The organism is Anaerovibrio sp. RM50 (assembly GCF_000622005.1).
Lineage (GTDB): Bacteria > Bacillota > Negativicutes > Selenomonadales > Selenomonadaceae > Anaerovibrio.
In genome coordinates, this window is record NZ_JHWV01000001.1 from 4594 (window position 1) to 235279 (window position 230686).

General features: G+C 45.8%; 226 protein-coding genes, 2 pseudogenes and 3 riboswitches (1 of these 231 cut by a window edge). Of the genes and pseudogenes, 23 read left to right on the plus strand and 205 right to left on the minus strand.

The window, feature by feature from the left end; all coding sequences use genetic code 11:
• Positions 1-762: 762 nt before the first annotated feature.
• The 39 genes and pseudogenes from T525_RS0100060 to T525_RS0100245 form a co-directional block, all read right to left on the minus strand.
• The gene (locus tag T525_RS0100060) at positions 763-1626 is read right to left on the minus strand and encodes a hypothetical protein (RefSeq protein ID WP_027405469.1); all 864 of its coding nucleotides are present in this window, start codon (positions 1624-1626) and stop codon (positions 763-765) included.
• Positions 1623-8831: a hypothetical protein gene (locus T525_RS0100065; protein WP_027405470.1), complete on the minus strand. Its 7209-nt coding sequence runs from the start codon at positions 8829-8831 to the stop codon at positions 1623-1625. Before T525_RS0100065 ends, T525_RS0100060 begins: the two co-directional genes overlap by 4 nt.
• Positions 8832-8846: 15 nt before the next feature.
• Complete coding sequence (locus T525_RS16590; protein WP_232219173.1) at positions 8847-10070, minus strand: hypothetical protein; 1224 nt, start codon at positions 10068-10070, stop codon at positions 8847-8849.
• Positions 10056-10391, minus strand: a pseudogene (locus tag T525_RS16595) (lytic transglycosylase domain-containing protein); the annotation flags it as partial. The pseudogene T525_RS16595 and the gene T525_RS16590, both read right to left, overlap by 15 nt.
• 974 nt (positions 10392-11365) lie before the next feature.
• The gene (locus T525_RS0100075; protein ID WP_027405471.1) at positions 11366-12010 is read right to left on the minus strand and encodes a hypothetical protein; all 645 of its coding nucleotides are present in this window, start codon (positions 12008-12010) and stop codon (positions 11366-11368) included.
• Positions 12011-12015: 5 nt separating this feature from the next.
• Positions 12016-12483 (minus strand): hypothetical protein, encoded by a 468-nt coding sequence (locus T525_RS0100080; RefSeq protein WP_027405472.1) that lies wholly within the window; start codon positions 12481-12483, stop codon positions 12016-12018.
• A complete protein-coding gene (locus tag T525_RS0100085) occupies positions 12476-14776 on the minus strand; it encodes a hypothetical protein (RefSeq protein WP_027405473.1) in 2301 nt (766 codons plus the stop codon). The genes T525_RS0100080 and T525_RS0100085 overlap by 8 nt, the downstream gene beginning before the upstream one ends.
• 5 nt (positions 14777-14781) lie before the next feature.
• Positions 14782-15393, minus strand: a complete 612-nt coding sequence (locus T525_RS0100090; RefSeq protein WP_027405474.1) for a hypothetical protein — start codon at positions 15391-15393, stop codon at positions 14782-14784.
• 15 nt (positions 15394-15408) lie between these two features.
• Positions 15409-15600: a hypothetical protein gene (locus tag T525_RS0100095; protein WP_027405475.1), complete on the minus strand. Its 192-nt coding sequence runs from the start codon at positions 15598-15600 to the stop codon at positions 15409-15411.
• Positions 15593-15982: a Bbp16 family capsid cement protein gene (locus T525_RS0100100; RefSeq protein WP_027405476.1), complete on the minus strand. Its 390-nt coding sequence runs from the start codon at positions 15980-15982 to the stop codon at positions 15593-15595. Before T525_RS0100100 ends, T525_RS0100095 begins: the two co-directional genes overlap by 8 nt.
• A gap of 21 nt (positions 15983-16003) precedes the next feature.
• Complete coding sequence (locus tag T525_RS0100105) at positions 16004-17005, minus strand: major capsid protein (RefSeq protein ID WP_027405477.1); 1002 nt, start codon at positions 17003-17005, stop codon at positions 16004-16006.
• A 14-nt stretch (positions 17006-17019) separates the two neighbouring features.
• Positions 17020-17658: a hypothetical protein gene (locus T525_RS0100110; RefSeq protein WP_027405478.1), complete on the minus strand. Its 639-nt coding sequence runs from the start codon at positions 17656-17658 to the stop codon at positions 17020-17022.
• Positions 17651-18007, minus strand: a complete 357-nt coding sequence (locus T525_RS0100115) for a hypothetical protein (RefSeq protein ID WP_027405479.1) — start codon at positions 18005-18007, stop codon at positions 17651-17653. The genes T525_RS0100110 and T525_RS0100115 overlap by 8 nt, the downstream gene beginning before the upstream one ends.
• Positions 17994-19679: a portal protein gene (locus T525_RS0100120; RefSeq protein WP_027405480.1), complete on the minus strand. Its 1686-nt coding sequence runs from the start codon at positions 19677-19679 to the stop codon at positions 17994-17996. The genes T525_RS0100115 and T525_RS0100120 overlap by 14 nt, the downstream gene beginning before the upstream one ends.
• 4 nt (positions 19680-19683) lie before the next feature.
• Entirely contained in the window at positions 19684-20022 is a 339-nt protein-coding gene (locus T525_RS0100125; protein WP_027405481.1) for a hypothetical protein, read from the minus strand.
• 3 nt (positions 20023-20025) lie between these two features.
• On the minus strand, positions 20026-21477 hold the full coding sequence (locus T525_RS0100130) for a hypothetical protein (RefSeq protein ID WP_027405482.1): 1452 nt from the start codon (positions 21475-21477) through the stop codon (positions 20026-20028).
• Positions 21464-21925: a helix-turn-helix domain-containing protein gene (locus T525_RS0100135; RefSeq protein ID WP_027405483.1), complete on the minus strand. Its 462-nt coding sequence runs from the start codon at positions 21923-21925 to the stop codon at positions 21464-21466. Before T525_RS0100135 ends, T525_RS0100130 begins: the two co-directional genes overlap by 14 nt.
• Before the next feature lie 253 nt (positions 21926-22178).
• Positions 22179-22694 carry a hypothetical protein gene (locus T525_RS0100140; RefSeq protein ID WP_027405484.1) on the minus strand — a complete coding sequence of 172 codons (516 nt, stop codon included), beginning with the start codon at positions 22692-22694 and terminating at the stop codon, positions 22179-22181.
• Entirely contained in the window at positions 22694-23086 is a 393-nt protein-coding gene (locus T525_RS13775) for a hypothetical protein (RefSeq protein WP_198022571.1), read from the minus strand. The genes T525_RS0100140 and T525_RS13775 overlap by 1 nt, the downstream gene beginning before the upstream one ends.
• Positions 23087-23088: 2 nt before the next feature.
• Positions 23089-23568 (minus strand): hypothetical protein, encoded by a 480-nt coding sequence (locus T525_RS0100150; RefSeq protein ID WP_027405485.1) that lies wholly within the window; start codon positions 23566-23568, stop codon positions 23089-23091.
• Positions 23569-23581: 13 nt separating this feature from the next.
• Positions 23582-23884: a hypothetical protein gene (locus T525_RS0100155; protein WP_027405486.1), complete on the minus strand. Its 303-nt coding sequence runs from the start codon at positions 23882-23884 to the stop codon at positions 23582-23584.
• 22 nt (positions 23885-23906) lie between these two features.
• Complete coding sequence (locus tag T525_RS16115; protein WP_156945466.1) at positions 23907-24065, minus strand: hypothetical protein; 159 nt, start codon at positions 24063-24065, stop codon at positions 23907-23909.
• 90 nt (positions 24066-24155) lie between these two features.
• On the minus strand, positions 24156-24365 hold the full coding sequence (locus T525_RS0100165) for a hypothetical protein (protein ID WP_027405487.1): 210 nt from the start codon (positions 24363-24365) through the stop codon (positions 24156-24158).
• On the minus strand, positions 24362-25042 hold the full coding sequence (locus T525_RS16000; RefSeq protein ID WP_051533310.1) for a DUF3310 domain-containing protein: 681 nt from the start codon (positions 25040-25042) through the stop codon (positions 24362-24364). The genes T525_RS0100165 and T525_RS16000 overlap by 4 nt, the downstream gene beginning before the upstream one ends.
• Before the next feature lie 11 nt (positions 25043-25053).
• Positions 25054-25374: a hypothetical protein gene (locus T525_RS0100175; RefSeq protein ID WP_027405489.1), complete on the minus strand. Its 321-nt coding sequence runs from the start codon at positions 25372-25374 to the stop codon at positions 25054-25056.
• Positions 25371-26093, minus strand: a complete 723-nt coding sequence (locus tag T525_RS0100180) for a hypothetical protein (RefSeq protein WP_027405490.1) — start codon at positions 26091-26093, stop codon at positions 25371-25373. Before T525_RS0100180 ends, T525_RS0100175 begins: the two co-directional genes overlap by 4 nt.
• A complete protein-coding gene (locus T525_RS16120) occupies positions 26093-26266 on the minus strand; it encodes a hypothetical protein (protein ID WP_156945468.1) in 174 nt (57 codons plus the stop codon). Before T525_RS16120 ends, T525_RS0100180 begins: the two co-directional genes overlap by 1 nt.
• Positions 26263-27630 carry a DnaB-like helicase C-terminal domain-containing protein gene (locus T525_RS0100190; RefSeq protein WP_027405491.1) on the minus strand — a complete coding sequence of 456 codons (1368 nt, stop codon included), beginning with the start codon at positions 27628-27630 and terminating at the stop codon, positions 26263-26265. The genes T525_RS16120 and T525_RS0100190 overlap by 4 nt, the downstream gene beginning before the upstream one ends.
• Positions 27602-28495 carry a DnaD domain protein gene (locus T525_RS0100195; RefSeq protein WP_027405492.1) on the minus strand — a complete coding sequence of 298 codons (894 nt, stop codon included), beginning with the start codon at positions 28493-28495 and terminating at the stop codon, positions 27602-27604. Before T525_RS0100195 ends, T525_RS0100190 begins: the two co-directional genes overlap by 29 nt.
• On the minus strand, positions 28488-29153 hold the full coding sequence (locus T525_RS0100200; RefSeq protein WP_027405493.1) for a putative HNHc nuclease: 666 nt from the start codon (positions 29151-29153) through the stop codon (positions 28488-28490). The genes T525_RS0100195 and T525_RS0100200 overlap by 8 nt, the downstream gene beginning before the upstream one ends.
• A gap of 14 nt (positions 29154-29167) precedes the next feature.
• A complete protein-coding gene (locus tag T525_RS0100205) occupies positions 29168-29737 on the minus strand; it encodes a DUF669 domain-containing protein (protein WP_027405494.1) in 570 nt (189 codons plus the stop codon).
• A gap of 4 nt (positions 29738-29741) precedes the next feature.
• Positions 29742-30392: an AAA family ATPase gene (locus T525_RS0100210; protein WP_027405495.1), complete on the minus strand. Its 651-nt coding sequence runs from the start codon at positions 30390-30392 to the stop codon at positions 29742-29744.
• Between the two features lie 15 nt (positions 30393-30407).
• Positions 30408-30917 (minus strand): siphovirus Gp157 family protein, encoded by a 510-nt coding sequence (locus T525_RS0100215; protein WP_027405496.1) that lies wholly within the window; start codon positions 30915-30917, stop codon positions 30408-30410.
• Positions 30918-31020: 103 nt separating this feature from the next.
• A complete protein-coding gene (locus tag T525_RS16125) occupies positions 31021-31191 on the minus strand; it encodes a hypothetical protein (RefSeq protein ID WP_156945470.1) in 171 nt (56 codons plus the stop codon).
• A gap of 106 nt (positions 31192-31297) precedes the next feature.
• Entirely contained in the window at positions 31298-31540 is a 243-nt protein-coding gene (locus T525_RS0100225) for a hypothetical protein (RefSeq protein ID WP_027405497.1), read from the minus strand.
• Between the two features lie 18 nt (positions 31541-31558).
• Complete coding sequence (locus T525_RS16130; protein ID WP_156945472.1) at positions 31559-31702, minus strand: DUF3021 family protein; 144 nt, start codon at positions 31700-31702, stop codon at positions 31559-31561.
• Positions 31699-31839, minus strand: coding sequence for a hypothetical protein (locus T525_RS16135; protein WP_156945474.1), 141 nt, complete (start codon positions 31837-31839; stop codon positions 31699-31701). Before T525_RS16135 ends, T525_RS16130 begins: the two co-directional genes overlap by 4 nt.
• A 48-nt stretch (positions 31840-31887) precedes the next feature.
• On the minus strand, positions 31888-32043 hold the full coding sequence (locus tag T525_RS16140; protein WP_156945476.1) for a toxin-antitoxin system HicB family antitoxin: 156 nt from the start codon (positions 32041-32043) through the stop codon (positions 31888-31890).
• Between the two features lie 164 nt (positions 32044-32207).
• Positions 32208-32429: a hypothetical protein gene (locus tag T525_RS0100245; protein ID WP_027405498.1), complete on the minus strand. Its 222-nt coding sequence runs from the start codon at positions 32427-32429 to the stop codon at positions 32208-32210.
• A gap of 168 nt (positions 32430-32597) precedes the next feature.
• Here T525_RS0100245 and T525_RS0100250 point away from each other — a divergent pair, with 168 nt between their 5' ends.
• The 4 genes from T525_RS0100250 to T525_RS0100265 all read left to right on the plus strand — a co-directional run bounded on the left by T525_RS0100250 (position 32598) and on the right by T525_RS0100265 (position 36867).
• Positions 32598-32981 carry a helix-turn-helix domain-containing protein gene (locus T525_RS0100250; protein ID WP_027405499.1) on the plus strand — a complete coding sequence of 128 codons (384 nt, stop codon included), beginning with the start codon at positions 32598-32600 and terminating at the stop codon, positions 32979-32981.
• A gap of 87 nt (positions 32982-33068) precedes the next feature.
• Positions 33069-33299 (plus strand): ImmA/IrrE family metallo-endopeptidase, encoded by a 231-nt coding sequence (locus T525_RS0100255; RefSeq protein WP_051533311.1) that lies wholly within the window; start codon positions 33069-33071, stop codon positions 33297-33299.
• 156 nt (positions 33300-33455) lie between these two features.
• Positions 33456-35018 carry an SIR2 family protein gene (locus T525_RS0100260; protein ID WP_027405501.1) on the plus strand — a complete coding sequence of 521 codons (1563 nt, stop codon included), beginning with the start codon at positions 33456-33458 and terminating at the stop codon, positions 35016-35018.
• A gap of 463 nt (positions 35019-35481) precedes the next feature.
• Positions 35482-36867: a recombinase family protein gene (locus T525_RS0100265; protein WP_027405502.1), complete on the plus strand. Its 1386-nt coding sequence runs from the start codon at positions 35482-35484 to the stop codon at positions 36865-36867.
• 74 nt (positions 36868-36941) lie between these two features.
• Here the strand turns inward: T525_RS0100265 and pyrE are convergent, their stop codons facing one another.
• The 29 genes from pyrE to T525_RS0100405 form a co-directional block, all read right to left on the minus strand.
• Positions 36942-37544 carry an orotate phosphoribosyltransferase gene (gene pyrE / locus T525_RS0100270; RefSeq protein WP_369751923.1) on the minus strand — a complete coding sequence of 201 codons (603 nt, stop codon included), beginning with the start codon at positions 37542-37544 and terminating at the stop codon, positions 36942-36944.
• On the minus strand, positions 37544-38260 hold the full coding sequence (gene pyrF, locus T525_RS0100275) for an orotidine-5'-phosphate decarboxylase (protein ID WP_027405504.1): 717 nt from the start codon (positions 38258-38260) through the stop codon (positions 37544-37546). Before pyrF ends, pyrE begins: the two co-directional genes overlap by 1 nt.
• A gap of 151 nt (positions 38261-38411) precedes the next feature.
• Entirely contained in the window at positions 38412-41648 is a 3237-nt protein-coding gene (gene carB / locus T525_RS0100280; RefSeq protein ID WP_027405505.1) for a carbamoyl-phosphate synthase large subunit, read from the minus strand.
• A 3-nt stretch (positions 41649-41651) separates the two neighbouring features.
• Positions 41652-42725: a glutamine-hydrolyzing carbamoyl-phosphate synthase small subunit gene (carA, locus tag T525_RS0100285; protein ID WP_027405506.1), complete on the minus strand. Its 1074-nt coding sequence runs from the start codon at positions 42723-42725 to the stop codon at positions 41652-41654.
• 2 nt (positions 42726-42727) lie between these two features.
• Complete coding sequence (locus T525_RS0100290) at positions 42728-44020, minus strand: dihydroorotase (protein ID WP_027405507.1); 1293 nt, start codon at positions 44018-44020, stop codon at positions 42728-42730.
• Complete coding sequence (locus tag T525_RS0100295) at positions 44017-44964, minus strand: aspartate carbamoyltransferase catalytic subunit (RefSeq protein ID WP_232219166.1); 948 nt, start codon at positions 44962-44964, stop codon at positions 44017-44019. Before T525_RS0100295 ends, T525_RS0100290 begins: the two co-directional genes overlap by 4 nt.
• Before the next feature lie 251 nt (positions 44965-45215).
• Positions 45216-45548: a DUF3795 domain-containing protein gene (locus T525_RS0100300; RefSeq protein ID WP_027405509.1), complete on the minus strand. Its 333-nt coding sequence runs from the start codon at positions 45546-45548 to the stop codon at positions 45216-45218.
• Positions 45549-45613: 65 nt separating this feature from the next.
• Positions 45614-46237, minus strand: coding sequence for a TetR/AcrR family transcriptional regulator (locus T525_RS0100305; protein ID WP_027405510.1), 624 nt, complete (start codon positions 46235-46237; stop codon positions 45614-45616).
• A 23-nt stretch (positions 46238-46260) separates the two neighbouring features.
• Positions 46261-46896 carry an alpha/beta hydrolase gene (locus T525_RS0100310; protein ID WP_027405511.1) on the minus strand — a complete coding sequence of 212 codons (636 nt, stop codon included), beginning with the start codon at positions 46894-46896 and terminating at the stop codon, positions 46261-46263.
• A gap of 201 nt (positions 46897-47097) precedes the next feature.
• On the minus strand, positions 47098-48696 hold the full coding sequence (locus T525_RS0100315; RefSeq protein ID WP_232219174.1) for a ribonuclease J: 1599 nt from the start codon (positions 48694-48696) through the stop codon (positions 47098-47100).
• Positions 48697-49099: 403 nt separating this feature from the next.
• On the minus strand, positions 49100-50149 hold the full coding sequence (locus T525_RS0100320) for a YafY family protein (protein WP_027405513.1): 1050 nt from the start codon (positions 50147-50149) through the stop codon (positions 49100-49102).
• Between the two features lie 155 nt (positions 50150-50304).
• Positions 50305-50874, minus strand: coding sequence for an aminodeoxychorismate/anthranilate synthase component II (locus T525_RS0100325; protein ID WP_027405514.1), 570 nt, complete (start codon positions 50872-50874; stop codon positions 50305-50307).
• A complete protein-coding gene (gene trpE / locus T525_RS0100330; protein ID WP_027405515.1) occupies positions 50855-52351 on the minus strand; it encodes an anthranilate synthase component I in 1497 nt (498 codons plus the stop codon). Before trpE ends, T525_RS0100325 begins: the two co-directional genes overlap by 20 nt.
• On the minus strand, positions 52352-53146 hold the full coding sequence (gene trpA, locus T525_RS0100335; protein WP_027405516.1) for a tryptophan synthase subunit alpha: 795 nt from the start codon (positions 53144-53146) through the stop codon (positions 52352-52354).
• On the minus strand, positions 53146-54333 hold the full coding sequence (gene trpB, locus T525_RS0100340) for a tryptophan synthase subunit beta (protein ID WP_027405517.1): 1188 nt from the start codon (positions 54331-54333) through the stop codon (positions 53146-53148). The genes trpA and trpB overlap by 1 nt, the downstream gene beginning before the upstream one ends.
• Positions 54334-54383: 50 nt before the next feature.
• Positions 54384-55154, minus strand: coding sequence for an indole-3-glycerol phosphate synthase TrpC (trpC, locus tag T525_RS0100345; RefSeq protein WP_027405518.1), 771 nt, complete (start codon positions 55152-55154; stop codon positions 54384-54386).
• Entirely contained in the window at positions 55151-55768 is a 618-nt protein-coding gene (locus tag T525_RS0100350) for a phosphoribosylanthranilate isomerase (protein WP_037324799.1), read from the minus strand. The genes trpC and T525_RS0100350 overlap by 4 nt, the downstream gene beginning before the upstream one ends.
• 180 nt (positions 55769-55948) lie before the next feature.
• Positions 55949-56089 (minus strand): hypothetical protein, encoded by a 141-nt coding sequence (locus T525_RS16145; RefSeq protein ID WP_156945478.1) that lies wholly within the window; start codon positions 56087-56089, stop codon positions 55949-55951.
• A 144-nt stretch (positions 56090-56233) separates the two neighbouring features.
• Positions 56234-56632, minus strand: coding sequence for a hypothetical protein (locus T525_RS0100355; protein ID WP_027405520.1), 399 nt, complete (start codon positions 56630-56632; stop codon positions 56234-56236).
• Positions 56633-56647: 15 nt separating this feature from the next.
• Positions 56648-57160: a 2-amino-4-hydroxy-6-hydroxymethyldihydropteridine diphosphokinase gene (folK, locus tag T525_RS0100360; RefSeq protein ID WP_027405521.1), complete on the minus strand. Its 513-nt coding sequence runs from the start codon at positions 57158-57160 to the stop codon at positions 56648-56650.
• A 56-nt stretch (positions 57161-57216) separates the two neighbouring features.
• Complete coding sequence (folB, locus tag T525_RS0100365; RefSeq protein ID WP_027405522.1) at positions 57217-57591, minus strand: dihydroneopterin aldolase; 375 nt, start codon at positions 57589-57591, stop codon at positions 57217-57219.
• Positions 57588-58442: a dihydropteroate synthase gene (gene folP, locus T525_RS0100370; protein WP_027405523.1), complete on the minus strand. Its 855-nt coding sequence runs from the start codon at positions 58440-58442 to the stop codon at positions 57588-57590. The genes folB and folP overlap by 4 nt, the downstream gene beginning before the upstream one ends.
• A complete protein-coding gene (folE, locus tag T525_RS0100375) occupies positions 58432-58998 on the minus strand; it encodes a GTP cyclohydrolase I FolE (RefSeq protein ID WP_027405524.1) in 567 nt (188 codons plus the stop codon). Before folE ends, folP begins: the two co-directional genes overlap by 11 nt.
• 4 nt (positions 58999-59002) lie before the next feature.
• Positions 59003-60034, minus strand: coding sequence for a tRNA preQ1(34) S-adenosylmethionine ribosyltransferase-isomerase QueA (queA, locus tag T525_RS0100380; protein WP_027405525.1), 1032 nt, complete (start codon positions 60032-60034; stop codon positions 59003-59005).
• Positions 60035-60056: 22 nt separating this feature from the next.
• Positions 60057-61508, minus strand: coding sequence for a SpoIID/LytB domain-containing protein (locus tag T525_RS13780; protein WP_198022572.1), 1452 nt, complete (start codon positions 61506-61508; stop codon positions 60057-60059).
• Positions 61509-61776: 268 nt separating this feature from the next.
• The gene (locus T525_RS0100390) at positions 61777-62376 is read right to left on the minus strand and encodes an epoxyqueuosine reductase QueH (protein ID WP_027405526.1); all 600 of its coding nucleotides are present in this window, start codon (positions 62374-62376) and stop codon (positions 61777-61779) included.
• 24 nt (positions 62377-62400) lie between these two features.
• Entirely contained in the window at positions 62401-63417 is a 1017-nt protein-coding gene (ruvB, locus tag T525_RS0100395; RefSeq protein WP_027405527.1) for a Holliday junction branch migration DNA helicase RuvB, read from the minus strand.
• A gap of 6 nt (positions 63418-63423) precedes the next feature.
• Positions 63424-64038 (minus strand): Holliday junction branch migration protein RuvA, encoded by a 615-nt coding sequence (gene ruvA / locus T525_RS0100400; RefSeq protein WP_027405528.1) that lies wholly within the window; start codon positions 64036-64038, stop codon positions 63424-63426.
• Between the two features lie 22 nt (positions 64039-64060).
• Complete coding sequence (locus T525_RS0100405) at positions 64061-64918, minus strand: shikimate dehydrogenase (protein ID WP_027405529.1); 858 nt, start codon at positions 64916-64918, stop codon at positions 64061-64063.
• A gap of 191 nt (positions 64919-65109) precedes the next feature.
• Between T525_RS0100405 and T525_RS0100410 the strand changes: the two genes are divergently transcribed.
• Positions 65110-65289, plus strand: a complete 180-nt coding sequence (locus tag T525_RS0100410) for a hypothetical protein (RefSeq protein ID WP_027405530.1) — start codon at positions 65110-65112, stop codon at positions 65287-65289.
• 67 nt (positions 65290-65356) lie between these two features.
• Here T525_RS0100410 and T525_RS0100415 read toward each other — a convergent pair whose 3' ends face one another.
• From T525_RS0100415 to nagB, 4 genes are all read right to left on the minus strand, one after another.
• Complete coding sequence (locus T525_RS0100415) at positions 65357-65686, minus strand: cytochrome c biogenesis protein (RefSeq protein WP_027405531.1); 330 nt, start codon at positions 65684-65686, stop codon at positions 65357-65359.
• A gap of 8 nt (positions 65687-65694) precedes the next feature.
• Positions 65695-65907, minus strand: coding sequence for a DUF2905 domain-containing protein (locus T525_RS0100420; protein ID WP_027405532.1), 213 nt, complete (start codon positions 65905-65907; stop codon positions 65695-65697).
• Between the two features lie 62 nt (positions 65908-65969).
• Positions 65970-66299 (minus strand): hypothetical protein, encoded by a 330-nt coding sequence (locus T525_RS0100425; protein ID WP_027405533.1) that lies wholly within the window; start codon positions 66297-66299, stop codon positions 65970-65972.
• Between the two features lie 74 nt (positions 66300-66373).
• A complete protein-coding gene (gene nagB / locus T525_RS0100430) occupies positions 66374-67123 on the minus strand; it encodes a glucosamine-6-phosphate deaminase (RefSeq protein ID WP_027405534.1) in 750 nt (249 codons plus the stop codon).
• 195 nt (positions 67124-67318) lie between these two features.
• On the opposite strand from nagB, the gene T525_RS0100435 reads away from it, so the two are divergent.
• Together T525_RS0100435 and T525_RS0100440 are read left to right on the plus strand one after the other, a co-directional pair.
• Positions 67319-67777: an Hsp20/alpha crystallin family protein gene (locus T525_RS0100435; RefSeq protein WP_027405535.1), complete on the plus strand. Its 459-nt coding sequence runs from the start codon at positions 67319-67321 to the stop codon at positions 67775-67777.
• Positions 67778-68084: 307 nt separating this feature from the next.
• Positions 68085-69605 carry a YifB family Mg chelatase-like AAA ATPase gene (locus T525_RS0100440; protein WP_027405536.1) on the plus strand — a complete coding sequence of 507 codons (1521 nt, stop codon included), beginning with the start codon at positions 68085-68087 and terminating at the stop codon, positions 69603-69605.
• 103 nt (positions 69606-69708) lie between these two features.
• Here T525_RS0100440 and T525_RS0100445 read toward each other — a convergent pair whose 3' ends face one another.
• Together T525_RS0100445 and T525_RS0100450 are read right to left on the minus strand one after the other, a co-directional pair.
• The gene (locus T525_RS0100445; protein WP_027405537.1) at positions 69709-70941 is read right to left on the minus strand and encodes an RNA-splicing ligase RtcB; all 1233 of its coding nucleotides are present in this window, start codon (positions 70939-70941) and stop codon (positions 69709-69711) included.
• Positions 70942-70951: 10 nt separating this feature from the next.
• Positions 70952-72424 (minus strand): DUF2828 family protein, encoded by a 1473-nt coding sequence (locus T525_RS0100450; protein ID WP_027405538.1) that lies wholly within the window; start codon positions 72422-72424, stop codon positions 70952-70954.
• Positions 72425-73006: 582 nt separating this feature from the next.
• Between T525_RS0100450 and T525_RS0100455 the strand changes: the two genes are divergently transcribed.
• Positions 73007-73999: a WYL domain-containing protein gene (locus tag T525_RS0100455; RefSeq protein ID WP_027405539.1), complete on the plus strand. Its 993-nt coding sequence runs from the start codon at positions 73007-73009 to the stop codon at positions 73997-73999.
• Here T525_RS0100455 and T525_RS0100460 read toward each other — a convergent pair.
• The 3 genes from T525_RS0100460 to T525_RS0100470 all read right to left on the minus strand — a co-directional run bounded on the left by T525_RS0100460 (position 73996) and on the right by T525_RS0100470 (position 78068).
• Positions 73996-74445: a DUF1016 N-terminal domain-containing protein gene (locus tag T525_RS0100460; RefSeq protein WP_027405540.1), complete on the minus strand. Its 450-nt coding sequence runs from the start codon at positions 74443-74445 to the stop codon at positions 73996-73998. The two genes, T525_RS0100455 and T525_RS0100460, sit on opposite strands and share 4 nt — an antisense overlap.
• Positions 74446-74653: 208 nt before the next feature.
• The gene (locus tag T525_RS0100465) at positions 74654-75922 is read right to left on the minus strand and encodes a phosphatidylserine decarboxylase (RefSeq protein ID WP_027405541.1); all 1269 of its coding nucleotides are present in this window, start codon (positions 75920-75922) and stop codon (positions 74654-74656) included.
• 169 nt (positions 75923-76091) lie between these two features.
• Positions 76092-78068: a methyl-accepting chemotaxis protein gene (locus T525_RS0100470; RefSeq protein ID WP_027405542.1), complete on the minus strand. Its 1977-nt coding sequence runs from the start codon at positions 78066-78068 to the stop codon at positions 76092-76094.
• 353 nt (positions 78069-78421) lie between these two features.
• Between T525_RS0100470 and T525_RS0100475 the strand changes: the two genes are divergently transcribed.
• Positions 78422-79552 carry a hypothetical protein gene (locus tag T525_RS0100475; RefSeq protein ID WP_198022574.1) on the plus strand — a complete coding sequence of 377 codons (1131 nt, stop codon included), beginning with the start codon at positions 78422-78424 and terminating at the stop codon, positions 79550-79552.
• 23 nt (positions 79553-79575) lie between these two features.
• A complete protein-coding gene (gene ade, locus T525_RS0100480; protein ID WP_027405544.1) occupies positions 79576-81312 on the plus strand; it encodes an adenine deaminase in 1737 nt (578 codons plus the stop codon).
• A 242-nt stretch (positions 81313-81554) separates the two neighbouring features.
• On the opposite strand, the gene T525_RS0100485 is transcribed toward ade, so the two are convergent.
• The 13 genes from T525_RS0100485 to tig all read right to left on the minus strand — a co-directional run bounded on the left by T525_RS0100485 (position 81555) and on the right by tig (position 96230).
• A complete protein-coding gene (locus T525_RS0100485) occupies positions 81555-82031 on the minus strand; it encodes a metallophosphoesterase (RefSeq protein WP_027405545.1) in 477 nt (158 codons plus the stop codon).
• The gene (gene rdgB, locus T525_RS0100490) at positions 82028-82621 is read right to left on the minus strand and encodes an RdgB/HAM1 family non-canonical purine NTP pyrophosphatase (protein WP_027405546.1); all 594 of its coding nucleotides are present in this window, start codon (positions 82619-82621) and stop codon (positions 82028-82030) included. The genes T525_RS0100485 and rdgB overlap by 4 nt, the downstream gene beginning before the upstream one ends.
• A gap of 99 nt (positions 82622-82720) precedes the next feature.
• On the minus strand, positions 82721-84436 hold the full coding sequence (locus tag T525_RS0100495; protein ID WP_027405547.1) for a methyl-accepting chemotaxis protein: 1716 nt from the start codon (positions 84434-84436) through the stop codon (positions 82721-82723).
• A gap of 264 nt (positions 84437-84700) precedes the next feature.
• The gene (locus T525_RS0100500) at positions 84701-85144 is read right to left on the minus strand and encodes a hypothetical protein (RefSeq protein ID WP_027405548.1); all 444 of its coding nucleotides are present in this window, start codon (positions 85142-85144) and stop codon (positions 84701-84703) included.
• 217 nt (positions 85145-85361) lie between these two features.
• Complete coding sequence (locus tag T525_RS13785) at positions 85362-87299, minus strand: CocE/NonD family hydrolase (RefSeq protein ID WP_051533313.1); 1938 nt, start codon at positions 87297-87299, stop codon at positions 85362-85364.
• Between the two features lie 89 nt (positions 87300-87388).
• Positions 87389-88582, minus strand: a complete 1194-nt coding sequence (locus T525_RS0100510) for a pyridoxal phosphate-dependent aminotransferase (RefSeq protein ID WP_027405549.1) — start codon at positions 88580-88582, stop codon at positions 87389-87391.
• Between the two features lie 113 nt (positions 88583-88695).
• Positions 88696-89169, minus strand: coding sequence for an AsnC family transcriptional regulator (locus T525_RS0100515; RefSeq protein WP_037324712.1), 474 nt, complete (start codon positions 89167-89169; stop codon positions 88696-88698).
• A gap of 8 nt (positions 89170-89177) precedes the next feature.
• The gene (locus tag T525_RS0100520) at positions 89178-89633 is read right to left on the minus strand and encodes an AsnC family transcriptional regulator (RefSeq protein WP_027405551.1); all 456 of its coding nucleotides are present in this window, start codon (positions 89631-89633) and stop codon (positions 89178-89180) included.
• A 176-nt stretch (positions 89634-89809) separates the two neighbouring features.
• Positions 89810-90463, minus strand: coding sequence for a ribosome biogenesis GTP-binding protein YihA/YsxC (gene yihA, locus T525_RS0100525; RefSeq protein WP_027405552.1), 654 nt, complete (start codon positions 90461-90463; stop codon positions 89810-89812).
• 7 nt (positions 90464-90470) lie between these two features.
• On the minus strand, positions 90471-92783 hold the full coding sequence (gene lon, locus T525_RS0100530) for an endopeptidase La (protein ID WP_027405553.1): 2313 nt from the start codon (positions 92781-92783) through the stop codon (positions 90471-90473).
• A gap of 70 nt (positions 92784-92853) precedes the next feature.
• On the minus strand, positions 92854-94116 hold the full coding sequence (clpX, locus tag T525_RS0100535; RefSeq protein ID WP_037324716.1) for an ATP-dependent Clp protease ATP-binding subunit ClpX: 1263 nt from the start codon (positions 94114-94116) through the stop codon (positions 92854-92856).
• Positions 94117-94128: 12 nt separating this feature from the next.
• Entirely contained in the window at positions 94129-94737 is a 609-nt protein-coding gene (gene clpP / locus T525_RS0100540) for an ATP-dependent Clp endopeptidase proteolytic subunit ClpP (protein ID WP_027405555.1), read from the minus strand.
• Between the two features lie 203 nt (positions 94738-94940).
• The gene (gene tig, locus T525_RS0100545) at positions 94941-96230 is read right to left on the minus strand and encodes a trigger factor (RefSeq protein WP_027405556.1); all 1290 of its coding nucleotides are present in this window, start codon (positions 96228-96230) and stop codon (positions 94941-94943) included.
• Positions 96231-96541: 311 nt separating this feature from the next.
• On the opposite strand from tig, the gene T525_RS0100550 reads away from it, so the two are divergent.
• The 3 genes from T525_RS0100550 (at position 96542) to T525_RS0100560 (ending at position 97385) form a co-directional block, all read left to right on the plus strand.
• Positions 96542-96778 (plus strand): hypothetical protein, encoded by a 237-nt coding sequence (locus T525_RS0100550; RefSeq protein WP_027405557.1) that lies wholly within the window; start codon positions 96542-96544, stop codon positions 96776-96778.
• A 13-nt stretch (positions 96779-96791) separates the two neighbouring features.
• Positions 96792-97013 (plus strand): hypothetical protein, encoded by a 222-nt coding sequence (locus T525_RS0100555; RefSeq protein ID WP_027405558.1) that lies wholly within the window; start codon positions 96792-96794, stop codon positions 97011-97013.
• 123 nt (positions 97014-97136) lie between these two features.
• Positions 97137-97385 (plus strand): type II toxin-antitoxin system Phd/YefM family antitoxin, encoded by a 249-nt coding sequence (locus T525_RS0100560; RefSeq protein ID WP_027405559.1) that lies wholly within the window; start codon positions 97137-97139, stop codon positions 97383-97385.
• 79 nt (positions 97386-97464) lie between these two features.
• Here T525_RS0100560 and T525_RS0100565 read toward each other — a convergent pair whose 3' ends face one another.
• From T525_RS0100565 to T525_RS0100600, 8 genes are all read right to left on the minus strand, one after another.
• Entirely contained in the window at positions 97465-98247 is a 783-nt protein-coding gene (locus T525_RS0100565; protein ID WP_027405560.1) for an ABC transporter ATP-binding protein, read from the minus strand.
• Positions 98247-99239, minus strand: a complete 993-nt coding sequence (locus tag T525_RS0100570) for an iron ABC transporter permease (protein ID WP_027405561.1) — start codon at positions 99237-99239, stop codon at positions 98247-98249. Before T525_RS0100570 ends, T525_RS0100565 begins: the two co-directional genes overlap by 1 nt.
• A 14-nt stretch (positions 99240-99253) precedes the next feature.
• Complete coding sequence (locus tag T525_RS0100575; protein ID WP_027405562.1) at positions 99254-100198, minus strand: ABC transporter substrate-binding protein; 945 nt, start codon at positions 100196-100198, stop codon at positions 99254-99256.
• 30 nt (positions 100199-100228) lie between these two features.
• On the minus strand, positions 100229-101146 hold the full coding sequence (locus tag T525_RS0100580) for a LysR family transcriptional regulator (RefSeq protein WP_027405563.1): 918 nt from the start codon (positions 101144-101146) through the stop codon (positions 100229-100231).
• A gap of 101 nt (positions 101147-101247) precedes the next feature.
• Positions 101248-102444: an FIST signal transduction protein gene (locus T525_RS0100585; RefSeq protein ID WP_027405564.1), complete on the minus strand. Its 1197-nt coding sequence runs from the start codon at positions 102442-102444 to the stop codon at positions 101248-101250.
• Between the two features lie 17 nt (positions 102445-102461).
• Positions 102462-104735 (minus strand): ATP-binding protein, encoded by a 2274-nt coding sequence (locus T525_RS15405; RefSeq protein WP_051533314.1) that lies wholly within the window; start codon positions 104733-104735, stop codon positions 102462-102464.
• 11 nt (positions 104736-104746) lie between these two features.
• Entirely contained in the window at positions 104747-105112 is a 366-nt protein-coding gene (locus T525_RS13795; protein WP_037324723.1) for a response regulator, read from the minus strand.
• 15 nt (positions 105113-105127) lie between these two features.
• Entirely contained in the window at positions 105128-106576 is a 1449-nt protein-coding gene (locus tag T525_RS0100600; RefSeq protein WP_051533315.1) for an HD domain-containing phosphohydrolase, read from the minus strand.
• Positions 106577-106749: 173 nt separating this feature from the next.
• Between T525_RS0100600 and T525_RS13800 the strand changes: the two genes are divergently transcribed.
• Positions 106750-107115, plus strand: coding sequence for a helix-turn-helix domain-containing protein (locus T525_RS13800; protein ID WP_051533316.1), 366 nt, complete (start codon positions 106750-106752; stop codon positions 107113-107115).
• A gap of 98 nt (positions 107116-107213) precedes the next feature.
• Here the strand turns inward: T525_RS13800 and T525_RS0100610 are convergent, their stop codons facing one another.
• The 23 genes from T525_RS0100610 to T525_RS0100725 all read right to left on the minus strand — a co-directional run bounded on the left by T525_RS0100610 (position 107214) and on the right by T525_RS0100725 (position 128736).
• Complete coding sequence (locus tag T525_RS0100610; protein WP_027405566.1) at positions 107214-108425, minus strand: OFA family MFS transporter; 1212 nt, start codon at positions 108423-108425, stop codon at positions 107214-107216.
• A gap of 61 nt (positions 108426-108486) precedes the next feature.
• Positions 108487-108569, minus strand: a riboswitch (ZMP/ZTP riboswitch).
• 161 nt (positions 108570-108730) lie between these two features.
• Positions 108731-108880: a FeoB-associated Cys-rich membrane protein gene (locus tag T525_RS15795; RefSeq protein ID WP_071997152.1), complete on the minus strand. Its 150-nt coding sequence runs from the start codon at positions 108878-108880 to the stop codon at positions 108731-108733.
• A gap of 14 nt (positions 108881-108894) precedes the next feature.
• Positions 108895-110817: a ferrous iron transport protein B gene (feoB, locus tag T525_RS0100620; protein ID WP_027405567.1), complete on the minus strand. Its 1923-nt coding sequence runs from the start codon at positions 110815-110817 to the stop codon at positions 108895-108897.
• A 2-nt stretch (positions 110818-110819) separates the two neighbouring features.
• Complete coding sequence (locus tag T525_RS0100625) at positions 110820-111044, minus strand: FeoA family protein (protein WP_027405568.1); 225 nt, start codon at positions 111042-111044, stop codon at positions 110820-110822.
• Between the two features lie 222 nt (positions 111045-111266).
• Complete coding sequence (gene trmD / locus T525_RS0100630) at positions 111267-112013, minus strand: tRNA (guanosine(37)-N1)-methyltransferase TrmD (RefSeq protein ID WP_027405569.1); 747 nt, start codon at positions 112011-112013, stop codon at positions 111267-111269.
• On the minus strand, positions 112013-112531 hold the full coding sequence (rimM, locus tag T525_RS0100635; protein WP_027405570.1) for a ribosome maturation factor RimM: 519 nt from the start codon (positions 112529-112531) through the stop codon (positions 112013-112015). Before rimM ends, trmD begins: the two co-directional genes overlap by 1 nt.
• Positions 112503-112910 carry a YlqD family protein gene (locus tag T525_RS0100640; RefSeq protein ID WP_027405571.1) on the minus strand — a complete coding sequence of 136 codons (408 nt, stop codon included), beginning with the start codon at positions 112908-112910 and terminating at the stop codon, positions 112503-112505. The genes rimM and T525_RS0100640 overlap by 29 nt, the downstream gene beginning before the upstream one ends.
• A gap of 82 nt (positions 112911-112992) precedes the next feature.
• Positions 112993-113223 carry a KH domain-containing protein gene (locus T525_RS0100645; RefSeq protein ID WP_027396450.1) on the minus strand — a complete coding sequence of 77 codons (231 nt, stop codon included), beginning with the start codon at positions 113221-113223 and terminating at the stop codon, positions 112993-112995.
• 14 nt (positions 113224-113237) lie between these two features.
• Positions 113238-113513 carry a 30S ribosomal protein S16 gene (gene rpsP, locus T525_RS0100650; protein ID WP_027405572.1) on the minus strand — a complete coding sequence of 92 codons (276 nt, stop codon included), beginning with the start codon at positions 113511-113513 and terminating at the stop codon, positions 113238-113240.
• Positions 113514-113582: 69 nt separating this feature from the next.
• Positions 113583-114938 (minus strand): signal recognition particle protein, encoded by a 1356-nt coding sequence (gene ffh, locus T525_RS0100655; protein ID WP_027405573.1) that lies wholly within the window; start codon positions 114936-114938, stop codon positions 113583-113585.
• A complete protein-coding gene (gene ylxM / locus T525_RS0100660) occupies positions 114935-115303 on the minus strand; it encodes a YlxM family DNA-binding protein (RefSeq protein WP_027405574.1) in 369 nt (122 codons plus the stop codon). Before ylxM ends, ffh begins: the two co-directional genes overlap by 4 nt.
• 323 nt (positions 115304-115626) lie before the next feature.
• Positions 115627-115818 carry a 50S ribosomal protein L28 gene (rpmB, locus tag T525_RS0100665; RefSeq protein WP_027396446.1) on the minus strand — a complete coding sequence of 64 codons (192 nt, stop codon included), beginning with the start codon at positions 115816-115818 and terminating at the stop codon, positions 115627-115629.
• Between the two features lie 388 nt (positions 115819-116206).
• Positions 116207-117082, minus strand: a complete 876-nt coding sequence (gene hslO / locus T525_RS0100670; protein WP_027405575.1) for an Hsp33 family molecular chaperone HslO — start codon at positions 117080-117082, stop codon at positions 116207-116209.
• Between the two features lie 15 nt (positions 117083-117097).
• A complete protein-coding gene (gene ribE / locus T525_RS0100675; protein ID WP_027405576.1) occupies positions 117098-117568 on the minus strand; it encodes a 6,7-dimethyl-8-ribityllumazine synthase in 471 nt (156 codons plus the stop codon).
• A 50-nt stretch (positions 117569-117618) separates the two neighbouring features.
• Entirely contained in the window at positions 117619-118824 is a 1206-nt protein-coding gene (locus tag T525_RS0100680; protein ID WP_027405577.1) for a bifunctional 3,4-dihydroxy-2-butanone-4-phosphate synthase/GTP cyclohydrolase II, read from the minus strand.
• A gap of 11 nt (positions 118825-118835) precedes the next feature.
• Entirely contained in the window at positions 118836-119474 is a 639-nt protein-coding gene (locus tag T525_RS0100685) for a riboflavin synthase (RefSeq protein ID WP_027405578.1), read from the minus strand.
• Positions 119475-119540: 66 nt separating this feature from the next.
• Complete coding sequence (gene ribD, locus T525_RS0100690; protein WP_027405579.1) at positions 119541-120635, minus strand: bifunctional diaminohydroxyphosphoribosylaminopyrimidine deaminase/5-amino-6-(5-phosphoribosylamino)uracil reductase RibD; 1095 nt, start codon at positions 120633-120635, stop codon at positions 119541-119543.
• Positions 120636-120779: 144 nt separating this feature from the next.
• Positions 120780-120895, minus strand: a riboswitch (FMN riboswitch).
• Between the two features lie 33 nt (positions 120896-120928).
• Complete coding sequence (brnQ, locus tag T525_RS13805) at positions 120929-122302, minus strand: branched-chain amino acid transport system II carrier protein (RefSeq protein WP_037324733.1); 1374 nt, start codon at positions 122300-122302, stop codon at positions 120929-120931.
• 140 nt (positions 122303-122442) lie between these two features.
• Positions 122443-123636 carry an MFS transporter gene (locus T525_RS13810; RefSeq protein ID WP_051533317.1) on the minus strand — a complete coding sequence of 398 codons (1194 nt, stop codon included), beginning with the start codon at positions 123634-123636 and terminating at the stop codon, positions 122443-122445.
• The gene (locus T525_RS0100705) at positions 123633-124055 is read right to left on the minus strand and encodes a MarR family winged helix-turn-helix transcriptional regulator (protein ID WP_027405580.1); all 423 of its coding nucleotides are present in this window, start codon (positions 124053-124055) and stop codon (positions 123633-123635) included. Before T525_RS0100705 ends, T525_RS13810 begins: the two co-directional genes overlap by 4 nt.
• Positions 124056-124168: 113 nt before the next feature.
• Complete coding sequence (gene tsaA / locus T525_RS0100710; RefSeq protein WP_037324735.1) at positions 124169-124867, minus strand: tRNA (N6-threonylcarbamoyladenosine(37)-N6)-methyltransferase TrmO; 699 nt, start codon at positions 124865-124867, stop codon at positions 124169-124171.
• 178 nt (positions 124868-125045) lie between these two features.
• Positions 125046-126377, minus strand: coding sequence for an ATP-binding protein (locus T525_RS0100715; protein ID WP_027405582.1), 1332 nt, complete (start codon positions 126375-126377; stop codon positions 125046-125048).
• Between the two features lie 310 nt (positions 126378-126687).
• Positions 126688-128736 carry a methyl-accepting chemotaxis protein gene (locus T525_RS0100725; RefSeq protein WP_027405584.1) on the minus strand — a complete coding sequence of 683 codons (2049 nt, stop codon included), beginning with the start codon at positions 128734-128736 and terminating at the stop codon, positions 126688-126690.
• Between the two features lie 201 nt (positions 128737-128937).
• Between T525_RS0100725 and T525_RS0100730 the strand changes: the two genes are divergently transcribed.
• Both T525_RS0100730 and T525_RS0100735 read left to right on the plus strand, forming a co-directional pair.
• The gene (locus T525_RS0100730; RefSeq protein WP_084276798.1) at positions 128938-131076 is read left to right on the plus strand and encodes a methyl-accepting chemotaxis protein; all 2139 of its coding nucleotides are present in this window, start codon (positions 128938-128940) and stop codon (positions 131074-131076) included.
• Positions 131077-131159: 83 nt separating this feature from the next.
• A complete protein-coding gene (locus tag T525_RS0100735) occupies positions 131160-131663 on the plus strand; it encodes a hypothetical protein (RefSeq protein ID WP_027405586.1) in 504 nt (167 codons plus the stop codon).
• A gap of 118 nt (positions 131664-131781) precedes the next feature.
• On the opposite strand, the gene T525_RS0100740 is transcribed toward T525_RS0100735, so the two are convergent.
• Both T525_RS0100740 and T525_RS0100745 read right to left on the minus strand, forming a co-directional pair.
• Entirely contained in the window at positions 131782-133686 is a 1905-nt protein-coding gene (locus tag T525_RS0100740; RefSeq protein WP_027405587.1) for a heavy metal translocating P-type ATPase, read from the minus strand.
• 47 nt (positions 133687-133733) lie between these two features.
• Positions 133734-133955 (minus strand): cation transporter, encoded by a 222-nt coding sequence (locus T525_RS0100745; RefSeq protein ID WP_027405588.1) that lies wholly within the window; start codon positions 133953-133955, stop codon positions 133734-133736.
• A 240-nt stretch (positions 133956-134195) separates the two neighbouring features.
• Here T525_RS0100745 and T525_RS0100750 point away from each other — a divergent pair, with 240 nt between their 5' ends.
• The gene (locus T525_RS0100750) at positions 134196-134600 is read left to right on the plus strand and encodes a metalloregulator ArsR/SmtB family transcription factor (protein WP_232219168.1); all 405 of its coding nucleotides are present in this window, start codon (positions 134196-134198) and stop codon (positions 134598-134600) included.
• 75 nt (positions 134601-134675) lie between these two features.
• On the opposite strand, the gene thiC is transcribed toward T525_RS0100750, so the two are convergent.
• The 4 genes from thiC to T525_RS0100775 all read right to left on the minus strand — a co-directional run bounded on the left by thiC (position 134676) and on the right by T525_RS0100775 (position 140592).
• Positions 134676-135989, minus strand: a complete 1314-nt coding sequence (gene thiC / locus T525_RS0100755; protein ID WP_027405590.1) for a phosphomethylpyrimidine synthase ThiC — start codon at positions 135987-135989, stop codon at positions 134676-134678.
• Between the two features lie 186 nt (positions 135990-136175).
• A riboswitch (TPP riboswitch) is annotated at positions 136176-136281 on the minus strand.
• A 76-nt stretch (positions 136282-136357) separates the two neighbouring features.
• Positions 136358-137383 carry an anthranilate phosphoribosyltransferase gene (gene trpD / locus T525_RS0100765; RefSeq protein WP_027405591.1) on the minus strand — a complete coding sequence of 342 codons (1026 nt, stop codon included), beginning with the start codon at positions 137381-137383 and terminating at the stop codon, positions 136358-136360.
• A 430-nt stretch (positions 137384-137813) separates the two neighbouring features.
• Positions 137814-138413: a uridine kinase gene (locus T525_RS0100770; protein ID WP_027405592.1), complete on the minus strand. Its 600-nt coding sequence runs from the start codon at positions 138411-138413 to the stop codon at positions 137814-137816.
• Between the two features lie 91 nt (positions 138414-138504).
• Positions 138505-140592 (minus strand): translation factor GTPase family protein, encoded by a 2088-nt coding sequence (locus tag T525_RS0100775; RefSeq protein WP_027405593.1) that lies wholly within the window; start codon positions 140590-140592, stop codon positions 138505-138507.
• A gap of 295 nt (positions 140593-140887) precedes the next feature.
• Between T525_RS0100775 and T525_RS0100780 the strand changes: the two genes are divergently transcribed.
• Positions 140888-142165, plus strand: coding sequence for a serine dehydratase subunit alpha family protein (locus tag T525_RS0100780; RefSeq protein WP_027405594.1), 1278 nt, complete (start codon positions 140888-140890; stop codon positions 142163-142165).
• 108 nt (positions 142166-142273) lie between these two features.
• On the opposite strand, the gene T525_RS13815 is transcribed toward T525_RS0100780, so the two are convergent.
• The 49 genes and pseudogenes from T525_RS13815 to T525_RS0101030 form a co-directional block, all read right to left on the minus strand.
• Positions 142274-143860, minus strand: coding sequence for a C69 family dipeptidase (locus T525_RS13815; RefSeq protein ID WP_051533318.1), 1587 nt, complete (start codon positions 143858-143860; stop codon positions 142274-142276).
• Positions 143861-143985: 125 nt separating this feature from the next.
• Positions 143986-144846, minus strand: coding sequence for a flagellin lysine-N-methylase (fliB, locus tag T525_RS0100790; protein WP_027405595.1), 861 nt, complete (start codon positions 144844-144846; stop codon positions 143986-143988).
• A gap of 82 nt (positions 144847-144928) precedes the next feature.
• Positions 144929-145783 carry a flagellar filament capping protein FliD gene (fliD, locus tag T525_RS0100795; RefSeq protein ID WP_027405596.1) on the minus strand — a complete coding sequence of 285 codons (855 nt, stop codon included), beginning with the start codon at positions 145781-145783 and terminating at the stop codon, positions 144929-144931.
• Between the two features lie 156 nt (positions 145784-145939).
• On the minus strand, positions 145940-146290 hold the full coding sequence (locus tag T525_RS0100800) for an arsenate reductase family protein (RefSeq protein ID WP_027405597.1): 351 nt from the start codon (positions 146288-146290) through the stop codon (positions 145940-145942).
• 80 nt (positions 146291-146370) lie between these two features.
• Complete coding sequence (gene guaA, locus T525_RS0100805) at positions 146371-147903, minus strand: glutamine-hydrolyzing GMP synthase (protein WP_037324811.1); 1533 nt, start codon at positions 147901-147903, stop codon at positions 146371-146373.
• Between the two features lie 106 nt (positions 147904-148009).
• A complete protein-coding gene (locus T525_RS0100810) occupies positions 148010-148498 on the minus strand; it encodes a regulatory protein RecX (RefSeq protein ID WP_027405599.1) in 489 nt (162 codons plus the stop codon).
• Complete coding sequence (gene recA, locus T525_RS0100815; protein WP_027405600.1) at positions 148491-149534, minus strand: recombinase RecA; 1044 nt, start codon at positions 149532-149534, stop codon at positions 148491-148493. The genes T525_RS0100810 and recA overlap by 8 nt, the downstream gene beginning before the upstream one ends.
• Positions 149535-149762: 228 nt before the next feature.
• Positions 149763-152966, minus strand: a complete 3204-nt coding sequence (locus tag T525_RS0100820; protein ID WP_027405601.1) for an efflux RND transporter permease subunit — start codon at positions 152964-152966, stop codon at positions 149763-149765.
• Between the two features lie 12 nt (positions 152967-152978).
• On the minus strand, positions 152979-154148 hold the full coding sequence (locus tag T525_RS0100825; protein ID WP_027405602.1) for an efflux RND transporter periplasmic adaptor subunit: 1170 nt from the start codon (positions 154146-154148) through the stop codon (positions 152979-152981).
• A 211-nt stretch (positions 154149-154359) separates the two neighbouring features.
• The gene (locus tag T525_RS0100830; RefSeq protein ID WP_027405603.1) at positions 154360-155169 is read right to left on the minus strand and encodes an MBL fold metallo-hydrolase; all 810 of its coding nucleotides are present in this window, start codon (positions 155167-155169) and stop codon (positions 154360-154362) included.
• 117 nt (positions 155170-155286) lie between these two features.
• A complete protein-coding gene (gene rnc / locus T525_RS0100835) occupies positions 155287-156003 on the minus strand; it encodes a ribonuclease III (RefSeq protein ID WP_027405604.1) in 717 nt (238 codons plus the stop codon).
• A gap of 18 nt (positions 156004-156021) precedes the next feature.
• Complete coding sequence (fabF, locus tag T525_RS0100840; RefSeq protein ID WP_027405605.1) at positions 156022-157266, minus strand: beta-ketoacyl-ACP synthase II; 1245 nt, start codon at positions 157264-157266, stop codon at positions 156022-156024.
• A 17-nt stretch (positions 157267-157283) separates the two neighbouring features.
• Entirely contained in the window at positions 157284-158228 is a 945-nt protein-coding gene (locus T525_RS0100845; protein ID WP_027405606.1) for a nitronate monooxygenase family protein, read from the minus strand.
• A 95-nt stretch (positions 158229-158323) separates the two neighbouring features.
• Entirely contained in the window at positions 158324-158554 is a 231-nt protein-coding gene (locus T525_RS0100850) for an acyl carrier protein (protein ID WP_027396405.1), read from the minus strand.
• Positions 158555-158596: 42 nt separating this feature from the next.
• Complete coding sequence (gene fabG / locus T525_RS0100855; RefSeq protein ID WP_027396404.1) at positions 158597-159340, minus strand: 3-oxoacyl-[acyl-carrier-protein] reductase; 744 nt, start codon at positions 159338-159340, stop codon at positions 158597-158599.
• A 1-nt stretch (position 159341) separates the two neighbouring features.
• Complete coding sequence (fabD, locus tag T525_RS0100860; protein WP_027405607.1) at positions 159342-160283, minus strand: ACP S-malonyltransferase; 942 nt, start codon at positions 160281-160283, stop codon at positions 159342-159344.
• Between the two features lie 38 nt (positions 160284-160321).
• The gene (gene fabK / locus T525_RS0100865; protein WP_027405608.1) at positions 160322-161269 is read right to left on the minus strand and encodes an enoyl-[acyl-carrier-protein] reductase FabK; all 948 of its coding nucleotides are present in this window, start codon (positions 161267-161269) and stop codon (positions 160322-160324) included.
• 1 nt (position 161270) lies between these two features.
• The gene (locus T525_RS0100870; RefSeq protein WP_027405609.1) at positions 161271-162269 is read right to left on the minus strand and encodes a beta-ketoacyl-ACP synthase III; all 999 of its coding nucleotides are present in this window, start codon (positions 162267-162269) and stop codon (positions 161271-161273) included.
• Positions 162256-163287 carry a phosphate acyltransferase PlsX gene (gene plsX / locus T525_RS0100875; protein WP_027405610.1) on the minus strand — a complete coding sequence of 344 codons (1032 nt, stop codon included), beginning with the start codon at positions 163285-163287 and terminating at the stop codon, positions 162256-162258. The genes T525_RS0100870 and plsX overlap by 14 nt, the downstream gene beginning before the upstream one ends.
• 14 nt (positions 163288-163301) lie before the next feature.
• Complete coding sequence (gene fapR / locus T525_RS0100880) at positions 163302-163862, minus strand: transcription factor FapR (RefSeq protein ID WP_027405611.1); 561 nt, start codon at positions 163860-163862, stop codon at positions 163302-163304.
• Between the two features lie 356 nt (positions 163863-164218).
• On the minus strand, positions 164219-164398 hold the full coding sequence (rpmF, locus tag T525_RS0100885; protein WP_027396398.1) for a 50S ribosomal protein L32: 180 nt from the start codon (positions 164396-164398) through the stop codon (positions 164219-164221).
• A gap of 44 nt (positions 164399-164442) precedes the next feature.
• Positions 164443-164955: a DUF177 domain-containing protein gene (locus T525_RS0100890; protein ID WP_027405612.1), complete on the minus strand. Its 513-nt coding sequence runs from the start codon at positions 164953-164955 to the stop codon at positions 164443-164445.
• Between the two features lie 72 nt (positions 164956-165027).
• Positions 165028-166737, minus strand: coding sequence for a proline--tRNA ligase (locus tag T525_RS0100895; protein ID WP_027405613.1), 1710 nt, complete (start codon positions 166735-166737; stop codon positions 165028-165030).
• Positions 166738-166741: 4 nt separating this feature from the next.
• On the minus strand, positions 166742-167803 hold the full coding sequence (ispG, locus tag T525_RS0100900; RefSeq protein ID WP_369751925.1) for a flavodoxin-dependent (E)-4-hydroxy-3-methylbut-2-enyl-diphosphate synthase: 1062 nt from the start codon (positions 167801-167803) through the stop codon (positions 166742-166744).
• Between the two features lie 17 nt (positions 167804-167820).
• The gene (gene rseP / locus T525_RS0100905; protein WP_027405615.1) at positions 167821-168852 is read right to left on the minus strand and encodes an RIP metalloprotease RseP; all 1032 of its coding nucleotides are present in this window, start codon (positions 168850-168852) and stop codon (positions 167821-167823) included.
• Positions 168853-168869: 17 nt separating this feature from the next.
• Positions 168870-170018: a 1-deoxy-D-xylulose-5-phosphate reductoisomerase gene (locus tag T525_RS0100910; RefSeq protein ID WP_027405616.1), complete on the minus strand. Its 1149-nt coding sequence runs from the start codon at positions 170016-170018 to the stop codon at positions 168870-168872.
• Between the two features lie 93 nt (positions 170019-170111).
• Positions 170112-170939 (minus strand): phosphatidate cytidylyltransferase, encoded by an 828-nt coding sequence (locus tag T525_RS0100915; RefSeq protein WP_027405617.1) that lies wholly within the window; start codon positions 170937-170939, stop codon positions 170112-170114.
• Positions 170940-170951: 12 nt separating this feature from the next.
• Positions 170952-171740, minus strand: coding sequence for an isoprenyl transferase (locus T525_RS0100920; RefSeq protein ID WP_027405618.1), 789 nt, complete (start codon positions 171738-171740; stop codon positions 170952-170954).
• A gap of 130 nt (positions 171741-171870) precedes the next feature.
• Entirely contained in the window at positions 171871-172044 is a 174-nt protein-coding gene (locus tag T525_RS0100925) for a DUF362 domain-containing protein (protein WP_027405619.1), read from the minus strand.
• Complete coding sequence (locus tag T525_RS0100930; RefSeq protein ID WP_027405620.1) at positions 172028-172255, minus strand: hypothetical protein; 228 nt, start codon at positions 172253-172255, stop codon at positions 172028-172030. Before T525_RS0100930 ends, T525_RS0100925 begins: the two co-directional genes overlap by 17 nt.
• Position 172256: 1 nt before the next feature.
• Positions 172257-172814, minus strand: coding sequence for a ribosome recycling factor (frr, locus tag T525_RS0100935; RefSeq protein ID WP_027405621.1), 558 nt, complete (start codon positions 172812-172814; stop codon positions 172257-172259).
• A 2-nt stretch (positions 172815-172816) separates the two neighbouring features.
• A complete protein-coding gene (gene pyrH / locus T525_RS0100940; RefSeq protein ID WP_037324744.1) occupies positions 172817-173533 on the minus strand; it encodes a UMP kinase in 717 nt (238 codons plus the stop codon).
• Positions 173534-173666: 133 nt separating this feature from the next.
• Positions 173667-174539 carry a translation elongation factor Ts gene (gene tsf, locus T525_RS0100945; protein ID WP_027405622.1) on the minus strand — a complete coding sequence of 291 codons (873 nt, stop codon included), beginning with the start codon at positions 174537-174539 and terminating at the stop codon, positions 173667-173669.
• A gap of 93 nt (positions 174540-174632) precedes the next feature.
• Entirely contained in the window at positions 174633-175355 is a 723-nt protein-coding gene (rpsB, locus tag T525_RS0100950; RefSeq protein ID WP_027405623.1) for a 30S ribosomal protein S2, read from the minus strand.
• Positions 175356-175506: 151 nt separating this feature from the next.
• Entirely contained in the window at positions 175507-176940 is a 1434-nt protein-coding gene (locus tag T525_RS0100955) for an Rne/Rng family ribonuclease (RefSeq protein WP_027405624.1), read from the minus strand.
• A gap of 31 nt (positions 176941-176971) precedes the next feature.
• Positions 176972-179543 (minus strand): annotated as a pseudogene (locus T525_RS0100965) (TIGR03960 family B12-binding radical SAM protein).
• A 36-nt stretch (positions 179544-179579) separates the two neighbouring features.
• Positions 179580-180689: a rod shape-determining protein RodA gene (rodA, locus tag T525_RS0100970; protein ID WP_027405627.1), complete on the minus strand. Its 1110-nt coding sequence runs from the start codon at positions 180687-180689 to the stop codon at positions 179580-179582.
• Positions 180690-180831: 142 nt separating this feature from the next.
• Positions 180832-181092, minus strand: coding sequence for a cell division topological specificity factor MinE (minE, locus tag T525_RS0100975; protein ID WP_027405628.1), 261 nt, complete (start codon positions 181090-181092; stop codon positions 180832-180834).
• Positions 181093-181112: 20 nt separating this feature from the next.
• Positions 181113-181910, minus strand: a complete 798-nt coding sequence (minD, locus tag T525_RS0100980) for a septum site-determining protein MinD (protein WP_027405629.1) — start codon at positions 181908-181910, stop codon at positions 181113-181115.
• Between the two features lie 11 nt (positions 181911-181921).
• The gene (gene minC, locus T525_RS0100985; RefSeq protein ID WP_027405630.1) at positions 181922-182569 is read right to left on the minus strand and encodes a septum site-determining protein MinC; all 648 of its coding nucleotides are present in this window, start codon (positions 182567-182569) and stop codon (positions 181922-181924) included.
• A gap of 31 nt (positions 182570-182600) precedes the next feature.
• Positions 182601-184547, minus strand: a complete 1947-nt coding sequence (mrdA, locus tag T525_RS13820; RefSeq protein WP_232219169.1) for a penicillin-binding protein 2 — start codon at positions 184545-184547, stop codon at positions 182601-182603.
• Positions 184548-184567: 20 nt separating this feature from the next.
• Positions 184568-185062, minus strand: coding sequence for a rod shape-determining protein MreD (gene mreD / locus T525_RS0100995; RefSeq protein WP_027405631.1), 495 nt, complete (start codon positions 185060-185062; stop codon positions 184568-184570).
• Positions 185059-185994: a rod shape-determining protein MreC gene (mreC, locus tag T525_RS13825; protein WP_051533319.1), complete on the minus strand. Its 936-nt coding sequence runs from the start codon at positions 185992-185994 to the stop codon at positions 185059-185061. The genes mreD and mreC overlap by 4 nt, the downstream gene beginning before the upstream one ends.
• A gap of 1 nt (position 185995) precedes the next feature.
• Positions 185996-187033, minus strand: coding sequence for a rod shape-determining protein (locus tag T525_RS0101005; RefSeq protein WP_027405632.1), 1038 nt, complete (start codon positions 187031-187033; stop codon positions 185996-185998).
• 85 nt (positions 187034-187118) lie between these two features.
• Complete coding sequence (gene radC / locus T525_RS0101010) at positions 187119-187805, minus strand: DNA repair protein RadC (protein WP_027405633.1); 687 nt, start codon at positions 187803-187805, stop codon at positions 187119-187121.
• A complete protein-coding gene (locus T525_RS0101015; protein ID WP_027405634.1) occupies positions 187777-188364 on the minus strand; it encodes a nucleoside triphosphate pyrophosphatase in 588 nt (195 codons plus the stop codon). Before T525_RS0101015 ends, radC begins: the two co-directional genes overlap by 29 nt.
• 10 nt (positions 188365-188374) lie before the next feature.
• Complete coding sequence (locus T525_RS0101020; RefSeq protein WP_027405635.1) at positions 188375-188635, minus strand: DUF4321 domain-containing protein; 261 nt, start codon at positions 188633-188635, stop codon at positions 188375-188377.
• 175 nt (positions 188636-188810) lie between these two features.
• Positions 188811-189953: an acyltransferase family protein gene (locus T525_RS0101025; protein ID WP_027405636.1), complete on the minus strand. Its 1143-nt coding sequence runs from the start codon at positions 189951-189953 to the stop codon at positions 188811-188813.
• Positions 189954-189973: 20 nt separating this feature from the next.
• Positions 189974-190681, minus strand: coding sequence for a TVP38/TMEM64 family protein (locus T525_RS0101030; RefSeq protein WP_027405637.1), 708 nt, complete (start codon positions 190679-190681; stop codon positions 189974-189976).
• 369 nt (positions 190682-191050) lie between these two features.
• On the opposite strand from T525_RS0101030, the gene T525_RS0101035 reads away from it, so the two are divergent.
• Genes T525_RS0101035 through T525_RS0101045 form a run of 3 tightly spaced genes read left to right on the plus strand, consistent with a single transcriptional unit; the run spans position 191051 to position 192440 of the window.
• Complete coding sequence (locus T525_RS0101035) at positions 191051-192004, plus strand: magnesium transporter CorA family protein (RefSeq protein ID WP_027405638.1); 954 nt, start codon at positions 191051-191053, stop codon at positions 192002-192004.
• Between the two features lie 15 nt (positions 192005-192019).
• Entirely contained in the window at positions 192020-192250 is a 231-nt protein-coding gene (locus T525_RS0101040) for a hypothetical protein (protein WP_027405639.1), read from the plus strand.
• Positions 192251-192266: 16 nt separating this feature from the next.
• Complete coding sequence (locus tag T525_RS0101045; RefSeq protein ID WP_027405640.1) at positions 192267-192440, plus strand: prevent-host-death family protein; 174 nt, start codon at positions 192267-192269, stop codon at positions 192438-192440.
• A 45-nt stretch (positions 192441-192485) separates the two neighbouring features.
• On the opposite strand, the gene T525_RS13830 is transcribed toward T525_RS0101045, so the two are convergent.
• Positions 192486-194567, minus strand: coding sequence for a response regulator (locus tag T525_RS13830; protein WP_051533320.1), 2082 nt, complete (start codon positions 194565-194567; stop codon positions 192486-192488).
• Between the two features lie 298 nt (positions 194568-194865).
• Positions 194866-195258, minus strand: coding sequence for a hypothetical protein (locus T525_RS0101055; protein WP_027405641.1), 393 nt, complete (start codon positions 195256-195258; stop codon positions 194866-194868).
• Between the two features lie 248 nt (positions 195259-195506).
• Between T525_RS0101055 and T525_RS0101060 the strand changes: the two genes are divergently transcribed.
• Positions 195507-196577 carry a GGDEF domain-containing protein gene (locus T525_RS0101060; protein WP_027405642.1) on the plus strand — a complete coding sequence of 357 codons (1071 nt, stop codon included), beginning with the start codon at positions 195507-195509 and terminating at the stop codon, positions 196575-196577.
• Positions 196578-196631: 54 nt separating this feature from the next.
• On the opposite strand, the gene T525_RS0101065 is transcribed toward T525_RS0101060, so the two are convergent.
• From T525_RS0101065 to cobI, 16 genes are all read right to left on the minus strand, one after another.
• Positions 196632-197222 (minus strand): peptidoglycan-binding protein, encoded by a 591-nt coding sequence (locus T525_RS0101065; RefSeq protein WP_232219170.1) that lies wholly within the window; start codon positions 197220-197222, stop codon positions 196632-196634.
• A gap of 160 nt (positions 197223-197382) precedes the next feature.
• Complete coding sequence (locus T525_RS0101070; protein ID WP_027405644.1) at positions 197383-199269, minus strand: glutamine synthetase; 1887 nt, start codon at positions 199267-199269, stop codon at positions 197383-197385.
• Between the two features lie 184 nt (positions 199270-199453).
• Positions 199454-200485, minus strand: coding sequence for an HlyD family secretion protein (locus tag T525_RS0101075; protein WP_027405645.1), 1032 nt, complete (start codon positions 200483-200485; stop codon positions 199454-199456).
• 69 nt (positions 200486-200554) lie between these two features.
• Positions 200555-201190 (minus strand): hypothetical protein, encoded by a 636-nt coding sequence (locus T525_RS0101080; RefSeq protein WP_027405646.1) that lies wholly within the window; start codon positions 201188-201190, stop codon positions 200555-200557.
• Between the two features lie 91 nt (positions 201191-201281).
• Positions 201282-202274 carry a uridine kinase gene (locus tag T525_RS13835; RefSeq protein WP_051533321.1) on the minus strand — a complete coding sequence of 331 codons (993 nt, stop codon included), beginning with the start codon at positions 202272-202274 and terminating at the stop codon, positions 201282-201284.
• Between the two features lie 82 nt (positions 202275-202356).
• Positions 202357-203349, minus strand: a complete 993-nt coding sequence (locus T525_RS0101090; protein ID WP_027405647.1) for an inorganic phosphate transporter — start codon at positions 203347-203349, stop codon at positions 202357-202359.
• Positions 203342-203971 carry a DUF47 domain-containing protein gene (locus T525_RS0101095; protein ID WP_027405648.1) on the minus strand — a complete coding sequence of 210 codons (630 nt, stop codon included), beginning with the start codon at positions 203969-203971 and terminating at the stop codon, positions 203342-203344. Before T525_RS0101095 ends, T525_RS0101090 begins: the two co-directional genes overlap by 8 nt.
• A gap of 145 nt (positions 203972-204116) precedes the next feature.
• Positions 204117-205358 (minus strand): pyridoxal phosphate-dependent aminotransferase, encoded by a 1242-nt coding sequence (locus tag T525_RS0101100; protein WP_027405649.1) that lies wholly within the window; start codon positions 205356-205358, stop codon positions 204117-204119.
• A 220-nt stretch (positions 205359-205578) separates the two neighbouring features.
• Positions 205579-206808, minus strand: a complete 1230-nt coding sequence (locus tag T525_RS0101105) for an aspartate kinase (RefSeq protein ID WP_027405650.1) — start codon at positions 206806-206808, stop codon at positions 205579-205581.
• 198 nt (positions 206809-207006) lie between these two features.
• A complete protein-coding gene (gene ruvC, locus T525_RS0101110; RefSeq protein WP_027405651.1) occupies positions 207007-207501 on the minus strand; it encodes a crossover junction endodeoxyribonuclease RuvC in 495 nt (164 codons plus the stop codon).
• A gap of 75 nt (positions 207502-207576) precedes the next feature.
• On the minus strand, positions 207577-208308 hold the full coding sequence (locus T525_RS0101115) for a YebC/PmpR family DNA-binding transcriptional regulator (protein WP_027396357.1): 732 nt from the start codon (positions 208306-208308) through the stop codon (positions 207577-207579).
• A gap of 282 nt (positions 208309-208590) precedes the next feature.
• Positions 208591-209814 (minus strand): tyrosine--tRNA ligase, encoded by a 1224-nt coding sequence (gene tyrS / locus T525_RS0101120; protein ID WP_037324746.1) that lies wholly within the window; start codon positions 209812-209814, stop codon positions 208591-208593.
• A gap of 54 nt (positions 209815-209868) precedes the next feature.
• Positions 209869-211965, minus strand: coding sequence for a transglycosylase domain-containing protein (locus T525_RS13840; RefSeq protein ID WP_051533322.1), 2097 nt, complete (start codon positions 211963-211965; stop codon positions 209869-209871).
• Positions 211966-212031: 66 nt separating this feature from the next.
• Entirely contained in the window at positions 212032-214407 is a 2376-nt protein-coding gene (locus T525_RS0101130; protein ID WP_027405653.1) for an endonuclease MutS2, read from the minus strand.
• A gap of 19 nt (positions 214408-214426) precedes the next feature.
• Positions 214427-216931 (minus strand): DUF3656 domain-containing protein, encoded by a 2505-nt coding sequence (locus T525_RS0101135; RefSeq protein ID WP_027405654.1) that lies wholly within the window; start codon positions 216929-216931, stop codon positions 214427-214429.
• A 141-nt stretch (positions 216932-217072) separates the two neighbouring features.
• The gene (gene cobI / locus T525_RS0101140; protein ID WP_027405655.1) at positions 217073-217771 is read right to left on the minus strand and encodes a precorrin-2 C(20)-methyltransferase; all 699 of its coding nucleotides are present in this window, start codon (positions 217769-217771) and stop codon (positions 217073-217075) included.
• A 177-nt stretch (positions 217772-217948) separates the two neighbouring features.
• Between cobI and trxA the strand changes: the two genes are divergently transcribed.
• Complete coding sequence (gene trxA, locus T525_RS0101145; protein WP_027405656.1) at positions 217949-218263, plus strand: thioredoxin; 315 nt, start codon at positions 217949-217951, stop codon at positions 218261-218263.
• A 116-nt stretch (positions 218264-218379) separates the two neighbouring features.
• On the opposite strand, the gene deoD is transcribed toward trxA, so the two are convergent.
• The 11 genes from deoD to T525_RS0101200 all read right to left on the minus strand — a co-directional run.
• Complete coding sequence (gene deoD / locus T525_RS0101150) at positions 218380-219093, minus strand: purine-nucleoside phosphorylase (RefSeq protein WP_027405657.1); 714 nt, start codon at positions 219091-219093, stop codon at positions 218380-218382.
• A gap of 35 nt (positions 219094-219128) precedes the next feature.
• Positions 219129-219776, minus strand: coding sequence for an HAD family phosphatase (locus T525_RS0101155; RefSeq protein ID WP_027405658.1), 648 nt, complete (start codon positions 219774-219776; stop codon positions 219129-219131).
• A 164-nt stretch (positions 219777-219940) separates the two neighbouring features.
• Entirely contained in the window at positions 219941-221146 is a 1206-nt protein-coding gene (nrfD, locus tag T525_RS0101160) for an NrfD/PsrC family molybdoenzyme membrane anchor subunit (RefSeq protein WP_027405659.1), read from the minus strand.
• A gap of 2 nt (positions 221147-221148) precedes the next feature.
• Positions 221149-221946, minus strand: coding sequence for a 4Fe-4S dicluster domain-containing protein (locus T525_RS0101165; RefSeq protein WP_027405660.1), 798 nt, complete (start codon positions 221944-221946; stop codon positions 221149-221151).
• A 15-nt stretch (positions 221947-221961) separates the two neighbouring features.
• The gene (locus tag T525_RS0101170) at positions 221962-223452 is read right to left on the minus strand and encodes a [FeFe] hydrogenase, group A (RefSeq protein WP_027405661.1); all 1491 of its coding nucleotides are present in this window, start codon (positions 223450-223452) and stop codon (positions 221962-221964) included.
• Between the two features lie 152 nt (positions 223453-223604).
• A complete protein-coding gene (gene hydF, locus T525_RS0101175) occupies positions 223605-224834 on the minus strand; it encodes a [FeFe] hydrogenase H-cluster maturation GTPase HydF (RefSeq protein WP_027405662.1) in 1230 nt (409 codons plus the stop codon).
• Between the two features lies 1 nt (position 224835).
• A complete protein-coding gene (hydG, locus tag T525_RS0101180; protein WP_027405663.1) occupies positions 224836-226254 on the minus strand; it encodes a [FeFe] hydrogenase H-cluster radical SAM maturase HydG in 1419 nt (472 codons plus the stop codon).
• Between the two features lie 5 nt (positions 226255-226259).
• Positions 226260-227315 carry a [FeFe] hydrogenase H-cluster radical SAM maturase HydE gene (gene hydE, locus T525_RS0101185; protein ID WP_232219171.1) on the minus strand — a complete coding sequence of 352 codons (1056 nt, stop codon included), beginning with the start codon at positions 227313-227315 and terminating at the stop codon, positions 226260-226262.
• A 145-nt stretch (positions 227316-227460) separates the two neighbouring features.
• On the minus strand, positions 227461-228729 hold the full coding sequence (locus T525_RS0101190) for a hypothetical protein (protein ID WP_027405665.1): 1269 nt from the start codon (positions 228727-228729) through the stop codon (positions 227461-227463).
• 214 nt (positions 228730-228943) lie between these two features.
• Entirely contained in the window at positions 228944-230251 is a 1308-nt protein-coding gene (locus T525_RS0101195; RefSeq protein ID WP_027405666.1) for a metallophosphoesterase family protein, read from the minus strand.
• Between the two features lie 257 nt (positions 230252-230508).
• Positions 230509-230686, minus strand: partial view of a (Fe-S)-binding protein gene (locus T525_RS0101200; protein WP_027405667.1) — the 3' portion only. It continues 1136 nt past the right edge of the window; 178 of the gene's 1314 nt are visible here — the last part of the coding sequence; its start codon lies off the right edge, out of view; its stop codon occupies positions 230509-230511.

Genomic DNA, 230686 nt, shown 5'->3' on the forward strand with positions numbered 1-230686 from the left:
TATTGCTCCTGCATATAAAGGCGTACTTTGAAAAGCTATCGGAAAAGTTATCTGAACTTGGCTCGTGGATATAGCACCACCATATCCCCACTGTAGAATTAAGCCGCCGAATAATGCGCCAAAACAGATATACCCATTTGCACCAATACTATACTGCAGTCCAGCTGCTTCCAGTGCCTTTTTCAGCAGTTTGGAAAACAGGCTGTCAGTGCTGACTGCATCCACTAGGCTGGCCAATGTGGAACCCAGCAGATGATTTAAAACTGATTGGCCAAAAGAGGTCTTGCTGTAGTCATTCTCGCAGACAGCCCTGCGGACGGTCCAAGTAACGGTACCATCGGTGATGGTATTTCCTTCAGATATTGGCAGAGTTATCACTGGTGCGGTAGAAGCTGTTGTTCCTGCTGTGGTACATTCCAAAAACATAGCCACTGGTATACCTGGCATTGTGACAGTAGCTCCCGTGCTATATGCCGTATCTCGTTTGGAAGTATCTTTTAATCTGACTTTATCTTCCAGCTCACTTGCTATCTCATCCACGACAAACTTAGTTGTGGCAAGCTGTGTGGTGCTAGTACCGCTGGCTGCTGTTGGCGCCGTTGGTGTGCCAGTAAATGCCGGGCTGGCCAATTTTGCGTACAAAGTGGCTGCAGTTCCGGCAAGTTCCTTAACAAAAATCTTGCCATACTCTTTGAGGGCAGTTCCTAAATTGGAGCCACCATCAGTTCTAGGTACTAAATTTCCTGCCATAATTATTCCTCCTTATGCTACTGGCATTACATCATTATTTGTATCAAGTTCCCAGCTTGGGTCCGTCCCGGTAAGCGGGTCCTCCACAAGCTGGACATCGCCATTTGCATCATACTCAAACATATTCCCGAGAGCATGTCTGAGCGGGTCAGTATACTCATAGGCAAGCTGTGCCCAGTGTTCACTTCCCTCTGAAGCATTAACAGCCTGATCTGCGCTATCACTAGCTGACTGGGCATACCCTTGGGCAGCTGTGGCAGCATTCTGGGCAGCATTGGCATTGTTCTGGGCCACGGTCATATAATGATGTGCCTGGTCCTTGTAGCCTTCCGCATCACCCGCATAGCTAATGGTAGTATCACGGGCAGAAATGGAAAGGGCCAAATCCGCTGCTACATCTTCCTTGTATCCTTTTGTTGTGAGCATGTCCTGATGAGTGGCCAGCCGGTCCTCATGGATCTGCTCTATCATTTCCTCTGCGGTGGTACCTCCAGTTATATCGGACAATACAGCACGACCAAGTTTCTCATTCTGCTCCTGAGCTATCAATGTCAGCTTATCAAGAGAAGCCTCAATAGTCTCCGGCCATGCGCCTCCCTGGTTTGTGAGGTCACTAAGCTGGGTTATATCCGTATCACGAAAAACAACCAGAACCACGCCCGCAGCAATAGGATCATCATCATTGGACTTAGGATAAACAACTACACCTGAGCCAGTATTGACCGTAAAATCATTGCTGTCGAGAATAGTCTGTACATCATCCTCCAAGAGTGCCACACAGATTTGCGAGGCATCCGTATATGCGAACGGAATCCCCCATTGGCGCGTGACTCCGTTGCCGGAGTACGACGCCTTTACGATTTTGTTACTGATCATTTGTTACCACTCCTCCTTGAAATGAAATCAGCCATGGTAATATCTCCCTTGGTTATGGCATCCCAAAGATTAATAGCCAGTGTATTAATCTTCATAGGATAGCCCATAAGCAGGGAAGCTGTATCGGCTGTCTGGGTCAATGCCTTCCTGCCTGCATCCGGATCTCCTCCCTTTTCAACAAGGAACTTGTACCAGGCAGCAGGAGTGCCGAAGGTTTTCTCTATAGTGCTTTCAATAGGTGAAAGCTCATAAGAACCATAGGTCCCAGCCATCTTATTAAGGCCGTATGTCATGCCCCCACCGATAATAGGAAACATCATGAACGGGAAGGACAGGGCAGAAACAACTCCCTGCTTTATTGCTTTCTCCTCGCGCTTGTTCTTGTCTTTGCTCCGGTCATTGGAAAGGGTGTAATTCATAATACCCTCCACAGTCATTGGAGCAATGAGTCCAAGGAAAACCATGCGGGTAAAGAGTCTTGCTGCATCCATTGGCCTGCCATCTTCCATCTTTATCTGTGAAAGTTTTGCATCAAACCACACTCTGTTAAACATGGCATTGAAGAAGGAATAGAACGGCAACAACAGTTTCGTTCCTTCACCTCCACGCTGGATACCGGATAAACCCGCCTTGCTGGTATCAACACTTGACCGACGAATCATACTATCTGCAATAGTGGAGGCCTCTGCGTCAGTCTTGCCCTCGGCTATAGCCTTGGTATATACATGCATCCACATAGGATAGTTGACCGCCATATCCGCCAGCATATCACAGCAGAATGCGGCCTTGGCCAGCTTGGTCTTGTCTATGCCCAGTACAGTATTATGTTCAAACATGTTATTTCGGAAGTCTGACATGTTCTGGTCCATGAATGAAGTTTTCTCCCTCATCATGGTAGACCGGGCATTAACAAAATCCATCTTCTCCAGAGGATTACCAAGGTAAAACTCTGTCATACCTTTGATAACATTGCCTGCGCCCATCTGCCATACCGCCGTAATAACATTCTGAGGAAGGTCTATTACTAGAGCCTTTGCCCTGAATCCCAGCATTGCCACTGACATTCTGGTACGCAGTTCCCTTACGCCTCTGTCTACAGCTGTGAGGCTCTCCCGCTGATCAGCTGCAATATTAATAAGCCAGTCCTGCAAAGCCTTGGTAGTCTTTACGCCGAACCGGCTATCTATTGCGCTGATAAAATCTGGATTCTTAATAATCTTGTTTACATCAATGACCGGCTTTCTCATTGCCAAGTCATAATTAACATTCTGGATATGGTTGGTAAATGCTGACCAGTTCAAAAGAAGAGGTCTGCTTACCCTTGCCACACGGCTTGAAGTATGGCCGTGACTGGTCATAGCGGAAGCTGTAGGGTTTGCCTTGAAAAGCGCATTGGCTTCCTGCTGGTTCATGGTAACAATGGATTTGCCCGGATCATACGCAATAGGGTAATACCCGCCTGTCATGTCCATGGCCACGCCATCCTTGGTCATAACCTTAAATGGTGTAGGCTCTACCATCTTCACATCAAGACCTGCACAGTCAATTTCATGCTGGCGAATCTCAGGAGCATAGGTGTTAAGGTAATCCCACACACCCTGCACCAGCTTCCAGTGCTTTTCCTCCATCACGGAGAATACCTGCATGGCCAGGCGGTCTATCTGCATATTCTCCATATCGGACATCTTCATGCGCCGCTGCTCAGGTGACTTGAAATAATACCGAAGTCTGTCCCGGTTTCCTTCGTTGCCCCAGTTCATGGCCATCAGCACTATTTCTTCCATGGTCAGATCATTAGGCAGGAAATCAAAGTGATGCCTCTGGTCCTTCATAGCCTCAATGGATTTTCTGTCCCATCCTGCACCCTTAATAACCTTGGTAACATCCTCAATGGCCTTGGCATTCCTTCTCTGAACCTCATCAAGACCATTCTTGATAGGGTTAAAGATATACCTTACTGCCGGGCCCTGTTCCTCTCCCTTGTCAATGATCCGGAGCAAAGTTTCCGTCTTTACCATGGAAGCAATAGGAATATCAATAAGACGGCTCAGTCTCTCCCCAATAGTAAGATATTCCTGCCCCGCCTCGGACTGGTTGCTGTACCGCTCCTTATGCCCCATTACCTTGTCGATAATAGAGGATGTACGCTCCAGCATACTTGCCTTATCCTGATCAGCAAGTGCCCTGTCCATAATCCTTCCTACGTGCTGCAGACTCTTTGTACCATCCTTAAGGTCGCGGAACTCATTAAGGGATAAGCGGCTGTAATGCTTAGGCTCACCCTTAACAACAGACTCCGGAACAATAGGCACAAAGTAGTTTTCCCTGCATGATTCAATAAACTCTTCCAAAGGAACCGGCTCACCACCATCCAGCGGCTGCAGTGGTTCCCTCTTAAGCAGGCCATACTTGGCCATAAGATTATCTATCTGAACATTGAATCTGTGGTCAATATTCTTCTCATCGAGTCCGCGCTTGTTGATACGACCAAAGAAGCGCATACCAACTTGGATTTCCTTTTCAGCACGCATAGCCTCCATGGCCATAGCACGCTGTAAAAGCTCCTCGTCCTTGAAGATAACAGCCTGGTCATAATCACCCTTTGCCATGGCACGGGTTGCCTGTCTGCCAGCTTTGGTTGCAGCCGCCAGCATCTTACGCCACTGGCCCGCCTCAGATATACGCTGATTGCCAATGGTATTCTTGGCCACCTCACGGGCGGCTCTGGCCTTCAGCTTGCCTTGCATAACCTCGGCATCCTGTCTGCGGGTATCCCTTGCCTGTTTCTCCTTGGCTTTTTCAACAGCCTTGTCCTCATGCTCCTGGGCCTTACGCTGAGTCTCGGCCTTTTCCCTGCCTTCAGCCATAGCCTCAGCAGTTTCCCTTTCATTCTTGGCCTTAAGCTCAGCTGCAGCATTCTTCAAAACCTCAGCTTCAATGCCTATAGCTTCGAGGGATTTATTATTGGTAACAGCCTTAATAGCCTCACTCTGGATATCTCCAAGCTGTCCGTCTTTCCACTCTTTCATCTTGGCATCTACGCGGGCCTTCAGTTCCTCAGAATAAGAGCGACTGTTTAAGATAGCCTGCCTCAGCTCATCACCGGATTTGAAGCCGGTAAGATCTGCGACATCATCAAGAGTCCACTGACCGTCCTTGCTGAACCAGCTCTTAGGCATGGCCTCCACGGCCTCCGCACCGTACTGTTCAATAGCCTTGGCCTTATCCAGCTTTAAGCCGCCCCCGTTATCAAGGATAAACTCAATACCAGGAGTATTCTTGCTGAGATTAATGAACTCATCATCAGGCGGAATCTCGCCAAAATACCTTGACTTGGTGCCATTGGTCAGATGGTCTTTCGCTATCTGCTCATAGGCCTTACGCATATCCTCCGGCATTTCAGCAGTAGTATCCCCGGCCTTAACCTTGTCAATGTACTCAGACCACTTCTTTGGAAGTTTCCCGCCAGGTAAAGTGGCAAGCATTTCAGTGTACCAGCTCTCATTAAGGGAACCACCCTTATAGAACTGGTCTGTAAGCTCACCCTCTGGAGTAACCACACGGCCACGCTTTTCAACACCCAGCTTGGAATTCAATACCAGATGATTAATAACATCATTCAGTATTTCCTGTCTGCGTGTCTCCACTGCGGCCTTGATGCCCTTCTTGTTCATAGGGGCAGACATCAGCATACGGGCAATATATAATGGCTCCTGCTGCAGTCTCTCAGCCTCCTGCTCCGTTGCAATATCACGGGCAGTAGCTTCCATCTTGCGGAACTCAGGACTGAGCTCTTTCATTACGCGGGCATTCATAATCCGCTGTGCTTCCTTGTGAGCATCCTCCAGCAGCTTAGTGTATTCATGCAATTCCTTAAGGCCCAGCTCCTTGCCACCAAACAACCTCTCTGAGTTATAAAAGAGTTCGGCAGCATTAATCTGTTCCTCACTGGCAAGCATACGGTCAAAGACTCCGCGCACATCGTCATTAATTGGGATAGCCTGTCTGGTCATCTTTTTGTAGATGTTCTTCATCCAGTTGGTGAATTTCTCGAATACACCCACAAGCTCCAATGAAGGGGCCTTACCTTCGGAAAGGTAAGTCTCGTAAGCGGAAGTAATCTTCTCATGCTGGGCGGCAGTCCATGCCTCACCATCCTTTGCCCCCACAAACTTATTGAGAATCTCAAAGTCCCTGATTACTTCCTCAGAAGCCTTGCCAGTTTCAATGGCCTGTTTGTAGAGATTCACAAAATGATGCATCATCTCATGGGACAGGGTGCTATAGTCTGCATTCTTATACAGCTCAATGATAGCCTTGCCCTGCTCCGGTGGGATGTATGCGCCTTGGATTTTCTCTGGGTCTGCATCATTTATGTCTACGACCTTATTTCCTTTTTGTAAGAGCGGATTTTCTATTAATAATTTCTGCCCAGTATTAGGATTTTCGACAATATGCTTATTGATTTCGGCCCTTGCCTCTGATATACTTAAGCTACCAAAGGAACCTTCTTTGCTAGGTCTCAAGACCCCAGGGCTTCCGGATGTTTCATCTGCGACTGGGGCTCCAGTAGCGCCGATGCCGGAATCGGTTGACGGAGTAGACCGCCCGTCAAAAGAGGTTCCTTTTTTTATTAGTTTATTTCTATCTTTAGCTTTTCTTGGAGATATAGATACAACAGAATAATAATCTCCACCAACAGCATCATTTGTCATATAGTCCAATGTCATTGCGACTATTTTTCTAGGGTCTGCATTGGATTGTTTAATGAGTATTACTCGTTCAGGTTTATCCGCAGTTGCAGATAAGACCACACCATCTGAGTAATTATTTAAGATATCTGATACCGCCTCCTGCAGGGAATTATATCCTTCGACATTTCGTAAAAAATCAATATGCTTTTGGATGTGCGCGGCTCCTGCGCCATTATTGCTATTTCTATCGCCTACATGAAAGCCCATCTGTAATCTTACGGGGGCTTTTTTTAGTGCGCCTTCATTTTCAGTATAGCCTAAATGCCCATAATCAAGATTATCTTCCCTAGTGCGGATGTAGATCATATCACCCTTATCCGGGTCCATAGACTGTTTCAATGTCTGGGCGGCAGCGCGTTCCTCGGTAATGCGTTGTGCATCGTACATTTCCTTACGGGCTACAACCATATCTTCCATGGCCTCTGCTGCATCCTTATAGCCCAAAATCTTAAGGATTCCTCTTTCCTCTGCACGAGCGAACATGGAATGGATAATATTGGCCTGGCTCTCTATAATTCGCTCGGAGGCTTCTGGGTAAGCAGTGCGTACAAAATCAACTGCCTTCTGGTATACTGGTGACTCTTTATCAATCCCCTCACCCCTAGACATCTCCTCTGCCTGCTTCTGAAGCTCCTGGAAATAGGCTGTAGTATCCTCGATCTCACGGTCAGTATACTCGCCCATACGAACATCCTTGGCAAGGCCATTGATATGCTCAGTACCGGAATACTCTTTCACAAATGTAGAGGTCTTTACATTGATATCCTGTCCCTGCTGCAGGGCAGTCTGTAATTCTTCCTCAGACACTCCCAGCTTCTTTGCTTCCTCTACAGCACGGCTTGTGTTCTCCGGATCTATCTGCTGGAAGTATGCCACAAACTCCTTGGCAGGAATGCCAACAGTTTCCAGTTTGGAGCCCTCGACCACACCATCAATCATTGTGCCAATGGATTCCTTACTGCGCTTGGATGTCTTGGTGTCCTGCACAGCCTTGTCAATGGCAGCCAACGCCTCAGCTGTAGTAGTCTTTGGTCTTGCACTCTCAGCTGGCTTAGGTAGAGCAGAACCAACGATATGACCGCCACCGATAGTAACACCGGACAAGGTAACAGCAGTAGGTACAAACTCAGTAGTAGCAGAATAGATCTGCTCAAATGCTCCTGGTTCGTTACTGTGATCAAACTCCAGCCCGCTCAGTTCCTCAGAGGTTTTACGCGCTGCAAGCTCAATAGCCTTAGTACCACCACCGAAAATGGCGGACTGTTCCACTGTGGATGCCGCCAAGTTCTTCATAAATACCTGCCATGCCGCCTGCTTGGTTTCAGGATTATTAAGCACTGCATCTGGTACCGCGCCCTTAAATGCATCCGCAATAACTGCACCAGATACAGGAGAGCGGGACAGAAGGCGACTCACACCTCCTGCACCCAAGGCGGCATTAAAAATACCGCTACCTAATGCGCCATAATACGCATCATCAGCGGTCATATACTTACCATCTACAGATTTTTGACTGATACTTTCCAGGTACTGGTTACCCATAGCGCGAGTACCCATGCTGTACGCCATACCAGCGGTGAAGCCTTTACCGAAACCACCAATAGCACCGGGAATAGCTCCCACACCAGCGGCAGCCAAACCAACACCGCCGCCAATGGCAGCACCAGCAGCGCCGCCTTCAAGACCCATAATAAAATCATTCTTCATGCCGGCGATACCGCCAACAATAGAAGCCATATCCCAAGTAAACGGATTATACCATTTGCTTTCTGGATTGTAATATTTCTTGGACAGTTCTTCTTTGCGCTTGTTAATGTTCTCCAGCTCCACACGCTGATCAGCGCTTATTGTGGTCATATCCAGCCCATTGTGCATCATATCTCGGCCTATCTCAGAACTTCTCAGTTCCAAGTCTGACAGTTCCAGATGATCCTTGATGCTGGTAATGGTATTCTCCAGCCCAGCCAAGGGGTTAATATCATCCAGTGATACCGCCATATTTTTCTGATCGGTAAGATATTTGGCTGTTGCAGGGTTATCCTCAACGAATGTATCCCAATCCTCCGGGCTGTTGGCTTTGGTTTTGGCAACATTAAACGCAGCATTCAGAATCTGATTATCCGCCATGCCACTCTGGATAATTTCTCGTTTTTGAGTATCATCTAAACCCAGAATATTTGTGGCCTCAACTAGCCTGGCTGCTTTCTCGCTATCAGTACCATTTTTCGCATTAGCCAAATACAAATCCCTTATTTCAGTAGATTTTTCAGAAGGTACATATGCAGAAGGTTTGGTTGATTCCCATAAAGATTGGATACCATTAATGACGCTATCAACCATAGATTCTCTATTTTGTTTACGATCAAGAGCCGCCTTTACCTCATCATATGAGTAGGTTTTTCCTGTTTTGTCGCTGTAATAACTACCATCAGGTGCTGAAATTATAGCCATGTTCTCACCTCATCATTACTCCATATCATCCTCATCTAAACCCGTATTGCCATTGCTATCAATCTTAACACCATTGACATCCTGTCCAGCAATACCACTAGGTGAATCATTAGGACGGCCCTTCTCGTCAAAGAATAAGCCCTTTTTAATAACCACTTCCCGATTTGCTTCTTCGGCCCATGCTGATATTTCATAAGGTGTTGGAGGTTCATCAGGGTGGTTTCTTCTTTTTTCATCTACTTTCTTTTGAACATATTCCATAGTATATGTTCTTCGAGGTCCTTTGATAGGGTCTTCTGGATTACCAACAACATTTTCAAAAGCATATTTCGTTTCAGCATTGTTAAACCATGCCCACTTCTTAACTGTCCCATTACTGGAACCAAGCAATGCTCTTCGCATAGTATAGGCAGTTTCGGGGTCAAGATTTGAAAGATTTTCTAATGTTTTATCTACTTCAAAAGTAGTTAACTCTTTATCTTTATTAGACCAAAGGTATTGATATACTTCCTTCCTTGCATCTCTTGCTGCCTTTTTCTCCTGTTCTTCATTATAGTTTTTATCTCTTCGCTGAATACCTAAATTGTTACCATACACCCTGCTTACGATAGTTGATACCATTCCCACAGGAGCACCCTTTGCCAATGCAGCTTCCCGTATTTCAGTTTCACTACTAAAAGACTGTTTTGATAACTCAGCAATAATACGGTTATAAAATTCATTTGTTGAAGACTCTTTATTCCCACATACTCGGTCAATTTCTGCATACGACATTTCAAGCATCTTTGGGTTATCTGTACTAACCCATCTTCTTGTGGCTCCTTTTCCTTCCGGTATAGGATCTCCATGATCAGAGAAATGTATATGGTCACCAGTCCAATTTGCTGAACGAGTTTCATATTCATCCAGTGGAATAAGCCCCAGTTCTGCTCCCATACGAATGACATCATGTCTTACCTCTGGGTTCGTTAATTCATCCTGAGCAATATCCACAGCTTGCCCAGAATAGTGCCAGGATCCATCATCATGACCTCTACCGTCAGCCCATCCCTCGGAAAGATTCAATTTAAACCCATACTTATCCTGAACCTGCTTTGCCAGAAGAGCTACTTTTCTAGCAGTGAGTTTATCTAAGTTATCAATATTTACACTGTTATTGTTCAGTGTAACGACATCACCCAGGTTTGGTTCAGCTTGCGAAGTAGAGAAATCTTTCTTGTAACCTAATACAAGATTAATATAGTTTTGTGTTTCCTCATAAGGAGGTACACCATTATGATCCTTTACTGCCCCCGGCCCTGCATTATAAGCTGCCAATGCCAGCGTTTCGTCCCCGCCAAATGTGTCAAGAAGTTCACGAAGATATTTGGCTCCACCTTCTATGTTTTGCTGTTTATTATATGGATCAATGCCAAGATGCGCCGCTGTATCAGGAATAATCTGCATAACACCAATTGCGCCACGATAGGAAACTTGGTCTTGTTTTCCTTTCGATTCTTGCATTGCTACAGCAGCGACCAGAGACGGATCAACATGATACTTTTCAGCCGCACTAACAATCATTGAATCAATATCTGTCCCAAAGTATGATCCACTTCCACCGCCAGCACTATATTCCCAGTGTCCTGCTCCAGGCCCGAATTCTTTAAAAGCTCGTTCTCGTAGTTCACCCTTGTTGTAGGTCATTCCATCGGAATTAGTATATTCTCCAGAATTTATCCACTCAGTTACTTTTGAAGCAACTTCCTGACGATTCCTTGTAGTACCTGATTTTGCCGCTATAAGGGACTCAGTTTGCGCATCAACCTTACCATGAACAAACTCAGCCAAATCAAGTAAACTTTGGGAATTACCACCTTGCTCAAACATTTGAGCCATGCTAACACTAGTTTTGGAAAACTGGTCTCTCCACCATGCCTCAGCTGATTCTTTGGAAGCTCCGGTCATTTGCTGATATTGTGCCAATCTCATATCATGTGTACTAAACAAAAAATGCATACCAGCGAGAGTTCCATTTTCTACAGCAAAATTTGAATCTGCCTGGTAATCCGCATTCAAGGTGTTTACACCAGCTGTATAGCGTTCATCACCTTCATGTCTTGCAATAGATGTTCTGGTCTGTTGCATAAAGGGAGATACAGACTGCAATAGCTTGGCCCGCATATCTTCGGACTTCATTTCTCCCATGACCTTATCCAAAGTCTCATTACTCCAGTCGGTAAATTCCTTTGTCATGCCATACACTTGAGTCTGATGCCTGTTCATATAGCCATCAGTGGAGTTGTACATACGATCCATAACCTGCTGCTTGATACTATTAGCAGCAATTAAAACATTATTGTCATCTTCCTGCTGTTGCAATTTAATAGCATGCTGGGCTAAGGTATCACCCAGCTTGGCAAGGTTCTCATAAAATCCTGCCTGCTCCTTTGCCACTGTAGTTCCAAATGCAGCAGGGGAGCCCTGTGGAACCGTAGGATTAATTGTAGCTGTATATCCTGCCTGTTGCTGATAGGTAGGAATATTACCGTTATTTAAAGCCATCCTTTAACACCTCGATTCCTAAGTGATGTCATCTCTGCCCATGTTGGCACTGTGAATCTATATGAGGAAGGGCCAGCAGTAGTAGCCACAGGCGTACTGGTTGTAGTACTGCCACCGCTTCTGCCCATGGAAGTCTGGCTGAAGCTCAGGAAGTTATTGGCAAACTGAGTTCCAGCGGAAAGCAGACCAGACGAATAAGCAATCTTTCCCGCTGCTCTTTCTCCTGCTGCCTGTGCCTGGTACTGTGCAGACTGTATCTTACCGCTTGTCCTGATATTCTGGGACTGAACATCGGCGTTATATTGGATAGCCATAGCATCCATTTCAGATCTGGCAATACTGTCATCAAGAATATTCTGATATGTAAAGCTGTTGGATACTCCACGGGAAGCCATGGCCGCCTTCTGGCTCTTGGTCATGGACTGTCCCTTTATACGTGCCTCGGATGCCTGCATACCAGCCGCCCTCTGTACACTGTCAATGGCATTCTCGTTCATCTGCTGATTTACCTGGTCCATTGTCTCCAGATATTCAGCATTGGCATTATGATAATCCCGCTGGGCCTTTGCAGCATTGATTCCACCAAACAGCTGCATACCCATACCGGCAATGGAAGCTGCCGCTGTAGTACACATATCTTTCACCCCCTATAAATAAAAAACTGCCGAAACTCCCGTCCCAGCAGTGTATATTTCTCATCCATAAACTTCGCCCCCAACCTCTTCAGCCAGCGGACAGATTCCTTGTGCTCCATACAAATACAATTCGTTAAATATGAATATCTGACCATAAGGTCATTCTTCAGAATATCAAAGGACTTTATCATAAACTCCTTTGGATAGCTGTTAATCTTATCTGTGCCTAACAGCCAGAATATCCCTCCGCCATCAGACAGAGGTTTGGAGCCCATAGCGCCTATAGGCTCCCCATCTGCTAAAAACACTTTTGAATCAGGGCACACAGCTATGGAAGTTTCCAGCCCTTCAAGCGGGGTATGGTTCACAGCCATGCACTCAAACTTATCAATCTCTCTCATGTTGTCCGCAATATAGCGGACCATCTCATCATTGGGTTTGGCAAATGTTATATGTTCATGTCGTTTAATCATCGGATACCGTCAGCCCCATTATTATTCCAAGTATAGTAATCGGCATTGGGATGTCCTGCACCACCATAACACGGCCACCCTCGCTGCAGGAGAAGTTGCCATTGACGATTGTATCCCCGGTATAAAGCGCAAGCTTGTTGCCAAGGTAATCCGTCTTGCTTCTTCTCTGCCATTCATCCAAATAGTCCTCAACCTGGCCAACCTTGCCACCACGACTGTTAAGCAGTCGAAGGATAACAGCACCAATCTTGATGTTGTGCCCCTGCAGAACACCTCTTACAAGTCCCTGCATCTCAATGTTCATGGTTTCAATTTTGGCAGTATAGGTCAGCCCTACGGCTATTTTCTTTCCCGCCCTGTCCAAGATCAGGTTACCGTCTAAAGGCACCTCAACCTTTGGCATTACATTGCCATCAATTAGCACGCCTACAGTACACCCTGCAAGCTGTGGGCAGGAAATAGTATTGGTCTCACTGTTGCTATCATACACGCTGGCAGCATCCATATACAGCTGGTCTGCTGGGTCTGTGGTTGGAAGTCTCTTGCTCATGCGCTCAATATATCGGACTGTCTGCCCGTTAATCTCGCGCTTGACCACCGCCCAGATCCGGGCATTATTGTTGTACGGAATGCAGCACACGCTTTCAAACTCGCCCTGTGTTTCATGTTCTGCCCAGGCAACCATCTTCTGCTCCGGCATATAGGTACATGACAGCAGAGCACCATCGTCTCTTACCAGCCAAAGAATTGAATCCGGCTCCAGCTGATAGGTCATATCCACCGGAGGATGTTCATTGATCAGACAAGCAGAGAAAAGAGAAATCTCATCACCAGTATATGAGTCATGCACATAATCATAACCAATATTCCTTACTGCGCCGCCTGTCTCCTGCACATAAATACACTGGGAACCTACTGCAAGTATATCCATGTTCTTTGCCCCATAATAGGACTCAGCACGCTGGGTAATGCTTGTAGGTGTAAGTGAATTGCCGGAGAAGGAAATAGTATTAACACCATCCTCGGAAAATGCTATAAGGCTCTGTCTCATAGCTATGAGGGTATGGATAATACTCATCTTTCTGCTAGTCAAAATAATCTGAATGGAATCATCATCCTCAACCTTTGGGGACGATGTTTCAAAATTGTAATAATCTGCCGGCTTGCTCATCCAGACACCGCGGGGGCTTCCTGTAGTACCGGCAAAGCAAAGACGGTCCTCATAAAAGCATACGGCTGAAGGATAGCCCTGCACGCCACTCCATGCTGCCTCAAACCACATGTCACTGGAGGTTGTATTGGCCAGTGGCTTTTCAGATGAGACAGTCGCAGAAGCATGTTTACTATCCGTAATGCCTGTAATTGTCACATATCCCACATTCACATAAGGGTCAACACTCAGCTCCATTGTGCATGTTCCTGAGGTTATGGAAGCCAGCCTTGCACGAAGTATGCACTGCTCACCTTCCTCAGCATACACATTGAAATTAGCCTCAGAATCCTTATGGGTAAATGACCTTAATTGCATCCATGTGGAGCCATTATCGTATGAACGCTCTACTACTGCTGTCCCTACCCAGTCGGAACCATGGGTAACATAACGCCAGGTACAGTTTGTTCCGCACTTAAGTGTGGATGTGGTAAAAGCTGTCCCACCGCTGCCGCTTACACTGCCGCCGCTCATGTGCTGGTCAATGCGCCATACTGAATTTACATGACCACTCTTGAAGATGGCCTTTGAAGCAGTAAGGGTAATATTCCCCGTAGCAGCTGATGGTGTTATCGTGCTGGTCTCGTCAAGGTTCTGGGAAAGAAACGGTCCCCTTTTATAAGCATAGGCCGTAAGGCTCCATGAAATCAGACTGTTACGGCTCAACACATAGGGAGCCACATTCTGGCACGCAATGAATATCATGTCTGCACTCTGCACGAAGCGCAGTTTGGATAGCATTGAAGATTCATAAGGTGTAACAAGTTCCACAATGGTATTGCCATTCATTACCCTTGTGCCATCTGAGTTCCAGAAGCGTACATACTTATGACCAAACTCCATGACATAGGCCTGTGAGTCGGAATACACAAATGGAAGCAGGCGACATTTCTTGCTTGCTTCCTTGGCAGCACCCAAATAAAGGAACCCTGTCCTGTTGGATACCGAACCAAACTTGTGTATAAAGAAGTTCTTGCACTCCCTCAGTCCACTCGCATACCGCTCATTATCAATTCTGCCCCACACCTTGGGGTCAAACTTTCCACCGGCAAATGACGGCTGCATATAGTATGTAGTAGCCATTTACCTCACCCCCTGGCATTGACGAAGAATCCATATATTTCTTCATCGTTATTCTTCTCTGTCTTATTGGCAGTTTGGGCGGCACTCAGACATGCAGCATACATCTGGCTACACTTACTGAAAAGTCCCGTGTCAGAAGCCAACGCCTGACAGACATCCGTTGCCAGCCTCCAGCCAAGGCAGTCCACAAACTGGCTGTCCCACTTTGTAGGGTCCTCTACCAAAGCTGTATAACGGCCATAAGCCTGCGGGCAGTCCGTGGCTATAGCCTGCTGGTTGGTTTCCGGGGAAAGCACGCTCTCCCACTTATGATTCAGATCACCGCTCCTGATACTGTTTTCGTCCTCAATAGCCCAGAGGACGGCACAGTCATTTGGATAGCGGTATAAGTAATCCCACCCCAGAACCTTCTCTTCATTGAGCTCCGCCAGTGGGATAATCTTCCTTGCAAAATTCCATTCAGCCCCTCGCAATACGCTGTGTACCGCGAGAGACCAAATGGCTTTCAATTCAGTTGCAGGAGTACTGACATCAGTCTCCACATTATTTACGGGCCGTACGCCAATACGGCGCAGCGCAATATTACATATCTCAGTTTTGCCCAGGGTATTTGGCATAACGTGCCCCTCCTCTTACGCCTTCTTGGTCTTGCCCTTGGTAGTCTTAGGAGCAGTAGCAGGAGCCTCAGCAGGCTCCTCTACCTTCTTCTCACTAACAATGGCAAAATGTTCATTCGGTGCCTTATCGGCCTCAACAGTATCGCCCTCACGCCAGTAAGTACCGTTGTAGCCGAAATTATCACGAACAGCAATAAACTTAGCCATCGATGTTCACATCCTTAGCCATGTTCAAGGTAATCTTACCTGCGGTTGCGTTGCTGCCGGTTACAGTGTAGTAAGCACGGACATAACGCTTGGTCTTGATTGGCAGACGCTCCTTGAACACTTCAGCACCAGCTGTAAGAGATGCAACAGGGATAGCCCCGGAACTGATAAGAGTTTCAGGAGAAGTAAATGCAGCATCAGTAGCAGTCTGAATAGTAATTGTCAAGGAAGTAAGTGTTGCGAACGCAACATCAACCGTAGCAACAACAAATACTGGTTCATAAGCTGCACCTGCTGTCTTCAAGTCAACATAATTAGTGGAGGCCGCAGAAGCAGTGACGGCCTGTTCTTTGGAAAGCTGTAAAGCCTTATCGAGAATCATCTGTTTGTACCTCCTTCTCAATTAAACAACCTGTGCCTCAGTGGACAGAATAGCATCACAACGGCGAACAGGAATACCATCAAACATGGTAACAGTCTTGCCACCAACGGTCTCCTGGGTCAGCTGATAAACAGTCTTGTTCATGATCTGACGGCGCAGGAAGGAACGAACAGTCTTGTTGCACAGGAAGCTCAGCTTGGTAGTGCCCTCTGCATTGGATGGCAGCAGCTCCTCAGCCTGTACCATAAGGTCAATGAGGTCTGCACCAGAACCAGCATTCTTGGTAAGGGTAGCTACATCTACGTTGGCAATTCGTACAACATATCTCCAGTCGCGTACGGTCAGACCGCAATCCCACTGATAATGAGTACGATAGCCCTGATACTTGCCGCCCTGTGCATCGGTCAGAGTAATACCATCCGGATGACCAGCAGACAGATCAGTGTGAGTAATACCTGCCTTGAGTCCCTTTGGATAAATACCAAATACGGTATTAGGGCCCCAACCTACCAGGTAGATAGAAGTGTTGGTGGAGCTGGTGCCACCTGCATCCAGCACATTAGCAGAGGATGGAGCACCAGAAAGAGCACTATAACGAGGAGCAAAGCCTACAAACTGTTCTGGCTTGGACTTATCACCGTACATGAGAGCACGGCAGAACTCCTGATTCATAGCCTCAAGGAAAGCCTGATCCTCAGAGAGACGGAAGTCAGCAGTATTACCATTAAGGTCTGCCAGCTTCTTATCAATCTCGGAATAAGCTTCCAGCATACCGCAAGTATCAACGATCTGTGCGGTTGCGGACTTACTGTCCTGAACACCATAGTTCAGAAGTCTCCAGGCTACATCTGGGAGTCCAGTACGGATAGTGGTCTTATGACCGGTTGGCAGGTTACCTTCCTGCCAGTGCATGTCTTCCAGTACCTCATTGGTGCTGGTCAGGATTTCTGCAATCTTGTCAATCTTACCCTGTGGGTCCTCTCGACGTGCGATATCCTGCAAAGTTACAATTGCGTTTGGCATTTCTTTTTACCTCCTTAGTTGAGTTCTGGGTAAAGCACACTTGCAGCAGATTTGTTTTTGTCTGCGCTTGGCTTACCCGTTTCAAATTTATCTTCTTTAATGGACTTCCCTACGTGCATAAAGAACTCCACAAAAGACTTGTGATTATCAAAGCCACAGGCTGCCAGCATATTCTGTACATCCTGCGGTGCGGACTTGAAGCCTCTTACTGCATCAGCAATTTCTTTCTCGCTGAATGCCTTTCTGGTCTCAGCCTTCCATGTCTCAGCTTCCTTCTTGGCAAACTCATCAAGATTATCCCGCTGCTTCTGCATCAGCTTGACCTGATAGTCTACCAGCTTCTGAGCTTTTTCCTGGCTGAGGTCCAGCTCCTTGGCCAGATTCTTATATTCTCCCAAAGCCTCCTCACTGAAGGTAAAACCTTCCGGAACCTTGAAATCCTCATATTTTTCAGGAGCATTGGAAGACTCCTTCTCACCTTCCTCAGATTCGGTGCTCTGGTTATCCTCAGCAGCTTTATCCTTGCCACCATCACCTTCCCCAGAAAGTAAACCTTTATCCTCAGAAGTTGTGTCCTGATTCTCCTCACTACCAGTAGACAATAAACCCTTATCCTCAGTTTCATTGGTAGTTGTGGTTGTTTCGTCACTCATGTAACATTGCCTCCTTTATCTTCTTCAACGTTTCGGCCTCTTCTTCGGCCTGCTTGGTATGTTCAGCCCGCATAACCTCATACGCCTCCGGGGCGGCAGTCATGACCTCCTGCAAAATATGTATGCCTATATCACGCTGGCCTTCCCTAAACGCCATGATAACGGGGTTAACATCCATTGATTTATCCATTACCTTGCAAAGACTGAGCACATACCACAAGAACCTGCGGAATGTTTCATCATCCAGCAGGTTCTTAAGATCTTGCACTAGTTTCTCTTGTCTTTGTCTTTCCTGTTCATTTCGGGCATGCTGTTCAGCTTTGTCCATATCATAATCAAACAACTCCACTGCCAGCACCTCCAAGGCCCGTTATGGCAGCAAGAGCATTATTGTCATCCAGCTTGGCATCGGACAATGTCTTAGCACCCTGTACCATAGCACCCATATCCTGTGCCATCTGCTGTTGCTGCATGGCCTGTTGTTTCTGCTGACGGATATTCTCAATATCCTCTTTGGATCTGATGCACTTGGCTGGCATACCGTTGGCCTGCATATAATCAATGGCCGCCTCATCAATGTCCACTACATCTACAACATCTGGGAACAGTCCAGCCACAGAACCAATAAATCCAAGGCTCTGCTGAATGGAAGTAGTGGCCACCATCTGCTGTGCCTGGGCAAGAACAGATATGAAGTTTACCTTCAGCATTTGCTGATTCAGCTCAGGCGGTGGCTCTGGGATAAGCCCTCCGCGCATCATGATGTTGAATACTCTCTTGATAAGCGGTGCATGAAGCTCCTGATTCATAGACTCCAGCACCGGGCCAAGGTTCATCATCTTCTCCTCATGCTTCTCAACAACTTCACGGGCCGTAATAGGCTGTGTCTGATCACTGTTGAGAATCATCTTGAAAAGATCAACATACATCATTTCATCAATGCGCTGTTCAGTGCGCTGCACATAGGTTGCCAGAGCATTGAAGTCTATAGCTACCTGGTATGTTGCCCTTGCTCCCGTATCACTTCCGGCTGTTACTGGATCAAATGGATTAACACCGCCTGGCATAGTGTTCACTGCCTTGGCATTACCACTGACATTAACTGGAGGATCTACCATCTTGGCAAGGCCCATAAGCCCCCTGCGTTCCATTTCCTGCAGCGACTTCTGGTCACCCATAGCATACATGGCAGGGGATACACCATAAATGTCTGTGGTCTTGGTTACCTCCCAACGCGGAGCAATAATAGGGAACTCGTCATAGCCGCCCAACCTCAAAACATGCCCAGTATCTTTTCCTGGTACCCAGTACACTGAGCGGAATGGTTTGTTGGCAAAATCCCTCTGTCCTTTGATGCGGTCATCATTAGGCTCAATGATGTGCGCTATGGTGTGCATCACATTCAGCTTGTCATCCTTGTATTCGTTGCGTATAGATTCAGTAACATTCTCCAGCCCAAATACACTTACCAGCTGAGCAACACTCATATTGATGCGGCGGGCAAAGGTATTTACCATGCCGTACTCATCCACATCAAGGAAATACTGACCACAGGTCAATGACTTGCAGTTAAACACCCTGTCATAGTTTTCCTCCACTGGGGCGGCAGCTGTACCAAACAGGAGCAATTCCGCATACATCATTGGCAGAATCTTATAGATGTTGCTTGTGTTGAATACCGCGTATATACGGGACTCAACATCATCCAGCCACGCCATCACCCTTGCATCCTTGGCAAGCTCAGGATCACCAACTGCCAGCTGGAACCAAGGACGGCTTGGAGAAGTCAGGCCACTATGAAGGCCTGCTGCTGATGTTCTCAGAGCGCGGATGAATTTGTTGTTAAGGATTCTCTTATGGTCTATTTTTCTCGCCTGTCGTGGATCATCACCATTAAAGAAGCCTCTGGTGGGATTACCCCATTGTTTCAGTTCTTTCCACACTGGAAGCCAGTTCTCAGCATCCTGCTCCATCTGCTTAAATCTGGCCTCTATCTTTTTTCTATTTGCAAATTCTGGCATACTATCACGCTCCCAAGCCACTCTTTAACTGAGTGCCGGAAGAAGATGCAACAGCACTTGAACCAAGGCCACTGCTGTACTGCTGACCTGCACCAGTGATGGTGGAGCCCATACCCTGTGCCCCTGCAATTCTTCTCCTATTCTGTTGAATCGCTGCGGAAACATTACGGGATGCCTCAGTAGCACTTGCTGGCTTTGCGGCTGCTTCCTTTGCGGCCTGAACCTGTGCCTGTGCTGCTTCTCTCTGGGCCCTTGCTGATTCCTCTGCTGCAGCTGCCTGCTGTCTGCTGGCACCATATCCCAGTATTGCAGAACCAATTACTGCCGATACAACATCACACATATCTTAAACACCTCCAAAAATGTCATAGGGCTGTCCATTGGCCCACATGAGCTTCTCATTATCCTCTTTCTTTCTGACTTCCCTCATAAAGGTTATTGCCAATGCATCTGCTCGGTTAGGAGATGCGAGCCCACGCTTTTTCATGGTCTCCTTGGACTCCAGCTGAATCCTGCCATCTTCTCTTGGCTTTGTCTCCGGACCGACCAGATCATCACATAGCTGCTGATCATCTGGGATAGCTCCTCCCTGTTTCAGCCAGTCCTTCATCCGTCCCCAGCCATAGGCACGGAGATTATAATATCCTTTATCTGGGGAAGCCTCGGCGAAGTTCACCAGCATCCAGCTTCTTCCCAGGTGCTTTCCTGCGGAATAGATGCCAGTGCCCCAGCCCATATCTATAATGACTCCATCAGCTTTGTGCTCATCCTCAAACTGGGCCAGCCTGTTTGCCATCTGGAAATCATCATCATTCTTTGAGTAAATAGCCAGTATAGATGATGCAAGCCCCTGTCTTTTTACAATGGCTATCTCATCACCGCCGGTCCATGCCGGATCCATGCCAATAATCACTGGAGCAAAATCATACTGCGAAGGGTGAATACTCCTGCCCCTTGCCTCATCAACATAGCTGCGCGGTATAAACTGTGCCTCACTGCTGGAAGGAAATTCTCCAAGCACACGAACCTTCACAAAGTCACTGTCTATGCCCCGCGTGTCTATCCACTCCTGAAGCTGTTTCTTGTTGGAGAAAGAAACGCTCCTGCTGTCCACCTGCTGAGTGTGCCAAAGAGCACGGTCACGATGGAAACAATCAAAAAAGCGCCCGGTATTCCTTGTAGGGTTACCAAACGCCGCCCATATTATTTCTGTATCTGCATCTGTCATGGCTCCTTCTGCTACTTCCCAAATAGTATTGGATATGGCAGAGGCCTCATCAAACAGAAGCAGTATTCTCTTTCCTTGGTTATGCAGTCCCGCAAATGCCTCTGTGTTATTATCACTCCAAGGTATGGCATCAATGCGCCAGTTCTGCTTGTGGCTCTCTTCAACTGAGAAAATAGCTGTAGCCGTACACTCAAACAGTTCCTTGCCTATGAACCGGTTATACCACTTGGTAAGTTCCGGCCATGTCTTATTTTCCAGCTGCTTGGCCGTGTTGGCTGTAACCACTCCACGGGTATCAGGGAATGTGGACAATGACCATAGAATAAGCCACGACACCACTGCGGACTTACCAACACCATGGCCTGAAGCAACAGCTTCCCGGATAACTTGGTCAATGTCTTTCAGCCCTTCCTTTATATCGAGCAAAAGATCTCGCTGCCATTTTTCGGGGCCGTCCATTCCTTCCAGCTCACCTTTGCCCCAGGGAAAAGCAAAATATACAAACCCAAGCGGATCATGTCTGAACTGCGCAAGAGCATCCACAAGCTTAAGCATGTCATTCCTTGTCACTGTTCTTCACCCTTCCCCATGCAGCTGCCAGCTCATCAGCTATACCAACATTACCGGAAAGCTCCATCTCTTTCTTGTCTCTCCAGTTTGCAGAATCCATATTCTTTAGCGCAAATATCAGGGCTGTTGTGTCTGGTGGTACTACCTTCTTTACCTTGCGGGACAGAATCACTTCGCCATCTTTGTCACGTTCATAGATTTCTTCTTCGGTTTCATCTCCCTTGGCCCTTTTAACAAGAGCATTCTCCAGCTCACGTATAACTACCTTTCGTCCCTTTTTTAGGGCCGCCGAAATCGCCGAATAGGTCTTCTTCCACTCACGCAGAGTAGATGCTGAAATCCCCATGTTGCTTGCTATTTGTTCATAGGTGAGACCATCTCTGGCCCAGCCTTCAATCAATAGGAGTCCTTCCTCGGACAACCAATCTTCATATTTTCCTTTTGCCATGTGGTCTCACCTCCTAGGCTTAGTTTTGGCAGGAACCTCATGCCCTTGAAGCTCCTGCCAGTAGCGAAATTCCCATCAAAGGAATTGATGGCATTTTTCCAACAAAAAGACAGCTCCGGGATTTGTAGAGCTGCCTTCTTGCTGTACTATGAAAATATTTAGAGAGGATATTATGATTTCTCAACCATACCTTCCTGACAATAAAAGCATACCACGGATTTTGTCAAGAAAAGTGCTTCCCCACTCAATTTTTTTATTTTAATCTCAAATGGATTTCCACTACTCTATCCAGTACCAACGCCCACCATTTTTTAATGGTTCTGTCAGATACCCATTCGCCATCGTCAAAGATGTACCGCTTGGCTATCTCCTCCGAGTACCTTCTCTGTGTGAAAATTACCCAGGATTTTTTTCCGTGATAACTCTGGGCCTTCCTTTCAGCCTCACGCCTTACAGTGATAAAAATCCTCTTGCGCTCACCAAATGTCTTAAGGGCTATCTCCACTGCCCGCAGCCACAGATACTCAGGGTGCTCAATATCGTACTGGGCAACCTTAATGGCTGCGTTCTCCGTAGGACTGCCTGGGAGATTTGTCTTGCCTCCGACCTTATCACCGGCAGGCACATTGTTGGCACTAAGCCACTCCAGCTTTTTGTCTTCATAGGTCTTGCGTTCATCAGCATAGTTAAGGATGTACTTCTCCGCAGTCTTGCGGTCTTTTTCCATGCTCCTTACTATGTCCTGCTCTCTCTGATCTGCTTCATCCATCAGCCCAAATCACCCCTGTTTTTCCGCGTCTCCAATCCATCACCAATAGCGTTCTGCATAAATAAATAGCCCTCATATAGCTCAAAGAATACATCCGCCCTCATAATCATTTCCCAGGGCTGGCCATTCTTTTTCCATGCCACAAAAGGCATATTCCCTTTACCTTCTGCCTTGGCATCTCTTACCGCCTGTCTCACAGATTCACGGACATTTAGCTTCTCAACATTTTTTACCTCAACATGAAGGTACGGAAGCCCAACCACATCTGCAGCCTGCCCGGTGTTTCCACAAAACTGTTGGGAGCGCCTGACATCTTCAAAGCCATGTTCCTTGCACAGCTTACAGAAGGCCAGTTCCCCGCGTATTCCCTTTGCTCTGCTGTCTATCGGCATTATCATACCCCCCAATCGCCATCAATTCTTATTGGGGCCACCAGCTGGACAATCTCACCTTTTTCCTTGATAATTACAGGACTCTTACTGTCCTTGCCCAAAATCTCAACATTCTCCAAATCAACATACTTAAGCCATTTAGGAAATATGTACACATAAAAATCTCCATCTTTGTCAATGAGCTTGTACATGACATCATACTGAAGATAAGGTTTAACAGTGCCAAGGATACGCAGTTCCTTATACGTCTCCATATCTTCAGCCTCGGTAATCCTCTTGTAGTAAATCTGAAGGGTTTCATATCTGTCAGCAACACGTTCCAATACCAGCTTACATTCCTCCTGTGGCATTCTGAACAGCGTGGCAGCACTCATTGGGGCAACAAATATTTTTCCTTCATCACCGCAATAATATCTCCACATATCAGTGTTCAAATTGGTAGAGTCCTTTATTATATCAATCTGCAATTTATCAAAATTCATTTATCAGCCCTCCCTAAAACAGTGTTATATCTTCTACCTCTGGTATATCCCACAACCAAGGAATGCACTTCCCGTACTTGTCCACCAGCATACATGAGGCTTCTTCATCAATAATGGTATATTCGGTCTTTTTGCCCTTTATCTTGTGGGTCTTACGCTTCCTGCCCAAAATACAGTAATGGCAATTTGGACCGCCGCCGTACTCTTGATCATGGAACGGTGATTTTCCAGCATGGAAGTAAGCACAGTGCTCCTGAATGATACGCATGGCATTGATTACTTCCGTGTCACTATGCTTTTTAAAGTCCTTGTACATGGCTCTCACCTCTTGTCTTCAATCAACCCTTCATCAGTTCCCTCACTTTGATTCGCAGCTGTATGGCCTCAGTCATTGCTCCAACCTCAAAGCCCCTGTCCCATGGTCTGGCTTCCCGGTTCTCCTGGTCCTTGTGTCTCTCTACTTCCTCATCAAGGAATTTCAATAATTTATCAACCATCAATCTACCTCCTGCTATTTGCTCCCATGAAAAACATAATTGTCAAAACTGTCGCTGCGGATCCGCAAATCATACCAACGAAAAAGGTTGCTAACTCATACACGGCTCTTCCTCCCCGATAAATACCAGACACTTCGGAACTTTTTTGCGCCCTAGTAGACGTTTACTGGAAGACGGATAGGTCATCCAGTGAAGATAGTCCATAGTCATTCCCGTCTTTTTGCTGATTTCTTCCAGGGTGCCATCACAGACATTACGTTCACCTACATACAACGCATAAATTTTGCTGCGCTTATTCATGGCTCAGCCATCCTTTCCTCCAGCTCCGCAGCCCTTGCCTCATACCAGGCTGCCTTTTTCATATCCTCGGCAAATCTGCCCTTATGCTTCGCCCTCCAGATGTACTTGAAGGCGGTCACTGTGGCATAGGCCCGCATCCACTCAGGGCCGAAAGCTGATACCATGGCATCCCAGCACTCAATATCCCCGGTGCAATAATGCGGCGGGTGGTTCACCATGTCCGCTTGTTCGCTTGTCTGCTTATCGGATTCACTTGTCTGCTTGTCCGCTTGTTCGCTTATCTTCTCATTTATCTCATAATTTATCTTGTCTTTTTTCTTATCAGTCATTTCTGTCTTTTCCTCCTCAGGCTCCGTTTTTACTGCCTCCGGCTTAGTTTTTATCTCATCATTTTTATTGTCATTCATTTTTGTGTCACTCTTATCTGCAACGCCGAAAGACTCATATAATGTCTCAAAGTCTGTCCTTGCAGCTATAACAGGGAATTTTTTCCTATACCCGTCCTCATAAAGATAAAGCCTCCCAGCTATAGGCTTTTCATTACGGATGCGGTAAAAAGCAGTGGCATTGGACACATCCAGCGCAGCGGCAAACTCGCTCAAATTTCTATACACCTTGTATACTCCGCCGTCACTGCAATCACATTCGATTATTTTCCTTGCTTCTTTTCCTGCCATATTGCCCTCCATCAAAAAATCATGTCATCATCGTTGTAACCTCTGGCATAATCCTTACAGTGAACCTTGGTTACTATCGAATCTATAAAATGCTCCGGGCTTCCTTCCATCCTGCTCAGGGCTACAATACAGGTACTGGAAGCTGTCATCAGATCCATAAGCTCCTCTGCCAGAAGCTCCTTGTTCTTGGAAGTAGGTTCCATAGCAAAGTCAGCAAGTGCCTCCGTTACCTCATCCCATTCCTCATGAATATCCTTTATCAAGTTTCTGATATCTCTTATTTCAACCTTCTCACGGAGAAGAAGGTTTGAAGGTGTTACATTAATTGTCATGCTGCGGGCCTCCTATATGCTATATTCCTTACCTTGTACGCCATTTCCTCATCAGGCGGAACATCCGGATCAATCAGTTCACTTATTCTCTTTAATGCCAGTTCCGGGAATAGCATATTGACCTCACCCTTGGGCAGCTTCAGGGAATTTATACCTTCACAAACCGCCTTAAACTGATTAAGACTCATGCCTCGAAGCTCCTGGAATCTTGCCTTTGCTCTCTCCAGTCTTTCCTTGCCAAAACCAAACTTATCATGAAGCAGCCAATAGAACATGGTCTGAATCTTCCTTACTTCCTTCTTGATACTGTGGTCTATGTAGTAATAGCACCACTCGGCAAAATCGTTACAGTCCTTTGGCTCCCGCATCTCTTTCTTAAAATCAATTCTGAAGCCTTTGCACTCCCGATACAGTCCTGCCTTAAAATAACTTACCTTCTGTCTCCACGGCGCACTGGTCGTGAAATATTCATTGAACTCGTTATAGAGCTCAAAAAATTTCATAATCTTCTGGTAGCCAAAAGCAAAGTTATCATGGAGAACTGTTGCAATCACACTGCCATAGTAGTAATTCAGATAAGTATCAAGCATCTGACAGTTTGACAGGGCAATCATTCTGCCCTTGTGTTCTGCCTTAGATATCTTCTCGGCGATACCATACACCTGCTTCTTAACCTCTACCTCTTTTTTCCGCTTAAGCTGCTTTCCTAATCTGCCCATTATTTCTCCAGCTCCTTAATTCTCGCAGAATAATATTCTTCATAATCCTTGCCCGTGGCCTCAGTCCCTGTGGCATCCTTCCATTCATCCATTATTCGGGCCACATTTTCCGTATGCTTCTGGGCACCTAATATTAATTGCCTGTCCTTAGGCGAAAACCCCTGTAATCTCATGTAAACACCCCATCAACTGTATTTTTCTTTACTGTCTGCCCAGCTATGCCCTGATAATCATCAAACTGATTTCTTGCCATGTCATAACTGAGCTTTGCAGTACCGCCCCCACCGTGCCGGTGCTTTCTCACAATAACCTCAGTCCAGTCATTGACTGATTCAGGGTCATAATACCTGTCACGGTATATAACCATAATGGCATCTGCATCCTGCTCAATGGCTCCAGATTCCTTCAAATCTGAAAGGGCTGGCCTTTTATCATTTCGATTTTCATTGGCCCTGTTTACCTGACTCAATGCCAATATCGGCGCATTGATATCCTTTGCCAGCTGCTGAATACCTCTGGAAATACTGGCCATTTCATTAGTCCTGCTTTCCCTGAAGCCATCAATGGTCATCAGCTGCATGTGGTCAATAACCACAAAATCAACGCCCTTCTTGGTATTTATCAGCCGTGTCCTTGCCCGGATATTCCCCAGCGAATACACATCGTCAACAATATCAAGCTGCCAGCCATTAACCCTGTTTTTCCCGGCTTCAAGCCTTTGGTATTTTTTCCTGCTTTCATCCGTTTCACCCTTTGCCATTGCATTTAGAGCATTAGTTTTTGCTTCTACTTCTGTTATACCCGACTCACAGGCAATGAGCCTTTTATATAAATCCCGCTTGGTCATTTCAAGGGAGAAATATAAAACCTTGTAGCCCTGTCGGCATACATTACGGACAAAATTTAAGGCCAGCGCGGTTTTACCCATGGCGGGACGGCCAGCCAATACGATGTAATGCCCTTCCTGCATCTTCTTCATTACCCTGTCAATGCCAGGTATTCCCCAACTGATGCCTTTATCTTCGATACTGATAAACGAATTAAAGGCTTCCTCCAGCGAGTTATCAGAATGATCCTGCTCAACGGTTCGCAGATCTTCGATACTGTCCACATATCTGCTCAGCGACTCACTAACCTCAATGGTTTTATCCTGCATCTCGGATTCAATGTCATGGGCCAATATAATCATCTGCCGTCTATGTGAGCATTCCTTTATCTGTCTTGCATATAGCTTTAACTGACTGGGATATGCCATCCCTTCACATAGCTTGGTAAGATAAAAGGGTGAACCGATTTTATCAGCCAGCCCATGTTTGTCGATGTATTCCATCACACTGGGAATGGCTAAAGTACCACCATCGGCGAACACTCCGGCAACGGCTTCATATACCGCCTGATTCGCTGCAGAATAGAAATCTTTGGCAGTTAAATAGCTCCCTATTTCAGCATAGGTGCTATTATCACCGTCTTTGTTCAGGATGCACAATTGGAGCAGGGCATTTTCAGCGTCAGGATTCTTGATTTTGTCTAGCTCCATTTTTTATTTCCTCAACCATTTCTTTGGGCAGCCATTCCGGATAATGTGCAGCTCCATTTTTCTTAATATCCTCAATCAGTTTTTGCCGTTCAAGCCACTCCTGATATTCTGGTGTCTCATCCTCATAAACAATCTTTGGTGGCGGTTCCGGTTTGGGTGCATCCTTTTCAGCAGCATCATACCCATCCGTCTCCCAGCTTTTCAAAATGCCCTCGACATATGACAGGCTCCGCTTGTTTCTGACAACAGCTCTTTCGATTGCCTTCACAACGGCTCCTGATCCGAAATGCTTAACATCATCTGCCAGCTTCTCAAGTTCGATACTGGAGCATACAGGTCTGATTCCATCCTGATATGCTTTCAACACCTCATCAGGAACAGCCGTCGGGGAGTCCTCGCGCGCACGCGCGTATTCTCTCTCTATATTCTTATTATTCTCTCTATTTTCTTGGGTGACATTTTTGGTACTATTTGTACCACTTTTGTCACTATTGCTAGTGACATTTTTGGTATTATTATGGTGACATTTTTGGTACTGGGTGACATTTTTGGTAGTACCATTTTTGTCACCATTCCCACTTTTGTCACTAGTACCATTTATGTCACTAGTGACATTTTTGGTAGTATTTATTTCTCTCCTGACCGGGGAAAGATATGTGGTTTTTATCCAACCTTTTTCTTCAAGATTTTTTATTATCCTCATAACCTGTCTTTTGTTCATATTGAGGATATTTCCTATATGATTATTACTGGCATTACACGGGGCGAGAATATATATCTCTGCTGCAACCAGCTTCTCAGATAACGTCAATTCCTTATCTGAGAGGATTTCTATAGGAATCCATAATCCTTTTACATCATGCAATTCCGTCCCCCCTCAACTTAAATACCCCCGCTATTTTCTCATCAATATGCACAGGCTCCAGGATATACCTCTTAACGAAAGTTTCCCTGCCTATTCTGTGAATCTCTTGATGGTGGCGCCGGCACAAAGGAAGGCATCTCATACCTATGTGGCATATCTCTTTCCTGTTGCGCCCGGTTCCCACACTGTCATAATGGTGCAGCTCTGCCTTGCCTCCACACACTGCGCAGCGCTTGTTGACCGCACATACCCACACATATCTGGGCACGTCCTCACACAGCTTATAGAGTGGCTCTCCGCATGGAATACCCTCCATCAGACAGAAGTCTATGAGGTATGTTATGTACAGCTTGGCAGTCTCCTTGGAGCAATCAGACAGAGAAAAGTCAGCCTCCAATGTCTCACCTGTTGCCGCAAACATCAGCTTACTTATTTCCTTGGCTGCTTCCATAGGTGTATAACCCCACCACTCAGAAATAAACTTGATTAAAACGTATGCCTTGCGCCTCTGCTTTGCCGTGATACTATCAACAGTTGTCAGCTCCACCGCCACATTCTTATCCAGTTCATTCAAGTGGTTCTCCAGGCGGGGATTCAGGGGAGCGGAAAACCACAGCTCCCCATTCTTTACCCCTTTTATTTCCGCTTCAATTATCATAAGCTACCTCATGATCAGAAAGGGATCTCCTCATCATTAGCTACAGTTCCACCAAATCCGCCGGCAAAACTTTGCTCCAGCTCTTTGTCTGGAAGTATTGGAAGTGTTTCCAGAGTACTCAGAGGATAAATATTAATCAGCTTGTTATGGCCGTATACCTTGCCATTGTATTCAGAAGGTTCGTTATGTGTCTGACCTGCGAATACCAATCCCTTCAGCTTGGTCTCATCCCAATCCCAAGAGAATCCACTATTGGAATCCTCCAGGCACTTAATGAATCCCTTGAAACGGCCAAGGTTCTGCTCGTCACACATCTGGTAATAAATTGCATCATTGCTCCACTTGGCAACCTTATTGGAATTAGTGTTGGACTGCCTCTTTAAGTCAGCCTCATACTTTCTCTTATAGAAATCCTTGAACTCACCATCAGCCACATCAAAGGCAATCTTAAGCATCTGTCTGCCGGACTTACTGGTGTTTTCCTCAGCCTTAATAATCTTCATCTTGTAATTGCCGGTAGGCAGCACGTAAAATCCCCCGCCAATAATTGGTTCTGCACTCTCATATCCGTTAATCTTCTGCATAAAATTATTCCTCCTCATACTTTGTAAGTGTGTCGATAACAAAATTCATGTCGTTTGGAATGGTCTTATCAAAACATTCCATAGGGCTCTTGGCTGTACTGTGGTCTGCGGAAGTCTCAAATATATAGCCGTCAGCCGTTGCCTTGGATAAAAGTACTGTGGAGAACTTGGACTCCACCACCAGCTTGTCCAACTTGCGGCCGCTTGTTTTCATCTTGGTAAAGATGTAGCCGTTATCGTCCTTATCCGTCTGGCTATGTGCCAGGCACACAACAGTCAGATCATCACGCAGCTTGTGGATGTCGCTGATAAGCTCCCAGATGGATGTTGCCATGTCCTGCCACTTATCAAATCCCTTTTCCCTCATTCTCCGCATCTCATCATTAACCATAATCATGTTCAGGGTATCAATGACAACCACTTTGATATGGGTCATATCCTGATTGTCAATGCGGTTAAGTATCTGCATGATAGTACCGACCTTATCAGTCTCGATATAGTTCTTATTCTCGGTACTGTAATTCTTTTTCCAGCCTCGCCATGACAAGCCCTTGCCATCAGCCTCTATAATGAATGTGGTCTTAGGGTCTAAGGTTCTCAGCGAAGTAGTCTTACCACTGCCGCTCTCACCCATAATCAATATTGCTCTGGACATATATACCTCCTGTTGTCACTTCACGCTCATGCCGATAGCTTGTGTTAAAGTAATTCCATCAAATGTTTTCCCAGCTTTAATGGCTGCTTTTAAGGCTTTTTTGTCTGGCTCCGTTATTATCTTTCTTCTCAGATATTCAGGCGGTACAACTGCGCCTTTTGCAATCTGCACACTAGCCGGATTCTTTTTAAATTTGATAACAAATCGGCCATCCTTATCTTCAAAGTTATGTTCCTCGGTGGCCTGTCGCAGATAATTTTCTGCATCAGCTATCTTCTGTTGTTCGCTCTCTTTTCTCTTTTTAAGAATTTTGATCTGGTTATCAATGGCATCCACCATAGCCTGACGATTTTTAATAAATAGAGCTACGCTTGTAATTTTCTCTTTTATTTCACCTTCAAGTTTGTCCAGATAATCCTTTAAAGGAATAATCTCACCAGTTTCTTCATCTACAGCCTCATCAAGACCTTGTGAGTATGCATCTAATACAGCAGCGTACTCTGCTTTAATCTCATATATATTCATGTGTTGTCTCTCTCCTTTGTTTGTGCTACACTTAAAGCACAAAGTGAATTTTCTGAGTTTTTATTTTTCGCCGTTCTCAGTCGCATCTGGGAACGGTATTTTTTTATTTCAAGAACGGGAAGATTATGCCCGTATAAATAACCGAACCGATTATCCCGCCCAGCACGCCGATCCCCAGCAAAGTCCAAGCCTCATTGCTGAGAAATGGCAGGTTGACCCGCTTGTGGATACGCTTCGGCCTTTTTATTTCAATATGATTAAAGTTATAAAACATCCTGTCCTCCTAAAATGGTGTGTCCCGGTAATGCCTATGCCCTACGATGTAAGCATAGAGCTGTGTTACTTCCTCATTGTTGCTTCTGGCCAGCAGTTTCAATGCCCTAAGCCAGTTCTTCCTCCTCTGCCTCATCATTGAATTCCTCCATCAACACCTTCATTAATTCATTTGCGTTGTCCTCACCAATAAGCACTCTGCAACTGCCATTGGAAATAATATATTCGCAGGTTGTTACTCGATGCTCAGGATTCTTTGGGAAATGAGGATTAAAAGAATGAATCTGTTTAAAAACCATCATGCTGTCACTTTCAAAGATTGTTTCAGTAGTGTGTTCCCAATCTCTCATATACTTATTCACCTCCCTTCACATAGGCCTGTCGAGCCAGCCGCACAGAATCATAACCAAGAGGAAAATTGCCGGTGTTACAATCCAATGCGTGAAAAGTCTTTTTAAAAGGGCCCAGTCCTCTTCTTGGTGTCGCTGAAGGGCCCATTCCCACTTCTTCATGCAGTGGCCACCTGCCCCTCATTCTTTTTCCTTACCTCTACTTCCACCTTCTGGCCTTTGGCGCGACCGTCCAGCTTCAGCAGCAATTCGATAAACTTCTCTGGCTTAAAGCCAATAATTTTTTTCTTGGTATCCATATTCAGTTCTCCTTTCATATGGAATTGGGTAGTGTACATTCGAGCCGTTTATACGTTTTTCTGCTTATTCACCAACTCCCAGCAGGCCTGGACAATTAATGAGTTGATGCTCTGTCCTGTTTCCTTGGCCATTTTATCTAGCTTGCGCTTAAGGGCCGGTACCACTCGCAAATATAGGTTCTGCTTATCAGGCAGCTTGTCCATATTGCACCTCCTTTTTAAACTAAGGGTGGGGTTTGCACATTATGAAGTAATGTGCAATAGTTATCCGTAGGATAATTATGTTTTTTTCGTTGTTTATTGTGTTGTTTGGTGTTAATTCGCGATTTTGTTTCGTTGCGTATGATGTTGTATCGTGTTGTGTAGGGTCATTTCGTAACTTTTGGGGTTACTTTTGGGGCAAAAAAAATCTCTGCTGGGTTTTCGATACCTAATCTCTGAATCATTATTTCGATTTCATCAGAACCAAATACCCCCTTATCCAGCTTGATAGAAAAGGTCTTAGGCGTAATACCTAGCATATTAGCCATATCTTTTCTTGTTATGTGGTTTTTGGCCATAAGGCCAAGAATTTCATCTGTTAAAATCACTCTTTTCCCTCCTTGCATGTTTAGTGTAACTTACTAGGTTACCTAAATTCTATATCCAGTTGGGTATCTTGTCAAGATATTTTTGTTATTATTATTAACATTTTTGTCGCCTAATAAGTCATTTTATGATATTATACTTGTAACAACACGAGATAGGAGCTGTTAAATATGAATGAGACAATAGGCACGAGATTAAAAGAATTACGCTTGCAAAAAGACTATACTCAGGAATATGTAGGTAATATCATCGGTGTTTCAAAACAAACTTTATATAAATACGAGAATGGCATTGTTACCAACATTCCTTCAGATAAAATCGAAGCGCTGGCTAAAGTATATGGAGTAACACCTGAATATATAATGGGTTGGGCTACCCCTTCCTCAGAACCAGACCGCCCATCCTACTACGCTGACCCAGAGACTGCGGAGGTTGCGGAGAGGCTCCGTACTCAGCCTGGTATGCGTATGCTCTTTGATGCCTCCAAAGATGCCAAGCCTGAGGACCTGCAGTATGCAGCCGACCTTCTCAAAAGACTCAAGGGTAATGAATGATGGTAAAAAAATCGACCTCTTGAAATTGCTTTCGGAGGTCAAAAATTATACAGTGAACATACATTCTATTTATAGAGGTGGTTTTGTATGTTATTAGAGGGAATTGATTACTTTATCCGCCAGCTGGGCGGACTTAATGCTAAAGTAAAAGGATTCGTCTGCGAGGATGCTGACGGAATCTATAACATATATGTGAACAAAGACCATACACGCGAACAGCAGATGCAGACCATAAAGCATGAGCTGGAGCATATAGAGAATGAGGATATAGAGTCACTCTCCCCCGCCGATCAGCTGGAAGCCCAACGGCATGGATAAATAGCAATGTGCAATATATACACTTTGCTTTCAACTACCGAGGAATCCTCGGAGGTTGGTTTCCGAATCCGGTTGCGGATTTGAACTGTTTCCAAATCGGAAATAGTTCAAATAAAAAACCCGCCCAGTGAGGCGGTGAGAAAGGAATGATATTTTATGAATGAATTAGATAAATTAGTCGCACAGTTTAGAGCTACCCCATTCCTGTTTGTAGGTTCTGGATTAACCATGCGCTATTATGACTTACCTGACTGGTCTGGTTTATTAAAGATTTTTGCCTCCAAATTAAGTGATGATGTTGCTTCTTACTCAAAATATGTAAATATGGCAAAAGTTGCAGGGCATGATGATTTACCTAATGTGGCCACAGCCATAGAAAGAGATTTTAACGACCGCTGGTTTAATGATCCTGATTTCAGGATGCTCCCGGAAGAAGATATACGAAATGTATCAAATCTCAATATTAGTCCGTTCAAAGCTGAAATTGCTCACTACATTGCGCAAAAATCAGAGCCACTGATTGATTACGCCGAAGAAATTGAACAGTTTAAGCAGCTTTCTGATAAACATATTACCGGAATTATCACCACAAATTATGATTGTTTTCTTGAAAAAACAACAACTTTTGAGACTTATGTTGGACAAAACGAGCTTATTTTTTCTAATGTCCAGGGGATTGCTGAAATATACAAAATTCACGGATCTGTTACCCAGCCAGAAAGTATTGTTATAAACGCAGAGGATTACGATGTATTCTCGCAAAAGTCCAAATATCTCGCGGCTAAATTAATGACGATATTTATGGAGTACCCTATAATCTTTATGGGATATTCCCTCAGTGATACAAATGTTCAAAATATATTAAAAGCTATTGTTGACTGTATGCCAGAAAGTAAACGATCGCTTTTAGAAAAGAATTTTATATTTATAGATTTTGATAAGGATATGTCATCGACAAACATAAGCATATCACCATTTGTTGTTTCTTTGGATGGAACTTTGCTTACAATGACAAGGGTAACCCTCAGTAATTACTCACTTCTCTACTCCGCTTTATGCAAGAAAAAGTCTGGACTACCTGTCAAATTGTTACGTATGTTCAAAAAAGAGTTTTATTCATATACATTAACCAATACCCCTACTTCTAATATGCGTGTTGCTGCAGTTGATGATAAAAGGGTCGGTGATGAAGAACTTGTCCTGGCTATTTGTAAACCTAGTGATATTGGTCGACACGGGTTAACCGGTCTGAAGCCAGATGACATTTATGCTGATGTGATATTGGATAATCTGAAATATACTCCAGATGAAGTTTTGACTGATGCTTACCCCGAATTAATTCGCAAAGCAAACAAACTTCCTGTACATAAGTTATTATCTAAAGCACAAAATGCTTACCCTAATATAATTCCAGTTGATGACTATGATTCTTTGCTAAACACTTCTATACTAAAAGCCCGTGTAACAAGATTACCAGTAGAACATAGGAATATTGAATTTATTATAAAGAATTATCCGATAGCCAAAGCAATCTCTTATATACCTCTATTGGTGCCAGAAGAAATTGATATATCGGTTCTACATGATTTTCTCTACGGCCTGCTTACCAATGATGAAACATCATTAACTGGTTCTGCTAAAGATACAATGAAATCTGACATTAGACGCCTGATACGAATTTATGATTGGCTTAAATATAAGGAAAAGCCCCTTGGATAGAATCCAAGGGGCAACACGACCATGAACACAATGCGACAAGGTGCTACGTTATAACACAATGTTCTCCAAGGTGCTCATATTATTAATTACCTTAAATTGAGGTCCGATAGGTCCACATGAGACGTTCGTCAGACTGTCAACTTAGGGAAGCCAACCCCAGGGGCAAAGGAATTCTAAGCATTACACCTACTCCCATTCGGGAACCCAGCCTTATCCTTCACAAGTTGACTTCTTTGGATGTATTATCTCACATTTTGAGATATTTTACAACAGCATGTTATCTTTAAATATCTTTAAGTATCTTCCGCTATATCTCAAAATAAAAGCCGCCCCCTGCGCCAACAGGGAACGGCCCGAATGTAATCAGTCTGCGAGGTGCAAACTAACCACACTACCCGTAGTTAGTATAACACCTCTCAGGCTTGTTTGCCAAACGCAAATAATCTGAAAGAGGTGTTTTATTATGAAAAGAGCAGCACTATATATCCGTGTCAGCACGGATGAGCAGGCAAGACACGGTTTCTCCCTGGGAGAACAGCAGCATGATCTGGAATCCTACGCAGCTTCCCACCACTACACTGTGGTGGATGTGTACGCTGATGAGGGCAATACGGCCCGGAAAGCTATCAGCAAAAGGAAGGAGCTCCAGAGGCTTCTTGACGATGTGCGGGCGGGCCATATTGATGTTATCCTGCTTAAGTGCCTTGACAGATGGTTCCGTAATGTTCAGGACTTCTACAAGGTGCAGGAGGTGCTGGATGCCCACGGTGTTGAATGGGAATGCACCCAGGAGGATTACAACACCACCACGACCAATGGGCGGCTTATGCTTAACCTTAAGCTGACCATTGCACAGAATGAGTCAGACCAGACCAGTGACCGTATCAAGTATATCAACGAGGGCAAGAAGCGGCGCAAGGAGGAATGCACCGGCAAGCACCCTTTTGCCTACACATCTGTAGATAAGAAGCTGACCATTGTGGAAGAAGAACGGCCTATTGTGGAGTTTGCCTTTGCCCAGCTTCTCGCCGGATCATCCAACCACTCCATAGCAAAGAAGATATGGGAGGAGTTTCATTTTGCTATAGATGCCCGCAGGGTATGGCGCATTGTACGCAACCCTACATATAAGGGTGAGCGGTACGGCATTCCTGATTATTGCCCGGCCATTATCCCGCCGGAGGATTTTGACAGGGTGCAGGAGCTTCTCAGCCGCAATAAGCCACCAACCAGAACGGGCCTGACCTATCTGTTCAATGGCAAGATTGTCTGCCCAAGCTGTGGCAGCATTCTTGTGGTCAATTGTGGAAAGTCCAAAAAGACTGGTAAGTACACCCGTCCGACTTATCTCTGTGGCAAGAAGTATACTACCGGAAAACCAAAAGACGCTGGTGGCTGCCAGTTCGGCGGAGGTGTATCTGAGAATGTTGTGGAGCGTTGGCTGGTAAAGAATATCTTCCCGCTGCTGAAAGGTTACGAAGCACAGCTCAAAGCCTCACGGGGCCATTCTGTGAATTATAAGTCCAAGGTGAAGGGGATCAATGCAAAACTGACCCGCCTCAAGGATTTATATCTGGACGCCCTCATTGACAAGGATACCTATAAGGCGGATTATCAGAAGCTTCAGGACGAACTGGCCAGAGCGGTCATTGATGCCAAGAAGCAGATCAGGCTCTCCCCTGCCATGGACAGCATCCTCTCAGATGAGGATTTCGAGACAACCTACTACAATCTTCCACGGGAGCAGAGGCGGGAACTTTGGCAGACTCTTATCAAGAGGATAACCATTGGTCGTCGTCCGGAGGAAAGGGGAAAGTCTTACAAGGACTTCATAGTTGAATTTATGTAGTGTATTTTTATACAAAAATAGCCGTCAAGCTAGATTTTATCTAGTCTGACGGCTACTCTAATATTTATACAAAACTATACACTTGGTTTTCCAGTACGCCCCCTCTTGGTCATTGGAACCCCCTGCTTACACAGTGGGCAGTTGTCAGGCTCGTAGGTCTGAACGTCCATATGAAGCAGTGCAGTACTTGGCACATCCCCGAAGGTTGCCCTGCCGCCGCTGCGGTCCACCAACATACTTACAGCCACTGGAATACCGCCATGCTCCTTCACCACATCAATAACCTCACGAATGGAACCGCCAGTGGTAACAATGTCCTCAACGACGAGAACACGTTCACCCTCATGGAGGGTAAAGCCACGACGGAAGGTCATCTTGCCGTTTTCACGCTCGGTGAAAATAGCACGGGTGCCAAGGGCCTTACCCGTTTCATGGGCCAGCAGAATGCCACCCGTAACAGGGCCCACCACGGTTTCAATATTGGCGTCAACAAACTTTGCAGCCATGGCCTGACACAGCTTTTCAGTGTATTCAGGCTTCTGAAGTACGTTGAACTTCTCCACATAGCGTGGACTGTGAAGGCCGGAGGTCAGAAGGAAATGACCTTCCATAATTGCCCCGGTTTCCAGAAGCATATCCTCTACTTCTTTTTCAGTCAGTTTCTTTAATTCTGCCATTATTGTACCCTCTCCATTTCTTTAATTATTGCTTCCGCTGCTTTCTTTGGATCTTCAGCAACACGGATTGGACGACCCACCACCAGATGGGTTGCACCATTTTTCAGGGCCGATTCAGGTGTTGCAATACGGCTCTGGTCATCGATGCTGGCTCCCGCTGGACGCACCCCGGGAGTAATTATCAGAAAATCCGGGCCACAGGCTTCGCGAATGGCTGCTGCCTCCTGAGGGGAAGCCACCACACCATCAAGTCCTGCCTCCTTTGTGAGCTTTGCCAAACGAACCACCTGGTCACGAATTTCACACTCCATGCCAAGGCCCTGCCAATCGCTCTGATTTATGCTGGTAAGAATCGTTACCGCAATGAGCTTGGGACATGGAATACCCATTTCCTCAGCCTTTTTGTGTACCCTTTCCGCCGCTGTCTTCATCATGGTAAAGCCACCAGAGGCGTGAACATTCATAATGTCCGCCCCCTGTACCATAAGGGAGCAAAGTCCCTCAGCCACGGTGTTGGGAATATCGTGGAGCTTAAGATCAAGAAAGATATTCTTGCCCTTTTCTTTAAGGTAAGAAATGACCTTGGCTCCCTCGCTGTAGAAAAGCTCCATACCAACCTTGTAGTAGCTGACGCTGTCCCCCAGGGTATCCACAAGCCTCTCCACGTCCTCAAATTTATGAAAATCAAGGGCTACAATCAAACGATTATCTGCCATAAAGTTCTCCTATAAGCACTAAAATATCATTGCGTAGGAATTTTGCCGTAGAACGCGAAGCCACAAGGAAAAACCCGGAAACGTACAAAAAACGTACGTTGAGGAGCTTTTCTGAAGTGGCAACAAAGTTATGCGACAAAATAACAAGCAATTATGCGAGATCGTAGCCGCCGCCAACGTAGTCCTGAATAGCAAGGCTATATACCAGACGGCGCTCCCGCATGAACTCCAGTACATTAAGTACCTCCCAGGCAGTATCAAGGGAAGTGAGACATGGGATAGCATGCTCTACAGTTGCACGGCGAATCTTGAAGCCGTCGTGTACTACGCTCTTGCCCTGATTCTGGGTCATGGTGTTGATTACCATGTGAATACGGCCCTTCTTGATCTGCTGAATAATGTCAACGCTGCGTTCGTGCATCTTGCCCACTACTTCAACATCAATGCCCATGGACTTAATGGCCTTGGCACTGCCGGCGGTAGCAACCAGCTTAAAGCCCAGCTCAGAGAAGGCCTTGGCCAGCTGCTTCATTTCTGCTTTGTCCTTGTTGGCTACAGTGAAGAGAATAGTTCCATTTACTGGAATATTCATTCCGGCACCGGTCATGGCCTTATACAGTGCACGGTTATAGTGGTAGTCAATACCCATAACCTCACCAGTGGACTTCATTTCAGGACCAAGGGAAATGTCCACGTCTGCCATCTTATTGAAGGAGAATACTGGGGCCTTTACTGCCACATAATGCTTAGGACTTACCAGACCTGGTTTGAAGCCCAGCTCCTTAATGGTGGAGCCCATGGCAATCTGAGTTGCAATATCCACCATCTGCACATCCGTCACCTTGCTGAGGAACGGCACTGTACGGGAGGAACGAGGATTTACCTCGATTACGAAAACCTCATCATTGGCCACCACATACTGAATGTTCATAAGGCCCTTTACATGGAGGCCCATGGCCAGACGCTTTGTATAATCAACGATGGTATATTTCACCTTCTGTGGCAGGGTCTGTGGAGGGTACACCGCAATGGAGTCACCGGAATGAACCCCGGCCCGCTCGATATGCTCCATAATGCCCGGGATAATTACATCAACACCATCGGAAATGGCATCAACTTCCACCTCGGTGCCCTGCATATAGCGGTCCACCAGAACCGGGTGCTCAGGAGTTACCTTTACGGCGCGGCCCATGTAATCAATGAGCTCTTCCTCGTTGTACACGATCTCCATGGCACGACCACCCAGTACATAGGAAGGACGGACCATTACAGGATAGCCGATTTCCGCTGCCCCCTTGATGGCATCCTCCAGATTGGTTACGCTAATGCCCTGTGGTCTTGGAATGCCAGTCTGGGTAAGCACCTCATCGAAGCGCTCCCTGTCCTCTGCCCTGTCAATATCATTTACTGAAGTACCGAAGATTTTTACCCCCGCCTTGCTGAGATCCTCAGCCAGATTAATGGCAGTCTGACCGCCAAACTGGACGATAACCCCCTCCGGCTTTTCCTTGTCGATAATGTTAAGAACGTCCTCAGAGGTCAGAGGCTCGAAGTAAAGTCTGTCGGAAATATCAAAGTCCGTGGATACAGTCTCCGGATTGTTGTTGACGATAATTGCCTCAATGCCCATCTGACGGAGAGCCCATACTGAATGAACGGAGCAATAATCGAACTCCACGCCCTGACCGATACGGATAGGGCCTGAACCCAATACCATCACCTTTCGGCGCTTGCTGGAGGTATCCACCTCATCCTCCTGGGCATGGAAGGTGGAGTAATAATAAGGAGTTGCGGCCTCAAACTCAGCAGCACATGTATCTACCATCTTGTAGCATGGCAGAATATTCATGGTCTTTCTCAGTGTGCGGATTTCATCGGTGGTCTTTCCGGCCAGCTCCGCAATGGAGCGGTCTGCCAGGCCAACGTCCTTGGCAGCCAGCATAAGACTAGGAGTAATCTGCTCGTTCTGAATTCTCAGCTCCACATCGGTAATCTTCTTGATTTTCCCCAGGAACCATTTGTCGATTTTGGTAATATTATGAATACCGTCCACATCAATAATGCCACGGCGCAGAGCCTCAGCTATTACAAAGAGGCGCTCATCGTTGCACTTGGACAGGGCCTTGATAACCTTTGCATCCTCCCAGGCATCCATATCCTCCATGTGGAGACGGTGTACGCCGATTTCCAAGGAACGGACTGCCTTTAAGATAGCTCCCTCGAAGTTTCTGTCTATGGACATAACCTCGCCAGTGGCCTTCATCTGGGTTCCCAGAGTCTTATCAGCATATACAAACTTGTCAAATGGCCAGCGTGGGAACTTCACAACACAGTAGTCCAGGGCTGGCTCAAAGCAGGCCTTGGTCTTCTGGGTTACAGCATTGGTAATCTCGTCAAGGCTGTAGCCAATGGCAATCTTGGCAGAAACCTTGGCAATCGGGTAACCGGTGGCCTTGGAAGCCAATGCTGAGGAACGGCTAACTCGAGGATTTACCTCGATTACATAATACTGATTTGTTTTAGGGTCCAGGGCATACTGGGCATTACAGCCACCCTCGATGCCCAGCTCGCGGATAATGCGAATGCTGGCGCTTCTCAGCATCTGATATTCGTGATCTGTTAGGGTCTGGGAAGGTGCCACAACGATGGAATCACCGGTATGAACCCCCACAGGGTCGAAGTTTTCCATATTACAGATAGTAATGCAGTTGTCGTTGCCGTCACGCATTACCTCGTACTCGATTTCTTTCCAGCCTGCCACACTGCGCTCAATTAGGACCTGACCAATCATGGAATACTTCAGTCCCTTGATAACAATGTCCACCAGCTCTTCCTCATTGTCGGCAATACCGCCGCCAGTTCCACCCATTGTGTAGGCAGGACGAACGATGAGAGGATAGCCGATTTCGTTGGCAAACTGTACTGCGGACTCCACGTCCTCTACGATGGTGGACTCCGGAATAGGCTCCCCCAGCTTGTTCATTGTTTCCTTGAAGAGCTCTCTGTCCTCCGCCTGTTCAATGGCCTTCAGTGAGGTACCCAAAAGCTCCACATTGTACTTTTCCAGAATACCACGCTCGGAAAGCTGTACAGCAAGATTCAGGCCAGCCTGTCCGCCCAGGGTGGCCAAAAGTCCATCTGGCTTTTCCTTGCTAATGATGTGTTCCATAAACTCCACAGTCAATGGCTCAATATATACACGGTCCGCCATGTGCTTATCAGTCATAATGGTGGCAGGATTGCTGTTTACCAGCACAACCTCCAGACCTTCCTCTTTAAGGGCGCGACAAGCCTGGGATCCTGCATAGTCAAACTCAGCCGCCTGTCCGATAATAATCGGGCCGGAACCGATAACGATAACCTTCTTTAAATTTTCTTTCTTTGGCACTGATTATTCCCCCTTTGTCTCGCCGGTTAAAAGTGTCCAGAACTGATCGAAGAGATACATATTGTCATCAGGACCCGGGGAAGCCTCAGGGTGATACTGGACGGAGAACAATGGCAGAGATGTGTGTCGCATACCCTCCACAGTGCCATCATTAACATTAAGGTGAGTAACCTCCAGAGGGAGGTCCTTAAGGGAGGCCTCCTCCACGGCGTAGCCATGGTTCTGGGAGGAAATATATACACGGCCGTTACGCAGGTCCTTAACTGGCTGGTTGGAGCCGCGATGACCGAATTTCAGCTTGTAGGTGTTGGCACCCAGGGCCAGTGAAATCAGCTGATGGCCCAGACAGATACCAAACATTGGCTTCTTGCCAATGAGCTTCTTGACCTCGGCAATTGACTCCGGAACATCCTTTGGATCCCCGGGGCCATTGGAAAGGAAAATCCCGTCTGGATTCATGGCCATTATCTCATCTGCCTTGGTATCAGCAGGCACTACTGTGAGCTTGCAGCCAAGGTTATGGAGTGAATTCAGGATATTCTGCTTAATGCCGAAATCCATTACCACAACGTGAGGGCCATCATTGTCCATTACATATTTTTCAGGGGTGGTAACCTCAGCCACCACATCCAGCTTAATTGGCACACCCATGAGCTTTTTGATTTCTTCCTCAGTGGCATCCTCAGACACGATAACGCCCTTCATGCAGCCTTCGGAGCGGATAGTTCTGGTTACGGCACGGGTGTCCACGTTGTACAGGCAAGGAATCTGCTGATCATTCAAAAACTTTGCCAGCTCGTTTTCCTTCTGCCAGTTGCTGCCCTCATCACAGAGCTCACCGATAATAAAGCCGTTGACAAAGGATCTTCTGGACTGCATAAATTTTTCTGCCACACCGTAGTTGCCAATGAGGGGGAAGGTCAGGGTCACAATCTGACTGCAATATGATGGGTCAGTAAGTATCTCCTGATAGCCCGTCATACCGGTATTAAATACCACCTCGCCAGTGGCTGTATATTCATTTAACAGGTCTCCTGTGAAGACGCTGCCGTCCTCAAGAATAAGCTTTCCTTTCAAGATTACACCTCCAAAACTACCCCATGGTCCATTACCAGCTTGCCATCAACCAAGGTCTTAACAGCCTTGCCCTTGAACTTGCGGCCAATAAACGGAGAATGGGAGCCCCTGGTATAGAATTTCTTTTCATCAACGGTCCATTCCAGCTCAGGGTCAATTACAGTTATATCAGCTGGCATGCCCACGGAAAGGCTGCCCGCATTTAAATCGAAAATCTTGGCTGGCTCAGCAGTGAGCTTGGAAATCATGGTAACCATATCAAGCTTGCCAGGCGCCACCAAATCTGTCATAAGACAGCCAAGGGCAGTTTCCAGTCCTGGGAAGCCGCTTGGTGCGTAAATATACTCTCTGTCCTTTTCCTCCTGGGCATGTGGGGAATGGTCTGTTACGATACAATCGATGGTACCGTCCTTAATGCCCTCCAGCACTGCCTCCACGTCCTTCTGGCAGCGCAGTGGCGGATTAACCTTGGTGGAGCTGTCGAAGAGATTTACCATATCATCAGTCATGGTGAGATGCTGTGGGGTTGCCTCAGCAGTAACCCTTACACCACGCTTCTTGGCCTGACGGACCAGATCAACGGCTGCAGCAGAGCTGATGTGGGCCACATGAACCCTTGCACCTGCATATTCAGCCAGGGCAATATCACGATATACAGCAATATCCTCGGCCACAGTAGGACGGCCCTTCATGCCCAGCATGGCGCTTCTGTGGCTTTCATTCATTACGCCTTCCTCAATGAGGCTTGGCTCCTCCTCGTGATTGATGATTACCTTGTCAAAGGACTTAAGATAATCATAGCAGTTAAGCATTACCTTGGCAGATTTGGTGAAATGGCCGTCATCGGAGAAGGCCACAGCGCCGGCCTGGGTCATATCCCCCATCTCTGCCATTTCCTCGCCCTTCTGGCCCTTGGTAACGGCACCGATAATCTCAACATGAACAACTGCCGCATCCTCAGCCCGCTTCTGAAGGGAACGGACCAGAGCCGCAGTATCCACTACTGGGTTGGTGTTTGGCATGGTTGCCACAGTGGTGTAGCCCCCTGCTGCCGCAGCCTTGGAGCCAGATTCAAAGTCTTCCTTGGCTTCCTGGCCTGGCTCACGGAGATGAACGTGCATATCGATAAAGCCAGGGCACACAATCTTGCCCTCAGCCTCAATTACTTCATCAGCGGCACTCTTAATATTTGCGGCCACCTTGGCAATCTTGCCATCTTCAATTAATACATCAGCAACCTTATCAAATGAATTGGCAGGATCAATTACTCTGCCGCCCTTAATCAATGTTTTCATGCCTTGTTACCTCCAATCAATGCGTGGGTCAGAATAGCCATACGAACTGCTACACCGTTCTGAACCTGCTCCTGAATGGCGGAATGGTCGCCATAAGCCACATAAGGGGAAATTTCCAGTCCCTTGTTCATTGGACCCGGGTGAAGTACAAGGACATCCTTCTTGGCCAGAGCCAGACGCTTATCATTAAGACCGTAGATACGGGCATATTCTCTTGGAGATGGGAAAAGGCCTGCCTTCTGGCGCTCCAGCTGAATGCGGAGAACATTGATTACGTCTGCGTCCTTAATGGCGTCCTCCACATTGTCGTGAATTACAATGCCCTCTTCCTCAAAGAGGAATCTTGGCATAAGGGTTCTAGGCCCCGCCAAATGAACCTCCACACCCATCTTCCGCATTCCCTGAATGTCCGAACGGGCAACGCGGCTATGGGTAATATCACCTAAGATGGCGTACTTCAGGCCCTCAAGATGACCCTTGTGCTCCTGCACTGTAAAGAGGTTCAAAAGGCCCTGGGAAGGGTGGGCATGGGCACCATCACCAGCATTTATAATTACAGGGCTTGCCACCTTGGAAGCGTATTCCGCAGCACCTTCGGCCTTGTGACGCATAACGATGGCATCAACTCCCATGGCCTCAACGGTATAAAGGGTATCACGAAGGCTCTCACCCTTTACGATGCTGGAGGTTCCTGCGGTAATATTTACCACATCGGCTCCCAGATATTTGCCGGCCAGTTCAAAGGAAGAACGGGTACGGGTACTTGGCTCATAAAACAAGGTCACAATGGACTTGCCCCGAAGAGCCGGTACCTTCTTGATGTCGCGATGAATGATATTTTTCATCTCCTTGGCACTTTCCAGAATAACCTGGATTTCCTCCTTGGAAAAATCTGCCAGAGCCAGCACATCTTTACCCCGAAGGTTTACTTTAGAATTATCCAAGACAATCACTCCTTTATTCATTTGACCCCACCAGCTGTGAAATATACTTTATGATAACTTTACCCACTAAAAAAGCTTTCTCATGCCGAGGCACAAGAAAGCTAAAATCTGCTTTAAGATACAGTTATCCCAGTAATTTATGATAGCGCACTATCTTACCAGCTTCCTTTATCAGCCTCACAGGACTAATTTCAAAGGTCATATTCAACTGTAAGAACTATATCACATTATAGGGATTTAAGCAAGGAAAATCAGCCTTGTAAATTCTTTACCGCTTCCTCACAATGCTCATGTACCATTTTCACCGTTTCACAGCTGGACATTTCAGCACAGTCACCGCAGGTCTCAAAGCCCTTTTTATGCACGCACTTGCGGATCTCACACATTTCACTGCAATAATGAAATTTTATACCATCTGCCCGACAGCCCTCACAATTAATCCATTCCGGCTTTATGAGATGGTTGTTCATCTCCGTCCATTCCTTGGCGGTCTTTTCCCGCAAAGCATCATCATCGTTTTTTGTAGCAATATAAGCACCACATTTTTCACAATCAAGTCCACAACAGCCAATCATAATTCGCATAATTTTACCCCCTAAACATTTACCCATCACATAAGATAAAAAATATCCACTTTAGCTTTTTTTGATTACCTGCTCACTAATTCCTTAAAAATTCCGTCCCGATCAAAATTCCCTTCCGCCAAGCCCGGGATTTCCTTGTAGGCCTTGCATACCGCCAGACTCATTTCCGTGAAAATTCTGCTTATTTCCTCATCAGTGTAGGGACAATCATCAGTAACAATCAATGTAGCCATACTGAAGGCCACCAGCCATAAATCCCGAAAATAACAATCTGACATGTGGGCATTCATATTGTATATTTCCATAATGGAATCCCGCACCAAATCCTGGGAAAACCTCAATGCCTCCATGGCTCCCCCTGCGGCCCCATTTGGTTTTGTCAAAAACAGCAGCTTGTACAGCTCCGGCTCCTCCCTGGCAAAGCGCACATATTGCTGCCCTACCCCCAGAAAAGGCACCGGCCCCGCCAGACCTCTCTGAATGTAACTGCGGTAGCAGTCCTTGGCCTGAATATAAACCTCCTCCTTAAGCTGCTCGATGGTATCAAACCAAGTAAAAATCGGTCTGGTGGATACCCCAAGCTCCCCGGCCACTTCCCGGGCCGTCACCGCCTCAATCCCACTTCGACGGGTAATGCTGGTCGCCGCTTGTACTATCTCTTCCTTTTGAAATTTCACCTTAGGTGGCATACAAAATCCCTGCCTTCTTAAATTCAAGTTTCAGTAATATGGCCCCGGTTCACCTTAAAAAATGACTCTCTCCCCAGCCAATCGTCCAGACATTTCATCTGCTCCTCAGTATGAAACCAATGCTCTCCCTTTTGCATTACTGTCAGCCCCGCATCATGGGTCCTGGCAAAATCACTGATGGTCTCCATGGAAGTGAGATTATCATTTTCTCCGTATAAAATCTTGGTGGGAATCTTCCATTGGATTGAATGACTGCGTACATAGGACAGATACTCCCAGGACAAATCCTCTCCAAATTCTGTATGAATTAGCTCCTCCTCCCGCAGCTCATCCTCCGTTACATTGGCCCAGGTCATCATGTCACCAATAAGCTTTTCCATATTTACGATGGGAGAAATAAAATAGGCCCTTTTCACCAGCCCCTCCAAATCCGCGTTCATACTGAAAAAGGCACCTATGCTGTTGGCTATCAATATAATATTCTCATATTCATCTTTCAGGCCGTCTATTACTTCATGTATTTCCTCCCCCGTTTCCCAGGGAGTAAATGTCTTATAATCCAGTCCCATCACTTCACAGTTGGGAAACAATGACCTATAATGCTGGCTTTCCACCGCATTCCCCCCCTTGCCATGTATATACATAACCAAATCCGGCATTTTCTTCACCCCAATCTCAGAATAAACCTACATGTACTGCCAGCTTCCTTTAATCCAGCCTTTTTGGGATATTCCCTAATAATAATATATCGTTACGCAACATATGTTATATAACAATTGTAATAATACATTATCTTATGCCATAAGTCAACATACAAAAAAGACGTATCTGAAAACAGATACGTCTTTCATAAGCTTTTATTAAATTTCCATAATAATCGGCAGAATCATTGGGCGGCGGCGGGTGCGCTCGAAAATGTAGCGACCCAGTGCATCACGCATGGCTGACTTCAGGCCGGACCATTCGGTGATACCCTCGTCCTCGCAACGTGCCAATGCCTCCTCAACACGGCTGCGGACATCATCCATAAGCTCTTCGGATTCACGGACATAAACAAAACCACGGCTGACAATATCAGGACCTGCCACAACAACGCCCTGCTCCTTGTCCATGGTAACCACGATGATAATAATACCGTCCTGGGACAGCTGACGGCGGTCACGGAGAACGATGTTACCAACGTCACCAACACCAAGGCCATCAACAAGAATGCGGCCGGAGGTAACCTTGCCGGCTACCACGCCCTTGTTCTTGGTAAATTCCAGAATCTGGCCATTTTCGCCGATGAAGATATTTTCCTTCTTCATTCCCAGCTCCTGGGCCAGCTTTGCATGCTTCACCAGATGACGGTACTCACCATGAACCGGGATGAAGAACTTCGGACGCACCAGATTGTGCATCAGCTTCAGCTCTTCCTGGCTGGCATGGCCTGATACGTGGATACCGTTTTCGCGGCCATATACCACATGGGCACCCAGCTTCAGGAGATTATCGATGGTTCTGGAAACCAGCTTCTCATTACCCGGAATAGGGGTAGCGGAAATAATAATGGTATCCCCTGGCACAATGCCCACCTTGCGGTGGTCAGACTGGGACATACGGGTCAGAGCTGACATAGGCTCGCCCTGGCTGCCGGTGGTAATAACAACCACCTGATCAGCGGGATAATTATTAATCTCGTCAATATCAATAATAGTTCCCTCAGGAGCGGTAATATAACCAAGCTCACGGGAAATATTCACAACATTCACCATGCTGCGGCCCAAAACGGCCACCTTGCGCTTGTAAGTAACAGCAGTATTGATAATCTGCTGGATTCTATGAACATTTGATGAGAAGGTAGCCACAATAATGCGGGAATTTGCATTATGGAAGGCCTTTTCAAAGGAAGCACCCACGGTGCTCTCACTAGGAGTATGGCCAAGGCGCTCAGCATTGGTACTGTCCGCCATCATTACAAGTACGCCCTTGTTGCCCAAATCGGAAAAACGTCTGAAATCCGTCATCTTTCCATCAATTGGGGTGTAGTCCAGCTTAAAGTCACCTGTATGGACAATGGTACCCATAGGGGTGGTAATGGCCAGACCAACTGCATCAGGAATACTGTGGTTCACGCGAATAAAATTCACGTTAAAGGAGCCGGCCTTGATATTATCTCCCTGCTTAACAGGACGGAGCATATCGTTGCTAACTCCGTTTTCCTTCAGACGTCCCTCAAGAATGCCCAGGGTAAGTCTCGTTCCGTAAACCGGTACATTTATCTCCTTCAGCACATAAGGCAGCGCACCGATATGATCCTCATGTCCATGGGTCAACACAATTGCCTTAACGTGCTCCCGGTTCTCCACCAGAAAGGTAAAATCAGGAATAACCAGATCTATACCCAGCATTTCCTCATCTGGAAACATCAAACCGGCATCTATAAGCAGTATCTCTTCGCCGTACCGCACTACTGTCATATTTTTGCCGATTTCACCTAATCCGCCCAAAGGAATAATTTGTAATTTTTTCTCTTTTGGCAAAAATCACACCTCCATATTTAATTATATAAGAACATTATGCTAAAAATCCGAACCGTATTAACCGTTTCACAAATCTAGTAACTAAGATTAATTATCCGAACAGCTCATTACACTCCATTATAGGATATTTATATCATTTTTGTAAAGAAATAAATTTAAAAGGCGACTGCCGAAACAATCGCCTTTCACCATAATCTTTCAAGATACTACTTATAACGCCATTGTTCAAATTTTTCTTCTTTAGAAGAAAAATCTTCCAATTAGCGTTTCAACGAGCTGGGAGATATTCTCACCAGCTGTTGTAGTTTGTTTTCCCCCACCTAAAGAGGAAGGGGACATCTTAAAGCTCGTTATATTGTTTAATAATCTTCTCAAGGTGTTTCCTGTAATCGCTTACCACCTGAGGAGGACTGACTATCTTGATATCGTCCCCAAACTTGGCAAGCCAGCTAAAGAAGCCCGTGGTTACATAAAGCTTGGTGGTCAGATCGAAATGCTCCTTGTCCACCACCTTGGTTTCAACCTCTTCCCCAAAGCGGTCCACCATAATTGTAATCAGTTTATTCTTGCAGCGAAGTACCACAGTGCGCTCATTTTCCTCATTGGCCATCATACTGAAGGTGCGCTGGGAATACTTGGAAAGAAGGTCACGATCCGGCTTTCTCATGGCCTGTTCCTTGGAGACCACCAGGGAAGTGCCATCAATGCGGTCAATGCGGAAGGTTTTGGTGGTTTTGGTGTCGGCCTCATAGCCCACCAGATAGTAATGGTCCTCGTTCCACACCAAAAAATATGGGCTTATATCGTACACCTTGCCATCATGGCGCGGCTGAAGCTCCTTTTTGATATTGTACTCGTTGTACTTGAAATTCACCCGCCGCTTATTGCCAATGGCCCGGGTAAGCTTGTCTATAATAATATTTACATTCTTGCTGTATGGCTTAATGTTTTTATTGATATCCCTGTTCCAAAGAAGCTCCTCAGCCTGATATTTGCTGCACAGCTTCTGCAGCTTTTCAATCAGGGCATTGGTAGCCTTGGTGGAAATAATCTTGGAGGCTGAAATGGCATCCACCATGAGCTTCAGCTCCGACAGCTCGAAATTCCTGTCCCCCAGATAGAAGGAATTATTGGAGGATTTGATGATTACCACATCATAGCCAAAGGCAATGAGCAGGTCCACATCATCCTTAACTGTTTTGCGGTTAACCTCCAGCCCCAGCTCCTTCATTCTGGCAATTATTTCATTGGTGGAAAGAGGGTGCTTCTCGTCTGTTTCCTCATTGAGCATTTTCAGGAGCTGCAGCATACGGGCCTTTTTATTGCCCTTTATTCCCTTTTGCAGGACGTCTGTATTAATATGTCCGTCATTTATGTAATCGTATGCCAAGATAATCCCTCCTGTCCAAAATGGTACTAAAAACGACCAAAACATCAATTTACTATGTATTATCACATTCTGTCACTGCCGTCAAGAAAAAGAAGGAAGATATTGCCGGGGGATATGGCAATACCTTCCTCGAAATCGAATTTACACCCGAATTATTATTTAATTAGGGACAGAAAATTCTCCATCATTTTTCTGCCCATGGGGGTCAGGATAGATTCAGGGTGGAACTGCATTCCGTAGATAGGGTACTTTTTATGCTTTAGTCCCATAATGGTGCCGTCCGCCAGCTCAGAGGTTACCTCCAGACAGTCCGGAAGCCCTTCACGGGACACAATAAGGGAATGGTATCTTCCCACTTCGATCTGCTGTGGCAGGCCCTCATATATATCCTTTTCATGGTGTTTGATGGGGGAAGTCTTGCCATGACATATTTCACCGGCCCCTATTACCCTGCCGCCGAAAACCTCTCCTATGGCCTGGTGTCCAAGACATATTCCAAGAATTGGCACCTTGCCCTTCATGGAATTTATAAGCTCCTCCGTAATACCCGCGTCCTTTGGGACTCCCGGCCCCGGGGAAATCACAATGGCATCATAGCCCTTCTGGCTAATTTCTTTTACCGTAACCATGTCATTGCGGATTACCTCCACCTGGGCTCCCAGATCGCACAGTAGCTGATACACGTTATAGGTGAAGGAATCATAGTTATCTAAAAGCAACAACATCATTCTCCACCTCCTCCACAACTTTAAACATGGCCTTGGATTTCTGAAGAATCTCATTATACTCAAATTCCGCCTGGGAATCGTAAACTATGCCTGCCCCTGACTGAATAAAGGCATTGTCTCCGTCAATAACCATAGTTCTAAGGGTTATGCACATATCCATATTTCCATTGAAATCCATATAGCCTACAGTTCCCGAATAAGCCCCACGCTTTACCGGCTCCAGCTCCTGAATAATCTCCATGGCCCGTAGCTTTGGGGCACCGCTTACAGTTCCTGCCGGGAAACAGGCCTTAATAACGTCCATTGGTGTAAAGCCTTTTTTAAGGGTTCCCATAACCTCAGAAACCATGTGCATCACGTGGGAGAACCGCTCCACCTCCTGAAGCTTGGTTACCACCACAGTGCCTGGCTCGCTGATGCGTCCGATATCATTTCTGGCCAGATCCACCAGCATGGCATGCTCTGCCCTCTCCTTTATATCTGCCTTCAGCTCCTTCTCCAGGGCCTGATCCTCCTCCTCGGAGGACCCACGGCGGCGGGTTCCCGCAATAGGGTAGGTATAAACCTGCTTTCCAGCCACCTTTACCAGCATCTCCGGGGAAGCCGCCACAAACTTCTTCTTGCCGAAATTCAGATAAAACATATAGGGGGAGGGATTCACCTGACGGAGGCGGCGATAGAAATGAAAGGCGGGCTTGGTAATCTTTTCACGGAACTGTCTTGAAGGCACAACCTGAAAAATATCTCCTGCCACAATATAGTCCTTGCACTTCTTGATGGTTGAAGCAAAATCAGCAGGCATTTTCCCGTACTTGCCCAGAAAATCCACCTTCTCCTTGCGCTTTAACGTCTTTACCTTTGGCGTCTTTACTGCAGCATACAGCTTCTCCTCCAGCTCCTTCATACGCTGCTGAGCCTTTTCGTATACCTCGGCCAAATCCTCTTCCTTCTTAACATTGGCCAGATAGATAAGCTGTGAAGCATTTTTCTGCTGGTCAAAAACCATGAGAATGCGGCAAATCATAAACTGTCCCAAGAGCTCCTCATCTTCCACCTGAACATTGCGCACCCTGTCAAAAACAGCAGATATCTCATAGTTGAAATAGCCCACGGCCCCACCGTTGGCCAGAGGCAGCTCATAATTTCCGATGGCGCTGTTAAGGCCTGCCATATATTTATTTATGGCAGTTACGGGGTCCCCGTCCACTGCCCGCATTTCGTCCTCCTCCTGGATCATAAGGCGGTTCTTATATACCTGCAGTTTTACGAAGGGCTCCGCACCAATAAAGGAAAAGCGGCCAAACTTCTGGTGGGCGTCCACAGATTCCAGCAGGAATCCCTTTTCTTCCCCCACCAGCTTGTAAAAAATGGAAACAGGGGTATCAAGGTCAGTGGAAATTGGCATACTGAGGGCCACGATATTAGCTTTTTTCGCCTTCTCCTTAAAATCTTCCAATGATGGTGTCAGCTTCATTCAGTTCACCTTCTTATCCAGGGCCTGGCGAATATCCCCAATGAGTTTCCCCGCCTCAGCCAGCTTATTCTCCATTACCAGCTTTACTACTGCAGAGCCCACGATTACAGCATCTGCCCCCTTGGCAGCGTCAACTGCCGCCTCCGGGGAACCGATACCAAAGCCTACGGCACAAGGTGTATTGGTCTGCTTCTTAACGTGCTCAATAACCTTGTTAATTGGGCTGTAATCGATTTTTCTGACCCCTGTTACCCCGTTAACAGATACGCAATATATAAAACCGTCTGCCGTGGTGCATGTTTCACTGATGCGTTTGTCGGTAGTGCCAGGCGTTACGAATTCCACCAAATGAAGGCCCTGCTCCTTGCATACCCGTTTCATATCCCCGGACTCCTCATGGGGCACATCAGGAATAATAAAGCCATCAAGTCCTGCTGCCTTGGCATCTGCCGCCAGCTTTTCAAAGCCATAATTCAGCATTACGTTAATATAGCCCATACCCAAAACAGGCACCTGGGTAAATTTGCGGATTTCACGGACCAGCTCCAGCACCTTTTTAAGAGTCATGCCCTTTTGAATTGCCTCATAGGAGGCTGACTGAATGACCGGCCCATCGGCCATTGGGTCAGAAAATGGAATCCCCAGCTCTATTACATCAGCCCCATTATCCACTGCTGTCCTGATTGCCTTAAGGGTGCCCTCAGCATCGGGAATGCCCGCTGTAAGATAAATTACCAGTCCTTTTTTATTTTCAGCCTTAAGCTCATTAAATTTATTCTGTAAACGGCTCATAATCAAATCTCCTCTCCCAATACCTTTGCCACCTGCTGCACGTCCTTGTCCCCACGGCCGGACAGGGTAACAACCACCACTTCGTCCTTCTTAGTATTTGGCATGAGCTTTTCAAGATATGCCAAGGCGTGGGAGCTTTCAACAGCGGGAATAATTCCCTCCTCCCTACAAAGGAGCTGGAAGGCATCAATTGCCTCCTTGTCGTTGATGCCCACATATTTCACCACGCCCTCCTCGTGGAACATGGCATGCTCCGGACCTACCCCCGGATAATCAAGGCCTGCGGAAATGGAGTAAACCTCTATAACCTGGCCGTCATCGTCCTGGGCCAGATAGCTGTAAGCACCATGAAGGACGCCGGGACGGCTGGCAGGATTGGAAAGGGTCTGGGCATTGTCCCCCACCGCAGGGCCACGGCCAGCGGCCTCCACCCCAAACTTCTTTACATTCTTATCATTTCTGAATTCATAGAAGGTGCCAATGGCATTGGAGCCGCCTCCCACACAGGCTATGAGGTAATCAAGACGTCCCCCTGCCTCATCCTTGATCTGCTCCCTGATTTCCCTGCCAATAACGGACTGAAAATCCCGTACCATGGTTGGATATGGGTGAGGTCCCACGGCGGAACCGATAATGTAATGAGTATCATCAATATGTGCCGCCCAATAGCGGATTGCCTCGCTGGTGGCGTCCTTTAAGGTGGAGGTACCAGTTGTTACGGGAACCACCTCGGCTCCCAGAAGCTTCATTCTGAACACGTTCAGCTTCTGACGCTCCATATCCACAGCCCCCATAAACACCTTGCAATCCATTCCAAAGAGGGCTGCCACCGTCGCAGTGGCCACGCCGTGCTGACCGGCTCCTGTTTCTGCAATAACCCTGTTTTTACCCATTCTCTTGGCCAGCAGCACCTGCCCCAGGGCATTGTTAATCTTATGGGCCCCGGTGTGAAGCAAATCCTCTCTCTTCAGGAATATCTTTGCCCCACCGTAATGCTTGGTAAGCTTCTCCGCATAATAGAGAAGGGTTGGACGGCCCGCATACTCCACATAATACTTTCTTAAATCTGCCAGAAATTCCGGATCGTTCTTATATTTCTCATAGGCTGCCTCCAACTCTGTCAACACAGGCATTACAATTTCAGGTACATACTGACCGCCATATTTTCCAAATCTTCCCTTTGACATAATTTCTTCCTCCTCAGCTTACTTCAACGCTCTATAAAAATACTTTTTCTTTTTCACATCAGGGCAAATTCCCGGGTGGTCCTTTCCACATCCTTTGCCGTGGACAGCCCCTCACCCACCAATATGCCATCTACTCCGGCTTCATGAAGGAGCCTTACCTCCTCCAGGGTATGTATACCACTTTCACTGATTACCGTGCGGTTATCCTCCACCAGGGGCAGCAGTTCCAGAGTATTATCAATGGTGGTTTTAAAAATCTTCAGGTTTCGGTTGTTTATCCCAATAAACTTGGCGGGAGTCTTCATGGCCTTTTCCATATCCTCCCTGTCATGGACCTCCACAAGGGCATCCATGCCCAGACTCCAGGTCAAATTCAGATAATCCTCCAGCTGCTTTTGGTCAAGTATCCTGGCTATCAGCAGAACTGCATCTGCCCCCAGCATTCTTGCCTCGTAAATCTGGTATTCGTCAATAATGAAATCCTTGCGCAGAAGGGGAATTTTTACTGTCTTTCTCACCTCCGCCAAATCCTCATTCTTGCCTAAAAAGTGAGGATCCGTGTGTACTGACAGCATGCTGGCCCCATTTTTTTCATACATTCTGGCCAATTCCAGCACAGAATAGGAATGATTAAATTTCCCCTTGGAAGGTGACTGTAGCTTGCACTCGGCTATCAGGTTCCACTCCCTTTTATTAAACTGGGAGCACATGGCAAAGTTTCCCTTTTCCAGCCGCTCCTTCAAATCCTTCAAGGGAAGCCGTGCCTTGGCAGCTTCCACAATATCCCTTTTTTCGGCAACGATTTCTGCTAAATAATCTCTCATGCTTCCACCACTTTCTTTCCTGCCGCTGACAAGAATTTTCTGATCAGCTCCGGTGACTTCCTTCCATCTATTTCCATGGCCCCTGAGGCATCTATGCCATAGGGATCAAATATCGTTATGGCCTCCTGCAAGGTGTCGGCGGATATTCCGCCGGCTATTATATATGGCTTTTTCAGTCTCTTTATGGTGCTGGCGGCCTCCCGCCATTTAAAGGCGATGCCGCTGCCCCCCACAGTATTTTTGCTGTAGCTGTCTATAAGGATAAACTCTGCGGGATAGGCCTCCGCCCCTTCCACCGAGAAGTCCTCGCCATAGCGGAATGCTTTTATAATGGGCTTTTGTATTTTCTCAGCGTACTTTATACTTTCATGTCCATGGAGCTGAACCATATCAAGGCCACAATATTCAGCCAGTTTAATAACCTCGTCCAGGGGCTGGTCAACAAAAACCCCCACTTTTTTCACCCCATGAACCATGCTGCATATATCCTTTACTATGGACGGGGGACAAAAGCGCCTGAATCTGTCGCTCATAATGAAGCCCATAAAATCTGCTGTGCTGGCCGCCCTGGCCGCTTCCATATCCCTTATGCCGCATATCTTTACCCTTGCCATGCTTCTCACCTTTTCCAAAATAAAAAACCACTTCACTCCATGTACAACCCTTTACAGTTATACATGGGGCGAAATGGTTTCGCTGTGCCACCCAATTTCAGTGATATACCTCCATGTAATAAAAAAACATTTCATCCCTTACCGAGATAAAATGTCTATGCCACTGGTAATATCACCCTCTTAAGTACGGGAACCATGTCCGATACCGCAGCCCAATAACGGTGGCAACCGTTCCAGCCTAATAACGTACTCCCGCTTTCGGTGGACTCTCTTGGGACCATTCACCAAACGCTTTTCACAGGTCATTCCACCTCCGAACAAATCGGCACCTGCTCGCTATCAAAAGTTGGATTGGCTACTATTTCCCAATCAATGATTTGGATATTCAATTATCAACACCGCTATAATAATATAAATTTCACTGGCTGTCAACAAAAAATGTAAACTTTTGCATTTTTATTGATTTTACACCAAAAAACTGTAAATCATATAAACTGCCAAGCCAACTATAACCGCCAATACCATCAATGGCAGGGCCACAAAAACAAGTCCCGCAATGAGCAATGCTATGGCAATGGCGAACAATACCTTTGTCAGCGTACCCCCTCCGGAGGAAAAGCGGATAATCCGGGGCCCCTTACTGGAGCCTCCGGAACCGCCAAAACTGCCATAAGTGCTATATGTGCCATAGGAATTATCAGTATTTCCGGCCTGGCCACTCCCCTGGTCATAGCCGTTTTCATCGATAGTTATGCCGTCATAAGCGTTAATCTCAGACTTTTCCATAATACGCACATTGCCCTGGGCACAATTTGGGCATGTGCCATCCATATTAAGCTGACTGCCGCACTTCTGACAAATCATAACTATTCTCTCCTTTTACGCTTCCCGTCTTTGACGTATTCTCTTAATCAGCACCATATCGTCCTTGTCTCTGGCATGAAGAAGGTAATCCCCGATAAATTTACCTTTTATCCGAAGGCCCGGGGCAATCTCAGACAATGGAACCAGCACAAATGCCCTGTCCAGCATATGTTTATGAGGCAAGGTGAGCTCAGGGGTATCCATTTCCACCCCTTCAATATAAAGAAGGTCCAAATCGATGGTGCGAGGACCCCAATGAGTGTGACGAACACGTCCCAGCTGCTCTTCTATATCCTGACACACATGGAGGAGTTCCAAAGGTTCAAGCTCTGTTCTCACACACATGGCACCATTGAAAAACAATGGCTGGTCGGTTTTGCCCCATGGTGGTGTTTCATAGAAGGAGGATACACTAACTAAATGAATTTTTTCTGAAGCCGCCAACATTTTTATAGCTTTTCTGATGGTGGCTTCCTTATCCCCCATGTTGGAACCGATACTGATGTAGCACTCATACGTCTTACTCATTTCACTCATTCCTTTACTTGCTCTAAAAAAACATAACTCTCTATATTTAAATACACTTAAATATATTCACGTCGCTGACGCCGGATTTTTACCCCTACGTCCTTAAAAACGCCGGGTATTGGAGCCCCGGGCTTATGAATGGTGATTTCCAGGCCATCCACCAGGGGAAAGCCCTCAAATACTGCTTTGGCAATTCTATCTGCAAGATATTCCAGAAGCTTGAAGGGAACCCCTTCCACGATTTCCTTCACTTTGGCAAAAACCTCTGCATAATTTACAGTGGCCGCCAAATCATCTGTAATCCCTGCCTCATGCAGATCCAACTCCATGGCCAGATCTACAATAAACCGCTGACCCAGCCGCTGTTCCTCCGGCAGCACCCCATGCCTGCCAAAAAATTCCATACCTTCCAGATATATGCTATCCGTCATGGTTTCGCCTCCAAAATAGCATCTGTTATGCGACACATACGGGAAATAGGCAAAACATCGTGTACCCGCATAATTTCGCATCCCTTCATTATGCCTATAACACAGGTGGCCCCAGTGGCTTCCATCCTTTCCTCCACCGGCAGATTCAAGGTATTCCCAATGAAGCTTTTGCGGCTGGTTCCCAAAAGCACAGGATAGTCACTGCCATCTATGTTTTTTATTTTCTCCAGATTCTGCATTACATAAAGATTACCTTCCACGGTTTTGCCAAAGCCTATACCCGGATCAAGGATAATATTTTCCTCCTTCATTCCGGCTGCTCTGGCTGTCTTTATGCTCTCACAGAAAAAATCCCTCATGGAATCCATTATATCCATGTTGTATTCCTTGGAATCCCGGTTGTGCATAACCACCACCGGCAAATCATATTTGGCAGCAACCCGGGCCATTTGCCCCGGCTCCTCCTTATATTGGAGGCCCCAAATATCATTAAGTATATGTACCCCCTTTGAGGCCGCATATTCAGCAGTATCGGCCTTAAAGGTGTCAATGGAAACGGGCACCGGGCATTCCCTCAGCACCGGCTCCAAAAACTGGCTGAGCCTTTCTATTTCCTCATCTGCAGACATGGTCTTAAAACCGGGTCTGCTGGATTCAGCTCCTATATCTATAATATCAGCCCCTGCAGCCACCATTTCCCTCATGTGCTTCAGCGCATGATCCAGTGTGTTCCATTTTCCCCCATCGGAAAAGGAATCAGGGGTAACATTCAAAATCCCCATAATCAGTGTTCTGGAGCCAATCTCCAGGCTCTTTCCATCAGCCCACTGATAATATCTCTTACTCATTATTATCCCATCCCAACATATTCCAGGCCTGATGATAGCTCTCCCTATCACTCTTAAAGCAGCCACGGGTGGAAGATGTTATGGTCTTGGAGCCGTGGGCCATATCACCCCGCATAATCATGCAGAGCTGCTGGGCCTCCACGATTACCAGAACCCCGTCAGCCTTTAACCCCTGCTCCACGGCCCGGGCAATATCCTCAGTCATGCGCTCCTGGAGCTGTGGTCTGTGGGAAATAATTTCCACCATGCGGGTAAACTTGCTGAAGCCCGCAATAGAGCCCTCATGAGGCTTGTAGGCAATGGACACCTTGCCGAAGAAAGGCACAAGATGGTGCTCGCACATGGAATAAAAGGGAATATCCCTTACAGCCACTATGCCCTCATTTTCCACCTTGAAAAGTTCCCCCCATACATCTCCTGTGGTGGCATTTATTCCATTGAACAGGTACTCATACATCCCTGCAACCCGCTCAGGGGTCTTTTCCATTCCCGAGGCCTTGAGATCCACTCCCACCGCTTCCAGAAAATCCTGCATGGCCTGTACAGCTTTTTTGTTCATAGAATTATCCCTTCCGTTTAATCATCATAGCATCCCCAAATGAAAAGAATCTATATTTCTCCTCCACTGCCTTTTCATAAGCCTTCAGCACGAACTCCCGCCCCGCAAAAGCACTTATGAGCATTATAAGGGTTGACTTTGGCAGATGGAAATTCGTAATAATTCCATCTACTATTTTAAACTCATATCCAGGATAAATAAAGATATTTGTCCAATCAGTACGTCCATTTATCTCTCCCACAGCCGTAGCCGCAGATTCCAGGGTACGGATTGATGTGGTGCCCACGGCAATAACCCTTTTTCCCGAAGCCTTGGTGGACTTAATGAGGTCTGCCGTTTCCTGAGGAATACTGTAATATTCCTTGTGCATAACGTGTTCCTCAATATTGTCAACGCTTACGGGTCTGAAGGTCCCCAGACCCACATGAAGGGTAACAAAGCCTAAATTTATCCCCATTTCCTTCAGTTCTGCCATCTGCTCCTTTGTGAAGTGCAGTCCCGCAGTTGGTGCGGCGGCAGAGCCCTTTTCTCGGGAATAAACTGTCTGGTAGCGCTCGCTGTCCTCCAGCTTTTCATGGATATACGGCGGCAGAGGTGTCTCCCCCAGACGGTCAAGAATCTCCTCAAAAATGCCTTCATAATTAAATTTTACGATACGGCCCCCAAAATCCGTGCTGTCCTGCACAGTACAGGTAAGCTCATCGCTGAAGCGCACCACCTGGCCCTCACGGGCCTTTCTGCCAGGCTTTACAAGTGTTTCCCAAGTATCACCGTCAATGCGTCTAAGGAGGAAAACCTCCACCTTGCCGCCGGTGCCCTCACGCCAGCCCAAAAGTCTGGCGGGCAATACCCGGGTATCATTGAAAATCAGGGTATCCCCCGGCTCCAAATATTCCTTTAAATCGTAAAAATGTCTGTGCTCTATAGTTTCATCCACAGGATCCAGCACCATGAGACGGGAGGAATTTCTTGGCTCCACCGGTGTCTGGGCAATAAGCTCCTCTGGCAAATTATAGTCAAAATCAGTTAATTTCATTCTTTAAGTTATCTCCCAAAAATTAATACAGCTTGGTAATTTCCACATCTGTATAGTAGTGATGCAGAATCTCATCGTATTTCTTTCCTGCATCTGCCATAGCCTTGGCACCATACTGGGCCATACCCAGACCATGGCCGAAGCCGTGACCGTCAAATATAATAGCCACGTTGTCCCCTTCCACCTTAAGATTTGTGCCATGCATAGCCTCAGGAGCTGCATCAATAACTTTGTTGGATGCAGTGCTCTTCACGTCCTTCTTGATTGGCGGAATAGAGGCTGCCCGCTCAGTACGGATATTGAAATAGGTGCTCTTAAGGCCGAAAATCTTTCGCACATCCTGACCGCTCAGCACGATGGTCTGGCCTGTGCCCACAAATTTCACCCCATTGGCCCTGCCGGAGGCCAATACACCGTTGGCACTGGAGCTGCCCTTCACAGCAGTCATGGAAATACTCTTAAGCTGTCCGATATTTTTCCCCGCAGCACTGAGCAGCTTCTGAACCTGGGCCGCAGTAAATCTTACAGACCAGTTATGATATGGTGACTTGCTGTCATCGTCCTGGACGGAACGAAGATATGGCAGATAATTGCCCCACACGTCCTCGGAATTTTCCGTGGAACCGCCAGAGGAAGCATGATAAGGAGCATAAATTGCCTTTCCCTGATATGTCATTACCTCACCATAGGTGGCATCCACTGCCGCAGATGATGAGTCCGCCTCGTTGGCAACTCCGTCATAGGCCTGACAGTGAGTGGAATCACAAAGATCGTAGCCGGAGCCAAGATGTGCCTTCTGATTCTTGGTGTAAAGAGCGAAGGTTCTTGCCGCTACTGCCTGGGCCTTCAGCGCCTCACTGTTCCACGAAGGAGTCATTTCAGAAGGCAGTACCCCTTTAATGTAGTCCTCCAAAGACAGGCGGTTTACGATAAGCAGCTTGCCAGCCTCGGCGCTTACCACCATCTGTCCGCGGTATTCGTGACCGTTATACTTAATCTTACTGCCGGAGGCTGTATTCACAGGGGCAAAAACCAGAGAAGACACCCCAGTGCTCTTTCCATTTATCACAAGGGTATTTCCCTCGGCGGAAACATTGGCCAAAACATTGTTGTTGAAATCACTATATTTTTTGCCATTATCCCCCACAAGGGCATTCATGCCATTGGCGGAGCTGATAACTCCCTTCACTACACCTGTGCCTACACCGATTCTTATAACGCTGTCCACCCCGGCATTTCTCTTCCAGGCAGGAGCAGCCTCTTCCTTTTTCTCCTCCTTGTGTGAGGACTGAGTGCTTGGCTTAGGAGGCTCAGTCTTCTTGTGGGCAACCTGCGGTTTGGTGCCGGTGCTTGGGGTAATAACGCTGGCCTCAGCATCGGCCATTCCCCAGGTCAATGCCGCAGAACCCACGGAACCAATAAACGCCGCCAACAAACCTACGGATATTTTTTTCACTAAAATAGATTTAATCATTGTATCTACCTCTGTTTTAGAAAGATTATTTTCATATATTACAGCAAAACTATATATGGGACAGGGGGAATTTTTTCGCCTGCAAGTGCGAAGTCCACCTGCCGGAGGCTCAGCATGGGCACGCATTATTATACACCTCGATGTAAGTGCGACCCCGTCGCCTATGAAGATGCCACATTATAAAGTACATGCTGATTTGGACGCAGCACTGAAGCCGAAAAAGTTTCTCCTGGCCTGGCCGAAAAAGTTTTCCTTACCTTACTGAAAACTATGTTGCTTCTTGTAATGCTTTTTTCCGTGCCTTAGCTTCCTTTTTTCGCTGCTTTCGTATGGCCTTGCTGTAACGCTCTTCCTCGCTGAAAATACAGCCGCAATATGGCTGACGGTACAGCTCCAGCTCCTTGCTGATATCAATGCCCTCCTGCCAGCCAGGACGGAAATCCTCGTAATAGAATTTCACCCCATACAAATCTGCAAAATGCCGGGCCGTTTCCTTCATCAGCTCATGCTGCTGATAAATACTGTAAAACAGGGTGGAGGTGAAGGCATCAAAGCCATTTTCCGCCGCATATTTTGCCGCCTGCTCCAGACGCCATGTGTAGCACATACGGCAACGGCCATTTTCCACAGACTCTGCCGCCAGGGCCTTCTTCAAAAAATCCCTCAGCATATAATTTTCATCGGTAATAATCTCCATATCCACCTTCTGAGCAAAATCCTTGGCCGCATTAAGGCGCATTTCCCATTCCTTGTATGGGTGAATATTGGGATTAAAGAAATATCCCGTGGGCTCAATGCCGTCCTCCCGCAGCTTCTTCACGGGATAGCAGGAGCATGGCCCACAGCACATATGAAGCAATAAATTCATTATTATAAACCTTTTAAAATCGCGTTATATCTCCGGATAAGGTATGCCCATGTGCTCATAGCCCGCCTTGGTCACCATACGGCCCCTTGGGGTCCGGTTTATAAAGCCAAGCTGCAAAAGATACGGCTCATAGACGTCCTCAATAGTATCGTTTTCCTCGCTGATGGCCGCCGCCAGGGTGTCAATTCCCACAGGGCCGCCGCCAAATTTTCTTATCATGGAATCCAGCATACGCCTATCAGTATGGTCAAGGCCCATCTTGTCCACCTCAAGGCGCATCAGGGCTTCATCTGCAATCTGATCAGTTATGACACCGTCTCCCGTTACCTGAGCAAAATCCCGGACCCGCTTCAAAAGTCGGTTGGCAATACGTGGGGTACCACGGGAACGACGGGCAATTTCCAGTGCCCCCTTGTCCTCTATGCCGATATCCAGTATCTCCGCCGCCCGCTTGATAATCAGCACCAGATCATCGGGCTTGTAGTATTCAAGACGGGAAATAACCCCAAAGCGGTCACGGAGAGGAGCTGCCAGTGCTCCCGCCCTGGTGGTGGCACCAATCAATGTAAAGGGTGCAATGTCCAGACGAATGGAGCGGGCACTTGGCCCCTTGCCGATGACAATATCCAGGGCAAAATCCTCCATGGCGGAATACAGCACCTCCTCCACATTACGTGAAAGACGGTGAATCTCATCAATAAACAATACATCCCGCTCATTAAGATTGGTTAAAAGTGCCGCCAAATCCCCGGAATGATTAATGGCCGGACCGGAGGTTATGCGAAAATTAACCCCCATTTCATTGGCGATAATCCCCGCCAGGGTGGTCTTCCCCAACCCCGGAGGGCCGTACAGCAATACGTGGTCCAAGGCCTCCTGACGATTAAGGGCCGCCTTGATAAAAATATCCAGATTGTCCTTGGCCTTGTCCTGGCCGATATATTCCCGCAAATGACGGGGACGCAGACTGTACTGCCAGTCATCTCCCGACTGCTCATTCATGGTGACAATGCGATCATCACCGAAATTAATTTCCTCCATCCCCTATCACCTCCTGGAAAGCTGCTTCAAAGCCAGCTTGATTACACTCTGAACGTCAGCCTCAGGGTCAATTTTTCCCATATTCTGGAAGGCTGAATTGACCTCGGCCTGACTGTATCCCAGAGACATAAGGGCCGCCGCTGCCTCGCTTAAGGTATCCTCTCCCACCTGGGACTCTCCAAATAAGCCACCCACATGCTGGGTATCATCTTCACTGCTGCTGAAGGTCAGCTTGTCCTTCAATTCAAGAATCATGCGCTCCGCAGACTTCTTGCCAATACCCGGCAACGCAGTCAGAGCCTTTACGTTCTTGTTCTGCACCGCCTGTGCCAGTCCATCAGGTGTAATGGCCCCAATAATGCCCATGGCCACCTTTGGACCGATGCCGCTGATGGCAATAAGAAGCTGAAACAGATCATACTCCTCCTGGGTGGAAAAGCCATAAAGCTGCATGGCATCCTCCCGAACGCTGAGATGGGTAAAGAGCATGGTCTCCTGCCCCTGTCTCAGTCTGGCTCTGGTATTGTTGGACACAAATACCCTGTAGCCCACGCCTCCCACATCAAGAAGACAATAATCTATAAAAATGTACTCAACTTTTCCCTTTAAAAAACCAATCATCTAAATACAAAACTCCGATTAATTATTTTCGTTCTTCCAAAGCCTGGCGCAGGGCCTTTTTCATAACCTCAGTATCCGGCTCAATCCCCGTCCAAAGCCGCAGGGACTCTGCCCCCTGTCCCACCAGCATAGCCTCCCCGTTAAGGGTTTCACAGCCATGCTCCCGGGCAGTCTTCAAAAATAAGGTTTCCGCAGGCGTGTAGATAATATCATAGGCCAGGATCCCCTTTGGCACCCTGTCCCAATTCAAAGGAGGCATGGCCTCCACATAAGGGCACATTCCAAGAGGAGTGGCATTAATGAGAAGCTCCGCCTTTTCCAGGGCAGCCTCAAACTCAGGAGTGCTCCAGTCCAGCAAAGTAATTTCCATGTACTTAGAAAAATACTCCACCAATGGGCGCACCTTTGGCACATTCCGCACCCCAATGGTAAGGGAGGCAACATTCTCCTGAATAAGGCCCCAGATAATAGCTCTGGCCGCCCCGCCGCCACCGAGAAGAACTGCCCTCTTTCCCTTTGGCTCATAGCCCTTCTCCTTCATTCCCCCGATAAAGCCCTTCACGTCTGTATTGTAGCCGGTGAGAACACCGTCCTTGTTGACAATGGTGTTTACTGCCCCAAGGATTTCCGCATCCCTGTCTATAGAATCGAGGTACTTCATAACCCTTTCCTTATGTGGAATCGTTACATTAAGGCCGCAAATGCCCATAGCCTTCATGCCCTTTACAGCTGCCTCCAGCTTGCCATCCGCCACGGGAAATGCTGTATATATGTAGTCCAGCCCCGCCGCCTCAATAGCCGCATTCTGGAACACCGGTGACAGTGAATGTGCCACAGGATTGCCAATAACCGCCAAGGTCTTCGTCTTCCCAGTAATCATAAGCAAAACACCTCAAAACTATATAAAAACACTTCTACTTTTAGCTAAAGAACATCTTTAATATTATACCATAATAGGAAATCCAAAAACATTAGTAAATGGAGGAATAAAATCCTAAATATGGTATAATTGGCAAGTAAAGGTTTAATAAAATTATCAAAAATATCCCCCAGCAGGAGAAGGTGAGTTATATGACCTACGAGATGAAAATGCAGGAAGCCCGCAATGATGGCCGGGACGAAGGCGAAAAAATTGCTGACCGCCGTACTGCTAAACGTATGCTGGCCAAAAATAAGCCTATAGATGAAATCCTGGAATTCGTTGATTTAACAAAGGAAGAAATCCAGGAGCTGGCCAAGGAAATCCAATAATACGCAAAATAACAAAAGCCAAGAGTGCATTTTTAACACTCTTGACTTTTATTTTTGATCATTCCAATCAGCTATTTTCATCACCGCAGTAAAGCGGAATAACATTTATGAGCGGTTCTTCGTATGGATGAACGCGCCTGATGGCCTGCAAAGTGCGGGGCAGATTATCCTTCATAACGTTTACCTCCACCTTCAGCTCATCTTCCTCGCTTATGACATTTTCTTCGCCAATATATGGCTTTGCGCCATCAAGGGGTCTCCAGGTGCCCCTGACGCGGCTATAAGAAAGGCAGCTGTCATAATTGCCGATATGCCCTGCATCAACAGTCTGCAACGCCTTTTGCAATTCCTTAAAATGACTTTCCGGTATATAAATCTCCAGCTTAAAATGCTCCATATTGCACCTCACCTGAAAAACAGATTGGCTATCACACTCAGGACAATGCTGATTATAATACAGGTCATTACGGGGAAGTGAAAAGAACTGTTTTCCCCCACCACATTAATATCCCCTGGCAGCTTGCCAAATGGAATAATTTTGCCGCCAAAATGAATCACACAACCAACCACCACAAGAATTATTCCCAAAATTATAAGTATCTTTCCAATATCCGTCATTTACAAATACCCTTTCATAAGCCATTTTCATCCCTTGGCTGAGCTGCGTCAATACTCCGCATTTACTCTACCCCTGGGAAGCTGTCCACATACTTGATTTTAATATCAGGGAAGCTTTCCACAAACTGAACGGTAAAATCCTCTCCGTACTCCACAAACTGCCATTTGCCGATTGCATCAGGAAAGGAACTGACTACTTTCACCCGCAAATCCGGAAAGGCTTCAACTACCTTTACCTTCACGTCAGCAAAATGCTCCACCACCTTCACCTTGCCATAGAGTCTTATGTCTTTGTAATAACCGTCCTTATTTATTACTGTGGCAGCAAAAGCGGTAGCCGAACACATCATTATCAGGGCAAAACACAGAAGCATAGTCACACGTTTTCTCATGGCCAGCATCTCCTTTTCAGAAAGCATTTATTTCTGTTTCAAATGGTTATTTAATGGCTATTTTATCGTCTTGCTCATTTAACAGCAGTCAGATCCGCTGGTAACAGCTCTGCCGCCTCTTTATCCAAAATAACCGCCACATCTCTGTGCAGCTGTAAAATCGAGGCTGGTGCCTCCGGGGTAACATCACCACAAAGAGCCTTATATACTGCCTTTGCCTTGTTCCTGCCATTGGCCAGCAAAATGACGTGCTCAGCCATCATTATGGTCTTTATCCCCATACTTATGGCATAGCGTGGCACTTCGTCCACATCGTTAAAAAATCTGGAATTAGCCAATATGGTTTCCTCATCCAGCTCCACCTTATGGGTTGTGGCCGCAAATTTCACATCAGGCTCATTAAATCCTATATGGGCATTCTGGCCGATTCCCAATACCTGCAAATCTATTCCGCCCTTGGCTGCAATAAGCTGCTCATAACGCTCTCCCTCTGCCACCACATCCTGGGCCACGCCGTTGGGAATGTGGACATTTTCCGGCTTAATATTTATATGCCTGAAAAAATGTTCCTGCATAAAATAGTGATAGCTTTGGGGGTTGTCCGGGCCCATGCCGATATATTCATCAAGATTAAAGGTGGTTACCTCGGAAAAATCCAATCCTACTGTTCTGTGTACTGCCACCAGCCGTTCATACATAGAAAGGGGCGTACTGCCGGTAGCCAGCCCCAATACACTGTTTGGCTTCAAATAAATCTGGCCGGCAACAATCTTGGCTGCCTCCAATCCCATCTGCTCATACGAATCAGTAATTACAACGCGCATATTGGCTACCTCCCCTCCATATTCTCAATGTCTTTTCTATATTATACCCCATATATGAAAATTTTTATATTTTTACATTTTGACCTATTGACTTTTTGACTTATGTGACTATAATAATAATTGAGGAAGGGGAAAAGGAAAAATCCCCCACCTCACCAATTAAATCAATTATCTAAATGAAAGGGGATCGTTACTATGTTAGGTTTAGTTCCATTCGCAATGAGAAATGATTTGGCACGTGAGGAAGATGGATTCGATCGCCTGTTCAACTGGATGAGTCAACCAATTGCAAGCATCTTCAGCGACACAGGTTTCAGTGGCAAGTCCTTCAACGTGGATGTGAAGGATAATGGCGACAGCTACGAGCTCGAGGCTGAGCTGCCTGGCTTTGCCAAGGAAGATGTACACCTTTCCTATAAAGACAATTATCTTTCCATCTCTGCCAACAAGGAGGAATCCAAGGACGAAAAAGATGATCAGGGCAACTTCATCCGTCGGGAGCGCTATTCCGGCAGCATGAGCCGTTCCTTCTACATCGACAATATCGATGAAAATAATTGCAGTGCCGACTTCAAGGACGGTATTCTCACCGTGACCATGCCGAAGCTGTCAGCTCCTGTGGAAGAAATCTCCCATGAGATTCCAATCCACTGATGGGTAATCCAAATCCCATCCTAATTTTTCAGATTTGATTCACTAAGATCTCGTAACAAACAAAGAATCGGACCTTCACCATTGTGAGGGCCCGTTTTTTTTTACCAAATTTTGTCTATACTCTAAAGATAACTAACTCCCCCATTACCTCATAAACACTAAATGACATATATAGGCATATCTATCCCATCAAAACTTTAATAATGCGCTTTTGGTATTCGAAATATTTAATAAAAATAATAGTATTTTGTAAATATATTATGTATAATATTATATATGATTAATAATATTATACGGAGATGATTAAATGTTTGCAAAATGTTGTGGGGCTACTACTTTGGGGGTGGATGGCCAAATTATAGATGTAGAGGTGGATGTGGCCAATGGCCTTCCCGGAGTGGAGATGATTGGTCTTCCAGATACCATGGTGCGGGAGGCAAAGGAGCGGGTAAGGACAGCGGTAAAAAACTCTGGTATCAAGGTGATGCCCCAGAAAGTGACAATAAATCTGGCTCCAGCCGGCATTAGAAAGGATAGCCCGGGCCTTGATTTGCCTATTGCTATGGCTATGATGGCGGCTTATGGAATAATAACCCAAGAAAGTATAGAGGGATATTTGTTTTCGGGAGAGCTGTCCCTTGAGGGACAAGTGCGAGGTGTGGCCGGTATTTTGCCCATGGCCATAAAAGCTAAGGAAATGGGATTTAAGGCATTTTTTGTGTCTGGTGAAAATGTCAATGAGGCACTACTGGTGGATGGCTTGGCAGTATATAGGGTGGAGACCCTACAAGGCCTTATAGATTACCTTAATGGCAAAGTGGTCTGGGAACAATCCATACCTACAGAAGATGAGCAGGAAATAAATGATGAAACAACGGAGGATTTTGCTGATGTTCAGGGGCAGTTTGTAGCCAAAAGAGCTTTTGAAATCGCTGCGGCAGGGGGCCACAACATTTTGCTGGTGGGAAGTCCTGGGGCAGGCAAGACCATGCTGGCCCGTCGTTTAAATTCCATTTTGCCGGAAATGACATTGGATGAAGCTTTGGAAGTGACGAAGATTTACAGTATTTCAGGGATGTTGAAGAAAAATAGGGGTCTTGTTACCAAAAGACCATTCAGGAGCCCTCATCATACAACATCTGCTGTAGCCATGATAGGTGGTGGCACCATTCCCCATCCTGGGGAGGTGAGCCTTAGTCATAATGGTGTGCTATTTTTAGATGAACTGCCGGAATTTGGAAAGCAGGCCCTGGAGGCTTTGCGTCAGCCCTTGGAGGATGGGTCTGTAAGCATTGCCAGAGTAAATGCATCGTTGACTTTTCCATCCCGTATAATCCTATGCTGTTCAATGAACCCATGCCCCTGTGGTTATTACAATGACCCAGAAAAGCAGTGCGACTGCTCCTATCAGGAAATAAAGCGTTATAACAGAAAAATATCGGGACCTTTGCTGGACAGAATAGATATTCAGATTAGAGTGCCACGAGTAACATATAAAGAACTGACAGCAACAGAAAAGGCAGAGTCATCGGCTGTAATAAGAAAAAGGGTATCAAAGGCCAGGGATCGTCAGCTGGCAAGACTGGGAAAATACGGTATTGTGTGCAACGCCCAAATGACTTCATCTATTTTGAAGAAAACATGTAAAATTACCCAGGAGGCACAAAGGCTGCTAAAGTCAGCATTTATTGATAAAAGTATGTCTGCCCGTTCTTATGACAGAATTAAAAAGGTGGCCCAGACCATAGCAGATTTGGATGGCAGTGATGAGATAAAGGGAATCCATCTGGCAGAGGCTATACAGTTAAGAAATGAAATAGGAGTTTAAAAAATATATACGAAAATCAACAACACCCCGAAAACAGCAGTGATGCTGTTTCCGGGGGATGAATTTTTATGCCTTCCGATAAGGGGCATTTATTGGAAGTCTATCATTTTTTCTTGGCAAAACTTTCTGCATCCGAGGATTTAAAATTATATATAGGCTTCAAAATATCAATAATATTCACTGATTTTGCAACCATATCAACAATTTCCCCTAAAGATTTATATGCCATGGGGGCCTCATCAAGAGTACCTTCATTTACAGATGTAGTATATATTCCTTCCATTGCTTTTCTGTACTCATCCATTGACAAAGAATTAATCGCCTTTGTTCTTGACATTATACGCCCCGCTCCATGCGGTGCAGAGTAATTCCATTCCGGATTGCCTTTACCTATAGCCAGTATACTTCCATCTCTCATATTTATAGGAATAAGAACCCTTTCACCCTCATAAGCAGCTATGGCACCTTTTCTAAGAATCATCTTATCGATATCAATATAATTGTGTATAGTATGGAATGCGTCCATTCCCTTCATCCCGATTCTCTCAAGAAGGATATCCGCCATAATCTCACGGCTTCTTTTGGCAAAATTCTGACAGATCTTAACATCATGGAGATAAGCCTCAAATAACTGTCCAGTCAAATAACAAAGATCCTCTGGCATATCAGGAGTTTCTCGGTCCTTTTTCTCCTTCAATGCCTTAAGTGCTTGCTGTATTTCCTTATCCCTGCCCTGTTCCTTATATGTGCGAATTATCTTTTCCTGGGTTTTAAGATAATCATTGATACCTTTATGCTGATCAATGGCCATATCCTGATATAATTCGGCCACTTGTTTACCTAAGTTACGGCTTCCACTATGAATTACAAGATACTTTATCCCATCTGTGGTTACATCAACCTCGATAAAATGATTTCCCCCACCAAGGGAACCTAGGCTGCATTGAAGCCTATTGATTTTTTTAAGCTGCTCGTAACATTTAAGGCTGGATAAATCAAAGGCTTCCTGTGCAATATCCCATACATTCATCCCAGACGGAATATAGTGCGCCGCTTCATCAAGCCTGGCTAAATCAACATCTGACTTACCAAGCTTTATTGTATACATACCACAACCAATATCCACGCCGACCACATTAGGAACTACCTTGTCAGTTATAGTCATGGTGGTTCCTATAGTGCAGCCTTTACCGGCATGAACATCTGGCATGATACGAATACTGCTGCCATCGGTAAACTCATAGTCACACATCCGTCCAATCTGTTTCATAGCAAATGCATCAATCGCAGCTGCATAGCAAATAGCTGTATTTCTTTTGCCCTTAATTTCAATCATTGTAGTATCCTCATGCCACAATCTTCTTATATCTCTCAGAAGAAATAACTCTCATCATAAACTGGTACGGATTCAGACTATTTTCCTGCACCATGGAAAATATCTGCGGGGTGCATCCGGAAATCAGTGTAACCCCCTTTTCATTAATGGTAACAGGCTGTTGTCTGCTTCTGCTGTCAACATTCCAGAACACCAACTCTGGCAACCTGTAGCCGTGCTTTTCAAAATTTCCCTTGGCATTTTCAAAATTTGTCAAAGAAGAATTTTCTGCACAGCAATCAAACTCCATATCGGATATTATATAAAGCCTTGTGGGCATATCCTTTTGTGAAAGTCGATTTTTTACTGCCGTCCTGAGGATAATGTCAAATGTAGCAGCAATATCAGTATTACTGCATTCATTGTATCCCATGCAATAGTTTATCTTCTCATAAATATCTCGTCCCTTTATCTCAACAAGCTGCGGTGTGTTCGAAAAAGTTATAAAATGGCCCTTAAACGCCCCGGTATTATGCTCAGCAAAATAGATTCCCAAGGACTCTGCCACTGCTGCAGGCAAAGGATTATTTCCCCAATACATAGAGCCGGAACCATCCACAACTGCCAAAGCATTCTCACTTCCAACATAATTCTCCAGAGAATTCCAGGCCACATCCAAGGCATGTCTTTCCCCTTCCGTGATACCTTCGTATCCCCTTGCTCTATTAATGATTGGCGCAACAATATCATAGGGCGTAAGAGTACCTGTATGCATAACGGAAGAATCTGCCTCAGCTCTGTCCAGAAAATCCATATATCTCTCCTGGTCATTCCTGTAAAATGCCCGTCTATATTTAAGAAGCGCCTTGGAAGGCTGCTTCTCATAATCAAATGAATAATCCTTTTCTCTGAGATTATTCTCTATAATTTTGATACGCCCACGCAAAGCTGTCAGCAGTTTTCTGTAGGCAGCATCAGTAAGGCCTAATTTCTTAGCAATCTTTTTCCCGGCTTTTACGGTATCCTTATTGCTGGCATTCACAGATGGAAGCCACTTTGCAAGCAAAGACACCCCACCACCATTTTCAAGTGCCTTCCTATCGTCATCAAGCTGCTTCCTGAAATAATCCATAAGAATATCCTCGCAAGGAGTATTTAACAAGACAAGAAGGTCATCATATCTGCCATACTCTGCGACATATTCTATGTTCTTCTTAACTGTTTCCTGTTCATTTTTTGCCAAATAGCCCAGAATGGTTTTAAAGGTTCTTCTTTCTCCCAGGCCGCCTCTAATATCTCTTGCATAGAAGAGAATCTTGGTTGCCAAATCAGGATTTTCAGCATAAGCCTTTATAAATCTCGTAATTATATCTTCCTCATCTGCATGCCTTAATGCTCCAACTGTAGCAAAAAAATCCAGGCAGTCTGACATAGTTGATTTATATGTAACCGCACCATTCTCAGTATAACCCTTGTTTGCTTCATTTTTCAAAAGGTCTAACATTTTCAGTTCCTCCCTACATACAACCACAAGATACATTCTTAACATGACAGAAAGACTCTGCCTTTCCATCATGACAGATGATAATCACCTAATCTGATTCTGCTATATTGTTTGCTGTTAGCATCTTTTAAGTTGTTATGCGGCCCATGGAATGTAGCCCCGATGAGCCTCAAGATACAATTTTACAGACCGCCGCGAGCTCTTACCACGCAATGCCAGAATCGTGCTACATACAATCCTTCAACGGTTTATCATATATGTGCTGTTTGTATCTTTCTTCCTTTGGGTAATCTTTGGTTTTCACAAGACACCTTTTTAAAGACAGAATTTTTCCTGCATTCTGCAGTTTTCTGGTCCAACGCTTTTCCATTTAGTTGATCGCATATAAAATTGCTGTATGTGTCTTTTACTGCAAACTATCCCCAATAATTGTGGGGACGTGCTTTGGTGTTCTTATGATACAACAGAAAAAAGGATATTGAAAGAAGCAGTTTTCTACGATATTACAACCCCAATTATTATTTATTTTATGCTATAATTGAATATAATATCATAAAATTACAACCCCAATTAGGAGGCACTATGACAGAGAAATACAAAATTTATATACCAAAAGAAATGAAATCTCGGCTTTTAAATGATGCTGAACTTTTTGAATTCACCAAGAAGGATGGCTCCATCAACTTAAATGCCTTTTTGAAAGAGCTGCTGATCAATTATTTCGATGAATACAGGGACAAAAAAGCAACGCTTCTTAGTACGATTCTTGCAGACCTTAGTGAATTCCCGTCTATTTCCCGAACTGATGCAAATGCAATAGCAGATAAAATCATTAATACATACATGAAAAGCGACAAATATCGAACAGAGCGAACCACGGCAATCACCCTTACAGTAAGTGGCCGTTCCTTTGATGTTATGAAATCCATTGAGAATAATCTGCTTACAGATATTTCCTTGTCGCAATATATTAATGACCTCTTTAGTTCATATCTATCCATAGCACGTGACAAGCGTGAAATGATTATTTTCCGAAATACCTTTGAAGAATTAAATGAAGCAATACAAAGTAAAAGGATAATTACCTTTTCCACCTCTACAGTTAAGGACCTTATATTTGAGGTAAACCCATATCTCATAGCCGCATCCAAGGAAGAGCAATGTAACTACCTCTTATGTACAGATGTCATTAACCAAACAATTCATACATATAGGGTCTCCAGAATTACCGCACTGTACACTACTTCAAAATGCTATATTCCTGACGAAGCTCTCCGCCAGCAAATACTTGAAATTGCACAAAAGAATCCCCAGTCAACCTCAAAATATATTGATGCAGTAGTAAAGTTGACAGACCGTGGCGTTCATAAGTTCCGAATGATTGTAAAAAACAGACCAGATGTACAAAAAAAAGAAGGAAATACCTATTACTTCAATTGGCCAAAATTTGCCCTTGAAGACTATTTCCACCGCTTCGGATATGATGCTCTCATAATTTCTCCCGAAGAGTGTCGGGAATCAATGAAACGTTTCTACGGAAGATCATTAGACGTGTACATGAAAAATCGTCTCTAAGTATGAGGGAAACCGTATGTTTCATTGGCAGCCTCTTTCTCATACCACAATCTTGCTTTTGAATCAGATACCCGTAATAGGACAGAATAATGTGTCCAAGATAGCATAGGAGAAGATTGTGCAGTCAGTGATTGCACAATCTCTGGGAACATACGATAAAATTCCAAATATTGATATATTGCTCTTTTGGAAAAGCCCCTCCCATACTTTTCAGTAAGCTTAGTTGAAAGTGTAGCTATAATCTTCAATCCATAATTATCTTCACGCTTGTTGCTGACCAGTTCTTCTTCAGCAATTCTCTTTCCCAATAACCAGTTTCTTTTCAACAGTTCAACATTCACCGCGTGAAAAGCTGCCTTCTGAGAATTTTCTATTATCCTGCATACATCATCAACTATATTGGTAGTTACCTCATAGTTAATATTCAGCACCTCATTGTTAGCCATAATACTGCTTCCTCCCAACTCTTATCATTTCTCCACAACATTTTACAAGTATAATTATCATATCTACATAATATTATTAATTATATATTATATTTCATCTAATAATATTATGCAATATTATTGCTTTACATTATCTTTTTTTCAAAAATAAAGAACCCATGGGAAAGTTATCCCCCATAGGCCCTTTTCAGCATTATAAACAAACTATTCAATGCCTGGACGGAATAAGTGAAGCATAAGACTCACCCATCAGAACATGCTTATATCCTTCGCCTGAATCCTTCTGCGGACAGGTGAGGCTAACATCCACACAGGATTGGAATACCATAACAATGTCGCTGCCACCAAAGAGAAAATACCCCATAGGATCCCCCTTCCTGACAACATCTCCCACAGCCAGATTATCTTCCCAGTTGCAGGAGCAGATCTGAGACATTCCAATAGGTAAAATAGCCACAAGGCCATACTCATCTGTATCAATAACAACGCAATCCCTGGTTTCAATCATTTGCCATCCTGGAATTTCATCAATCAAACGATAGCGGGACAGCTTTGGATCCCACTCAGTAACTCCGCCGGCAGCGTTGGTCCCCGGGATTTTGCGCAGCTCAACAATTTTTCCGCTAACCGGGAAATGATACCGATGATAGTCATTTACATCAAGGAAAGTATGGGTTAAGGTACCACCCTTAAATGCATCGCCATAAGCGGAGCCAGGTCCCAGTAATTGAGGGATAGATGTAAAGTTAGCGGACTTAATGGCAACCCCTTCTTTTTGTATAAGATTACCTGTTTCGTCTATCTGCCAAATCCCCTGCGGGGTGGAATCTGCCGGAGCAACCACCTGGCTATCCGCAATTGGACGAACAGATGGATCTACCAAATGGCGGGCAAACCAGTCGTTAAAGCTGTTCCATACATTATGGTCTGCATACCAACCATACTGCATATTCATGGAAGGATCCTGCTTTATTCTCTGATAGTAGCTGTCCTTCCAGCTCTCCTTTGTCGAAAGGAACCGGCCCCATTCATTGGAATAGTCCCGACACCAAGTGGCAATAGGTTCATGATACTGAAGGGAAGGATAGTAGTATCCGCGGTTCTCCAGCTCCTCCAGTGGCTGATCCACTATAAACCAGAAATAATCAACGCTCTGATCTATATGGCTATATAGTGTAGGATAAGATGCATCCGAAAGCACATTCCACGGCATACAGGTCACGGCCCAATCCAGAAATGTATATAATTCATCCACACTTTGAATCGGATTGGTGTTGTGGTCCGGATTAATTACACGGGCCTTTGCAATGGATTTTTCCATCAGCCTCATCAGCTCAGGATCATCATTCAGATATTTCATCATGGAGATAGTGGCCTGAGAATGAGGCAAACCTGATGGTGGAACTGCCGCCTGTGCCCCGATGCTGTAAAGCAGCAACACCATCCCCAACAACAACGTAACGACTTTTCTTTGCATAAAAAGAACCTCCTTCCTTCTATCCGTAAATGAATAAACATATCGACATAATCTGGTTTTTACTTCGACATATTATTTGAAAAATCCTTCTGCTTTAACTGCTGACACCCCCTCGACAAGCACAAAAAATCCGCACCCACTATAAATGGATGCGGATTGCATTTAAAAATTAAATTTTAAACTTGCCGGTTTCCTGAGAAAGGTCAGTTGCAAGGGATGCCAATGCCTGGGAGGCAGAAGCAATTTCCTCGGAGGACGCTGACTGTTCCTCTGCAGCTGCAGAAATAGTCTGCGTATGGTCACTGGTAACACGGCTTACATCATCAATGTTATCAACAGCCTTTACGATATTTCTGGTACCAGAAGCAACGGTAGCAGCTGACTTACTGATAGAGTGCATCTTCTGTTCAATGCTTGTTACCATTTCCATAATCTTGGTAAACTGTACGCCTACACCCTGCACAGCCTCAGCTCCTTGCTGAACCTCAACAGAGCCCTGCTGCATTGCAGTAACAGCCGCTGAAGTATCATTCTGAACAGAGCTGATACGCTCCTTTATTTCCTCGGCAGCCGCTGAAGACTGTTCAGCCAGTTTTCTTACTTCCTCAGCAACAACGGAGAAGCCTCGTCCAGCATCTCCAGCCCGTGCAGCCTCAATTGCCGCATTAAGGGCCAACAGATTTGTCTGGTCAGCAATGCTGGCAATGGTTTCAACTATCTGGCCTATCTGCTGGGAATTATCACCCAGCTTCTGAACAACGCCCTCCAGCTGACGAACTGATTTCTCAATTCCCTGCATACGCTCAGTAGCATGCTTCATCAATTCCTCGCCCTGACGAGCTGCATTGGCTGTTTCTGCAGTATCTGCTGCAACCTCCTGGGCCTCAGCAGTCATGTTATCGATATCCAAAGAAACATTATCTACATTCTCTCTGGTGCCATCAACATTCTGCAGCTGCTTTTCCATACCCTCAGCAACTTCAGTAACCGTTTCAGCTACATTAGTAGCCGCCTGAGCTGCCTGATGGGCTCCAGCAGTCAATTCCTCACTGGAAGCTGCCAACATTTCAGCAGATTTCTTAACACCGCCGATAAGCTTTTTCAGATTTTCGTTCATGTTATTAACATCGGCAGAAAGCTGTCCTAACTCATCCTCAGAATCAACATGGAGCGGACGCTGATCCAATATACCATTGGACATTTCATTAACACGGTCAGCCAAATGCTCTACGACCCTGACAATACGGGTAGAGAATTTCAAGCAAGCAAATACTATCAATAAAATACCAACTATAGTAAGAATACCATAAACTATTTTCATAGTGCGAAGCTGACTAAATACGAAGCTGGTTGGAGCTGATACTACTGCCTTCCAGCCAGAAGTAGGAATAGTAGCATAAGCAACTACCTTCTCTTCGCCACCAGCGTCAGTTACAAAAAAGCCCTTATCATTATTTTTAATCTCGGTGGCAAAGGCCTTAAGAATCGGATTATCATCTGTTTTAGACAGGTTTTCTTCTTCATTGGCAGAGGCAATAATAATACCACTCTCAGGGTTTATCAGCATGCCCTTGCCCTCGCCACGGAATTTAATGGCCTTAGCCTGCTCAGCCAAGGTATCTATCTTAACGTCTTCACTAAATACGCCACCGACAGCGCCCTTACGATCATAAGGGACGGCAATAGTAACAACCATACTTCCACTGCTGACGTCCTTGTATGGATCAGTATAAATAATGTGACCTGCCTTTTTTGCATCTACATACCATGGACGCTTAGTCCATTCTCCCTGTCCAGTCAAGTCCCCATCATGCCATGCCATAGCAAATCCGTCATCCATTGCATGAATATCATCAAGGACTTCCTTATCATCGGCAATTTGCCCTACCAATTCATGACGCTTCATCATATCTGTACTATCAGCCGGAATCTGTTTAAATACATTAGCACCAGATATAACTATCTGCCCCTTGGCATTAAGCCAAGCGTCAGCCTGAGCAGACTGTCTTCCTATTTCGGCTATAATCTCTTCTTCCATAGTCTTTTCCAGTGAAGTAGAAGCTGTAAAATAACCAATAATAGATACAACGGCCATTATTACACCTGCTATACCGGACAGCATAAAAAACTTTTGTTTAATACCCATTTTCTTTATACCTTCCTTTCCTATTACTTTTTACCTACTATTTTCATGATATCATTAACCTATATTTTATTCAATATTTCATCCAAAAATTTATTATTGCTATTATGTATCCCAAACACAGCAATTAATTATAAAAATTTTTATTTTTTCGCTTAATTTTCTTAGCTTAGGTGTTTCGTCCCCGTTTTATACAAGAAGTACATTTTTATACGTTTTATACATCAAAATTGATATTGTTTGACTCAGAGCCATGTCAGGTAATATACTTATCCTTGATATTTTACTCAAATGAAGGAAAGTGTATCATAATGAATATAATTAGCACCCCAAAAATTCTTATTACGTGCGCAATAATGGCCGCACTTATTTCTTTTTGCTGTGTGACAGCTCAGGTAGCTGCCAATGAATACAAACATATCCCTACATCCAGAGAAGAACTTAACAATGCTGAAAGGGATTTAAAGGTTCTCAAAAAAAGATATCCTGACATAGAAGAAAGTACCTTTATTACTGATAATATTCAGGCACCGCTTATAAAAAACAACCCCGACCTATTAAAAAAAGCCATCAAAAAGCATGACGATGGCCTAAGAAAAGTATATATAATAGATAAAAAACATCCTGAAAGCGTTGGCAAGGGAATCTTCACTATTTCAGCGGGAAATATAGCCCTTACCCAGGGACTAATTAATGCAGAAATGGCACTGGAGCCGGGTTCTTACGCTCCAAAGCCAAACAAGGACTACGACGTATATGCCATAAGCAGTCTGGCTGTTGATTATGCCAAGGAAGCTGCCCGCTGGTATTACAATGATGATAAGGCCCAAATGGACAACAACGCAGACGAATTTGCCGTAACACTGTTGGAAAACGTGCCAACCTTAAGTATTGGCGGTAAGATCATGTCTGACCAGCGCTGGCAGGCAACACTTGGGAATATTCCTTCCTTTGAGGCCGATGAAACCGGTAAATCCCTTGAAAACGATGAAGGAAAGATCGCCAATCCATACGACACCTACGGACATATAATGGGGATTTCCCAGAACCGCGTTGGTTTTACCTACGATGATATTTCCACCAACCAGCTTTTGGTGGCAGACAGAAACGGTGACTACTGGAGTGTTTTCGCTCCCCCACAATTTGATGTGACCAAGCTGGAATTTGAACGCGCATTAGAAGATAAAACTATCATGACCCGTGGTGAAGACAGGGCTTATTATGCTGCGGGCCAGATTGCCTGGGCCATAGAAAACGACGCCTGGGATTCCAGCCATGTTGAAATGGCAGATGCCCACAAATATTTCAAGGATCTGCCTAAAGATATCAAATTCACTGCTGTCATTGCCAAAACTGACAAGGACAGCTGGAAGCTGATTGACTGGTATCTTGATGACAGCAGCTATCTTACAGAAAAACAGCAGGAAGATCTGAATTCATATATTGATGGCATGAAGGCCAGCTTTAATGATGCCGAAAACTGGTAATTGTTTTATTACAGGAGATAATCATGGATAAAAAGAGGCTTATGCAGGTGGCTGCGGGCAAAATGAAGGCTCAGCTTGTATTAAAAAACGCTCATGTATTTGCGGGTTTTACCGGCAAGTTTCTCACAACTGATATTGCAATTCAGGATGGGTATATTGCAGGGCTGGGCCAGTATGATGGTGAAAAGGAACTGGACCTTCTGGGGAAATACATTACCCCTGGTTTTATTGATTCCCACGTTCATATTGAAAGCTCCATGCTGACCCCATTTGGCTTTGCCCAGGCAGTGGTTCCAAAGGGTACCACCACCGTGGTTGCAGATCCCCATGAAATTGCCAATGTGGGCGGTGAAATGGGTATTCAATATATGCTGGATGCCTCCGAAAGCCTTCCACTGCAAATAAAATTCATGCTGCCCTCCTGCGTGCCAGCCACTCCCCTTGAGGATGCAGGGGCTGTCCTTAACGCCCGGGAGCTAAAGCCATTTTTAAAGGACAGCCGTGTTCTCGGCCTTGGGGAGCTTATGGATGTTCCGGGTGTACTTAATGAATCGGAAACAGTCTGGGACAAGCTGGATATGATTGGCCCTCACCACTTTGTGGATGGCCATGCCCCTATGCTGAAGGGCAAGGAGCTTATGGGATATGCCGCTGCCGGTGTGGACTCGGACCATGAGTGTGTAACTGTAGAGGAAGCCGAGGACCGCTTGGCTGCAGGAATGTATCTGATGATAAGGGAAGGCTCTGCCGCCCATAATCTGGAGGCCCTGTTGCCTGTAATTAACGAGCATAACAGCCGTTTTTGCTGTTTCTGTGCCGATGACCGTCACCCCGGGGACCTTATGAACGAGGGGGGCGTAAATGCCATGGTCCGTGAAGCCGTAAAACTTGGTCTTCCCGTTTGGCAGGCCCTGCAGATGGCCACAGTAAATCCAGCTTCATATTTTGGCATACGTGATACTGGGGTAATTGCCCCGGGCCGCAGGGCTGATCTGCTTGTATTCTCCAATCTGGATGATTGGGAGCCGGAGGAGGTTTATACCCATGGCAAACTGGCGGCAAGAGAGGGCAAGTGTATAACAGAACTTTGGGACAGTATTGAAATACCTCCAGTTCCAACCCGCCTGAGCAAATCCGTAAACCTGCCGGAGCTGGGCCTTGAGCATTTTAATCTGCCAATGAAGGGCAATATGGCAAATGTAATCGGTCTTATTCCCAAGCAGCTGCTGACCCGTCATTTATGGCTGGAGGTGCCCGTAAAAGATGGCGTGGCTGTGGCTTCCCCAGACCAAGATATACTTAAGCTGGCTGTATTTGAACGCCATAACAATACCGGCAAATGCGGTCTTGGACTGGTAAAGGGCTTTGGGCTGAAAAAGGGGGCCATTGCCCAAACCATAGGTCACGACAGCCACAACCTCATTGTTATAGGTGCCAACGACCAGGATATGCTGATTGCTTCCAAGAGTCTGGAAAGCTGTGGCGGAGGTATTGCCATTGCTGTTGATGGCACGGTGGAAGAAATACTGCCACTGCCTGTAGGGGGGCTTATGACGGATAAATCCGCCACTGAAGCTGCAAAGCAGGCGGAAAAGATGGAAAAACTGGCATTTAATCTTGGGGTGGACAGAGAATATGATCCCTTCCTTACCCTGGCCTTCCTCAGTCTTCCTGTGATTCCTGAGTTAAAGCTCACCGACAGAGGGCTGGTAAAGGTGCTGGAGGGCAGTATCATCGGCATAGACGAATATCGACAATAAAATAAATATAGGCAGTGGGTAGCCGCCTGTAGCACGGATCAAATCACTAAAAGTTTTCCTTGCTTTTATATAGTGCAAAAAATCATAACTCGCTTCGCTCAAACAAATGATTTTTTACACTAATACTAAAGTATAGCAAGTAAAACTTTCTTAACGTGACTTGTCCTATTGCTCCAGTCAACTACCCACTGCCTTTTTTTATCGTAATTATTGTTATTGGTCTATACCTACTGCCTTTTGTATTACAGGTGGAAATGCTCCACCTGCACCTTGTCCCCCTCAATATTCAGCACCATAAAGGACTGGGGCTTTCCGTCCCTTGGGTGGGAAACGCTGCCGGGATTAATCACCAGACAGTCCCTGCCCTCATCAATTACAGCCACATGGGTATGCCCATATACGGCAATATCGGCCCCCTTACTGACAGCCGCCTGGCGGAGAAGGGCAATATCCCGCTTTACCCCATAAATATGTCCATGGGTCAGAAAAATCTTATGGGAGCCAAGCTCTGCCAACACCTCATCATCAGCTCCGGAGCCTGGCCAGTCGCAGTTTCCTGCCACGTTAATAACCTTCTTCTCCGTCACCATGGCCAGATATTCCGCGTCCTCAATTAGATCCCCTGCATGAAGCCAGCAATCCACGCTCCCCGCCAGCTCTATAGCCCTGTCCACAGCCATGGTATTGCCGTGGCTGTCACTCATTACACCGATTCTCATTGCAAGTACTCCTTTAACTGAACAGCCATTTTGCGGAGTGCCTCTCCCCTGTGGCTGATGGCATCCTTTTCCTCCAAGGTAAGCTGTGCCATGGATTTATCCCCCACATAAAAATACGGATCATAACCAAAACCGTTGCTTCCCACAGCTTCCAATCTTATTTCACCACGGCAGAAGCCCTGGGACTGCAACACACTGCCATCAGTATCAATAAAGGTCAGGGCACACTGATACGCTGCCTCTGAGCTTTCAAGGCCCAGCTTCTTAAGCTCCTCCACCAGCTTGGCATTGTTGGAGGCATCATTGGCATTTTCCCCGGAATATCTGGCGGAATACACCCCTGGTGCCCCTCCCAGGGCCTCCACCTCCAGACCCGAATCATCTGCCAGACAGGCCATGCCCGTCTGCTCCTGATAATATTTTGCTTTTATCAGGGAATTATCAATGAAGGTCTTTCCGTCTTCCACCGGCTCAGGCAATTCACTGTCAATATCCCCCAGAGATACCAGCTCCACCGGCAAATCCAGAAAAGCGTCCTTAATTTCCTTCACCTTTCCCTTATTCCTTGTTGCGATTATAATTTTTTTCATTTATCGAAAACCAGCCTTCCATATTTCTTCCATACTTTTAAAGGTCCGTCTGAGCTATGTCAAACGGACCTCTATTAGTATACCACAAAACTTATTATATTAGAATTTGAACTGGCTCAGTGCCTGCTTCTGCTCAGTCGCCATAACGGACAGGGACTCACTTGCAGATGCAATTTCCTCGGAGGAAGCGGACTGCTCTTCAGTGGCAGCGGAAACGGATTCCATACGGGAAGAAACTTCACGTCCCTTGGAGTTGATTTCCACCACGGAATTGGAAATATTCTGGGCATCCTCGTTTACCTGTACTATGGCCGCATCCATAGCCTTTGTCTTTTCAGCACCATCCTGTACCAGATCATGGATACGTTCAAATACAGACTGCAGATCCTCAACGGACTTGGCACCATTAACAACTGCATCACAGCCCTTGTTCATGGACTCAACGGCCTCAGCAGTATCCTTCTGCATGGCATTAATCAGATCAGCAATCTTATGGGCTGCTTCCTCGGACTGTTCAGCCAACTTGCGAACCTCCTCTGCAACTACAGAGAAGCCACGGCCCTGCTCACCGGCACGGGCTGCCTCAATGGCGGCATTCAGTGCCAGCAAATTGGTCTGGCTGGCAATCTGGGAAATGGTATCAACGATGGCACCGATTTCCTCGGAACGACTGCCAAGACGGGTTACCATTTCGGCAGTACTGCTTACTGTGGACTCAACATCACGAATCTCACGAACGGATTTCTCCAGAGCCTTGTTGCCCTGCTCTGCCTCATCGGCAGCAGTCATGGAATTATTGGAAACCTCATTGGCATGGCCACGCATGGACTGAATGGAATCATTAACCTTGGTCAGAAGCTCCTGGCTTTCCTTAAGCATATTCTCCTGGTCCATAACAAGATGAGCAGCATCCCCTACAGCCTCTGCGGACTGTACAGAAGCCTGTGCAGACTGCATGGAAGCCTCCTTCAAATTGCCGGAGGAATCATTAATATCCTGAATAGCCTTGTATACGCCCTTCATATAGGTGGCCATATTGTGCTGCATTTCAGAAAGAACACGGGAAAGATGACCAAATTCATCACCACGGTTCATAGCGTGGGAAGAGCCACGGAAATCACCATCACGGAGCTTTTCACAAACTGCCACCATAGTAGAAAGCGCACTTGTAATATTGTTGGCGGTAAATACGCTAAAGATTCCCTGAATAACGATAGCAGCAACGGTAACCACAATAATCATCATGGCGGCACTGCTGTTGGCATCACTGTTTGCCTGGGCTGCAGCCTCAGCCTGTGAATTTACAACAGCCTGCATACCATGCAGGGCATCGCGCAAACCACGGGTAGCCGGAGAACCAGCGGACTCGTAATACTCAACTGCCTCTTTGCTGTTCCCCTGAGAAGCCAAATCAACAGCATGGTCCATAACATTCTTATAGTTTGCCCACTGCTTGTCGATTTCAGCGGTGTCCTCCGCCGGAGTTCCCTTTACAGCGTCCTTGTATTCAGCCAGTGACTTTTCTACGTTGTCAACACCCTCCTGCTTCTGCTTCTTCCAGGTGTTCAGACGATCCTGGGTAACATCCTGGGCAGTAATAATCTGCAGTGTCTTTACCATCATAACACGGCTGTATTCAACAGCCTTGCCCAGATGCTGTACACCCTGCATTTCCTTCTGATACATGCTCTGCATACCCTCATCAGCAGTATTCAGGGCACGATAGCCAGTGAAACTGATTACCAGCATAGCCACAGCAGCTACTGCCACAATCATCAGCAGCTTTCCTGCAACTTTAATGTCATTAAAACCCATAAAAATAACCTCCTATATTTTAAACATAAAAAGACCGTTACCCCGAAACACAGGGTAACCGGCCCCATCATTACATTCTTAATTGACCTTAGCAGTAATGTGGTGCCATTCCTCTGGTTCATCCAACATACCTAAAATCCTAAGAAAATCACAATCTTCAATTTGCAAAGACATTATATCACAATAATAATTAATTTTTCTACTGCCTAAAAAATAAAATTCGATGGCTAATGAAATTTCGCAAGCATCAGCCATCGAATCTATTTACATATTAAATAACTCTTCAGCTACGCTAAATTTGGGCTTAAGGACCATGGCCTGCTTGGAAGGCAATGCCATTCCCTCCTCATTCTTTGGAATAGGCTGGTTCTTGTCCACCACATATTCCATATGAGGAGGCTTGCGTTGTCTGCTCTTTACCTTGCCCTCCACATACTCCGTAATCATAATGCTGCCATCGGGCATCATACGGCGGACAATCTCGGTTACCTGCCCCTCATTTTTTACCGTCTGGATTGCTTCCTTCTGCTCCCTCATTTCCTCAAGGGTATCGCGAACAGAACCCAGCTTCTCAATTAGAATTTCCTTAAAGGCTTCTGAAGGGGTAACAGCAGTTGAATCAGCAGATGTACTGTCACTCCTTGAAACGACTTTTTCAGAAACCGTCGTCCCTTCCATATTAATGGAATTACTTGTTCTTACTGACATGAGTTCACCTTCCTTTTGCAAAATCGCAATTTTCCGGTGCCGTCCCTAGCTTACATATATCCCTATGTTATTTTTATCGGCAATATGTGGCTAATCCTTAATAAAGCACTATGAAAGCCCTTACACGAAATCACTGTTCATCTTCATCTTTCAATTCGATTCACTAAGATTTCACAGTAAAAGGAGCCTGTGAAAATCACAGACTCCTCAAAGACACTTATTTGTCAGGAATAACCGGTATCTGCAAATAGCTCTTATATTTTCCGCCCATATAGATGATATGGCGTCCCTTGTTGCGGGAGGCAGGTGGCAGAATCTGCCCTGAAGGTTCAAATTCCTCCTTCACAAAGCCGCCCAATTCCTTCATCTCAACCTTGTCCGAAGGGTTATAGGTATATCCGTCCTTTGGAATGCTGACCTTAGCTGTGCCAAATGGAGGTACCATGCTTCCATCTGGTGCAGCATACGGAACAATGGTCAGAAGCAGTGATTCCCCCGCATGGTATTTCATGCCCATAGGCCAAATCGGAATATCCACCGCCACAATTTCCCCAGGATTTAAAAGCTCTTCCTTGGTGCTGGCAAGAATCGGGTCATAATCCGTGGACTGCGCCTTATCCAAGGCCCGCTGGGATACCCGCAAAAAGCCCTGAGACTGAATAAGCTGCCCGGTCATTGGGTCAGGAATAAGATTCCCCTCCTTGTCCAGCTTCTCCACCAGAGCCACCAGCTCCATATCATCAGAACCTTCTGCAGCCACATTCAGATGCAGCTTCATGTAGCCCGTTAGCTCAGTATCCTTGTCAAACTTTATGGTGAAGGTGTTATTGGCCGGCTGGGTCACTTCATAGGCTATCTGCTGCTCAGCCTTGCCATTCTTCTCACTGAGCCGCCCCTCGTCATTAAGATACAGCTTCTCATATTTGGTCTGAGGCAACGGGAAATCCTTCTCCACTCTGTCCACCACATCCTGGTGGCCCGGATCCAATACGGAAATGCGCACCCTTGGAGTCTTTTCCCAGTCATTGGCCACATCGTTCAAATAGTGGTCAAAAAACTTGCGCAGCTCCTCCACATGCTTAGGCTCATAATAATCCATCCACTCATTGGTATTGTGAACCCTCAGCCACTTATCCTTGCTGGCAATCTTCTGGAAACCCCTGAATGTTCCGTGGGTATGAACAGGATTGGTGTAGCTGGCCACCACATAGGCGGGAATATTAATGTTTGACAGCTTTGCAATTTTATCCTGCCAATAGCCGTCCATCAATGTATGGGTTACCACCATGCGTGGCTGATCCTCTATAAGATTACGGCTGGCAAAGGTATCAAAAATCTTTTCAGGGAAAACAGGGTTTGGAATACCGCCGCGGTTGGCAGTCTCACGGAAATGGTCCACAAAGCCCTCCCAAGGGGCAATGGCTGCCAGATGAGGTGGCTGTTCCCCCGCAATAAACCACTGGGAAACCGTAAGCCATGAATTGCCGGACATTCCGACTTTACCGTTGGACCAAGGCTGGGCTGCCGCCCACTCAATGGTGTCCCGTCCATCAAGGGAATTCTCATGTCCCCAGTAGTTCAGATTCCCCTGTGACTCGTAGGCCCCACGGCTGTCCGGGTTGATGATTACATAGCCATGCTGTACCCAATAGGCAGGATCCGGCCCTTCAAACTTCTGTAAGCCCGATACTGCATCCACTGGCACCCCGGAGCGGAAAGGCACATCATCCAGCCACTGGCCGCCAATTTCCTTGCCATAAGGGCTCCAAGCCATAATGGCAGGATGCTTTTCATTATCCACAGGGCGGAAAATATCCGTATAAATCACTGTGCCATCCCGCAGGGTTACTGGCACATCCTTTTCAAACAAAATATCACAGGAAAGAGGCTTAGCCCCCGGCATACGCACAGTCCCCGCCTTTAAAACCATGGTTTCAGTTTTAAATTCTGCCCCTCTGGCCCGAACTGCCTCAGGAGACAGGCCCTTACGATAATAAACCTCAATGGTCTCCCCATTCTCCATCTTCTGGGGAATAGTTATTGCACTGCTGTTATCCGCTGAAGCAATCCCCATGCCCCCGGAAAAAGCACAGCAGGCCACCAGGCCTCCCACGCACAACATCCGTTTTAAATAACGCAGTTTAGAATTATTCATAAAATATCCACCTCTTATGTGCTATAGCTGCTTAGCTAAGTATAGCACCATAAAATTTTTCATGTAAGCAAATATTTTACTGACGTAATTTATTTGCCATACTCTGCTGCCAGCTTCTTGAAGGCAGGTATAGACTTTTCTATAGTTTCCTGCTTTATGCAGTAGGCGGCGCGAAAGTACCCCGGGCAGCCGAAGTCGGAGCCTGGAACCAGCAGCAAATCATACTTCTTGGCTCTCTCGCAGAAGGCGTAATCATCCTCCTCCAAAGCCTTTGGGAAGAGATAGAAGGCACCCTGTGGCTTCTGACAGGTAAAGCCCGCCTCAACAAGTCCATTATAGAGAAGATTGCCGTTTCGCTCATAGGCGGCAATGTTTGATGGCTCATCTACGCAACGGGCCACCACCCTCTGGAACAGGGAGTTGGCATTTACATGGGTGAGAACTCTGGCAGCACCCGCTATGCCTCCATAAACCCGTTCAAAATCCGCCACCTCATCCGGCACCACAATGTAGCCAATACGCTCACCCGGCAAAGAAAGTGACTTGCTCCAAGAGTAACATACCAAAGTATTCTTGTAATATTTAGGAATATATGGCACCGTAAGACCGCCATACACCAGCTCACGATACGGCTCATCAGAAATTATAAATATTGGATGACCAAATTCCTTTTCTTTCTCGGCAAGAATCTCAGCCAGTCTTTTTATGGTTTCCTCGGAATATACCACGCCGCTTGGATTATTAGGGGAATTTACAATAACCGCCTTGGTATCTGGGGTAAGCATCTCCTCAAATTTATCAAACTGAATCTGGAAATCAGCAGTATTGGCAGGCACCACCTTCAGCTCAGAGCCCATAGCCTCCACAAAGCACTTGTATTCCGGAAAATATGGGGCAAAGGTGAGAAATTCATTCTTTCCCTCATCCTCAGTCAGTGCCTTAAAGCAAATGGTAATGGCCGCAGCGGCACCGGAGGTCATAAAAAGATTTTTTCCTCCAAAACTGGTACCAAAACGGCGATTTATACTTCTGGCGATTGTTTCCCTTACCTCCGGATCCCCAGGAGCCACTGTATAGCCGTGGAGTGCCACGGAATCCACCTCATTGAGTACGTCTATAATAGCTTCCTTCACCTTTTCAGGAGCCGGTACATTGGGGTTTCCTATGGAAAAGTCGAAGACATTTTCCTCCCCTACCTCTGCCGCCCTTTTACGGCCAAACTCAAAAATAGTTCTGATAGTGGACTTCTTTGTACCCAGTACATAGCTCTTTTCTGAAATCATTCCAATACCCCATTTCATATATAAAAATCAATTAAGTAAGCACAATTACTTTACAATTATACAATAAAAATAGGTGTAAGGCCAGTTTCGTGTACTGACTTTACACCTTTTGTTTACTCCACAAAGTATTGCATGCTGGTTTTCTTCCACTCTTTTTCCGTGAACTGCAGCTCATACTGGTCTATGCCTGTCTCTTCGGACAGCTCTTTTGCAAATTCTATGCAGCTTTCCCTGCTGTCCATGTGAATCATGGTATAGAAATTGTATGGCCAGTCCGGTGCGGTATTGCGGTCATAGCAATGGGTAACCTCACTGTGGGCACACATCTTTGCCGCCACCTCATCCATTCTTTCAGAAGGTACCACCCAAACCACCAGGGCATTGGCCTTGAAGCCCACCTCCACGTGACGGAGGACAGCCCCCATTTTTCTGAGGATTCCCTCTTCCTTCATCTCATCAAGGCGCTTAAGCAATTCCTCCTGGGAAATACCGATTTCCTCGGCTATTAATTTATAGGGCTCTGAACAGATGGGAAAATCGCTCTGCAAAGCCCGTACTATTTTCTTGTCCGTTTCCGTAAAATTCATAACCGGCCTCACTTCAATTTAAACTGCACATCTATCTTGTACTTCTTCTGGGAATACAAATCCAAAAGGGATATAACTCCCGGCAATGCACGAATCTCAGACAATATCTGCTTTCTCCGCTCATCACTGTTGGTAATGGCAGTAAACCACAGTACATAACCGCATGTACGCTGATAATTGTGAGTTATTTCCGGATATTCATTGATTCTGGCTGCAACATCCGCCACATGGCCCGATTCAATCTTAACCGCCACCAAAGTACCGCTGTAGCCCAGCTTGTCAGAATTAAAGAAGGCTCCCACCTTGCGGATAAAGCCCTCCTGCTTCAGCTCCTGCAGTCTGGAAATAACTCTGTCCTCAGATACTCCCAGCTGCTTTGCCATGACCTCGTAGGGCTTGGGTACAAACTGCACACCGCACTGTAATATATTAAGAAGCTGTTTATCAAATGCTGTTAGCTCCATGTTCTCTCCTTACACACCCAAAAAATAAGCTCCCCTGCCCTTAAGCAAAGGAGCCCTTATTATTTTATCAAATCCATGGATTAACAGTCAAGAAAATGTGAAGCCTATTCACTTTTTCAATCTTGTTCAACTTTTTTCAACCATTTATAACCACGTTCAAACATTTTAAACAATGGTTAATCATCTTCCCCGTCATTGCTTCCGTCATCCTCCAGCAGGCAGTCCGCAATAACATTCAACAGTTCTTCGCGGCCCAGATTCTTTACGGAAGAATATGGGAGCACGTCCAGCTCAGGCACACCAAGTGTACGCTTAATCTGGGATATGTTTTTCGCCACGGCATTTTTGCTGAGCTTGTCCACCTTGGTGGCAATCACCAGCACAGGCAGATTGTGCTCCACCAGCCAGCGGAACATTTCCACATCCGAGGCCATAGGCTCATGGCGGCTGTCAATAAGCTGGCACACAAACTGCAGATCCTCAGAGCCCAAAAGATACTCATTGATGAATTTGCTCCAAATCTTACGGCGCTGGGCACCGGTTTTGGCATAGCCATATCCCGGCAAATCCACCAGATAAAAATCCTTCCTCTCCTGGTCATCATCAATCTTTGCACCGATTTCATAAAAGTTTATGGTCTGTGTCTTGCCCGGCTGACTGGATACCCTGGCCAGCTGATTAACCCGTGTTAGAGAATTAATTAGTGAGGACTTGCCCACATTGGAACGGCCGATAAACACGATTTCCTTACGGCGAACCTCGGGATACTGCTCCGGCTTTACGGCCGAGGCCAGATATTTGCCCTGGGTAATAATAACCTTTTCTGCCATAGCTACCTCACTTCAAAAGGGCATTTTCCAACACCTTGTCCACATGGTCCACGGTGATAAATTCCATCTTCTCACGGACATTTTCCGGGATTTCCTCAATATCGCGGCGATTTTCTTCTGGCAGTATAATGGTCTTGATACCCTCACGATATGCGGCCAGCACCTTTTCCTTCAGTCCGCCAATTGCCAGAACACGGCCGCGAATGGTAATCTCCCCTGTCATGGCCACATCACTGCGCACCTTTCTGCCAGTGAGGGCTGACACCATGGCTGTGGCCATGGTAATGCCTGCAGAAGGGCCGTCCTTTGGCACTGCCCCTTCAGGGAAATGGATATGTATATCATTCTCCTCATAGAACTTAGGAGAAAGCTTAAATTTCTTCTGACGGCTGCGGATATAGGACAATGCTGCCTGGGCAGACTCCTTCATCACATCTCCCAGCTTGCCGGTGAGTATGAGCTGCCCCTTGCCCGGGAACACATTAACCTCAGTAGGAAGAATATCTCCCCCCACCTGGGTCCAGGCCATTCCTGTGCAGAGGCCCACCTCTGGCTTGCGCTTTTCCTTGGTGTGATGGTATTTAATCTTGCCTAAAATATCCACAAGATTCTTGGTGGTAACCTTCACACAATCCTCTTCGCCCTCCACCAGCTTCTTGGCCACCTTGCGGCAAAGCTGTCCGATAACTCTCTCCAGCTCACGGACACCGGCCTCGCGGGTATAGTCGGTAATAAGGCGCTGAATTACCCCCGCACCAATGCGAAGGTTCTTGCTGGTAAGTCCATTGGACTCATGCTGTCTTGGCACCAGATAACGCTTGGCAATCTCCAGCTTCTCCTGCTCAGTGTAGGAGGAAAGTGTAATAATCTCCATACGGTCCCGGAGAGGACTAGGAATATTCCCCAGATTATTGGCAGTCACAATCCACAGAACCTGTGACAAATCAAATGGCAGCTCCACATAGTGGTCGCTAAAGGTGTTGTTCTGGGCAGGATCAAGGACCTCCAACAGTGCAGATGTAGGATCTCCCTTGTAATCAGCCGCCATCTTGTCCACCTCGTCCAAAAGGAACACAGGATTCTTGGTTCCGCTCTTTTTCAGGGCAGCCAAAACACGGCCTGGCATAGCCCCCACGTAGGTACGACGATGACCTCTGATTTCAGCCTCATCACGAACTCCACCCAAGGAAGCTCTTACGAATTTTCTCCCAAGGGCACGGGCCACGGAGCTGGCCAGAGATGTCTTACCTACACCAGGAGGGCCCACAAGACACATAATAGGGGCATTCTGGCCGTCAGTAAGCTGTCTTACTGCCAAATATTCCAGAATACGCTCCTTCACCTTCTCAAGGCCATAATGATCCTTGTCCAGCACTTCTGCGGCCTTCTTGATGTCCTTGTTGTCCTCAGTGGTCTTATTCCAAGGCATATCCAACAGTGTCTCAATATAAGTGGTAATAACACTTGCCTCCTGGGACATGTTTCCGGCACGCTCCAGTCGGGTGATTTCCTTGTTGATGGTCTTTACCACGTCATCCGGGTATTTTTCGGCCCGCATACGCTTGCGGTAGCCCTCAATATCCCCCTGGACGCCGTCCTTGTCACCCAGCTCATTATGGATAGCCTTAACCTTCTCACGAAGATAATACTCCTTCTGAACCTTTTCAATCTGCTTGCGGACACGTCCGCTGACCTTTTTCTCGATTTCCAGGATTTCACGCTCGCGCTTCAGCACACCGTAAAGCCGCTCCAGACGTGCCTTTATATCGATGCACTCCAGAAGCTCCTGACGCTCCTCCAGCTTCAGATTCAGATGGCCTGCAATCATATCTGCCAGACGGCCCGCATCAGAAATAATGGACACGGAAACGATGGCATCAGCAGGAATCTTGCGGCTGGTTTTCACCCACTGCTCAAATTCATGGACAACTACCCGGACCAGTGCCTCCATTTCAAGGCTCTGCTCAGTAACATCCTCGTATTCGTGAACATCAACGTCGATGAAATCACCATCATCATAGCAGTTCACAATCTGGGCACGGTAAAGGCCCTCCACCAGGACACGCACGGTGCCCCCGGGCATCTTCACCAGATGCTTTATCTCAGCCACAGTACCCACGGAGTACAGATCCTCAAAGCCCGGCTTTTCAATATCTGCATCCTTTTGGGCTGTCAGCATAATAACCTTGTCATCCAGCATGGCCTGCTCCAGGGCAGCCACAGACTGCTCACGGCCAGCATCAAGATGAACCATCATATATGGAAATACCATCATGCCTCTAAGTGGCAACAGCGGTAATCTTCTCAACTCATTTTTCAAATAAAACACCTCCTGGTGCATTCTAAAATAAATAGACGTTGCACAAGCAACGTCTATAGTAACTCACTCCTTAGGCGGAAGCTTCGTTTTTGGCAGAAAGCCGTGTCTTGTCGTAGCTAAGGATAGGGTCTACCTTATCCTCCACAACGGCCTTGGTAACCTGACACTTGGTAACGCCCTCAAGAGATGGAATTTCATACATGACGTTCTTCATTATGCTTTCAAGTATGGAACGAAGTCCACGGGCCCCGGTCTTACGCTTCAGAGCCTCCTTGGCAATGGAACGCAATGCTTCATCGTCAAAGGACAAACTTACATCATCCAAATCAAGAAGTGCCTTAAACTGTTTAACCAGCGCATTCTTTGGCTTTGTCAAAATCTCTATCAGAGCATCCTCATCCAGAGAATCCAAAGTAACTACCACCGGCAGACGGCCAATGAACTCCGGAATAAGACCGCTCTTCATCAAATCATCTGGTACAATGTGCTTTAATACCTCACCAATCTCTCCCTTTTCCTTGGAAGTGACCTTGGCACCAAAGCCCATGTTCTTGTTACCACGACGCTTATTTATAATTTTTTCGATGCCCGCAAATGCACCACCGCAAATAAAGAGAATATTGGTGGTATCAATCTGCAGAAGCTCCTGATGCGGGTGCTTGCGGCCGCCCTGTGGCGGTACAGAAGCAACAGTACCCTCAAGAATCTTCAGCAGAGCCTGCTGAACACCCTCGCCGGACACATCACGGGTAATGGAAACATTTTCGCCCTTACGGGAAATCTTGTCTATCTCATCAATATAGATAATTCCACGCTCAGCCTTGGAAATATCAAAATCTGCTGCCTGTATCAGCTTTAAGAGAATATTTTCGACATCCTCACCCACATATCCTGCCTCAGTAAGGGTGGTAGCATCAGCAACAGCAAACGGAACCTGCAGAATCTTTGCCAGAGTCTGGGCCAGCAGGGTTTTACCGCTACCAGTAGGACCAATCATCAGAATATTGGACTTCTGCAGCTCCACGTCAACATCGAACATCTCGCCGGAGTTAATGCGCTTGTAATGATTGTATACAGCCACAGCCAAGGTTTTCTTGGCCTCCTCCTGGCCGATTACGTATTCGTCCAGAATAGCCTTGATCTCTTTTGGCTTTGGCAAAGAGCGCAGCTCCTCAGGAGCAGCCGTCGCATTTTCCTCGGAAACAATCTCCTGACACAGCTCTATACACTCGTCACAAATATATACGCCAGGACCTGCCACCAGCTTGCGAACTAAATCCTCTGTCTTGCCACAGAAGGAACAGGTCAGCTTTTCATTATCATCGAAGCTCATAATAGTGCCTCCTTACTCGTCCTTGTCAGCTTTCTCCTCAGGACGAACAATAACCTTATCAACCAAACCGTATGCCACTGCTTCCTCAGCGCTCATGAAGTTGTCGCGCTCAGTATCAGTATTAATCTTGTCCAAAGACTGGCCGGTGTGGTTGGCCAAAACCTTGTTGATCATATCACGGGTACGCTGCATTTCCTGGGCCTGAATCTGAATATCAGTGGACTGACCACGGGCGCCGCCCAATGGCTGATGAATCATGATACGGGCATTTGGAAGGGCAAAGCGCTTGTCCTTGGCACCTGCTGTCAAAAGCAGGGAACCCATGCTGGCAGCCTGTCCAACGCAAATGGTGGACACATCCGGCTTAATATACTGCATGGTATCGTAAATTGCCATTCCCGCAGTAACTACACCGCCAGGGCTGTTAATGTAGAGATAAATGTCCTTGTCCGGATCCTCAGACTCCAAGAAAAGCAGCTGAGCCACTACGGAGCTGGCCACACTATCGTTAATCTCCCCAGTCAGCATAACAATACGGTCTTTCAAAAGACGGGAATATATATCGTAGGAACGCTCACCGTTGCCGGACTGCTCAACTACATAAGGAACAAAATAACTCACTGATAATCACCTCATATTAATATCATAACAAAACTAAGTTTAATAATTATAATATACCATTAGTCAAAATGTCAAATACATCAATCTTAACTTTACTATAATATCAATATAGCAGTAATTCAATTAATTTCCAATTAAAAATTAACCCTCCGCCCAAAGAACTTTCCTTGGGCGGGGGATATAATTTTTTCAGTCAATATTGCTTACTGTGCAATGCTGTCGATTACGAAGTTTGCAGTCTTTCTTCTGAGAACAGTAGCTGCCAGATCGCCAAGACGGCCCTGCTCAGCAATAATCTTCTTAACCTGCTTTGCAGTTGCGCCGTAAGCTGCAGCCATGGTTGCAACCTCGTTGTCCAGATCCTCAGCCTCAACCTTGATACCCTCAGCCTTGGCAATGGCCTCCAGAACCAGATCAACCTTAACGTTGGAAGCTGCAGTCTCCTTGTAGTTCTCACGGAGCTTGTTGATATCAGTGCCAGCGTAAGCCATGTACTGCTCCAGCTTCAGACCCTGCTGCTCAAGGCGGAGAGCCATCTCCTGAACCATAGCATTTACGCGGTTCTCAATCATAACCTCTGGGATATCAACCTTTGCATTGTCAGCAGCCATGTTGATAGCCTTCTCGCGCTTCTCGGACTCAGCCTTGGTCTCAGCGCTCTTCTCCAGATTGCTCTTCAGATCAGCCTTCAGCTCGTCCAGAGTCTGGAAAGTGCTTGCCTTCTTGGCAAAATCGTCATTCAGCTCAGGGAGAACCTTCTTCTTGATGCTCTTTACAGTGCACTTGAATACTGCTGGCTTGCCCTTAAGCTCCTCAGAGTGGTACTCCTCAGGGAAAGTAACGTTAACTTCCTTCTCCTCGCCAACCTTGGCGCCGATGAGCTGGTCCTCAAAGCCTGGAATGAAGGAATTGGAACCAATCTGGAGAGGATAATCCTTGCCCTCGCCACCAGCGAAAGCCTCACCATCTACAAAGCCCTTGAAGTCCAGAGTGATGAAGTTGTCCTTCTCAACTGCTGCGCCTTCCTCAGCCTCAACCATATCAGCCTGACGGTCCAGCATGCGAACAAGCTGCTGCTGAATTACCTCGTCATCAACTACGTCCTTCTCAACCTCTACCTTAAGGCCCTTGTACTCGCCCAGCTCAACCTCTGGCTTCTTGGTGGCAACAGCCTTGAATACCAGATCCTTGCCCAGCTCCAGAGTGTCTACATCAAGCTCAGGACGGGTAACAATATCAATATTCTCCTGTGCAAGAGCTTCATTCAAAGCCTTAGGAGCAACCATCTCAAAAGCATCAGTCATAACATACTCTTTGCCCACGTGACGCTCTACAATCTTCTTTGGAGCCTTACCCTTACGGAAACCAGGGATATTTACGCGGTTAGCAAGCTTCTTTGCTGCTGCATCGTATGCCTTGTCCAGCTCTGCTGCAGGAACAGTAATGTTCAATTCAACCTGCTGGTTCTCTAAATCTTTTACACTAACTTCCATTGTCTTAAAAGACCTCCTAATGTATTCTTTATGGGGCTTTAACCCACTTGTGACCTGTTTATGCCCACATAGTAAACATAATAGCATATATGGGGATTTAATACAAGGTACTCAGTTGTTTTTATAGTCGCAAGTATCGATATTATATATTAAATCATATTGACAGTTTTTATTAATTATTTTAAACTATAATTAAATTTTATTTATATTATTAATTCTATATCTTTTCTCTTTTTCATTTAACTGATTAATATCATAGTAGCCTTAGAAAGAAACCTTCTTGAGGTACGTGATATAATAGAGGCATCAAAATGACAATTTTAGACACTAACGGAATTCCTTTTTCCAAACCAACATTCTGGCTCAATTTCAAGGAATATGTTAAAATATGCTCAGAAATCAATCAAATATATGAAATTCAATACAAAGGTAAGCCTATTGCTGCACATGCATCTTTTGGCATTGATGGAAAGGCATACATTTATTGGTTTGAAAATCATGGTTTTGACAACTACAACATATTCTTACGGGTCATAGATGAGCATTAAGGAGGTGCCTACGATGGAGAAACTGACGATACGACTAAATAATGTTAAAGATACATATTATGGTTTTGTTGCAGCCGTGCTGACATATGTAAAAAAGAAACCATCCAGGCAGAAAAAGGTCGAGGCCTTCGTGGAGAATCATCCAGAAGCCCTAACTGCTGATATCCTTGATTTCATATCCAGTCAGGATGATTTCTTTGATGATGCTGCCTATGATCATGCCGAGGTTAGCTAATTAAAAGGGTACCATTATAAAAGAAATAATAAAGATTCCAAAATCATAATAAGCATTTCAAAACTATTGTTTTTTCTCCATAATTTATGTACATCATTCTGTACATATAAGGATGTGCCATTTATGACTACAACCACGATTACAAATTTTAGAAAAAATATTTTTTCGCTGGTTGAGACTGCTGTGCGCTTCAACGAGCCCATACATATAACTTCAAAGAGCGGAAATGCAGTCATGATAAGCGAAGATGAATACAGGAGCTTAATAGAGACAGTTAGTTTATCCTCTGTTCCCGGGATGAAGGAGAAATTACTTGAAGGAGCGAATACTCCTTTATCAGATACCATCCCTGAAGATGAGGTAGTATGGTAATAATATGTTTAATAAAAAAGCTGATGCAAAGATGAACCTTCATCTCTTGCACCAGCTTTTTAGCTTTTTAACTTATTCTTTATCTCAGCACTTCCACAGGGGTCAGAATCTGTTCTCCCCGGTCATTGGAGAATACTTCTGCCCGGACGCCGAAGACCTCTTTCAGGAAGGTTTCGTTCATGACCGTATCCGGGGCTCCTGCAGTGTAGATGCCCTTGTCCTTCACCACCACCAGATAATCTGAATACTTCACCGCCTGGTTCAGCTCGTGGAGCACCATTACCACCGTAATGCCCCAATTTTCATTGAGACGCTTTACAATTTCCATTACCTCCAGCTGATGGGCAATATCCAGATAGGTGGTGGGCTCATCAAGGATGAGAATTTCAGGCTTCTGGGCAAGTGCCATGGCTATCCACGCCCGCTGTCTTTCACCGCCGGAAAGGGACATGACCTGACGATGCCTTAAATGGGACACGTTGGTTTCAGACATGGCCCACTCCACAGCCTCCTCGTCCTCTATCTGATTGCTCTTTTTAAACCAGCTCCGATAAGGAAACCTTCCGTAATCCACCAACTGCTCCACGGTTACATCTGGAGGGGCCTGCATGCCCTGGGGAAGCACCGCCAGCTTTCTGGCCAGCTCCTTGCGCTTGATTTTCTTTAAATCAATACCGTCTATGATAACCTGTCCACCGTAATTGCTGTTGATGCCCGCCACCGCCTTAAGCAGGGTGGATTTTCCCGCACCATTTGGACCGATGACAGAAGTTATTTTTCCCTCCGGGATAGAGGCATTAATTCCCTCCAGAATAACCTTGTCATTTATGGCCACAGACAGATTTTTTGCTTCAATTGACATTACAGCTCCCTCCTTAACAAGAACAGGAAGAATGGAGCACCAAATGCCGCCATCAAAATACCAACTGGCAGCTCCACAGGGGCAAAGGCCACCCGGGCCACCGTGTCGCATATAGTCACCACGCCTATTCCCAAAAGTGCTGAGGCAGGCAACAGAAATCTGTAGTCAGAGCCCACTATAAGTCTGGCGGCATGGGGCACAATAAGTCCCACGAAGCCCAAAAGCCCCACCACAGAAACTGCACTGGCTGCCAAAAGGGCCGCAATGGCGGTAAGGACAATACGGGTGAGCTCTACTCTGACTCCCAGTCCCTTGGCCACCTCGTCCCCTAATTGCAAAATATTGATGTGTCTGGCTGCCAGCAGGGCAAGAATGCCGCCCCCCAAGGAATAAGGCCAGATCATGGCCACATGGGGCCAGCTTCTGGCAGAAAGGCCGCCCACCATCCACATAAGGGCGTTGTGAATCTTATCGCTGTTAAAAATCATCATGCCCGAAATGCCAGCACCTAAAAATGCGGACACCGCCACACCAGCCAAAATAATGCGGACAGGCCTGATGCCGTTTTTCCATGCCAAAATATAAATGCACACTGCCGCCAGCATGGCCCCCACAAATGCCACAGGGGTAACAAACATCTCATAGCCAGGGAAAATCAGCATAACCATGATGCCCGCAATACCCGCACCAGAGGAAATACCAATAATATGTGGATCCGCCAGAGGGTTTTTCATAACCGCCTGCAAAATGGCCCCGGATAGGGCCAGATTCATGCCCACCAGTGCCCCCACCACCGTTCTTGGCAAACGGATACTGTTCAATATTTTTTCATGGGTTCCCGTGGCATTTCCCATAAGGGAATCCAGCACCTCCTGGGCAGGAATTGAAACGGAACCCATCATTATGCTAAGTAGAAAGCCTACGACCGCTAAAATGGCGAATATCGCCAAAATAGATATTCGCCACTTAACGCTGCTTTTATTATCGCTCAATTTATTATGCTCCTTTAAAACAGCTCTGGATAAACCTTCTTGGCCATCTCCTGATAGCACTCAGGATAGTTAAGGCCCGGACTCAAAAGAAACAGGTCCTGAGGCAGGAAATACACCTTGTTGTTCTGTACTGCACTAATGGCATTCCAGGCCGGATTCTTCTTCATTTCTCCAAGGAGATTATCCTCCTGGGACTTGGCATTGCCCATGGTTACCACAAAGAGAATCTCAGGATTCTGCTCCACCATGGTCTCCATGCTGTACGGAGTTGCATCAGGGTTCTTCTCCATTGGAGTCAGACCCTCTGCCACATTTTTCCAGCCCAAATCCTTCACCACAGAGCCCGCAATACTGCCGCTGAGCTGAATATTAAGGTTCTGGGATGAGCTAAAGAGCACTGCCACCCGTTTTTCTTCCTTCGGCAGCTTCTCCTTGATGGCGGTTATTTTCTTGTCCATATCTGCTATGGCCGCTGCCGCCTTTTCCTTCTCCCCTGTTACCTGTCCAAATATTTCCAGCTCACGCTTTACGTCCTCATAAGTTTTGGACTTAAGTACAATTGAAGGAATGCCATTATCCTCCAGCACCTTTATGAGCTTTTCGTTTACCCCCTGATGGATAACCACCAAATCCGGATTTAAGGACAGGACCTTTTCTACATCCACCTGTATGGACTTGCCAACTACTTCAATATCCTTGGCAAAATCCGGAGCCACCTGGGAAGTCGGACGTCCTACGATATTTCCTCCCACCAGATGCAATGGCTCCAAAAATGAGGCTGACAATACCACGATGCGCTTAGGAGGCCCGGAAAGCTTCACTTCCCTGCCGGAGTCATCAGTAATAACAACATCCTTACCATCACTGCTCTGCTGGGTGACGGTACTTCCGCCACAACCGGCCATGCTCAATATCATCAGAGATAACATTATGAGCATGACAGATTTCAAAAATTTCATAGAACACCCCTCCAGTTAATAGCCTTCCAGCTAATCTGTTTCAACTGGCTGGAAGTTCTTTGTAAAATCCTCAGAAGCAATATACTGCTTCATAAAATTAAGAAATCTTTCGTCCCTGTCAGTAAGCTCCTTGTCCTTGCCCCAATACAGGCAAATGTGCACTGTAAGTGGCGGTGTCAGCTGACGGCGGACGAATTTTGTTTCCTCCCGGGTTACGAAATCCGGAAGTACGGATATACCAAGTCTGTTGGCCACCAGCTGCTTTATGGTTTTCAGCTGGGTGGTACACAGCAAAATATTGGGCACAAAGCCCCGTTCCACGCAACGCTCATACACATGCTGATACTGGTATGTATTTGACTGCTGCATTATGAACTGCTCGTTGCGGAGATCGTCAAATTCAATCTGATTTCTCTTGGCCAGCTCCAGCTCCGGGCTGACGCAGAGGCTTAAATTATCGGTCTGAATCAGCATTTCATGATCTCTGTCAGTGAGTTCATCTGTAAAAATAATGCCAAAATCCAGCTCACCCTTGTCTGCCTTCTGCAAAACCTCAGTGGAATCGCTGTATTCCTTCACATCAAGGCTCATATTCGGATACATATCCTTAAAGCTGGTAAAGAGGTCAGGAAACAAATAGGCCTCCACCATTGGCGGAATGCCAAAATGAACCGTACCCAGCTTTTCCTGCTGGAAACGGGCCATGTCGTTTTTTGTATCCTCCACATCCTTCATTATCTTTTCCGCGTGAAGCAAAAAGGCCTTTCCCTCCTTGGTGAGGGTAACGTGCTTCTGACGGCGGTCAATAAGGGTCAGCTTCAACTCACTTTCCAGAGCCTTTATTGCCTTGGTCACAGATGGCTGTGAAACGTGTAAATATTCAGCGGTTCTCGTAAAATTTTCCAGTTTGCTGATGGCACAAAAATACTCCAACTGCCTAAAATCCATTATTATGCCCCCAAACATTTCATTTCAATTCATTTCATTTGTTTTTATGGCGCCTGTCCGCCTTTTATGGTGCTTTTCACACTCTGTCTATTATTTATTAGTTATAAAACAATAAAGCAAAAGGTTGTATTATGGAAGCAATTATGGACATTGCCGGTTGCTTTGGAAATTATAGGACAAAATTCGCCATAGGAGTACATTCCCGAGAATCTGATATTACGAGGTACAACCGCAGAATATCCCTTGGTCTCATCCACCATATCATCATTTGTAAAGGTCATAAGCCTTGAAACACAGGAAGTAATAATGGCTGATGTGTACTCGTATTTATGCTCGTTAGCCACATCCACAATGGCGGATTGAATGGCCTTGGCCACTGAATGGGCCACGTCCTTGCGGCTGAACATGGCCAGCTGAATATTGGCCCCCTGGGGTACATTTCCCAAAAATACGCCAGCCCCACTTTCTAAATCTATGCTGTCAAGATTGCGGATAACCTGGATTTCATCGCCTTCCACTGTGGTATAGGTAACCAGGAACGGAGAACCCACAAACTGCATTACCAGATTTTTCGCATCCAGATCAAAGCCCGCAGCCTGCAAGGCCTCCACCATTGTCTTGTTCCCCAGCTTGTACACCACATTTCCTCTGGCTTCAGTGACTGTCTCATCAAAATCTGCCACCGTTTCCACGGAAAACTCGCCCTTTATAACGGGCTTTGTATTGCCACCAATCAGGACCATAACCATGCCAGCCCTGTTCACCTGAGAATTCAGCATAACACTGCATTCATCGAACACGAAATTATCTGAGGAAAAACCGCCAAAAACAGGTATTCCCCCGCTTACATCATCCAGCACATTAACAAATTCATCCCCTGGAATTTTTGGATCTTTGACGGCATAAGTGATAATTACCTTCGGCCGCCAGCCCCCAAGGTCATTTTTCAGCGTATTAAAGGTCCGTCTGATTTCCGCCTTGTAATTGTCCTCTGTCAGCTCCCCGGTTATCCCGGCAGCAAAGCTGCAATCATCTGCAGTAAACACATGCAAGGAAATACCTTCCTTGGCATAGCCCTGCTGCTCTGAAAACAAGGACATGGCACTGCAGCCCATAATCGGGAATTTAAATTCCTCTCTCAGCTTTTCTCCCAATTCCTCAAAATCCGTCTCTGCGTGGGCAAATACCACTCCCAGGGAATTTCTGGCCAGCTCAAAATCTTTCAGCTTCTCCTTAAGCTCCGCCACACCCAGGTCAAGATCGTCCATGTTCTTTGTAAAAACGGCTAAAGACCGCATCCCATTCACCTCTATATCTATGATTGACTCCACTGGTTAACCAGTTTCTCCAAGCCGTCATAATCGAAATCATTGCCGGCATCCTTCATCTTATTCAAGAGTTCCCTCTGTTCGTCACTGACCTTGAACTTGGAAAGCTTTGTCCGCAGCTCCTCGAAAATATCCAAGTCGAAGTCTCCAATGGCGGATTCCATATCGTTTATGATACGGTCCATCTCCTGCTGGGAGGCCTCTACCAGCTCCTCCTCTTCCTTCTTCTCATAAACATCATCAGCAAAAAAATCACCCAGATAGGCGATAACAGATGCATATTTTGCCATAAGCTTGTCAAAGTTTCGCCGGATATAATCGTAGTTGCCGTCCTTTCCGGCCATTTCATGCTCCCTGGCCATCTGGGACAGTTCCTTCTGATTAATAATAGCTGCCACAGTCTTAAGGGCATGAACCTCAATGATGTAGTTGGCATAATCCTCATTTTCAATGAGACTGCCCAAAAGCTTCATCTTCTTGCGTCCATCAGTGTAAACCTGCTTCAATATATCCTGATCTATATTGTCTGTCTGGGAAGTAAATGGCTTATCCAGCTTATTTATTTTATCCTCCGGCAGGAACTGCTTCAGACACTCATCCAGCTCCTTGGCCTCAATCGGCTTGGCCAAAAAGCCCTGGAAACCATACTCGCAGTATTGCTCCTTCATGCCGCTGATGGCATTGGCTGTAAGGGCAATTACCACTGTATACTGACAGCCAGGAATCTCACGGATCTTGTACATACATTCCACGCCGTCCATAACCGGCATCATGTGGTCCATAAATACAATATCAAACTTTTCGTTGGTAAGGAGATTAAGTGCCTCAGCACCGCTTTCCACGCAGGTGACCTTCACCTTGTATGGTGCCAGCATCCCCTCAGCCACCTTCAGATTTACCCTGTTGTCATCGACAATCAGTACAGTGGCCTCCTCTGCAGTAAAGGTGTATTTAAATAGCTTACGCTGGAACAGACTGTCATCCTTGTTCAGCTTGCCCATTGGCTTCCAGTCATCCACCTTGTTGACCACAGTCCATGTAAAGATACTTCCCTTGCCGTAGATACTGTCTACAGTAATATCTCCTCCCATGGAGCGGCAAAGGCGTTTACTGATAGCCAGGCCAAGCCCAGTGCCCTCCACGGAGCGGTTACGTTTCGTATCCACCTGCTCGAAGCTGGAAAACAGCTTTACAAGGTCTGTTGGCTTAATTCCGCAGCCCGTATCCTCCACGCAGGAGAATATCTTAACTGCATTCTCCTCCGGCATCTTTTCAAACCACATCTTCATTTTTATGTAGCCGTTGTGGGTAAACTTCACCGCATTATTCAGCAGATTAACCATAACCTGTTTTATGCGGATTTCATCCCCCACCAGACTATATGGTATATTTTCGTCAATATCCATTATCAGCTCCACGTCTTTATCCTTAAGGCGTATGCCAATCATGGTCATAACGTCATTGATAATGGAAGACATCTGATATGGGGTATTGATAATGTCCATTTTCCCCGCTTCAATTTTTGAGAAATCAAGAATATCGTTGATAATAGCCAAAAGAGAAGCCGAGGCGCTCTTAATAAGCATGGCATTTTCCCTGGCAAAGGAATCCGTGGTATCTCTGATAATAAACTCCGACATGCCATTTATGGCGTTCATCGGGGTGCGGATTTCATGGGACATATTGGCAAGGAAGCTGGACTTGGCCCTGTCAGCGCTTTCCGCCCTTTCCTTGGCCCGGATAATATCTGTAATATCCACCATTATCAGCATGACACCGGCTATTTCCTTGTCCTGGTTTATGGCCGGCCTCACGTATATATCAAAATTTTCCTCCATGCCATGGACATCCATGCGGTCCATGTACTGGATATTCTTGCCCTCGTCACGGGTTTCCTTGCACATTTCCTCTATGTGGCGGCGGCCAATGTTATCCATGAGGCCCTCAAAAAGGTCATAAATATACACGCCCTCATTTACCTGTTCAAAGGTATAGCTGGAACGTTGAAAGAATGGCTCTGTGGCCATAACCGTATTGAGATCCATATCCAGCATAATTGATATATTTGGCGAATTCTGAAGCAGCATGGCGTTGTAGAATACCTGCTGGCCCTTGGAGTGCTCGCTGTATTCACGGAACTTGTTGGCCTGCTCCGCCAATGCCGCCAAAATATTGTTTTCACGCTGAAGTCGTTTAATCTCGCGATTGGCCCTTTTCAGCTCAATCTGCAAGGATTTTAACGTAGCCTCATTCTCCTGCATCCCGTTACCCCCTATGCCAAATACTGTCCTACCAGTTTAAGCAAAGCATCCTGTTTAAATGGCTTCAGCAAAAAGCCCTGAGCCCCCACGGATTTAACCTTCTCCTGAAGGCCCTCCTCCTCATCGGCTGTGAGAAAAAGTACTGGAACATCAGCTACTCCCGGCATTTTTCTGATTTCCTCCAACACCTGATAACCATCCATTTCAGGCATGAGAATATCCAGCAAGATCAAATCCGGAACATTCTTTGACAGAAACTGCAGAGCCTTGCTGCCGCTTGGCACCAGCACTGGCTTGTATTCCTCATTTGCCTTGAGCATCTTGTCCACAAATTTAAGATTAACCACATTATCATCTACAACCAGTATTTTTTTCATGAAAAGGTCCCCCCTCTATTCATGCAAGGTAAATTCGGTGTCCTCATCAATAATTTGCAGCATAATACTGCCTATAATAGGGTCAAACTGGGTTCCCAGCCCCTTCTCAATCTCTCCCCTTACGCCCTCCTGGGTCAGCATATCTCTGTAGGAACGGCGGGAGGTCATGGCGTCATAGGAATCAGCCACATTAATAACACGGGCCATTTCCGGAATATTCTTGCCTAAAAGCCCCCTTGGATAGCCACTGCCATCGTAGTGCTCGTGATGGAACATAGCCCCATTATAAATATCCTCAACTGAGGTAATAGTCTTTAAAATATCCCCACCAATAACGGGGTGGGTCTTTACAATCTCAAATTCCTCATCCGTCAGAGGGCCGGTCTTATTAATAATCCAATCCGGAATACCAATCTTGCCAATATCGTGAAGAAGGGCTGCATACTTTAAATGCATCAGCTGCATTTCTGAATATCCCAGCTGTTCACCAATCATTACACTATATTTTGAAACCCGGTCAGAATGGCCCTTGGTATACTTATCCTTGGCATCAATAGTATTGGCCAGGGCCTGGATAATCTGATCAAACATAACAGTCATCTGCATGCTTTTATCGAGAATATCCTGCGTTCTGATCTGAACCTCCTCCTGAAGCTTGGACTGCAAATAATACAAATCCAGTATTCTGCCTATTCTGGCCTGCAAAAGAGCGGGATTAAGAGGTTTGGTAATAAAATCCACAGCCCCCTCCCTAAAGCCTGCTAGCTCTGTGGAAAGGTCATTATCATGGGTCATAAACACCACGGGAATATGGGCAAACCTTTCATCTGCCTTCAGCTTCCCAATAATGTCATGTCCTGTTTCCCTTGGCATGTGTACGTCCAGGAGCACCAAATCAGGTATATTTCCCTCTTCCAGCTGCTGGAAAAACTCCTGTCCTGAGCTTGCTTCACTGATATTATAGGAATCAGACAACACCTCTGCTACTACCTGACGGTTCAGACGGCTGTCATCCACTACAAAAATAGTAAACTGCTTTATCTGAGAGCTGCCCTCCAGATTTATGCGCTTTGGCAGCACGGCGGCAATTTTCCGCATCAGATCCTCGTACATGGCCACCAATTTATGATGGTTCAGACTGATGTACTCCACATCCTCCTGCTTGGCGGCATCCTCCATGCGCTTTGCCTTAGCCCTTAGGTCTTCTGCTCCAATATAGGCAGATGAGCTTTTCAAAGCGTGGACCTTTACCCTGTAGCCGGCCCAATCATTCCCCAGATAGCATTTCTGCATGTCCTCCAGAACATTGTCCTCCACATAGGTACTGACAATATCCAGATAAAAATTTTCGTCATCCATGCACTGCTGGAGGCCCTCCTGGGTATTCAGAAAATCTAATTTCTCTATTATTTTACCGGTATCACCAGTATTTTCCCCATCAAATTGCCTTACATCATGTTCCATAATATCACCATCATATAATGAATTTTCGTATAAATCCCCTACTTTATATATTACCTTATTTAAGCTATTTGTCAAAATGTTTTATACCATTGAAAAAGAGGGAATAGTAGTCTTTTTGGTAAGAATTACTGTATAATAGAAATTAAGATATACATTTAGAGGATGTGGCTGTTATGTCTACAGATTTTGCACATAGATTAAAAGAATTGCGGCTGGCAAAGGACTTGACCCAGAAGGAATTTTCCGAGTTATCCAAAATAAGCCAAAACGCTATTTCCATGTATGAAAGCGGACAACGGGAGCCTACTCTTGAGATTTTGGATATTTTTGCCAAGTTTTTCAAGGTGGATATGGATTATATGTCCGGCAAATCCCAAAAACAAAAACCCATGGCCATTGATATCATCTCCCCGGCCCCTGAGGACCCGAACCCTGATAATAAATCTGACAAAAAGCTCCTTGCGGCCTACCACAGAGCCCCAGAGCATATTCAAAGAATCGTTTCCGTATGTCTGGAACCATATATTGAAGAAAAATAAAACATCACAAACAAAAATCACTGGCTTAGAGCTGATCATCAGCCCTACACCAGTGATTTTTACTTTCAATGATCATATTAAATATTGATATTTTTTTATTAGTGAGTTTCAACAAGTGCATGGACTCTCTTGCGGCGGCCATAGGTCTTCAGCACAAGAGCAATAAGGAAGTTAATCACAAAGCAGCCGGCAAAGAAATACAGCGTATAATCATAGCCGCTTGTGTTTTCCCTAAACACCGCGATAATAGATGGGCCTGCAATACCTGCCAGCCCCCAGGCGGTGAGAATTCTGCCGTGGATGGCACTAAGCTCTCTTGTGCCAAACAAATCGGAAAGATAAGCCGGCATACAGGAGAAGCCACCACCATAGCAGCTAATAATAAGCAGAATAAGAAGCTGGAATACCATGGCATCCACAGTGTTGGCCAAATGATAGAAAGCGGCGATTTCAATAAGGAAAAACATAATATATGTCATTCCCCTGCCAATGTAATCAGAAACTGTGGACCAGATTATTCGTCCCGCACCATTTAAAAGGCCGATAATACCTACCATAGAAGCAGCTGCTGCCGCATCCATGCCCACTACCTCCTGGGCCATTGGGGAAGCGACGGAAAGAAGGCCAATACCACAGGTGATATTTACGAAGAAAATCCACCAAAGAGCGGAGAACTGCCATGTCTTTACCGCCTCGTTGGCTGTAGCCCCCTGATGGGTGTGCTCCCCTGCCTCAACAACACTGCTCGTTGCCGGTGGTTTTAAATAAAGGGCGGACATACTCATAATCACAATATATACTGCACCCAATATCAGGAAATTGTTTCTTAAGCCAAACTCTCCTGTAAGATACTGCATAACAGGACCAGCCACAAGGGCTGCAAAACCAAAGCCCATAATGGCAAGGCCAGTGGCAAAGCCCCGATGGTTAGGGAAATACTTTACCAATGTGGATACCGGTGTAATATAGCCAATCCCCAGGCCTATACCACCGATAATACCATAAAACAGATACAGCATGGCAAGACTGCCTGCTTCAATGGCAAAGGCTGTACCCAGCATCCCAGTGCCAAAAAACAGAGTGGCCAAAAGGCCGCTTTTCTTGGGACCCAGCTTTTCCACAAAGCTGCCCAAAAAGCCGGCTGACAGGCCAAGAAAGAGAATGGCCAGTGAAAAGGTCCAGGTGGTTTCCTTCAGGGTAATTCCCATCTCGGCCATAATAGGCTTGGTTAATACACTCCAAGCGTAGACACTGCCGATGGATATGTGAATCCCAATGGCAGCCAGGGCAATAAGCCAACGATTTCGCATGTACATCAATCCTTTCTGCATCACAAAAAGGATTTGCCGAAAACAAAAAACCATCCGGACAAATCCTTGCCCAGACGGTCGGCTTATCATCATTTTCCGATACATGTGGTGAACTCCACTAATCCGTCAGCACCGAAAAACATATTCAATTCAACGCATTCATTTTATATTTTTTATCAATACATGTCAATATGTTTCAGATAATCCATTACCGAAGCAAGCACCAGGAATGTATAAAATTGCACAAAAAAACTGGAGAACTATCTGTACATCAGTACAGTATTTCTCCAGTTTTATTTAATTATTTATTTTCGGCTGATACAGTTGCTGCCACAACCGCAGCCACAATCTGAGCCGCAGCAATCATGCTTTCCGGAACGGAAATTGTTCCATACATGACGTCCAGCAAAACCAAGTAATACCAAAAGTATTAAACCAATTACGTAAGTTGCCATATTAGGAGCCTCCTTTATTCAAAGCCCAACAACTTTCCTCCCTGATATACAATCAGAGATACTACCCAAGCCAAAGCAAACATATAACCAGCGGCGAAGAACATCATCTTCCAGCTGTTGGTTTCCTTCTTAATGGTACCCAATGCAGTTACACATGGAGTATAGATCTGGGAGAATACCATAAAGGCCAAAGCAGACAGACTGGTGAAGGCCGCTGCCATACCAGTAGCACTAAGAGCCTCAGCAGTCTCTACAGCATCCTCAGCCTCAGCAGAAATATCTGGAAGGCCATAAAGAACACCGATAGTGGAAACAACGGATTCCTTGGCCAAAATACCGGAAATAACGGCTGCACCAGCTTCCCAGTTGCCAAAGCCATGGAAGGTAAAGATGGCACCAACAACTGCACCGATGGAAGCCAGGAAGGACTCACTCTGCTCCTCTACCATACCATCCATATTAAATGCACCCAAGAACCAAATGAGTACGCAACCAACAAAGATAATAGTACCAGCTTTTACCAGATAACCTTTACCCTTATCCCAGGTTTCCAGAAGAACGGTCTTCATATCTGGCATTCTGTATGGAGGTAACTCCAACAGGAAGGTAGCTGTTTCATCCTTATATTTGGCCGCAGTTAACAGCTTAGTAGAAACAATTGCCATAACTACGCCCACGATATACATAGCAAATACCACATTAGCAGCATTATCCGGGAAGAACATGGCAGCGAAAAGAGCCATGATAGGAAGCTTTGCTCCACAGGTCAGGAAAGGCGCTGCCAAAATGGACAGAATACGGTCCTTTTCATTATCCAATGCACGGGCGCCCATGATGGAAGGAACACCACAGCCAAAGCCCATCATCAACGGCATTACGCTCTTACCGCTGAGGCCAGCCCGACGCATAATAGGATCCATGATAAATGCCACACGAGCCATGTAGCCGGTACCATCCAGAAAACTCAAGCAGAAGAACAACATGAAAATAAGCGGAACGAAAATAATAACGGAACCAACACCGCCAATAATACCATCAAGAATAAGTGCCTGCATCCAATCGGCGACCTGTGCCCCTTCCAGAGCGCCAGCTACCCATTCGGTAAAGTCGCCAGTAATAACCTCCTCCAAAGCATCAGCAATTGGCTGACCAATCCACTCGAAGGTAATCTGGAATACAGCATAAAGAATAGCCAAGAATAATGGCAATGCCAAAACGCCATTGGCCAGAACGGAATCCAGCTTCTCTGTAAGGGTGGAACCCACACTGGAGAACTCCGCAACCTCACCGAGAATTTCATCAATAAAAGCATAACGCTGCTTGATGATTGCCTCCTGAAGGTCCATACCAGTAAGACCGCTGTTCTCTATTTCCTGAATCTTGGCAATATGGGCCTGAAGGTCTTCACTAGGACCATAGCTTTCCATGGAAACGGAGGTAAAAACATTAAGGAGATTCTTTATGCTCTTGCCATCCCGCGCCACAGTAAGCAACACCGGAAACCCCAGCTTCTTTTCCAGCTTCTTGACATCAATCTTAATGCCACGACGCTTTGCCTCGTCCTGCATATTCAAGTCCAGCATAAGTGGAATGCCCTTTTCCAAAAGCTGAACTGTAAGGAACAGATTTCTTTCGATGTTGGATGAATCAATAACATCCACTACCAAATCCAGCTGAGCTTCCTGCAAATAATCAATTACGATTTTTTCCTCAGGACTTCTTGCATTTACGCTGTATGTACCAGGCAAATCAATTACTTGAATGTGCTTGCCCTCGAAGGTCACATGACCTTCCTTCTTGTCTACTGTAACACCAGGCCAGTTACCAATTTTCTGTCTAGCCCCGGTTATTTCATTAAAAATAGTAGATTTACCAGTATTAGGATTACCAGTAAGTGCTACCCTTATGATATTATTATCCGTTGCCATTGTTGCCATTATCATCCCACCTGTGTAACTACAATCTTGTCTGCATCTTCACGGCGCATTGCCAAGTTATAAGAACGAATACCGATTGCCATTGGGTCACCCAACGGTGCGGAGCGAAGTACCTTCACAGTAGTACCTGGAATAAGTCCCATAGTCATGAGCCGCTCTTTTAATAATGAATCACCAATGTTCTCCACTCTCACGGACATGCCAGTTTTGCACTCTTTAAGAGTCATTTTCATACCTCCCTACAACTCTATTCATCGCTTTAGGGCTTTACAACTTCCACGTTATAAAATTATTAAAACGATAATTACTATCATTAGCATAGACAATGATACCCTTTCTCATTTTGTTTGTCAAGTGAAAAACGATATCATTTTCAAGGAATCGTATAAATTTATGCATTTTTTTACACAAAATAAAAAATAGCAGCTATCACCGTAAAATGACAACTGCTATTTCTGTATATTCTGCTCTTTTAATTGATTGAGATACTTAATATCTTCTTTGGTCAGCTCCGCTGTTTCCAACAGATCGGGCCGATTCTTCAAGGTAATTTCCAGGGACTTTTCCCTCCGCCACTTGGCGATTTTGGCATGATCCCCGGACAGTAACACATCCGGTACTGCCATACCCTCAAATTCCCTTGGGCGGGTATACTGGGGATGCTCCAGCAGACCATTGTAGAAAGAATCCGTTGGTGCCGATTCCTCGGAGCCCAGTACTCCTGGCAGCATACGGGACACAGCGTCCGTGATCATCATGGCAGGAAGCTCCCCTCCGGTGAGAACAAAATCCCCAATGGAAATAATCTCATCAGCCAGATTTTCACTTATACGGGCGTCAAATCCCTCATAATGGCCGCAAATAAAAATAAGCTGATCATACTGGGCCAGTTCCCTGGCCTTGGCCTGATTGAACACAGAGCCCTCAGGACTCATTAAAAGCACCCGACGGTTGGCATAATTGGTGGTCTCCTTCACATGGCGCACCGCCTTAAACATAGGCTCCGGCTTTATAACCATGCCACTGCCCCCACCAAAGGGAGAATCATCCATCTGCTGGTGCTTGCCTTCAGCAAAATCCCGGGGATTAGTAATCTTTATATCAAGAATACCATTCTCCACTGCCCGTCTGGTAATACTGTCCCCAAAGGGACCTTCAAACATGGCCGGAAACAGGGAAAGAATATCTATACGCATCAGATTTCCTCCGGCATATCCACAACCATGCGGCCCTCTTTGATGTTGATTTCCTTTACTACGGCCTTAAGGGCAGGAATCATCAGCTGCTTGGCCTCCCCTTTTTTGGAAGCCACATAAACATCGTTGGCACCAGTCTTCAGTACATCGGTAACAAAGCCTTGGGATACCCCATCCATGTCAAAGACCTCCAGCCCAATTATGTCGAAGGTGTAATATTCCCCATCTTCAAGAGGCATGGCGTCCTTCTTGTCCACATAGAGCAGGGAGCCGGTAAGCTGTGCCACATCCTCACGGGAAGGATACTGCTTAAATTTAATGATAACAAACTGCTTGTGGTATTTTACAGATGCCACATCCAGCAGCTCATCACCTACATAAACATGTTTTAATTCTTCAAACCGCTCTGGAAAATCTGTCAGTGGAATAACACGGAGCTCGCCACGAATACCGTGAGGAGCTCCTGCTTTACCAATGACAATTCGATTATCAGCTGCGGATGGCGATGATAACGTCATCTTCAACAACAACCTCCACATTAAACTGGTCACGAACATTGTCGCCTTTTTTCAGTTCAACAAAACGCTCAGTGGTACCCTGAACGATTTCTGCACCCAGAACCAGCTTCTCGGTATCAGTGATACGGGCCTCAGTCTGAGCGATAAAATCCTCACGCTTCTGACGCTCAATGCCGAAATGCTGATGGATCATAGCCAGCTGCTCCTGGTCTTCTTCACCAACCTCGGAAACAGCACGGTTCTCCTGGATGTTAATCTGCTGAATTTCAAGCTGTGCCTGGTTGATACCGTTACGGAATTCTTCCAGCATCTTTTCTCTCAGCTTTTCAGTGAGCTTGGCCTTAATGGTCATTGGGAACTTTACTAATACACTATCCATTGTGAAAAAATCCTCCAATTATAGAAATTGCGGCAAGCATCCCCTAAAGTGGACATACATTGCCGCATATTAAGCCGATGCCTCAGCTTATGATTTCTACATTTACTTTTTTATCCTCGCGAGTAGCAGCGGCCTTGACAACGGTGCGCAGTGCTTTTGCAATGCGGCCCTGCTTGCCAATTACCTTACCCATGTCCTCTGTAGCAACATGAAGTTCATAGATGACTACATTATCCTCTTCCTTCTCGTTGATAACAACTGCGGAAGGATTGTCTACCAGGGACTTCGCGATAATCTCAACTATCTCTTTCATGCTATGCCTCTTTCTTAGTTCTTAGCATGCTTAGCTGCATCAAACTTAGCCATGATGCCCTGCTTGGAGAATAAGGAACGAACGGTATCAGTAGGCTGTGCGCCCTTTGCCATCCATTCGAGAGCCTTTTCTTCGTCGATGTTTACAACTGCTGGCTCCTTGGTGGAGTCGTAGTTACCAACGATTTCGATGAAACGGCCATCACGTGGAGCACGGGAATCAGCTACAACAATACGATAGAATGGGGACTTCTTAGCACCCATACGGTTCAGACGAATCTTTACTGCCATTTTGAAATTCACCTCCTTAGGATTGGTATATCTAAACTCTATTATATAGAAGATATACTTTTATATATATCAATGCATGAATGGAAGCTTGAAGCCTCCGAAGCCTTTACGGCCTCCCTGCATCTTTTTAACCTTCTTCATCATCTTGCGCATCTCCTCAAACTGCTTCAGGAGACGGTTTACATCCTGCACTCTGGTACCGCTGCCCGCTGCAATACGCTTGCGACGGCTGCCATTGATGATGTTTGTATTTGCTCTTTCCTTGGGTGTCATGGAGCGGATAATTGCTTCCACCTGGCGCATTTCCTTGCCGTTAAGGTCAATTTCCCTGTCGCCAAGCTTTTTCTTAATATCCCCCATACCAGGAATAAGGCTCATGATATTTTCCAGGGAACCAAGTTTCTTGATCTGCTGCATCTGGGCAAGGAAATCATCCAGAGTGAAGTCATCCTTGCGGAACTTCTTCTCCATCTCCTTGGCCTGAGCTTCATCAAAGGTTGCCTGGGCCTTTTCAATCAAGGAAAGAACATCGCCCATTCCCAAAATTCGGGAAGCCATGCGATCTGGGTAGAATGGCTCCAAAGCCTCCAGCTTTTCGCCCATACCCACAAATTTTACAGGACAGCCGGTAACTGCCTTTACAGAAAGTGCCGCACCACCGCGGGAATCACCATCCAGCTTTGTAAGTACCAGACCATCAAGGCCCAAGTCCTTGTTAAAGCTCTCAGCTACATTTACAGCATCCTGACCGGTCATGGCATCAACCACCAGAAGAATTTCGTGTGGTTTCACCTGACTCTTTATATCTTTTAACTCCTGCATCAGCTCCTCATTGATGTGAAGTCGACCAGCGGTATCGATGATGACTACATCATTAGCATGAGTAAATGCATAGTTTAAAGATGACTTTGCTATGGTAACAGCATCAGTACCCGGCTCCATGGAGAATACGGGAATGTCCAGCTGCTTACCGATGACCTGCAACTGAGTAACAGCCGCTGGTCTGTATATATCTGCCGCAACCAGCACCGGGCGCTTGCCCTGTTTTTTAAGGGAAAGACCCAGTTTACCGGCTGAGGTAGTCTTACCTGCACCCTGCAAGCCAACCATCATAATAATGGTTGGTGGATTCGGGGACATATTAATACGGCTCTGGGAGCCGCCCATAAGCTCAGTGAGCTCTTCGTTAACAATCTTGATAACAAGCTGGGCCGGAGTAAGTGCCTCCATAACGTCCTGACCTATGGCACGCTCCTTAACGCGCTTCACAAAGTCCTTAACAACCTTGAAGTTTACATCGGCCTCAAGAAGTGCCATCCGCACTTCCCGCATGGCTTCATTTACATCGTCCTCTGTGAGCTTGCCATGTCCGCGAAGTTTTTTAAATGTTTCCTGCAGACGATCTGCCAAACCTTCAAAAATCAATCTAATTCCTCCTGAACCTTGCTGGTATATGGAGCAAGCTTCATAAGTATATGATTCGCTTCCTTCTCATCTATCTTTTTGTTGGAAGAAAGCTGGGAAATATCATCGTAAATCTCAGTAAGCTCCTGACGCTGCTCCCTAAGGCGCTGTGCCAGACCAAGCTTTTTTTCGTAGGCTGCCATGGTCTGCTCCGAACGATGGAGAATGTCATATACAGCCTGTCTGGAAACTGCCAGATCCTCCCCTATCTCTGACATGGAGAAATCCTCAAAAAGGTGCATACTTAAACATTTCTGTTGCTTATCCGTCAGCAGGGGCCCGTAAATATCAAAGAGCTCTGCCAGATATAAACGCTGTTCAAGCATTGAAAACACCCACTTTCAAGGCACAGTTTATCCCGACCATAGTTATTATAGCCATCTCATATATTGTTGTCAAGTATTTTTCCTTGTCAAATATTTACATGCTTCAAATATAAGCAGGAGGTACACATGCGGAACGCTCGCGCTCTCTAGTTTGCCTAATGGTACTAAGCTCATGCCGCGCTTACAGCTTGCATTCCCTAAGTACCAAGGCAAAATATGTCCGCATATATACCTCCAGCTGTTTTACAAGATAGTATAAGAAAAGCCGATAACTTCTGTTATCGGCTTTTCTTATGATATATCAATCGATATTTTGCGCAAAATTAGAGGGCTCTTTCAACCTTACCGGTACGCAGGCAGCGAGTGCAAACATTTACACGCTTGATTTCGCCTTCTACAACGGCACGTACGCGCTGGATATTTGGCTTCCAGGAGCGCTTGGTCTTCAGATGGGAATGGCTGACATTGTTGCCGGACAGCTCACCCTTACCGCATACTTCACATAAACTTGCCATATAGCACACCTCCTTAACGTTTCATCGGCGCATAGTCGCATATATGTAAATTATCTGTACATAGTCCTATACACACAAACAAAAAGATTATAGCACAATAAGACTGTCAAATGCAACCCCTTGGCAGCAATTATTTTTTGTCCCACGCTAACGGGTGCTAATATTCCACACTATAAAACGGAATATAAGCACCTGTAAGCTCTGGATTAATTCGACTAAATTCAGTGAAAAAACAAAACAATCACTGAATAAGTCTCATTGAACTGTCCAAATTTCCACAAGCATATAACACACTTAACTCTATAATCTATTGCTTGACTATACTATCATTTTTCCAAAACAAATGCAAGGGCCAATCATAAAGCCCCTGCATTTAACACAAAATCACTTATCTTACGCCGTCTGCCAGCTTCATGAGATGCTCCAGCTCATCCTTTTCAAACTGGTACTTCTCGCCGCAGAACTGACAGCATACCTCAGCGTGGCCATCCTTTACCAGCTGTTCCATGTCCTTGTGACTAAGACTAAGGAGCACATCCTCTATTCTCTCACGGTTGCACTTGCACTTAAAGGCCAGCTCCGTGGAGGTAAGGTAGTCCACATCAAAATCCGCCATAAGCTCGGCAATAATGCCCTTGGCATCAACCCCATCGGCAATCATGGAGGAAACAGGACGCACCTTCTTTAAGGCCTCCTCCACACGGGTAATAATCTCCTCATCAGCATCAGGCATCATCTGGAGAATAAAACCGCCGGAGGCCATTGCCCTGCAGTCGGTACCCACCAATACACCAAGGCCCACACTGGAGGCTGTCTGCTCAGATACAAAGAGATAGTTGGTAAGATCTTCCGCAATTTCCCCGGACACTATTTCAGAGCTGCCCCTCATCGGGTCACCAAGGCCAGTGAAACGGGTCACCTGCACCATGCCCTGTCCTACAGCACCGCCTACGTCAAGCTTGCCATTTTCCTTTAAGGGAAGATCCACATGGGGATTCCCCACATAGCCACGGACATATCCCTCAGGAGTAGCATCAGCTGTAATGTATCCCAATGGGCCATTGCCCTGAAAGCTGACGGTGAGGGCCTCCTTATTTTTAAGATTGGCTGCCATCAGAAGAGCACCTGTCATGGCACGTCCCAAGGCCGCTGCCGCAGTTGGGGAACAGTCATGGCGGGAAATAGCCTCATTTACCAGATCCGTGGTAACCGCCGCATATATTCTTACGCCATTGGTTATTGCTTTAACTAAAGTATCAGACATTTCATCAATCCTATCTTAGAGCTGCTTTAAGAGATTTGCCATCTCAATAGCGGTCATAGCACCATCAGCACCCTTGTTGCCAGCCTTGGTACCGGCACGCTCAATAGCCTGCTCGATATTTTCGGTGGTAACAACGCTGAAGGTTACAGGAACACCGGTGGACATGCTGGCCTGGGCAATTCCTTTGGCAGCCTCGTTGCATACATAATCATAGTGGGTAGTAGAGCCACGGATTACAGTACCAAGAGCGATAATGGCATCATACTTCCCGGACTCAGCCATTTTCTTGGAAACCAGTGGCAGCTCATAGGCACCTGGAACCCATGCCACAGTAATATCATCCTCATTTGCGCCATGGCGATGGAGAGTATCCAAAGCGCCACCCAGCAGCTTAGAGGTCAAAAACTCATTGAAACGGGCAACCACAATACCAAACTTCATGCCGGAAGCATTAAGCATTCCTTCCAAAACCTTAACTTCTTTCATTTTTATATACCTCCATAAAAAGATTGTATTATCTCAATAATAATCAAAAATCAGATTTTCTCAGCCAAAATGTGGCCCATCTTGGTCTTCTTTACCTTCATGTAGTTCTGGTTGTACTCGTTGGTTGGAACCTCCAGAGCCACTCTGTCAACAATCTTCAGTCCATAGCCCTCAAGGCCGGCGCGCTTGGCAGGATTGTTGGTCATAAGGCGAATTGTGGTAAGTCCCATATCTGCCAAAATCTGGGCACCGATACCATAATCACGCTCATCAGGAGCAAAGCCCAGAAGTACATTTGCCTCCACAGTATCCTTGCCCTGGTCCTGAAGCTCATAGGCACGCATCTTGTTGCCAAGGCCAATACCACGGCCCTCCTGACGCATGTAGAGAACCATGCCCTGGCCCTCAGCCTCAATACGCTTCAAGGCAGTAACCAGCTGGTCGCCGCAGTCACAGCGCAGTGAACCAAGGGCATCACCCGTAAGGCACTCGGAGTGAACACGAACCAGAACATTTTCCTTGCCCTTAACCTCGCCCTTTACTATAGCCAGATGGCACTTGCCGTCCAGTTTGCTCTCATAGGCATGGATGCGGAAGTGGCCATACTTGCTTGGCAGATCTGCCTCGGCAATTTTCTCAACGAAGCACTCGGTCTTCTTTCTATATTCAATAAGAGCCTTTACTGTAATGAGCTTGAGGCCATGCTTCTTGGAGAACTCAATGAGGCGTGGTGTACGCATCATGTGACCGTCATCATCCATAATCTCACAGCAAAGACCCGCTGGGGCAAGGCCAGCCAGCTTCGCCAGATCAGTGGTGGTTTCAGTGTGACCTGCACGACGGAGGACACCGCCTGGAACGCTGCGAAGCGGGAATACATGACCAGGACGGCGGAAGGTCTCCGGCTTGGAATTTGGATCAATGAGGGCTTTTACTGTTTCACAGCGCTCAAAGGCTGAGATGCCCGTGGTAGTGGAAACAGCGTCCACAGATACAGTAAATGCAGTTTCATGGTTATCTGTATTGTTGGATACCATCTGGAAAATCTCCAAACGGTCCAGATCCTCTGCCTCCATAGGGGTACAAATCAGTCCCTTGGCATAGGTAGCCATGAAGTTAACATGCTCTGGGGTGAGCTTTTCAGCTGCCACAATGAGGTCACCTTCGTTTTCTCTGTCCTCATCGTCAACTACAACCACCATATTACCTTTACGAATTTCTTCAATTGCTTCTTCAACTGTTGCAAAATCTGACATAATCTCGCTCCTTAAAAACCATTATTCTTCAGAAAATCCATGGTGATGCGGCTCACATTTTCCTTGGGAGTTTCCTTGGGCTGCATAAGCTTCTCCACGTATTTTCCGATAATATCATTTTCAATATTAATTGTTGAACCAGCCTTCTTGCCGGATAAATTGGTTACCTGTCTTGTATGGGGTATCAGCGAAACGGTAAAATCGCTGTCTGTAACCTCCGCCACTGTGAGGCTGATACCGTCCAAAGCCACAGAGCCCTTTTCCACAATGTGCCTCAATATATCACCGCTGGCGGAAATCCTCATTAGCACCGCATTCTGTTCCTCTTTTAAGGAGACAATGCGCCCCACGCCGTCAATATGGCCGCTGACTATGTGGCCCCCAAGGCGGCTTTGCAATGTAAGGGCCCGCTCAAGATTTACGGGGCTTCCCTTTTTAAGCTCCGCCAGTGATGTACGGCGAATGGTTTCCGGCATTACATCGGCATCAAAGCTGCCCCTGTCAAATCTGGTAACTGTAAGGCATACACCATTAACAGCAATGCTGTCGCCCAGCTGCACATCCTCAAGGACCTTTGAAGCCTTTATAGTAAGGCTTCCGCCCCCCATACTGTGAACAGAGCCAACCTCTTCAATTATTCCTGTAAACATCTAATCACCTGTTTTTGCACCTCATCCGTCAACTGCGTTGACACCTTCCCCTCAAGGGGAAGGCTTTTATTTATCCACACGGGCAATAATAAGAACATCTCCATCAATGAGCTCAGTTGTGACATCTTTTAGCTCCACGGCCTGACTGAGTTCTTCAAAGCCCTCTCCCTCCACAGGGGTAAGGGCATCCCTGCCCCCAATAAGCTTTGGAGCAATAAAAGCATAAACCTTGTCCACAAGTCCCGCTTTCAGCATGGAGAAGTTAAGCTGACCGCCGCCTTCCACCAGCAGAGAACAAATATTCATTTCTGCCAGTTTCTTTAACAGCTGTGGCAAATCCACTCTGTCCTCACCAGCAGAAATCACCTGAACTCCTGCATCTCTAAGGTCCTGAACTGCCCCGGCACTGGCTGCACCTGATACAGCCACTATGGTCTGGGCCTTGCCATCAGTTACAAGATTTGAATCCAATGGCAATCTTGCTCTACTATCCACCACTATACGAACAGGATTTTTCCCCATATCATTTGGAAGTCTGGTGGTAAGACTCGGATTGTCTTTAATAGCAGTGTTGATACCCACCATAATGCCATCATAAATGTCCCGCAGCTCATGGGTTCGAAGTCTGGAGGCTTCATTTGTAATCCACTGGGACTGGCCCGTTGCCGTGGCAATCTTGCCGTCCAGGGACATGGCGGTTTTCAATGCCACAAAGGGCATTTCTTTGGTAATCCATTTTAAGAATACCTCATTGAGCTTTTTGGCTTCCTCCTCCAGCACCCCGGTCACCACATCAATGCCGGCATCACGAAGAATTTTCACACCACGTCCTGCCACCTTTGGATTTGGATCCATCATGGCCACCACCACCTTGGCCACTCCTGCTTCCACCAGTGCATTGGCACATGGGCCAGTACGGCCATAATGGGAGCATGGTTCCAACGTGACATATACTGTTGCCCCTCTGGCCAGTTCCCCGGCCATGTTAAGAGCGTGAATTTCAGCATGGGGAGTTCCCGCCTTACGGTGCCACCCTTCAGCAATGATTCTGCCATCCTTTACGATAACAGCCCCCACCAAAGGATTTGGCGACGTTCTGCCAGTGGCATTCCTAGCCACCCGCAGGGCTTCACTCATATAAAACTCATCCTGCAATTCCATCACCTCTTTCCAACGAAGCAAGATGAAAGCGCGCCTGCTTTCATCAGCTCTTACATGAAATACACAGAACAGCCTATATAAAAATAGAAAAGGCTGTTGAAGAAACTCTTCAACAGCCCAAATGCACACAAAAACAATGTACATACAAGTCTTTTCTCATCCAGACTATACTGTCGGCCACGGAATCTCACCGTGTCGTGCCAAAAAGGCTCGCGGGCTGTACCGCCGGTAGGGAATCACACCCTGCCCCAAAGACTGTATCTGTATTTCCACAGATTATTGTAACACATCACTTATCCCACTGCAACCTTATGGTTACTGCATTCGCCCTTCACCTTGTACATAACAAGGCCAATTACGAAGCCCGCCATAGCAGGTACCAGCCAGCCAAAGCCCTGGGTAAAGAAAGGAAGGTACTCAGTAGCAAAGGCCACCATTGAGGTAACCAGTGAAGAACCGGCCAGCTCCTTTGGAAGTGCATTCACAAGGTCAAATACAGCCGCAACAACAGTAAACAGTGTAACCATGCCATAAACCCACTTGGAATGGTTGAAATAACCACCTATCAGGCCCAACAGGGTAAGGGTGATGGTCAGCGGATAAAGGAACATCAAAACAGGAATAGCATAAACGATGATTGCTGTAAGACCAACGTTAGAAATCAAAAGGGATACTGCACCGAAAATGCAGGCCCAAGTACGATATCCAGGACCACCCGGAAACATTTCACAGAAGGTCTCAGAACAGCTGGTTACAAGGCCAATAGCTGTTTTAAGACAAGCAAATGTAGCAATACCAGCCAATACAAATACGCCAGCGGCACCAAAGTAGAAGCCAGAAATATCAGACAGAGCTACACCGCCATTTTCAGCCATTGGGAATACGCCCATACTCATGGTACCCATGAGGATAATCATCAGATAGATAACAGACATGATGATACCGCTAAGCACACCAGCCTTAATAGTGGAAGAAGCAATAGCCTCATTGGTTCGCAGGCCGAGATTCTTCATACTGTTTACTACGATAATACCAAAAGCCAAACCAGCCATAGCATCCATGGTGTTATAGCCTTCCAGAATGCCCTTGGCAAAGGCACCGGACTCATAATCTGCAGATGGTGCAATATTGGCAATGCTGTCCACCATTGGATTAGCAAAAGCCACCAGCAAAAGGCTTCCCAGAAATACCAGGAAAATAGGAGTCAAAATCTTTCCCACCCAGGTTACAATTCCACTTGGTCTGAGGGAAAAGAACATAACAATGGCAAAGAATACCAGAGAAAAGCCAAAAAGTGCCATTTCAGGACTTACACCGGTAATCATAGGTGCAATGCCCATAGAAAACGGAACTGTGGCACAGCGCGGAATGGCAAAGCAAGGACCAATGGTCAAATAAAGCATGCAAGTAAAGAACATAGCGTACTTTTTGTTTACTCTTGATGCCAGATCCTGCAGGCCGTTGCCCCCGGACATGCCGATGGCTGCCACTGCCAAAATAGGAATACCCACACCGGTCAGAATGAAGCCCGCAATAGCTGGCCACACGTTACTGCCTGCTGCCTGTCCCAGATGAACAGGGAAGATAATGTTGCCAGCACCAAAGAACATACCAAAAAGCATACTGGCAACAAACAGATAATTTTTCCAACTCAATTTTTCATTCACAATAAAACGCCCCTTTAATAGAATCACAACAGGTAAAATGTTACCACCGCGCTACAGGGATGTCAAAGAAATGGAATAAAATGTACATAAAAGTGTAACGTCTATTGATAATGGACATTTATTGTTGTCATCGATATAGTTTATTCACATGTTTTGTGCATCATAACAATGTATCCTTGCTGATACTTGTTCCAAACAAAATAACACACAGCTGCTGCTACAATAACACCAGTGCAAACCACACTATACATAAAGGTATAGCCATAGCCAGCTGCGACTATCCCCAAAAGTCCAGCTGCCAGTCCGACACAAATATCCAGGGACCAAAAATAGGTAGCTGTAGCCACACCGCTACGCTCCATCGGTGCACTTTGGATAGCCAATGTCTGAAAAGCCGGGCTCAAAGCGCCAAAGCCCATACCCAATATTGCAGCTGACACTAAAAGCCCCAGCATAGTAGAAATCTGACCAAAAATAATCATTCCCAAAGTGAAACACAGAAAACCAGGATAGATTGTATAATCCGGTCCCTTGGTATCAAATATTTTTCCAACGATAGGACGGGTCAGCACAATAACAGTGGCAAATACGGCAAAGAACATACTGGTTTCCTGCTGCAGACCCAGGGATTTCGCATAAAGGGGAATAAATGTCAATACGCCACCGTAAGCAAAGAATACCAGGCCACCAATGGAAGACATAGCCACAGACCTGCGTTCAATAAAATCACTGATGGATATGCCATGGTGCTGCTTTTTAGCAGGCAAAATAACTGCATCAGGAAGTCTACGATGATTTGCCACAACAAGGGTAAATAATGCCAGCATCACCATGAATGGGAAAAACATATCAGCTCCCCAGCTGCCGATTATTACCAATCCCAGCAAAGGACCTACAACCATAGCCAAATTTGTGGTCAAGGCAAAATAACCAATACCCTCACCCTTGCGCTCTGCAGGTAATACCATTGCGGCCATAGCAGCAGCTGCCGTAGTTGCAATAGCAAAAATCACACCATGAAGCAGGCGCAAGCCATAAATCCCTGTAAGGGTTTGAAAATAATTGAAGCCCAGCATAATAAGACCAAAACATAGCGTCGCCACCAGCATCAATGTGCGCTTATTCACGCTATCGATAAGTTTTCCAGCCAATGGACGGCAGGCCACAGTTCCAATCTGGAAAAAAGTCATGGCCATTCCGGCTTCCAGCTCCCCACCCTGCAAATCATCCATAATAAAAATCGGCAAGGCTGCAATCATAATATACTGGCTCATGAATACCAGAAAGTTACAGCCGCCCATACTAATAAATTCCGTTGTCCAAAGTTTATTCATTCTCTAATCATTTCCTCTATCTTTAGTAACATTTTCTTCATATTTGCTGTATCGACTTCGCCCAGTTCCAGCTCCAATTGCCGATTTTCCCGTTCATCTTCCTCAGCCAGCTTATCCACAAGCTCCTTACCAGACATGGTCAGCTGCAAGAGAAAGGCACGTCGGTCAACTTGATTTGGCTCCCTTTTTACATAATCCTTCTTAAGCAATCTATCCACAATCGCCTTCACTGTATTGGGATCTCGTTGCATTTGTCCGGATAATTCTTTTTGGCTGATATCCGGATGCTCAGCTAATATCTTCATAGCCACCCATTGCTCTACAGTCAGTCCGTATGGGCTGAATATTTTCTCGGTATGGCGATGAACCTTTCTGGCCGTTCGACATAACAGATAGCCCAATGTATCATCTATCTGCATCGTGATTTCACCTTCTTTTTGTACTTATCGAACTTTCATGATGATCTCATAAAAATAATACGTTAACGTACTTTATATTAGTACGCTAACGTATTATTGTCAACAAGATATTTTTAATTGTTATGTAAATCGTAAACAGCTACCACTTTGAGCTCCCTTTCATTTACAGAGAATTTGACCTCCACATCCCCAAAGGGCATTCCGTAAACACGATCGGGATCATGATGATAAGATGGTCTTGGGTCATTGGCCAATACCTCTATCAGGGACTTATGCTGTTTTTCCGGAACCTTTGCCAGCAGTTCCGGAGGGAAATCCACCTCCAGCATTCGGTTCCACCCACCACTTCTAAAGCCCTCAGTAGCCTCCGGGTGACTGTCCGCATAAGGTATGTAGGGTTTTATATCCAGTATAGGCGTGCCATCCATAAGATCTGCACCACTGACTACGAGGACAGGACCATCATGGGGATCTACCTCTACCCCTTCAAATTTCACAGATGATAAACCTATAGGATTTGGCCTGAAGGGTGAGCGGGTGGCAAACACTCCTACCCGTGTATTGCCTCCTAAAATTGGTGGTCTGACCGTTGGGGACCACCCCTCACGAACATTTTCGGAAAATTGCCAGATAAGCCACAAATGTGAAAAGCCTTCTATACCTCTGAGAGCATCCTCATTACGATATTCCGGCTCGAAAACAATACGTCCCTTCAGCTCCTTCACCACCCCGCTCTGCCGGGGAATGCCAAACTTGGAAGGAAAATCCGTATGAATTCTTCCTATTATTTTTGTTTCTATAATATCAGTCATGCCTTCAAATCCTTTTCAGTTTTTACATATTATTAAACGCATTTCTATCAGTATAGCATACTACTTCAAGACTGACTCCTTACCGTACAGAACATGGCAAAGGATAAGGCCCTCCTCGAAAGGAAGGCCAACCCTATATAATCACATACATTTTTATTCTCTATGATATGCGGGATAGTTAAATAAACATCACAAAATAATGTGGCAAGGTTTCCTTTACACCAGAGCGCCCATTTCTATTTGATATTAATTTATAGGCGACACTTGGTGAGAAGTCGTTAATAAAATTATTTAAAGAAACCGATGCTGTATTTCCAGCCTTAACCTCTATTGGAACGACTTCGCCTTCTTTTTCTATTAAGAACTCCAACTCATGGTTATCGTCTGGCTTGTAGTAATGCAAGGTATATCCTCTTTTTACTAAACACTCAGAAATGATATTTTCATAGATTCCACCTCGGGCATTTCCCTTTATTGTATTATTCAAAATTGCTCTTTTGGTTTCAAATCCGTACATGCAGGTAAGCAGGCCTGTATCATTAATGTACAGCTTGAATTGTTCCTCTTTCGAATTTGCCATGAGGGGTATATATGGCTCCGAAACATTATAGCAGGCATTTACCAGACATGAATCCTTCAGCCATTTTATACTGCCACCATATTTTCTTCTGGTTTGGCCTTTTTCTACCGTCGAATACTGAAATTTTTTTAATTCCTTTGCCAGCTGTCTAGGCACAGCATCATAGCACATTCTGACCAGTGACTTTTCTCTCCCTTTTGCATGTTTGGAAATATCATCCTGATAAAGTGCTATGATATTTTGCTGAATTTCCATAACCCGATTAAAGTCCTTGTGTTCAGCAAAATCAACAACGACCTCAGGCATTCCGCCCACTACCATATATTCCCTAAATAATGCTTCATACTTGTTATGAATAACTTCAGGAATTTGCTCATTATTCCCCATATAGTCCTTCAAACTGTATATGCTGGCAGAATCATATCCATATGCCCATAGGAATTCTTCAAAATCCAAAGAATACATCATAAGCTGCGTTTCATATCCCACTGGCAGTGACATTGGTTCTTCCACTTCATCATTAGCATCCTCACCATAGGAAAGTCCAAGCAGAGAACCGGAAGCAATTACATCAAATCTCATATCTTCAGCCAGAAATTTAAGTGCAGTTCTCGCATTTCCACAGCATTGAATCTCATCCAAAAAGATAAGTGTTTTTCCCGGAATGAGCTTTATTTGGGGAATATTAGCTGTCATCCGCTTGTATACTTCTTCTGAAGATAGTTCCCCATCAAATATTTGTTTCAAAGTTTTCTGTCTGTAAAAATCAATATTTACGAATGACTCATATTTATTTTTTCCAAATTCCTTAATAATAAAGGTCTTGCCTACCTGTCTAGCCCCTTTTATAAGCAAACATTTTTTTATACCTTCCTTATGACGTTTTTCTTTCCACTCCAATAATTTTGAATATATTTTTCTCTTTAACATAATACCATATCCCTATGATTTCAATATTTACATGATAACAACGGCAAAGCCCTATTCCTCACAATAAATTTTATAGCTCTTCCAAAGGAAAAGTCAACTTTTTACATAAAATCGTAATATATTTTTATAAAAAATTGCATAAAATCGTAGCATCTTTCATCGAGAAAATGCATAAAATCGTAACCTGTTTGCTTGGAAAACTGCATAAAATCCTTGCTACAAAACATATTTCTAACGCAAAGGAAAAAGCCCTCCCCGCAGGGAAGGCCCAATCCTATATATTTCACACACACATTACACTCATATTGCATTACAGCTTGAACTTGCTGATTTCATTCTGCAACTCCATAGCCATCTTTGAGAGGCTGTCGGAAGCATTGGAAATCTCCATTACGCTGGCACTCTGCTCCTCAGTGGCGGCAGATACGGTCTCAGCTTCCTCTGCAGCCTTTCTGCTGGCATCGCCAATTGTACGGATATGTCCCATTACCTCTTCGCCGTTGGCAGCCATGCCACTTATAGCGGAGGAAATATGCTGAACCTGGCCGGATACAGTCTCAACGATTTCAATAATCTTGCGGAAGCTCTCACCCATGCTGATAATATTCTGTGTACCAACGCGAACCTCCTCGCTGCCTGCCTGCATGCCCGCAACAGCATTGTCGGTGTCCTTGCGGGTCTGCTGAATAAGGTCGGCAATCTGATTTGCAGCCTCCTGGGAGGATTCAGCCAGCTTACGAACCTCATCGGCTACAACGGCGAAGCCACGGCCATGCTCACCGGCACGCGCTGCCTCAATGGCCGCATTGAGAGCCAAAAGATTGGTCTGGGCAGAAATATTAGAAATGGTATCAACAATCTGGCCAATCTCAGCGGAACGCTCACCCAATGCAGTAACCACTTCTGTGGATTCATTGGTGCTCTGCTCAATGCGCTTAATCTGACCAATGGCCTCTTCAAGGGTCTTGCCGCCATCACGGGCCACCTCAGCTGCCTCACGTCCATGGGCTGCTGCTTCATCTGCCTCACTGGCAACAGTCTGGATAGTATTATTAAGATCCTCAATGGCCATGCTGGTGGAGCTAACAGCCTCCAGCTGCTCACTGGTACCCTGGGCAACATTTACAATGGAATTTGCCACCTGATTGGAAGCCTGTGCCGACTGCTCAGTGGTGGCATTCAGCTCCTCAGCGGCGGCCGCCAGACTCTCAGAGGAACCACTAACCTGCTGCATTACACCGCTTACGCCCTGACGCATCTCACGTACGGCGGCTGCCAAAGCACCCAGCTCGTTGTTGGTGGTAATACGGCTTGGACGGTTGCGGAAATCGCCGGCTGCCAAAAGATGCATCTCATCCATCATAGTAGCAAGAGGTGCCATGGCCTTGTTAACGGTAACAAGAACTCCCAAGGAAATCAAAACTGTAAGAAGCAAGCTTATTCCCACCATGATTTTAAGTACATTGCTTACAGGGGCAAACAGCTCATCCTGATATGCAATGGTAGCCATACCCCAGCCAGTGGCCTTAATTGGGTTATAGAAAGCAATCATATCGTCGCCATCTTTATTGGTGAACTTATAAACACCGGCATCACCGGAAAGCATTTTTTCACCCAAAGTCTTGATTTCAGGATCACTGTCCTCAGAAATCTTTTTCTTCATAATGGCTTCTTCATCAGGATTTACAATGTAAGTTCCCTCCTTGGAAACCAAAAGGCTGTAGCCCTTTTCACCAAGCTTAAAGTCACTTACCTTCTCCATAACTGCATCAACATAGATAGCAGCCAATACCATACCTACATTCTGGCCATTATTGTCCTTTGCCAAAGCGATGGAATTCACAATAATTTTACCAGTGGCCTGGGAAATTACAGGGGATGCCATAAAGGAATCCTTGGCACCAGTCATAGTCTCTTTGTACCATGCCTTATCTGCATTATGCATTTCCTTGAAGCCGGACTTTGTCTCACCATACAATACGCCAGAGCCATCAAATGGACCCCAGCTCACTGAGTCATAAACCCCCGGATAAATCTTGTTCATGAGAGCAAGACGATATTTATTGTTCTCATTCATCCCCGCAGGATTTTCCCTCAATGCCTTTGCAGAAGGAATATTTGCAGCATTCTGGGTCTCCAGCATACGCGTCTCCAGCCATGCAGATACACCATCGGAGACCTCCTGAGCATTGTTCAAGGAGCTGCGTGTCAGCTGATCCTCAAAGGTACTTCCCACATACTTGAAGATTATTCCAGACATAATCACCAGGCCTATTATTACAATAGGCAACACATACATCAGGATTTCCGTCTTTACAGTACGGACATTCCCCTGATTTGAAATGTTGTTATTTGACATAATAACCCTCCCTTTATTGAAAATATAAAATTATCTTTTGTCACCATTTAATATAAAAATTATTTCCGTCAACTATTTTTTCTACATTTATGGCCGTTTTCCTGCTTTTATCTGCGAAATTTTTCTATAGATAACTTCTTTAAATTGAGTATTATTTTTCGCTAAAAGCAGGAAATTATTTATCAATAACGAATTTTAACAATGTACAGTGATTGTGTTATTAACGTAAAAGGACTTTATATAGGAGGTCACAAATTATGTTCGATAGTTTATTCAAATCAACCCAAAGCTGCCACACCATCACCAGCAGAACGAATAGCGCCTAAGGCTGTTCGTCCGGCAGCTACACCTACTGCCAGTGCTGCATCCACCCCAGATACCAAGGTGGCTTATCTGTCCACCAGCGAGCTGAATTCTTCAGCATTAACTCCCCTCTTTGACGTTGCCGAAGGGCCTGCACTGGTTATCGGCTATGTTTCCCCAGACAACGACATGAATGATGTCGCTTCCAGCATAAAGGCCGTATTGCCTCCAAATGCCAAGCTGATTTTGTTAACCACCTCCGGCGAGTTGTGCAGACATGCTAGCAGCCGTACATTATATTGCGAAGCACCAGACAATCGTCGCAAGGTTTTGCTTCAAGTATTTTCCCGCCGCATGATCGACAACATGTACATCATGACCATCAAACTGCCTAATGATGATCTGCGTCAAGGTCGCGTTGACATGAGCGTTGAAGATCGTGTTAGAAGAATGCAGCAGGAAATTGATAAACATAAGATTCCATTCCGCATGAATGTTAACCATACCTTTGGTTTGTTATATATCGATGGTCTTTCCAACTGCGAATCCTTCGTTATGCAGGCATTCTACCAGAATGGTATGTTCCCTATTCCGTTTATCGGCGGCAGCTCCGCCGGTCTGTTGGATTTCCAGCATACTTATATCTACAACGACAGCCAGGTTCTGGAAAATGTTGCCGTGGCTGTTATCGTTCACACCTCCAAGAACTATCGCTATGGTATTTTAAAGACTCAGGCCGTTGAAAGGGTAGGCAAATACTTCGACGTAGTAAATGCCAACTCCGCTCTGCGTTACATTTCCACTGTAGAAGACATCAACGGCGATGCTGTTCCATTCATTGATGCCCTTAAGAGAGAGCTGGGATGCTCCAGTGTCTCTGAGCTTAACGCAAAGATGCAGGAATACACCTTCGCCACCGATATAAAAGGTGAAAACTTTATCCGTTCCATTTCCAGCATTGATGAAAGCAACTACCGCATTAATTTCTTCTGCGATATTGAGTCCGGCGAGCGCCTCTACCTTATGAAACGCGTAGGACTGGAAAATGACCTCAAAAACGCTGTGAGAGAGTTCAATCAGGGCAAGCCAGCTCCTATTGGTGCTATCCTAAATGACTGTATTCTCCGCCGCCTTGGTTATCCTGATGAAATCAAGCACGTTGATATGTTTAATGAATATCCTGTGGCCGGTTTCTCCAGCTTCGGTGAAATCAGTGGTCTACACATGAATGAAACATTGACGGCTATTTTCTTCTACTATGAACCGAACGGCACTTCCTTCCATGACCAGTATCTTGATTATTTCGCCGGCCATTACGCAGCCTGCCAGGAGTTCTTCCTCACCCGTGTAATTGCCCGTCAGCAGCGTGTTGGTGTACTTAAGGACCAGGTACTGGATCTCTTTGATGAATACCAGCAGAGTCTGCCATCAATTATCAAGACCATATCCCAGATGTCCAAGGACGTAGATGCTGTGAAGGATTCCATGCAGGAGCTTTCCGGCGGTATAGATGAGCAGGGCTCCTACTTCACCCAGCTTCTGGAACGCAATTCAGAAATCACACCGAAGCTGAAGCTCTTAAGCTCCAGCACCGAAAAGATAAATGATGTAATGCAGATTATTACGGACATTTCTTCCCAGATTAATCTGCTGGCACTAAACGCCGCCATCGAGGCAGCCCGTGCAGGTGAACATGGCCGTGGTTTCGCCGTTGTTGCCCAGGAGGTAGGCAAGCTGTCCAAGAGTACCCAGGAAAGTGTTCAAAGCTCCGATGAAGCTATTAATACTCTGGTAAATGATGTTAAGGCCATCGACACTATTCTGGCCAAGAACAAGGAATTTGAGGCCAAGATTGACGAGTTTGACCAGCGCTTCTCCAAGCAGGTGGCTTCCGTTCACGAAAGCTTGCAGCACAGTCTTGATCAGATTTCCAAATCCACTCAGGTTATCAATGATTTGGACAACGTCAACGCCACAGTTACTGAGAAGCTTAAGGTATTGCAGGAGACTATCCGCAATATTGAGCTTGGCATTTAATCAACTTCTAATGCAAAAAATTTGCCGGTTCCTTGTGGAGCCGGCATTTTTCTTCGATATTCTTATAGAAAGGAGAGATTATTATGGGCAAAATCAAGATTCTGCTTCTAACATTCAGCTTTATGCTACTATCTGTCTCCAGCTGCTTTGCATGGGGCTGGGGCTGGAATGACCTTGATGATATTGGTGACCGCCCCCTGATTCAGTATTATGCCCACACTCTGGAAAAGGGCTGGTCAGACCGGGCCAATGACGGTGAAGCCGCCGGGGATCCTTACGGTACTCAGACTATTGATGCCATACGGGTACAGTTTCTCACAGGCCGCAACATGTATGTAATGTATCGTGTCCACGTGCAGAATGGTGAATGGACTGGCTGGGCCATGAACGGATCCACAGCCGGTATCTATGGCAAGCCTATTGATGGTATACAGATAGCCTTGGGGAGCTGGCGAGGTGATTTATGGTCCGTTTCCTATAAGGGACGCATCAAGAATCAGGGCTGGTCTAGGGAATGGCTGCCAGAGGGAGAAATATTGGGCAATTTAAATGACCCGATTCTATCATTTAGAGTAAGGATAGAATAATATATAAAAAAGCATTTTACTAAAATACAAAGAGCAGGGGTAATTACCAACAGCAATAGGATTTAGATCTTAATCCGTGCTGGAGGTAATGCCCCTGCTCGTTTTACAATATATTGTTTTATGATACTGTTTCTGGCTGCTGAACCTTAATATACATACACCTCATGGCGTTAAGTATAGCCAAAACCGCCACTCCCACGTCGGCAAATATAGCCGCCCACATGCTGGCAAAGCCAAGGGCACCAGCGACTAAAACCAATACCTTAATACCAATGGCAAACCAGATATTCTCCTTTACAATTCTAAGGCACTTACGGGACACGCGAATGGCTGTGGCAATCTTAAATGGATCATCATCCATCAACACCACATCGGCAGCTTCTATAGCCGCATCACTGCCCATAGCTCCCATGGCAATGCCTATATCTGCTCTGGAAAGCACCGGGGCATCATTAATACCATCCCCCACAAAAGCCAGAGCCTCATCCTCACTGCGTTTACCAGCAAGCAGCTTCTCCACTTCACTGACCTTATCCTGAGGCAACAAATCACTTCTTACCTGATCAAGGCCAAGCTCTGCTGCGACAACATCAGCTACAGCCTTTGCATCGCCAGTCAGCATAACTGTTTCACGGATTCCCTGGGCCTTAAGCGCTTTTATAGCTGCCCTGCTATGTGGCTTAGGGGTATCAGCTACCACAATATGGCCCTCATATTCACCATTAATAGCCACATGGACTATAGTGCCACTATGCTCACAAGGCTTCCAATTAATGCCAAGGTCCTCCATCATACGCGCATTTCCTACGCATACCGTATCACCGTTAATAAGGGCCTTTATACCACGACCGGCGATTTCCTCAGTGTTTTCTATGAGGCAATCGTCTTTTTCATTTGGATAGGCCTCCAACAAAGACAGGGCTATTGGATGGGATGAATATCTTTCCACATGGGCTGCCAAATGGAGAAGCTGGTTTTCATCCAGCTTTTCCGGATGAATAGCTACTACACTAAAGGTGCCCTTAGTCAGAGTACCAGTTTTATCAAAAACAACTGTCTTGGTTTCCGACAGGGTTTCCATATAATTGGAGCCCTTCACCAAAATACCATGACGACTGGCCGCCCCCAATCCTGCAAAGAAGGATAAAGGAATAGATATAACCAGTGCACAAGGGCAACTGATTATCAGGAAAGTCAAGGCCCGATATAGCCACTCCCCCCACATAGGTTCACTGCCCATAACAGTTAAAACCACTGATGGTACTACGGCCAAGGCGATAGCTGCCCACACTACAATAGGGGTATATACCCGGGCAAACTTAGTAATAAATTCCTCAGACTTAGACTTTCTGGAGCCTGCATCCTCGATAAGCTCAAGGATTTTTGAGGCCGTGGACTCACCAAATTCCTTGGTGGTACGCACTTTTAACAAACCAGTAAGGTTTATACTGCCGGATATAATCTCTTTTCCCGGTTCCACCTCCCGTGGCAGAGATTCTCCCGTAAGAGCAGCAGTATTTAAGGTTGAATGCCCCTCCATCACAATGCCATCAATGGGAACCCGTTCCCCGGGCTTAACCACAATAACAGAGCCGATTTCCACATCATCCGGGTCAACTTCCACAAGTTGTCCGTCCTCTTCCTCTATGTTGGCATAATCAGATGCAATATCCATTAAGTCGGCAATATCCTTACGGCTTTTACCCACAGCATAGCTCTGGAACCACTCACCGATCTGATAAAACAGCATTACGGCAATGGCCTCAACATAATCACCACTGCGATAAAGGGCCAGCACAAGGGCTCCAATGGTAGCTATGGCCATCAGCAAATTCTCATCAAATGGCTGACGATTTTTTATGCCTTTGGCTGCCTTCAGCAAAATATCATGACCAATAATAAAATATGGAATTATATACAACAGAAACCTGAACATGCCGTCAGCCTCCACGAAACTGAGGGCTATCATGATAATGGATGTTATTATGATGCGAATCAGGTTCTGCTTTTGTTTTTCATTCATACTTATCTCCCCAAACCGGAGTATCAAGCAAAACTTACTATAAAAATTTATTCAAAGAAGATTTCGCAATCAGGCTCAATTTTGCGGCAATCCGCCAATACATTTTTCATAACCTCATTTGACTCAACTCCATCTTCAAATTCCACCTTCATCTTCAAGGCCATGAAATTTACGGAAGCAGCCTTAACACCATTAACCTTATTGGCTGCATCCTCCATCTTAGCTGCACAGTTTGCACAATCTACCTCGATTTTATAAGTCTTCTTCATAGCATATCTCCCTTTCTTGCCCATTTAATTGCCACACGCTCCACCCTCTGCACAGGTTAGGACGAGCAAACAATTAAATAGCTGTTTAATTGTTTTCTTTGCCTATAATATTAAACAATCGCTTAATCGTTGTCAAGGAATAATTAAACTTTTGCTTAATTGTTAAATTTTGCTATAATTATATTTATAAATGATTAAAAGCAATAATTGATAACCCCATTTAAAAGGAGTGCTTTGTCCATGACCATGGAAAAGAAAAACTCAATAAAACTTACATCAAATGAGATGAAGCTTCCTCATCGTCATCATACTGAGGAAGAAGAACAGTTTATTTTTGAAAATATGCCCGCTGAATGTACCATTGCCACTGTGGCTGAGGCCATGAAGCAGTTGGGTGATCCCACCCGTCTTCGCATTTTCTGGCTCTTATGCCACACCGAGGAATGTGTGGTTGACATTGCGGCCTTTATGAATATGTCCTCCCCCGCGGTCTCCCACCATCTGCGGATTCTCAAGGCCACCGGTCTTGTAACCACCCGCCGGGAGGGAAAAGAGGTATACTACGCCGCCGCCCCAAACCCAATGGTACAAAAGCTCCACATTACCATTGAGGAAATCGCAGAAATCAACTGTTGCGACCACTAAATTCAAACCCTATTTTCAAACTAAAGAACCCTGCAGGCAGTATCTGTTCAACACTGTCTACAGGGTTTTGCTTTTTTACAGTATATCTATCATTTCCCCGGCCAGGGCCTTGTTCATTGACCTTACAGCGCAGAATTTACCGCACATACTGCAGGTGTCTCCATGGTCATCCTCAGGAGCACGGGAGTCTCTTATGGCCTTTGCTGTATCAGGGTCCAGAGCTTCCCTATACTGGGCCTCCCAATCCAGCTTTCTTCTGGCATCAGCCATGCGGTCATCCTGTTCCCTGGCCCCGGGCAGACCCTTGGCTATATCCGCCGCATGGGCCGCAATCTTGCTGGCAATAATGCCTTGTCTTACATCATCCACATTTGGCAATGCAAGATGCTCCGCAGGAGTAACATAACACAAAAAGGCAGCTCCACTCATGGCGGCTATAGCTCCGCCAATGGCAGCCGTAATATGGTCATAGCCTGGGGCAACATCCGTAACCAATGGCCCCAGAACATAGAAAGGAGCTCCCTTGCATATTGTCTGCTGTATCTTCATATTAGCGGCTATCTGATCCATAGGCACATGGCCGGGGCCCTCCACCATAACCTGTACATCCTTGTCCCAAGCTCTCTGAGTGAGCTCCCCAAGCATGATAAGTTCCTCTATCTGAACCCCGTCAGTGGCATCTGCAAGACAACCCGGGCGACAGGCATCGCCAAGGCTTACCGTTACATCGTATTCACGGCAAATGTCCAAAATCTCATCATAATATTCGTAGAAAGGATTTTCCTCCCCCGTCATGGACATCCAGGCAAAAACTAGAGAGCCCCCCCGCGAAACGATATTCATCTTCCGCTCGCCCTTGCGAATCTGCTCAATAGTCTTTCTGGTAATACCGCAGTGTAGAGTAACAAAATCCACACCATCCTCAGCATGAAGTCTTACAACATCCACAAAATCCTTGGCCGTAAGAGTTGCCAAATCCCTCTGATAGTGAATCACCGCATCATAAACCGGCACAGTCCCCACCATGGCAGGGCATTCCCGGCACAGCTTCTGTCTGAAGGGCTGAGTGTTGCCATGGGATGATAGGTCCATAATAGCCTCTGCTCCCAGATTAACGGCACTCATAACCTTTTGCATTTCTATATCATAGTCCTTGCAGTCCCTTGATACACCAAGATTAACATTTATCTTGGTTTTCAGCATACTGCCTACCCCATTTGGCTCAAGGCTCTTATGATTTACATTGGCAGGAATGGCTACCTTCCCCTGGGCCACCATATCCATAATAAAGGAAACCTCCCTGTTTTCCTTTTTGGCCACAGCCTCTATCTCAGGTGTAACGATACCCCTTCTGGCTGCATCCATTTGTGTTGCATACTCTCTTTTCATTTCACTTACCTCCCCATAAAACAAGCAAGATGAAAGCATACTGGCTTTCATCAGCCCTTACACGAAATCTAGAGCTCATCTTCATCTTTCAGATTCGATTCGCTAAGATTTCATAGTAAAAGGCAGCGCCCCATTGGACACTGCCTTACTAATCATATATGTATCAGAGCCAAGGTTATATTAACCCTATTGCTCTGTCAGCATTCCTACGTTGGCATTATCCAAATCAGGTTCAGGGTCGTGTGTCTTTTCATACACACCTCTCAGCATTTCCGCTCCCCTTGCTATTCTGTTACCTCTTAAATATATCACCGCAAATTGATAATGGCAATATTATTTATTAAATTAATGTCATTTCACCTATATTTTTAAGCTTCATTTGACTGACGGATATAGGCCTCCATGGTTTTATATGCCTTGCCGCTGTCTATAATTTCAGACGCCAGTTCAATACCAGCCTGCATGGTTGGTGCCTTCCGGGCCACATAAAGGGCAAGTCCCGCATTCATCAGCACAGCATTTCGCTTGGTGCCCTGAATTTTCCCGGAAAGAACACCCTTGGTAATCTTCGCATTTTCCTCAGCAGTGCCTCCTACCAGCTCCTCCTTGGTTCCACGAACCAAGCCGAAATCCTCAGGACAAATCTGGGTAGTACGATAATAGCCATCCTTAAGCTCGCATACAGTGGTGGGAGCACTTGGAGATACCTCATCCAAACGATCCTTGCCGTGAACCACCACAGCATTGGCTACACCTAGCTTATCCAAAACCTTGGCTACCGGCTCCACCAAATATTCGTCATAAACACCCAGCAGGAAGTAATCAGGGTTGGCTGGGTTAGTCAATGGTCCGAGAATATTAAATACGGTTCTAAAGCCCAGCTCCTTGCGGATAGGTCCCACATATTTCATGGCACTATGATATTTCTGAGCAAAGAGGAAGCACATGCCACAGCCATTAAGCATTTCAAAGGCCTTTTCAGGGCTCTGCTGAATATTTACTCCAAGGGCCTCCTGCACATCAGCTGTTCCGGATTTTGAGGAAGCGGCCCGATTGCCGTGCTTTGCCACCTTTACCCCTGCTGCTGCAATAACAAATGCGGATGTGGTGGAAATATTAAAGGTATTGGAACGATCACCGCCGGTTCCCACAATTTCCAGCACCTTCAGGCCAGGGTGTGGAACGGGGGTGGCCAGCTCCCGCATAGCCGCTGCACAGCCGGAAATTTCTGCAATGGTTTCCGCTCTTGTACTTTTAGTGGAAAGAGCTGCCAAAAAGGCTGCATTCTGAGTCTGGGAGGTCTGTCCCTTCATGATTTCATTCATTACGGTGTAGGCCTCATCATAGGTCAGGTCCTCTTTTCTCACGATTTTTTCAATTGCTTCTCTGATCATTTTTCTGGCTCCTTTCAAATTACCAAACAACCATCGGAAAGCTCTTTCCTGCTTTCCTTCACCTCCCTGACCGAAGTGTGAACAAATAAAAAGCCCTCAACGGTAAAAATACCGTCAAGGGCGAGAATAAACTATTCCCGTGGTGCCACCTAGATTTGCGACTTCACACACTCAGCAGGATACCATCATATCCCCGGCAACTAACGTATGCCAACACGTCATGAGATACTCTGCAACTAATAATCCATGCATTTCATCATGCCCTCTGTGGTCCATTTACAAATCAGCGTTCTATCCGGCTCCCAGCTACCCGGACTCTCTGTGAGTGCCCCTTTTGCTTGATCTCCACATCATAGGTTTGTTCAATATTATTTTTGAACCTGTTAGTATTAAACAGCAAAAATCAAAAAATGTCAAGTTAAATGTTACTTTAAAATTTACTGGTATTTATAACACAGTCACATTGTCCTTCTACAGTGCACACAGAAAAATATCTCTCCTCCAGGGGAATCCAGCGGGACTCAAAGACTTTGGCCGCCTCAGGGCCATTACGTCTGATAATCCGCTCCATCTGTTCCTTAGGGGACACCGTCATAAATATACGATAATCATATTTTTTCACCAGAGCAGGGTGACAGCTGTAGGAGCCCTCCACAATACAGAGTTTCCCAGGACGGATAATCACCGCCTCCTGCAATGACTGGCTTTTGCAGTCAAATTTCTGATAAGGAAGCTCCAATGCCCCATTTCTTAATGGTTCCAGCACCTCAGACAGAAACCTTTCATGGTCCACATTTTCTCCCGGTGTATCGAGCCTCTCCCGGGTCCGCTGTTCCGGCCGAAGAAAGAAATCGTCCATGTGAAAAACCGTGGCCCCGATCTGCTCCTCCAAATCCTGTGCCAAAGTGGTTTTTCCCGCACCGCACCTACCATCTATGGCGACAATTACCCGTTTATCCCTGTCCCTGTCCATAAGGGAATGGATTCTGTTCAATATGGTTGCTGAAGATATACTGTAATTTTCTTTCAAAACAAATCCCCCACCTTACTACCCGTATAGTATAACATAAGCGGATAGCAGATGGGGGACGTTTCTTTTGTATTATCTACAACATATATTTTTATTCTTCACTGTCACTGGCTGCCAGCTTCTCCTGATATGCAGCAATTGCCTTGGACTGTACGTCCTCAGGAGCCTGATCATAACGGGAGAATTCATAAGAGAAATCTCCCCGTCCGCCGGTCATGGAACGAAGCACAGTGCTGTAGCCAAAGAGCTCCATCTGAGGAATCTCAGCCTCAATAACCTGCTTGCCGTTGGTTGGGGTCATGCCCATTACACTGCCACGACGCTTGTTAAGGTCACCGATAACATCGCCTATGTAGGAATCAGGAACAGTAACTTTCAGCATTACGAATGGCTCCAGAAGAACTGCCCCTGCCTCCATAATGCCTTTCTTGAAGCACTGCTCTGCTGCAATCTTGAAGGAGTTCTCTGAAGAATCTACGGAATGATAGGAACCATCATAAAGGGTGGCATGAACGCCAACTACAGGATAGCCAGCCAATGGACCACGCTCACAGCCGGCTGCAATACCCTTTTCAACAGCAGGGAAGAAATTCTTTGGTACTGCGCCGCCCACAACCTCTTCATCAAATACATAAGGATCATTGGTACCAGACGGACCAAAGCGCATCTTTACGTGTCCATACTGACCGTGACCACCTGTCTGCTTCTTATACTTAAACTCCACATCAGACCGCTTCTTGATGGTTTCACGGAAGGCAACCTTTGGCCGCTCAGTCTTGATTTCAGCCTTGTACTCATTAAGGAGCCTGGACTGGATAATTTCCAGATGGAGATCACCCATGCCATAAATCAGGGACTGACGGTTTGCATTATCACGCTCAAATCTGAAGGTCTGATCCTCGGCGGCAATCTTCTGCATTGCCATGGCAATCTTGTCCACATCCCCCTTATTGACAGGCTTCCATCTCAGGCAGGTATATGGTGAAGGCAAATCCATCTTGGCATAAACAACAGGATTATTCTTGGTGGACAGGGTATCACCGGTCTTAATGGCTGTCTGCTTGGCCAAGGCACCCAAATCGCCGGCATGAAGCTCTGGAACCTCAGTGGCCTTGTTGCCCCGCAGCACATACAGCTTACCAATTTTAAACTCATTGCCGGTGCGCACGTCATACATCATATCATCGGCCTTCACTACGCCGGAGCGAATCTTTATAAGGCTGTAAAAACCGATAAATGGATCGGCAATAGTTTTGAATACAAAGGCGGTCTTTGGCTTCAGCACATCAAAGTTTGCCTCAAAAATCTCATTGGTCTGGGCATTGATACCGGACATTTTGCGGTTATCAGCAGACGGCATATACTTTACGATATCGTCCAGCAAAGTATATACGCCGCGCTGGGCCACGCCGGAGCCGGACTCAACCGGAATAATGGAGCCATCGGAAATAGCGCTTCTTACGGCTGCACGAATCTCTGCCTCAGAGAAGGAATCACCGGATAAATAGCGGTCCAAAAATTCCTCGGAGGTCTCGGCCACTGCTTCCATAAGGGAATCATTATACTGATTCAGATAGCTTACGGAATAGTCAGGCACCTCTTCCTCCACTGCCTCCTCCCCCTGATAGCGGAAGGCCTTCTTCTGGATTACGTTGATATAGCCGGCCAGCTTCTCCTCCTCACGCAACGGCATGTTGAATGGAGCAATCTTCTTGCCGAACATTACATTAAGGTCATCCAGCACCTGACGATAGGAAACGGAGTCAATATCCATGTCCGTAATAAAGAAAATTCTTGGCAGATGGTATTTCTCGCAAATATCCCAGGCACGCTCCGTACCAGCTTCCACGCCGGCCTTGCCTGAAACCACGATAATGGCACCATCAGCTACGCTCATTGCTTCATTGACCTCGCCCTCAAAATCAAAGAAGCCCGGCGTATCCAGCACATTGATTTTGAAATCATCCCATTCTACAGGCACAACAGCGGTAGAAATGGAAATCTGTCGTTTTGTCTCTTCCTTGGTGCAGTCGGAAATAGTGGAGCCGTCCTCTACCTTGCCTGGTCTGGAAACTATACCGCTAAGATAAGCCATTGCCTCGGCCAGGGTCGTCTTTCCGCAGCCGCCATGGCCCAACAGCACCACATTACGAATTTTGTCAGTAGTATAAACCTTCATTTTAACCCCTCCAAATTCTCTTAGAAGCCTCTCTCAATATCTTTTAATAATCTTTAATTATCTCCCTAATTATCGAAGCCTCCCCATCATAAAAAATCTTATGCTTTAAGTATTCTATAATTTTATTCAAATTCCTCTAATTGGAAATATAATATTGATTTTTCGTCAAATTAATGGGAAAAATCAATCTGCCCTGCTGGTTCTTTAAGCCTATGTACATATTTAAAGAGTATTTTTTTACCCATAAATAAGTTATAATAATAACACAAGTATAGTATGAGAAGGGTGAAATTACGTGGAGAAAACTAGCAAAACCTACCAGGCTTATATTGAAATACTCAAGCGGGAGCTGGTGCCGGCCATGGGCTGTACCGAACCCATTGCCATTGCATATTGTGCTGCCAAAGCCCGTGAGGCACTGGGAACTCTGCCAGAAAGAATATCAGTGGCTGCCAGCGGAAATATCATTAAGAACGTAAAAAGCGTTATTGTGCCAAATACCGACGGCCGAAAGGGAATTGAAGCCGCCGCTGCCATAGGGGTGCTGGCCGGAGATGCCAATGCCGCCCTGGAGGTAATTGCTCACATAAAGCCCGAGGACAAAAAAAAGCTGGGCAGCTACATGGAAAATACAGAAATCCATGTAGATGCCGCCCAGTCAGACCATGTTTTGGATATTATTGTCACCGTATGGCATGGCAATGATACCGCTGAGGTTCATGTGGTAAATGAGCACACAAATATTGTAAAAATCACAAAAAATAATGATGTGCTCTTTGAAAAGGAAATCACTGATTCCGTGGATACAGGCAAACCGGATTATGAATGCATGACCATTGAAGATATTTATGATTTTGCCATGACCTGTGATCTTAACGACATCAAAGAAACTATTGATCGTCAGATTGCCTACAACACCGCTATTTCCGACGAGGGACTGAAAAATAACTACGGTGCCAATATAGGGAAAACCCTTCTGAAGGCTTATGGAAATGATGTTCATGTCCGTGCCCGGGCCCGGGCCGCTGCTGGCTCCGATGCCCGTATGAACGGCTGTGAAATGCCGGTGGTTATCAATTCAGGCAGCGGCAATCAGGGCATGACCGTTTCTCTTCCAGTTATTGAGTATGCCAAGGAGCTGGGAGCTTCCCAGAAGGAGCTTTACCGTGCCCTGCTGCTCTCCAATCTGGTCACCCTCCACGAAAAGGAGGGTATTGGCCGTCTTTCCGCATACTGCGGAGCCGTCAGTGCCGGTGCAGGAGCAGGAGCGGGTATTGCCTGGCTCTGCACCAAGGACTACAGTGCTGTAATACACACCATCGTCAATGCCCTGGCCATTACCTCCGGCATTGTCTGTGATGGTGCCAAGGCCTCCTGCGCCGCAAAAATATCCGCAGCAGTTGATGCGGGCATTATGGGCTTTGAGATGTTCCGCAACGGGCAGGAATTCTATGGCGGCGACGGTCTGGTACTGAAGGGTGTGGAAAATACCATCAGAAACATCAGCCGTCTTGGCCGCATCGGCATGAAGGAAACTGACAAGGAAATAATCAAAATGATGATCGGGCAATAAATATTTCTTAAACAGAAAAGCAGGGCTGTCGAAGACAGTCCTGCTTTTTGCTCAATGGAATCGGACTGACCAATGCAGTCCGATTTTTTTACTATGAAAAACTTGCGTTTAATATTCCGTTGGTGTTTTCGGGTCAGGCATTCTGCCGCCGTATGTAACACCCTGGCCCCCATTGTATTTCTTCAAAAGCTCATGGGACAGCTCCTTCCAGGTGTGGAAATTATGAATGGCATTTTTTTCCAGGGCAGCAGCGAACTTCTCCTTACTATAGCCTACAGAAGACTTGACCAAGCCCAAGGATGTTTTCTCCGAATCCTCCACGGCATTGCTTACTATTGGTGACATAATATTGAAGAACCCCTGGTTCAGGGCCATAACCTCATTGGAGGCCCAATACAGCTTGTCAGGATCGTAGGTATCCCGCAGGGCCTTATCGTAGATTTTTGGCAGCTTGCCCACAGTAAGAGGTATGAAAGGATTTTCATACGGGGCATTGGTGGAGAACCATACCACAGGTGACGGCAGAGACTCATTCAGCTGCACAATATGGGTATAGGCTGTCTTGGCAGAAAGAATGGAACGCTGTCCCTCCTCCACCTCATAATGATACGGTGAACCATAAAGCCCGGACAGAGGGCCCCTGGATTTATCATATTCCGTGTTGGCATAATAGTTGCGATACAAACGGGCCAAATCCTCCACCCCTAATTTTCTCTCAGGACGAATGGACAGAGGATATGTCTTGGCATCCCAATCCGCCACCCTGGATGGCAGATTACGGGATGGAGCCACATCGTTCATGGCACTCCATACACGGCGCTGGGAATAGTATGGATGGTGGAATTCTCTTGACTCCATGGATCTTACCCAATCCAGATTTCCTTCTTCATCATAGGCCGCCCAACCGGCGTCCTTTATCATCTGAGGCAGCTTTGGATTAAAAATCTGGTCAGGATTTCCCTCTTTAATGGCACGAATTCTCAACTGATTGGCAGCAATGAAAAAGTCTCCATCCGGAATCCTCTCCGCAATCCAAAATCCTCCCTGGCCCCCGGGAGCCGGCTGCATTTCAAGCACCCAGCACTCATTTTGGTCAGCCACCGCCAAGGTTTCGGCAGTGCCCCATAAACCATATTCATCAATAAGGCTTCCCATCAGCTCTATGGCTTCCCGGGAAGTCTTGCAACGTTCCAGGGCAACCCGGCTCAGTTCCGCGGCATAGAAAATACCTTCCCCTTCCCGATAAGGTGCCTCCGGCAAATGAGCGGACATATCTGTGCATTCGCCAAAAATAAGTCCATGCTCATTGGCCACGCCGTAAGCTGCATCCATATAAGCGTAGGTGTGCTCCACCTCCGGGATGTAGCCAATAGGCTTTGTCTTTGGGCGTCCCGGATAATTATAGTCATCGCTGCGCTCCGAGGCCACCAGATTTGGCTGTGCAAAGCAGTTGTAGTCAGGCATTTCAGTCAACGCAGCCGCTGATGGATACACTGGCCGCATACTGCCGCGAGGATGGTCCTTGGCCGGTACAAAGGCAAGATTCATATCACTGCCAAAGGCATCATTGGAATGCCCAACAATCATGCTCCCATCCTCGGAAGCCCCCTTGGTCACCACCATTACAGTACATGCTTCTGTACTGGCTCCCAGAAGCATAAGTGCAGTCATTCCTGCTGCAATAGTTTTTAACAATATGGCCACCTCCCAAAACATTTAATCCTAAAAATCCACAGACATACACTGTATACGGGTAGACTTCTACACGGGAGGTCTTATTCCTGCCTGAAATTATGATTTATGTCACATACATTTCTTCACTACATTATTAACAGCATAGCCACATTTTCCTGGCAGTATTCTATCTGCTCCGACCAACGGCGCAGGACCTCAGGCAAATTCCCAATTATTGCCGCCGCCACAAAAATATATTCTGTGGAAATATCCGTATAAATTAACACATCCTCCAGACTGTATTCCCCCAGCTTTTCCAGCTGACGGTACATAATATACTCATAAATTTTCTGAAAAGACAGCTTAGGCATTGTTTTAAAATAGTCTGCCAAAAAATCCGGGTTATTGTTAGCATATTCCTTATACTGCCCAATTTCCTGTGTCCATCTATCATCTATTGGCTCAGTTCTCCCCATAATATCCAGCACTTCCAGGGCATCGCTTTGGTCCAGCCCGGGCTCAAATATCAACTGCTCAGATGACAAATTGATTCCAAGCATACTTAACAGCTGGCTGAAATCCATTGTTTCCCCATGGCCTTCCAGACAAAATGTCAATGGTTTGTCCCCTGTCAGCAGCACTTCACAGGCTACCTCACAGCTTAAGCCCACACCGGCCAGCTCATAGCCGTTTAACAGAGTATAAAAACGGGGATGATTGTTGCATATCTCACATAATATTTCCTCACCGGCAGATAAAATTAGCTTACATAGGCCATTTTTCTGCAAAAATGGACAATTATCTTCCTCCGTAAGCACAAAGGAATGTATTCCATTCCGGCTGGTTATATTACGCCGTATTTCCTCCCCCAGAGTACCCGGAAATTCCTTATATTTTGCCGCTGTAGCTTCATCTATGTCTATTTCCCATCCCTTGCAGCAGGAATGACGGCATTTATCAGCCACACAGACAAATTTATTGTAAAAAACCGGATATATGGTCTGCACACTATCACCTAAACCTTATCATTACTAAAAAAGCGCCCTGCTTACGCAAGGCGCCACGATTCAATATTACTGATACGAAATGTTACCAATACATATTTAAGAAATTGCCCATATAGGCATAACCATTCATGCGTGTCATGGCACTGCCGGTATAAACCTGGGCCGTCTTCAGTTCCTTGCCAAAAAGGGACTCAACAGATGGGAACAGGTTATCCTTCTGGGCATTTGCAGTGTTGACATGGGACTCAGCCTTACCTGCCAGACCATCCTTGCCCATGATACGGGATACCTTGTCAGGGGAATTGGTAATTGCATTAGCCAGCTTATCCTCATCCACCGTAAGGCTGCCATCCTTGCCCACACTGATACCAATGCTATTATAATTTGAAGCACGATAAGTGGTATCGGCAAACATCTCACTAACCCGACCCATGCGCTTGGAAATGGAAGCATTGTCCTTCATAAAGCTAACAGCATCGTTGTAGCTGCTTACAAAATCCTTTACATTCTTCAGGGCAGTCTTCAGGCCGTCGCTCATCTCGGTCTGGGTGCTGGTAGTTGTCTTGCCGTCCTTATCGGTGGTAGTAACCTCTTTCGTGCTCAAGGCATCCTTACCCACATTGAAATCAGTTGATTTAAGATTCTTAATGGACTTGGAAAGGTCATCCATCTTGGAGCTGAACTCCTCATTGAAATCCTTTCTGGTGCTTTCATAGGAAGAAAGCAGCTCCCGGGCACTTTCCTTTACGCCATAAATGTCCGCAGCATTAAAGCCAACGCCGCTGCTGCTCTGACTATTGGCATAATTATTCCACATTGTGGAAATGGCATTATTCTGATTTGCAGACTTTTTGCCACTGGAAGAAATACCATAATTCTGGGTAAATTGGCTAAAACTGTAATTATTGTTTATCATTGAATTAATTGTCATAGCCATAAGTCATCCACCTTTCATCCTTGAAACCTCATACATCCTATATAGCAATAACAAAGCGTACAAATTCCCTATTGTGATTTTATCACATTTTAGCTTTTTTGTCACCTTATTTTTAATAAGAAGGAAAATAACATTTTCAAGGTGCGGCCATGCCAATTACTGCACTTTTTCAGTCCATTCAGCTTCCTTAAACCCCACCAACACCCTATCCTTTGCAATTAAAAGGGGACGTTTTACCAGCATACCATCCGTTGCCAATAGTTTCAGCTGTTCCTCCTGGTTCATGGAAGGCAGCTTATCCTTCAGCTGCATTTCACGATATATCATGCCACTGGTATTAAAGAAACGCTTTAATGGCAGCCCGCTCTTTTCATGCCACGTCTTAAGCTCCTCATAGGTGGGATTATCAGTGGCAATATTCCGCTCAGTATATTTTACCTTGTGCTCCTCCAGCCATTTTCTGGCCTTCTGACAGGTGGTACATTTTGGATAACAAATAAACAGCATGTTAACAGCCCCCTTTATTCAATGTCTTTACTAGCAAAAATCTCGCAAGATTTGCATTACAATTCTTGCGAGATTTCATTTTACTCAAACTCAATAGTAGCAGGTGGTTTGCTGGTGCAATCATACATTACACGGTTTACACCCTTTACTTCGTTCACTATTCTGTTGGTTACCTTATGAAGGACCTCCCAAGGAATCTGGGCGCTTTCGGCAGTCATAAAGTCGCTGGTCATTACTGCTCTGAGGGCAATAGCGTAATCATAGGTTCTGAAATCACCCATTACACCTACGGAGCGCATATTGGTAAGGGCCGCAAAATACTGGCCCAGGTTCTTGTCCACCCCGGCCTTGGCAATTTCCTCACGATAAATTGCATCAGCATCCTGAACAATCTTTACCTTCTCGGCAGTTACTTCACCAATAATGCGAATACCAAGTCCAGGACCTGGGAATGGCTGGCGGTTTACAAGATATTCCGGAATCTCCAGCTCACGGCCGGCCTTACGGACCTCATCCTTAAAGAGCAGACGTAATGGCTCCACAATCTCCTTAAAGTCCACATAATCAGGAAGGCCGCCAACATTATGGTGAGACTTAATTACTGCAGACTTTCCAAGGCCGCTCTCGATAACATCAGGATAAATGGTACCCTGTACCAGGAAATCTACAGCACCAATTTTCTTGGCCTCTTCCTCAAATACGCGGATAAACTCCTCACCGATAATCTTGCGTTTTGCCTCTGGCTCAGTTACCCCTTTAAGCTTTTCATAGAAACGCTCCTGAGCGTTAACTCTGATAAAGTTCAAATCATAAGGACCATCAGGGCCAAATACAGCCTCCACCTGGTCACCCTCATCCTTGCGGAGCAGACCGTGATCTACAAATACGCAGGTCAGCTGCTTGCCAATGGCCTTGGAGAGGAGAACTGCGGCTACAGAGGAATCAACACCACCAGAGAGGGCACAAAGGGCTTTACCCTTGCCGATCTTTTCTTTAAGCTGAGCAATAGTAGTTGCCACAAAGGAATCCATACGCCAGTCACCGGTGCACTGACAAACCTTGTATACGAAGTTGCTGAGCATCTTGGAGCCCTCAACAGAGTGAAGCACCTCAGGGTGGAACTGTACAGCATAAATCTTTCTTGCCTCATCCTCCATGCCGGCTACAGGGCAAACCGGCGTATCCGCAGTAACCACAAAGCCCTCAGGGGTCTTGGCGATATAGTCCGTATGGCTCATCCAGCAGATAGTCTTGCTGGAAACACCATCAAATAATTTTGAAGAAGAACTCTTGATAGCGACCTCTGTCTTGCCGTACTCACTTACAGGAGCTGTGTCTACCTTGCCCCCCAGAAGATGAGCAATGAGCTGGGAGCCATAGCATATACCCAGAACAGGCACACCCAGTTCAAAAATTTCAGTGCTAATGGTAGCAGACTCAGGTTTATATACGCTGTTTGGACCGCCAGTAAAAATAATGCCCCTAGGGTTCATTTCCTTTATCTTCTCAATGCTTAAAGTATTAGGATGAACCTCACAGTATACATTACACTCACGGACACGGCGGGCAATCAGCTGATTGTACTGACCACCAAAATCCAATACCAGTATCATTTCGTTTGCCAAGAGCTTTATCCTCCTTCAATTTTAGTCTAAAACATTATATCACAGTACCCAAATTAATAAAAGGGACCGCCCAAGGCAATCCCCTTTAAACACATTATTCTTCCTCCTCCGGCCATTCCTGCCGATAATCCTCAATGGCATCACGGGCAGCACTGTAATCAAAGCCTTTGCCATACAAATACTGCTGCATCTTCCGAAAATCTGCCCCGGGCTTAAACTTGCTTCGAACTACTCTGCCGGCTTTTTCCAGTTCCCTGTCATATATGTCATCAGGGACGCAGGAACGGACCAGACTGCTGTCATAGCCCTTTTGCATCAGCTTTGCGCAAATCTGCTTTACACTGTAGCCGGAGGACTCATAGAGGTACTCAAAACGTCTCTTGCACCCCGCCTCATCATCTACGTAGTGCTTTTCCTGAAGCCACTCTATGGTCTCCTGAATTTCTTCCTCACTGTAATCCTTGCGGGCAAGCTTTTCCGTAAGCCTTCTTACACTTTGGTCACTTCTTGAAAGCAAATCCACAGCCTTGGCCTTTGCAGATGGCTTTGGCCTGTTTTGGGCACGGGAGGGACTATTATTCATCGCTGCCAGCCTTTGACTTCTTGCTTGGTGAGGTCAGCTTCTGCAGAACCGCATCATCCTTCAGCATTTCATGAACCTTGCCCTCGATTTCATCGAAGAGCTCCGGCTGATTTCTCAAGATTTCCTTAACGGTATCCTTGCCCTGTCCCAGACGGGTATCATTGTAAGAATACCAAGAGCCGCTCTTCTGCAGAATTTCAAGATCAGCTGCAATATCAATGAGGCTGCTCTCACGGGACACGCCTTCACCGTACATAATGTCAAACTCAGCAGTTTTAAAAGGTGGAGCCACCTTATTCTTGACAACCTTTACTCTGGTTCTGTTGCCAAGTACATTGGTACCCTGCTTAACCTGGTCATACTTGCGGACATCCAGACGGACAGAGGCATAGAATTTCAGGGCACGGCCGCCGGTGGTAACCTCAGGATTACCATACATAACACCAACCTTCTCACGAATCTGGTTAATGAAGATGGCAGTAGTACGTGACTTGCTGATAACACCGGTGAGCTTGCGCATAGCCTGGCTCATGAGACGCGCCAGCAGGCCCACATGGGCATCACCCATTTCACCCTCGATTTCAGCCTTTGGAACAAGCGCAGCTACAGAGTCCACTACGATAATGTCTATAGCTCCGCTGCGAACCAGAGCCTCGGCAATTTCCAAGGCCTGCTCACCTGTATCCGGCTGGGAAATAAGCAGATTATCAATATCCACACCCAGCTTCTTGGCATATACAGGATCCAGCGCATGCTCCGCATCAATAAATGCGGCAATTCCGCCATTCTTCTGTGCCTCAGCAATCATATGGAGAGTAACTGTGGTTTTACCGGAGGATTCAGGACCATAAATCTCAATGATACGTCCACGGGGAATGCCGCCAACTCCCAAGGCAATATCCAATGGCAATATGCCAGTAGGGATAACCTCTACGTTCATATTGTTGGCTGCATCACCAAGACGCATAATGGCCCCCTTGCCATAATCCTTCTCAATCTGCTTCAGGGCATTTTTTAAAGCTTCTTCCTTCTCCATTAATAATAATCTCCCTTCTATATTTGCATAGTATTTTTAGAATATGTATTCGATATTTCCATATCACTGTTATGTATTATACCAAACAAAAGTTTTTAATACAATACCCATTATTGCGTTGGGCTAATTATTGTCCACCTATTTATTATATTTACATTATAGCGCTTTTAAATTAAAAAATGAAGCTATTTTTTTAAATAGCTTCATTTTTATAAAAACAATTACAATTTATACGAACTTCTTGTCGTGTTCCTTCTTGTGTTTCTTGCTCCAGCCCACCATATCAGCAAAACGGACTGTTATGATGTAGAATGCAGGAATAATGAATATACCGATGAAGGTAGCAAACAACATACCTCCAACTACGGCAACACCCATACCATTACGGGCAGCCGCACCTGCACCGGAGGCAATTGCCAACGGCAAGCAACCGATAATGAAGGCGAAGGAAGTCATGAGGATTGGGCGAAGTCGAAGCCCAGCTGCCTCAATGGCCGCCTTCAATGGATTCATACCCATATCAGCACGGGCCTTGGCAAATTCTACAATCAGTATTGCATTCTTTGCTGACAGGCCAATAAGCATGATAACACCAATCTGCATGTACACGCTGTTCTGAAGGCCCGCATTCGGACCAACAGTGAGAGTCTCCAGAAGGCTCATGGCCAGCTCGGAGAACAGGGCACCAAAAATGCCCACCGGAACAGAAAGGATTACCGCAAAAGGCACGCTCCAGCTTTCATAAAGGGCTGCCAGACACAGGAATACAAATACTAATGCCAGGGCCAATACGCGGCCAGTGGAGTCACCACTCTTGATTTCCTCACGGGCCTGACCGGACCACTCAACGTTGAAGCCCGCAGGGGCAACCTCTCTTACAACCTCTTCCATAGCAGCAATGGCCTGACCAGAGGAATAACCGCTGGCAGCATTACCCTGGAAGGAAACAGCCTTGGAAGCATTAAAGCGATGTATAATGGAAGGTGCTGTACTGAGCTTTGGAGTCAGCAGAGATTCCAATGGAACCATATCTCCATTGCTGCTGCGCACAAACATAAACCGCATATCATCAGCGGAAGTACGGTATGCCTTGTCAGCCTGAAGCACAACCTTGTAGCTGCGTCCGAACTCATTAAAGTCATTTACCTGGGAACCGCCATAGAATGTCTGCATGGTGGTAAAAATATCAGAAAGCTTAACGCCACGGCTCTTGGCCTTATCTCTGTCAATATCATAATGAACAATAGGAGAATTAACCTTAAAAGTGGAACGGACACCCTGAAGCTCAGGGCGCTGGTTCGCTGCTGCCACAATCTTCTGTGAAACTTCATTCAGCTCCTCGTCAGTATGGCCGGACAAATCCTGAAGTTCCATCTGCCAGCCACCTACATTGCCAAGACCTGGTAAAGCAGGCATATTAAATGCAATTACCTGGGCCTCCGGGGCTACCTTGGCACCAACGCCAAAGGTTTTACCAATTATGGCATTAATGGAGGTATCAGGAGTTGTGCGATCATCCCAGCCATCCAGTCCAACGAACATAGTGCCCGCATTGGACTTGGTACCAAAGGAGAAAATATCAAAACCAGTGATGGAGATAACATTTTCTACCCCTGGCAGTCCCCTGACAGCACTGGACACATTGTCCATGGTCACACTTGTCTGGTTGATGGAAGTACCCTCTGGCAAAGATACAGAAATCGCGTAATATCCCTGATCCTCATCAGGAACGAAGGTACTTGGAACAATCTTGTAAAGAAGCCCTGTAAGACCCAATACTACCACAATTAGAATAACAGCGTATTTGGCATTACCTATAAACCAGCCTACCACACCCTGATAGCTGATACGCATCTCATTGAATTTCTCGTTGAACTTATTAAAGAATCTGTCTAGTACGCTGCTGTCCCTTTCCTTTTTGGCATCATAGTCCACCGGCTTTAGTATAGTTGCACACAAAGCCGGGGTAAGGGTCAGTGCCACAAAGGCCGACAGCGCCATGGAAATGGCAATAGTAAGAGCGAACTGACGATAGAGCACACCCATCATACCGCCAAGGAAGGCAACAGGCACGAAAACCGCTGCCAACACGAAGGCAATGGCCACTACCGGTCCCTGTACCTCATCCATGGCCCGCTCAGTGGCATCAATAGGGGTGAGTCCGGTACTCATGTGATGCTCCACATTCTCGATAACAACAATGGCATCATCTACTACCAGACCTATTGCCAATACCATGGCAAAAAGTGTCAGAGTATTAATAGAAAATCCCAAAATTATAAACGAAATAAATGTACCGATAAGAGATACCGGAACCGCCAATAACGGAATCAGGGTTGCACGCCAATTCTGGAGGAATATGAATACAACCAATACTACCAGCAGGAGCGCCTCAACAAAGGTCTCCACCACTTCCTTGATGGAGGTACTGATAAACTCAGTAGTATCAACAATGTACTGTAATTTCAAATCCGGAGGGAAATCCTTTTCCGCGTCCTCCAAAATTTTGCGGACCTCAGCCACTGTAGTCATGGCATTGGCATCTTCTGTAAGCTGGACACCAAAAGCCACAGTATTCTTGGCGCCATTCATATCTGAGAATACGGCATACTGCTTAGGACCGTTCTCCACTCTGGCCACATCCCGAAGATGTACCATGGTACCATTGCTGTCAGTTTTAATTACAATATTACCGAACTCTTCAGGAGTAACCAAGCGGCCATCAATCTTACCAGTAAACTGCTTTTCCTGCTGATTGCGGATAGGCAGGGCACCCACAGTACCTGCAGGAGCCTGAAGATTCTGCTCATTAATGGCAGCGGCTACATCACTGACAGTAAGATTAAGCTCAGCCAATCTGTCAGGATTCAGCCAGATGCGCAGGGAATGATCAGCACCAAAGGCCTGTACAGAACCTACACCGTCAACACGCTTAACCTTGTCAATCAAATATATATCAGAAAAGTTCTTAATCCAGGTGCTGTCAAAAGTCCCCTCCGGGGATACAATAGCGGCCATGAGGGCCATACTATTGGAAGCCTTTGAGGTTACAACGCCTACAGATTTAACACTATCCGGCAAACTTGGATTTGCAACAGCTACGTTATTCTGTACCTTAACTGCATCCATATCACCATCAGTACCCAGCTCAAACACAACAGACAGGGAATAATAGCCGGAATCAGAAGCATTGGAGCTCATATAATCCATACCCTGAACGCCATTTACCTGCTGTTCGATAATCTGGGCCACTGTTTCATTTACAACCTTGGCATTTGCACCAACATAAGTTGTACTTACCGAAATAGTAGGCGGTGCAATCTGGGGATATTGGGCAATAGGAAGCTGGAAGGCGGATATTAAGCCGCCAATCACGATAATAAGGGATATAACTATTGCAAATATCGGTCTATGTATGAAAAATTTAGACACCAGTCTACCCCCTTATTCGTGCTTTTCAATAAACGAGAAGCCCATTTCATCAGCAGAAACAGTCGTCACTGCCATCTCAACACCCTCTGTAAGATTGGTAAGACCTTCAACCACAACCTGCTCACTGCCATTAAGGCCGCTCTTTATTACATAATAGCTGCCTACACTGTCTCCCAGTTCTACTGGTACAACAACGGACTTATTACCTTCGCCTACAATAATAACGAAGGACTTGCCCAAAAGCTGCTGAACGGCACGCTGAGGTACAAGAATAGCATCTTTAATGGTATCACCCACAAGACGGGCACGGGCAAACATGCCCGGAATCAGGACACCCTTTGAATTTTCAAACTGTGCCTTCAGCATAAGGGAAGATGTGCTGCCCTCCATTGCGCGGTCAACAGCCACAACACTTCCAAGACCAGGGTACTCCTTACCATCAGAAAGGACAATACGAACATTCTTTGATGGCAATGCCTGACCAGGAACTACAGAATCCCCGACATACTTAAGATATTCAGCCTCACTGACACTGAACTGAACCATCATAGGATCGCTGGTACCAATGGTAACCAACGCCGTTGTACCAGCAGCAGCATAAGTGCCAACTGCCACATCATCCACAGACAGTTTACCGCTCATAGGAGCGTAAACAACTGTATCATCAAGATTCTGCTGGGCAGTCTGAACCAGTGCCTCCATGGCGGAAACATTTGCCACAAGGGCATTCACCTGGGCCTGCTGATTGGTAAGAACCTGCTCAGAAACGGCCTCAGCGGCATAGAGCTGCTCAATTCTGGCCAAATCCACTTTGGCATTATTGAGGTTGGCCTGAGCCTGGGCAAGATTTGCCTGGGCATTCAAAAGAGCCGCCTGATATGTTCTGGAATCTATTCTGTACAGGGCCTGACCGGCCTGAACCTGATCGCCACCCTTAATGTACTTCTCCACGATAGTGCCGGAAACCTTGGAAGTCACCTTGGTGGTGTCCTTGCCAATTACAGTACCAGGATATTCCAGTGTAACAGGAGTATCTCGCTTAATAACATTCATAGCCTTGACCTGCGGGGCTCCCCCCCCCTGACGCTGGCCGGCCATCTGTGACATAAGGAACATGTAGCCGCCAATAACTGCTGCAATAACAGCAACGACACATATTACAATACCTTTTTTGGATAACAAGTCACATTCCTCCTCATATAAAAATTAATTATTGTGTAACAATGTTTAATAAATAAGCAACTGCCATTATATTATGCTACAGCAGAAAAAAAGCATTGTCAACGCAAACTAGGTACGAACTATACGTTTTTATATAACTCGTACCTAGTCTCGCTATTGTATTATATGAATTTTACCAACAGTATACGCTTAAAATTAGATTAAATTTAGATTAGAATTCAATGACTTCCAAATCATCAGGAACAAAAACATTTCCGTCAAAATACTGCTTTGCTTCTGCAGTATACGCCTTCTTACGGGTATCAATTGTCTTGTCCTCTGTATGATAGAGGATCAGATTCTTTACCTCAAGGGTCTTGGCCAGCTCCGCAGCCTCCTTGCAGGTACTGTGATGCTTTTCATAAGGCTTAAAAATTTCCCTGTCCTCAAATTTGCAGAAGGCCTCTGACAGCATCCAGTCAGACCCCTTGGCATATTCCTCACAGCCTTCACTAAATGGTTCATCCCCCAGACAGGTCAGCATAAGGTTATCCTCCTTGAACTGGAGCTGATAGCCAAACTGCTTGGCCTTGGTGGAATAAATATCAAATACATTAATATCAAAGCTTGTAAGCTCAATAACCTGACCATCCCAAATCTCGTGGATTATAATATCGTCACCAATATGTTCAAAATCCTTTCGCTTCAGCATCATTTCGCACATGCTGAGAAGGATATCCTTCACCTCATCATGACAGTATATATGAAACTCCCCATCATATTTGCTGCTGTTCATCAGTGAAGCAATTTTTCTGATAACCCACACTGCTCCCATAATGTGGTCAGTATGGGCATGGGTGATATACATGTGATGAAGCTTATTGTAGTCAGCTCCTGCCAGCTCCAGTTGGCGCAGTATGCCGTTGCCGCCCCCGGCATCTGTCAAAAACAGCTCGCCGTCAGAGGTCTCAATCAAAAAACAGGTGTTAAATACCTTGGTGACCATAGCATTACCGGTGCCTAAAAAAATAAGCTTCCTCATATTACTACCTCCCATAAAACCGTTTGATATTTTTATTTAGCTCATAAAGAGATGCTTAACCTTCTTCTCTTACATTAATAATAAAGGACTGTTGCAAATAACGCAACAGTCCTTTAATTATTTATTCATTTTTTCTAGAGCCTGCCTGGCCGCCTGCTGTTCGGCAGCCTTCTTGCTTGGACCCGTACCAATTCCTAAAACTTCATCATTAAGCCTTACCTCAAATTTAAAAACCTTGGCATGGTCAGGACCATCTGAACCAATCATGCAATAGCAGATTTTGTTCTCCCCATGGCGCTGAACCAGCTCCTGAAGCATTGTTTTATAGTCTTTTACTGTGGATACGCCCTTTTCCACCTGATCAAGATGGCCTTCCAACTGGCGAATGACGTAAGCCTGGGCACATGCCCAGCCCTGATCCATGTAAATTGCTCCGATTACTGCTTCAAAGGCATCCTCCAAAATAGAAGCCCGCTTGCGACCACCGGAGCTTTGCTCTCCGTGTCCTAGCAGCAGATAATCACCCAGATTCAGCTCCGCCGCCCGGCTGGAAAGACTTGCTTCGCAAACAACAGCTGCTCTGGATTTAGTAAGATCTCCCTCAGGAAGTTCTGGGAAATGTTTAAAAAGATAGGTGCTGATAGCAAGCTCCAGCACCGCATCTCCTAAAAATTCCAAGCGTTCATTATGCTCTACACGAATGCGAGACTCATTTGCATAGGAGGTATGGGTAAGGGCCTGATGAAGCCAGCCGATGTGCTTAAAGCGCACACCCAGCTGACCTGCCAGTCCTTCCAAGCGCCTCCTGCGTTCTGCAGTCACACGCTCAACCATAATAAATCACTCAATTTCTTACTTAGAATATTTTTTTAATACAATACAAGCGTTATGTCCGCCAAAGCCCAGATTATTGGACAAAGCAGCACGAACAGTCTTTGCCTTTGCCTTGTTAGGTACGTAATCAAGATCCAGGCCCTCATCCGGAGTCTCATAATTGATAGTAGGTGGCAGCATATCATTTTCTACAGACAAGGCAGTAGCAATACACTCAATACCACCAGCAGCACCAAGAAGGTGTCCGGTCATGGACTTAATGGAGCTTACAGATACGTCCTTTGCATGCTCACCCCAAACAGCCTTAATAGCCTGAGTTTCAGTCTCATCATTTAAATGAGTAGAAGTACCGTGAGCATTGATGTAATCAACCTCAGATGCCTCCAGCCCTGCATCAGCAAGAGCCTTGGCCATACACTTGGCAGCAACCTCACCATTAGGAGCCGGGGAAGTTATATGGAAAGCATCGTTGTTGGAAGCATAGCCAACAAGCTCAGCATAAATATGAGCACCGCGCTTTTCAGCATGCTCAAGGGTTTCCAGTACAACAATGCCTGCACCCTCACCCATAATGAAACCACTGCGGTTGGCATCAAAAGGTCTGGATGCATGTGCCGGATCATCGTTATGATCACTGCACAGTGCCTTCATGGAACAAAAGCCTGCTACTGCTGCTTCAGAAATACTTGCCTCAGTACCACCGGCAACCATAACATCAGCCTCACCCCGCTGAAGAACACGGAAGGCATCACCAATATTATTAGTACCAGTTGCACAAGCAGTAACAACACAGCTGCTTGGACCGCGTAAACCCAAAGCGATGGAAACATGACCAGAGGCCATATTGGCAATCATCATTGGAATAAAGAAAGGACTGATTTTGCTTGGTCCCTTTTCAAACAATTTCTGATACTGCCCATGCATGGTTTCAATACCACCAATACCACTACCAACGAAGGTACCGATACGGTCGCAATCCTCAGCCTCCAGATCAAGCTTTGCATCCTCTACAGCCATCTTGGCTGCAGCAACTGCAAACTGAGCATAGCGGTCAATACGCTTAGACTCTTTCTTGTCCATGTAATCAGCAGGATCAAAATCCTTTACCTCGCCAGCAATCTGAGACTTATACTCAGATGCATCAAAGCGGGTAATTTTATCAATTCCGTTTTTACCTTCCAGCAGGGACTTCCAAAATACGTCCTTGCCGGTACCAACTGGGCTGATTACGCCAAGGCCGGTAATTACAACGCGATTAGACAAAATTAACACCTCACAATTCAATTAATAACAGCAAGTTCTGCCTTAAGCTGCTGGAAAATTTCTTCTACAGTCAAAATCTTATCTATAGTTGGCAAATATTCACCAGTAAACACAAGACCTGTCTCCACATCCCCCTGCTGAGCCCGACTAAGAGCTCTGATAATGCAGAAGTTATGCTTACAAGCCTTAAGACAGTTATCGCATTGGGTTGGCGGTACAGGACCATCCATGATTCTTGCGGCCCACGGATTTCTAACTGCACGGCCTGGCAGGCCTACAGGACTGTGAATTACTACCACGTCCTCCGGCTTTGCCTTAAGATAATATTCTTTCAAAGCTGGGGCACTGTTTGCCTCAACACTGGCAGCAAAGCGGGAGCCCATCTGGACACCACTTACGCCCATTTTTATTAAATCAGCAATATCCTGGCCATGTAGAACACCTCCTGCAGCAATTACAGGGATGTCTACAGCTTCAACGATCTCCGGGATAATAGTCTTTATAGACTGGTCAGTACCCAGATGACCGCCTGCCTCCTTGCCTTCAACTACAATAGCTGCGGCGCCAAGACGCTGAGAAATTTTCGCTAATTTTACTGATGATACGATTGGAACAACGGGAGTTCCGGATTTCTGGCCAAGGCCAAATATATCACGGGAAAAGCCTGCACCAGCGACTACCAGGTCAATACCTTCATCAATAGCAGTGTTTACGATTTCTGCAAATTTCTTTGCGGCAAACATAATATTGATACCGATAATCCCCTTTGACAGTGCTCGGGCCATCCTGATTTCATAACGAAGCTCATCATTGGTCATGCCAGATGCAGCAATCAGGCCGATACCGCCTTGATTTGCAACGGCTGCAGCCAGTCTGCCTGTAGATAAACGTATCGCCATGCCGCCTTGAATAATTGGCATCTTTGCAATTTTATCGCCAAATTTAAGTTCAGGAAGCTTCAAAATTACTCCTCCATTCATGGGGCGGTACTTACCTTCTTTAGAAAATCCCGCGAAGTAACTTCACGGGACTTTCTTAAAGGTAAGACGCAAAAAGCTTATTTGTTCTGGTCAATGAAAGTTACAACGTCCTGAACGGTCTTAATCTTTTCAGCTGCGCTATCTGGAATCTCGATGCCGAACTCCTCCTCAAAAGCCATGATGAGCTCAACAATATCAAGAGAATCAGCGCCTAAATCATCGATAAAAGTGGACTCGATTGCAACATCATCAGCATCTACACTTAACTGATCAACAACGATATCTCTTACTTTCTCAAAAGTAGACATGTATGGTTCACCTCCTCAAACAAGTTTCATCTATAGACTATATTACATAACCATGCCGCCATCAACATTGATGACCTGGCCAGTAACATAAGATGCATTATCAGACACCAGGAACAGAACTGCATTGGCAACATCCTCAGGAGCGCCAACTCTGCCCAGTGGAATACCAGCTACCATGGCCTCGCGAACATTCTCTGGAAGAACGGAGGTCATGTCGGTATCTATATAGCCTGGTGCAACCATGTTCACGGTAATACCGCGGGAAGCAAGTTCCTTGGCCATGGTTTTGGAAAAACCAATAACACCGGCTTTGGCTGCGGAGTAGTTTGCCTGTCCGGCATTACCGGTGAGGCCTACAACAGAAGCCATATTTACAATGCGGCCTGCCCGCTTCTTCATCATGAGCTTGGAAACAGCCTTGGTGCAGTAGAATACGCCCTTAAGGTTAGTATTAATAACTGCATCCCAGTCTTCTTCCTTCATTCTCATAAGAAGGCCATCACGGGTAATACCAGCATTATTTACAAGAATATCAATTCCACCGAATGTATCAACTACTTCCTTAATCATAGCATCAACGGACTCACCGTTGGATACATCAGCCTGTACAATCATAGCCTTACCGCCAGCTGCTTCAATAATTGACTTAACTTCTTCAGCAGCCTTGGCATTGCCTGCATAATTAATAGCAACAGCAGCACCTTCAGATGCGAGCTTAATTGCAATTGCGCGGCCTATGCCACGGGAACCGCCCGTAACAAGGGCAGACTTTCCATCTAAAAGCATATTAGCGAACCTCCTTGAAATAGTCAAGCGTTTTTTCCAGTGACTCAACATCTTCAACATTCAGGCTCTTAATCGCCTTATCGATTCTGCGGTTAAAGCCACAGAGTGTCTTGCCAGGGCCTGCCTCCAAGAGAGTATCAGCACCAAATGCCTGCATCTGGGCCACACAATCTTCCCAGAGAACAGGGCTGGCAGCCTGGGCTACCAAAGCGCTCTTAATCTCATCTGCGTTGGTAAGAATATGGGCATTAACATTTACCACAACAGGAATCTTGGCATCAGACATGGTAACCTTATCAAGCTCCACAGCCAGCTTTTCCGCAGCTGGCTTCATAAGGGTACTATGGAATGGAGCACTTACAGGCAGAATAACAGCCTTCTTGGCACCTGCTGCCTTCAACGCCTCTACAGCCTTCTCTACGCCTAAGGTTGCACCAGCAATAACAGTCTGGCCAGGGCAGTTAAGATTTACAGCCTGTACAGGACTTTCGTCGTTGATGGACTGGCAGATTTCAATAATCTTGTCACGATCAACACCGATGATAGCAGCCATACCGCCCTCACCGACAGGAACAGCCTCCTGCATAAATTCACCGCGCTTATGAACAAGAGCAACAGCATCCTGGAACTTCAGTACACCGGCAGCAACCAGCGCAGAATACTCACCAAGGGAGTGACCACCAGTAATATCTGGCTGAATGCCATTTTCCTTCAGAATTTCATTAGCAATACAGCTAATGGTGAGAATTGCTGGCTGAGTGTTTGCTGTCAGCTTCAAATCATCCTCTGGGCCCTCGAAGCACATCTTCATAATGGAATAGCCCAGTGCCTCATCAGCCTCTTTAAAGAGCTTCTTTGCCACATCATAATGATCATAGAAGTCCTTACCCATACCAACCTTCTGTGCACCCTGTCCAGGGAAAACAAAAGCAAGTTTACTCATTTTATATTCTCCATTTGCCTATATTAAAATTACTAAAATTATTTGGAAAAAGCCACTACTCTGTCTCTTGCTGCTGCAAGACCGGAAACCAGTTCTTCCATAATAACTGCAACTGGCTTAATTTCTTCCATCATACCGGAAATCTGACCAATCATAACAGAACCATTGTCCACATCTCCCTTATGAGTTGCCAGGTTCAGGCGGCCGGCGCCAAACTTCTCCAGTTCCTCAATAGGAGTCTGCTTTGCCTCCAGCTCAGCATATTCACGGGTCATCTTATTGCTGATTACACGTACAGGATGACCAGTGGAGCGGCCAGTAACGACAGTGGAACGATCCTTTGCCTTCAGAACAAGGTTCTTGTAATTTTCATGAGCAATACACTCCTCAGAAACTACAAAGCGGGTACCCATCTGAACGCCGCATGCGCCCAATGCAATGGCAGCAGTGATACCACGGGAATCACCAATACCGCCGGCAGCAATAACCGGTACATCAACTGCATCTACTACCTGTGGAACAAGTGCCATTGTAGTAATATCACCAATATGACCGCCAGACTCAGTACCTTCAGCAATGACTGCATCAACCCCGGAACGAACCAGGCGCTTTGCCAAAGCTACAGATGCCACAACAGGAATCACCTTTGTACCAACCTCCTTAAGAGCTGGCAGATACTCAGCCGGATTACCGGCACCAGTGGTAACAACAGCTACACGCTCATCAACAACTACCTGCATTACCTCCTTTACGAAAGGAGACATGAGCATTATATTTACACCAAATGGCTTGTCGGTCCATTTCTTAGCCTTCTGAATCTCTGCTCTCAAGATATCCGGAGGCATGTGACCTGCGCCAATAATACCAAGACCGCCAGCATTGGATACTGCAGAAGCCAGCTCAGCTGTGCCTATCCATGCCATACCGCCCTGAAAAATAGGGTACTTGATATTTAATAATTTACAAATGGGATTTTCCTCAAACATGTTAATCCTCCTTAGACCATCTGATTATGCATGATGCCCAGGTAAGGCCTGCGCCAAAGCCAGACAGTGCTATTATATCGCCTTTTTTAAAGCGCTTCTCAGCAGCGGCCTCGGCTAAAGCAATTGGTATACAAGCCGCTGACATATTTCCATATTTCTGAACAGTTAATACAACCTTATCCATCGGCATAGACAATCTCTTGGCCGCAGACTGGATAATTCTGATATTAGCCTGATGAGGTATCAGCCAATCAATCTGTTCCTGTGGCATTTCAATCTTTTCCAGGGAATGCTTCACAGTATTTCCCATGGCCTTAACGGCAAATTTGAAGACTTCCTTGCCATTCATATGAATCAGATTAAGTCGCTGGTCTATTGTCTCCTTGCTGACTGGCAAGCGGCTGCCACTGGAAGGTATCTGAATTGCATCCCCGCCGGAACCGTCGCTCCCCAAATCAAAACTTAGAATTCCATAACCTTCTTCGACCTGTCCCAGCACTGCTGCACCTGCACCATCGCCAAAGAGCACACAGGTGTTGCGGTCTTCCCAATTAATATACTTGGAAAGAGTTTCGGCTCCCACCACCAATGCCTTCTTATAGGCACCAGTCTCAATAAACTGAGCCGCCACACTGAGTCCGTATGCAAAGCCTGAGCACGCAGCTGATAAATCAAAGGCTGCTGCCTTCTTTGCGCCCAAACGGGTCTGAAGCATACAAGCTGTGGACGGAATAATTCGATCAGATGTAAGGGTACACACAATAATCAGGTCCAGTTCCTCAGGATATACCCCGGCGTCTGCCAGAGCCTGCTCCGCTGCCTTCATGGACAAATCTGAAGTGGCCTCATCATCGGCTGCTATACGGCGTTCCTTTATTCCTGTACGCTCTGTAATCCACTCATCACTTGTATCTACAATCTTGGATAAATCATCATTAGTTAAAATTTTCTCCGGAACATAAAAACCCGTTCCCAAGATGCCTGCACTATTTTTCTTCATCGTTGTCATTCGCCAGCATCTCCTCCTTCTCTATGCTATCCCTAATGCGTTCAACCACATTATTTTTAACATATTCGTTGGCAACATTAATTGCACTGCAAATTGATTTTGCATCGGAAGAACCATGGCATATTATACAGCAGCCATTAACACCAAGTAAAGGTGCACCGCCATACTCTGTAACATCAAGTCGCTTACCCAGCTTTTTCAGTGCCGGCATAACCAGCACAGCGCCAAGCTTGGCGAAAATTCCGCCATTTTTAATGGCATCCTTAATCAAATCCAATAATGTTACTGCCAAACCCTCAGCAAATTTTAACACAATATTCCCAACAAATCCATCGCAAATTACAACATCTGCCATTCCTGTAGGAATATCACGGCCTTCAACATTTCCAATGAAATTTATGGAATTCATGCCTTTAAGCATTGGGTATGTAGCCTGAACTTTTTTATTACCCTTGGTTTCTTCTTCACCTACATTCAGAAGACCCACCTTGGGATTATCTATACCATATACATACTGGCTATATATGGACCCCATAAGAGCCATCTCTGTCAGATCCTTTGGCTTGCTGTCAACAATAGCTCCGGAATCCAGAAGAAGCACCAATCCGTCCTTGGTAGGAAGGGGGGTTGCTATAGATGGCTTATCTACTCCCTTAATGGTACGCAGGAAAAGTGTCGCTGCCGTAGTAGCAGCGCCAGTACTGCCCGCTGACAGCACGCCGTCACATTCACCGCTCTTAACCAGTTTGGTAGCCACTACCAGGCTGGAATCCTTTTTCTTTCTGACTGCATCCACGGGATGCTCTCCCATCTCGATAACCTCAGTAGCATGGTGTATGGTTAATCTATCGAGATTCTGGGCACGATTGGCCTTAAGCTCAGCTTCTATCTTTTCCTGGTCACCCACCAGGACTATTTCACAGTCATATTTCTTTACGGCCTCAATTGCCCCCATGACTATCTGCTTTGGAGCGTAATCACCGCCCATTGCATCTACTGCAAGTTTCAATTTTGAGCCTCCTATTAACTCTCAGTCAACGAAACCACGATAAACTTGGCCCGGAATACTTCTTCCTTGTCGTTTCTGGTTTTAACCCAGACAAAGAATTTATTGCTGCGCTGACGGATAATTTCTGCCTTGGCAACAAGCATCTCGCCCAACTTAACCGGCACCTTATGCTTGATATTTGCCACACCAGTTACAGCCATAGGTGCATTAATTACTGCCACCGCCAGAGAACTGGCCTGTGCAAATATGTAATGTCCCTTGGCAATCTGATTCTTGGAAAATACCATTTCCTCTGTAATCTTCAAAAGGGATATCCCAGATCGTCCGGGCTGGAGGTCAATAAGCTCACCTACCAGGTCATCCTTTTCAATAGTGGTTACTTTTTCACGAGCCTCTTCTGCCACCCTGCGGATGCGTTCACGCACCTCAGGGATTCCAAGCTCCATACGGTCCAGTCTAATGGTCTGAATACTTACCTCAAGGAGCTTGGCCAGTTCTTCATCTGTGAGAAAAGGTTTTTCGCCGACCTGACGCATTAAAAGTGTATGTCTTTCCTTCTTTTTTACTCGCGCCATTTTACTCACCTTTAAAACAACATAACCATAATATCACAAAACTGCATTTCATTCCAAACATTACAAAGTGTCAATTTAACAAATGAATTCATTCATTATGAGAATCACATCAATCCCTTTGGTAATCTGACACTTTGCCAATGGCCGCAGGCTAATGAATACAAAAATTAGTACCAAGTCCTACTAACTGCTTATGATTATATTAACTTTCACCTGAAAAGGCAAGAAAAATATTATCAGCTACTAAATGTTTGAATTATGTACACAATTAAAACATTTCCTAATATATTGTTTTCTTAATTCATTACTTACATTAAAAATGAGCAGGCCGTGAAGCCTGCTCATTCAGCAGTCAATTATTCAGCTGCGGAAATAACTTCCTTGCCATCATAGTAACCACACTCTGTGCAAACATGATGAGGCATCTTTGGCTCGTGGCACTGTGGGCACTCTACGAAACCAGGAACCTCTAACTTCCAGTTGGCACGACGGGAATCACGACGAGCCTTAGACATTTTACGCTTTGGTACTGCCATTTCAGGATACACCTCCTTAACGAAACATTCACTAATGAATAGAATTATTTCTTAATCAATAATTGCTGCAATGCCGCCAGTCTTGGGTCAATAACAGTACGGTCACAGCCACAATCGCCATGATTGAGGTTTGCACCACACTTGAGGCACAGACCGCGACAATCAGCGTTGCATATATTATTTAACGGCTGGTCAGACAAAAGAACATCCCTAATCATAGAAGATATATCGATCTGGTCGCCATCAAAATAATTCACATCTTGGTCATCTTCAGCATAACCCTGACCTCTTTTCTGGTACTCCTCGTCAAATTCATGGCTTTGTTGCTGTGAGGATTCCTCCAAACAACGGTCGCACACAAACGACTTGGTACAGGAAATCCGGCCGCTTACACGATATCCCCTGCCCGTTGCCACAAGCTCTCCTTTAATGGTTATATCACCATTAAAGCTGTAATTCTCGTGAAGGGCATCCAGCTCCTGAGCATTGGTCAAAAACTCAAAAGAAACTGGGGAACCAAGGTTTTCATTGGCTTCAATTATACTAATTTTCATCATATAGATATCAACCTCATTTATTATAGCGACAGCTATATTGTTTGTCAAGAGAATTACCTTGACAAAAAACAATTAAAGATTTTCCAGCATTTCAACAGCCTTTGCGGCAGTCTCAGCCTTGGTAACATTTACCATTTCACCGTTGCGGCGGATCTTCAGTTCTATGGAATCCTCATCCACAGATTTTGGACCTACAGTAATACGCAGCGGATAGCCAATGAGGTCAGCATCCTTAAACTTTACACCAGCCCGGTCTTTGCGGTCATCCAGAAGAACATCAACCCCCTTGGCTTTCAGTTCCTCATAAATATCCTCCGCAATTTTCAGCTGCTCTTCGCTCTTGGCATTAATAGGAACGATTACAACTTCAAATGGGGCAATAGCCCTTGGCCAGATGATACCGTTTTCATCATTGTTCTGTTCAATGGCTGCTGCCATGGTACGGCTCACCCCGATTCCGTAGCACCCCATAACCAATGGTTTCTCCTTGCCGTTTTCGTCAAGGAAGGTAGCATGGAGGGACTGGGAATACTTGGTACCAAGGGTAAATACCTGACCGGCCTCAATACCTCTGGTCATCTTTACAGGAGCTCCGCAGTGAGGACAGGCATCTCCTTCCTTAATCATACGGATATCCGCCACAATAACATCCTTGAAATCCCGCTTAGGATTAACATTAATATAGTGCATATCTTTTTCATTGGCTCCGGCACAGGCGTTGAACATTTCCATAACAGTGGCGTCCACCACAACCTTGGTGCATTCCTTCAAACCAATTGGGCTCATGAAGCCTGGTACTCCTCCGGCGGCAACAATAGCCTCGTCTGTTGCCATATGAAGCTCAATGGAATCATCAAAGAGATTTACTACCTTAACATCATTAACATCGTGATCACCACGAACAAAGGCCAAAATAAGCTCGTCCTTATCATCCTGGAAGGCAACAGCCTTAATGGTCTTGTCCAAGGGCAAATTCAGGCACTCAGCCACCAGCTCGATAGTATGGGCATCAGGAGTGGAAACCTTCTCCAGTTCCTTCATGTCCTCTTCGTTAGCCTTTATAACAGCAAGTTCTGCCTTTTCATCAGAAGCGGCATAATCACACTTGGTGCAATATGCAATATTGGACTCACCAGCCTCAGCCAGCACAGTAAATTCATGGGAATGGCCACCGCCGATGGCTCCGTTATCAGCCTCTACAGGACGGAACTCCAGGCCCATGCGGCTGAATATACGGGTATAGGCATCATACATAATCTTGTAGGACTCATTCATTCCCTCCTCGTCCTTATCAAAGGAATAAAGGTCCTTCATAATGAACTCACGACCACGCATAAGACCAAAACGGGGGCGAATCTCATCACGATATTTATTCTGAATCTGATACAGCATAAGAGGAAGCTGCTTGTAGGAACGGACCTCATCACGGATAAGGGTAGTAACCATTTCCTCATGGGTTGGACCAAGACAGAACTCACGGCCATGACGGTCAGAAACTCTGAACATCTCATCACCATATACTGACCAGCGGCCAGTCTCCTTCCAAATTTCAGAAGGCTGTACGATTGGCATGGCAATTTCCTGACCACCGGATGCATCCATTTCCTCACGGATAATCTGCATGATTTTCTTAAGGCTTCTCCAAGCCAGCGGCATATATGTATAAAGGCCGCCGGCAGCCTTTCGTATCATACCGGCCCTAAGCATAAGCTGATGGCTTTTTACCTCTGCCTCTGCCGGTGTTTCTCTCAATGTTGGTGCATAAAGTCTAGTTGCGCGCACTATCTTAATCCTCCTGTAAAATCTTATCTATTTCCTTGAATAATTCCTCAACAAGTTCAGTTTCCTTCACCTTGCGGATTATCTCACCTTTTCTGAATACCAGGCCTTCGCCGTTTCCGCCGGCAATGCCCACATCAGCACCCTTTGCTTCCCCAGGGCCGTTTACTACACAGCCCATAACGGCAACGGAAATTGGCTTGGTTATGCCCTGAAGTCTTCTGTCCACCTCATCAGCAATGCCAGCCAAATCAATACTGGTACGTCCACATGTCGGACATGAAATAAGGGTTGGTCCGTATTCTCTCATACCAAGGGATTTAAGGATTTCATTGGCCACCTTAACCTCCACCACCGGATCTCCGGTGAGGGAAATACGGAAGGTGTCGCCAATGCCCTGGGCAAGAAGGGCACCAATGCCCACTGCAGATTTTATCATGCCTGTTCTGGCAGTACCTGCCTCAGTAATGCCCAGATGCAACGGATAATCCACGGTTTCCGACATAAGCTGGTAGGCCTCAAGGGTAAGTGGCACATCATGGGCCTTTAAGGAAATCTTCATATCGTGAAAATCCTGGGCTTCCAAAATGCGCACGTGCTCCATGGCAGATTCCACCAACGCTTCTGCAGTAACACCGCCATATTTTGCCAGCAGCTTTTTATCCAGGGAGCCGGCATTAACACCAATGCGGATAGGAATGTTATTTTTCTTGGCCTCAGTTACCACTGCCTTAACCTTCTCCTCCCCGCCAATATTGCCGGGATTAAGACGAAGTGCAGAAATTCCCTGATTTATTGCCTCCAGGGCAAGGCGATAGTCAAAATGAATATCCGCCACCAATGGAACATTCACTTTTTTAATAATATTTCCCAAATTGAGGGCTGCATCCATATCAGGCACTGCCAGACGGACAATATCACAGCCAGCTGCCTGCAATGCATTAATCTGGGCTACAGTGGATTCAGTGTCAGTGGTTTTGGTATTGGTCATGGACTGAACGGATATTGGAGCACCGCCGCCAATGGCCACATTGCCAATATGAATCTGTCTTGTTTCTTTGCGCTTAATCACTGAAAATCCCTCCATTACCTGGTTACATCATTGAATGTAGCGAAAATCATAAGACTAATAAGAAGCACCACACCCACCGTCTGGATGTAGTACATTACCTGCTTGCTCATCTGCTTGCCCCGTACTGCCTCAATACACAATGTCACAAAATGACCGCCATCAAGGGCAGGAACAGGAAGCAAATTAACTATACCAAGGTTGAGACTCAAAAATGCCGCAAAATTAAGCAGCGGAATAAATCCATGCTGAGCCACTTCGCCGGCCATTTGGGCTACTCCTATTGGACCGGACAGTTCTGCTGATGCCCCCTCCTGGGTAAAAAGCAGCACCAAGGCCCCCAGCATACTCTTAATAATATTCACCGTCTTTTCAACAGAAAGGCTGGCTGCCTCGTCAATGGAAACCTCCTGGGTCACAAGGGTGCCCTGAATTCCAATTATAATACGCTTTGTGGATTCATCCTCCATTGGAATTACAGTTGTTTTTGCAATATCATCCCCACGCTGATAGGTTACCTCGTAAGGCTTGCCTGCTCCGTCACTAAGCAAGGTGGATATGTCCTTCCATTCAGTCACTGGCTGACCGTTAATGGTGAGAATTTTATCACCTGCTGCCAGTCCCGCAGATTCCGCAGGAGCTCCGGCCATAACGCCACCCACAAGAGGCTCTGTATTAGGAGTCTGAATACCGGCGAAAACAAAAATCAAGAAAAACAAAATCACCGGTAACACGAAATTCATAAAGGAGCCAGCTAAAATAACAATCATACGGGCCCAAACAGGCCGTCTGTAATAGGCTCTTTCACCAGCATCGTCCTCTTCCTCATCCAGATCCATACCGGCAATTTTGTTATAGCCCCCCAAAGGGATTGCCCTAATAGCATAAAGGGTTTCCCCTTTTCTCCAGTCCAAAAGCTTGGGGCCGAAGCCAATGGCAAATTCATCAACCCGCATACCAGTCATCTTGGCGGTAATAAAATGTCCCCACTCATGAACCAGCACCAAAAGTCCAAATACAAAAACCGCAGATACTATAGTTAATAACATAATGTATACTCCCTTTATTATTTAGACAGTTCCTGGCGGGTAATCTCCCTGGCCCACTTATCAGCCTCAAGAAGCTGCTCCAAAGTAGGATTATAGATAACCTCAGCCTTATTCATGGCATTTTCAATAAGGTCGTAGATTCTAAGGAAACCAGCCTGCCCTTTTAAAAATGACTCCACAGCCACCTCATTGGCTGCGTTCATAACGCAAGGCATGGAACCACCGGTTTTACCAGCCTCAAAAGCCAGCTTCAAGCCACGGAATGTGTCCATATCTGGCTTTTCAAAGGTCAGCTTGCCCAGCTCATAAAAATCCACCCTTGGGAAACGTGACTCCACTCTTTCAGGATAAGTCAGCGCATATTGAATAGGAAGACGCATATCTGTACATCCAAGCTGTGCCATTACAGTACCGTCACGATACTGCACCATGGAATGAACAATGCTCTGTGGGTGAACCATCACCTGAATTTGATCATAAGTAACGCCATAGAGCCACTTAGCTTCAATAACCTCAAGGCCCTTGTTCACCAAGGATGCAGAATCAACAGTTATTTTCTGTCCCATATTCCAGGTTGGATGGGCCAGTACATCGGATTTGGTAACTTCAGTAAGCTCACTGGCCTTTTTCCCTCTAAACGGGCCACCGGAAGCAGTCAGAATCAGTTTTTCCACTGCATTACGGTCCTGTCCCTGCAAACACTGAAACAGAGCACAATGCTCACTGTCCACCGGCAGGATAGCACAGCCCATTTCCTTGGCCTTGGCCATTACCAGCTCACCAGCCACCACCAGGGTTTCCTTGTTGGCAAGGGCAATATTCTTTCTGGCCTCAAGGGCAGCCATAGTAGGCTCCAGCCCTGCAAAGCCCATGAGAGAAGTAACCACCGTATCAGCCTCTGGAAAAACAGCTGCTTCTATCACGGCCTCACGGCCTCCCATTATCTTGGTTTTGCCGGAATATCTGCTCTTTAACCGCTGAGCAGCATCCTCATCAGACAAAACAGCCATCTCCGGATGAAATTCATTTATCTGCTTTTCCAAAAGCTCATCACTGCGATTAGCTACCAAAACAGACACATGGAACAACTCAGGATTATCGCGAACTACATCAAGGGTCTGTGTACCGATGGAACCGGTGGACCCTAATACAACTAAATTCTTCATACAACATACTCCTTAAAATCCACTTAAAGAGAAATAGGCAATAAAGCATTTTCGCTTTACTGCCACTTTACACCCATCAACAAAGCTGGTGGCTTAGCCCACAAACCTTGCACAATACATGAAATAATATACGAAGGGAACAGTATAAATTACACTGTCAAATCTATCCCAGATTCCGCCATGACCAGGAATAATATTGCCGGAATCCTTAATACCTGTATAGCGCTTCACCACTGATTCCACCAAATCCCCCAATGTAGCAACAATGCAGATGAAAAATCCTAAAACGGCCATCATAATTACATCAAGACCAAAGAATACACCCAGCCCAGCAACAGAGGCAGTGGTTCCAAGCAGGCCGCCGATAAAGCCCTCAATGGTTTTTTTGGGGCTAATCTTCTCACACAGCTTGTGCTTTCCCAAAAAACAGCCGGCAAAATACGCAAAGGTATCACTGGCCCAAGTGCCAATAAGAGCTATCCACACCATAGCACAGCCCGTCTGGAAATCTCCAAGGCTGGTGGAAATAACAGTGTCCCCGCCTACAAAACGAAGCAGCACCAAATGAACAAAGGATAAACCTATATAGAAAACACCTGCCGCTGAAATAACAGCAGATAAAACGTCAAATTTATCATGATTCAAAACCGTAAGCAACATAATTACCAGTGCCGAAAACATCACTGCACCCAACAGTAATCCGTTGTTTCCAAGGAATCCACCTGCCCACATAATGGAAATCAACACCATACCGGTAACCAGAGTTGGCTTATAGCCCTTCTGCTGAAAGGCATTGCAGTACTCATGCCAGGCCCCAAAGGCCAACAACAGCACCGCGGCCGCAAATACGGTTCCACCGGTCTGAATAACCAGAGCCGCCAGCACAATACCAACAATTCCGGTAATTATTCTAGTAAGCATTAATCAGTTTCCTCATTTCTTTTTATTAAGACCGCCAAAACGTCGTTCACGCTGGCCGAAATCCAGCAAAGCCTCTGCAAGTTTCTCTTTATCGAAATCAGGCCAGTTGGTATCTGTAAACCAAAATTCCGCATAAGCGGTCTGCCAAATAAGGAAATTACTGAGGCGCATGTCACCACTGGTACGTATTACCAAATCCACTGGTGGAAGTTCTCTGGTATCAAGATGGGACTCGATGAGTTTGCAGTCAATATCATCTGGTTCCAAAGTGCCATTTTTCACATCCTGAGCCAGGGACCTTACCGCCCGCATCATTTCATCCTGTCCACCATAATTGACGCCAACAGTAAACCTTACGCCAGTATTGTTAGCAGTACGCTGCTCTGCATCAGCTATCTGCTTTTGCAGTCCCGGCGACAGTTCATTGACTCTTCCGATAAACTTTATGCAGACATTATCACTGTCCATTTCGGCAATTTCTTTTTCAAGATATTCTGAAAACAGCTTCATGAGGAACTCTACCTCAGTAGCTGGTCGTTTCCAATTTTCTGTGGAAAAGGCATATACAGTCATGGCTTCCAAATTAAGAGCAATTGCTGCTTTTAAAGTCCTTTTAAGGGCCTTTACTCCTGCCGTATGACCAACGGAACGCACCATACCCTTTCCATTGGCCCAACGGCCATTACCATCCATGATAATAGCTATATGCCGCGGCAAACGCTCCCTATCTATTTGTTCAAACAGAGATTCACCAGGTTCAATGTTTGTCTTATCAGATTTACCAAATATCTTTTTCCACATATCCTAACCCCTATTCACAGCTTTTTTGAATAGTACAAAAACTAAGATGTTGCAATTAAGAAAAGAAGCCCCTCAAATTTGCATATTGAGGGGCAATGACACTTTTATCCGATGCTAACGGCTGCGTGTCTTATTCAGGAGCAACAATTGCGCCTACAGGGCAACCTGCTGCACAAGCACCACACTCAACACAAACATCTGCATTGATCTCGTACTTGCTGTCGCCCTCGGAAATTGCCTCTACAGGGCAAGTACCTGCGCAGGAACCGCAAGAAATGCAACCATCTTCAATCTTGTAAGCCATTACTAGAAACCTCCTTCAGCAGACGTGCTGCTACTCTAATATCTAACGTGCCATCAGAAAGCTCACGCTGTCTGATAACATAATACCCTTCAGGCTCCAGCTTAAAAAAGTCCTTCGTCGGTCGGGTTACCGTTACATTATACATTATATGGGCATCATTAAGCAAGGTTTTGGCCAAATGCCACGGTCTGCCTACAACATCAATTTCCATATTATACTTCCATGATTTCTTTTTCTTTTGCTTCCTTCAAAGTATCCACATTCTTAATAAAACCATCAACGATTTTCTGGAACTTTTCCTGGCCCTTCTTGGACTCATCCTCGGTGATTTCCTTGTCCTTCTCAAGCTTTTTAATGTGCTCGTTGGCATCACGGCGGATATTGCGGATAGCCACCTTTGCCTCCTCTGCCTTCTTGCTGACAGTCTTAACCAGCTCCTTGCGACGCTCCTGGGTAAGCTGCGGAATTGACAGACGGATTGCTGTGCCATCAGAGTTAGGGGAAAGTCCCAGCTCAGACTTCATGATAGCCTTTTCAATTTCATGAAGCATGGTCTTCTCCCACGGCTGAATCATAATCATACGGGCCTCTGGTACAGAAACCTTTGCCACCTGATTTACAGGGGTTGGGGTACCATAATAGTCCACCATAACCTTGTCCAAAAGGGATGGAGTAGCACGGCCTGCACGGAGGGAACCAAATTCTCTCTTAAGTGCGTCAATAGACTTATTCAGGCGTTGTTCATTGGAAGAGATAATGTCGTTAATCATGATTACTTTCCTCCTACAGTAGTACCAATATCTTCACCGATTGCTGCACGGTATATATTCTCGAAATCGTCAATCTTAAATACAACCAATGGAATATCATTATCCATGCACAGGCTGGTGGCAGTGGAATCCATTACGCTGAGGCTGCGGAGAAGAATCTCCTTGTAGCTGATATTGTCAAATTTTTTGGCATCATCATTCTGGTTAGGATCCTTATCATAGATACCCTCAGTACCCTTCTTGCCCATGAGGATAACATCTGCCTCTATTTCAGCTGCTCTAAGTGCTGCGGTAGTATCAGTAGAGAAATATGGATTACCGGTACCGGCTCCAAAAATTACCACTCTGCCCTTTTCCATGTGACGGGTAGCCTTGCGGCGAATATAAGGCTCAGCCACCTGACGCATTTCAATGGCAGTCTGCACGCGGGCAGGCACATTCTGCTGCTCCAGAGCATCCTGAATGGCCAATGCATTGATAACAGTAGCCAGCATACCCATGTAATCAGCCTGGGCACGGTCCATACCCTTGGCACTTCCTGCCAGACCTCTCCAGATATTGCCACCGCCCACAACGATAGCCACATCAATACCGGCATCATGTACGCGCTTTATCTGCTTTCCGATAGCTTCAACCACAACAGGATTAATGCCAAATCCCTGATCACCTGCCAAAGACTCGCCACTAAGCTTTAGTAGAACGCGCTTGTATTTTCCCACTGTAACAACCTCCAACTTTGAGAATAACTAATTTTCAATATATAAAAACTCAAAAACAATATTTACCATTTATATCTTAAAGAAAAGGGACCGCCTATGCAAGTCCCTTTTTCTATGAGAATTAAATATTTAATTACTTAATCTGAGCTGCAACCTCTGCTGCGAAGTCCTCATTCTTCTTCTCAAGGCCCTCACCCATCTCAAAGCGGGTGAAGCGGAGAACCTTAACATCACCAAGGATGTCCTGAATGGTCTCATGGTCGGAAGACTTGAAGAATTCCTGCTCAACCAGGCATATTTCCTTATAAGTTTTATTGAGGCGGCCCTCAACCATCTTGTCAACGATGTTCTCAGGCTTGCCCTCTTCCAGAGCCTGTGCACGCAGTACAGCACGCTCATGGTCAAGATACTCAGGGTCAACGCCACTGCGGTCAATGCTCTGTGGCTTCTGAGCAGTAATCTGGAGAGCAACATCCTGTGCCAGCTCATCGCTGCCGCCGGAAAGCTCTACCACTACACCAATCTTACCACCCATGTGGATGTAAGTAGCAAGCTTGTTCTCGGAAGTATATACAACGAAACGACGGAGGGACAGCTTCTCACCGATGGAAGCAACAGCCTCAGTCATAACATCAGCAACGGTCTTGCCATCAAGCATGGAAGCGTTGAGAGCATCAATATCAGCAGGCTTGGTAGCGATGATGTGCTCAGCAATCTTCTTTACCAGTGCCTTGAAGTTGTCGTTCTTTGCAACGAAGTCAGTCTCGGAGTTAACCTCAACCAGGCAAGCAGTGTTGGTTGCAGCATCATAAGCAGCAGCTACAACACCCTCGGAAGCAATGCGGCCAGCCTTCTTTGCAGCCTTGGAAATTCCCTTTTCGCGGAGATAATCGATAGCCTTGTCCTTGTCACCATCGCACTCAACGAGAGCCTTCTTGCAGTCCATCATACCAGCGCCGGTAATTTCGCGCAGTTCTTTAACTAATGCAGCAGTAATCTGTGCCATTGTTTATTTCCTCCTATTAACTCGATTTTAAATCGAAAATATCAAAAAAATAAGGGATAAGGGATATCCCCTTACCCCTTTTAAGGTTATATATTACTCAGCATCCTCAGCCTCAGTTGGAGCCTCAGCAGCCTCACCCTGACGGCCCTCGATAACAGCGTCAGCGATCTTACCGGTAATAAGCTTAACGGCACGAATAGCATCGTCGTTACCAGGAATTGGGTAATCGATTTCATCTGGATCGCAGTTGGTATCGATAATAGCAACGATAGGAATGTTCAGCTTGTGAGCCTCAGCTACAGCGATTCTCTCCTTGCGTGGGTCAACGATGAACAGAGCACCTGGGAGCTCCTTCATGTCCTTGATACCGCCGAGATACTTCTCAAGCTTCTCCATCTCATGCTTCAGACCCTGTACTTCCTTCTTGGTGAGAACATCGAAAGTACCATCCTCTTCCATAGCCTCAAGCTCCTTCAGACGCTTAACGCGAGCCTGAATAGTCTTGAAGTTGGTCATCATGCCGCCCAACCAACGCTCATTTACGAAATACTGGTCAGCCTTCAGAGCCTCTTCCTTAATAGCCTCCTGAGCCTGCTTCTTGGTACCAACGAAGAGAACGGACTTGCCGGACTCAGCTACGCTGCGAACGAAGTTGTAAGCCTCTTCTGCCTTCTTAACGGTCTTCTGAAGATCAATGATATAGATACCATTGCGCTCGGTGAAGATGTACTTAGCCATCTTAGGGTTCCATCTTCTGGTCTGATGTCCGAAATGAACACCAGCTTCTAATAACTGTTTCATAGAAACAACTGCCATAATGGTGCACCTCCTGTTTTTATTTCCTCCGCCAGCCTCATCCGTTTAAACCACCACTTTGGGCACAGGTTAAACGTCCTCTGGCGTGCGTTTTCTAATTACACCGTGAAATACTATACCATATACAAATACATAATGCAACTATAAAATATTATTTTTGTGTAAGGATATAGGAACCCGGCATTACCTCCCTGGAGGACTCCATATATATATCTATGCCAAATTCTTCCTTAAGCCTTCTGAAGCTGTCCGCTGCCTTAATTTCATTGGCAGCCTGGGGATGAAGCTGAAGAATATAGCCATCTGCAGAATGTTTTCTGGACTCGATGCGTCGAATGTTGCGGCAAATTTTAACTGCCAATGTCTCAGAGGACAATACCTTTCCTGAACCCTCACATACAGGACATTGAGAATACAGCATGCTTTCAATATTTTTGCGGGATTTTCTTCTGGTGATTTCCACCAGCCCCAATGAGGTTATATCCACTATATTGGTTTTGGAACGGTCACCCAAAGCCAGCTGACGCATTCTTTCCAGGAGTGCCTCATTTTGCTGCTGAGTTTCCATATCGATGAAATCCACCAATATTATGCCCCCAACATCCCGGAGCCGCAACTGGCGCATAATTTCATCGGCCGCTTCAATATTTAGCTTGTACACTGTATCCGCCAGATTCATGTCTCCCACGAAGCTGCCGGTGTTTACATCAATAACCGTCATTGCCTCGGTTTTGTCTATAACCAGAAATCCCCCGGATTTCAGCTCCACTATCCGGCCCTTAAGCTGCTCCATGGCCTCGGTAATGCCATTATCCTTGAAAATATTTCTTCCCTCATATAGTTCAATACGCTGAAGAATGTCCGGAGAGATTACTTTTGCCAGATCACACACTCGTTTATACATCCTGGAATTATCAATAACCATTTTATCCACGTCATCAATAAGATAATCCCTCACTATGCGGATTACCAAATCCGCATCCCGATACAGCATAGCACTGGTGGCTGACAATTTGGTCTTGGCCAGTATTTCCTCCCATATTTTCACCAGATATTCTATATCCCGCACAATATGGTCCGCCGGCTGTCCCTGGGCAGCAGTCCGTATGATGCAGCCCATATTTTCCGGAACCGCAGCCCTTACAATGTCATGGAGGCGCTGGCGCTCCTCCTCATTCTCAATACGGTGGGAAGTGCCTATATAGGCCGAATTTGGCATCAGCACCACATGGCGGCCGGGAATAGAAAGGTGCATAGTGGCTCTCGGCCCCTTGGTACCCACCTCGTCCTTTATTATCTGAACAATAACATTCTGCCCTACGGTTATATTTTCCCTTGGAGCATTGGCCTTTGCCGCTGAGGCAATCTTCCCGTTGCCAACATACAAAAAAGCATTCTTGGGCTGGCCAATATCAACGAAGGCGGCCTGCATACCCTTAAGGACGTTCTGAACCTGGCCCTTGTATATGTTGCCTACCAGATGGGCATGGTCCGGCCTTTCCAGCTCCAAAGCCATAAGCTGGCCGTCTTCCACCACAGCCATGCGGGTTTCCTCCGGCATCACATTTACGTATATGGTTTTCATTGCAGGTCCTCCTTTCTGTATAGTGTGTAACTTACACCAAATCAATAAGGTCCTTGCCCTGGCCCATGAGCTTGCTGCGGTTAATCAGTGCTCTGCCAAGAGCAACCGGCAAACCGTATTCAGTATGTAAAAGCTCCAATATTTCCGCTGGCTTTATGCTGCCGGTCTGGGTAATGGAAATATTCATGGTCAGTTTCACCCATTCTCCGCTCATGCCAATCTTAACCGGCTCCAGCATATACTGCTTAACTTCAATATCCCTGGTTTTTTTGGGGGTAACCCGATGATAGTTCACCTCATGGGCAGAATTATATTTTTCCACTGCCTTGACAGCAGCATCCCAATCACCAATAAGAGGTGCCACCACCTCATAAATACCCTGCTCCACTTCAGCCATAAGGGCCTTATGTTTTTTCCCTTCGCACGGTTTTGGCTCCTTTACAGGCTTCAGCTTAATAAGTTTTATTCCCGGAGGCAAAGCTGCAGAAAGTTTGTCAAAAATCTCCGGCTGACAAAGGGGCTTGGTCAGCTCAAAGTCCATGTACTCAGCATCGGAGGTTACACCCAAAGATAATGGTGACGCAAAGGACATCTTAAGATGAGGATTAAAGCCCTCGGTATAAGCCGCTGGCAGCTTGGCACGGCGAATGGCACGCTCCATAACTCCCGCATAATCCAAATGAGATATATATCTTATTTCATCACCCTTGGTTAATTGGGCACGATACTTATACACTTGCCTTCACCTCCCCTTCCCTGCGTTTCCAGTCCACAATATCCACCTTAAGGGATGGGCACACACCACAGCCGGAGCACTTGCCACGACGGCAGTCCTCAGTAAGCTGTTCTGCAATGGCCTTATCCCACTCACGCTTAAGGAATTCCTTGGAAACCCCCGGAGTGGTATGTTCCCATGGAAGCGGCTCACCGAAATCACGGGTCCGTTCACTATATTCCTTCATATCAATGCCACATTTTCTGAAGGCTTCGTGCCAAACATCCTCCTTAAACAGATCGGTCCAGCCATCAAATTTGGCCCCATCCGTCCAGGCCTGATATATCACTTTGGAAATACGGCGGTCTCCACGGGAAATGGCTCCTTCAAGAACGCTGACTCTGGCGTCATGATAATGGAACTTTACAGCTCTTTCCGTAATACTGTCCTTCAACAGACGCTGACGGCGTTCAAATTCATCCTTCGGCAGCTGGCCAAACCACTGAAAAGGGGTATGGGGCTTCGGTACAAAACAGGACACACTGATAGTAACAGTAACGCCCCACTTGCCCTTCACTTCCTTATACTTTCTGGCAACCTTCTCAGCCAGTCTGGCAATGCCCACAATATCCTCATCAGTCTCAGTAGGCAGCCCCATCATGAAATACAGCTTAACCTGCTTCCAGCCCTGTTTAAAGGCTGCTTCCACAGCAGTCATGAGGTTTTCCTCTGTAACTCCCTTGTTTATTACGTCACGAAGGCGCTGGGTTCCCGCCTCCGGTGCAAAGGTAAGACCGCTCTTACGCACCTGCTGCATCTTGTGTGCTAAATCTATGGAAAAACTGTCTATGCGCAGCGATGGCAAAGAAAAACTAACCTTTTCCCCCTCGAAATCGGAGAACAAATCATCCACCAGCTCCCCAAGGCAGGAATAATCCGCAGAGCTGAGGGAAGTAAGGGACATTTCGTTATAGCCGGAAGAATCCACCAGCTTACGGGCCAATCCGCGAAGATATTCACGGCTTCTCTCCCTTATAGGACGATAGGAGGTGCCCGCCTGGCAGAAACGGCAGCCACGGGTGCAGCCCCGGAAAAGCTCCAACATAATTCTGTCATGGACTATGCCAATATAAGGCATTACAGGCTTTTCCACAAAATGAACTCTGTCCAGATCCTTTATTACCCGTTTAAAAATCTTGGCTTTTGCCTCAGGCTCCTTTGGGGTTATAGAGGAAAAATACCCTTTTTCATTATATTTAACCTCATAAAAAGAAGGTACATAAATACCTTCCAACTTGGCAGCTTCCTTTAAAAATCCTTTTCTTCCACCTGGCTTTCCGTCCTTTTTCCATTTTACAAAGGCTTCAGCCACTTCGGTGATAACCTCTTCTCCTTCTCCTAAAACGAAGAAATCAAAGAAATCTGCAATAGGCTCCGTATTATAAACTGTAGGACCACCGCCCAGGATAAATGGATCTTTCTCACTACGATTCTTGGCCCAGATAGGAATCCCGGCCAAATCCAGCATATTGAGAATATTGGAATAGATCATCTCATACTGAAGGGTAAAGCCAAGAAAATCGAATTTCCTGATTTCCGTAAAGCTTTCCAAAGAAAATAAAGGTATGCTTTTGTCCCGCATGATTGCTTCCATGTCGGTCCAAGGAGCATACACTCTTTCACAGGCAGTATCCTGACGATTATTCAGCACCTCATAAAGAATTTTAAGGCCAAGGTTGGACATACCCACCTCATAAGTATCGGCCATGGCCAGGGCGAAGTGGCAATCCACTCCGTCCCAGTCCTTATGTACAGCATTTAACTCATGACCTGTATAACGGGCAGGCTTTTCAACGGCCTGCAGGATTTCAGGTTCTAATTTTATCATTGCTCAAGCTCCTCTATTGATATGAAAACAGAAAACTTAGAATTGGAGTTTTTGGTTTCTCAGATAAATATTAAGTAAGATGGCAACGGCGAACATATTGGTTGTAAGAGCACTGACGCCGTAGCTCATAAATGGCAGCGGAATACCGGTTACCGGCATTATTCCCGCAGTCATGCCAACATTTACCAGTACATGGAAGGCCAGCATAGAAGTAATCCCCACAGCCAGCAGCATGCCAAAATTATCCTGGGCCTGCTGGGCAATCTTTATACCCCGCCAAAGTACCACAAGATATAAAAGAAGCAAAATCGTGGCACCCACAAAGCCCAGTTCCTCGCCTACCACAGCAAAAATAAAGTCAGTGTGGTTCTCCGGCAGGAAGTTAAGCTGACTCTGGGTACCTGCAAAAAGGCCCTTGCCGAAAATCATGCCCGAGCCAATGGCAATTTTTGACTGGATAATATGATAGCCGGAACCCAATGGATCCACATTAGGGTCCATAAACACCATGATTCGCATCTTCTGGTATTCCTTCAGCACGAAATGCCACAATAGGGGGGCACAAGCCACGGCCCCGGCGAACAGCCCCGCCAAAAGTTTCAAATTAACACCACAGGCAAATATCATGCCGATAAATATGGCCATAAATACCAAGGAGGTTCCCAAATCAGGCTGTTTTAATACCAATAGGAACGGAATGCCCACATAGCCCGCCAAGGGAAGCAAATCCGACAGCTTGTTCAACTGGCCTATCTTGTCCTGAAATACAGAAGCCATACAGATTATCATAATAATTTTTGAAAACTCCGACGGCTGCAATGATATTGGCCCCAACTGAATCCAACGTTGTGCCCCCAGGGCTGACTGGCCAAGAAACATAACCGCCAGCAACATTATTATGTTAAAGATGTACAGCTTTTTCCCGTAAACCTGCAGCACCTTGTAATCAAAATTCATAAAAAAGAATATAATACCCACATTCAGAAGGGCGAATATACCCTGTCTAAGCACGTACCAATATCTGTCATCAGATGGAGTATTTATATGGGTGGCGCTGCCGATAGTAATAAGGCTCATAATGATTATGCCCGCCACCCCAGCAATAAGCTCCACGTCTACTTTTCTCAGTTTTTTATTTAAAATCAAGGGACTGGCCTCCAAATTTAAATTCTAGTATAGCCTATATATATTATCACGAACCACTTTAAAGAACAACTATTGATGAAAAAACAACAAAAAAGACTGTTGCCATAGTGATAACATCACCGTAACAACAGTCTCATCGTTCTTATCTATGATGTCTCATGTTCTGAACCGGGATATTGGCTACCAGTGCTACAGAATCATCAACATTTTCCAGAGAAATCTCCATATCCGTCTTATCAATTATCATGTATTTGGATAATACCTGAATGATGTCATCGCGAATCATGCCCATCACCTCTGGTGAAACGCTGGCCCTGTCCTGAATGAGCACCATCTGAAGGCGTCTTTTGGCCACCTTGCCGGATTTCTCACCCGAAAACATGCGCTTTATTGAATCAAGCATCTATACGTCCCCCTCAAATCTCAATCTTTGGAAAGCTTGAAGGCCTTCATCAGCTTTTTGAAGAAGCCTTCTTTTTCAAATTCCATGAACGGGATATCTTCACCCAGGAGACGTCCCACAATATTTTCATAAGCCTTGCCGGCCTGGGAATCACCATCACCAACCACTGGCTCACCGCGGTTGGCAGAGGTAACTACTTTTATATCATCGGGCACCTGGCCAATGCACTTGATGGCCAGAATATCGTTGATATCATCCATATCCATCATCTCACCGCTGTCAACCATGGCAGGTCTGATTCTATTAATGATGAGCTTGATGTTGTCCTTTTCGGAGCGGCCCAGTTCACCAATAATCTTATCAGCATCACGAACAGCAGATACCTCCGGCATGGTAACAACAATAGCAGTATCCGCACCAGCAATTGCAGTCTGGAAACCCTGTTCAATACCTGCCGGGCAATCAATAATTACAAAGTCATATTCCTTGCGAAGCTCATCGCAAAGAGCCATAAGATCAGCAGGATTTACTGCAGATTTGTCCTTCACCTGGGAAGTAGGCAAAAGCTGGAGATTTTCATATTTCTTGTGGCGCACCAGAGCCTTCTTAATCTCCACACGGCCATCCACAACATCAATGAGATCGTACATAATACGATTCTCCAGACCAAGAAGCAAATCAAGATTGCGAAGGCCGGTATCAGTATCAATCAGAACTACCTTTTTGCCACGCATGGCCAGCCCCACACCAAGGTTTGCAGTTGTGGTAGACTTACCTACACCACCCTTACCAGAAGTAACAACAATAACTTCACTCATTCTCACAAATCCTACCTTTCTATCGGTTCAATAATTATTTGTCCATCTTTAATAGATGCCCGCTCAGCAAAATCACTTTTCTCCATTATGTCAGGAGAACGGGCAATCATGTTGGCTATGCGAATCTGAGTTGGCATAAGCCTGTCAGCAATAACCACTGCACTTGTATCTCCCCAGGCCCCGGCGTGAACCATGCCCCTACATGTTCCCCGCACATCTATACTGCCACCGGCAATAATCTGAGCACCCGGATTTATATTACCCATAATCAATACTGAGCCCTGGCTGGTGATTTCCTCACCGCCGCGTACAGTATGCTCCACCACAGTCATTTCCTGAGCTTCTACATTGCCGCCATGCTGAATAACATATTGAGGCGGCATCTGTGATTTTTCGGCTGGTGCTGGTGGTGGTTCTTTCTTGGCAGACATCTCCACCCCCAAGCCATGTTGGCTCAATATCTGACCTATTCCCTTCTTCACAGAACGGTCCAAGTCAGCTACCTCCAGCTCAAACTTAGTTCCCTCAGGGAAAAAGCCTGGATTCTCATTGAGCTTCTTTTTAATTTCGGCCTCGATTTCTTCCATGCTGGCTGAACTGTCCACCAATAAACGGAAGCCATCCTTGCCTCCCTTTATTGTTACCAAATCCCTGCTCATATTCTCCCCACCTATCTTAAATTAAGATAAATTAATTTTTTTTGCCATTAGCAGCACCGTACTCCCTGCCTGCCACTGGGGCATTATTGACAACTGCCGGCTGCTCCTGAGTCTTGTTATTAGAATTTGAATTGTTCTGTTTATTTTTCTGGGCTTGCTCAGCTTGCTTTCTCTGACGTTCCAATTCTGCCTGCTTGGCAGGATCCGGAATATTAAAGGCGGCCTCCAGAATTTTCCGCCCAATAGGTACAGCCGAAGCTGCACCATAACCGCCCTGTTCCACAATAACTGCAACAACCACATTTGGATTATCAAATGGCCCATAAGCCACAAACCAGCCGTGGTCACGTCCATGGGGATTCTCAGCAGTTCCAGTTTTTCCGGCGATTTCTATAGGAAAGCCTCTAAAAACTGAAGCAGCAGTACCATATTTGGCAACGCCCTTTAGCCCCTGCTGAACCAGCCTTATATGCTGAGGCTCAACCTCCAGCTGGCCCACTAATTCCGGTTTAAACTTTTTAACTGTTTTACCATCCGGATCCACAATTCTATCCACCAGATATGGCTTATAACGCTTGCCATCAGCGGCAATTTCCCCCATTACCATAGCAGCCTGAATAGGGGTAACATTGTTGAAGCCCTGCCCAATGGCAGCATCGAAGGTCTCCGCCAGATACCAGTCATCTTCAAATACTTTACGCTTGTATTCCCGGGAAGCCACCAGCCCCTCTGCCTCAAAGAGGAGATTTACGCCAGTGGGCTGGCCAAGTCCAAACATGCGGGCATATTTTTCCAAACGGTCAATACCGAGACGATTACCCATCTCATAGAAGTATACATTATCGGAATGGGCCATGGCCTCTTCAAAATTGATATAACCAAGGGCCTCTCCATCTGCATTTCCCTTGTCTACAATCCAATGTTTACCCGAGTCAAAGATTTTCTCCTCAGGACTGACCACGTGCTCCGCCAGAGCCGCTGTACCAGTGACAATCTTAAAGGTGGAACCTGGCGGATACTCACCTGTTATAGCCTTGTTGTCCATTGGATGGTTGGGGTTATTATTAATGGCATTCCAATTTTTGGAGGAAATGCCACCTACAAACAAATTAGGATCAAAGGATGGGCGGCTGACCATGGCCAGCACCTCACCGGTCTGTGGGTTCATAACAACCACTGCGGCCGCCTTGGCTCCTACAGCCACCAGCTGTTCATCAACAGCCTTTTCCGCTGCGGCCTGAATATCCTTGTCAATGGTCAGATACAGATCTGAGCCGGGAACAGGATTTTTCTTTCCAAGTATTTCCACAGGCTTGCCAGTAACATCTACCTCCACCTGCTCACCGCCGTCCTCGCCACGCAGTTCCAAATCATATACGCGTTCTAAGCCGGCCTTGCCAACAATATCACCCATCTTATATTTGTGAGGTGAATCCTTCTTGGCCTCCAGCTCCGCATCATTGATTTCACTAACGTAACCAAAAACGTGTACAGCCTGTTCCTTGTATATATATTCCCGGATTGGCAGAACCTCCACCACTACGCCGGGATAAAGATCCTTCTGCTCAGCAATAATACTGAGGATTTCAGGACCCACATCTGTTTTTATGCGAATTGGATCAAAGCCTATATGTGCCTCAATCTTTTCATCAATGTCCCCCTTGGGAACCTTTAAAAGAGCCGACAGGCGATTTATAACCTCATCGGAAATGGGTTCAGTCAACGGCAAAAGTGACACTGCAAAGCCTGGTCTGTTGGTAACCATCGTATTGCCATTTCTGTCATAAAAGGTGCCACGGGGAGCTACTGCAGGAACTATACGAATACGGTTTCCATCTGCAAGGTTTGCATAATAGTCCCCATCATATAGCTGCAAATAACCAATGCGGCCGATAAGCACTGCAATAACCAGCACAATAATATAGCTGATTACCCGCAGGCGACCGCCAAACTCTATATTATTTGTGTTTGTGTCCACTCAAAAAACTCCCACACTCGTCATTTCTTTTCTGATGTCTTATTATGCATCCATCTTACGGCACAATGCATTGGCCAGGCAAACACTAAATTATAACAAACAAGAGGCCCCAGCCTGGTATAAAGATGAGTGAATATATTAAACCGATAACCCAAAAGCAGCATTATAGCCTCAGTAATGAGGAAAACAGCTGCAGTATTCAGAATGGATGCCGTTACTGGCAGGCCGAAGCTGTCCTTAAGCACCCTGGTGGAAAAAATGCCGCACACATAACCCACAAGAAGTTTAGTGAAAGCATTTAAGCCAAAAAAAGTTCCTGTTGCCAGATCTTCAAAAAGACCCAATATAAAACCAGCAAAGCTTCCCACCTTTTTGCCATTGAGAAGGCCTATGGAGCTGGTCATTAACAATATTAAGTCCGGCCCCATGCCATAAAAATACACCAATGGCATGAAGGCGGACTGAAATGCATAAACTACTAAAACAAATAATAGCCAGGCCAGAAAATTCTTCATCTTTTTCCATCCCCACCTATTGGATTGCCGTCCTTGTCAGTCTCCGTTCCCGGGGTCTGCTTTGGAGCAGTCAAAGGTTCCGGTGGTGCTTCACGGGAAGCTGTAATAATCAGTACATCCTCCAGCTTTTGGAAATCTACAGCAGTGTAAAGATAGGCAATCTCCAAAAGTCCACCATCATCGTTCTGAATATCAGCCACAGAACCAATAAGCAGTCCCTTTGGATAAACGCCGCCAAAGCCTGAGGTTACAATAACATCCCCCTCAATAACGTCTGAATTGCGGGGAATATTAATCATCTGAGGCAGCATGGGATCACTTGGATTGCCCTGAACAATACCGGCAACTCTGGATTCCGGACGCTGCACCAGCGTACCTACAGATGATCGTGGATCCAGTATCAGCTGAACCTTTGAGGCATTTGGTGACACTTCTGTAACTACGCCAACCAAACCCTTTTCTGTCACCACTGCCATATTCTTGGCTATACCATCAGAAGACCCGCGATTAACCACAATCATACTGGTCCAGGTTGAAGACTCCCTGCCAATTACCTTGGCGGGCATCAAATCAAACTGGACTGCGGATGTCTTATAATTAAGCATTTCCCTAAAACGCATATTCTCGGCTGCAAATTCAGCAGCCTGAAGGTTTTGCTGGCGAAGGGCAATAACCTCTTCCCTCAGCTCCTTGTTCTGATAGTATACAGTTGCCACTTCCCATACAGTTGTAGCCGCACCATTGACCTGGGCACCAGCCCAGGAAATGGCACGCTGAAATGGGGCCAGGGCCGATATAACGGCTGGACTTGTCAACACAGGTGCCATGCGGCCACGGGCAGCGAAAAAAATAATCACAAAGATACTGACTGCTACCACCACGAGCATCCAGGTAGTCTTATGTGTATTATTATCCCGTCTAATCCTGCTCATTTTATCTCAACTTCTTTGTAGTCATTACAACACGCTTCAGGAGCTCAATATTCTCCAAAGAACGGCCTGTTCCCTCGCCAACACAGGAGAGAGCGTCCTCGGATACCAATACCGGCATGCCGGTCTCATTGCTGAGAAGCTTGTCCAGATTGGTAAGCAGAGCACCGCCGCCAGTCATCATAATACCGTGATCCATTACATCAGCTGCCAGCTCCGGCGGAGTCTTCTCCAAGGTGCTCTTTACAGCGTCAATAATCTTAAATACCGGCTCACTGAGAGCATCACGAATCTCGCTTGCCCTTATGGTAAGGTTCTTAGGAAGACCGCTTACCAGATCACGGCCACGGATATCCATGGTCTTATCAGCATTAGGATTTACAATGGCAGAACCGATTGTAATCTTTATTTCTTCAGCGGTACGTTCACCAATCATAAGGTTATATACGCGCTTGATGTACTGGATAATGGCAGAATCCATCTCATCACCGCCAATGCGGATAGAGCAGCTGGTAACAATACCACCAAGGGAAATAACTGCAATCTCTGTGGTACCACCGCCAATATCAACCACCATGGAACCAGTGGCCTCCTCCACAGGAAGTCCCGCACCGATGGCAGCAGCCATAGGCTCCTCGATGAGGTATGCTTCACGGGCCCCAGCCTGCTGGGCGGCATCGATAACAGCACGCTTCTCAACCTCGGTAACACCAGAAGGAACGCCCACAACAACGCGAGGGCGAACAAAGGACTTGGTATTCATAGCCTTGCGGATAAAATACTTCAGCATGGCCTGAGTAACATCAAAATCTGCAATAACGCCGTCCTTCATTGGACGAATGGCGATAATGCTGCCCGGAGTACGGCCCAGCATGCGTTTTGCGTCATCACCAACTGCCAGTACCTCGCCACTATCGCTCTTTATAGCAACAACAGATGGCTCACGAAGAACAATTCCCTTGCCCTTAACATGCACCAAAGTGTTTGCAGTACCTAAGTCAATACCCATATCATGGGATAAACCACCAAATAAACTCCACATAAATAAATAACTCCCTTCAATATAGCTCGGCTAAATGCCTACATATTGTCTGCAAATTTTTGACCCATAAATATTGAGCCACATGTCATTGTATCATACCTTCCTCTTTTAGGGAAATATATTTATTATCTCCAAGGACAATATGATCTAAAACTGGTATATCCATTAGCTTTCCCGCCTCCATAAGCTGTCTGGTAATGTTCAGATCCTCCCGGCTGGGAGATGGGTCTCCGCTGGGGTGGTTATGAACAAGTATCATGGCAGCCGCTGAATTTTGGACAGCAGCCTTAAACACCTCCCGTGGATGAACCACCGAAGCTGTCAAACTTCCAATAGATATAATAGGCATGGACAAAATATGATGTTTGATATTCAACAGTATGATTGCAAAATGCTCCCGCTGCTCAAAGCGCAGCCTTGGCATTGCGTAATCCGCCGCATCAGCGGGACAACGTACAACAGGCTTTTGGGCCGAATCATTCATATTCAGCCTTTTACCCAGCTCCACCGCCGCAGCCAATAATGTGGCCTTGGCTGAGCCAATACCCTTGTACCCCATCAGCTCCTCTACAGACATTGTAGCCAGAGCCAATACCCCGCTCTCACGATGCTGGCTCAAAATTTCCTGAGCCAGCTGCATTGCCGACTTTTCCTTGGATCCACTTCTTAGCAAAATTGCCAGAAGCTCAGCGTTGCTGAGAATTCCCGGGCCATAGGCCATAAGCCTCTCCCGTGGACGGTCATCAACTGGAAGATCCTTCACCATTGTCATATAAATCAATCCCCGCTTTCCGGGCAAGACCATCAAGACAATGGAGCGGCAAACCTACGACATTGGAGTAAGAACCTCTGATTCCGTCTACAAACACAGCCGCCCTGCCTTGAATGGCATAGGCCCCGGCTTTATCAGCCGGCTCTCCCGTGGCTATGTAAGCATCAATCTGATCTGCGGATAAAGAAGAAAACATAACCTCTGTCGTTTCCCATGCCTGCCAGAATTTTCCCTTCCAAGCAAGAACTATACCAGTGATTACCTGGTGAGTCCTACCCGAAAAAGCATTTAGCATTTCTCTGGCATGCTCCTTATCCCGAGGCTTACCATATATATGTCCATCAAGGCTCACAACCGTATCGGAGCCCAGCACCGGATACTCCGGATGCTCGGCTGCCACAGCTGCCGCCTTTAAATGCGCGTTTTGTACCACCAGCTGGTGAGGTTCCAGACTGGTATCTGTAATCTCATCGGCGTTGCTTGTTATAACCTCAAACTTGCAGCCGATTTGCTCCAATAGCTCCCGCCTGCGGGGAGATGCTGACGCCAAAATTATCATCACACACCCCTTAATAACGGCGGAACAAAATAATAGCAATTACCATACCCAATATACTCATGAGATTAGGTGTAAAAGATAATCCGGCAGTTAACTGGATTACATACAAATTCAATGTAGCCGGAGTCATCTCCAATACCGGATAGGTATGCACAAGATAAGGCATAACCCCGGATACTGCATCAACGCCGGATAATAAATCTCCAATAATGCCGCCAAGAACAGCACCAATTATTACAAACACGATTAACGTGCCATAACTTCTTTTCATTATGACAATAAACCTCCATTACATAATTCTCCGTTTATAACGCCATTGTTCAAATTTTTTTCAAAAAAAAAATCTTCCGATCAGCGTTTCAACGAGGTGTGGGTAATCCACACCTCGTTATAATTATACAGATTTCTTAAAGACAAAATCAAGATTTTTCAAAGGGCTCTTTCCCCTATTTTCTGGGAGCAAAAAAAGGCAAAAACATCAGTATCCTGCCCACAACATAGGTAAATATCAGCCCCAATGCACAAGCTAAAATGTATTTTACATAAACCGGGAGACTCATCCCCATAAGAGCCCATACCACCAGCATTACCAGTCCCATATGAGCATAGTACATAGCGTAAGAATTATCACTGATGGCCTTCATAAATCCATTGGTATAGTCCAGCTTTGCCTGAAACAGGGCCAGCAGGCCAAAAACCGAGGACATGGCAAAAAGGCTGTGAAGAGCGGATTTTACCACCATAAAGGTTACAGGGGTTGCTGTAGCCTGTCCGAAGAAGGTATAGCCAGTATAAAATACGCCTGTGAAAATAAAGGCCGGAATCCAAAGAGTAGGATCCAGCTTAAATCCCTTTTCCGTGAACCACTGCTTTCTCCAGGCATAAACTCCCGCAAAGAAATAAATTATATAGAGGGAAATTCTTGTGGGCTGATAAAGGAAAATTGGCCAAACCTTTGACCAGTTATCATTGTTCCCCCCCACCAAATAATAGGCTCCCACCGTAAGGGCGTAAGACAATACAGCAACTATCAGAAAGAATGGCTTGCCGGGCTCTGCGGGGTTGAGCCTTTCCTTTATGGCAGGCTTTATTTTCACCACCAAAAACAGCAAAATATACAGATAAAACAGGGTTCCCAGGAACCAGTACTGGGTATGGGAAAACAGGGGCCCAAAGAAAAATACCTTATTCAAAAACTCCATAAAAGGCAATGGCACATGGCGGGTGGCAAAAATGAGGTATGTAACTGCAGGCGACAATATAAGTACACCCAATACCCATGGAATAAAAATCCGAATAAGCTTTGAGATCCAGAATTTTTTTGCTGTCTGTCTTGACATGGACATAATACCAAAATATCCGGAAACAAAAAACATAACGGGCATAATAAAAATATCTGCCCAAACCACAAACATTGTAAAGGACAGCTGGGGATCAGACTTGTCCACCGCATACCACCATTCCGGGGCATACTGCATATAGCTCATGGCTATATGAAACACTATCATCAGACAAATAATGAACGCCTTTAAATTATCGAGAAAGAAAAATCTTTTTGAACCTGCCGTAATTGTGGAAACCTCTGACATAATACCAAACCTCGCTAAAATTAATCCTCAATACCCTGTTGCTTCTTTTTCCGCTTTTCATAAATTAAAAAGGAGCCTACCACTACTATTGCCAGCACAATATTAAATACCAGGCGGTATGGATTTTCACTGGCAGTTACTGCATCATGTCCAATCATTGCTTCAATGGCAGTAGAAGGCAGCTTGCCAATAAGAGCTGCCAGCGTATAATCCTTTAATGTCATTTTGCTGAGAGCCCCCACCGCATTAAGCAGTCCTGAGGGAAGATATGGTACCAGACGGGCAATAAGCATAATCTTAAAGCCCTCCTTGCCGCTCATATCATCAATTTTCTTCAAATAGGAGTTCTTGGCAATGACTTCCTCCGCCGCATCCCTAAATAAAAATCTCAGCAACAGAAAGCTGATTACCACACCTACTGTTTCTGCCAGCCAGGCCAGGATAATTCCCGGCACAATACCAAAAATCAGAGCATTAGCCGAAGAAAATATAATGGCAGGCGGAAATCCAATGGCATTAACGCACAGCACCAAAAGGAAGCTGAACAGCATAGCCCAGGGGCCAAAGGAATTTATATATTCTGCCACCTGATTCATGTCGCCGCTGAGGCAAACAGCCCAAAGCTCATTGAAAAAGGCCGGGTTTATCAGATATATTATCAAAAACAGGGCAAGCATTATCAAAACTGCACCTATCTTAATGGTGGCTACAGAGCGTTTCTTTTGCATAAGATGCCTCCTACAATATTCAATACGTGTAATTATAACGCAATTGCTCATATTTTTCCATTGAAAGGAAAAATCTTCCAACTTTTGCCTTTATTACCCTGAAAAGGATAAAAATATTGACGAAAATCAGGTCTGGTAGTAATATTTTAATGATCTTAAAGTATATTAAGTATATACAGCAAGGCTCAAAATAAGCTGAAAAGTTGGTGAGGAAAAAATGGATACAGATTATCCTAGTCCGGAACCCCCGGGTGAATTGACAAAAAACACAGAGACCGTATTCCTTTTTTCCTTTGCCTTATTTAATAATTTAAGGTAATTGTATTTTTAAGGTCTTATGGTCTCTTTCAAAGTGAAAGGAGTACCATAATGCTCAAAATTTACAAATCTCACGAGAATGGTCCTCTCTACGAGTTAAGTCTGAAAACTCTGGAAAACGGAGCCTGGATTAACATTGTTGACCCTACACCATACGAGCTTAAGGTGGTGGGCAACCTTACCGAGGTTGAGCCCGACTTCCTGCGTTCAGCTCTTGATGATGAAGAACGCTCCCATATTGATATTGAGGACGACAGTGTCATGATTTTGACCAATGTACCTGTTATCAGGGAAGAAGGCGGCTATGATACCTTGCCATTGGCTATTATTGTCACTGAAGATTATATTATCACTGTATGCTTGGAAGAAACGCCAGTTCTATCTTATTTCAACGAAAAGAATGCCCGCTTCTTCCGAACCTTCAAGAAGACCAGATTTCTGTTCCAGATTCTTTATCGATCTGCCACCTTCTATCTGAGCTATCTGCGTCAGATCAGCAAGCAATCAGATGAAATAGAACGTAATCTGCGTCACTCCATGAGAAATCAAGAAATCTTAAAGCTTTTGGAGTTACAAAAATCCCTGACATTCTTTAACGCCTCCCTCCGTTCCAATGGTGCAGTGCTGGACAAGCTTATGCGCCTAAGAACCAACTCCACCATGCAGCCTATGCTGAAATATTACGAGGAAGACGAAGATCTGCTGGAGGATGTTATTATTGAGAATAAGCAGGCCAAGGAAATGGTTGAGATGTACAGCAAGATTCTTGCACGGCTTGCAGATACCTTCTCCTCCATCATTTCCAACAATCTTAACCAGGTCATGAAATTCCTGGCGGCTGTCACCATTCTGTTGGCAATTCCGACAGTTATCTCCAGTTTCTTTGGCATGAACGTTCCGGTGCCAATGTCAGAAAGCACCTGGGCCTTCAGCTATATCTTTGGCATCGCAGGCGTACTGGTGGTTGTCTGCGGCTATCTGCTGTGGAAACGGGATATGTTCTAAATAAGGAGTTTCACCATGGCAACAATGACTGAATCACAACTTAGGTCTGGCGTAATTTTCGGGGACAATGAAACGGGAGAATTTGTTTACATGCCTGCCAGCGAGCTTGGCGTTGAACATCCCATGTGCGTATATGAATACGATACTGCCAGAGACGATATTAATCTGGATGATGCCATCAGAACCATCCGCTTGAGAAGTCTACGCCCCGCCAGCCATCCAAGACTTGGAAAGAACTCATGCTAAGCGAGGGGGATCATATATGATTGCTGTTCCATCATCAGATTTTCTGAAGGAATTTACCATCTATGCCGATAAGGCCACAGATGAAAAGGAAACTATTTTCGTACAGCGGGCCAATGACAAAAATCTGGTGGTTATGTCAATGGACGCCTACAACGAAATACAGAAAAAATTATATGATAATAAAAAATAGACTGCCAAAGCAGTCTATTTTTATTTAAACTATGTTTCACCCTTGTCAATCAAGCAGTGATTTGAGAATGCCGAAGAGCCGCTCCACATCAATCGGCTTGGCAAGATGCTCATTCATTCCACAGGCAAAAGCCGCCTGACGATCCTCAAAGAAGGCATCTGCTGTCATGGCAATAATCGGCACATCCTTCTTGCCTTCCTCCTCAAGGGAGCGAATTTGGCGGGTGGCCTCATAACCATCCATAACAGGCATCTTTATATCCATAATGATTACATCATAATGCTTTGGTGGGTGATTAGTAACCTTGGTTACTGCCACTTCTCCATTTTCAGCCAAATCCACAAAGAACCCGGCCTCCTCAAGAATGGTAATGGCAATTTCCTGATTCATCTTGTTGTCCTCTGCCAACAAAATACGTCTGCCCATAAATTCTTCCTGGGCAATGGAGTGTTCCTCAGTATCCGTATCACGGATATTCATGGCACTCTTTATGGTCTTCTTAACATCTGACAGGAACAGCGGCTTCTCAATAAATGCAGAAACACCAGAACTGTAGGCCGCCTCCTCAACACCGGAATTCATGCCATCGGTTATGAGGAACATCGGCATATCGCTGCCCACCAGCTGACGAAGCTGCTTAACTACGTCGAGCCCGCCAACCTTTTCATCTATACGCCAGCTGACGAAGTAGGCATTATATTCCTCGCTCTTGTCCCTTGCCTGCTCTGCAAGCTGAAGAGCCTTATCCGCAGACATGGTATACTCAACCTGGGACCCCAGCTTTTCCAAAATCCCCATGAGACTGTTGCATGTATCATCAGAATCGACAACAATAAGAGCCTTCTTACCCACAATCACCGGAAGCTGTTCCACATCACCATCTACATATACGTCACTTTGCAGCTTCATATCCAGATGCAGCAACACCTGGGTACCTTCACCCTGGGTACTGTTAATTACAATATCACCGCCCATAAGGTCAATGATATTTTTTGTAATGGCCATACCCAGGCCAGTGCCCTGAACCAGATTGCCGGAGGAATTGTTTTCACGTTCAAACGGTTCAAAGATATGCTCCACAAACTCAGGGCTCATGCCAATTCCGTTATCCACAATCTCGAAATCAACGGCCACATGCCCCGCCTTGTTGGAAGGAACCTCACTGATGGTAACGGTAACTTTGCCACCCGGATTTGTATATTTCACAGCATTGCTTATGAGGTTCAATAGAACCTGATTAAAACGGAGACGGTCGCAGAAAATACATTCATGAACCACTCCAGCTGTTTCCATCAGGAAATTAATCTCCTTGGCTGTTGCCTGCCCCTGAATGATGTTCTTTATATCATTCATCATATCACCCAGAGACTGAGGCAGTTCTTCCAAATGAACACGGCCATCCTCGATGCGGGTAATATCCAGTACATCATTAAATATACTAAGAAGGTGCTTACTGGAAGCAGTAATCTTGTCCAGATAAGCCTGAACCCTCTCAAACTCCTGAAGGTGGCTTCCCGCCAAAGTAGCAAAACCAATAATCGCATTCATAGGGGTACGAATATCATGGGACATATCAGACAGGAACTGCTGCTTTGCTTTGTTGGCATTCTCAGTCTGAAGCAAAGCTTCCTCCAAATGGGCATCCTGAATCTGAAGGGCAAAAATCTTACCTACCTTGAAGAGAGATTTCTTCTCCACATCAGTCCAGCTACGATTTTCAGTATGGAAGTCCATAACGCCCACAAGGCCCCATACTTCATCCCTAACCACAACAGCAAAATACAGAATAGGATTGGCAAAATTATCCCCCAGGAAAGTCAGAGGTTCACTACCTACACAGTTTTCGTCCAGAACCTGGGCAAGCTTTTTGGCTTCCTGGCTTTCAACAGCAAACTCTGCACCACTGAGCTTATCGTCACCGCCCTCAAAGCTTACCTCTGAAACATAAAATCTGTCGCCAGAGAAATTTCTGGTCAACACAAAAGCAAGACCACAGTCCATACTCTCCCTGAGATCTTTCAACAGCTCCCTGTTGTGTGACTCGGCATTGTCCTTTCCTTCGGTATATCGCCACAAATATTCTTTTATGCGTGTATCAAGAGCTGATACCTTTTCCTCAACTCCCATAAGGCACGTGCCTCCCCTAAAACTAATGCTAAATTTAACATAGTTATACTCTTATACTATATTTTCCTAAAATTTCGCTCTGTAGTCAAGAAAAAATAACTGAAAAAATACCACTGGCACAAGGCACAAATCAAAGGCAAAAAAAGGCCTCTGCCTAATTATAACGCCATTGTTCAAATTTTTCTTCTTTAGAAGAAAAATCTTCCAATTAGCGTTTCAACGAGCTGGGAGATATGCTCGCCAGCTGTTGTAGTTTATTTTCCCCCACCTAAAGAGGTGGGGGACATCTTAAAGCTCGTTATAAAATATCATCAAGTGTGAGGCGCTTCATTTTATCCCGTGGAATGGCAATACGTTTTGGCATGGTACGACTCATAACATATTCATTTTCCCCAATAGTTATAATAACCCCGGGACTTTTTTCCAGAACCTTGTCGATTTTGGCAAAAATTTTCAAAATCTCATCCTTGCAGCCATAGACACGGTTAATCATGTAGATAGTCTCAGGCTTCTGGGCATAATATATATGTCCCTTTTCATCTTCAAGAAGTATCAGCAGCCGGCGCAAAAAGCTTTTTGGCACTGCATTGCCTATGGAACGGACATCGTAGTTATCGCGAACAGCATCAGAAATACTGGCAAAAGGAAGCAGCTCCTTCTCGTGCTGAACCTCCTGTAAATAAGTATACATACAATCACTCTCTTTCATTTTCACAATAACAACAGATACGGCATGCAAAAGTTATATAATCAAAATACAATCATCAAATTAAAAGTTTTACAAAAGTTTGCATATTTTTTTAAGTAGTATACTATGAATTACCTATAAACGTATAGAGGAATTTTAATATTTTTTCGTGGGACTTTTTACTTATTTATATCATTCTTATGTATTTCATGCTATAATATTGGAGAATTGTTTTTTTCAGGAGTAATTGTATGTCTTTTTATTCAACAGTTGTACTTATCACTATTGTTCTCAGTGTAATAATGATAGTACACATCAATAATTCAAATATAGTTACAGAAAATGCAAGAAAAGGCTTTTGTATTGGTTTTACCGTCATTGTATTCGTTTCATTTTTGGAATGGCTTACATATTTTGCAAATGGCAACCCTTTGTTCCCGAGATGGCTGCACGCCATATTCAGCAGTATTGAATTCAGCCTGGCCCCCACCCTGGTTGTATTGTGGATATATGCCATAGGAAACATAAAACACAACCGTATTGTTATAATATTTTTGCTGGCTCATGCTCTCCTGGAATTTTCATCACTTTGGACCGGCTCCATATTCTACATTGATGAAGCAAATTATTGCTGCCGTGGCGACTATTATTTCATTTACGTTGCCTGCTACACTGCAGCCATTGCCGTCATGTTCTGGGAAGCGTATTTCTTTAGCCGAAAATATCAGAACAGGAATCTAAGTTCCCTGATAGCAGCCTTCAGCTCTCTATTTATCGGAATCGGGGCCAATATGATGAATGGCGAAGTAAGGACAGCCTGGTTATCCGTAGACGCCTGCTGCGTGCTGTTCTACATTTATTACATAGAATTGGTGGTTCAATGTGACGGCCTGACAAAGTTGTTAAACCGTCATTCCTATGAAAGTCATCTGGCCAGTCTAAAAGACCGTACAGCCATTATCATTTTCGACATAGACAAATTCAAAGATGTGAACGATACCTATGGCCATGCATATGGTGACAGTGTCCTGAAAAAAATTTCCAAGGCCATCCTGCGGTGCTACAATTCCAAGGGTCTTTGCTACCGTATAGGCGGTGATGAATTCTGCGTTATTCTCAACAAGAATTCCTTTCGCAGCGAATCAACAGTGGTTAAGCTAAACAAACGCTTCAACACTCTTATTGAAGACCTGCGCCGAAAGGAACCAGCCCTGCCAACAGTATCAGTTGGATATGAACTCTTTAACGGCGAAACGAAAATTGCAGATATTATTCACAATGCTGACACCATGATGTACACCAACAAAAACAGTAACCGATAATCAAATCAATATATTTTTACGTAAAAAAATGCGGCCTTAGGTCGCATTTTTTTATTAATCTAAAATGTAAATTTCAATGTCCTGTCTGCCAAAGGCTATTGCTTCTACATAAGTGTCAAAGCCGATATCAATAATATTGCCAACAATACTGCCACCGCAATCCTCAACTACAGCTTCACCATAGCCGGGAATATACACTCTGGTTCCCATAGGAATAACACTGAGATCTGCGGCAATAACGCCTTTTCTTACTGCAGTGCCCGAGGCAGTCACGCCACTGGTCTCCTCAGGGCTGTAGGCCGTTGCATGAACAAAAACAGCACGTCCCCCTTCAATGCCTTTTTCAATGTCATTTTCCTGAGCATAAGGATCCAGGCGTCTATATGTATGAGCACCACAAATGCCATCTACTTCCAAACCCTCAGATTTCTGAAATGCTTTAATAGCCTGGACCGTTTCTGGGCCACAGACACCGTCTTCCTCACCAGAGAAAAAACCTTTTTCCTTTAACAACGCCTGTACTGTTACCACATCTGCGCCAGTTGAACCTTCCTTGACCAAAACACCGGATGCCATAGCTGAAGCACAAAACATCATAACCATTGCACAAATCAAAGTGCAAAACATCAGCTTGCCAAATCTCAAAAAATCACCTCTCTTTTCGATTTCAACACAGGCTCATTTTATCATATTCTTTATAATTGCGTCAAATTTTCAGACAATTCAAGACCCATCTGAAAAATATGACCCCCACACCGAAGAAAGAGCTTCGTGGCATGGGGGTCATTATGGTGGTAAAGGATTATCAAATTATATTTTTCACATAAGCATCATAGAGGGACTTAAGCTCTTCAATGCGATCATACATCTCCACCTGGAGGCCGGAGGCCATCTCATAATCGCCCTCGTTAAGGGCATTAATCAGCAGAGTGAAGAGAGACTTCTCGTCAATGCTGTCCTTGGCAAGATAATAACGAAGCTCATTAATCTTGTTCCAATTGTATGCATCCTGATCAGTAACGTACTCGGACTTGATTTCCTTGGCAGCCCGGACAATGTCACGGTTCTCAGGAATGATACGGGCAATCAGCTCAGTCTTCCAGCGGGTAAGAGCCCCCTCCTTGAAGGCCTCAATAATAGGATCAGTGAAAGCACCGGCAGAAGTGATGGCATTACGCTTTTCAGGATACTTGTCAAGAGCGGAAAGATTATCCCAAACAGTTGCCGGTGGGGCACCAAAGAGACGATTGCGCTCATCTGCTGTATAGTCCTCAAACACATCTTCTTCGGAGCGATATGCCCTGTCCTTCTCCAGATAACCGGCATCATCTCCGGCCTCCTTGGACAACTCAGCCAAGAGCTCCTTGGTGGTCTTTGTAATAGCATAGCGCACACCATCAAGAACAGCAGAGTAGATTGCAGCCAATACCAGATAAGTATCAGTATATGGGTTGCAGGCACGAAGTTCAAAACGGGTAGCTGCCGGATTGGTAACATCACGAACCAGACCAGCCAGAATAGTACGATTACGGGAAGGAATGTCCGGAGTATGTCCCAGGGAAGTTACAATACAAACAGGTGCCTCAAATCCAGGCTTCAAGCGGTTCAAGGAATCATTGGTGGCAGAAACAAATGGATTAATAACCTCGTAGTTCTTCAAAAGACCCATAATGGCGCCATAACCAACAGCACTCATGAAATCAGCTTTCATTTCCTTTGGTGCAAAGAGGTTAACGAAGGAACCATCCTCCATAATAGCTGCCAAACCGATATGGGTGTGTTCACCATTACCAGCAACACCAATCATAGGCTTGGCCTTGAAGCTTACCTCCAGACCATTGAGGCGGAAGGTCTGCTTAATAATGGTGCGGGCCAAAAGCTCATTATCTGCTGCCTGGAGGGCATCATCGAAGCGCCAGTCAACCTCAATCTGCTCGCAAACGGAGGTCATATTGCCCCCCTTGTCCATCTGAGCCTTGATACCGCCAACTTCCTTGTGGCCCATCTCAACCTTCAGTCCGTAATCGTCAAGACGCTTTACAGTCTGCTCCAATGCAGTGCGGACGATACCGTGGGTTCTCTGCCAATACTGCTCCTGCATAACCTGGGAGGCAAACATTTCATCCACATGAACATGGGAAAGAGGTGTCTTTACCCAGAACTCCAGCTCAGTAGCGGAGGTAAAGCTGATGTCCTTGATTTTGCTGCAATCAATATGCTCCAGACCGGAAACCTTCGGATGGTTGTGGAAAATATCCAGTAGCTCCTTCTTAACAAAGGTAAGAGTGTCAGCCAATACGGAACGGGAATCTACACGTCTGCCCTCGTGAATGAGGAAAGCCGGAATACGGAGCGTACCTACCGGGAGGCCGGTCTTCTCATCATAGTTTTCAAAGTTGTAATCCACGAACCAATTTACACTAGAGTCAATCGGCATATCAACCTTGGCGTTGTTAAGGGTAGCAATACCGGAAAGAACTACTGATGAACCATCAGTCTGTACAGCACGGCCTGAATAAAAATCATCAATATCCTTAAGGAACACACGCATAGGAATCTTCTCATCAGTATCGTTGCCGGCCAGATCAATTCCCACCAGAGATACATACATGATTTCAGGATGAGCCTTAAGGGTCTCAATAATTTCCTCCTTCTTGGAGTTAGCTGGGATCACAAATAATAATTCTTCCATAACCTTTACCACCTTTTTTAAAAATATTATTTACAATAGCCTAAATACAAAAAGTAATCCGTAAACAAAAAAGCCACACAGACTACAACACAGTAGTCCATGTGGCATCATCGCCATTTATATGCAATTTGTTTACAAGACAGATATTAGCACAACTAAATCCCGTTTGCAAGGATTTTTTTATTTATTTGTTAAATCTTACATCCACATTGTTACCAAAGTGGATCCCGGCCTTTGCTTCCGCCGGAATGGCTATCTTCACTACTATTTTGCCCGCAGGATAAGGGCTGGTATAGCCTGCCTCACTGTTGGCACCGCTATTTTCCTGGCTATTATCTTCCTGCTCCGGAGGAATTACTTCCACCACAGTACCCTCATACTTAATTCTGTCAACAAAGAAGTATGCAAGCTGCCCCAGCAAGGCATAATCGCTTTCACTCTGGCTGAGATATGCCTCCACCCAAATATCATTATCATTGCCCACGTAGGCAACCACATCCCCGGCCTTTATTTCAGAGCCGTTTTCAATGCCGTTAAGATAAACCATCCCATCCACGGGAGCTGTAATTTCTGTGGCACTGCTGCTGGTTTTTGCCTGTTCCAGGGCCATACGGGCCTGGTTCACCTGAATTTCCGCCCGTCTGACAGCCTCTTCATTTGGCGGCTGATATGATGATTCATAAGTAACTGTGGCGGAGCCGCTCCCACGGGAAAGAGCCGCCTGATACTGGGCTGCGGCCTCATCACGCTGAATACCGCTGACAGCCCCCATTTCATAAAGCCTGTTCATCTGATCCAGCTTACTTTTGGCATTTTCAATTTCTGCCGAGGATGCACCGCCGCCTCCCGAATGAACAACAGGCCGCTGCACCATAACTCCCTGTTTTATCTGGGCCAAATTCTTCTCAGAAAGCTCCAGAGTCTGTTCCATCTGCCTTATCTGCTCCTCGGTAACAGTTACCTCGATTCGGGCTATAACATCACCGGCCTTAACCCTATCGCCGTCATGGACCATTACCTCAGTAACACTGCCCGGAGCTCCGGCCCTGGCTCCCACCATATTGCCGGCAATCTTTGCATCGTATATATCCAGATGCCCCCAGGAGTACATTATGTACCATACAAGGCTGGAGCACAGCAGAGTCAGGCCAATCACCCCTGCCAGGCCATATTTTATTATTAATTTTGCTTTATCAGTAACATCTATCTCTGCCAAAACAAACCTCCAAAACAAATGGGAATCTGCGACTATACACAGATTCCCAATATATGTACAAAACTAATATCAAAGACCTTCAAGCTCACTTCCTGTAAGCTGCATCGCCACTTCAGCCCAAGTATTGTTCAAGGCCTTATGGCTCATAACCGTCATCACATCCATGCCAGTTTCATGGGCCAAACGGCTTGCCTTCACTATATCCATAATTTTATACCGCTGCTCAATAAGGGCAGCAACTGAAGCCCTATCAATACCGTATCTCAGATTGATTCTATCTATAAGGGCATTTTGTCTGTACGCCCTTACCAAATCCTCGGAAATCCCCAAGGCTTCAGATACATCAGTCCATGTATTATCACAATTTTTCAGACCAGCAACGCTGTCAAAGGAACTGTCTGTCAGCTTGGCCATATAAGCAATGCGACAGGCATCCTCAAGGCATCCGTTCTCATTACAGTATTTAATAACAGCACCATAAGGCACGCCATAATTATTGGCTATGGTGGCAGCCAGCTCATTTCTGTCAGCCCAACGCCGTGGCACCTGATACTGTATCCTTTGCTGTGGCTTTTCTGCATCAATCTCCTGACCGCCCAGTGCAGCCTCGGCAGACTGGGAAAGGACCACACAAAATACCAAAGAACTTACGAGCAATAATCCAGATAAAAACTTAATACCATAATTGCGATTCAGCTTTACCATAGGAGTCACCCCTCTACGCCTTTCTTATGATTATACCACGTAAAACAGCGTTAGTCCTTAAATAATTATTAAAAGCTAAAAATTGGGTAAATCAGCTTACATCAAAGCAGGAGCCTCCAATAAATTCCCTGATGAGGGAATTGCACGGAATGTCCCGCTGATCATATATGGATTTAAAATTGCGGCAGAAGGCCAGCAGCTCCTGGGCCTTCTCATAGGACTTATCCTCCGGGGAAATCTCCGCCAGCATGTACATAACATGGTGTCTAAGAGCACCAAGTTCATAAATAAGGGCAGAATTAAACATAACATCCGCATCATCTTGATAAGGGAATATATACTTTTCCTCTCCGGCCCTTACCCCCGGCCACAGGGCAATAGTATTATCAGCCGTGCGGCCCCGGGTACGGAAATCACGGACTATACGACGCAAAAGGCGCACCCTTGATGTGGAAATCCTTGTATTTTCATCCATATTAAGCTGATTTAAGGCACTGACATATATTTTAAACTTGTGATCACGCGGAATAGCACTGGTAAGTTTCTCATTGAGACCATGAATCCCCTCTATGATAATAGGCTGATTCAAGGCTATCTGCCTTACATTGGAAGGATTCATTTCCCTTATTCCCTTTTTGAAGTTAAATGTTGGAATAACTACCTTTTCCCCCTCAAGCAGAGCGGAAAGCTGTTCATTAAAGAGCTTGGTATCCACTGCATCTATGGACTCAAAATCATAGGACCCGTCCGGAAGCTTTGGAGTGTCCTCCCTATTAACAAAATAATTGTCAATAGACAGGGAAACCGGCTCCAGCCCCATTACTCTCAACTGAACTCTTAATCTCTGGGCAAAAGAGGTTTTGCCAGAAGATGATGGTCCTGCTATAAGAATCAGGCGATTGTTGTTCAAATCTCCGGAAATACGGTCCGCAATATTGGCAATCTTCTTTTCATGCAGTGCCTCTGAAACCCGGATTAGGTCGCTGATACCACCATTATCAATTATATTATTCAAATCAGAAACGTAGGAGCAGTGCAAAATCTTTGCCCATTCCTTGGCTTCCTCCAATACTTCCTTAAACATAACCCCCACCGTCCTTTATATACAAGAAAAGTGACCGCTTGCGACAGTCACTTAATCTCTTTAGTTTTTGCCCTTCAATCAATTAAAAAATACTCATCAGCAGGCCATAGCAAAGAGCACCCATAGCTGCAGTACAAGGAATAGTAAGCACCCAGGCCATCACCATCTGCTGGGCCACACCCCAGCGCACAGCCTTAATGCGCTTGGCTGCCCCCACACCCATGATAGAACCTGATACAACGTGGGTGGTACTTACAGGCAAATGCAGCAGTGTTGCTGTAAATATAGTAATTGATGAATTCAAATCCGCTGCGAAACCGTTAATAGGCTCCAGCTTTATTATCTTGCCGCCTACAGTCTTTATGATGCTCCAGCCGCCTACAGATGTACCCACGGCCATGGCAGTAGCGCAAAGCACTTTTACAATAAGAGGAACCTCAAATTCCTGCAGGACACCGCCGGATACCAGGGCCAGGGTAATAATACCCATGGATTTCTGGGCATCATTGGAGCCATGTGAAAAGGCCATGGTGGCTGCCGTAACAATCTGCATTTTTTTAAAACGATGATTTACCTTGGAAGGGCTGGAATTCTGGAAGAATTGGAACATCAAATTCATAATGATGTAGCCTATAACCATACCCACCAAAGGTGATGTTACCAAGGCAATGACAATTTTTCCGATGCCATTAAAATTAAGTCCCGCCATCCCCATATCAGACATGAGAACGCCGCCAATGAGGCCACCTACCAATGCATGGGAAGAACTGCTTGGAAGACCAATTTTCCATGTCAGCAGATTCCAGATAATAGCGCCTGTCAAAGAGGCTATTATGATTGGCTGGTCAATATGCCCCACCACGATGTCTCCGCCTATGGTCTTGGCAACGCCGGTACTTACCATGGCACCGAAGAAATTAAGTACAGCCGCCATCATAATAGCTCGGCTTGGCGAAATTGCCCTGGTGGATACAGAAGTGGCAATAGCATTTGCAGTATCGTGGAAACCATTAATAAAATCAAATGCCAGAGCCAGTACTATTACAATAATAATAAAAGGATGTAAATCAAGCATACTTCATTACCACGCCTCTAAGCAAATCTGCCATTTTTTCGCAATGATCCAGGGTATCCTCCAAATCCTCCAGCAAATCCTTCCACTTGATAAGCTCAATAGGATCCTTCACCTGGGCAAAGAGATAGGCCAGCTCGCTTCTGAAAATGTGGTCCCCCTCACTTTCAAGCTTGCTGACTTCGCTGGTGAGATTGAGAAGCTCCTCCTGGTTTTTGCTGATTTCCGGCAACAACTCCAAAACCCTGATAATTTTTTTGGTGCACTCAATCAGGAGCTTGGTGAGTCTGATAGCTCCCTCACGGGCTTCACCTGTATGATAAATAACGATGCGCTGTAAAATGCCCTGCAGCAAATCTACGCCATCATCCAGCCCGTTGGCAATGGCATAAATATCCTCACGGTCTATCGGAGTAATAAAGGTCTGATTCAGCTTGTCAATTATCCGGTCATTGACTCTGTCAGCCTTATGCTCAATGTCATTAATCTCCTTAACCTTTATATCAGCTTTACGGTGATCCACCATTACCTCATCCATTAAAAGTGAGCCCTGATAGAAAAATTGCGCACTTTCCAGGAAAAGATCATAAAATTCTGAATCACCTTTTCTGTTAAAATTAAACATAGTAACCTCCCTTACCAAACCCATTCTACTATAACTATAACACATAACAGAGGCTTTTAACAATTAATTTTCCCAATAGTAAAGGAGGAGACATGGCACCATGTCTCCTCCTTGTTATTGGAATTTTTGGGCTTATTATTCTGTATTATCCCTCTACCGCTTTAAGTGCCTTAAGAACCTTGGCAGCCATACCATACATCTTTGCCTTAGGAATGGAGCATACTGCAATACGAACACCCTTCTTAAGTGGAACGGCGAAAATCAGATCCTCATGCATCTTTTCGCATACAGCGGCAGAATCCTTGGCTGGCACGGAAATGAAGAAACCAGCTTTGTACGGCAGTGCCTTAAGACCACATTCCTCAGCTTCCTTCATAAAGATGGCAGCCCTGTCGCGAATTACGCCATACAGCTCATCCCTCTCCTTTTCAAACTGGGCCAGCATAGCGCTGTCCTGCTGAATGGTGGTGAGTAGGGTCTGGGCACCACGGTTTATGTTGGACCAAGTGGCTCGGCCCGTAAACTTAGTAACGTTCTTAAATTCCTCAATAAGCTCAGCACTGGAAGAAAGACCAATCAAAGCTCCTGTACGCTGACCATACATGGTATAGCCCTTGGACATGGAGAAAGCAAACATTACGAAAATGTTTTCCGGAAGATTGCTGAACTGCTTCATGAAACGGCGGGTCTCATTCTTCTCACCGGCATAGTCAATATAAGCAATGTCAACCATAAGATTAACCTTCTTGCCCTTGGCGGCCCAAGCCTTGGACATATCAAGAACCTTGGTCCACTCATCATCAGTAAGGCTGTAGCCCGTTGGATTATGGGCAGGGGTGTTAATGATAATAAGCAGGGAATCCTGCTTGGCAAAAAGCTCCTCCACCTTTGCTTCCAACGCCTTGACATTGTAATTCATGTCATCATCAAAGAGCTGATAGGTGGCAAGACTGCGTCCGGCCTCCTGGCAAAGAGGATTGTAGGTTCCCCAGAACCAATCAGAGGTCAATACCTGGTCGCCAATCTCGGAATAGTTCTGAATTGCCATGTGCAGTGCTCCTGTTCCACCAGAAGTAGCGCACGCTGCAATATGACCTTCAGGCTTATTATCAGCAAATGTGAGGCCGATAACAGCATCCAAATATGCCGGAAGACCGGCAGGTGGAGCATAGGCAGCCACGTCAGAAATCTTCAGTCCTCTAAACGCCTTTTCCATAGTAGGAAGACAGGCCAGCTTGCCATCCTCACCTATAATAGAACCGACAGTGGCATTGGTAACCTTCTCAGCACCATGGACCTTAATCGCCTCGTTACAGGCACCACTTGCCCCAAAAATAACATCGACCAGCTTTTTACCAACCCGGTGTGAAGCAACCTGTGAACTCATACATTTTCAGCCTCCTTAAAATTAAAAATATTATTACTCTTTTAAATCATTATACCACTTTTACATAATTTTTCCTTTATTTTATTCAAAAAAGTATAGTTCAAATATTAAATATTTTTATATTAATTATATACTTTTCGGCATAGAAGTCTAAAAACAGGCAATAATATAGGAGGATTTCCCTATAGGGTCATCCTCCTCATTATTTATTCTATAGATTTTACTTTTCCGGGAAAAATTCCTTGTGAATTGCATTTGCTGCTTCACTGAGCTCAGAGCCCTTAATAAGGCAGCTAATGCTGATTTCAGAGGTACTGATGGCATCAATATTAACGTTTGCATCTGCCAAAGCACCAAACATTCTTGCAGCAATACCAGGATTGCCCAGCATACCGGCACCTACAATGGAAACCTTTGCCACATCCTCCTCAATAAGAACAGCTACTGCATGGAGCTTCTCTGCCACAACATCAACAGTCTTCTTGGTCTCAGGAAGATCGTCAAGGGTGGTGGTGAATACCATATCTGTTACATTCTTCTCGATATTTCTGATACTCTGAACAATCATATCTACGGCAATGTTCTTGTCAGCCAGGGCGGAGAAAATCTCCTTTGCAATGCCCGGATTGTTAGGAACGCCGAGAACTGCTATTTTTGCCACGTTTTTATCATGTGCTACTCCACGAATCACGAAATCCTTCTCTTCCATTGTATATGCCTCCCTAATCATTGTGCCTGGTGCGTTTGTAAAGGTTGAACGAACATGAATCGGAATATTAAAGTATTTGCCCATTTCCACGGAACGCGGCTGCATAACCCCGGCTCCCAAACGGGCCATTTCCAGCATTTCATCATAGGTTATTTCCTGCATTTTTCTGGCATCAGGGATAAGACGGGGATCTGCTGAATAAATACCGTCAACGTCAGTGTATATTTCGCAGGCATCTGCCTTCAAAGCACCGGCCAATGCCACAGCAGAGGTATCAGAACCGCCACGGCCCAGCGTAACAGGGTCACCGTGTTCATCAACTCCCTGGAAGCCGGCAACCACTACTATATTGCCCTTTTCCAGCTCCTTCTTTACTCTGGCTGGCTTAATATCCATAATCTTGCCCTTGGTATGAACGGCATTGGTCTTCATGCCCACCATCTGACCCGTAAGGGAAACTGCCTTCTGCCCAAGAGTGCGGAAAGCCATGGTCAGAAGGGCAATGGAAACCTGTTCTCCTGTGGTCATCAGCATATCCATCTCACGGGCATACTGATAAGGGTTAGGATTGATCTGCTTTGCCAGTTCTATCAGTTCATCTGTAGTATCACCCATGGCAGATACTACCATAACCACCTGATCCCCTGGCTGCTTTTCGGCAATAATTCTCTTGGCCACATTAAGGATTTTCTCAGTGGTTGCCACTGAGGAGCCGCCAAATTTCTTAACAATAAGAGCCATATTTACCTCCTATGATTCAAAACAAACGCCCGCGCGGAAACGATTCCATACTATGTAGACATTTGTTTGGCAAAATATCAATAATACACTCAAACAACAAGTATTATAATACATTTATATGTTCCAGTCTACAGAAAACAGTAATTTAAAGTGTATACTTTGTATTTTTTTACGTACAATCTACCATTCTATGTAAACTTACAATTTATTGCGGTATGTAAAGCTGTTTAAAACATGGGAGGTGCATATAGCTACAGCCAGTGCATCTGCCACGTCATCAGGCTTTGGGGGCTCGGGAAGGTTCAGAAGCTTGGTAACCATGTATATAACCTGCTCCTTGGTGGCCTTTCCATAGCCAGTTACAGATTGCTTTATCTGTAGTGGTGTGCGCTCCACCAGTTCAAGGCCATTTTTGGCTGCTGCCAGCAGCACAACTCCCCTGGCCTGCCCTACAGGAATAGCAGTGGTTACATTGCGATTGAAAAACAGCTGCTCAACCCCCATAACATCCGGCTTATATTTTTTTATCAGCATATCCAGCTCATCATATATCTTCACCAGCCTGTCCTCCGGTCTGGCCTTGGAGCTGGTGGTGATGGCACCATATTCATGGGCTATAAGCCGGCTGCCATTTGATTCCACAAAGCCGTAGCCACAAATTGCCGTTCCCGGGTCAATCCCCAATGCAAGCATCGTTCTCTCTCCTCAACTTAATAACTTCCATAAATCCCACTAACAAAATAAGCGGCCCGCAGGCCGCCATATTTCTTATTCTTCATCCATCTCGTAGTTGCCATATACTTCCTGAACATCATCGTTGTCATCGAAGGCGTCCAGCATTTTCTGCATGTTGACAACATTCTCGCCCTCAACCTTAACGGTATTGTCCGGAACCATGGTGATTTCAGCAGAAGCAGTTTCAATGCCCTTGTCAGTCAGCGCCTGAAGGATGTCATCAAAGGCATCAGGCTCACCGGTGATTTCAAAAGCATCATCCTCAGCCACGAAATCATCAGCTCCGGCTTCCAGAACAAGCTCCATAAGAGCATCCTCATCATCGAAGGCTTCCTTCTCAACTACGAAAACAGCCTTCTTGTTGAACATCCAGGATACACAGCCATTGGCGCCAAGAGATCCGCCATACTTGGAGAAGATATGACGCACATCTGCTGCAGTACGATTGCGGTTATCAGTGAGGATATCCAGCATAATTGCAGTACCGCCAGGACCGTAGCCCTCATAGGTCATCTCCTCATAGTTGCTGCCATCAGAGGCACCCAGGCCCTTCTGGATTGCACGATTAATGTTGTCCTTTGGTATATTGTTGGCTTTAGCCTTGCTCAGGGCCAGCTTAAGACGCATGTTACCGGTTGGATCGGAACCGCCCATGCGGACAGCGATAGTAATCTCACGGCCGATTTTAGTGGTAATCTTGCCGCGGATAGCGTCGTTGGCACCTTTCTTTCTCTTAATATTAGCCCATTTAGAATGTCCTGACATTACTGAAAACTCCTTTTATAACTTTTTCTTGGGACAATCCCCAAGGTATATTTCACAGATAGTTAGTATAGCACAAATGACAAATTTTAGCCACTTTTACATTTATCTAAGGCCAGATGGTGGTACAACGGGGAACGCTCGCGCTCTCTAGTTTGCCTAGCGGTACTAAGCTCATGCTGCGCCTTTGGCTTGCATTCACTAAGTACCAAGGCAAAATATGTCCCCTTTTGCACCACCATCTGTCCTTTAAATAAAATCAGACCTATTATTCAATATTTTTCCTCATATCTTGAGCAAACGATAGAATTTCTTCTTGCCCTTCTTGACGATGGCTTCCCCATCGGTGAAGTCACTGTCAGAAAGTGCATATTCAGGGTCGCTGACCTTTTCATCATTCAAGGACAGGCCGTTCTGCTGAATGAGGCGGCGGGCCTCACCCTTGGAGCCAAATACCTCTGCTGCCACCAAAACATCCACCAGCTTCTTGCCAGCATCCTCTGCGCCGAACTCAATAGTAGGCATATTTTCGCTGGAACCGGAGCCACCAAATACAGCCTCAGCAGCAGCCTTGGCCTTGTCAGCCTCCTCCTGGCCGTGAACCAGCTTGGTAACCTCGTAAGCCAAAATCTTCTTGGCCTCGTTAATCTCCTGACCCTCAAGGGCACCAAGACGGCGAACTTCATCCATTGGCAGGAAGGTCAGCAATGCAAGGCAACGCTCCACATCAGCATCATCAACATTTCTCCAGTACTGATAAAAATCATAAGGAGAAGTCTTCTCTGCATCCAGCCACAAAGCACCACCGGCAGTCTTGCCCATCTTCTGGCCATCGCTCTTTGTCAGGAGAGTGAAGGTAAGACCGTATACAGCATCACCTGTAATACGACGTGTCAGTTCAACGCCACCAATAATATTTGACCACTGGTCGTCACCGCCCATTTCCAGCTTAAGGTTATAACGGCGATGAAGCTCCAGAAAGTCATAGGACTGCATTATCATGTAGTTGAACTCCAGGAAAGTCAGTCCCTTCTCCATGCGGTTCTTGTAGCACTCAGCTGCCAGCATGCGATTAACGGTAAAGTGGGCGCCCACCTCACGAAGCAGCTCGATATAGTTCAGCTTGCGAAGCCAGTCACCATTGTTTACCATCAAGGCCTTGCCGTCACTAAAATCGATAAAGCGTGCCATCTGCTTCTTGAACTGATTGCAGTTGTATTCAATGTCCTCGTCAGTAAGCATCTTGCGCATATCACTGCGGCCGGATGGATCACCTACAGTACCAGTTCCGCCGCCTACCAGACATACAGGCCTGTGGCCTGCCTTCTGGAGGTGGGACATAACCATCAGCCCCAGAAAATGACCTACATGAAGGCTGTCAGCAGTTGGGTCAAAGCCAATATAAAAAGTAACCTTCTCATTCTCAAACATTGCACGGACTTCATCTTCATTGGTGCACTGGGCGATGTAGCCACGCTCCTTAAGTACATCAAAAACACTTGTTGCCATTATTGTATTTCTCTCCTTAAACCTGAAAACAGGATAGTTATTTGTTAAATATTATTAGTTTGCCGTTTTCCCGGCAGGGGCTGTTGGGGAAGGGGTCGGAGCTGGAGTTTGGGCCGGAGCCGGACTAGGCTTAGGCTTGTTGCTGTCAGTGTTGGCAGGCTTATCATTGGCCTTCTTGTCATTAGTCCCCTTCGTATCCTTGCTCTTCTTTTCCTTTGTGTCCTTCTCCTTGGCTTCTTCCTTTACAGGAGCCTCTACACTGGTAAGAACAGCACCATCAAATTTCTTCACTGGCATTCCCGCCAGAGCCTTGGTCATAAAGGCCTTCCAAATTACTGCAGGAGTCGTACCACCGGTCATGGTGCCCATGCGCTGGTTATCATCAGTACCAACCCAGACACCCACCACCAAATCGGGAACATAGCCCACAAACCAGGCATCATGATAATCGCTGGTGGTACCAGTCTTTCCAGCTGCAGGGCGGTCGATATTGGCAGCAGTACCAGTACCACGGGCCACAACTCCCATCAGCATACTGGTAAGCTCATTGGCAGTGGTCTTTTTGAGAACCTGCTTGCTCTCGGTTCTTTCCTCCTCCAGCACCTTGCCATTGCGATCAAGGACCTTGATTATAGCTGTATGATTTACATGTATACCATCATTGGCAAAGGTGCAATAAGCACTTGTAAGCTCCAAAGGTGTAACGCCACGGGTAAGGCCACCAAGGGAGGTGGACAGATTCCCATCATTCTGGGTTCCCTCTGTTACAAAGGTGGAAATGCCCATTTCCTTGCCCAGATAAATAACCTTGTCAATACCTACATCCTGGGCCACACGAACAGTTGGTACATTCAAAGACTGTTCAGCTACATAGCGCAGGGAAACCTTGCCATTAAAATTGCGGCTGTAGTTCTGAGGGGACCAGCCGTTAATATCCAGCGGCTTATCCTCAATAATAGTTGACGGAGTATAATTTGACTCCAAAGCAGCGGCAAACACAAATGGCTTGAAGGCTGAGCCAGGCTGTCTCTCAGCCAGAACAGCGCGATTAAACTGGTCAGTGCCACGGCCGCCAACCATAGCCTTAATATAGCCCGTATGTGGATCTATGGCCACCAGTGCCCCCTGAGGCTGCTTGATGCCATTGCTCTCAGACAAATCAGGAAGGTTCTTCATAGCTTCCTCGGCAGCCTTCTGCATATCAATATCCAAGGTGGTATAGATTTTCAGACCTTCCTTGTATACAGCATCAGCTCCATACTTTTCAATCATGGTCTGAGTCACATAGTCGATAAAATAAGACGCCTCTCCCCCGGTCTTGGAAGTATCCTTTACCAGATGGAGCTCCTCATTTTTTGTTTTATTTGCAGTAGATGAGCTGATATAGCCGTACTTGGCCATCTGATCCAGCACAACAGCCTTGCGCTGCTGGGCCGCCTGCATATTGTTGGCTGGTGAATAATAATTAGGACTCTTTGGGATACCTGCCAGCATAGCACATTCGCTGAGATCCAGGTTCTCAACATCTTTGCCAAAGTAGGTCTTGGATGCTGCCTGTACACCATAAGCACCATTACCAAAATAAATCTGATTCAAATAAAGCTCAAGGATTTCCTCCTTGGTATACTGATGCTCCAGCTGAATAGCCAGGAACATTTCCTGAATCTTACGCTTAAAGGTACGATCCTGGGTAAGGTAAGCATTTTTAGCCAGCTGCTGGGTGATGGTGGAACCGCCCTCTGCCACACCCTGGCTGGTAATATTGGACCACATGGCACGCATAATTCCCCGCGGATCAATGCCGGAATGTTCATAGAATCTGGCGTCCTCTACAGCAACGAAGGCGTTCTTCAAATTCTCGGGAATCTGGTTCATTTTGACTGGAACGCGGTTTTCGTCAGCGTGTACATTGGCAATCTCATTGCCATTTATATCGTAAATCTGGGAAGATGCCGGCGGTCTCACATCTGCAAGGTCCGCCTTTGTATTCAATGTGGCTGTAAGAAATCCGCATCCCACACCAATAATCATTACAGCTATTATTGAAACAACAATTATCAGGATTCGGCTTGCACTGCTACTGCCAGTGGGCTTCTGTGGCTTCTTTGCCTGTCTAGCCCGCTGCTGAGCCGCACCTGTACGTTTTTCCATGATAGACCTCCTTATACACATATACGGTACTATTCTATCATAAATAACACTTTTTCGCGAAATATATTATTTAAGAGTTACCAATGTCGCACCAGTGCCACCCTCGCTCATATCGGCGAAATTAAATGCGGCCACGTTTCTGTGATGCTTAAGATACTCATGAACACCCTTTCTCAGGGCTCCCGTTCCCTTGCCATGGATAATAAGCACCTGGGACAGGCCGGCCATAATGGAGTCATCAATAAACTTGCCCAAAATAACCTCAGCCTCGTCCACCATCATGCCACGAATATCTATATCGCGATGAGCCTCCTGGGTCTTGGAAATAAAGCTGCTGCCACCCTTTGATTTACTGCCATTGGAGGCTGATGGCTTCTCCTTCTTGCCTTTTTCCACAAACTTGCAGGCAGTGGCCTTCATGGTGGTCTTCATGGCCCCCAGCTGAATCTCCAGCTCCTTGCCATGAACTCCCAAAACTGTTCCCTTCTGATCCAACTTTGTTACATAAATAATATCCCCGGCTTCAATTGTCTTCAAATCAATAGGCTTTCTGAAGGCCTTTGCGGAAACGATACCAGGACGAACGCGGCCTGCCTCTTCATTCAGCTTGTTTCTGGCATCCTGAATGGCCTGCTGACGCTTCTGAATACCCATATCATTAAACTGCTCCTTCAGCTGCTTAATGATTTCCTCGGATTCCCGGCGGGCACGGCGCACCAAAGCAGAGCCTTCATCCTTGGCCTTGCGGATGATATCTGCTTTTTTCTGGGAGAGCTCTGTGCGCATGGCCTCGGCCTTGGCCTCCATTTTCTGGGCTCTCTGGAGCTTGGCCTCGATGTCGGCATTCATCTGCTCATACATCATTTTCTCTTTTTCCAGCTGATTAATAACCTTCTCAAACTGGGCATGGTCTGCCTGTATCAGCTGTTTTGCCCTGATAACCAGAGCTTCACTAAGTCCCAGACGGCGGCTTATAGCAAATGCATTACTTGCTCCCGGTATACCAGTAAGCAATCTATAGGTCGGTCTGAGGGTATTGACATCAAATTCCACACAGGCATTTTCAATGCCGTCACGGCTAAAGGCGAAGGTCTTAAGCTCTGAATAATGGGTGGTGGCCATAACAGTTGCCTTAATATTGAGAAGCTGCTCCAAAATGGCCATAGCCAGAGCAGCACCTTCCTCCGGGTCAGTGCCTGCACCCAGCTCATCCAGAAGCAGCAAATCATCAGATTCCACCTTGCCCAAAATCTCCACCAAATGGGTCATGTGGGCAGAAAAGGTACTGAGGCTCTGCTCGATGCTCTGTTCATCACCAATATCTGCGTAAATATTGTTGTATACAGCAATCTGAGAGCCGTTTTCCACAGGAAGGAACAGACCTGCCTGGGCCATCAGAACCAAGAGTCCAAGGGTCTTCATGCTGACGGTTTTACCGCCGGTGTTTGGCCCCGTAACCAACAGCATATTATAATCAGCACCAATGGCAATATCTATTGGTACCACCTTGTCGCTGTCGATAAGAGGGTGACGGGCAGACAGCAGGGAGGTGGCCCCATTATCACTGACCACAGGCTCCACTGCCTTCATTTCACGGGCAAGTCCGGCCTTGGCAAATGTGAAATCGATAAAGGCCAAAATATCGCAGTTTTCCATAAGAATATCGTCCTTACGGCGAATCTGGCTGGAAATATCCCTTAGAATGCGTTCCACCTCGTGCTTTTCAGCTGCCACCAGCTGTTTAATGTCATTGTTAAGGTTTACCACCGCCATTGGCTCCACAAACACGGTGGACCCGCTGGCAGACTGATCATGGACAATACCCGGGAAATACTGGCGGTATTCCTGCTTAATAGGCACCACATAGCGGTCACCGCGCATGGTGACAATAGCATCCTGAAAATACTTCTGATACTCCGCCGAATGAAGTATATTATTCAAATGGTCCTTGATGCGGGCCTGGGAGGTCTTTACTTCACGACGAATACGTTTTAGCTCCACACTGGCATCATCGCGGAGATTGCCATGCTCATCCACGGTATTTTCCAGATTGCGCTCCAATTCACCCAGAATCTCCAGACCCCGGGCCCAATTTTTGAGAATAGGGGCATCCAGCTCCAGCTCCTTGAAAAACTTTTTTACCCCCCGCATGGCGTACATTGTGGTAAGTACATCCATGATTTCAGATGTTTCAATAATTGCACCAATGCCTATTTTCTTCATCAGCTCACGGATATCACGGATCCCCCCCAAAGGAGGACTGGCCATGGAGGACACCATAACGGCCTCTGCAGTCTCCCGCAGTCTTTCCCTTACCTCATCTATATCGCTGCTTGGCTGAAGGCCTGCCGCCAGCTCCTTGCCTAAAATGGAGCCCGCCTTATTTTGCAGACGCTCCAATATTTTTTTATATTCTAAAACCTTAAATGAATCCTGTTCCATCTATAACCTCAAAAATATATTACTCCACGCCCCTAAAGTAATGGCCCCGGGTAATGTTATCCCCCTCAAGGGCCTCAGCCACGGCTTTTTCCCTTTCGCTGAGCTCCCCGTCAAAGGCCATATACTTCCTGTAATTGGCAATGGTTTTCTTTAATTGGTCAGCACTCATATAACGTGCCTCTATTCTGAGCTGGCTGATACCCATGGCACCAAATTTCATGGCATGGGGCAGCATGCTCAGTCTGTTGCCGTTTAGAACGTGCATGTGACAATACTGGTCCATAACCAGCGGGAATTTTACATCCTTTCGGTCCTTCAAGAAGAACTGCTTGCCACTGTTAACGCATGGTGCAGCGCACTGGCCGGTATGAAGGCCTCCAATAAAGCTGCCGGTGGCACAATACTCCGATACCATCAGCTCCATATTGCCATCCACAATACAGGAAAGAGGCATATCACTTTCCTTGGCCAGCTTTTCCACCTGGTTCAGAGTCAGCTCAGGAGAAAGGGTTGCCGCCTCCACTCCCAGCTCCTCCAAATGCTGCAAAGTCTTAAAATTGTAGGACACCAGGGAATAATCTGCGTGTACAGGAATATCAGTAAGCTCCCGTACCGCCGCCAAAGTACCGATATTATGAACATTTATGGCATCAGGCTTGTAGGAAGCCACGGTTTTAAGCCATGTATGAAAACCATTCAGCTCATTGTCCCTAATGATTCTTGGGGTATTAAAGGCAATTTGGGCACCATTCTGACGGGCCATGGCCACAGCCTTTTCGTACTGCATTGGTATAATGGCCTCATGGTGATAGGAATCACCGCCAAAAACCACCCAGTCTGCCCCGGCAAACAAAGCCGCCTGCAACAGCTCCATAGTGTCCACCACAGCGGTAATACCAGACTGGACCCGTTTCTTGGTCTTGGTCTTATTTAACGCCGTTGTATTATCTGGAACCGGCTTTGTCTTAAATTTGGAAAGCCGCTGATTTTCCAGCATTTCCACAGCTTTTCTTCTGGCCTCGTTGATTTCGCTTACTGGCACCATAACGTTGCCTACAATATCACATTCCAGATTCCTTAGTTCAAATATGGAAGTACCCAGTCGGGACACCTGTTTGTTAATGGTTTCCTCATTTAGTGGCCTTTTAATGGCCTCCTGGCCAATAAAATCTGTCCTGCCTTCGCCCTTATAGCCATCAGCATCGGTCATGGTTATGGTCAAAGGCTCACCTACAGCAGCACTGACTTTCACATCCACCGATACCCTGCGCACAGGAGAACCGGTATTATAAAAGCCCTTGGCCCACTCCATAAGAGGGGCATCATACACCTTAAAGGCCCTGTCATGCTCAAATACCCGGGAATCCACCGGAAAGCTCACCACAGAACCATTTTGGGCCTGCTCCACGGGCACCATATTGCGGTTTTTGCCGCCTTTGACAAGGTGAAGCTCCTTAATAGTGGCAGTAACGCGGCCGCCTACCTTTACCCAGAAATCCACCTGATCCCCGACAGATAAACTGTCTGCCAGCTTCATGGTCACAAAGCCAGTGGCACCGTCATATTCCATAACCCGGCCCAGCATAATACCACGATTATTTGGACGGCGGTCACTCATCATATTGCGGCCCTGCTTTTTTTCCAAAAATGCCGTGGTGAAATCGCGATTAAAGACCTGAGCCAAATCGTGTCTTGTCTTGTCCGTCACCTGAAACTTCCCGGCGTAATGGCTGTCAATGACCTGACGATAATTATTCACCACAATGCCCACATACTCAGGACGTTTCATGCGGCCCTCAATTTTAAGGGAAGCCACCCCGGCGTCAATAAGCTGGGGAATCAAATCTATGGCGTTCATATCCCTTGGACTGAGAAGATATTTTCCCGCCGTGTCCTTAAGCATGTCATTATCATTCTCGTCAACCAGAGTATATGGAAGACGGCAAGGCTGGGCACAGCGGCCCCGATTTCCCGAACGGCCACCAATCATGCTGCTCATAAGGCACTGACCGGAATAACACACACACAAAGCACCATGGATAAATACCTCTATCTCCACGTCACAGTTATCAATTATATGTTTAATTGCCTCCAATGAAACTTCACGTGAAAGCACCACCCGGGTAAAGCCCAGCTTCTGAAGGGCCAGTACCCCATCAAGATTGTGCACCGTCATCTGGGTGCTGGCGTGAAGGGGAAGATCCGGCACTATTTCACGTGCCAGCTTGGCCACCCCCAGGTCCTGCACAAGGATAGCATCTGCCCCCGCTTCATAGAGAAAGCGGAGATAATCAGCCAGCTGTGGCAGCTCCTGATCATCAACGATGGTATTAACGGTAACATTAATAAGGACATTGCGCAAATGGGCTGTTCTGATAGCCTCCCGCATGCCTTCTTCATCAAAATTATCTGCATAGGCTCTGGCACCAAACATATTTCCTGCCAGATAAATGGCATTGGCGCCGCTTTCAATTGCTGCAATGAGGGCTTCCTTACTGCCGGCCGGGGCCAACAATTCAACCATAACTGCATCCTCCAAATCTATATAAAAACAAAATATGCACAAAAATCACATCATATCATTATAACGCAATTGAACAATTTTTACCATACATAAAAAGACCTGCCGGATTATTCCAACAGGTCTTAATACTCTACATGAATTTTAGTCGCGCTTTGTAAGAATAGTGGACAAATAGTTCAGCTTCTTGTCCTTGTTGGCAGCCACATCGGTGATGATTTCCTCATCAGGAAGGCCGCAACGGCTTACCAGTGTAGCATTCTTCAACATGGAGGCTTCATCGAGATTATCCACCACCTGGGAGAAGTTCTTGTACACCTTCATGATAACTGCATTGTCACAGGTAGCAAGGGCCTTCTTCAGCTTTTCCTCGGAAACGGTGGCAGGGATAATACTCAGAATGTCATCCCCCTCCACAATGGAGCGGCCAAGGTAGCTGGCAATGGCACAAAATGCAGGAATGCCCGGAATAGTCTCAATATCTGCCCCAGCCTCTTTGAGACGGTTATAAACATAGATATATGTGCTGTAGAACATTGGATCACCCAAGGTCAGGAAAACAACCTGCTTTCCTTCCTCCAGCATGGCCATAATCTCAGCCTTGTTCTTGTCCCAGGCGGAGGTGTCCTCAGAGAATCCCTTAACCATAGGATAAATCTGATAAACGATCTCCGTATTTTCACCAATATAGCGCCGAGCAATATCCAATGCTACACTGCCCTCCTTCTTCTCGGTTCTTGGTGCAATAATAACATCTGCGCCCTTAATGGCATTAACAGCCTTCACAGTCAGAAGCTCGGAATCACCGGGACCTACGCCTACACCAAACACTTTACCCTTCATGTGTATATCACTCCTTAATGAATCATTCTTTTTTCATAAATGCATAGTATATTATGCCTATAATCTATCATAACTATAATAGCACAAAATACTTTACAAGTAAGGAATTTTTCTTTAAATTAAAATTGTAATGAGAAAATTTCCGTTTTTATATAACACTAAAGGAGGCAGACAACTATGGCAGAGGTAAAGGTTACCAAGGACAATTTCCAGAAGGAGGTTTTGGAATCCGATATTCCGGTTATTGTGGATTTCTGGGCAGAATGGTGCGGACCATGCAAAATGATGGCCCCTATCCTTAAGGAAATTGCCGATGAAAACGAAGGCTCCATCAAGGTGGCAAAAATCAATGTGGACGAGGAATCCTATCTCTCTTCCCAGTATGGAATAGTAAGTATTCCAAGCCTGTACTTCTTCAAAAACGGCAAGGTGGTAAACCAGTACATTGGCTTCGTACAGAAGGACTTTGTCCTTAAGCTGCTGAATGAATGACATTTTATACTAACACGAAACAAAATAATCACACAAAAACGCTATTACCGGCTGTGAGGCATATCACCATTGCTTCAGCAGATAATAGCGTTTTTCTTATGTTATTTCTTATATCATCAAATCTTGGTCTGGATAATGGTTTCCAGAGCGATTTTTACCATGTCATTAAAATTAGTCTGGCGCTCGTCTGCCGGAACAGCCTCCTTGGTCAAAAGGTGGTCAGAAGCAGTAAAGATACCCAGGCTCTGAACACGATACTTGGCTGCCAAAAGATACAGTGCAGCAGTCTCCATTTCTACGGCCAAAATGCCATAGTGACGGAGCTTGTCATTATCAATATCATCGTCATAGAAGCGGTCAACGGTAACAATGTTGCCCACCTTGGTAGGAATGTTCAGCTCCTTACCCACCTCCATGGCCTTGCTCATCAACTCATAATCTGCCAATGGGGCATAATTAATGGTTGGCCCGAAAATATTGCGGATAATGGAGGAATCCGTGGTGGTTCCCTGGGCAATTATAATATCACGAAGATTGATATTTTCATGCATGGCTCCACAGGTACCTACGCGAATAAGCTTTCTGGCACCATATTCCCTTATCAGCTCAGTCACATAAATTGAAATAGACGGTATACCCATACCAGTACCCTGAACGGATACAGGCACTCCCTTGTAGGTTCCGGTGTAACCAAAGGCTCCACGGATTTCATTATAACACTTGGCATCCTCCAAAAAATTCTCCGCTATATGCTTGGCACGGAGAGGGTCTCCCGGAAGCAATACTCTTTTGGCAATTTCGCCGGCCTGTGCTCCAATATGCAAACTCATTTAAAAAATCTCCCCTTTCGCTTTCCTTGCGTAAATCAAACTATTATTTCATCATGGCTTTTTACAACCCTGTCGGCCCCGGATAAATCCTGGGCACCGGAATTAGGATTGTAATAACCAATACAATGCATTCCTGCTGCTCTGGCTGCAGTTACCCCTGCAAAGGCATCTTCGATGACAGTACAGTTTTCCGGTTTTACCCCAAGCTTTTCTGCCACTGTAAGAAAAATTAAAGGATCCGGCTTGCTTCGAGGCAATTCATCACCGCTGACCAGCACCTTGAAATAATCCCGAAGCTTGAAGCGGTCCATCACCAGATTTATCATCTCCATGGTAGACGAAGAACCAAGCCCAATAATATAACCCGCCGCCTTAATGCGGTCCAGGAGCTCCCTCACCCCCGGCATGGCTTTTACAGACTCATCCTCCACAAGCATTTTCTTATAAAGCACATGCTTACGACGGGCCAGCTCCTGCCATGAAACAGGGCACTTTGGATTTTCCTCCACCATAGTGCCATAAAAATCCTTGCTGCTGCGTCCCACAAAGGTGGCCAGCCGCTCATCGGAAATATTTATGCCATACTCTGCCAGCACCTGCTTCTTGGCCTTGGCATGAATGGGCTCACTATCGTAGATAACCCCGTCCATATCAAAAATAAACGCTTTTTGCTCTTTATCCATTCCAATCGCTCTGCTCCTGTTTTTAATTACCCTAAAAGTATAACATATCCGCCATACACTGAAAAGAATGAAACTATTCCAACGGCATACAAAAGAGCTGCGCCAAAATCTTTTCAATTTCGGCACAGCCCTTGAAATCAAATTATGAAATTACGCCACACACATTAACGTCTCTTGGTACGGAGCAATGCCCAGATAAGGTTCTTGATATCCTTATCCTTGTCAATTTTGACCTGAACAGCCCGCTCATTGCCAATAATATTGAAGTTCTCAACGAGAAAGCAGTAAATAAGCACGCCCATGGAAATGAGGCCGACACTGACAACAATTTCACCCAGTCCAGGGAAGTAGGAGCCAGACTCATACATGGAGGTAAATACACAGTTAAGGCGGTTAAGGATAACACCAAAAACTGTGAGAACCGCGTATGTGAGAAGACCGCCCTTCTTCTTGCTGAGAGGACTGACTATTATAACCAGAGGAATCAGTATACCAAAGAGCATTTCTACACAATACATATTGCTCTGGAGCCCGCCCTGGAATACATAATTCCATTCGTGCTTCTCAAAGAGGTCATACAGCTTCAAAAGGAGATATACAAACATCATGCCGGCACCTATGCGGGTAAGCTTCAGCATAATATTATGTGGAATCTCATGACCATAGGCGGTCTTTGCCAAAGTTGTCTCGATGGTAACCATGGCAGAACCGATGAAGAAGGAGGACAACAGGAAGTACAGCGGGAGGAATTCACTCCACCACAGTGGGAACATCCTCTCCCTCATAATCAGGAACAGACCACCCAGTGAAGACTGATGCATTACAGGGAAGATAAGGCCGATTACAACAAGAACAGGCAAAATCTTCACAATGTACCGGTGCAGCTTCTTTCTCAGTACACGCTCGGTAATAATCTCAAAAAACTCAATGCTCAAAACAGTGGTATAAATGGAAATACACCAGAATACCTCAAAAAGCACCGAAGTGTAGCCCCAGGAAACGAAAGGCCGCCAGAAGTTAAACCACTGTCCAATATCCAGGAACAGACCGGCCATAACCAGTATATAGCCGAGCAAAGATGTAAGCAGGGCGCCGCGGGCCACTACATGGAATTCCTTGTAGCGCAATATACTTACCAGCAGTGCTGTGGAGTAACCACCACCGGCAAGGGCAACGCCGCACATTACATCGAAGGCAATCCACATGCCCCATGGAGTCTCATCTGTCAGGTTGGTTACATACTGGAAACCTGTCAGAAGCCTGAGGACAACTGCGACTACCATTAAAGCTACTAAACCAGTCAGAACAAATCGGGTTGGAGTTATGGTAAAGTCCCATCCTAAAATTCTAAAACACTTATGTACCTTCATGCTCAACCCTCCTTATCCTGATCGTCATCATCATGAGGATCGTGAATCTGATTTCTGTTCTTGTCCACACGATAATTGTAGTATGCGATTCCCGAAAGGAACAATGCCCAGCATGCGGCAAGGCCAGGAACCTTGGAGAGATAGCTCTTGGTATAACTTGTAACTGGTACGTTGGAAACATCCTTGAAGCCCAATTCCTCAAATGGAACATCTGAGATATAGAGCCACTCAGCGCCTCCCACTTCATGCTCGCCATATACCTGGTTGATATATCGGCTATCGGAATTTATAATCTCATGAGCCCTTTTAATCAGCTCATCCCTATCCCCGGACATTAGAGCCCCAGTGGTGCATGCAGATACGCAGGCGGGAGCATCCCCCTTCTGCAACCGACTGTCACACATCTGGCACTTTGAAACCTGCGGGAACTGCTCGTTCCACTGATACTTAGGGATAGAGTACGGACAGGCCACCAAACAATAGCGGCAACCCACACACAAATCCGGATAATAAACAACTGCTCCGGTCTTTTCGTCCTTCTGAATAGCCTTGGAGAAGCAAGCTGATGCACAGGCAGGCTCTTTGCAATGGAGGCACTGCTTCTTGACAAACCTCAGCTTGTCATTTTTCTCCCCATGGAACTCCTGAATAACAGTCCAGCGATTGTCATCAAGATCCACATTGCCATCATCTTTTACATTTCTTGGCTTCGCCTTGAAATTAAGATTGTTATAACGCTTGCAGGCCACAGTGCAGCCTTCACAGCCAATACATTTTGTAATATCTACTAATACAGCCATCTACACTCACCCCTCTCAATCAAACAACCGGCCGTGCCGATTGACAAAGGTTGTATGCAAGTATTTCTCAGCCTTTTCGCTGAGAGGCTTGCCGAAGAATTCCCTGTAGATGGACTGAATTTCTGCATTATCATGACTGCAGCGCTTTTCGGCTCCCGTATCTTCCTTGTAGATAGCCTCAATACGCTTTTTCTTGGCCTCCACTGCATCCATGCTCTTTGGCTGACCGCCGCCGCCGATGCAGCCACCCGGACAGGCCATAAATTCGATAAACTGCCACTTGCTGCTGCCCGAGGCCTTAATACCATCAAGAAGCTGACGAACATTTTCAAGACCATGGCAGACTGCAATATTAACAGCACCCACCCCTGGAATGCTGGCAACAGCTTCCTTCACTGACTGCATACCGCGAATTGGTTTCCAGTCAAGCAAATCTGCCGGTGGATTGGAGCCAGTTGCCAAATAATAGGCTGTGCGGACTGCTGCCTCGGTAACACCGCCAGTGGCACCGAAAATGCGGCCTGCACCGGTGGATTCACCAAGAATGGAATCGTATTCCGCCTCAGCTACAGTATTTAAATCAATCCCCTTATGCTTCAGCAGCACTGCCAGCTCTCTGGTGGTGAGAACGTAATCCATATCCTGCTGGCCGTCAACCTCCAGCTCCTCACGGGCCACCTCAAACTTCTTGGCAGTACATGGCATAATGGAAACATTAACAATATTTGACGGGTCAACGCCAATCTTATCCGCATAGAAGGACTTTATGGTGGCACCCATCATATTCTGCGGTGACTTGCAGGTGGAGAGATTATGCATCAATTCAGGATAGAAATACTCGCAGTACTTCACCCAGCCAGGACAACAGGAGGTAAGATGCGGTATCTCATCCTGTTTCTTGGTGAGACGATGAACAAACTCAGAGGCCTCCTCCATAATAGTCAGATCTGCAGCAAAGCAGGTATCAAATACTGAATCAAATCCTGCTGCTTTTAAAGCCCCAGCCATCTTTTTGCCAACACTGGTCCCCTGAGGCATGCCAAACTCCTCACCCAGGGAAACCTTGGTAGCAGGAGCTGTCTGAACCACCACGTGCTTGGTATCATCATCGATAGCCTCCAATACCTTCCTCACATGGCTCTTTTCCGTAATGGCACCAGATGGACAGTTCATAATGCACTGGCCACAGCCTACACAGGCAACCTCCTGCTTCAATGGCAATGGGTAATTTCCATACACACCCATTACATTTTTGCAGGCATCCACGCACTGACCGCACAAAATGCACTTTTCGTCATCCCGTTCAATGGACGGATTGGTGGCACTGATAGCCACACGTCCCTTTAAATTTACAGGGAAATCACCTTTTCCCTCATACTGACTGGACACCCAGCCATCGCCCCCGGAGGGCTTCCCCTTACAGCCGGAAGCCATTACCCCGAAACCCAGGACGCCAGATCCGGCCACAACCTTTAAAAACTTGCGCCGTGACATCTTGTTACTCATACATATACTCCCCTAACGTCTACTACATAAAGACATGTACACAATTGACACAAAATTCGCACAATAATCTCTATTTATTATTTTACCACTTTATAATAAAGAAAAAAATACTTAGTTTTTATGAAATTATTAAATTTTTAAATACTGACAGCCTACATAACAACCTTATCCAGAATTCCCGTAAGATGTGCAATGGCCACACCGTAGTTGGTCATTGGCACAGAGGCTGCTTTTGCCTTATCAATTCTGGACAGCACATATCGGCGATTAAACATACATGCCCCACACTGGATGACCAAATCGTACTTCGCAGGGTCCTCCGGAAAATCCGTGCCGCTGACCACATCCACATGCAAAGCTTCCCCAAACCGCTTGCGAAGGAGACGTGGTATCTTCACCCTGCCTATGTCCTCGGCCAGAGGTGCATGGGTGCAGCATTCGGCAATAAGGACTCTGGAATGTTCATTAAGGCTGTCAATAAAACGGGCTCCCTCAATATAATACTTTAAGTCTCCCTTATAGGCCGCAAAGAGCACAGAAAAAGAGGTGAGTCTGCTTTCCTTTGGCTTATGCTCATAAACAAATTTGAAGGCCTGGGAATCCGTAATAATCAGCTGAGGTGCGTCCTTCAGTCTGGACAAAGTATTCTCCAGCTTATCCGTAGTAGTGGAGACCACGGTGCATTTTCTGTCAAGAAGCTCCCTGATGGTCTGAACCTGGGGAAGGATCAAACGGCGCTTTGGTGCCTGAATATCCTGAGGCATTACCAAAAGCACCAAATCATTCTCCTTTACCAAGTCGCCCGTGATAAAGGTATCATCGTAATCCTCCGGCATCAGTTTGGAAAGAGCCCCTACTATTTTGCCTCTGGTGTCTTTTTCTTCAGGCCCTTCAGCTCCATTACAGTCCGCCACCAAAAGTACATTATTATCACCCCGAAGTTTTTGGGATATTTTTTCCTTCAGGACATCTGCCTCAGAGCGATTCCCAAAGGAATTTATCAAGCATAAAACAGGAACTTTTTTCTTTTGGAAGTTTTCCAGCATCCTGTATTCCTCTGCCAAATCCCTCTGGTCATTGGCGGCAAATACAAGGATTGCCACATCCGTTTTTTCCATTGCCAGCTTTGTTTTCTCAAGACGCTGGGCCCCTAAAGCTGTGCTGTCCTCAATGCCCGGAGTATCAATAATGACACAGGCCCCCAATGGGCTGATTTCCATGGCCTTATATACCGGATCCGTAGTGGTACCCGCCACCTCGGAGACAATGGAGGTATTCTGTCCCGTTATAAGATTTATTAGGGATGATTTGCCGCTGTTTGTTCTGCCAAAGATTCCTATATGGAGTCTGTTGGCGTTTGGTGTTGAATTTAACTCTGCCATATTAAAACCTGAAGTCCCTCTGCCCTTCGCTTATTTCTGCCAAATGCTGGGCTGCAACCTTACGAACCTTTTCATTTGGAATCTTCTTCAGTTCTTCCTCAATCATGGCCAGGCCCTTCTTCTTGGTATCCTCGCTGGCATAATCCTCCAGATACTCCTTTAAGGTCATAAGGGCATTGGGGTGACAGCAGTTAAGGATCTGCTTGCTCTTGCACAGGGACATGAAGCGGTCCCCAGTGCGGCCCTCACGGTAGCAGGCTGTGCAGAAGCTAGGCACATAGCCAAGGGTTATGAGCCAATTAAGTACCTCGTCCAAGGTGCGTCGGTCACTGACATCAAACTGGGCTGAGTTATCCTCCTCCGGCTCCTCCTCATAATAACCGCCTACACTTGTACGTGATGCCCCGCTTATCTGGGAAATACCCAGTTCCAAAGCCTTTTCCCTTACAGCCTTGCCCTCACGTGTAGAAATAATCATACCAGTATAAGGCACTGCCACACGAATAAGGGCAATGATTTTCTCAAACATTTCATCGCTGATACCATTATCGAAGGCTGATGGATCAATATCATCCGCCTTTTTTACCCTTGGCACGCTGATGGTGTGTGGCCCTACTCCGTGGGCTGCTTCAAGATGCTCCGCATGCATTAACAGTGCCGCAAATTCATAGCGATAGCTTTCCAGACCGAAAAGTACCCCCAAGCCCACATCATCAATGCCGCCTTCCATAGCCCGGTCCATGGCCTCGGTATGATATGCGTAATCATGCTTTGGCCCCGTTGGGTGGAGCTGCTCATAGGATTCCTTGTTATAGGTTTCCTGGAACAATATATAGGTGCCGATACCGGCGTCCTTCAGCTTGCGGTAGTTTTCCACTGTAGTAGCGGCAATATTCACATTTACCCTACGGATAGCACCGTTCTTGTGCTTGATATTGTAAATGGTATCAATGGCCTCCAGCACATATTCAATAGGATTGTTTACCGGATCCTCCCCCAGCTCGATGGCCAGGCGCTTATGGCCCATATCCTGCAATGCCATTACCTCACGGCGGATTTCATCCTGGGTCAGCTTCTTGCGGCTGATATGCTTATTTTTTGCGTGATACGGACAGTAGAGACAGCCATTTACACAATAATTGGACAGATATAAGGGAGCAAAGAGTACAATACGGTTGCCGTAATAATCCTCCTTAATCTGCCTCGCCAGAGCATAAACCTCCTGAAGCTTTTCCTCATTATCACAGGCCAGAAGCACTGATGCCTCACGATGAGTAAGGCCCTTCCCCAGCCTTGCCTTGGCAATAATGGCATCTACTACTTCCATATTGTCCTTGTTATCATCGGCATACTTCAAGGCAGCCCTGACTTCCTCGTCAGCAATAAACTCCTCGGCCTTCATAGATTTCACATCATACATTTAAATCACCTATAATCTCCCCGGTCACACACAATACTGCAACCGATTTTATTTACCCTGTTTTTAAGACACTCTATACACTCTGCGGCCTCTTCCCCAGTGCAGATTTTCTTGTCATATAGAGCATATTTTTCTCTTACCCTCTTTGGGGAAAGGTTTGGCATTACCACATTGGCTCCTGCCATAAGGCCCTTTTCCCGCCCCATGGGATCAATGGTACCTAAAGCTGTGGTAGCCGGCAATAGCACCCGTGGCAGCAGTAGTCTGATAATAGACAGCAAAGTCACCGTCATATCCACTGTCCCCGCCTTTTTATTTGCAAATGGGGTATCATGCTGTGGAATAAAGGGGCCAATTCCCACCATGTGGGGATTCAGCTCCCGCAGAAACTGCAAATCATCATATAATGTTTTGGTGGTCTGCCCTGGGGAGCCCACCATAAATCCTGCTCCCACCTGATATCCTATATCCTTAAGGTTTCTCAGACATTCCTTACGATTCCTCAGAGACAAATTCTTGGGGTGAAGACTTCTGTAATGGACCTCATTGGCAGTTTCATGACGCAAAAGATACCTGTCAGCCCCCGCCTTATAAAAAGCCTCATAGCTTTCCCTTGACTTCTCACCAATAGATAAGGTCAGGGCACAATCCGGAAATTGTCCCTTAATGGCTTTTATCAAATGACATATTTTTTCATCTGAATAAAATCCATCCTCGCCCCCCTGAAGCACAAAGGTGCGAAATCCCAAGCGGTAACCTTCAGTGCAGCAGTCCATTATTTCCTCATCTGAAAGGCGGTATCTGTCAGCATTTTGATTATCCCGGCGTATGCCGCAATAATAGCAGTTGTTTCGGCAATAATTGGTAAATTCAATCAGTCCACGAATAAATACCTCATTGCCGTAAATCCCACGTCGAACCGCCAGAGCCCGCTCTTTAAGGTAATCAGCCTCATTTCCCTCCAGAAGATATTGAAGCTGCTCAAGGGTAATATTCTTTTTTGCTTCAATTTCATCTATGACAGAAATAAAACCACCCCATAAAAAGTAAACTGCCAGCAATAAATAAAGCTAAACCCACGTATACTATGGTATTACTTTTGGGCTTTTTTATCAATATATAGACTTTTATTATTTGTATGACATTTTTCTATAAAAAAACAGCACCACAAATGCTGCTACAAATGTGATGCTGCTGTTTTATCACTTAATCTCTTATATAAAGCTCGTCTTTCTGGCCTTTAACATATCTTGCTGGTAAATCCGCATCAAACTCATAGCTTACCATGTGGTCACCACAGAAGGTTCTGTCGTTGCAGTGTTTTACACAATGGCGGTTGTTCCTGCCAAATACCTTTTCCATACGGATTTCATCCTGACGTCTTGCACAATATGGATTATCGCAAATAGAATACTTACCAATAGGCATGTGGTTGAAGCTTTCTATCATGGCGTTTAGAAGGGATTTCCGCATTGCACGCCGCCAGCTTGGCCCAGTACCTATATCACCAATTATCGGAAGATGTATATTGAAGGATGATGAAGTTCCTCTTGACAAATATTCTCCACGATCGATATATTTTCCAGTTGCTACGTCAATAGCCCTTACAGACAGTCTGAAATCACTCTGACGGGTAGCACCAAACACCTTGTACTTTTTAATGCTCTTTAAAGGCTTAATGTTAAACATTATAAGGTAGTCATACCCACCCAGGCCTTCATCCTCTAATTCTCTGACAAATCGAACATAATCATCTTTTGGCAGAGTTGTAAGATGAGGAGTAAAATCATAGGAGTTATCAGCGCCCAAAGTATCATAATCAACAACAAACTCAGACTTTATATTATCTTCTGATGAGCCAAACCCAAGACCACCATTAAATCCATATACTTTAGATGAACCATCACCATTAGCACTGGCACCACCAGAACCGCCACTCGCACTGGCATTAGCATCAGATTCACTTCTTGACCATGTGTAGCCAAGAGAGACTCCATCACCATGTCTTTCGATTGTACTATCTCTAGTAATTACTTTTCGTGGAACCCTTTTATACATATCCTCCAGCTTCTCAAATTCCAAAGCCAGTACGTCATGTGCTTCAGATAATATATAGGTATCTCCGGTATTTCTACGGCCCTGATGTATATGTCCACCTATGGATTCAATTCTTTCCACCGGATAACGTGAACCTGGGAATTTTGTATGAAGAACGCGACGAATATAACCCATAGTTTCATCGTCCAGCAACGCCTCATAATCACCAGTGATAATATACCCTACTTTTATGCCTTCCTGGGGCTCGTACTGGAAATCCCACTTCTTGGACTGGCTTTCCATTTCCTGATGATAGGCTACATCATTTCTATCAAGGTTCACAGTTGTTGCAGCATCAGCAGCAGCAGGTGAGCCAATCGTCATGCCCGAACACAGGAGCAGAGATGCCATCCCCGCTACAATATGTTTCTTTAGCATATTCCATTTCCCCCTGTCAGTAAAAATATATTACAAAGAAACATAACATCATTAATTAAATTTGGGTATATATCTACCCATATAAATATTACCATAATATTTCACCCATTACAAACCACCATCTAAAAGAATATGAATAATTACAGGCAATATAAAAAGTGCCCACACAGGCTTCTAAGGCCCATGGGAGCACCTTTGGTTAAATTAAGTTACCTTATTTTATTACCTTGATTTCATCAATTTGGGTTCCGTCCGGCAGGAAACAGCGGAAGATGATTTCATTCCCCTCCACATCCATGGTAAGGTAGTTGTCAGTTTCCGGCTGGGGAGCCACCACCTCATCCAAAGCATGATCTGTCCACAGACGGTCATAACGTACGTTACCAGATAAGCCACACAAAATATACAGTGGACCATTAGGGTCGTGCTTTCCCTGTATAATATGTCCACGATTTCTATAGGTATGGAGGTGCCCTGTTAATACAATATCTACATTATATTTTTCAAAAATAGGCATGAATAACTGCCCTTCCTCTGAAAAGCCCTCCTTACGTTCTGGCATTCTGGCAATACGATATTGAAGAACATCCTTATGCATCAGGACAATCCTCCATGGCTTGGTTGTACGTTGCAAATCCTTTTCCAGCCAATCCGCCTGCTCATCCATTAATCCTGATTTAAAATTCTTAATTTCTTTTTCTACTGTTCCTAATACAGCAAAATGAACCTGCCCATAATCGAAGGAATAGTAGTAGCGATTGAAGTCCTTACTGCTATTCTCAGGAACATTGAAAAAGCGCAAATATGCCATAGGCAGCTGTTCCTTCCAGTCACGATTGTAACATTCGTGATTACCAATTACCGGAGCAAACGGAATCTGGTCAATAATTCCCTCCAGAGCGCTGAACCATGCCCTCCACTGGCTGCTGTCCTCACCATTATCCACCAAATCCCCCAGATTGGTGAAGATTTCCGCTTCAGGGTGACGCTTCATGGCATTTTGGGCCACATTCCGCCAGTCACTGTAGTCGCTTGATTGGGAATCCGTGAAAATAAGCATAGAAAACTTGTTTTTGTCATTGGCAGCTGTTTGCACAGGAAACCATTTACTTTGGCTGCTGCCATCCTCAATGGCAAATTCATACTGGGTGTCCGGGGCCAAATTATCCAGAAGGGCAGAATACTGAATGTGATTTTCCCCGTCATCAAAAAATGAATCGTCCTGAACTGGAACCAACATTTCCCGTTTCTTGTCATTTTGCAGTCGCAGACGGATTTGAGGATTACTCATATAGTCCGCTGCCTGCCACATAATTCTTCGGCTTGCGGCATTGTCTGACGTTATCATCTGACGGAGATATTGAGCCTGTTTATCCTGCAAAAGCCCTCGGGCCTGATTTTCTATATCACGGCCAAGGGAGGTTTTTCTCAATGTAAAAATACCGCCCCCAAAAGCCACTGCGCCAATTCCCGCCATGAGCTTAATGAAACTGCGACGGGATATTTTTTTATTTTCTGTCATTTTTATCAATCCTGTTTTAAATAGCAATTATCATCGTTGTACTATTCTATCAGTTAAAGTATGCTCCAAGTCAAGTTATATTTTTTTTAGAATATCGCCCACCATAAGCAAGATTATAGTTCATCTTCATCTTTCAGATTTGATTTACTAAAATTTCATAGTAAAAGCCAGCGAGAATCTGATTGATACTCACTGGCTTTTCTGTTTATGTTCCGCTTAATTTTAGCTTAGTCCAGCTAAGTTAAATTGAGTCTGCTTTACTTCTGTTTACCCAACTTATAGGACTCTGCCAAAAGCTGGATTGGGTGGTAAACTACCTGTGGCATCTTGTTCTGAACGATACCGTCAGTTATATGCATGCGGCAGCTTGGGCAGCTGGCACACACGTAATCCGCATTGGTAGCCTTGATATTTTCACACTTCCTGTCATTAATC

What these genes read in the sequence shown, in the direction of transcription:
- ruvA (WP_027405528.1), bottom strand. Translation starts at nt 64,038, where the DNA reads ATGATTGGTTTTTTAAAGGGAAAAGTTGAGTACATTTTTATAGATTAT.
- T525_RS0100550 (WP_027405557.1), top strand. Translation starts at nt 96,542, where the DNA reads ATGACAATTTTAGACACTAACGGAATTCCTTTTTCCAAACCAACATTC.
- T525_RS0100110 (WP_027405478.1), bottom strand. Translation starts at nt 17,658, where the DNA reads ATGAGTGACGAAACAACCACAACTACCAATGAAACTGAGGATAAGGGT.
- feoB (WP_027405567.1), bottom strand. Translation starts at nt 110,817, where the DNA reads ATGGCAACAATGGCAACGGATAATAATATCATAAGGGTAGCACTTACT.
- T525_RS0100215 (WP_027405496.1), bottom strand. Translation starts at nt 30,917, where the DNA reads ATGAATATATATGAGATTAAAGCAGAGTACGCTGCTGTATTAGATGCA.
- T525_RS0100085 (WP_027405473.1), bottom strand. Translation starts at nt 14,776, where the DNA reads ATGGCTACTACATACTATATGCAGCCGTCATTTGCCGGTGGAAAGTTT.
- T525_RS0100190 (WP_027405491.1), bottom strand. Translation starts at nt 27,630, where the DNA reads ATGGAGCTAGACAAAATCAAGAATCCTGACGCTGAAAATGCCCTGCTC.
- yihA (WP_027405552.1), bottom strand. Translation starts at nt 90,463, where the DNA reads ATGGCAGAAAAGGTTATTATTACCCAGGGCAAATATCTGGCCTCGGCC.
- rpmF (WP_027396398.1), bottom strand. Translation starts at nt 164,398, where the DNA reads ATGGCAGTACCAAAGCGTAAAATGTCTAAGGCTCGTCGTGATTCCCGT.
- T525_RS0100135 (WP_027405483.1), bottom strand. Translation starts at nt 21,925, where the DNA reads ATGGCAAAAGGAAAATATGAAGATTGGTTGTCCGAGGAAGGACTCCTA.
- T525_RS0100715 (WP_027405582.1), bottom strand. Translation starts at nt 126,377, where the DNA reads ATGTTAAAGAGAAAAATATATTCAAAATTATTGGAGTGGAAAGAAAAA.
- T525_RS0101005 (WP_027405632.1), bottom strand. Translation starts at nt 187,033, where the DNA reads ATGTGGAGTTTATTTGGTGGTTTATCCCATGATATGGGTATTGACTTA.
- T525_RS0100125 (WP_027405481.1), bottom strand. Translation starts at nt 20,022, where the DNA reads ATGTGTGATGTTGTATCGGCAGTAATTGGTTCTGCAATACTGGGATAT.
- T525_RS0100410 (WP_027405530.1), top strand. Translation starts at nt 65,110, where the DNA reads ATGACCTACGAGATGAAAATGCAGGAAGCCCGCAATGATGGCCGGGAC.
- rseP (WP_027405615.1), bottom strand. Translation starts at nt 168,852, where the DNA reads ATGTTATTAACTATAGTATCTGCGGTTTTTGTATTTGGACTTTTGGTG.
- T525_RS13800 (WP_051533316.1), top strand. Translation starts at nt 106,750, where the DNA reads ATGTCTACAGATTTTGCACATAGATTAAAAGAATTGCGGCTGGCAAAG.
- T525_RS15405 (WP_051533314.1), bottom strand. Translation starts at nt 104,735, where the DNA reads ATGCAGGAGAATGAGGCTACGTTAAAATCCTTGCAGATTGAGCTGAAA.
- T525_RS0100560 (WP_027405559.1), top strand. Translation starts at nt 97,137, where the DNA reads ATGACTACAACCACGATTACAAATTTTAGAAAAAATATTTTTTCGCTG.
- T525_RS0100640 (WP_027405571.1), bottom strand. Translation starts at nt 112,910, where the DNA reads ATGGATAGTGTATTAGTAAAGTTCCCAATGACCATTAAGGCCAAGCTC.
- T525_RS0100930 (WP_027405620.1), bottom strand. Translation starts at nt 172,255, where the DNA reads ATGGAAATTGATGTTGTAGGCAGACCGTGGCATTTGGCCAAAACCTTG.
- T525_RS0100415 (WP_027405531.1), bottom strand. Translation starts at nt 65,686, where the DNA reads ATGGAGCATTTTAAGCTGGAGATTTATATACCGGAAAGTCATTTTAAG.
- tyrS (WP_037324746.1), bottom strand. Translation starts at nt 209,814, where the DNA reads ATGGCAACAAGTGTTTTTGATGTACTTAAGGAGCGTGGCTACATCGCC.
- T525_RS0100150 (WP_027405485.1), bottom strand. Translation starts at nt 23,568, where the DNA reads ATGAATTTTGATAAATTGCAGATTGATATAATAAAGGACTCTACCAAT.
- T525_RS0100060 (WP_027405469.1), bottom strand. Translation starts at nt 1,626, where the DNA reads ATGATCAGTAACAAAATCGTAAAGGCGTCGTACTCCGGCAACGGAGTC.
- T525_RS0100465 (WP_027405541.1), bottom strand. Translation starts at nt 75,922, where the DNA reads ATGCAAAGAAAAGTCGTTACGTTGTTGTTGGGGATGGTGTTGCTGCTT.
- T525_RS0100075 (WP_027405471.1), bottom strand. Translation starts at nt 12,010, where the DNA reads ATGTGTACTACAGCGGCAGCTTCCATTGCCGGTATGGGTATGCAGCTG.
- T525_RS0101060 (WP_027405642.1), top strand. Translation starts at nt 195,507, where the DNA reads ATGTCTTTTTATTCAACAGTTGTACTTATCACTATTGTTCTCAGTGTA.
- T525_RS0100920 (WP_027405618.1), bottom strand. Translation starts at nt 171,740, where the DNA reads ATGTGGAAAAAGATATTTGGTAAATCTGATAAGACAAACATTGAACCT.
- T525_RS0100515 (WP_037324712.1), bottom strand. Translation starts at nt 89,169, where the DNA reads ATGAATTTTACGGAAACGGACAAGAAAATAGTACGGGCTTTGCAGAGC.
- T525_RS0101195 (WP_027405666.1), bottom strand. Translation starts at nt 230,251, where the DNA reads ATGACAGAAAATAAAAAAATATCCCGTCGCAGTTTCATTAAGCTCATG.
- T525_RS0100705 (WP_027405580.1), bottom strand. Translation starts at nt 124,055, where the DNA reads ATGCAGATAGATGATACATTGGGCTATCTGTTATGTCGAACGGCCAGA.
- hslO (WP_027405575.1), bottom strand. Translation starts at nt 117,082, where the DNA reads ATGTCTGATACTTTAGTTAAAGCAATAACCAATGGCGTAAGAATATAT.
- fabK (WP_027405608.1), bottom strand. Translation starts at nt 161,269, where the DNA reads ATGTTTGAGGAAAATCCCATTTGTAAATTATTAAATATCAAGTACCCT.
- T525_RS0100225 (WP_027405497.1), bottom strand. Translation starts at nt 31,540, where the DNA reads ATGAGAGATTGGGAACACACTACTGAAACAATCTTTGAAAGTGACAGC.
- rnc (WP_027405604.1), bottom strand. Translation starts at nt 156,003, where the DNA reads ATGGTTGAGCGTGTGACTGCAGAACGCAGGAGGCGCTTGGAAGGACTG.
- T525_RS13795 (WP_037324723.1), bottom strand. Translation starts at nt 105,112, where the DNA reads ATGAAAAAAATACTGGTTGTAGATGATAATGTGGTTAATCTTAAATTT.
- rpsP (WP_027405572.1), bottom strand. Translation starts at nt 113,513, where the DNA reads ATGGCAGTAAAGATTCGTCTGAACCGTATGGGTGCTAAGAAGTCCCCA.
- T525_RS0101130 (WP_027405653.1), bottom strand. Translation starts at nt 214,407, where the DNA reads ATGGAACAGGATTCATTTAAGGTTTTAGAATATAAAAAAATATTGGAG.
- T525_RS0101020 (WP_027405635.1), bottom strand. Translation starts at nt 188,635, where the DNA reads ATGAAAAGAAGTTATGGCACGTTAATCGTGTTTGTAATAATTGGTGCT.
- T525_RS0101170 (WP_027405661.1), bottom strand. Translation starts at nt 223,452, where the DNA reads ATGAGTAACAAGATGTCACGGCGCAAGTTTTTAAAGGTTGTGGCCGGA.
- tsaA (WP_037324735.1), bottom strand. Translation starts at nt 124,867, where the DNA reads ATGACTGATATTATAGAAACAAAAATAATAGGAAGAATTCATACGGAT.
- hydG (WP_027405663.1), bottom strand. Translation starts at nt 226,254, where the DNA reads ATGTATGATGTGAAATCTATGAAGGCCGAGGAGTTTATTGCTGACGAG.
- T525_RS0101080 (WP_027405646.1), bottom strand. Translation starts at nt 201,190, where the DNA reads ATGGTAAAGCTGAATCGCAATTATGGTATTAAGTTTTTATCTGGATTA.
- minD (WP_027405629.1), bottom strand. Translation starts at nt 181,910, where the DNA reads ATGAGTGAAGTTATTGTTGTTACTTCTGGTAAGGGTGGTGTAGGTAAG.
- folB (WP_027405522.1), bottom strand. Translation starts at nt 57,591, where the DNA reads ATGACGGATAGCATATATCTGGAAGGTATGGAATTTTTTGGCAGGCAT.
- T525_RS0101155 (WP_027405658.1), bottom strand. Translation starts at nt 219,776, where the DNA reads ATGGATAAAGAGCAAAAAGCGTTTATTTTTGATATGGACGGGGTTATC.
- T525_RS0100300 (WP_027405509.1), bottom strand. Translation starts at nt 45,548, where the DNA reads ATGCGAATTATGATTGGCTGTTGTGGACTTGATTGTGAAAAATGTGGT.
- T525_RS0100290 (WP_027405507.1), bottom strand. Translation starts at nt 44,020, where the DNA reads ATGAAAACATTGATTAAGGGCGGCAGAGTAATTGATCCTGCCAATTCA.
- T525_RS0100100 (WP_027405476.1), bottom strand. Translation starts at nt 15,982, where the DNA reads ATGATTCTCGATAAGGCTTTACAGCTTTCCAAAGAACAGGCCGTCACT.
- T525_RS0100425 (WP_027405533.1), bottom strand. Translation starts at nt 66,299, where the DNA reads ATGAGAAAACGTGTGACTATGCTTCTGTGTTTTGCCCTGATAATGATG.
- recA (WP_027405600.1), bottom strand. Translation starts at nt 149,534, where the DNA reads ATGGAGAAGGAAGAAGCTTTAAAAAATGCCCTGAAGCAGATTGAGAAG.
- T525_RS13785 (WP_051533313.1), bottom strand. Translation starts at nt 87,299, where the DNA reads ATGAATAATTCTAAACTGCGTTATTTAAAACGGATGTTGTGCGTGGGA.
- T525_RS0100200 (WP_027405493.1), bottom strand. Translation starts at nt 29,153, where the DNA reads ATGATAATTGAAGCGGAAATAAAAGGGGTAAAGAATGGGGAGCTGTGG.
- T525_RS0101030 (WP_027405637.1), bottom strand. Translation starts at nt 190,681, where the DNA reads ATGCAAAAGAAACGCTCTGTAGCCACCATTAAGATAGGTGCAGTTTTG.
- T525_RS13810 (WP_051533317.1), bottom strand. Translation starts at nt 123,636, where the DNA reads ATGAATAAACTTTGGACAACGGAATTTATTAGTATGGGCGGCTGTAAC.
- T525_RS0100870 (WP_027405609.1), bottom strand. Translation starts at nt 162,269, where the DNA reads ATGAAGAAAAATAGTGCAGGCATCTTGGGAACGGGTTTTTATGTTCCG.
- T525_RS0100730 (WP_084276798.1), top strand. Translation starts at nt 128,938, where the DNA reads ATGTACAGTGATTGTGTTATTAACGTAAAAGGACTTTATATAGGAGGT.
- T525_RS0100435 (WP_027405535.1), top strand. Translation starts at nt 67,319, where the DNA reads ATGTTAGGTTTAGTTCCATTCGCAATGAGAAATGATTTGGCACGTGAG.
- T525_RS0100555 (WP_027405558.1), top strand. Translation starts at nt 96,792, where the DNA reads ATGGAGAAACTGACGATACGACTAAATAATGTTAAAGATACATATTAT.
- T525_RS0100120 (WP_027405480.1), bottom strand. Translation starts at nt 19,679, where the DNA reads ATGCCAGAATTTGCAAATAGAAAAAAGATAGAGGCCAGATTTAAGCAG.
- T525_RS0100090 (WP_027405474.1), bottom strand. Translation starts at nt 15,393, where the DNA reads ATGCCAAATACCCTGGGCAAAACTGAGATATGTAATATTGCGCTGCGC.
- cobI (WP_027405655.1), bottom strand. Translation starts at nt 217,771, where the DNA reads ATGAAGGGTAAAGTGTTTGGTGTAGGCGTAGGTCCCGGTGATTCCGAG.
- fabD (WP_027405607.1), bottom strand. Translation starts at nt 160,283, where the DNA reads ATGAGTAAACTTGCTTTTGTTTTCCCTGGACAGGGTGCACAGAAGGTT.
- T525_RS0101190 (WP_027405665.1), bottom strand. Translation starts at nt 228,729, where the DNA reads ATGCTAAAGAAACATATTGTAGCGGGGATGGCATCTCTGCTCCTGTGT.
- T525_RS0100325 (WP_027405514.1), bottom strand. Translation starts at nt 50,874, where the DNA reads ATGTTGTTGCTTTTAGATAACTATGATTCCTTCACCTATAACGTGTAT.
- T525_RS0101115 (WP_027396357.1), bottom strand. Translation starts at nt 208,308, where the DNA reads ATGTCAGGACATTCTAAATGGGCTAATATTAAGAGAAAGAAAGGTGCC.
- T525_RS0100445 (WP_027405537.1), bottom strand. Translation starts at nt 70,941, where the DNA reads ATGATTGAAATTAAGGGCAAAAGAAATACAGCTATTTGCTATGCAGCT.
- T525_RS16120 (WP_156945468.1), bottom strand. Translation starts at nt 26,266, where the DNA reads ATGAGATTACAGGGGTTTTCGCCTAAGGACAGGCAATTAATATTAGGT.
- T525_RS0101045 (WP_027405640.1), top strand. Translation starts at nt 192,267, where the DNA reads ATGATTGCTGTTCCATCATCAGATTTTCTGAAGGAATTTACCATCTAT.
- T525_RS0100155 (WP_027405486.1), bottom strand. Translation starts at nt 23,884, where the DNA reads ATGTACAAGGACTTTAAAAAGCATAGTGACACGGAAGTAATCAATGCC.
- guaA (WP_037324811.1), bottom strand. Translation starts at nt 147,903, where the DNA reads ATGATACTGGTATTGGATTTTGGTGGTCAGTACAATCAGCTGATTGCC.
- T525_RS0100510 (WP_027405549.1), bottom strand. Translation starts at nt 88,582, where the DNA reads ATGATTTCAGAAAAGAGCTATGTACTGGGTACAAAGAAGTCCACTATC.
- T525_RS0100450 (WP_027405538.1), bottom strand. Translation starts at nt 72,424, where the DNA reads ATGTTAGACCTTTTGAAAAATGAAGCAAACAAGGGTTATACTGAGAAT.
- pyrF (WP_027405504.1), bottom strand. Translation starts at nt 38,260, where the DNA reads ATGGCAGATAATCGTTTGATTGTAGCCCTTGATTTTCATAAATTTGAG.
- T525_RS0100610 (WP_027405566.1), bottom strand. Translation starts at nt 108,425, where the DNA reads ATGCGAAATCGTTGGCTTATTGCCCTGGCTGCCATTGGGATTCACATA.
- T525_RS0100585 (WP_027405564.1), bottom strand. Translation starts at nt 102,444, where the DNA reads ATGCGGTCTTTAGCCGTTTTTACAAAGAACATGGACGATCTTGACCTG.
- T525_RS0100625 (WP_027405568.1), bottom strand. Translation starts at nt 111,044, where the DNA reads ATGACTCTTAAAGAGTGCAAAACTGGCATGTCCGTGAGAGTGGAGAAC.
- T525_RS0100105 (WP_027405477.1), bottom strand. Translation starts at nt 17,005, where the DNA reads ATGCCAAACGCAATTGTAACTTTGCAGGATATCGCACGTCGAGAGGAC.
- T525_RS13780 (WP_198022572.1), bottom strand. Translation starts at nt 61,508, where the DNA reads ATGATTAAATCTATTTTAGTGAAAAAAATATCCGTAGGTTTGTTGGCG.
- T525_RS0100915 (WP_027405617.1), bottom strand. Translation starts at nt 170,939, where the DNA reads ATGCTTACTAGAATAATTACCGGAATTGTTGGTATTGTGCTGGCGGCT.
- T525_RS0100520 (WP_027405551.1), bottom strand. Translation starts at nt 89,633, where the DNA reads ATGGAGCTAACAGCATTTGATAAACAGCTTCTTAATATATTACAGTGC.
- T525_RS0100775 (WP_027405593.1), bottom strand. Translation starts at nt 140,592, where the DNA reads ATGAAGGTTTATACTACTGACAAAATTCGTAATGTGGTGCTGTTGGGC.
- T525_RS0101165 (WP_027405660.1), bottom strand. Translation starts at nt 221,946, where the DNA reads ATGGCTGTATTAGTAGATATTACAAAATGTATTGGCTGTGAAGGCTGC.
- trpC (WP_027405518.1), bottom strand. Translation starts at nt 55,154, where the DNA reads ATGAGAGATTATTTAGCAGAAATCGTTGCCGAAAAAAGGGATATTGTG.
- rpmB (WP_027396446.1), bottom strand. Translation starts at nt 115,818, where the DNA reads ATGGCAAGTTTATGTGAAGTATGCGGTAAGGGTGAGCTGTCCGGCAAC.
- T525_RS0100470 (WP_027405542.1), bottom strand. Translation starts at nt 78,068, where the DNA reads ATGGGTATTAAACAAAAGTTTTTTATGCTGTCCGGTATAGCAGGTGTA.
- rimM (WP_027405570.1), bottom strand. Translation starts at nt 112,531, where the DNA reads ATGACGTTATCATCGCCATCCGCAGCTGATAATCGAATTGTCATTGGT.
- T525_RS0100260 (WP_027405501.1), top strand. Translation starts at nt 33,456, where the DNA reads ATGAATGAATTAGATAAATTAGTCGCACAGTTTAGAGCTACCCCATTC.
- T525_RS0100910 (WP_027405616.1), bottom strand. Translation starts at nt 170,018, where the DNA reads ATGAAGAATTTAGTTGTATTAGGGTCCACCGGTTCCATCGGTACACAG.
- T525_RS16135 (WP_156945474.1), bottom strand. Translation starts at nt 31,839, where the DNA reads ATGGATACCAAGAAAAAAATTATTGGCTTTAAGCCAGAGAAGTTTATC.
- T525_RS0101055 (WP_027405641.1), bottom strand. Translation starts at nt 195,258, where the DNA reads ATGTATACTTATTTACAGGAGGTTCAGCACGAGAAGGAGCTGCTTCCT.
- T525_RS0100740 (WP_027405587.1), bottom strand. Translation starts at nt 133,686, where the DNA reads ATGAATGAAAAACAAAAGCAGAACCTGATTCGCATCATAATAACATCC.
- T525_RS0100265 (WP_027405502.1), top strand. Translation starts at nt 35,482, where the DNA reads ATGAAAAGAGCAGCACTATATATCCGTGTCAGCACGGATGAGCAGGCA.
- ruvC (WP_027405651.1), bottom strand. Translation starts at nt 207,501, where the DNA reads ATGCTTGCATTGGGGATTGACCCGGGAACGGCAATTTGTGGCTACGGC.
- T525_RS16125 (WP_156945470.1), bottom strand. Translation starts at nt 31,191, where the DNA reads ATGTTTTATAACTTTAATCATATTGAAATAAAAAGGCCGAAGCGTATC.
- minE (WP_027405628.1), bottom strand. Translation starts at nt 181,092, where the DNA reads ATGCTTGATTCAATAAAGCGCATGTTTTCGGGTGAGAAATCCGGCAAG.
- deoD (WP_027405657.1), bottom strand. Translation starts at nt 219,093, where the DNA reads ATGAGTTTGCATATTGGAGCACAGGCCGGCGAAATTGCCAAAAGAGTA.
- trpD (WP_027405591.1), bottom strand. Translation starts at nt 137,383, where the DNA reads ATGATCAGAGAAGCAATTGAAAAAATCGTGAGAAAAGAGGACCTGACC.
- T525_RS0100455 (WP_027405539.1), top strand. Translation starts at nt 73,007, where the DNA reads ATGACAGAGAAATACAAAATTTATATACCAAAAGAAATGAAATCTCGG.
- T525_RS0100355 (WP_027405520.1), bottom strand. Translation starts at nt 56,632, where the DNA reads ATGATTTGTCAGAAGTGCGGCAGTCAGCTTAATATGGATGGCACATGC.
- T525_RS16115 (WP_156945466.1), bottom strand. Translation starts at nt 24,065, where the DNA reads ATGGTTGATAAATTATTGAAATTCCTTGATGAGGAAGTAGAGAGACAC.
- mreD (WP_027405631.1), bottom strand. Translation starts at nt 185,062, where the DNA reads ATGAAGAATTTTCTGGCCTGGCTATTATTTGTTTTAGTAGTTTATGCA.
- T525_RS0101100 (WP_027405649.1), bottom strand. Translation starts at nt 205,358, where the DNA reads ATGAGTTCACAGGTTGCTTCACACCGGGTTGGTAAAAAGCTGGTCGAT.
- T525_RS0100310 (WP_027405511.1), bottom strand. Translation starts at nt 46,896, where the DNA reads ATGCCGGATTTGGTTATGTATATACATGGCAAGGGGGGGAATGCGGTG.
- fabG (WP_027396404.1), bottom strand. Translation starts at nt 159,340, where the DNA reads ATGCTTTTAGATGGAAAGTCTGCCCTTGTTACGGGCGGTTCCCGTGGC.
- T525_RS0101090 (WP_027405647.1), bottom strand. Translation starts at nt 203,349, where the DNA reads ATGCTTGATTTACATCCTTTTATTATTATTGTAATAGTACTGGCTCTG.
- tig (WP_027405556.1), bottom strand. Translation starts at nt 96,230, where the DNA reads ATGGAAGTTAGTGTAAAAGATTTAGAGAACCAGCAGGTTGAATTGAAC.
- T525_RS0100745 (WP_027405588.1), bottom strand. Translation starts at nt 133,955, where the DNA reads ATGAAGAAGACTTATAAAATCGAGGTAGATTGTGCAAACTGTGCAGCT.
- T525_RS0100750 (WP_232219168.1), top strand. Translation starts at nt 134,196, where the DNA reads ATGACCATGGAAAAGAAAAACTCAATAAAACTTACATCAAATGAGATG.
- T525_RS0101015 (WP_027405634.1), bottom strand. Translation starts at nt 188,364, where the DNA reads ATGATAATTTTGGCGTCAGCATCTCCCCGCAGGCGGGAGCTATTGGAG.
- nrfD (WP_027405659.1), bottom strand. Translation starts at nt 221,146, where the DNA reads ATGAAGGTACATAAGTGTTTTAGAATTTTAGGATGGGACTTTACCATA.
- ribD (WP_027405579.1), bottom strand. Translation starts at nt 120,635, where the DNA reads ATGGAATTGCAGGATGAGTTTTATATGAGTGAAGCCCTGCGGGTGGCT.
- T525_RS0100250 (WP_027405499.1), top strand. Translation starts at nt 32,598, where the DNA reads ATGAATGAGACAATAGGCACGAGATTAAAAGAATTACGCTTGCAAAAA.
- T525_RS0100725 (WP_027405584.1), bottom strand. Translation starts at nt 128,736, where the DNA reads ATGTCAAATAACAACATTTCAAATCAGGGGAATGTCCGTACTGTAAAG.
- rdgB (WP_027405546.1), bottom strand. Translation starts at nt 82,621, where the DNA reads ATGAAAAAAATTATAATCGCAACAAGGAATAAGGGAAAGGTGAAGGAA.
- T525_RS16140 (WP_156945476.1), bottom strand. Translation starts at nt 32,043, where the DNA reads ATGGACAAGCTGCCTGATAAGCAGAACCTATATTTGCGAGTGGTACCG.
- frr (WP_027405621.1), bottom strand. Translation starts at nt 172,814, where the DNA reads ATGATTAACGACATTATCTCTTCCAATGAACAACGCCTGAATAAGTCT.
- minC (WP_027405630.1), bottom strand. Translation starts at nt 182,569, where the DNA reads ATGAGCAGGGATTTGGTAACAATAAAGGGAGGCAAGGATGGCTTCCGT.
- ruvB (WP_027405527.1), bottom strand. Translation starts at nt 63,417, where the DNA reads ATGGAGGAAATTAATTTCGGTGATGATCGCATTGTCACCATGAATGAG.
- T525_RS13835 (WP_051533321.1), bottom strand. Translation starts at nt 202,274, where the DNA reads ATGTTTAAGGAAGTATTGGAGGAAGCCAAGGAATGGGCAAAGATTTTG.
- nagB (WP_027405534.1), bottom strand. Translation starts at nt 67,123, where the DNA reads ATGCGCGTTGTAATTACTGATTCGTATGAGCAGATGGGATTGGAGGCA.
- T525_RS0100205 (WP_027405494.1), bottom strand. Translation starts at nt 29,737, where the DNA reads ATGCAGAAGATTAACGGATATGAGAGTGCAGAACCAATTATTGGCGGG.
- T525_RS0100680 (WP_027405577.1), bottom strand. Translation starts at nt 118,824, where the DNA reads ATGTCAGATTTTGCAACAGTTGAAGAAGCAATTGAAGAAATTCGTAAA.
- folE (WP_027405524.1), bottom strand. Translation starts at nt 58,998, where the DNA reads ATGAACAAAAAAGCTGTACAGGCCATGCAGGATTTTCTGGAAGCGGTG.
- T525_RS0100800 (WP_027405597.1), bottom strand. Translation starts at nt 146,290, where the DNA reads ATGCTGTTTATTTGTTATCCAAAATGTACCACCTGTCAGAAGGCCAGA.
- T525_RS0100735 (WP_027405586.1), top strand. Translation starts at nt 131,160, where the DNA reads ATGGGCAAAATCAAGATTCTGCTTCTAACATTCAGCTTTATGCTACTA.
- T525_RS0101135 (WP_027405654.1), bottom strand. Translation starts at nt 216,931, where the DNA reads ATGGTTGAATTGTTGGCCCCGGCCGGCAGTAAGGAAGCCCTCATTGCA.
- T525_RS0101095 (WP_027405648.1), bottom strand. Translation starts at nt 203,971, where the DNA reads ATGTTTAATTTTAACAGAAAAGGTGATTCAGAATTTTATGATCTTTTC.
- trpE (WP_027405515.1), bottom strand. Translation starts at nt 52,351, where the DNA reads ATGAAGCTGACACCATCATTGGAAGATTTTAAGGAGAAGGCGAAAAAA.
- T525_RS0100485 (WP_027405545.1), bottom strand. Translation starts at nt 82,031, where the DNA reads ATGAGAATCGGTGTAATGAGTGACAGCCACGGCAATACCATGGCTGTG.
- T525_RS0100405 (WP_027405529.1), bottom strand. Translation starts at nt 64,918, where the DNA reads ATGATTACTGGGAAGACGAAGACCTTGGCGGTTATTGGCAATCCTGTG.
- T525_RS0100580 (WP_027405563.1), bottom strand. Translation starts at nt 101,146, where the DNA reads ATGGATTTTAGGCAGTTGGAGTATTTTTGTGCCATCAGCAAACTGGAA.
- T525_RS16000 (WP_051533310.1), bottom strand. Translation starts at nt 25,042, where the DNA reads ATGGCAGGAAAAGAAGCAAGGAAAATAATCGAATGTGATTGCAGTGAC.
- T525_RS16130 (WP_156945472.1), bottom strand. Translation starts at nt 31,702, where the DNA reads ATGAAGAAGTGGGAATGGGCCCTTCAGCGACACCAAGAAGAGGACTGG.
- clpX (WP_037324716.1), bottom strand. Translation starts at nt 94,116, where the DNA reads ATGAGCTTCGATGATAATGAAAAGCTGACCTGTTCCTTCTGTGGCAAG.
- trxA (WP_027405656.1), top strand. Translation starts at nt 217,949, where the DNA reads ATGGCAGAGGTAAAGGTTACCAAGGACAATTTCCAGAAGGAGGTTTTG.
- pyrE (WP_369751923.1), bottom strand. Translation starts at nt 37,544, where the DNA reads ATGGCAGAATTAAAGAAACTGACTGAAAAAGAAGTAGAGGATATGCTT.
- T525_RS0100390 (WP_027405526.1), bottom strand. Translation starts at nt 62,376, where the DNA reads ATGAATTTATTGCTTCATATGTGCTGTGGGCCATGCTCCTGCTATCCC.
- mreC (WP_051533319.1), bottom strand. Translation starts at nt 185,994, where the DNA reads ATGAGCAGGATTAGACGGGATAATAATACACATAAGACTACCTGGATG.
- T525_RS0100255 (WP_051533311.1), top strand. Translation starts at nt 33,069, where the DNA reads ATGTTATTAGAGGGAATTGATTACTTTATCCGCCAGCTGGGCGGACTT.
- hydF (WP_027405662.1), bottom strand. Translation starts at nt 224,834, where the DNA reads ATGGCAGAGTTAAATTCAACACCAAACGCCAACAGACTCCATATAGGA.
- T525_RS15795 (WP_071997152.1), bottom strand. Translation starts at nt 108,880, where the DNA reads ATGGCAACTTACGTAATTGGTTTAATACTTTTGGTATTACTTGGTTTT.
- T525_RS0100350 (WP_037324799.1), bottom strand. Translation starts at nt 55,768, where the DNA reads ATGGCAAGGGTAAAGATATGCGGCATAAGGGATATGGAAGCGGCCAGG.
- T525_RS0100810 (WP_027405599.1), bottom strand. Translation starts at nt 148,498, where the DNA reads ATGAATAATAGTCCCTCCCGTGCCCAAAACAGGCCAAAGCCATCTGCA.
- T525_RS13840 (WP_051533322.1), bottom strand. Translation starts at nt 211,965, where the DNA reads ATGGAAAAACGTACAGGTGCGGCTCAGCAGCGGGCTAGACAGGCAAAG.
- tsf (WP_027405622.1), bottom strand. Translation starts at nt 174,539, where the DNA reads ATGGCACAGATTACTGCTGCATTAGTTAAAGAACTGCGCGAAATTACC.
- T525_RS0100210 (WP_027405495.1), bottom strand. Translation starts at nt 30,392, where the DNA reads ATGTCCAGAGCAATATTGATTATGGGTGAGAGCGGCAGTGGTAAGACT.
- T525_RS0100180 (WP_027405490.1), bottom strand. Translation starts at nt 26,093, where the DNA reads ATGGGCAGATTAGGAAAGCAGCTTAAGCGGAAAAAAGAGGTAGAGGTT.
- thiC (WP_027405590.1), bottom strand. Translation starts at nt 135,989, where the DNA reads ATGAAAAGAGAGTATGCAACACAAATGGATGCAGCCAGAAGGGGTATC.
- T525_RS0100460 (WP_027405540.1), bottom strand. Translation starts at nt 74,445, where the DNA reads ATGGCTAACAATGAGGTGCTGAATATTAACTATGAGGTAACTACCAAT.
- T525_RS0100600 (WP_051533315.1), bottom strand. Translation starts at nt 106,576, where the DNA reads ATGGAACATGATGTAAGGCAATTTGATGGGGAAAATACTGGTGATACC.
- T525_RS0100095 (WP_027405475.1), bottom strand. Translation starts at nt 15,600, where the DNA reads ATGGCTAAGTTTATTGCTGTTCGTGATAATTTCGGCTACAACGGTACT.
- T525_RS0100645 (WP_027396450.1), bottom strand. Translation starts at nt 113,223, where the DNA reads ATGAAAGAGATAGTTGAGATTATCGCGAAGTCCCTGGTAGACAATCCT.
- T525_RS0100475 (WP_198022574.1), top strand. Translation starts at nt 78,422, where the DNA reads ATGGCCGCACTTATTTCTTTTTGCTGTGTGACAGCTCAGGTAGCTGCC.
- ylxM (WP_027405574.1), bottom strand. Translation starts at nt 115,303, where the DNA reads ATGCTTGAACAGCGTTTATATCTGGCAGAGCTCTTTGATATTTACGGG.
- radC (WP_027405633.1), bottom strand. Translation starts at nt 187,805, where the DNA reads ATGACAATGGTGAAGGATCTTCCAGTTGATGACCGTCCACGGGAGAGG.
- T525_RS13830 (WP_051533320.1), bottom strand. Translation starts at nt 194,567, where the DNA reads ATGGGAGTTGAGGAAAAGGTATCAGCTCTTGATACACGCATAAAAGAA.
- T525_RS0101040 (WP_027405639.1), top strand. Translation starts at nt 192,020, where the DNA reads ATGGCAACAATGACTGAATCACAACTTAGGTCTGGCGTAATTTTCGGG.
- trmD (WP_027405569.1), bottom strand. Translation starts at nt 112,013, where the DNA reads ATGCGTATAGATATTCTTTCCCTGTTTCCGGCCATGTTTGAAGGTCCC.
- T525_RS0101070 (WP_027405644.1), bottom strand. Translation starts at nt 199,269, where the DNA reads ATGGAAGAATTATTATTTGTGATCCCAGCTAACTCCAAGAAGGAGGAA.
- T525_RS0100495 (WP_027405547.1), bottom strand. Translation starts at nt 84,436, where the DNA reads ATGGGTTTTAATGACATTAAAGTTGCAGGAAAGCTGCTGATGATTGTG.
- T525_RS13775 (WP_198022571.1), bottom strand. Translation starts at nt 23,086, where the DNA reads ATGCCGATAGACAGCAGAGCAAAGGGAATACGCGGGGAACTGGCCTTC.
- T525_RS0100850 (WP_027396405.1), bottom strand. Translation starts at nt 158,554, where the DNA reads ATGTCTACTTTTGAGAAAGTAAGAGATATCGTTGTTGATCAGTTAAGT.
- folK (WP_027405521.1), bottom strand. Translation starts at nt 57,160, where the DNA reads ATGAGTAAGACGTATGAGTGCTACATCAGTATCGGTTCCAACATGGGG.
- T525_RS0100440 (WP_027405536.1), top strand. Translation starts at nt 68,085, where the DNA reads ATGTTTGCAAAATGTTGTGGGGCTACTACTTTGGGGGTGGATGGCCAA.
- T525_RS0100165 (WP_027405487.1), bottom strand. Translation starts at nt 24,365, where the DNA reads ATGAATAAGCGCAGCAAAATTTATGCGTTGTATGTAGGTGAACGTAAT.
- T525_RS0100420 (WP_027405532.1), bottom strand. Translation starts at nt 65,907, where the DNA reads ATGACGGATATTGGAAAGATACTTATAATTTTGGGAATAATTCTTGTG.
- T525_RS0100315 (WP_232219174.1), bottom strand. Translation starts at nt 48,696, where the DNA reads ATGACAGTAGTGCGGTACGGCGAAGAGATACTGCTTATAGATGCCGGT.
- fapR (WP_027405611.1), bottom strand. Translation starts at nt 163,862, where the DNA reads ATGGCGCGAGTAAAAAAGAAGGAAAGACATACACTTTTAATGCGTCAG.
- T525_RS0100140 (WP_027405484.1), bottom strand. Translation starts at nt 22,694, where the DNA reads ATGGATGAAGCAGATCAGAGAGAGCAGGACATAGTAAGGAGCATGGAA.
- T525_RS0101025 (WP_027405636.1), bottom strand. Translation starts at nt 189,953, where the DNA reads ATGTCAGAGGTTTCCACAATTACGGCAGGTTCAAAAAGATTTTTCTTT.
- queA (WP_027405525.1), bottom strand. Translation starts at nt 60,034, where the DNA reads ATGAAATTAACTGATTTTGACTATAATTTGCCAGAGGAGCTTATTGCC.
- T525_RS0100065 (WP_027405470.1), bottom strand. Translation starts at nt 8,831, where the DNA reads ATGGCTATAATTTCAGCACCTGATGGTAGTTATTACAGCGACAAAACA.
- T525_RS0101105 (WP_027405650.1), bottom strand. Translation starts at nt 206,808, where the DNA reads ATGGCTCTTATTGTTAAGAAATTTGGCGGCTCCTCAGTGGCAACCACT.
- T525_RS0100305 (WP_027405510.1), bottom strand. Translation starts at nt 46,237, where the DNA reads ATGCCACCTAAGGTGAAATTTCAAAAGGAAGAGATAGTACAAGCGGCG.
- T525_RS0100685 (WP_027405578.1), bottom strand. Translation starts at nt 119,474, where the DNA reads ATGTTTACAGGAATAATTGAAGAGGTTGGCTCTGTTCACAGTATGGGG.
- T525_RS0100500 (WP_027405548.1), bottom strand. Translation starts at nt 85,144, where the DNA reads ATGTCAGTAAGAACAAGTAATTCCATTAATATGGAAGGGACGACGGTT.
- T525_RS0100575 (WP_027405562.1), bottom strand. Translation starts at nt 100,198, where the DNA reads ATGAAATTTTTGAAATCTGTCATGCTCATAATGTTATCTCTGATGATA.
- T525_RS0100175 (WP_027405489.1), bottom strand. Translation starts at nt 25,374, where the DNA reads ATGACAATTAATGTAACACCTTCAAACCTTCTTCTCCGTGAGAAGGTT.
- ribE (WP_027405576.1), bottom strand. Translation starts at nt 117,568, where the DNA reads ATGAAAGAAGTTAAGGTTTTGGAAGGAATGCTTAATGCTTCCGGCATG.
- rpsB (WP_027405623.1), bottom strand. Translation starts at nt 175,355, where the DNA reads ATGGCAGTTGTTTCTATGAAACAGTTATTAGAAGCTGGTGTTCATTTC.
- T525_RS0100565 (WP_027405560.1), bottom strand. Translation starts at nt 98,247, where the DNA reads ATGTCAATTGAAGCAAAAAATCTGTCTGTGGCCATAAATGACAAGGTT.
- T525_RS0100830 (WP_027405603.1), bottom strand. Translation starts at nt 155,169, where the DNA reads ATGAGGAAGCTTATTTTTTTAGGCACCGGTAATGCTATGGTCACCAAG.
- T525_RS0100890 (WP_027405612.1), bottom strand. Translation starts at nt 164,955, where the DNA reads ATGATGAAAATTAGTATAATTGAAGCCAATGAAAACCTTGGTTCCCCA.
- ade (WP_027405544.1), top strand. Translation starts at nt 79,576, where the DNA reads ATGGATAAAAAGAGGCTTATGCAGGTGGCTGCGGGCAAAATGAAGGCT.
- T525_RS0100080 (WP_027405472.1), bottom strand. Translation starts at nt 12,483, where the DNA reads ATGATTAAACGACATGAACATATAACATTTGCCAAACCCAATGATGAG.
- T525_RS0100955 (WP_027405624.1), bottom strand. Translation starts at nt 176,940, where the DNA reads ATGAAAACCATATACGTAAATGTGATGCCGGAGGAAACCCGCATGGCT.
- T525_RS0100925 (WP_027405619.1), bottom strand. Translation starts at nt 172,044, where the DNA reads ATGGCTTACAAGATTGAAGATGGTTGCATTTCTTGCGGTTCCTGCGCA.
- fliD (WP_027405596.1), bottom strand. Translation starts at nt 145,783, where the DNA reads ATGGCTATGACAATTAATTCAATGATAAACAATAATTACAGTTTTAGC.
- T525_RS0101035 (WP_027405638.1), top strand. Translation starts at nt 191,051, where the DNA reads ATGCTCAAAATTTACAAATCTCACGAGAATGGTCCTCTCTACGAGTTA.